Below are 206,784 nucleotides of genomic sequence, written 5' to 3'. Positions count from 1 at the left end.
GGGCGGCATAATCTGCTGCTGCCGGACGGATTTCTTGACGGTTATCGCTGATGGGGACGTTGCAGCGGGGCTGGCTACCCCCGCACCCCCGCGCGTATTTTTGCAAGAAAGAAGGACGTTCACAGATAATGTGAAGCTCGTCTCTTATCCAATTGATCTGACACGCGTTTCCGTTTTGGCGGCCGGATCACAGCGAATCTTCACAATGACTATGAAGATCGCCCCCTAGATCGCTGATTTTCCAGCCTTGTTCAGCCGCGCGAGCGCGGGCAGGATCAGCACCAGCAGCAGCGCGATGGCGGCAAAGGCCCAGCGCAGGCTGGCGCCCTCGGCCACCAGGCCCAGAAGCGGGGGGCCGACGAAGAAGCCGGTGAAGCCGATCATCCAGGCGCGCGCGATGGACAGCGCGCGGACCTCGGGGGCGACACCGCGCGCCAGCAGCGAATTGGCCGAAGGCACGACCACCGCCACGCCAAGTCCCAGTGCCGCCATCCCCGCCAGCGCCACCCCTGCGACCGGCGCCAGTGAAACCGCCAGCGCGCCCAGGACGGCAAACAGCACCGAGGCGAGGATCAGCCGCGCCTCGCCCAGGCGGATGGCCAGCGCCTGCCCCATCAGCCGCCCGATCCCCATGGTCAGTGCGAACATCGCCGGGCCGAAGGCGCTGTGCCCGGCGGCCACGCCCAGGCTGCGCTCAAAGTGCAGCGCCGACCAGCTTTCAGTACCGTTTTCCGCGACAAAGGACAAAAACAGGATCGCGGCGGCGGGCAGGACGACCGCCCAGGGCAGTCCGCGCGGGGTCGGCTGCGCGCCCGGCTGTTGCGGCGCGGGCGCAGGTGCTGCGCGCAGGTCCACGGTCAGCAGGCCCAGGCAGGCCAGGATCATCATCATCGCCAAAGCCGAGGTCCAGTAGCCCGCACCAAACCCGCGGATCGCCCCCGCCAACCCCGCCGCCCCCGCCAGCGACAGCGAAAACACCGCGTGGTTCAGGTTCATCAGCGGCCGGGCGTGGCGGGTTTCCAGATCGGCGATGCGCAGGTTCGCGGCGATGTCGATCAGCGACATGCTGGCGCCCACCGCCAGCATGGTCAGGGCAAAACTGACCGGCCCGGTGATCCCCACCGGCAGGAACACCACCATCGCCAGAAGCCCCGCCCCCAGCGGCAGCAGCACCGGCCCAAGCGCCCGATCCAGCCGCGGCACCAGCGCCATCGCCGCCATGCCGCCCACCGCCGACAGCACCATCAGCGCCCCGAACCGGGCATCGCCCACCCCGGCCTGCGCCTTGATCTGCGGCAGCCAGGCCGCGAAATTGCCCCAGAAGGCACCGATGGCCGCAAGTGCTGCAGCGGGCGCGCGCGACAGGCGCAGATCGTTCAACATGATGGCCCTTCCGATGCTTCCAAAGCGGTTTGAATGACTGTAGACGAAGCCGGTCAACCCCGCAATGGCCCGACGGCGACGACCGCCACCGCCAGCCCTTGCCAAAGCGGGCGATCCCGGCTATGGGCAGCCTTTCCCGGCCCTGCACCCTTGGAGGAGGGCCGTTTTCTGTAAGGAGAAGACCAATGGCAAAAGAGATCCCGAATCTCGAGGCTGTGGTGCGGACGGGGACAGGCAAGGGGGCCGCCCGTCAAGCCCGTCGTGAGGGCTACGTTCCCGGCATCGTTTACGGCGACGGCAAAGACCCGCAGCCGATCAACCTGGCGTATTACCCGCTGCTGGCCAAGCTGAAGGCCGGCCGGTTCCTGTCGACCCTGTGGAACCTGAAGGTCGAGGGCCAGGACGACGTGCGCGTGATCTGCCGCGGCGTGCAGCGCGACGTGGTGAAAGACCTGCCGACGCATGTCGACCTGATGCGCCTGCACCGCAATAGCCGCATCAACCTGTTCATCCACGTGACCTTTGAAAACCACGAGAAATCGCCGGGCCTGAAGCGCGGCGGCACGCTGGTCGTGGTCCGCCCCGAGGTCGAACTGGAAGTGCTGGCCGGTGACATCCCCGATCACATCACCGTCGATCTGTCGGGCAAGGACATCGGCGACGTGATCCACATTCAGGACATCACCCTGCCGAACGGCGCCAAGCCGACCATCGCGCGCAACTTTGTCATCGCCAATATCGGCGCGCCCTCGGGCCTGCGTTCGGCTGACAATGCCGAAGCCGAGGAAGGCGAAGCCGAGGCCTGATCCGTCCGGGTCACGCGAACAGGCGGGCGGGGGTTTCCCCGCCCGTTTTCTTTGGGCAGGATGGCAACAGGGAGGGGCGACATGCAGCTTTGGGTTGGTCTGGGCAATCCCGGCGCGCAATATGCGGGCCATCGCCACAACATCGGCTTCATGGCGATCGACGCGATTGCCGATCGCCATGCGGCGGGGCCGTGGCGGGTCAAGTTCCAGGGGCAGTTGGCCGAGGCGCGGATCGGCGCGGGCAAGATCTGGCTGCTAAAGCCGCAGACCTTCATGAACCTCTCTGGGCAATCGGTGGGCGAGGCGATGCGCTTTCACAAGCTGACCCCGGCCGATGTGGTTGTTTTCCATGACGAACTTGACCTTGCGCCGGGGCGGTTGCGGATGAAGGCGGGCGGCGGTCACGCGGGTCACAACGGGTTGCGGTCGATCACCCAGCATATCGGCGATGGCTTTCGCCGGGTGCGGCTGGGCATCGGCCATCCCGGCCACAAGGATCGCGTGGCGGGCTATGTGCTGTCGGATTTCGCCAAGGCCGATCAGGATTGGCTGGCACCGCTGCTGGATGAGGTGGCGCGGGCCGCCGATCACCTGTCGGCAGGCGATGACGCGCGGTTTCAATCGGCGGTGATGCAGGCGCTGACCCCACAGCGTCCCGGAAAGCCCGCGCCCGAGGTGGCGAAAGCCGCGCCCGAACCCCAGCCCGAGGCACCCGCCGCGTCAAAGCTGGATCAGTTGCTGGCCCGGTTTCGGCGCTGATCCCGGCACCGGGCGGGGCCGCCCGGTGGTGGTGTCGCTGCGTATTTGGGCAAGAAAGAAGGGCCAGTCGCGGCCCCCCTTCACACGCGTTCGATCCTGGCACCAAGCGCGGCCATCAAACCCTCGAACGCCGGGAAGCTGGTGGCGATGGGGCTGGCGTCATCGACGGTGACGGCATGTTTCGCGGCCAGGCCCAGCACCAGGAAGGACATGGCGATGCGGTGATCCAGATGGCTTTTGCAGGTCGCCCCGCCACGCACGCCGTCGGCCCCGCGACCATGCACGGTCATCATGTCCTCGGCCTCGTCCACGGCCACGCCGCAGGCCTCGAGGCCGCGCGCCATGGCGTCGATCCGGTCGCTTTCCTTGACGCGCAATTCGCGCACGCCGCGCATGACGGTCGGGCCTTCGGCAAAGGCCGCGATGACCGACAGGATCGGGAACTCATCGATCATGCTGGCGGCGCGCTCGGCCGGCACCTCGACGCCCTTCAGGCTGCTGGCGCGAACGCGCAGATCGGCCACCGGCTCACCGCCTTCCTCGCGCGGGTTTTCAAAGGCGATGTCGGCGCCCATGTCGACCAGGGTGGTGTAAAGCCCGTTGCGGGTCGGGTTCTGGCTGACGCCGGGCACCAGAATGTCAGAGCCCGGCACGATCAGCGCCGCCGCCACCGGGAAGGCCGCGGATGAGGGGTCGCGCGGCACCGCCACGGTCTGCGGGCGCAGCTCGGGCTGGCCGGTCAGGATGATGGCGCGGCCCTGATCGGTCATTTCGCTGCGGATCTGCGCACCAAATCCCGCCAGCATCCGTTCGGTATGATCGCGCGTCGCCTCTGGCTCGATCACCACGGTTTCGCCGGGCGCGTTCAGCCCCGCCAGCAGGATCGCGGATTTCACCTGCGCCGAGGGCACCGGCAGCGCATAGCGCACCGGCTGCGCCAGCCCGGCGCCGACGATGGTCATCGGCAGCCGACCACCGGCGCGGCCAAAGGCGCGGGCGCCAAACAGCGACAAGGGGTCGGTGACGCGGCCCATCGGGCGCTTGGTCAGGCTGGCATCGCCGGTGAAGGTGGCGGTGATCGGCGTCGTCGCCATCGCCCCCATGATCAGCCGCACCCCGGTGCCGGAATTGCCGCAATCGATGACCTGATCAGGTTCGCTGAACCCGCCGACGCCCACGCCATCGACCGTCCATTCCCCCGCCCCCAGCCGGTTCACCCGCGCCCCAAAGGCCGCCATGGCGCGGGCGGTATCCAGCACGTCCTGCCCCTCCAAAAGGCCGGTCACATGGGTGCGGCCCACCGACAAGGCGCCAAAGATCAGCGCGCGGTGGCTGATCGACTTGTCGCCCGGCACCTCGGCCACGCCGGACAACGGACCCGAGACCCGCGCCACCATCGGAATTGCCACGTCATGCCCGGCCATCTCGCGCCCCCTTGCCCTTCTTTCTTGTCCAAATACGCATCCGCACCTACCGCTTGCGGAAGGTCAGATAATGCGGCACCCGGCCTTCCCGCAGCGCCTTTTGCTCATACCGGGTCGAGTGCCAGTCGTCCCACGGCGTGCCGCCCTGATCCAGCAGATCAAAGCCCGCGGGCGGCACTTCCTCAAGCGTCTGGCGGACATAATCGGGAATGTCGGTGGCCACGCGGAACTCGGCCCCCGGTGCCAGCACGCGGTGCAGCGGCGCCAGATGCTCGGGTGTCACGAAGCGGCGGCGGTGATGGCGCGCCTTGGGCCAGGGGTCGGGATAGTTCAGAAACGCCTTCTCGACCCGGCCTTCGGGCAGCACGTCGAACAGATCGCGCGCATCGCCCGGATGGATGCGCAGATTGGTCACGCCCGCCCGCTTGATCCGCCCGACCAGCATCGCCACGCCATTCACGAACGGCTCGGCCCCGATGATCGAGACCTGCGGATAGCGCGCCGCCATATGCACCAGATGCTCACCGCCGCCAAAGCCGATTTCCACCCACAAAGGCCCCGGCGCCCAAGTCAGGTCGGCGGGCTGGCGGGTCGGGTTCTCGTCCCAGCCGACACCCGGCAGGCGCAGATGTTGCAGATCCTCGGCCAGATAGGTCTTTTGGCTGGCGCGCAGCGTCTTGCCATGGGTGCGGCCATAGAAATTGCGGCGCGGACGGCCGGTGGCGTCGGTTTGCTGCGGGGTCGGTTCGGATGCGTCACTCATGGCGCGCGGCTTAGGCTGGCCTGCGGCGCAAGGCAAGAGCCAGCAGCGCCAGCACCAGCACGGCCAGCAGCGGGCCATCACCCAGCCGCGCATAAAGCGTGGGCGGCAAAGGCGCGGGCAAGGCGTGGTCGATGAACCCCGCCTGCCCCAGCGGCAGGCTGGCCAGCAGCCGCCCGCGCCCGTCGATCACCGCCGAGACCCCGGTATTGGCCGCGCGCAAGACCGGCAGGCCGTTTTCCACCGCCCGCAGCCGCGCCTGCGCCAGATGCTGATAAGGCCCTGCCGCCTGCCCGAACCAGGCGTCATTGGTGGCGTTGAACAGCCAGTCGGGGCGGTCGCTGCCCCCCCGCACATGCCGGGGAAAGATCGCCTCATAGCAGATCAGGGGTTGCATCCGCCCGCCCTGCCCCGGCCCAAGGTCGATGACCGCAGGCCCAGGACCGGCGCTGTAGCCACCGCCATTCTGCGCGGCAAAGGCCGACAGGCCGGTGGTCATCAGCACACCTTCCAGCGGGATATATTCGCCAAAGGGAACCAGATGGAACTTGTCATAGACGGCGCCGATCTGCCCGCCCGCATCAATCATCGCCAGGCTGTTGTAGAACCGCCGCCCCTCAAGCCGCTGGATGCCAAGCGCGACCGGCGCGCCGCCCGCAGCCTCCGAGATCATCGCAAGCCCCGCGCCGGGCATGTCCAGCAGGAAATTGACGGCAGTTTCAGGCCACAGGATCAGCGCAGGCCGATCCAATTGGCCGGGCGCGGCGGTCATCGCCAGCGAGCGATCGAAGATCACCTGGCTTTCCACCGGATCCCATTTCAGATGCTGCGCGGCATTGGGCTGGATCAACCGCACGACGGGACCATCCGGGGCCGCGACACCATCCGGGGCCGCGACCGGCTGCGCCAGCCGCGCCGAGCCAAGGCCAAAGGCCAGTGCGATCAGTGTGAAACCCGCGACCGCGCCCACCCCCTGCCCGCGCGCGCCACGGCCGATCACCGGCAAGGCGGCGGCGACACAGACCAGCCCCGACAGCGCCAAGGCCCCGCCCCAGGCGGCGATCTGCATGGCGGACGTGCCGATCAGCACATGCCCGGTCAGCGCCCAGGGCAGGCCGGTGAAGATCCAGCCGCGCAGCGCATCGCTGGCCACCAGTGCCAGCGCGACGGCCAGCACACCGCCGATGCGCCGCCCGATCCCCGCGGCCAAGGCCCAGAACAAGGCCATGCCCCCCGCCATCATCAGCAGCGCAAAGGGTGCCATCCAGCCGTGGCGTTCGGGTTCCACCAGGAACGGATCGACGATCCAGAACATCGCCGCCGCGAAATGGCCGGTGCCCGCCCACCAGCCGCGCCGCGCCGCAATCCGCCATCCGGGCGCGCGTGCGACGCACCAGAAGATCAGCGACAGTGCCGGGATCGCGGCATACCAAGCTCCCCAGGGGGCCTGCCCCAGCGCCACGACCGCGCCAAGCGCCAGCAACGCCAGCGCGCGCCACAGCGCAGGACGCCTCATGCGGCGCCAGCGTCGACGGAGGCCGCGCCGTCGGGCAGCCGCACCCGCAGCCGCTTGATGCGGCGCAGATCGGCGTCCACCACCTCGAACTCGGCGCCGGTGTCATGGGGGATGACCTCGCCGCGCGCCGGCACCCGGCCGGTCAGCATGAACACCAGCCCGCCCAGGGTATCCACTTCCTCGGCATCCTCGGCCGCGACCAGCGCCATGCCGATTTCGGTTTCGAAATCCGACAGCGGCGCGCGGGCCTGCACCAGATACTGACCGGGCTTTTCCTGTTTCCACAGGTTGTCCTCGGCCTCGTCATGTTCGTCGTCGATCTCGCCGATGACCTGTTCGACCAGATCTTCCAGCGTCACCAGCCCGTCCACACCGCCATATTCATCGATCACCAGCGCCATATGAATGCGCTGCGCCTGCATCTTTTGCAGCAGCACCCCGATCGGCATCGAGGGCGGCACGAACAGCAACGGCCTGAGCAGGCTGCGCAGGTTGAACCGCTTGCCCGCCGTGCCAAAACCGTGGTTCAGCGCCAGATCCTTCAGGTGGATCAGCCCCAGCGGGCTGTCCAGCGTGCCTTTGAACACCGGGATGCGGCTATAGCCATGTTCGCGGAACACCTCGACCAGATCGTCCTTGCCGATGGTCACGGGAACGGCGGTGATTTCGACCTTGGGAATGGCGACATCATCGACGCGCTTGGCGCGCAGGTTCATCAGGCCGGGCTGATCGGCGGGGCGCGGCGGGGGCGGCGGATCGTCCGGTTCGCCGTCACTGGGGCTGAACACATCCAGGATGCGGGTCAGCAGATTGCGACCTTCGCGCGGCTGGCGACTGTCGCCCTCATCTGCGGGATCGGCGCGGTCCGAGGCTGGGGCGGTGGGTTGGGTCTGGTCCTGCATGGCCTTCGTCACTGATGATGGTCGGCATATGGGTCAGCCAGGCCCATCTGCGCAAGGATTCGTGTCTCGGTTGCCTCCATCAGCGTGGCATCCGCGTCACGAATGTGATCATAGCCCAGCAGATGCAGCGTGGCGTGAACGATCAGATGGGTGGTGTGATCGGCCACAGGCTTGCCCGCCGCCTGCGCCTCGGCCGCGCAGGTGTCATAGGCGATGGCGATATCGCCCAGGGACTCAGGCTCATCGTCATCGCCCGGATCGGGCGCATCCGGGCGGGCGCCATCAGCCGCGGCACCGCGTTCCTCGGACGGCCAGGACAGCACGTTGGTGGGCTGCGGCTTGCCGCGAAAATCGGCGTTCAGCGCGGCGATGCGGGCGTCATCGCAGGCCAGAAGGCTGATTTCAAAACCCGCCGCATCCAGCCCCTGATCGGCCAGCGTGGCGCGGGCGGCGGCCTCGGCCAGCGCCTCAAGCCCCGCGTCCGACCAGCGCGCGTCCTCGATCACCGGGTCAACCAGCAGCTTCGTCACGGTCATAGGCCTGAATGATGCGCGCAACCAGGGGGTGGCGGACCACATCCTTGGCGGTGAAATAGTTGAAGCTGATGCCCTTGACCCCATCCAGGATGCGTTCGGCATCGGCCAGCCCCGACGGCACCCCGCGCGGCAGGTCGATCTGCGTGCGGTCGCCCGTGATGACCATGCGCGAGCCTTCGCCCAGCCGCGTCAGGAACATCTTCATCTGCATCGTGGTGGCATTCTGCGCCTCGTCCAGCACGACGAAGGCATTGGCCAGCGTGCGCCCGCGCATGAAGGCCAGGGGCGCGATCTCGATGCGCTTTTCCTCCATCAGCTTGGCCAGTTGCTTGGCCGGCAGAAAGTCGTTCAGCGCGTCATAAAGCGGCTGCATGTAGGGATCGACCTTTTCCTTCATGTCGCCGGGCAGAAAGCCCAGCCGTTCGCCCGCCTCGACCGCCGGGCGCGACAGGATGATCTTGTCGACATGGCCGCCGATCAGCATGGTCACGCCGACAGCCACCGCCAGATAGGTCTTGCCGGTCCCCGCCGGGCCGATGCCAAAGGCCAGTTCGTTCTGGAACAGATTGATGACATAGTTCTTTTGCGCCTCGGTGCGCGGTTCGACCTGTTTCTTGCGGGTGCGGATCTCGAACTTGCCGGCGCCGAACATTTCCAGCTGTTCATCGATGCCCGGCACGTCGCTGGCGCTGTCCATCATGCGGATGGCGGCGTCAACCTCGGCGCCGTTGACGGGGCGGCCCTGTTCCAGGCGTTCGTAAAGCGCGGTCAGGATGCGGGCGGCGGCGACCTGCGATTCCGGCGCGCCGACCACGGCCAGTTGATTGCCGCGCCGCAGCACATGCACGCCCAGTTGATGTTCGATCTGGGCCAGGTTGCGATCATGCTGGCCGCACAGGTCGATCAACAGACGGTTGTCGGGAAAGGCCAGAAGGGTTTCGGGGCTGGCGGCGGGGGTGATCGGGCTAAGACCCAAGGGATACTCCGGCTGAGCAAGGGGCAAGGGGCGGCTGCGGGAATGGTGCCAAGCCCGGCACCGCGCTGCAAGGGCTAACCTCTGGTGCGGCGAAAAGGTTCCGGTGGTGTGGGGCGCAGGGGGGCGGGCGGGGTGGCACGGCGCGGTGGCACGGCGCGGTGGCACGAAGCCAGCGCCCCGGCGCGCAGATTCCGGGCGGGGCATTGCGGGCGGCTGGCGGGCGGCAAGACCGGGGCAGCACCAGCGCCATCAGGGGCCATCAGGCGCCAGCCGGGGCCAAAACTGCGACATCCATGCAACGAAACCAAGTCGATCGCCCCGCATGATTTTTACCTATAGGCGAATCGCACACGCAAGAGGTGTATTCAACGAAAGTTAACAACTCACGATTCAACTTTGAGGTGAATAATGCCCCGCCCCGCCTTGCCGCGCCCCCTTCCCGCCCGCCGCCGCCACAACCCGATCCGCAGCTTGCCGCGACGGGCGGCGGGGCTGATGGGACGGCTGGCGGGCGGCCTGATGGGGGGTGTCGCGGCGACGGTCGGGATCATCGCCACCTGCGCCACCACCCCCGCCATGGCGCAAAGCCTGTTGGTGCAGGGTCTGGGCCATCCGGTCGGCGGCGTGCATGTGTTTGCCAATGACGCCTTGGGCGATCGCCACGACCGCTGGCAATCCATGGGATATGCCTATTCGCGCCTCTACGAGAACAGCTTTTTCGGCAATGCCACCGAATTGCGCGCCCGTGGCCAGATCGTCGCCCCCTGGAGCCTGACGCGCCAGCCGGTTGACCGCGATTATGCCAATGCCATCGGTCTGGGCGCCTTTACCATCGGCCAAAGCGGGGTGCTTGGCTATCGCGTCGGGGCCGAACTGCTGATCACCGGCGACCAGACCGGGCTGCGCAGCCTGCAAAAGCGTCTGCATGACATTTTCGGCGGCAGCAGCGACGAACAGATCGGCCGTAACTACAACCGGCTGGCGAACGGCTGGCACGGGCTGGCCAAGGGCGAGGTCTGGGCCAGACTGGGCAGCGACCGCGCCTGGGAGTTCCGCCCCTATGCCGGTGCGCAGGTCGGATACGAGACTTCGGCCACCGCCGGTTTCGACGTGATCCTGGGGCCGGCCGCCCACGCAACCTATTGGGTGCGCGACGAAATCACCGGCACCCCGCTGGTCGTGAACAACCATGAACGCCACGGTTTCAGCCTGATCGCGGGGGCCGATGTCACGCGGCTGAAGGACAGCATCTTCTTTCCCGAACAGGGATCGATCGCCCCCGAAAAGACCACGCGCCGCGCCCGTCTGGGCGTACTGTGGCGCAGCGATCCGGTGTCGGTGTTCTTCGGTCAGGCCTGGCTGAGCCGCCAGTTCGAGGGCCAGGTCGAGCCGCAGCGCCTGGGCGTGCTGTCGCTGGACTTCCGGTTCTAGACCAGTTCCCCCGCCAGCGAATTGGGCGCGCTGGCGGTGATGCGCACAGCGCGCAGATCGCCGGGGCGGGCATCGGTCACGACATGGACGGCGTGCAGATAATCGGACTTGCCGATCATCTGCCCCGCCAGCCGACCGGGCTTTTCAAACAGCACATTGACGATGCGCCCGACCATATCGGCCTGCGCCTGACGCTGCTGGCGGGTGATCAGGGCCTGGATCTCTTGCAGGCGGGCATCGACCACATCGGCATCGATCAGCGCCCGGTCGGCCGCCGGGGTGCCGGGGCGGGCGGAATACTTGAACGAATAGGCCATGCCATAGCCGACCGCCTCGATCAGGGCCAGGGTATCGCGGTGATCCTGATCGGTTTCGCCCGGAAAGCCCGCGATGAAATCGCCCGACAACATGATGTCGGGCCGTGCGGCGCGGATACGGTCGATCAGCCGCAGGTAATCCTCGGCGGTGTGGCGGCGGTTCATCGCCTTCAGCACCTTGTCCGACCCCGATTGCACCGGCAGATGCAGATAGGGCATCAGCTGCGGCACCTCGGCATGGGCGGCGATCAGATCATCGCCCATGTCATTGGGATGGCTGGTGGTATAGCGGATGCGGTCCAGCCCCTCGATCGCGGCCAGATCGCGCACCAGCGCCGCCAGCCGCACCCCGTCCGGGTCGGCATAGGCGTTGACGTTCTGGCCCAGCAGGGTGATTTCGCGCACGCCCTTGGCGACCAGCTTCTGCGCCTCGGTCAGGATGCGGGCGGCGGGGCGGCTGACCTCGGCCCCGCGGGTATAGGGGACGACGCAGAAGGCGCAGAACTTGTCGCAGCCTTCCTGCACCGTCAGAAAGGCGGTCGGGCGGGCCTGCGCGGGGCGTTCGGGCAGGTGGTCAAACTTGTCCTCGGCCGGGAAATCGGTGTCGACGGGGCGCGCGCCAGCTTTCGCCGCGCGCACCATGTCGGGCAGACGGTGATAGGCCTGGCTGCCCACGACCAGATCGACCAGCGGCATCCGGCGCAGGATCTCGTCGCCCTCGGCCTGGGCCACGCAGCCTGCGACACCGATCAGCAGATCGGGGTTTTCGGCCTTGAAGGGCTTCAGCCGACCCAGATCGGAATAGACCTTTTCTGCAGCCTTTTCACGGATATGGCAGGTGTTCAGAAGGACCAGATCGGCCTCGGCCGGATCATCGGTCAACTGATAGCCCTGCGCGCCCATCGCCTCGGCCATGCGTTCGCTGTCATAGACATTCATCTGACAGCCGTAGGTCTTGATATGCAGCTTTTTCACCATGCCCGCCCCATAGCCGATGCGCGGGGCCGGATCAATGTGCGCTTGCGGTGGCGCGTCTCGACAAAGCGGGCGCGGGGCGATACCCAGACGGCGTAATGTGGTGGTGCCAATGATCCATGCCTCGATCGAGACCTTTCTGGCGGCTGAAGGCGGCGCCCTGGCCAAGGGGCCGGTGGCGATCACCCTGGTCGAGGATCTGGTGGCCGTCCCCGAGACGCTGCGCCACAATATCGACCGCGGCTTTGCCACGCTGATCGTGCTGGCCCCCGATGCCCTGGTGCTGCCCGACGATCTGGCGGCGCGCGTGCATCGCATCCGCTTTGACATGCGCAGCCCCGGCGCGCTGACCCGTGCCGTCAATCCGCTGATCGCCGCCGCCCCGCCCGGCACCTGGATGCATTACGGATACAACGCCGAGTTCCTGTTCCACCCCTTCGGCGAAAGCCGTAACGTGCGGGAATTGCTGACCTTTCACACCGAGGAACGGCGCGACGCGATGCTGACCTATGTGGTCGATCTGTATGCCGCCGATCTGGCCGCGCATCCCGATGCGGTCGATCTGGACCGGCCGATGTTCGACCGCACCGGTTATTACGCCCTCGCCCGCGTCGCCCCCGACGGCCACCACCGCGAACGGCAGATGAACTGCTTTGGCGGTCTTCGCTGGCGGTTCGAGGAACACGTCCCCGCCGCCCGCCGCCGCATCGACCGCATCAGCCTGTTCCGCGCCCGCCCTGGCCTGCAACTGGCCGATGACCACACGTTCAACGACCCCGAATACAACACCTATTCCTGCCCGTGGCATCACAACCTGACGGCGGCGGTCGCATCGTTCCGGGCGGCCAAGGCGCTGATGTCGAACCCCGGTTCGCGCGCCGCCATCAGCCAGTTCACCTGGGCCAATTCGCAGGTCTTTGAATGGCGGTCGCAACAGTTGATGGATCTGGGCCTGATGGAGCCGGGCCAGTGGTTCTAGGCCCTCAGGTCCGGCGCAGGCGGATCACCACATCGACCCGCGCGACCTCGGCCCCGTGCGGGGGCGCGGGCAGCCGGGTGATCGACAATTGCCCGGCCGGGGCATCGGCCAGCTCGCCACTGTCTTCCCAGAAGAAATGCGGGTGATCATCAAGCCGTGTATCGAAATAGCTGCGCGTCGCATCGACCGAGATCTCGTTGATCAGCCCGGCCCGCACAAAGGCGCGCAGCGTGTTGTAGACGGTGGCCAGCGAGACGGATTCCCCCGCCGCGACCGCCGCCTGATGCAGGCTTTCCGCCGTCACATGCCGGTCATGTCCATCGCCGATCATCAGCTTGGCCAGGATCAGCCGCTGCCGCGTCGGCCGCAGCCCGGCGCGCGCCAGCCAGCCAGCGGGGTCGATGGCGGCATGGCCGACATGCGGATGATCGTGCATGGTCTCTCCCTGTGTAGTGGCGCCGGGGCAAAGCCCACAGGCCGCGCCGGCGATGCGCCGGATCAAGCCTGTCCCCGACGGTGATTTTAGGCCCCTGCCCGCGCTTTGTCCACAGATCGCAGGCCCGCCCCTGCGCTTGCCAGTCGGCGGGCCGCGATGCTAGATCGGGCCGGTGCCGCCACTGCGGCAGGAGCAAGCGACGGGGCCGGACCCCGCACCACGAAAGGACGCGCCATGGCAGGTTACCCCACCCGGTTCGACAAGGACGATCTTCTGGCCTGCGCGCGCGGCGAATTGTTCGGGCCGGGCAATGCGCAACTGCCCGCCCCGCCGATGCTGATGATGGACCGCATCACCGAGATTTCGGGCGACGGCGGCCTGCATGGCAAGGGGCATGTCGTGGCCGAGTTCGACATCACCCCGGACCTGTGGTTCTTTGATTGCCACTTCCCCGGCAACCCGATCATGCCGGGCTGTCTGGGGCTGGACGGGCTGTGGCAACTGACCGGCTTCAACCTGGGCTGGCGCGGCTGGCAGGGTCGCGGCTATGCCCTGGGCGTGGGCGAGGTCAAGCTGACCGGCATGGTCCGCCCCGACCGCAAGCTGTTGACCTACAAGGTGGATTTCACCAAGGCGATCCAGACCCGGCGGCTGACCATGGGCGTCGCCGACGGCATCGTCGAGGCCGATGGCGAGGTGATCTATCAGGTCAAGGACATGAAGGTCGCGCTGTCGGAAAGCTGACGGCCCCGGCCTTGCGGGCCGCGAAACGGCGGTTAGCGGCGGGCGCGATTGCTGAGCGGCAAGCGATCAGGGGGCGGCACCGTGCGGCGGGACGGCCCCGAGTGCCCCGTCAGTCGACAGGCGCGATCTGGTCACGGGAACCGGGGGCCAGACCTGCGATCTGCCCGCCGGTCCGACAGGTCGGGTGCCCCCGGACCCCGCCCCCGATGCGAGGACCGCCGATCACCGCGGTGGCGGTGGCAGGCACGTCCCAAGGCGAGTGGCAGGCACGTCCGCAAAACTGGACGGCGTAGGAAACGCCACCGTACACCCACCGGTGCGCGGCAGGCACGTCCCCACCCCGCGTCACGGCGCACCGGCGGCAGCAACGCCTGCAAAGCGGTCCCCCCCATGCGCCTGACCGGCCCGCCTCAGCCCACCCCGCGCGCGCGTCGCCCCCGGAAGGTCCATTCCCAGCCCGACGCGAAGCTCGTGCGATGACGGCAAGACGCGCGGCCACCGACCGAACATCGCATGTGCGTGGTGCTGGGCACGGCCGCCCCGTTTCGCAGGCTGCGGCCGCCAGTCCGCCGACACAACGAAGCGGCCAACGCCTCCTGATCGTGTCGCGCCCTTGCGCTTTGCCTGATCGGCTCAGCCCGATCCGTGCGCGCCGCAGACGCGCAAGTCTGCTCCTCAGACGTCGCCGCAGGGGCACAGCGCGACGTTGCCCGGCCATCGCCGTGGCGCGACGCCCCTGCATGGCCGGCCACCCATCCGTGCGCGACAGGCACGTCCGATTTCGACGATCTTGGCTGAAACCGAGCAACACACACATCCGCGCGCGGCAGACACGCCCCCACCCCGCGTCACGGCGCTCCGGCAGCAGCAATGGCCCAATGCATCGTGACGCCGCGCGGCATGACCGGCGCGCCCGGATCGCGGCGCCGAACGGCGGCCCCATACCCCGCGAAAGCGCCCAGAAGGCAGGAACAGGCACCCGCTGAGCGCTCATGTTCCCTGTTGCACCATGCGCCGCGCGCTGCCGCCTTGGGGTCGGGCAGCGCCTCTTGTCAACGTGGCGGCGCCCCTAAAAATCCTGCCGCCGCCGCGCATGACCGGCCCGCATGGCCCTGCGCCCATGCGGACACCGACATGCCCGGCGCAGCGCAATCGGGGCAAGGCCCGCAAGCCGACATCGCCCGCATCGCTGACCCGTCCGCCTGATCCAGCGGCGTGGCGGGACCGCCCCCGGCATGACCTGCGTGGCCCATGGCGGTGCTTGGGGAAATAGACCATCCGCCGCGGGACGGTGTGCCATGGGGGGCCGGATCGCCGCGCCCCCCCTCCCCCAAAGAAGCCCCCGAAACCCGGCGCTGCAGACGGCAAGGCACCAGGCCGCGCCCGCCGGCCCGTCGCCACCGCCGCCGTTTGACCTTGCGCCAGCGCGACCGCCTGCCCTAGATATGCCTGAACAGTCAAAGGAGAGGCCCCATGCGCCGTGTCGTCATCACCGGTCTGGGCATCGTGTCCCCGATCGGCAACAATGCCGCCGAAGTCACCGAAAGCCTGCGTGCGGGCCGGTCGGGCATCGTTGCCGCCCCCGAATATGCCGAAAAGGGCTTTCGCAGCCAGGTCCACGGGATGCCGCAGATCGACCTTGCGGCCCATATCGACAAGCGCAACCTGCGCTTCATGGGGCCGGGCGCGGCCTATAACTTTCTGGCGATGGAACAGGCCGTCGCCGACAGCGGGCTTGAGGAAGGCGACATCTCGAACCCGCGCACCGGGCTGATCATGGGCTCGGGCGGGCCCTCGACCAGCAATTTCTTCGAGGCCCACCAGATCGTCATCGAAAAGGGCGCGCCCAAGCGGATGGGCCCTTTCATGGTCACGCGCTGCATGTCCTCGACCAATTCGGCCTGCCTGGCCACGCCGTTCCGCATCAAGGGCGTGAACTATTCGATCACCTCGGCCTGCTCGACCAGCGCCCATTGCATCGGCAACGGGGCAGAGCTGATCCAGATGGGCAAGCAGGATGTCGTCTTCGCCGGCGGCGGCGAGGAACTGGACTGGACGCTATCCTGCCTGTTCGACGCGATGGGGGCGATGTCGTCGAAATACAATGACGACCCCACCACCGCCTCGCGCCCCTTCGATGTCAGCCGCGACGGTTTCGTCATCGCCGGTGGCGGCGGTGTCGTCGTGCTGGAGGAACTGGAACATGCCAAGGCGCGCGGCGCCAAGATCTATGCCGAACTGACCGGCTATGGCGCGACCAGCGACGGGCACGACATGGTGGCCCCCTCGGGCGAAGGTGGCGAGCGGTCGATGCGGCTGGCTTTGTCGACCCTGCCCGAGGGCCGCAAGGTCAGCTATATCAACGCGCATGGCACCTCGACCCCCGCGGGCGACGTGACCGAAGTCGAGGCGATCCGCCGCATCTTCGGCGAGGGCAAGGTGCCGCCGATTTCCTCGACCAAATCGCTGACCGGGCACAGCCTGGGGGCGACAGGCGTGCACGAGGCGATCTATTCGCTGCTGATGATGCAGAACGGTTTCATCGCCGCCTCGGCCAATGTGACCGAGCTGGACCCGGCGATCCGCCCTGATGAAATCGCGACCAAGCGCGTGGATGATGTGGCTTTCGATTCGATCCTTTCAAACAGTTTCGGTTTCGGTGGCACCAATGCGTCGCTGCTGATGTCGGCTTATCGCGAATAAATTGAGGAAGTGTTGACAATGGGCGATCTCTTGAAGGGAAAACGCGGCCTCGTCATGGGCGTGGCCAATGACCGGTCGATCGCCTGGGGGATCGCCTCGGCCCTGGCGGCCGAGGGTGCGGAGCTGGCCTTTTCCTATCAGGGCGAGGCTTTCGGCAAGCGGGTGGAACCGCTGGCCGCCAGCCTGGGGTCGGATTTCCTGGTCGATGTCGATGTGAATGACGATGCCAGCCTGGACACGGCCTTTCAGGCGCTGAAGGATCGCTGGGGCCGGATCGACTTTCTGGTCCATGCCATCGCCTATTCCGACAAGAACGAACTGACCGGCCGCTTCATCCATACCAGCCGCGACAACTTCAAGAATTCGCTGGCGATTTCCTGCTTCAGCTTCATCGACGTGGCCCGCCGCGCCAGCGAGTTGATGCCGGATGGCGGCAGCCTGATCACCCTGACCTATGGAGGATCGAACCGGGTGACGCCGTTCTACAATGTCATGGGCGTGGCCAAGGCGGCGCTGGAATCCAGCGTGCGTTATCTGGCCAATGACCTTGGCCCGCAGGGCGTCCGCGTCAATGCGATCAGCCCCGGCCCGATGAAAACCCTGGCCGGCGCGGCCATCGGCGGGGCGCGCAAGACCTATCGCCACACCGAGGCGAACGCCCCCCTGCGCCACAACGCCACGCTGGAGGCCGTCGGCGGCACCGCCGTCTGGCTGGTCAGCGACTGGGGCAATTGCACCACCGGCGAGGTGGTGATGGTCGACAGCGGCTATCACGTTCTGGGAATGCCGCAGTCGGACAATATCTGATGGGTTATCAGTATTTTACCGCGGATGACGGCGCCCGTCTGGGTTATCGTGACCAAGGCCGCGGCCTGCCTGTCCTGGCCCTGCCCGGCCTGACGCGCGATAGCCACGATTTCGATTACATGGCCCATCACCTGCCCGACATCCGGCTGATCCGGCCCGATTATCGCGGCCGCGGCAAGTCGGACTGGACCGGTGCCGCGACCTATACCGTCCCGCAAGAGGCGCGCGACGTGGTGGCGCTGATGGACCATCTGGGGATCGACAAGGCCGCGATCATCGGCACCTCGCGCGGGGGGCTGATCGGCATGTTCATGGCCGCGACCGCAAAGGACCGGATGCTGGGGCTGATGATGAACGATGTCGGCCCGGTGTTGGAACGCGCGGGGCTGGAGAAGATCTTCGATTACGTCGGGCGCAATCCGGCCGCGAAAACCCTGGCCGAGATTGCCGACCGCCTGCCGCAGGTCATGCGCGACTTCGCCAATGTCCCCGCAAGCCGTTGGGCCGAGGAGGCCGTGCGCCACTATATCCAGACCGACACGGGCGTGAAGATCACCTATGACCCGGCCCTGCGCGAGGCGTTTCTGGCCGCCTTTGCCGGCCCGACCCCCGATCTGTGGCCGCTTTACGAGGCGCTGTCGGGCCTGCCGGTCGGGCTGATCCGGGGCGCCAATTCCGATCTGTTCAGCGCCGAGACAGCGGCCGAGATGCAGCGCCGACGCCCCGACCTGACCCTGGCCGTGGTGCCTGACCGGGGCCATATCCCGTTCCTGGATGAGACCGAAAGTCTGGCCGCGATCCGGGCCTGGCTGGCGGATTGCGGGGCCTGACCGGGGCTGTGCCCGCTTTACCGGACCCGTCCGGGATGATAAGCGTCATCCCGCACCAAAGATCCCGACGCTGACCCACATCGCTGGTTTTCCATCCGCGCCCCTCCGGGGACCGCAGTCATGCCCGCATGTCTGCACCCCTGAAAGGCCCGATGATGAACCACAAGCGCAAGAAACCCCGAAGCCACAGCCGCCGCACCGCCCGTTTCCCGGACGGATCACCGGCGTTCTGGAACATCCTTTACCACAGCCGCCCGCGCCGCCGCCGCACCGCAGCCGCATTGGCGCGGCTGCTGCGCGGGGCCGATCCCGACGGCATGGTCTGGGATCTGGGCAACCGCAAACCCCATCTCTATTTCTGGTGACGCCATGACCAAGACCCCCACCGAGACTGCCACGTTCCTGCCGCGCGGCAGCTCGGTCCTTGTGGTCGCCGCTGGCGGAGCGCTGTCGCTGTATCCGGCCCAAGGCCCTGATGACGCGCCGATCCCGCCGATGGTTCAGCTTCTGGCGGCGGTGCTGATGCGCAGCGCAGATGGCGACTGGCTGGCCGACATGCTGCGCATGTTTAAGCATCGCAACCGGCACTGACCCCCTATCGCCGCCAGGGCGCGCCGTCTGCCATCGCGGCGGCCAGCCAGTCGATCAGCGCCCGCAGCTTGGTCGGCATAGGCTGGACGCGCGGCCAGACCGCGTGGATCGGCAGCGCGCGCGGCGTCAGTTCGGGAAACAACCGCACCAGCCGTCCGTCGGCAATCGCGGGTTCGGCAATGAAGCCGGGCAGCATCGCCAGCCCCAGCCCGGCGATGGCCAGATCGCGCATCGCCTCACCGTTGTTGGCGGTGGCGATCTCGACCACCTCGGGGTGCAGATCGCGCCGACCGACGCGGAACCGCCACAGGTCGGCATTCGACAGGTGGCTGTAGCCGATCACCGGCCAGCCGGTCAGATCCTCGGGCACGGCGGGCCGACCGCGCCGATCCAGCAGCGCGGGCGCGGCGCAGGCGACCGAGACGTCATCACACAGCTTGCGCGCCATCAGCGCGCTGTCGGCCAAAGGCCCGATCCGCAGCGCGATGTCGAAACCGTCGCGGGTCAGATCGACGACCCGGTCGTCATAGTCGATGCGCAGACGCAGGCCGGGATGGGCGGCGGCAAAGCGCGCGAGCACCGGCGACAGATGCAGCGTGCCAAAGCTCATCGGGGCGGCGATGGACAGCGTGCCGCGCAATTGCTCGGACCCGCCCCATGCGGCGGCCTCGGTCGCGGCGCGCAGATCGGCAAGCGCGGGACGGATGCGATCGGCCAGGCGCTGCGCCGCCTCGGTCGGGGCAATGCGCCCGGCGTTGCGGCGAAACAGCGCCGCGCCCAGTTCGACCTCCAGGTCGGTGATGCGCTTGCTGATCACCGATTTCGACAGGTTCAGCCGCGCCGCCGCTGCGGTGACGGTGCCAAGCTCAAGCACGGCAAGCAGGGTTTCCAACTGGTCAAGGTCATAGCGCATGGGCCAAGATTACGCCGCATGTTCGGTTTTGTCGAACGGCGCGTGCGGCGCGGCCCGGCTGGTATCGGCCAAGGCGCCGCCCCATATCGGTGCCAACAAAGGAGGCGCATATGGATCTGACCGGCATTCACCACCTGACCGCGATCACCGCCGATGCGGCGGCGAACAACCGCTTTTATACCGAAACGCTGGGGCTGCGGCGGGTGAAAAAGACCGTCAATCAGGATGACACCTCGGCCTATCATCTGTTCTTTGCCGATGGCGCGGGCAGTCCCGGCACCGATCTGACGTTCTTCGACTGGCCGGTCGCGCGCGAACGGCGCGGCACCCATTCGATCAGCCGCACCGGGCTGCGCGTCGATGCCGCAAGCCTTGATTACTGGGCCGCGCGGCTGCGGGATGCGGGGCTGCGCGTCGGGCAGATCGCCACCACCGATGGCCGCGCCAGCCTTGATTTCGACGACCCCGAGGGGCAGCGCTTTCGCCTGACCGCCGACCAGCCCGGCCCTGCGCATCCCTGGGATCGCAGCCCGGTCCCTGCCGCCCATCAGATCCGTGGGCTGGGGCCGATCACCATCTCGGTGCCTGATCTGGCCCCGACCGAGGCGGTGCTAACCCGCGTGATGAACATGCGCCGGATGCGCGATTACGCGGGGCCGGACGGTCAGGTCCATGTGTTTGAAATGGGCGAAGGCGGGCCTGCCGCCGAACTGCATGTCGCGGTCGAACCCGGCCTGCCCGTCGCACGGCAAGGCGCGGGGGCGGTGCATCACGTCGCCTTCCGGGTGCCCGATGTGCCCACGATCCACAACTGGGCGCAGCGGCTGAACGACTTTCGCATCCCCAGCTCGGGCGAGGTCGAGCGCTATTACTTCCGCAGCCTCTACTTCCGTGAACCTGGCGGCAACCTGTTCGAGATCGCAACCGACGGCCCCGGTTTCGCCGTGGATGAGCCGTTCGAGACGATGGGAGAGGCGCTGTCGCTGCCCCCGTTCCTTGAGCCGAAGCGCGCCAGCATCGAGGCCGGGCTGAAGCCGCTGGACTAGCGTCCCCCCAGCCGACCCGCCGGTTTCGACCGGCGGGTTTTTCGATTGATCCGCCGCCGATTGCCCGCCATGGTTTCCGCATAAAAACGGGGGTTTATCATGGCGACAGAGGGGCTTGGGCCGGTCATCGGTCCTGCGGTGGTGTTGATGGGCGCGGCGGTGGTGGCGGTGCCGCTGTTTCGCCGCCTGGGCCTTGGATCGGTGCTGGGCTATTTCGCCGCCGGGGCCTTGGTCGGCCCATCCGTGCTTGGCCTGTTCACCGACCCCGAGGCGATGCTGCATTTTGCCGAACTGGGCGTCGTCATGTTCCTGTTCGTCATCGGGCTGGAGCTGCGGCCGCAAAAGCTGTGGTCGATGCGCGGCCAGATCTTCGGCCTGGGGCTGGCGCAGGTGGCCCTTGCGATGACCCTGCTGACCATGGCCGGGGTGATCATCTTCGGCCTGCCGCCCGTCACCGGCTTCATCGCCGGGGCGGGCTTTGTGCTGTCATCGACCGCCGTCATCATGTCCACGCTTCAGGACCGTGGCGAGATCGCCGGGGCCGAGGGGCAAAAGGCGGTCTCGATCCTGCTGTTCGAGGATCTCTTGATCGTCCCCTTGCTCGCGGTCGTGGCCTTTCTGGCACCGGCCAGCGACGCGCCCGGCGGGGCGATGGCGATCATCCTGCCGCTGGCCGGGCTGGCGGTGCTGCTGGTCGTCGGTCGCTGGGGGCTGGACCCGTTCTTCGCGCTGCTGGCCCGCGCCCGATCGCGTGAGGTGCTGACGGCGGGGGCGCTGCTGGTCGTTCTGGGCGCGGCCCTGCTGATGGAGGCGGTCGGCCTGTCGATGGCCATGGGTGCGTTCCTTGCAGGGGTCATGCTGTCGGGGTCAAGCTATCGTCACCAGATCGAAACCGACATCGAACCCTTTCGCGGCCTGTTGATGGGCCTGTTCTTTCTGGCGGTCGGCATGTCGCTGGACCTGCGGGTGGTCGCCGGCGAAGGCCCACTGTTGCTGGCGATGCTGCTTGCGTTCGTGCTGGTCAAGGCGGTGGCGATCTATGCCACCGCGCGGCTGTTCGGCAGCGCCAACCTGGCCGCGCTGAAACGCACCGCGCTGTTCGCCCAAGGCGGCGAATTCGCCTTTGTGCTGTATTCGGCGGCGCTTGGCAGCGGCGTGATCGACGCGCGCCAGAACGCGATCTTCGGCTCGGTCGTGATCCTGTCGATGGCGGTGACGCCCCTGATCCTGATGGCCGCCGACCGGCTGCTGACCGCCCGTCCTTCGATGCAGGGGGTCGAGGCCGCGAACGGCCTGCGCGGTCAGGTGCTGGTGATCGGCTTTGGCCGCTTCGGCCAGATGGCGCTGCAAATGCTGCTGGCGCAGGGTGCCGAGGTCTCGGTCATCGACACCGATCCCGACAGCATCCGCGAGGCGCGCAGATGGGGATTCAAGGTCTATTACGGCGATGGCGGGCGGCTGGACATCCTGCATCATTCCGGTGCCGATGAGGCCGAGGTCATCATGGTCTGCGTCGATGACCCCAAGGTGGCCAGCCAGATCGTCGAACTGGCGCGCCACGCCTTTCCGCAGGCCCGCCTGCTGGTGCGCGCCTATGACCGCCGCCACGCGGTCGAACTGATCCGCGCGGGCGTCGATTTCCAGATCCGCGAAACCGTCGAGGCGGCCTTTGCCATGGGCGCCGAGGGGCTGCGCGCGCTTGGCTGCGCCGAAGCGGTGGTGGCCGAAACCCTTGAGGACATCCGCCGCCGCGACGCCAGCCGGCTGGCCCAGCAGGTGCAGGGCGGCATCGCCGCCGGGCTGGACCAACTGCATCTGACGATGACACCAGAGCCGCTGACAGCGGTGCGAAAGGATCGCACATGACCACCATCCTTGGCCTTTCGGGCAGCCTGCGCCGGGCGTCCTTCAACGCGGGGCTGCTGCGCGCCGCAGCCGAGACCGCGCCCGAGGGCGTGACCATCCGGATCGGCGACATCCGCGAGGTGCCGCTTTATGATGCCGATGCCGAGGCCGCGCAGGGCCTGCCGCCCGCCGTGCAGGTCTTGCAAGATCAGCTCGGCCGCGCCGACGCCCTGCTGCTGGTCAGCCCCGAATACAACAACGGCATTCCCGGCGTGTTCAAGAACGTCATCGACTGGATGTCGCGCGGGCCGGGTCTGTCGATGTTCGCGGGCAAGCCGGTGGCGGTGATCGGCGCCTCGCCCGGCGGCTTCGGCACGATCATGGCGCAGGATCACTGGCTGCCGGTGCTGCGCACCCTGCGGTGCAATTTATGGGCCGAGGGCCGCCTGATGGTCTCGCGCGCCTCGGGCCTGTTCGACGATCAGGGCAATCTGACCGATGACAAGACCCGCGACCAGCTTGCGGCTTTCATCGCGGGATTTGCCGCCAGCCTGCGCTGATCCGTTTGCGATCAGCGGTCGCATCGCAAAAGCGGCGTTCGGTTTTGCCGAACGCGGCCCGCCTTGCCCCGTGGCCGAAAGACCCCATCTTCCTGTCAACAAAGGGGCATCGACGCCCCTCAGCAGGAGACAGACATGCGTGACATCATCGAAACAACCACCGCGCCGCAGGGCCATTGGGTCGGCGACGGCTTTCCCGTCCGGTCGCTGTTCTCGCATATGTCGGGGCAGTCCGAGGCCACGCCCTTTCTGATGCTCGACTATGCCGGGCCGCATGATTTTGCCCCCGCCGACCGCCCGCGCGGTGTCGATGTGCATCCCCACAAGGGCTTTGAAACCGTGACCATCGTCTATGAGGGCGAGGTGGAGCATGGCGACAGCACCGGGCGCGGCGGCGTCATCGGGCGCGGCGATGTGCAATGGATGACCGCCGGTTCGGGCATCCTGCACCGTGAGTTCCACAGCACCGACTATACCGCCACCGGCGGCCCGTTCGAGATGGTGCAACTGTGGGTCAACCTGCCCGCCCGCGACAAATCCGCCGCGCCCGGCTATCAGGCGATCAGCGATGCGGCGATCCCGACGGTCGAGCTGCCGGATGGCGCGGGGCGCGTGCGGGTGATCGCGGGCAGCCATGGCGCGGCCCAAGGCCCGGCCCGCACCTTCACGCCGATGGACGTGCTTGATCTGCGGCTCAACGCCGGGCGCAGGACGACGCTGATCCCGGCCGAGGGCTGGAACGTCATCGTCGTGGCGCTGTCGGGTTTGGTCACGGTCAACGGCACCGATCTGGCCGGTCCCGGCACCGTTCGCCTGTCGCGGACCGGCGGCGATGTCGTCATCACCGCGCGGGACGATGCCAAGCTGCTGATCCTGGCGGGCGAACCCATCGACGAGCCGATCGCGGCCTATGGTCCCTTCGTGATGAACACCAAGGACGAGATCCGGCAGGCGATGGACGATTTCCGGCTGGGCAAGTTCGGGCGGCTGTAAGGCGCGCTTGCAAGGATCACCGGGCGGCGGCACCCCTGCCGCCCGCTTTCATGATGGGGGCGTGAATGGACGACAGATGGACACTGGGCCGCCGCACCGGCCTGCCGCCCGACCTGCTGTTTCTGGCCGCGAAACATCCGCGCCCGACCTGGGCCGAGGGGTCGGCACTTTCGGCCACGGCGCAGGTCTGGCTGGCCAGGCACGATCAATTCCGCGCGCAGACAGCCCGGATCACCGCCGGGCTGACCCGCCTTCGCGAGGATGGCCTGACCACCCCCGACAGCGCCCCTGCCCTGCGCCGCCATATCGGCAGCCTGCTGGTCGGTCTCGACGGTCATCACCAGATCGAGGATCACCACTATTTCCCGGTCTTCCAGCGCGCCGAGCCGCGCCTGCTGCGCGGGTTCCAGATCCTCGATGCCGACCACCACATGATCCACGACGCCATCGACGATCTGGCCGCCGTCACGCAAGACAGCCTGCGCCGTCTGGGCAATGCCCACGGGATGATGACCAGCGACCAGCGGTTTGCCGTCGATGGGCTGGCCGATACGGTCAACCGCATTGCGCCGCTGTTGCGTCAGCATCTGGCGGATGAGGAGGAGATCGTGATCCCCCTGATCCTGGATCGCGCGCGGTCAGACCCCGACTTCGGCTGAGGCCTGACCCCCCAGCCAGTCCTGCGCGGCGGTCAGGTCTGCGGGGGAAAGCTCATGCCCCGCGGCCAGCCGGCGTGCATCCAGATCAGCCCCCGCGGCGCGCAAGGACGCCTCAAGCGCCGGCGCCATGGGGGCATAGGGATCATGCGCGCCGGTCGTCATCAGCACCCGCGTGCCGGACAGATCGGCGGCGGGCGCGGCCTCCAGCACCTCGATCCCGCGCAACAGGATCGCGCGGCGGATCACGCCCGGATGCAGCCGCAGCATCGCGCCCAGCAGGTTGGCGCCGTTGGAATAGCCCAGAAAGGTCATCCGGCCCGCCTCCAGCCCATAGCTGCGACGCGCCTCGGCGATGAAATCGGCAAGCGCGGCGGCCTCGGCGGCGATGTCGGCCTGATCATAGGTCATCGGGTCGATCCGGCGGAACCAGCGGTTGATCCCCTCCTCGGTCGACCGCCCGCGCATCCCCAGCAGCGTCGCGCGCGGTGCGATCCGCGCGGCCAGCGGCATCAGGTCGGTTTCGGACCCGCCGGTACCATGCAGAAGCACCAGCACGCTGCCATCGGCATCCTTGGGCGTGTGAAAGCGGTGGACAAAGCCCAGATCGCGCATCGGCATCCTTTCCTGCCCCGGCAGGGCAAATTGCGGCAACACAACCCGCAGATCGGCGGCGCGGGCGGCGTCATGGGGCGGGATCATCAGGGTCTGGCCCAGGGCCTCGGCATCCTCATCCACGGTAAAGCCGGGCGCATCGGTCGCGTATTCATACAGCGTGCCGGTGGGTTCGCGGACGTAAAGCGACAGGAAATAGCGCCGATCATGGACCGAGACCGCCCCGTCATGACCCTGCAAGGCCAGCCGCATGGCGCGCACAGCCGCCGCATCCGGCGCGCGGAAGGCCACATGGTCGAAGACCCCGGTGCCCGGCCCGCCCGTCACGAAACCGGCCGAGCCGCGAATGTCCACCACGTCGCTGTCCGATGCCATGCGGATGAACGGCCCGTCGCGCAGCACCGGGCGATAGCCGAAGCGGGCGGTGAAGGCGGCGGCGGCCTCGGCATCCTCGGTCAGGATGGTGACGCCACGGATGCGGGTCGGCGTATGGGGATCATCCAGCGGCGCGGCGGCGGGCAGGTCGATCCCGACCAGCTTGACGATGATCCCGTCGGGGTCGCGCAGCCGCAGCGTGCTTTCGCCCATCTCGGGCGCGGGACCGGTCACCGGCACCCCCGCTGCAAGCGCCCGCGTCAGCCATTCGCCCAGCGAGCCTGGCGGCACGGCCAGGGCGATCTCGCTGACCTGCCCCAGCCCGACGCGACCGCGCGCCCCGTCCTGCCAGACCAGAAAGGTGACGACCGAGCCGGGGCTGCCCAGCCGGTCGCCATAGAACAGATGCAACTGTTCGCCGTCCTCATAACCGCCGGTCTGCTTGACCAGCCGCAACCCCAGGAAGCCCGCGTAGAAATCGACGTTCTTCTGGACGTTGCCGGTGATGGCGGTGACGTGGTGGATGCCGGTCGTCATGCGGCCACCCGCCCTTGGCCGACATGCGCAGAGGGTCGGGGCTGCGGGGGCATCGAACGGGTGGGCAAATCGTCGGCCATCAGATCCTCGCATCGTTTCGCACCATTCTGTTCGTCCGAACCGGAATGTCCAGCGGACGCGGCGTTCGACACGGCCGAACAGCGCGATCGGCGCAGGCCAAAGCGCGCGACGGCGGCGGGTGAAGGGGGTGATGGTGTAGGTGGCGGAGGGGATGGGCCTGAGATCCAACCTTCTCTGTCATAAGTCATTGTTTTTGCTGCACCAGATGGAGGCTTCGGTAGTTGCAGAGAAGGATCCCTCGACCAGCCGTGCTCACGTTCGGCTGACGCTAGCCCGGACTGATCATCGATCTGATCGGCGGCGCAGCAAGACACTCGGTTTCGTGCGAAGTCAGTCCGGCCGGCGAACCGGACAGCTTTCGTCCGCCGCCCAGTCGGCAAAGCTGAGATAGTAGACGTGAACGTTGTCCCTCCCGGCGACGACTGCAGCAAGTGCCGCCAGCGCCGCGCGGCCACCGCCGTTGCAGTGGCTTACAATGGGCTTGGAGCCGTCGATACCCTCTGCATCGAGCAGCTGCGCGATCTCAGCCGCCGGGCGCAGATGCGTCCCGTCGAGCAGATCGTCATGGGCAACGTGCGCCGCGCCGGGCAGATGCCCGCCGCGCGAATTGCCTTTGAGGTCTTCGCCGCGAAACTCGGCGGCGGTCCGCGCGTCGAAGATCTGCACGTTCGGCAGTTCGCGCTTCAAGCCCTCCCTTTCGCTCAGGCCGACCCTTCCCGCGCCGGGGTCGAGAACCAGTGCAACCGATGAAGGGGGAACTTGCGGCGGAATGGCGGAAAGCGCGGCAAGGCCGCCATTCAGGACTGTCGCGGGAAGACCGAAGTATTGAAGGATGAACCAGACCCGCGCGGCTTCGGTCATGCGCCCGTCGTCCAGAACGACGCTCACGGCATCCGGCCCCACGCCGATCGCTTCGAGTTCGCGCTGCCAGAAAGCCAGATCGTCGAAGCCCGACTGGCTGCGTTTCGCGCGGTCGATCCAGTCCTCGATCGGCACACTCAGCAGCCCTTCGGGTCGTTCATCGCCGGCCGGGACGTAGATCAGCCGGAGCGGTCCGAGCCCTGGGAGATCAGTCGCGTTGACGAGGGGCGTGCGATGCATGGTGTTTCCTTCTTCGAAGATGATACGCGAACGGCTCGGTCAGATCAGCCCTGCCGCCAGCCCGAGCCCAAGAGCGATCATCGTGAGCGCGACAGTGATCTGAACCCCACGCAGCGTGACCTTGTTCAGGACACGTGTCCCGATGAAGGCTCCGAGAAATGCGCACAGCGTCGCGACCCCGACGACCGTCCAGACATCCGGCGTCAGGGCTGCGAAATTTCGGGTGAAATGCGACAGGCCGTAGATGCTCAGTCTGGTGACGTCGACGATCACGGCCGCCACGACCCCTGTCGCGATGAATGCTTCCTTCGTAAGTCCGGCCTTGATCAGGAAGGCGGTTCGGAAAGCGCCCTGATTGCCCGAAAGCCCTCCGAAGAAACCCGAAATCAACCCGCCAAGCGGCATCAGACGCGCCGGGAACTTCAGTCGAGCAAAGGCGGGGGACAGCTCCAGGAGCGCAAAGATCACGATCAGCGTGCCGATGGCCAGCGGCAGCGCCTCGATCCGGTACTCGTTGCCGAAAGCAGCCCAGGTCGTGATCGTCGGCAGATCGGACAACCGGACCAGAAGCGACGCGCCCAGAATGGCTGCAAGCGCCGCAGGGACCGCGAAGCGCAGCAGCACCCGCATATCGGCCCGTCGTCCCACGAGCGCCAGCTTGAACAGGTTGTTGGCCAGATGGACCAGTGCCGTGGCGCCGACGGCCACCTCGACGGGCATCAGAAGGGCGAAGGCCGGCATCAGGATCGTGCCGAGGCCGAAGCCGGAAAACAACGTCAACCCGGAGGCGAGGAAAGCGACAAGCGCGACGAGGAGGATGTCCATGAAACCGCGAACTCCGGGGATTGACGCACAAGATATGAGATGATTTATCGGATGTCGATATCGAATACCGTGGGTGGCTATTTGGCAGGCCAGATGGAGCATCATGATCTACTGTCCGGACTCGTGCGGCTGCACGTGCTGCACCATGCGGCGCAGCATCCGGTCTACGGCCAGTGGATGATCGACGAACTGGCTCGGCACGGCTATCGCCTGTCGCCGGGCACGCTCTATCCGATGCTCTCCAAGATGGAGCGGGACGGCTACCTGACCAGCAAGACCGAACGCGAGGGACGCACGTCCCGCAAGTTCCACACGATCACGGACAAAGGGCGCGAAGGGCTGGCGGTGGCGCGGGTTCGTTTGCGGGAACTGAAGGGCGAGGCGGGAACGGAATGACGGACACGACAGACACGGCCGAGGCCAGGCCGGCGCAGGGAACGCCGGGCGAGGTGTTCTCCGCCTTCTTCAAGCTCGGCCTGACCTCCTTCGGTGGGCCGATCGCGCACCTCGGCTATTTCCGCGATGAGCTGGTCACGCGCCGCAAATGGCTGAGCGATCACGCCTATGCCGACCTGGTGGCTTTGTGCCAGTTCCTGCCTGGTCCAGCCTCCAGCCAGGTAGGGTTCGCGCTCGGGATGATGCGCGCGGGCTGGCTCGGGGCGCTCGCTGCCTTCACCGCCTTCACGTTGCCCTCGGCGCTGGTGCTGCTGGTCTTTGCGATGACGGCGGCGTCCATCTCGGGTCCCGTCGGGACGGGCGCCCTCAACGGGCTGAAGATCGTTGCGGTCGCGATTGTCGCCCAGGCCGTCTGGGGCATGGCGAAGAACCTTTGCCCCGACCGGGAGCGCGCCTCCATCGCTGTCGGCGCGGTGGTGATGCTGGCGTTCCTGCCGGGCGCATTCGGAATGGTAGGCGCCATCGTGCTGGGTGCGCTTGCCGGGCTGGCGCTGGGGCGCGGCTCGGGAACACCGCTCGGCGGTCATGTGACCATGCCGGTGTCGCGCGGGATCGCTGCCGCGGCGGTCGTCTTCTTCGCGCTGCTCTTCCTGCTTCCGCTGATTGCCGGGCAAAGCCAGTCGCTGGCCGTGATCGACAGCTTCTACCGCGCCGGTGCGCTGGTGTTCGGCGGCGGTCACGTGGTCCTGCCGCTCCTGCAGGCTGAGGTCGTTGCGCCCGGCTGGGTCACGCCTGATGAGTTTCTGGCTGGGTACGGCGCGGCACAGGCGGTGCCCGGGCCGCTCTTCACCTTCGCCGCCTATCTCGGCGCGGTGCTCGGGCCGGAGCCCAACGGCGCGGTCGGGGCGGTCATCGCGCTGCTCGCCGTGTTCCTGCCCGGTTTCCTGATCCTGATCGGCGTGTTGCCGTTCTGGGATCGCTTCCGCGCCATGGCGCCTGCGCAGTCCCTGATGCAGGGCGCAAATGCAGCAGTCGTCGGCATCCTCGGCGCGGCGCTCTATTCGCCCGTCTTCACCAGCGCCATCGGGGATTTGCGTGACTTCGCGCTGGCGCTCGCCTGCTTCGTCCTGCTGATGGCGTGGAAGGCCCCGCCCTGGGTCGTTGTGATTGTGGCAGCGGTCGGCGGAGCGGGACTGGCTTTGCTGGGCTAGAGGAAACAGCGGCATAGTCCTATCTGCGCAATCGGGAAATATCGCGGCAGCGCTGGCTTCAATCGGTACTTGACCTTCCAGTTACGGGAAGGAGCAAATTGATCCTGAAGGTCCGTGCATCGGCCTTCACGCGGCTCAGACCGCGAAAGGAGAACGCCATGTCCGCTGCCCATCATCACGCAGGCCACGTCCATGCCGACGCCGAAATGCCGAGCGTCCACGAGGAGCCGGCAACCGGCCCGACGGCCATCGATCCGGTCTGCGGCATGACGGTGAGCCTGAAGCCGGACACCCGGACGGAGAGCTTTGGCGGCGAGAGCTTCCATTTCTGCTCGGGCAAGTGCCAGACGAAGTTCAAGGCGGATCCCTGGTTCTACGCCTCCGGCCGCGCCGCCGGACGCAAGAAGGCCGTCCCGGCCAACGTTCAGTACACCTGCCCGATGCATCCCGAGATCATCCGCGATGCGCCGGGATCCTGCCCGATTTGCGGCATGGCACTGGAGCCGATGGTCCCCTCGGACGAGCCCAGCGAGGAGCTGACCGACTTCACGCGGCGGCTGTGGATTTCGGCGGCGGCGGCGGTGCCGCTCATCGTGCTGACGATGGGCGAGCTTGTCGCCCTGCCGGTGCGCGACTGGGTCGGGCATCAGACGGCGAGCTATCTGGAGTTCGTGCTGGCGACACCGATCATTCTCTGGGCCGCCTTGCCGTTCTTCCGGCGTGGCTGGGACTCGATCTTGAACCGCAGCCCCAACATGTGGACGCTGATCAGCCTCGGCGTTGGAGCGGCCTATCTCTATTCGCTGGTCGCCACGTTCCTGCCGGGCGTGTTTCCAGACCAGTACCGCATGGGCCACGGCGTCGGGACATACTACGAAGCGGCCGTCGTTATCGTGGCTCTGGTCTTCGTCGGCCAGGTTCTCGAATTACGGGCGCGCGAACGCACCGGGGACGCGATCCGCGCGCTGCTTGATCTCGCACCCAAGACCGCGCGGCGCATCCTGCCGGACGGCACCGAATACGACGCGCCGCTGGAGAACATCATGGAGGGCGACCGGCTGCGGGTGCGCCCCGGCGATGCGGTCCCGGTGGACGGGACGGTGATCGAGGGACGCTCGTCGCTCGACGAAAGCATGCTGACCGGCGAGTCGATGCCCGTGGAGAAAGGCCCTGGCGATGCCGTGACCGGAGCCACGATCAACAAGAACGGCAGCCTCGTGATCGAGGCAGGCAAGGTCGGCGCCGATACCGTGCTGGCTCAGATCGTGGCCATGGTCTCGAACGCCCGCCGGTCGCGCGCACCTATCCAGGGACTGGCCGACAGGGTTTCCGCGGTGTTCGTGCCGACCGTGGTGGCCATCGCCATTGTCGCCTTCATCGTCTGGCTGACTGTCGGTCCGGAACCCGCGCTGGTCTTTGCCATCGCCTCGGCGGTCTCGGTGCTGATCATCGCCTGTCCCTGCGCGTTGGGGCTGGCGACGCCGATTTCCATCACCACGGCGGCGGGTCGCGGGGCGCAGGCGGGCGTGCTGATCAAGGATGCCGAGGCGCTGGAGCGCATGGCGGCGGTCGACACGCTGATCGTGGACAAGACCGGCACCCTGACCATGGGCAAGCCGAAGCTGACGGACACCGTGATGTTGGGGGATATTGCCGAGGCCAACCTGCTATCGCTTGCGGCCGCGCTCGAGCGTGGCTCGGAACACCCTCTCGCCGAGGCAATCGTCGAGGGAGCTGAGGCCCATGGGGCGCCGCGGCAGGAGGCGGCAGATTTCGAGGCGGTCACCGGCAAGGGCGTGCGCGGCACGGTCGGCGGGCGTGAAGTGGCGCTCGGCAATGCAGCAATGATGCACGAGATGGGGCTGGACACAGGTCTGGCCGAAGCGAAGGCCGACGGCCTCCGCGCCGAAGGCAAGACAGCGATGTTCATCGCGTCGGGCGGCGCGCTCGTTGGCATCGTGGCGGTGGCTGATCCGATCAAGGACAGCACCGCGCAGGCGATCCAGGAACTGCACGCGCAAGGGCTGCGGGTCATCATGGCGACCGGCGACAACGAACGCACGGCGCAGGCGGTCGCCAGCAAGCTTGGGATCGACGAGGTCCGCGCCGGCGTGCTGCCCGAGGCCAAGAAGGAGCTGATCGACCAATTGCGCCGGGACGGCCACAAGATCGCGATGGCGGGCGACGGGGTGAACGACGCCCCCGCGCTGGCCGCTGCCGATGTCGGCATCGCCATGGGAACCGGCGCGGATGTGGCCATGGAAAGCGCCGGCATCACCCTCCTGGGCGGTGACCTGATGGGGATCGTGCGCGCACGCAAGCTGGCCCGCGCCACGCTTCGCAACATCAAGCAGAACCTGTTCTTCGCTTTCGCCTACAATGCTCTGGGCGTGCCGGTCGCGGCGGGACTGCTCTATCCCCTTACGGGGATGTTGCTGTCGCCGATGATCGCAGCAGCGGCGATGAGCCTGTCATCCGTCTCCGTCATCACCAACGCGCTGCGACTGCGGCGGATCGAGTTGTGAGGGAATGACGATGTCCGAAGACCCGAACCGGTGGGAAGACGTCTATCGGAACAAGGAAGACGCCGAGACGAGCTGGCATGAGGCACGGCCGCAGGTGTCGCTCGACCTCATCGCGGAGACTGGCGTAAGGACGGACGCCGCCATCGTCGATGTGGGCGGGGGTTCCTCGCGGCTGGTGGACTGTCTGCTGGAACAGGGATTTCGCCGCGTCACCGTGCTCGACCTCTCGGAAACTGCCTTGGCGAAGGCTCGGGCGCGACTTCCCAAGGACGTGCCGGTCGAATGGGTGGTGGGCAACGTGCTGCACTGGAAGCCCTCCGATCCCTTCGACATCTGGCACGACCGCGCCGCCTTCCACTTCCTGACCGACACCGCCGATCAGGCGACATACGTGCGGGTCATGGATCGTGCCCTGGTCCCTGGCGGTCATGCCATCATCGGAACCTTCGCGCTGGACGGTCCGTCTACCTGCAGCGGACCGCCCGTCGCCCGCTACGACGCCGCACGGTTGTGCGAGCGGCTGGGCGATGGGTATCGGCTCATTCGAACCCTCGACCATGAACACCGAACCCTTTGGGACAGCGTGCAGCGGTTCCACTTCGGTCTCTTCCGGAAGGTCTGACGCAGACCGGAATGGGATCACTCGGCGGCGGCCGCATTCGATCTCTGCTCCTGCAGGTCCCGAATGTGTTCCGGCCAGGTCGACTTGATATAGTCGAGGATCGCCTCGATCTCAGGTTCATCCAGAACCGAGCCGAAGCCCGGCATGCCCGAGTTGAACGTCACGCCCATGTCGTCGAGCACCGCCTGACCGCCGCGTGTGATGTAGTCGATCAGCATCGCATCGTCATGGTGCCAGGTGTGGCCGGAGTGGTCATGGGGAGGCGCCGGGTAGACACCGTCGGCGTCGGGGCTGCGCCAGTCCGGCTGTCCCTCGAGATCGATGCCATGGCATGCCGCGCAGTGCTCGACGTAGAGCGCACGGCCAGTGTCCGAATCCGCCGGGGCGGCGTGCAGGAACGCCGCGGCAGGGAGCGGAAGCAGACCGATCATGATGACTGCTGAAGGCAAAAGCCGCACGGATGACGTTCCTATGCTGAACATCGGCCCGGATTCATCGAAAGAAGATGTATTTGACCAGCGCGGCGATGACGAGCACCACCAACACGGCGAGCACGAGACCCCAGAGTCCCATCCCCCACATCATGCCGTCGCCCATCATCGTTCCGCCCTCCATCGGGTCCTAGTGATCGCGCGTCTTCCCCGACAGCCCGTCGATGATCGAACATTCGGGGCGGGCGTCGCCGTGGCAGTTCTCGACCAGATGTCCGAGCATCTCCCGCAACCCAGTCAACTCTGCGATCTTGCGGTCGATCTCGCCGAGCTTCTCGGTGGCGATCGCCTTCACATCCGCGCTGGCCCGGTCGCGGTCAGTGTAGAGCGAGAGCAGTTGCCGACATTCCTCCACCGAAAATCCAAGGCTGCGGGAGCGCTGGACGAAGCGGAGCCGATGGACGTCCTCGGCGGAATAGTCGCGGTAGCCGTTTGCGGCACGATCGGCCGTCAGAAGGCCGATGTCCTCGTAGTAGCGGATCGTTTTGGGCGGCAGGCCCGATTGCCGAGCGGCAGTCCCGATGTTCATGGGCAGCACCTCCTGGGATCATCACCCCAATATAGAGGTTCCAGCTACTGGAAGCTCAAGAGGTTTCAGTGTGATCGGAAGAATGTGGCCGCGCGGACTGTCCCGCGCGGCCAGCGCAGCCTCAGTTGGCGTTTTCAGCCAGCCAGGTGGTCATCCGCTCGATCTCGGGGCCCTGCGCCGCGATGATCTCCTCGGCGAGCGCACGCATCTGCGGATCGTCGCCGTGCTCCAGCAGCACCTCGGCCATGTCGATGGCGCCCTGATGGTGGGCGATCATGCCGCAGGCGAAGGCCACGTCGGCATCCTCCATCATCATGCCCTCGTGCATGGCCGGCATGGTGATCATCATCTTGCGCATGTTCTCCTGGACATGCTCGGGCATGGAATCGAGGTCCATGCCTCCCATGCCCATCATCTCCATCATGCCGGCGCCCATGCCTCCGCCCTGATTGCCATGCATGCCGCCATGGCCCATGGCCGAGTGGTCCATGCCGCCCGCGGCGGCGGCCGTTGTGCACTGCTCGGGGAGCTGGAACTCCGCGTCCTGCGCGAAGGCAGGTGCCGAAAGCGCGGTTGCGGCGAGAGCCGCGGCGAGGATCGTCTTTGCGATAGTCATCTGAGTTCTCCTGAATGTGTGATTTGTCTCGCGATCAGAGCGCGAAGCGTCGCGGAGGGGGGAGGACCACTCCCGGATCGCTGCCCAATCCACTCACCGCCTCTGCCGCAGTCGTTACGTCGCTGGCCGCCAATTTGGTCATCTCATGCGCTCCGACTGAAATCGCCGTACAGCAATGAGCCATCATGCAACAGCCTGCTGCCGCAGCAGCACAGTCGGCGTCCATCTGAACGGTGAGAAAGCTGTGCTGGCCGCTCGGTTTGTCATGAGCGTGTTGAGTATGGGCTTCCGCTTGCGCTGTGTGATCAGACGGTGATGTGGAGCCAGAGTTGGCAGGCGGCCAGACGAAAGCGAAGGCCAGCGCCAGTAACGCTGCCATTGCCATGTTCCAAATCCGCGCTGATTTTTTCATCAATAGTGATCCACCCGGGAAGACGCTGGCTCAGAAGTTACAACCCGCTCCAGGTGAGCGTGTTCCTCTTGGCGCTGCTTCCGGCTATTGGCCGAGCGTCATGCCGCAGGGCGAGGCGAGAAACCGGCGTCCTCGAGCACGGCCGCAACGGCAGATTGACTGGCGCCCGACTCCACGGTCACCCGCTTCTGGGGCAGATCGATCTCGACCTTTGCCTGAGGGTCGACCGACTGGATCGCCTTGGTGACGCTCCTTGCGCAGCCGCCGCACGTCATGTTGTCGATCTGGAACTGCATGGCACTCTCCTCACGGGTTCTGATTACCCCAAGAGATGGGGCTTCCAGTTGGTGGAAGGTCAAGGGGAGTCATCAACACGAAATCGGGTGTTGACCTTCCAGTGACTGGAAAGAGCAGAAGGGTTCCAACAGAACTCGCAGATGGAGTCGACGATGAACGTCCACGCGACAGGAGGCGCCGAGATCGCTTCCAACCTGACACCCAAACTCGGCACGGTTTCGCTACCGGTCGTCGGGATGACCTGCGCTTCCTGCGTCGGGCGAGTCGAGAAGGCGTTGAGCCGCGTCGAAGGCGTGGGGACGGCGACGGCCAACCTCGCCACAGAGCGTGCCGATGTAACCCTGGCCCGGCCCGTCGATCACGCCACTCTCATCCGGGCGATCGAAGATGCAGGCTATGAGGTTCCAGACCGCTCGGTCACGCTCGCCATCGACGGCATGACCTGCGCCTCCTGCGTGGCGCGCGTCGAAAAGGCGCTGCTCGCCGTTCCGGGCGTCGCATCCGCCACCGTAAATCTGGCGACCGAACGGGCTGCGATTTCCGCTTCCGGCGCTGTCACGGATCGGGATCTTGTCGCTGCAGTCGCCGCTGCGGGATATGAGGCGCGGCCGAGCGGGAACGAAGACGACGAGGCGCAGGCGTCCCGCAAGCAGGCGGAGCAAGCGGCCCTGGGTCGCGACGTTGCCATCGCGGCTCTCCTGACGCTGCCGGTATTCGTGCTGGAGATGGGCTCGCACCTGATCCCGGCTGTCCATGACCTCGTCATGAACACCGTCGGCATGCGGGAAAGCTGGTATCTGCAGTTCGCTCTGACGACCGTGGTGCTGTTCTGGCCGGGGCTACGGTTCTACCGGATCGGACTGCCGGCCCTCGGAAAGGGCGCGCCGGACATGAACTCGCTGGTCACGGTCGGCACGCTGGCAGCCTGGACTTACTCGGTCGTGGCGACATTTGCGCCGCAGCTTCTGCCCCCAGGCACCGTGAACGTCTATTTCGAGGCGGCCGCGGTCATCGTCACCTTGATCCTGCTCGGCCGCTACCTCGAGGCTCGGGCCAAGGGCAGGACCTCGGAAGCGATCAAGCGCCTTGTCGGTCTCCAGCCCAGGACGGCCCGCGTTCGCCGCGATGGCAGCGTCATCGAGGTGGCGCTGGGGGATGTGGTGACGGGCGACCTCGTCGAGGTGCGCCCCGGAGAGCGGATCGCCGTGGATGGCGAGGTTGTCGAGGGCGCGTCCTTCGTCGACGAAGCCATGATCACGGGCGAACCGGTGCCGGTCGAAAAGCAGGCTGGCGCGACCGTGGTGGGTGGGACCGTCAACCAGACTGGTGCGCTCACCTTCCGCGCAACCGCAGTCGGCGCGGATACGATGCTCGCCCAGATCATCCGCATGGTGGAGGAGGCGCAGGGTTCCAAGCTTCCCATTCAGGCGCTCGTGGATCGCGTGACGCTGTGGTTCGTCCCCACCGTCATGGCGACGGCGGCGCTGACCTTCGTTGTCTGGGCGATCTTCGGCCCGGAGCCTGCGATAACCTTCGCGCTCGTAAATGCCGTCGCTGTGCTGATCATCGCCTGTCCCTGCGCAATGGGCCTTGCGACGCCCACATCGATCATGGTCGGAACCGGGCGCGGCGCGGAGATGGGTGTGCTGTTCCGCAAGGGTGAAGCGCTCCAGTCTCTGAAGGACGCCCGCGTCGTCGCCCTCGACAAGACCGGAACGCTGACCGAGGGCAAACCCACCCTCACCGACCTTGAGGTCACCAGTGGGCATGCCCGCGAAGAGGTTCTGGCGCTCATCGCCTCGGTCGAGGTCAAATCGGAGCATCCGATCGCGCGCGCCATCGTCGAAGCCGCCGAGGCGGACGGGCTGACGCTGTCCGATCTGACCCGGTTCGACAGCGTGACGGGGTACGGCGTCAGCGCTGATGTCGGCGGACGCCGCGTCGAGATCGGCGCGGATCGTTTCATGGAAAAGCTCGGCCTCGATGTCGGTGCATTCGCCTCAGCTGCCACGCGACTGGCCGACGAGGGCAAGTCGCCCCTCTATGCCGCCATTGACGGCAAGCTCGCCGCCATCATCGCTGTCGCTGATCCCGTCAAGGCCTCCACGCCGGAGGCCATCCGCGCCCTGCACGAGCTCGGATTGAAGGTGGCGATGATCACCGGCGACAACAGGCGCACCGCGGACGCCATCGCGCGGCAGCTCGATATCGACGTGGTCGTGGCGGAGGTGCTGCCGGACGGAAAGGTCGAGGCCGTCAAGGCGCTGAAGCGCCAGCATGGCGGGCTCGCCTATGTCGGAGACGGCATCAACGACGCGCCTGCCCTGGCCGAGGCGGATGTCGGCATCGCCATCGGCACGGGAACCGACATCGCCATCGAGGCCGCCGATGTGGTCCTGATGTCGGGCAGCCTGAAGGGCGTTCCGAATGCGATCGCGCTGTCCAAGGCGACGATCCGGAACATCCGGCAGAACCTGTTCTGGGCCTTTGCCTACAACACCGCGCTCATCCCGGTAGCAGCCGGCGTGCTTTATCCCGCCTTCGGGTTGCTCCTGTCGCCGGTCCTGGCGGCCGGCGCCATGGCCATGTCGAGCGTGTTCGTGTTGGGCAATGCGCTGAGGCTGAGGCGCTTCCGGGCTTCGATCATCGATGTCGGCCGATGACGAGGCATTGTGAATGCTGCCGCATGGCATGGATTGGCTGGCTGCGCTAGACAGGCAAGAACGTCGGAAACAGATCACTTGAGCCACCGCAGAGGATCGCGGTGAATACCTCGGAACATGGAGGAAGAAATGCGACTGATACTTTCCCGTCGAGGCTTCTTGCTGGGTGCCTGCGCTGCCTCGGTTGCCGCCGCTGTTCCCGCGGTGGCCGACGCCAGACCTGCGCTCCACGTTCTGAAGGACCCCAATTGCGGATGTTGCTCGGCCTGGGTCGAGATCGTACAGGCAGACGGGATCGAGGTGACAGTCGAGGAGAGCATGGGAACGGCTCTCGCCCGCTACAAGCTCGACAACGGTATCCCGCAGGAAATGTCCTCGTGCCACACCGGCAGGATCGCGGGCTACATGATCGAGGGTCATGTTCCGCCCGCCGATATCCGTCGGCTGCTGGAGGAACGACCGGACGCCATTGGTCTCGCCGTGCCCGGGATGCCCTACGGCTCGCCCGGCATGGGCCCGGAAACCGAGCGCGAGGCCTACGAGGTGTTTCTGATCCGGCGCAATGGGTCGACCGAAGTCTTCTCCAGCTATGGCGCGGCCTGAGCTCCGACCAGCTGGTCGATAGCCGTCAGGGGCGAGAGCAAGCGCGCGCCTGTTCCCGCATGACGCTGTAGTCGGCGATCATCTCTGCGACGGCCGACCGCCCTGACAGGAGCTCGAGTTCCTCGGCCGCCCGCGCCTGGAACTCCCGGCCATACTCGACCAAGGGCGAACACCTCGCGAGCCTGCCGTCCTCAGAATGAACCGTCGCGCAGCCGCTCAGCAAGCTCGTTGCGATCGCGAGGACGTCGATTCGCCGCTTCCAGCATCCGACGTTGGACATCATAGGCCCTCTCCGTGGTTTCAAGGCGCTCGACGAGGCGTCCCGCTCGCTCGCCGGAGCGCCGAAGCGAAAGAAGGAACAGGGACACGGCGAGCACGATGGCGCCGTAGCGCAGCGCCGCCCGCATCCATGAGCTCGTGGCGATCCCGGTGAGGAGCCCGCCGATCATCGCCGCCCCCGCTTCCAGTCGTCGAGGCGGGCGTAGATGGTGACCGCGATCCCGCCGAAGGCGACGGCGATGAACACCCACCGCAGGGTGTCGAGATACGGCACAAGCGGCAGGATTGCGGATTGGGTCTCGGCGAGGACGCTCTGCGCCACCTCGACCCCAGCTGCGCCCAGCGTCGCCACGCCTGCCGCACCACCCGCCTTCATGGTGCGGCTCTCGGCCAGCACTTCGCGCGCTGGTGGCGCTTCTTCGGCGAAGGCCGTCGCCCGGACCGGGAACCGCTCGCCCCACTGCCGTGCGGGCCCGAGGTCGACATGGATGAACCCGGAGCGCGGATAGAAGCCGAAGCCGAGGAACCCGACCTCCCGCGCCGCCGCCGCGAAGGCCGCTGGGTCGTGGTTCGCCATGGCGATATCGAAGGCAGCGCCGTCGAGATGCTTCGACCGGGTGGCGCCGCCGACGGCGCGGTTGTGCTCGGGACTACGATAGGCCGAGCGCACGATCAGCGGCTTGCCCAGCCGGTCGCGCAGCGCCTGCAGCTTGTCGAGCGCGGGTTCGTTGATCAGCAGCTTGCCGGTGCCCCGGCAGGCGATCTCGGCCGGGCTGAAGTTCGGCCAGCGCCAGGTGCCCTCAGGCACGTCGCGCCAAAGCGTGAAGCTGATCCGCGGCTTCATCATCGTGCAGACACACCGGCCGACCAAGCCGGAGGTGACGCGCGAACTGGTCGAGGCATGGTACCGGGACCGGGCCCACATCAAGTTTCCGGAGCGGATTGAGCTGTGTCTCGGCCTTTTCCCGGATCCCGAGGCATTCCGGCCGAAGGGTCTCATCGTACGCCAGACCCGGCAGCGATGGGGGTCGATGTCGCCGGCGGGACGCCTGCTGCTGAACCGCCGCCTCGTGCAGGCGCCGGTCGACGCCATCGACTACGTGATCACCCACGAGCTCTGCCATGTGGCCGAGCCACATCACGGCACTGCGTTTTTTGAGTTACTCGACAAGGTAATGCCCGACTGGGAGCGGCGGAAGCAGAGGTTGGAACGGGCCATGGCTTGAGAACTTCCGAACCCGGTCGCGGCAGACGCAAACGCGACCCCAATCCAAGCAATTTCAGGGCGGGGATTTTTCTTTGTTCAGACAATCACTTATAGGAAATTAACCAAATCGGCGCAGTCATGAGGTCCAGAGAATACGGGCTCTGAGAGACCGCTTCCGGCCCGTCTGGCGCTGGGGGCAGTGCTCAGCCCCTCCCGCATAACCCTTGAAAACAACGGAAAAATCCGGCCGCAGCCGGATCGGGAGAACGCTTTCGCGGGGGCAAGTGGCGGAGTGGAAGGGATTCGAACCCTCGAGACGGTTTCCCGCCTGCACCCTTAGCAGGGGTGTGCCTTCGACCACTCGGCCACCACTCCGCCGCGGGGTTTAGCAGGTGCGGCACGGAAAGGACAAGGGCAATCTGGCGTTTCGTGCAGGTGTTTTTCGGGGCTCCGCGCAGAGGCTGCGAGGCGGAAGGAGGCGGGGGCAAACTGGCCCTGCGGTGGCGGTGGGGCGCGGTGGTTCGACGGGCTTGCGCCACGGCGCCGACGGACGCGCCAACCATGCGTTTCACCACAAGCGGGTCGCCTTGCCCGCCTCACGGGGCGGTCACGCGCCCAATGGCGGCGGGGGCAAACACCCTGCGCGCGACCCGTTGCGCGTCAAGCCCTGCCCCGCCGGACAGCCCGGCCTGCGCCCGATCCGCCCGCTAGGTCGAGCGGGCCGCGTCGGTCAGCGGCACGGTGATCTCGACCCTCAGACCATCGGGACCAAAGCGGCGGCTGAAATGGCCCTCAAGGTCGCCCTCGATCAGCGCCTCGGCCTCGCGCCAGGTCAGGCGAAGCTGGCCCTTCGTGACCGACCAATCGACGGAAATCGCGGGCGCGCGGCCATCGTTGCCGCCATATTTCAACGCATTCGTCGTCAGCTCATGAATGACCAGCGCCATCGCGCGGGTGCGGTCCGGCGACAGCGGCACGGGCGGGCCGGACAGCGCGGCGTCGACCTCGGGGGTGGCCATGATCTGCTCCATCTCGGTGCGGATCAGGTCACGCAGATCGGCCGATCCGGCGCGCCCGGCCACCAGCAGATCCTGCGCCGCCGCCATCGACCGCAGCCGCCCGGAGAACAGCTGATCGAAGGTCTCCAGATCTGGGGCGCTGCGACGGGTGTGGCGGGCGATGGCCTGGATGCGGGCGATGTGATTCTTGATCCGGTGGGTCATCTCGCCCAGCAGCAGATCGCGGTCATGCACCAGCCGCGCCGCCAGCCGCGCGCTGTGGGCGATGCTGCGCAGCCGTGCCTGGCTGGCGCGCGCCGCCGCCCCCAGGGCCAGCGCCAGCAGCAGCGACAGCGCGCCGACCAACAGCGTCAGCGCAAAATCGCTGCGATTGTAAAAGCCCGCCTCGGGCGTCACGGTGATGCGCCAGTCGCGCCCGGCCACGGTAATATCGCGCACCGCCTGGCGGGTGTCGGGCGACGGCGGCGGGCTGCCCTCGGGGGCGCTGTCAAACAGCAGGCCGCCATCCGAACCGATGTCGATGCTGCGCAGCCGCAGCCCGTCCTTGGCAAGCCCCACCAAGGCGGCGCGATGCAGATCGCCTGCACGGAAGGGCGCATAGATCAGCCCGCTGATCGACCGCTCGGGGCGCGATGGCACTGGATCGGCCGCGACCGGGCGGCGCAGGCTGTGGGCGGGCACATAGATCAGAAAGCCCGCCTGCTTGACCTCGGTGATCTCTTGCACCAGCTCGACCGGGGCCGAGGCCGCCGGTGCATCGGTCTCCATCGCCCGCACGATCGCCGCCCGCCGCAGCTTTTCGCTGAACATGTCATAGCCCAGCGCCGCGATGTTGCGATCATCCTGCGGCTCAAGCAGGACGATCGGCGCGATCGGCCCGCTGGCCACGCGCGGACGCACCGGCAGCGCCTGGCCATAGTTCTGCGCGATCTCGGCACTGGCGTTGGGGCTATTGGCGGCGGGCATCAGCCGCGCGAAACCGATGCCCTGAATGCCGGTGTAATACGCGCTCAGGCCCAGACTGCGCACATAATCGGCGAATTCGCGCGCATCCATTTCACCACTGGGGGATTCGAACTGGCTGGCGGTGGCGCGCAACAGCGCCAGATGCTCGCGGATGCGGTCGCCGATCTGATAGGCGGTCAGATCGGCGCGCCGTTCCAGCCGGCCCTGGATCGTCTGTTCCTCCAGCCGGGCCACGGCAAGGGTCAGCGCCGCCCCGGCAAGCAGCAGGCCAAGCAACAGGACAAGCGGCATCAGCCGGTGGCGCAGAAGGGCAAGCATCGGATCGGGCCAGAACCAGACAAGAACAGGGATCGTGCTGCCATAAGGCCAGACGCGCCCGCGATCAAGCGATTTACGCCGGGCTGAAACTCGCGCCCCCTTGCCCGCCCCCTTGCCCGCCCCCTTGATCGCCACAGGCCGCTGCCGCTATCAGGCGCCATGGCGAAACTCTATTTCCATTATTCGACGATGAATGCCGGCAAAAGCACGTTGCTGTTGCAAGCCGCGCATAACTACCGCGAACGCGGGATGCAGGTCTGCCTGATGACGGCGGCGCTGGATACGCGGGCGGGCGCACGCACCATCGGCAGCCGCATCGGCCTGACCGCCCCGGCCGATGGCTTTGACGCAAGCACCGACCTTTTCGCCCAGATCCGGGCCGCCACCGCCGCCCCCGGCGGCTGCGCCTGCGTTTTTGTCGACGAGGCGCAATTCCTGACCGCCGAACAGGTCTGGCAACTGGCGCGCGCCGCCGATGACCTGGGCGTGCCGGTGATGTGCTACGGGCTGCGCGTCGATTTTCAGGGCAAGCTGTTTCCCGGCTCGGCGGCCCTGCTGGCCCTGGCCGATGACCTGCGCGAGGTGCGCACCATCTGCCATTGCGGGCGCAAGGCGACGATGGTGGTGCGCCAGGATGCGGAAGGCCGCGTCCTGCATGACGGCGCGCAGGTGCAGATCGGCGGGAATGAGACCTATGTCTCGCTCTGCCGCCGCCACTGGCGCGCCGCGATGGACAAAACCTGCTGAGCGCGCGGCTTCTTTCTTGCTGAAATACGCCGGGGTCCGGGGCAGCGCCCCGGTCCGCCCCCTGTCTCAGAACCGCCGCAGGATGACCGAGCCGACCGAGTAACCCGCGCCAAAGGAACAGATCAGCCCCAGATCGCCCGGCACCAGATCATCCGAGAACCGGTCAAAGGCGATGATCGACCCCGCGGATGAGGTATTGGCAAACTCTTGCAGGATGTTGGGCTGTTCGTCCGGCGCGGCTTCGCGCCCCAGCACCTTGCGGCCGATGAAATCGTTCATCGTCTTGTTGGCCTGATGCAGCCACATGCGCCGCAGCTCGCCCGGCGCGATTCCCTCGTCGGCCAGATGCGCCTGGATATGGGCGCTGACCATCGGCACGACCTCCTTGAAGACCTTGCGCCCCTCTTGCATGAACTTCATGTCGCGCCGGTCGGCCAGCCCATCGGGGCGGGTCTGGCGCAGGAAACCGTTGTTGTTGCGGATGTTGTTGGAAAACTGCGTCGCGCAGCGGGTCGAGACGATCTCGAACCCCTGCCCCACCTCCTCGCGCCGCTCGATCAGCGTCGCGGTGGCGACATCGCCGAAGATGAAGTGGCAATCGCGGTCGCGCCATTCCAGGTGCCCCGAGGTGATCTCGGGGTTGATGACCAGCGCGCGGCGCACCGATCCCGACCGGATCATGTCGGCCGCCGCCTGGATGCCGAAGGTGGCCGAGGAACAGGCGACGTTCATGTCAAAGGCAAAGCCGCCCGCGCCCAGAAGCTGCTGGATCTCGACGGCGATCGCCGGATAGGCGCGTTCCATGTTCGAGGCCGCGCAGATCACCAGATCGATATCCGCGCCGTTTCGCCCGGCGTGCGACAGCGCCTGACGCGCCGCAGCCACGCCGATTTCGGCCATCAGCCCCGGCTGGTCATCGCTGCGCTGCGCCAGTTCGGGATACATGCGCGACGGGTCCAGCACGCCGGATTTGTTCATCACATAGCGGCGCTCGATCCCCGATGCCTTCAGGATGAACTCGGTCGAGGAATGCTCTTTCGCCGCCACCTCGCCTGCGGCGATGGCCGCGGCATGTTCGGCGTTGAAACGGTCGGCATAGGCGTTGAACGCGGCGACCAGTTCATCATTGGTGATGGTTTCGGGCGGCACGAAAACGCCGGTTCCGGTAATCGCGGGGGTGAACATCTGCGGCTCCTGATATTCGGGCCACCTTTCCCCGCCACCGCACCCAAGGTCAAGCGCCCGCCGCCCGGATGCCGTTACGGCAAGCACGACAAAAGGCGCCCGAAGGCGCCTTTTGCGTAACGATCAGATACCGATCACTTGTCCTTGAAGAAATCGTCGATCTGCTTTTCGGCCTCGTCTTTGGTCCAGCCGTATTTCTCTTGCAGCTTGCCGGCCAGCTTGTCGCGCTTGCCCGCCGCCTGGGTCAGTTCGTCATCCGTCAGGTCGCCCCACTTTTCCTTGACCGAACCCTTCAGCTGTTCCCACTTGCCTTCAACGATATCCCAGTTCATGGCTCTCTCCTGCTTTCGGTGATGGGCAACTGCCCGCTTCACCGACACAACCCGCAGGCCGCCCGCCGGTTCCCGGAAAATTGGGGGGTCAGACCGGGTTCGGCAATGGGCGGGATTCGGCCCATGCAGCCAGATTGTCCAGCGCCATGCGCCCCATGGCGGCGCGCACCTCCTGCGCATTGGTGCCCAGATGCGGCAGCAGGGTGACGTTATCCAGATCGCGCAGCGCCTGCGGCACGCGCGGCTCGCCCTCATAGACGTCAAGGCCCGCGCCGCCGATCCGACCGGCCCGCAGCGCGTCGATCAGCGCGGCCTCATCCACCACATCGCCGCGCGCGATGTTGATCAGATGCGCATGAGCGGCCATCGCGGCCAGTTCGCGCGCGCCGATCAGATGCCGCGTCTCGGGGCCGCCGGGGACGGCGATCACCACCATGTCGGCGGCGGCCATCACCTGTTCGATGCGGTCCATCTGCCGGGCCGGCACGCCGGGCGCGCTGACGGCGGATCGGTTGAAGAACACCACCGGCATCTGAAAGCCCAGATGCGCGCGTCGGGCGACGGCCTTGCCGATGCGGCCCATGCCGATCACGCCCAGCACCTTGCCGGTCATGTGCATCCCCAAAAGCTGCGTGGGCTGCCAGCCGGTCCACAGGCCCGCGCGCACCAGCCGCTCCCCCTCGGCGGCGCGGCGCGCGCTCATCAGCATCAGGGTCAGCGCCAGATCGGCGGTGGCATCGGTCACCGCGCCGGGGGTGTTGGTCACCGCCACCCCTGCCGCTCGCGCCGCCGCCACGTCGATGTGGTTATAGCCCACGCCGAAATTGGCCAGCAGCCGCGCGCGGACTGGACCGGCGAAGGCAGCGGCCGAGAAATCATCGCCCAGCGTTGGCAGGATCGCGTCGTAGTCAGCCAAAGCCGCGCGCGCCTGCGCAAGGCTGAGCGGCGCGGGATCATCGCGCAGGGTCGCGTCGAACCGCGCGGCAATCGCCGCCATCACGTCATCGGTCAGCCGCCGGGTGACCAGCACCCGCATCAGAACAGCTTTCCGCCGTCCGGCACCGCCAGCCGGGGGCCGATCAGCACCACCTGACCATCGGCATCGGGCAGACCCAGCACCAGCACCTCGGACAGGAACTTGCCGATCTGGCGCGGGGCAAAGTTGACCACGCCCAGCACCTGACGGCCGATCAGCCCCTCGGGCGTTTCATGGGCGGTGATCTGGGCCGAGGATCGTTTCTCGCCGATCCCCTCGCCGAAATCGACCCACAGCTTGATCGCGGGTTTGCGCGCCTCGGGGAAGGGTTCGGCGCGGGTCACAGTGCCAACGCGGATGTCGACACGGGCGAAATCGTCATAGGTGATGGTCATTTACCAAGCTCCCTGCCGCGTTCGGCGGCGGCATGAACGGTGCGCACCAAAAGGTCGGGCAGTTCCGCCATCAGCACCGCAAGCCCGGCCTGCGTCGTCCCGCCGGGCGAGGTGACATTGCCCCGCAGAACCGCCGGATCGGTGCCGGTCTGCACCGCCAGCGCCCCTGCCCCGGCCACGGTCGCGCGCGCCAGATCCAGCGCCATGTCGTCGGGCAGCCCCTCGGCCACACCGGCGGCGGCCAAGGCCTCGATCAGGTGAAAGACATAGCCCGGACCCGATCCCGACAGCGCGGTGACCGCGTCCATCTGATCCTCGGCCGACAGCCGGACGACCTGACCAACGGCCCGCAGCAGCGCCTCGGCCAGGTCCAGATCGGCGGCGGTCGCGGCGGCATTGCCGCAGATCGCGGTGATGCCCTGACCGATGGCGGCGGGGGTGTTCGGCATCGACCGCACGATCCGCGCGCCCGCGCCCAGGGCAGCCTCATAGGCGGCCAGCGTGGTGCCGGCGGCGACAGTGACAAACAGCGTGCCGGGCGACAAGGCACGCAGCGCAGGCAACGCCTGCCCCATCATCTGCGGCTTGACGGCGATCAGCGCCACCGCCGGATCGACAGGCAGATCGCCATTCACCTGCACGCCGGCCTCGGCCAGCCAATCGGCGGGGCGCGGGTCGATCACGTGCACGGCATCCGGCGCCAGCCCGCGCGCCAGCCAGCCCCGCAGCAGTGCGCCGCCCATCTGCCCGCAGCCCAGCAGCACCAGCCCGCGCGATTGAATATCCTGAAAATCCATCGTCGCCCCCTATGCCCGGCCATAGGCCTGGGCGATGGCCACGCCCATCGCCTGCGCCGGGGTCTGATCGCCCCAGCAGGCAAGCTGGAAGGCGGGGTAGAACCGCTCCGGCCCCTCGACGGCGGCGGCGATCATGCGTTCGATCTGTTCGGGCTGGGCGATCTGATCGCCCGCCAGCACCAGACCATAGCGCCAGACCATCAGCCCCTGATCGGCCCAATGGGTGAAACTGCCATCCCAAAGCTGGTCATTGGCCAGGTTCAACGCCTCATGCAGGGCGGGCAGCCGCCCGGCGGGGGGCGAGAGTTCAAAGGTCGACAGGATGCGCAGCACCTGATCGCCCGCCGACCAAGCCAGGGTGATCGCGTAATCGCGCCACTGGCCGGTGACGGTCATGGCGATCTGATCCTCGGCCACGCGGTCGAAATCCCAATCGGCGGCGGCGGCCAGCGATTGCACGATGTCGATGGGGTGGATGTCGCTGTCGCCCATCCAGCCGTCGCTGACTGCCATGGCCTGCCCTCCTGCCTCTTTGCCTGCTCTGCCCGGTTGCCACCAGGTCTGGTTCACACCACAAGGGACGGCGGGATGCGCCCTGCCCCTTACCAGATATGGTGGTCACAGGGGTCCGAGTCGTTCAAGGTCAAATCCACCCGGAATCGGGTGCGGGCCGCAGAAAGCCGTGGATAAGTCAGGCGGAATGTTCACACGGCGCCTGAAGATCGGCGCGCAAGCCATGGAAAAGCAAGCGCATTCAACGCAAGACTTCAGACTGATTGCGAAGAAGAAGGTCTGGTGGAGCAGAGGGGAATCGAACCCCTGACCTCGTCATTGCGAACGACGCGCTCTACCAACTGAGCTACTGCCCCTCGACCTGCGCGGGCTTTTGGCGCAGCCGCGCGGCATTGTCAAGCGTCCCTCATCACGCCCGTTTCTGCCGCGCAAAAGCGGTGATGTCGCCGGTCGGACGCGCCCCGGCCAGCCGCGCCACCTCGCGCCCGCGGTCGAACAGGATCAGCAGCGGGATGCCGCGAATCCCGAACCGGGCCGAGACGGCGGGATGATCCTGCGTGTCGATCTTGGCCAGCCGCACGGCAGGCGCCAGCTCGCGCGCGGCGGCGGCAAAGTTCGGCGCCATCATCCGGCACGGACCGCACCAGGGCGCCCAGAAATCGACCATGAGCGGCAACCCGTCACCCCGGATCGCCTTGTCCAGCGTGGCCGGATCAAGCGCGGCCACCTTGCCATCCAGCAGCCGCGCCCCGCAGGTGCCGCAGACCGGCCCCTGCCCCAGCCGGTCGGCGGGCAGCCGGTTGGCCTGACCACAGGCCAGACAGATCAGCTTGACGGCATCGGCCATGGCGCTTCCTTTCAGTGCTTTTTCGGAATATCCGGGCCGCAGCCGCGCGATTCAAGCCCCGCCCGGCGGCGCGGAACAAATCAAGGCTTGCACTGCCAGCAAATCCCGCTATTTATGCGCGCTCATTCACATGTCGGGTTCCCGCCCGGCCGCTTTTGCCATGGTTGCGCCCCACGCGCGGCGCACGGCAGGGAAGGCCCCGGAAAACCGCACGATATCAACGGGGCCGCGTTGGTCCCACCCACGAACCGGGGCCTTGCCCCACTGAACCAAAAGGTTGAGACATGGCCGTCCCGCAGAACCGAGTCACCCGTTCGCGCCGCAACATGCGCCGCGCCCACGATGCGCTGGTCGCCGCCAATCCCGCCGAATGCCCGGCTTGCGGCGAACTGAAGCGTCCCCACCACGTCTGCCCGTCCTGCGGGCATTACGATGGCCGTGAAGTCGTCGCCCAAGGCAACGACGTCGATCTGGACGACGACGCGGCGTAAGCCCGTCGGCCGGACGCACCGCCTATGGCCAGCGACGCGAAAAGCCCTGATGCCCCGGCTGCGAACCAGCCGGGGTTTTCTGCCGCGACGCCGGTCGATCAGCCGGTGGTGATTTCGGTCGATGCCATGGGCGGAGATCGTGGCCCGCAGGCGGTGATCGGGGGCATCCGGCTGTCGGCGGAAAAAAATCCGGCGATCCGGTTCATCGTGCATGGCCCCAAGGCCGAGATCGGCCCGATGATCGAACGCGCGGGCCTGTCCGCGCGCTGCGAGATTCGTGACGCCGCCGAGGTCGTGACGATGACCGACAAGCCCAGCCAGGTGCTGCGCAGCGGGCAGAAGACCTCGATGTGGTCGGCCATCGACAGCGTGAAGAATGGCGAGGCGAAGGTGGCCGTGTCCTGCGGCAATACCGGCGCGCTGATGGCGGTGTCGATGATCCGCCTGCGCAAGCTGCCCGGCATCGACCGCCCGGCGATTGCCTGCCTGTGGCCGTCGCGCAACCCTTCGGGCTTCAACGTGATGCTGGATGTCGGCGCCGACATTCGCGCCGAAGCGGGCGATCTGCTGCAATATGCGCTGATGGGCGCATCTTACGCGCGCAACGGCCTGGGGCTGGCGCGCCCGCGCGTCGGCGTGCTGAACATCGGCACCGAAGATCACAAGGGCCGCCCCGAGCTGAAAGAGGCCCAGGACATGATCGCCGCCCATGCCGATGCGGGCGGCTATGACTATGTGGGCTTTGTCGAGGGCGGCGATCTGCCCTCGGACCGGGTGGATGTGATCGTGACCGACGGCTTCACCGGCAACGTCGCGCTGAAAACCGGCGAGGGCACGGCGAAACTGGTCGGCGATTTCCTGAAAGAGGCGTTCTACGCCACGGTCCTGTCCAAGTTCGCAGGCCTCTTGGCGCGCGGATCGCTACGCCGGTTGCAAAAGCGCATCGACCCGCGCCGGGTGAATGGCGGCGTGTTCCTTGGGCTGAATGGCACGGTGGTGAAATCGCATGGGTCGTCGGATGATACCGGCGTATCGGCCGCGATCCGGCTGGCCTTCCAACTGGCGCAATCGGGATTTCATGAACGGCTGGCGGCACGGGTTGCCGCTGCGTCACGCGCGGTGCAGGATGGTGCCGATCCGGGTGGCGGCGATTCCGCCCAACCCTAAGACCGGGAAGTGCGATGACGATCAGAGCCGTGGTGCGCGGCGTGGGCCATTACCTGCCCGCGCGCGTGATGGAAAACGCCGAGTTCGAAGCGCGGCTGGACACCTCGGACGAGTGGATCCGCACAAGGTCGGGGATCGAACGCCGCCATATCGCCGCCGAGGGGCAGACCACATCCATGCTGGCGATCGCTGCCGGGCAGGCCGCGCTTGCCGATGCCGGGCTTCAGGCCAGCGATCTGGATGCTGTGATCGTCGCCACCTCGACCCCCGATCTGACCTTTCCCTCGGTCGCCACCATGGTGCAGGCGGGGCTGGGGATGGATCGCGGCTTTGCCTATGACGTGCAGGCGGTCTGCGCAGGCTTTGTCTATGCGCTTGCCAATGCCCATGCGATGATCGTCGCGGGCCTTGCGCGGCGCGTCATGGTGATCGGGGCCGAGACCTTCAGCCGCATCATGGACTGGACCGACCGCGCCACCTGCGTGCTGTTCGGCGATGGCGCGGGCGCCCTGGTGCTTGAGGCCCAGCCCGGCACCGGCAGCGCCGACGATCGCGGCATTCTGGCGGTCGATCTGAACAGCGACGGGCGGCAGCGCGACATTCTGTATGTCGATGGCGGCGTGTCCAGCACCGGCACCGCGGGCGTACTGCGGATGCAGGGCAATGTGCTGTTCCGCCATGCCGTCGAAAAGCTGGCGCTGACCGCCGAGGCGGCCCTGGCCAAGGCGGGGCTGAGCGATGGCGATGTCGACTGGCTGGTGCCGCATCAGGCCAATCTGCGCATCATCGCCGCGACCGCGCAGAAGATGGGCCTGCCGATGTCGAAAGTCGTGGTGACGGTGCCCGATCACGGCAATACCTCGGCGGCCTCGATCCCGCTGGCGTTGTCGGTGGGCAAGGCGCGCGGCCAGATCCAACAGGGCCACCTGATCGTGACCGAGGCGATCGGCGGCGGTCTGGCCTGGGGCGCGGTCGTCCTGCGCTGGTAGGCGGCACCCGGCAGCACCGGGCGCGCCAAGGGTCAGAAGCGGTAGTTCAGACCCAGGTTCAGCACATGGCTTTTCGGCGTGATGCGGGTGGTCGCGCTTCCGATCCCGACCGTCGATTTGCCGAAATTGCGATATTCATATTCGCCGTAGGCCGACAGCCGGTCGTTGATCGGGCGCTCCATGCCGAAGCCCACTGAATAGCCGTTGTAATCCTGGTCGATGACCTGGCCGGTGCTGGCGGTGGTCTTGACGTTTACCCGGCCGAAGCCGGCGGTGACATAGCCCAGCGTGTCGTCGTACACCTCGCGCCCGAGGGTGCCGCGCAGGAACAAGGATTGCTTCATCGCCTGTTCGACGGTGCCCGACAGGCCGCCGACCGGCGCGGCCATGGTGAACGAATCATCGGCGCGGCTGAAGCCCAGCTTCAGTTCGGCCCCGACGATGAAGCTGCTGCCCGCATCCCAGCGATGGCCGACATGCAGATCACCCGTCAAGCCGCGCATGTCCAGCGTGCCGGGGGTCGCCATGCGGCGTCCGACCTCAAGCCCGAACCGGTCTTTCCCCGCAACCTGCGCCCCCAACTGCCCGCCGACAAAGGTGCCGCACCAGCGGTCGCAGGGGCGCGGCATCACCTCTTGCGCCAGAACGGCGGTGGCGGCGGTCAGGCCAATGGCCAGCGACAAGGCAAAGGTTTTCATCGTCAATCTCCTGCGGTTGGCCACAGCTAACCCCCGCACAGGACCAGAGTCACGGACGAATCGACCATTTTTAATGAATTATAACAGGGCGTTAATTGTCGATAACTGACCGTTCAGTTTTTCACGCATGACGTGCGGGACGCGGCGGCATTTGCACGCGGGCCGTGAAGGCGCAGCGGAAGGCACGGCGAATCGCAGCGATTGCCGGGGCCGCGATTCGCGCGCCAAGGGCGACTATTTCAACTGACTGTCCTTGGACCCGCGCCGGTTGATGCCGCCCACGGGGCGAAAGCTGCGGTCGCGCGCGCCCTGACAGGCGATGCACAGCCGCACGCCCGGCACCGCCTGACGCCGCGCCGGGGGAATCTCGTCGCCGCATTCGGCGCATTCGGCCAGCCCCTCGCCCGCCTGCGCGCCGCGCCGCGCGCGCTGCCGTGCCAGGGCCTCGGCGATCGAGGTTTCGATCTGGTCACTGACCGCCTCATCCCGCGCCCATCCACCTGCCATGGCACCCCCCATTTCCTGCATCCGCAATATGGTGCCGGGGCCGTCGCAAATCAAATCCCGACAGCCGGGCGTGACGGTTGACTTGCCCCCCGAAAAAACCCATCTTTCGGAAAATATGGATGAAATCGACCCGAAGGTGCGCAGATGAGCGACAAGACCCTGACCCGGATGGACCTGTCCGAGGCCGTATTCCGCGACGTGGGCCTGTCGCGCAATGAATCCGCGGCGCTGGTCGAACAGGTGCTGGGCTTCGTCTCGGACGCACTGGCGGATGGCGAGACGGTCAAGATCTCGTCCTTCGGCACCTTCTCGATCCGCGAAAAGGCGCCGCGCATGGGTCGCAACCCCAAGACCGGCGAGGAAGTGCCGATCAGCCCGCGCCGGGTGCTGTCGTTCCGCCCCTCGCATCTGATGAAGGACCGCGTGGCGCAGGGCAACCGCGGCTGATCCGGGGGCGAGATGCAGAAATCCGCCCAGGCCTTTCGCACCATCGCCGAGGTCGCGTCCATTCTGGGCGTGGCCCCGCATGTGCTGCGGTTCTGGGAGCAGCGTTTCGTGCAGGTCGCGCCGATCAAGGGCGCGGGCGGGCGGCGCTATTACCGGCCCGAGGATCTGTCGCTGATGGCGGGCCTGCGCATCCTGTTGCAGGATGAGGGTCTGACAACGCGCGGCGTGCAAAAGCGGCTGGCCGAACAGGGCGTGGCCGCACTGCGCACCGAGGGGCAGGCCTGGCTGGATGCCCAGCCGCCGCTGCCCGAGCCCGCGCGCAAGCCGGCGCGGCGCGGCGCCGACGTCGCGCATGTCGAGGCGCAGCCCGAAGCCGAAGGCGCGCCCGTGGTGGCGGTCGAGGCACAGGCGGGTGTTGCCCCGCAGGCCGAACGCGCGGTCGAGGATGAAGTGACACCTCAGGCCGACCCTGCGCCTGAGGGTGAGGCGACGACCGACGCTGAAGATCACGCGCCCCAGGATGACGCGGCACCTCAGGCCGATCCCGCACCCGAGTATGTAGCGCCACCTCAGGCCGACACTACGCCCGAGGCTGTCGCGCCACCTCAGCCCGACCCTGCGCGCGACTCCGGCGCGCAGGCCGAAGCGCCGCCCGCGCAACGTCGCGGCCCCGCACCGGCCAGCCTGCCGCTGTTCCCGGACCTGCCGCCCGCCGCTCCCGCCCCTGCCCCGACCGCGCCGCGTGCCCGCCCCGCCGCCCCGGCGACGCCGCCGCGCTTCAGCGATCCGATGGCCGACCGGCTGGCCCGGCTTGGCCATGCGCTTGCCCGTATCGACCAGGCGCTTCAGGATCAGCCCGCGACGCCCCAGACCCGCGCCGATCTGGCGGCCCTAGCGCAGGATCTGCGCGATCTGGCGGATCAGGCCGCATCCGCCGGTCAGGCCGCCGCACGCTAAGCCCCCGCTGCCGCCAGCACCAGCACCGAACCCGCCAGCGAAGCCCTTGCCTGCGCTGTAAAATCCGCTCCGCGCGCCCGGCGCGAAAAAATCCTGCCGAACCGCTTGCCCTTCCCCCCGATCTGGCCTTATACGGCACGGGTCGGGCCGTGGCGCAGTCTGGTTAGCGCGTCCGTCTGGGGGGCGGAAGGTCGCGAGTTCGAATCTCGCCGGCCCGACCATTTTAGAAACGCCCATCCCATCCGGGGTGGGCGTTCTTCGTTTCCAGGGGGGATCATGTCCCAATCTGCTGCCAATCCGCTGCCCGCCGATCCGGGCGTGCTGCCCGATCACGCCATTGCCGCGCTGATCGACCGGGGCGCCATCACCCTGACCGCTCCGCCCGCCGCCGACCAGATCCAGCCCGCAAGCCTAGACCTGCGCCTTGGCACCGGCGCCTGGCGCATCCGCGCCTCGTTCCTGGCGGGCAAGGGGCGGCGCGTGGCTGACCGGCTGGCCGATTTCCAGATGCACCACATGGACCTGACCCCCGGCGCGGTGCTGGAAAAGGGCTGCGTCTATCTGGTGCCGCTGAAGGAATCGCTGGCCCTGCCGCCGGGCATCAGCGCCATTGCCAATGCCAAAAGCTCGACCGGGCGGGTTGACCTGCTGACCCGCGTGATCAGCGACGACGGGACCGAGTTTGACCGCATCTCCCCCGGCTATACCGGCCCGCTTTACGCCGAGATCTGCCCGCGCAGCTTCTCGGTCCTGGTCCGCCCCGGCATGCGGCTGAACCAGATCCGATTCCGCCAGGGCCAGGCGGTGCTGGACGACGCCGCCCTGCACGCCCTGCATCAGGAAAGCCCGCTGGTCGATGGCGCAGCGGTGATCGACCACGGGCTTGGCTTTTCGGTCGACCTGCGCCCCGGCCCCGGCGATCTGGTCGGCTGGCGCGCCAAACCCCATACCGGCGTCATCGACCTGGGCCTCTTGAACCATTACGACCCCGCCGATTTCTGGGAACCGGTGCGCACCACCGCGCGCCAGATCATCCTTGACCCCGGCGCCTTCTACATCCTCGTCTCACGCGAGGCGGTGACGATCCCGCCCGACTATGCCGCCGAAATGGCCCCCTTCCTGGCCATGGTGGGTGAGTTCCGGGTGCATTACGCGGGCTTCTTCGACCCCGGTTTCGGCCATTCGCAGGCGGGCGGCGCGGGATCGCGCGGCGTGCTTGAGGTGCGCTGCCACGAGGCCCCCTTCGTGCTGGAGGATGGACAGATCGTTGGTCGACTGGTTTACGAACGCATGGCCAGCCCGCCGCAGCGGCTTTACGGCGCGGGCATCGCCTCGAACTATCAGGGCCAGGGGCTGAAACTGTCCAAACATTTCCGCGCGCCCTGATCGCCGACACGCAACAGGGCGCCCCAAGGAACGCCCTGCCTGCTTCTTCTGTTCATAAATACTCAGACGCGACGCTGACCGTCAGTCCTGCACGCGGGTATAGGTGCCCTGCCCGGCCAGAATGGCGCGGAAGCCCCCCGGCTCATCCAGCGAGAAGACCACGATCGGAAGGTGGTTGTCGCGCGCCAAGGCAATCGCGCTTGCATCCATTACGCCCAGGTGCTTTTGCAGCACCTCATCATAGCTCACTTCGTCGTAACGCTTTGCATCGGCGTGCTTTTTCGGATCCTTGTCATAGACGCCATCGACCTTGGTGCCCTTGAAGATCGCCTGACAGCCCATTTCATTGGCGCGCAGCGTCGCCGCCGTGTCGGTGGTGAAATAGGGGTTGCCGGTGCCCGCCGCAAAGATGCAGACGCGCTTTTTCTCCAGGTGGCGGATGGCGCGGCGGCGGATATACGGCTCGGCCACCTCATCCATGCGGATCGCGGAAATGACGCGGGTGTGGATGCCCTCGGCCTCCAGCGCGGCCTGCATCCCAAGCGCGTTCATGACGGTCGCCAGCATCCCCATGTAATCGGCGGTGGCGCGCTCCATCCCCTGCGCCGACCCGGACAGGCCGCGAAAGATATTGCCGCCGCCGATCACCATGCAGATCTCGACCCCAAGATCATGCACCGACTTCACCTCGGCGGCGATGCGCGCCACGGTCGGCGGGTGCAGGCCATAGCCCTGGTCGCCCATCAGCGCCTCACCCGAGATTTTCAGCATCACCCGCTTGTAGGTCACATTCTCGGCCAAGGGCTTTTTCATCGCGGGCTCCTGCATCACTGGCGGGTTTCATTGGCGCGCAAACTGTCCCAAAAGGGGCGTCGGATCAATGGGCGTGATGGAACTATGACGGCGCTTTGCGACATTCTGACGGCGGCGGGCCGCGACCGGCCGGTGCTGATCGCCGGGCCGACGGCCAGCGGCAAGTCGGCCCTGGCCTTGGCGATTGCACAGGCGGCGGGCGGCACCGTGGTCAATGCCGATGCGCTGCAAGTCTGGTCGAACTGGCGGGTGCTGACCGCCCGCCCCTCGCCCGATGATGAGGCCGCCGCCCCGCACCGGCTTTACGGACATGTCGCGCCGGGCCAGCCCTATTCGGTCGGCCATTGGCTGCGCGATCTGGCGCCGCTGCTGGCCGGGCCGGGCCGGCTGATCATCACCGGCGGCACCGGGCTTTACCTGACCGCCCTGACCGAAGGGCTGGCCGCGATCCCCGAAACACCGCGCGCCATCCGCGCCCGTGCCGATGACCGCCTGCGCCGCGAAGGCCCCGCGGCTTTGCTGGCCGAGCTTGACCCCGCCACCGCTGCCCGCATCGACCGCCAGAACCCGGTGCGCATCCAGCGCGCGTGGGAGGTGCTGACCGCCACCGGGCGCGGCCTGGCCGACTGGCAGGCCGACACGCCGCCGCCGCTGCTGACCCCGGGCAGCGCGCTGCGGCTGGTGATCGACACCCCGCCGGACGCCCTTGCCCACCGCATCGCCGCCCGTTTTGACGCGATGCTGGCGGCAGGCGCCCTGGATGAGGTGCGCGCGAACCTGCACCATTGGGACGCCACGCAGCTTTGGGCCAAGGCCCATGGCGCACCCGAGCTGATCGCCCATCTGCGCGGCCAGATAACGCTTGATCAGGCGCGCGACCGCGCGGTCATCATCACCCGCCAATATGCCAAGCGACAGCGCACCTGGTTCCGCGCCCGGATGGGCGATTGGCGAAAGATCGCCGGGTCGGTGCAGGTCGCGGGCTGAACCGTTGCGTTCAGGCTGGCCTCGCGCCGCCCTTGCGCCTATCGTCGCGGCAGCAACGGAACCGGATGGCCCATGACCGCAGCCTTTCGCCCCGACCCCGATCTTGATCCGCGCGACCCGATGGCGCGGCTGGCCTCGCTCACGCGGCTGGCGCGGGGGCCGAAATGGCGCCATGAGTCGGTGCGCAGTCTGGACCGGGCGGTGCTTTACTGGTTCACGCGGGGCCAGGGCCGGTTCAATCTGGCGGGAACGGTGCAGGGTTACGGCGCCCATCACGCGCTGATCCTGCCCGCCGGGACGCTGCATGGCTTTGATCTGTCGGCGCAGACCCAGGGCTGGATGCTGACCTTTCCAGCGGGCTTTGCCGGGCTGCCGGACGCCCCCGCGCATCTGCGCCTGCCCGATCTGGCGCGTCAGGCCGAACTGACCCAGTGGATCGACCGGCTGGGCCGCGAATTGGCCGAGCCTGACTCCCCCGGCGCGGCGCGCGCCGCCGATTGCCTGTGCGGGCTGATCGCCGTCTGGCTCATGCGCCAGACCAGTGCCGCCCCCGCCGCGCCGCGCCCCGCCAGTGCCGCCGAACGCATGGCCGCGCGTTTTGCCGCCGCGATGGAACAGGCTTTCCGCACCGGTCAGGACGTGACCGACATCGCCACCGCCCTGGGCGTCAGCCCCGCCTATCTGGGTCGCGCCTGCCGCGAAAGCTGTGGACGCAGCGCCCATGACCTGCTGCACGAACGCCGCCTGTTCGAGGCCCGCCGCCTGCTGGTCGATACCGACCGCGCCGTGGGCGAGGTCGCGCGCGCTGCCGGGTTTCAATCGGCAGCCTATTTCACCCGCGCTTTTGTCGCAGCCACCGGCCAGACGCCAAGCGCCTTTCGGCAGGCAGAGGAAAGTTCACATGTCTTGTGAACAACATGATTTATAATTTTGATTTTATTAGACCAATATAAACTATCTTCACACCAACTGTGAAGCTTTTCACATTTCACGCAGGCGCTTGACCGCCCGCAAACCTGAACGTATCTGTCAACCAACCGACCCGCGCCGCCAAAGGCCTTGCCATGCGCCACCCCCTGCTGCCCCTGCTGCTGTCCGGCCTCGTGATCGCCACCAGCCCCGCCTTGGCCCAGACCCCGGATGATGAGGTCACCGACCGCGCCATCACCCAGGTCATCGTGCCGCAGGTGCAGGCCTTTGCCAAAGCCGCCACCGCCCTGTCGCGCGCCAGTGGCGACAGTTGCGACCCGGCGCGCCTGCGCGCGCCCTTTGACCAGGCTTTCGATGCCTGGATGGCTGTGCAGCATCTGGATCTGGCGCCGATGCAGACCGATGGCCGCGCCCAGGCGATCAACCCCTGGCCCGACCCCAAGGGGCGGCTGGCGCCCACGCAGGATGCGCTGATCGAGGCCTCGGACCCGGTGGTGACCGACCCCGCCGCCTTCGCCCACCTGCCCGTCGCGGCGCGCGGCTTTCCGGCAATCGAACGGCTTTTGCTGGGCGCGCCCATGCCCGAGGGCTATCGCTGCTCTCTCCTGCAAGCCACGGCCGCCGATCTGGCCGCGCAGGCGCAGGCCATCGATACCGACTGGACGGAGGGCTTTGCCGCCGATCTGATCGCTCCGGGGCCGGACAAGCCGTTCCTGACCCAGGCCGAGGTGCGTCAGGCGCTGTTGACGCAACTGGTGATCGGGCTGGACCGGCTGGGCGATCACCGGCTGGGCCGCCCCTTGGGCAGCTTTCACAAGCCGCGCCCCGACCGGGCCGAGGCCATCGCGTCTGGCCGCAGCTTGCGCAATATCCGTCAGGCGCTGACGGGACTGCGGTCGCTGGCCACGGCGCTTGCGCCCGACGCGCCGCAGACGGCCGCCGCCTTTGACCGGGCCGAGCGGCTGGCCGACACGCTGAACGACCCGGTTCTGGCCGGGGTGGCGACCCCGCAGGGCCGGCTGCGGGTCGAGATCCTGCAACAGGCGATCCATGCCGCCCGCGATGCCGCGATGTCCGAGATGGCCAGCCAACTGGGCGTGACGCTTGGCTTCAACGCCGCCGACGGAGACTGACATGACCCCCACCCGCCGCCGCTTTCTGGGTGCCGCCGCCGGGGCTGCCGCCCTGGCCGCGCTGCCGCGCCTGACCTGGGCCGAGGCCGGATCGCCCGCCTGCCTGGCCGCCGCCAAAGCCGCGGATGGCAGCTATGCCGTGCATGGGCTGACGGCGCGGGGGGCGCGGCTGTTCGCGCTGCCGCTGCCCGGTCGCGGCCATGCCGCCGCCGCCCATCCGACCCGCCCGCTGGCCGTGGCCTTCGCCCGCCGCCCCGGCAGCTTTGCCTTGGTGCTGAACGCCGTGACCGGCGCGCAAGCCGCACGCCTGACCCCGCCCGAGGGGCGGCAGTTCAACGGTCATGGCGCTTTTGACGCCGAGGGCGCGGTGCTGATGACATCGGAAGTGGTGGCCGAAACCTCCGAGGGACGGATCGGGCTTTGGGCCACCGAGGACTGGCGGCGGATCGGTGAATGGTCGACCGGCGGCATCGGCCCGCATGATGTGAAACGCCTGCCCGATGGCCGGCTGGTGGTCGCCAATGGCGGCATCCAGACCGACCCGCAGGACCGCAGCAAGCTGAACATCGACCGGATGCAACCCAGTCTGACCTATCTGGGCACCGACGGGACGATCCTGGATCAGGTGCGGCTGGACCCGGACCTCGCGCAGAACTCGATCCGGCATCTGGCGCTGCTGGCCGATGGCCGCGTCGCCTTCGCGATGCAATGGGAGGGCGACCCGGCCGAGACCGTACCGCTGCTGGGCCTGCACCGCACGGGCGAGGCCCCGGTGCTGGCCGACACGCCCGAGACGGAAGCCTTTGTGATGCAGGGCTATGCCGGCTCCATCGCCGAGGCCGGCGGGCGCATCGCCATCACCTCACCGCGCGGCGGCGCGGTCATGGTCTATGGCAGCGACGGCCGCTGGCAGGCCACGCATCGGCGCGCCGATGTCTGCGGCGTGGCCGCCGATGGCGCGGATTTCATCGTCACCGATGGCAGCGGCGGCTTTGGCCGGATCGCCGGGGATCGGCTGACCATGCTGGGCACCGGCCCGGATCAGTGGGACAACCATCTGATCGCGATCTGATCCCGCCGCCGCTTTCTTGAGTATTTAGACAAAGAGGAAGGGCAACGTCGCCCCTTTCCTCTTTGCCCAAATACTCACTCTTCTTCGACATCTCCACGCACGTCGCGGTTGCCCCGGAAGCCCTGCGCGATCACGAATTTTTCCGAACTGTCGCTGCGCGAGGATGGTGGCTTCATGTGAAAGACCTTGGTGAAGTTGCGCTTCAGCGTGGCCTGAAGCTCATTCTCGGCGCCGCCCGCCAGCACCTTGGCGACGAAGGTGCCGCCCTCCTCCAGCACGTCGAAGGCGAAATAGGCGGCGGCCTCGACCAGGGCGATGATGCGCAAATGGTCGGTGCCCTTGTGGCCGGAACTGGCGGCGGCCATGTCGGACATGACGACATCGGCAGGCCCGCCCAGCCAGGCCTTGACCTGTTCGTCGGCGCCGTCCTCAAGAAAATCAAGCTGGTGGATCTCGGCCCCGGCGATCGGCTCGACCTCTTGCAGATCGACCCCCAGCACCCGGCCCACGCGCTTGCCCGATTTCTCGGCCAAGGCGTTGACGCGCTTGACCGCGACCTGGCACCAGCCGCCGGGCGCACAGCCCAGATCGACGACGCGCGCGCCCGGCACCAGGAAGCGGAAGCGATCGTCCAGTTCCATGATCTTGTAGGCGGCGCGCCCGCGATAGCCCTCGCGCCGGGCGCGGGCCACATAGGGGTCGTTCAACTGCCGTTCCAGCCACAGGGTCGAGCTGAGCTTGCGTCCCTTGGCGGTTTTCACGCGCACCCGCAGATCGCGTTGGCCGCGCCCCGAGGTGTTCTTGCCGGTGGGGGTCTTTGTCATCTCATACCTCTTCGCTCAGCACGCCATCGGCGGCCATCTGCGCGTAAAGCAGCCCCTCGCGCAAGCCACGGTCGGCCACCGACAGCCGTTCGGTCGGCCAGACCCGCATCAGCGCCTGAAGGATCGCCGCGCCCGACATGATCAACGCCTGCCGGTCGCGGCCGATGCGCGGATCGTTGCGCCGCCCGTCGGGACCAAGCGACAGGTAGCCCCGGATCACCGCGTCGATATCGGACGACCGCATCGTCAGCCCGTCGACCTTGGTGCGGTCATAGCGTTTCAGCCCCAGATGGCTGGCCGCCACCGTTGTCACCGTGCCCGAGGTGCCCACGACCTGAAACCGGCCGCGCGTCGATCCAGTCAGATAGGGCGGGAAATCGGCCAGCTTTTCCTCGAAGAACCAGCTCATCAGGGCAAAGCGGGCGGCGTCATCCTCGACATCGGCGAACTGGTCGCGCAGCGTGGCGACACCCAGCGGGACCGAGATCCAGTCGACCAGCCGCGCATGTGGCCCCGGCCCCTCGGGGGCAAGGCCAAAGCCCTGCGACAGCCGCATCATGGCGCGGGCGCGGTCGGGCGGCTCGACCGCCGACAGGTCGATCCAGACAAGTTCGGTCGAGCCGCCGCCGATATCGACCACCAGCAATTCATCGGTTCCCGGATCGACCAGCGGCGCGCAGGAAATGACGGCGAGCCGGGCCTCTTCCTCGGCGGGGATCACCTCGACCGCAAGGCCGGTTTCGCGCCGCACCATGCGCATGAAATCGCGGCTGTTGCGGGCGCGCCGGCAGGCCTCGGTGGCCACCAGACGCATCTTGCTGACGCCGTGCAGTTCGATCTTGCGTCGGCAGATTTGCAGCGCCTGCACCGTGCGCACCATCGAGGCACGCGACAACCGCCCCGAGGCTTCAAGCCCGTGGCCCAGTTGGACAGCCTTGGAAAAGCTGTCCACCACCTGAAACTGACTGCCCACCGGACGGGCAATCAGCATCCGGCAACTGTTCGTGCCCAGATCAAGTGCTGCATAAAGCGGCTCGACCGGGGCCGGTCGGGTGACGGGCGGCGCTGCGACCGCCTTGGGGAACGCGCCCGCACCCTTGGGACGCATGGGCGTCATGGAACGCCCTCCGATGTCGTGTTGCGCCCATGGTAATCACAGGCAGCGCGGCGATTCAAGGCACTGATCCGGCGGCAGCGATGAACGCGGCTCATCGACGTCATGAGGATTTCGGGCAGGACGGCGGCGCGCGGCGCGGTTAGTCGTGTCGCGCAGACCCCGAATCTGGTCGAAATCCGCACCAGAGGCGACCTTTTCATGCCGCATTTTGACCTTGAGGAGAATCAGATGCCCCAGATCACCATCGTCTACTGGCGCGACATCCCGGCCCAGATCATCGCGGGCAGCGGTCGGCGCGGCGTCAAGCGCGCCCTGCCCGAACGCTTTGAACAGGCCATCGACCGCTGCGCGATGAAGGTGGGTGCGCGTGACAGCGACGCCTATCTGGCGGAATGGCGCAAGGCCGCGCCGATCACGGTTGAGGCCGAAGACGACACCGCCGCCGCCGATGCCACGCTGGCCCGGCTGCTGGCCGAATATGACACCGCGCGCATCAAGGCGCTGATCGACACCGACGGCTGGGATCGTCCCGCCGCAACCCCCTGAGGACCGCATGGCGCTGATAGGCTTTCGACGCAGCAAGACCACCCCGGACACCGCCCCCGTGGCCGATTTCCTCGAGGGGTTCTCGATCGAGGTGATGCCCCGCACCGCCGCCGGGATCGCGGATTTCCGCGATCTGCTGCCCGTCGGCAGCCGCGTCTATGTGGCCCATATCAGCGGCACCCCGATCGAGGACATGGTGGCCACCGTCGCCCGGCTGAGCCGCGAGGGCATGGCGCCGATGCCGCACCTGCCCGCCCGGCTGATCCCCGACCGCGCCACCCTGGCCGACTGGCTGGCGCGCTACCGCGAGGCGGGCGCCACGCAGGCGCTGGTTCTGGGCGGCGGGCTGTCGGAACCGACCGGCAGCTTTCACGAGGCGATGCAACTGCTGGAGACGGGCCTTTTCGACGGCTTCACCCGCATCCATGTCGCAGGCCACCCCGAGGGCAACCGCGACATCGACCCCGCCGGTGGCGAGGCGCAGGTGATGGCGGCGCTGGCGCGCAAACAGGATTTCGCCCGCGCGACCGGCATCGACATGGCCATTGTCACGCAATTCGCCTTTGAGGCGCAGCCGATCATCGACTGGACAGCGCGGCTGGCCCAAGCGGGCATCACCCTGCCCGTCCATATCGGCATCGCAGGCCCGGCCAAGCTGCAAACCATGATCAAGTTCGCCATCGCCTGCGGCGTCGGCCCGTCCTTGCGTGTGCTGCAACGCCGCGCCCGCGACGTGACCAAGCTGGTGATGCCGTTCGAGCCCGACAGCCTGATTGCCGAACTGGCCGCCCACAAGGCCGCCGATCCCGATTTCCCCATCGAACGGGTGCATTTCTTTCCGCTGGGGGGTATCAAGACCTCGGCCGAGTGGATTTCCCGCGCCCGCGCGCGTTGAGACAAGGATCAACAATGACCCGCACCGTATTGGAATCGAAAACGAAAACCGTTGTCATCGGCTTTGATGAACCGTTCTGCGTGATCGGCGAACGCATCAATCCGACCGGCCGCAAGAAGCTGGCAGCGGAACTTGAGGCGGGCGATTTCTCGACCGTGGAAAAGGACGCGCTGGAACAGGTCGCCTGCGGGGCGATGGTGCTGGATGTGAACTCGGGCGCGGTGTTCACCAACAAGATGGCCGAAGATCCGCGCTATGCCGACAACAATTTTGTCGAACCCCCGCTGATGCGCGATCTGTGCGCGCGCATTCAGGCGCTGGTCGATGTGCCCCTGTGCATCGACAGTTCGGTGCCCGGCGCGTTGCAGGCCGGTCTGGAAACCTGCGAGGGGCGCCCGCTGCTGAACAGCGTGACCGGCGAGGAGGAGCGGCTGGAACTGGTGCTGCCGCTGGTCAAGAAATACAACGTCCCCGTGGTGGCGATCAGCAATGACGACACCGGGATTTCGGAAGATCCCGACGTGCGGTTCGCGGTGGCGAAGAAGATCGTGCAGCGCGCCGCCGATTTCGGCATTCCGGCCCATGACATCGTGGTCGATCCGCTGGTGATGCCGGTCGGAGCGATGGCCAGTGCGGGGCAGCAGGTCTTTGCCCTGGTGCGCCGGTTGCGTGACGAGCTGGGCGTGAACACCACGTGTGGTGCGTCCAACATCAGCTTCGGCCTGCCGAACCGGCACGGCGTGAACGCCGCTTTTCTGCCGATGGCGATCGGCGCGGGCATGACCAGTGCGATCATGAACCCCGTCCGCGCGCAAGAGATGGAGGCGATCCGCGCCGCCAATCTGATGATGAACCACGACCCGAACGGCACCGACTGGATCCGCTTCTCGCGCGTGCTGGACGCGATGAAAGAGGGCGCGACCTTCCCCGAGGCCAGTGCCGCCGCCGCCAGTGCCGGTCGCGGCGGGCGTCGCGGTGGACGCGGGCGCGGCTAGGGCGGGCTTTTTCCACGACAGCCGACGGGGCTTAACCGCGCGTTAAGCTCCGTTTGCCATCCTGCCCCTGACGAATCGCAAGGTGGCAAGGCATGGGTCGGATCAGCCGCGGGAAACAGGGACCGCTTGACAGGCTGGTCATCGGTTGGCTCGCGGCTGTCTGGGCGGCGATCTGCCGGCTGCTGGCCGGGCGCGCAGTCCGCCCGCAGGCCTGGCGCCCAACAACTTGGCCGATGGGGCTGCACGGCGCCTTGGCGCAGGCGCCCCTGCGGCTTGTGCGCACGCCGCCTTGGCCGCCGCCCGGTGCGGGTGCTGACCGTATTCCCGTCCGGCGAGTGACCTGTCACGGGCGGGGGATTGGCCCTTGGGGTGCTGCGCTATCGCTGATACCGCTCGCGCAAGGCCCGGTCGACGGCGGGGGTGACGAAACGCGACACATCACCGCCCAGCCGCGCGATCTCCTTGACCAGCTTCGAGGCAATCGCCTGCCTGCGCGCATCGGCCATCAGAAACACCGTCTCGACACTGGAATCCAGCGCGCGGTTCATGCCAACCATCTGAAATTCGTATTCAAAATCGGCGACCGCGCGCAGCCCGCGAATGATGACCTGCGCGCCCACATCGCGGGCGCAATCGATCAGCAGGTTTTCAAACGGATGCGCGATGATCTGACAGCCGGTCCGGGCTGAGATTTCGGCACATTCGGCCTCGACCATCGCCACCCGCTCTTCCAGCGTGAACAGCGGGCCCTTGTCGCGGTTGATGGCGACACCGATCACCAACCGATCCACCAAAGCGGTAGCGCGCTGGATGATGTCAAGATGGCCCAATGTGACGGGATCGAAAGTGCCAGGATAAAGGCCGATGCGCATTCACGCCCCCTTGGTCAGCGTGACGGGCGGCGCAGGATCAAGGCCGACCACCCGGTCACGGAATCGTCACCGTCACCCGATGCGAAAGCGGCGCAAAAATCAAGACAAAATTGCCGCGCCGCAGCATCGCGCCAAAGGCGCGGCGTCGGGGCGATCGGTTGCGGAATGGGGCGCGTCAGCCACGCCGGAGCCTTGAAGCTCTCGGTCCCGCCCCTGCCGCCACAGCCTGCGCCCGTTTGCACCGCCGCGACCCGCGCCCTGCCTCGCGACCGAAACCACGGGCAGCGCATCGCTCGCCAGGCGTCAACGCTGCCGCCGCCATGTCCGCCTTGGCCGACATCGGGGCCGACACCGGGCCGGGGAGCAGGGTCAGGTGTCCATGGTTCCCGAACCTCGACAGCCCAGCACAGAGGCGCGACGTCCACCGCGTCGCAGCGCCCCGAGCGGGCTTCAGGCGCCCATGATCATCCCCTCAAGCGCGCGGTTTTCCATCGCCAATTGCTTCAGCCGCGCCGCGACCGCATCGCCGATCGAGATGACGTCGATCATCCGGTCGTCCTCCATCACCGGCATGTGGCGGAACCGCCCCTCGGTCATCCGCTCCAGCACGGCAAGGGCGCTGTCGGATCTGGCGCAGCCCGCGACCTTGCGCGTCATCAGATCATCGACCGGCATCGACAGCGCCGCCGCGCCCGATTTGCCCAGTTCGCGCACGATGTCGCGTTCCGACAGAATCCCCGCCACCGTCAAACCATCGGGCGAGACGATCACCGCGCCGATCCGGTGGCGCGACAAAAGCGCCGCCGCCTCGCTGACCAGCGATCCGGGCCGCACCGTGATCGCCGCCTCGGACGCGCCCTTTTCGGCCTTCATCGACAGGATGTTCTGAACAAGCATCGGATGGTCCCCCGGTTTGGCGATCCCGGCGCGCAGCCGCCGGTTGAGTTCAGGGTTGCGACCACCGGTCCATCTGTCAAGCCCCGCGAACCGCGCCTGCATCTTCGGTGGCAGATTCCGCCGCATCGACGGCGGCCTCCAGCCGGGCGACCTCGCGGCGCAGGCCCTGGCCCAGGGCCTCGGCCAGCCGGTTCATGCGGTCGGACCGGCGGTCATCGACATGGCGGACCAGCCAGAACGACCGCGACAGGCTGACCGCGCCGGTCAGGATCCGCCGCAGCCCCGGCGCAAATGGCAGCGCGAAATCATGCACGATGCCGACCCCTGCCCCGGCCCGCAGCGCCATCAATTGCACCGCTACCGAGTTCGAGGCGAGGCCCGGCGGGCGCAGGCCGACCTCGGCCAGATAATCCAGTTCGCTGTCGAAAATCAGGTCGGGAATATAGCCGACGATGCGGTGCGCCCCCAGGTCGGCGGGGCTGGCGATCGGGGCATGGCGCGCCAGCCAGTCGCGGTCGGCGGCCAGATGCAGGCGGTAATCGGTCAGCCGCTGCACGGTCAGCCGCCCGGCCTTGGGCGGGCTGACGGTGATCGCCAGGTCAGCCTCGCGCCGCGACAGGTTGAAGACGCGGGGCAGCGCGACGATCTGGATGTCCAGCCCCGGATGATCGTCGCAGATCGCCGCGCAGACCTGCGGCAGCAGGTAATTGGCGCAGCCGTCGGGCGCACCGACGCGCAACTGGCCGGTCAGGCGACCGGTTTCGCCGCCCAGGGCCTCGGCCCCGGCGGCAAGTGCGGCCTCGGCGGCCTCGGCATGGGGGATCAGGCGCGCACCGTCATCGGTCAGCGCATAGCCCTGGGGCGATTTCGCAAACAGCCGCACCGCCAGTGCCTGTTCCAGCCGGGCGATGCGGCGCCCCACGGTGGCGGCATCCAGACCCAGACGGCGGCCCGCGCCCGACAGCCCCTCGGCCCGCGCGACGGCCAGGAAAATCCGCAGGTCATCCCAATCCGGCTGCATTGCCCACCTTTGCATGAATGCAAAACGCTTTTGCCGATCTGGTGGTTCTCAGCACGAAAATGCAAGGCTATTCTGCGCGGGAGCGAACAGGAGGACGCGCCGTGACAGAGACTGGGAAAGAGACTGGGAAGGAAATCGGGCATTGGATCAATGGCAAGCTGGTGGCGGGCAAATCCGGCCGCTTTGCCGATGTGCTGAACCCCGCCACCGGCGAGGTGCAGGCCCGTGTCGCGCTGGCGACCCAGGCCGAGCTGGATCACGCCGTGGCCGAGGCCGCCAAAGCCCAGCCCGCCTGGGCCGCGACCAACCCGCAACGCCGCGCCCGCGTCATCATGAAATTCGCCGATCTGATCAATCAGCACATGGACGAATTGGCCGATCTGGTCAGCCGCGAACATGGCAAGACCCTGCCCGATGCGCGGGGCGACGTGCAGCGCGGGCTTGAGGTGGTCGAGGTCTGCATGGGCGCCCCGGCCATGCTGAAGGGCGAGTTCACCGACAATGCCGGCCCCGGCATCGACCTGCATTCGATGCGTCAGCCCCTGGGCGTGGTCGCGGGGATCACGCCGTTCAACTTTCCGGCGATGATCCCGCTGTGGAAGATGGCCCCGGCGCTGGTGGCGGGCAATGCGATGGTGCTGAAACCGTCCGAGCGCTGCCCCTCGACCTCGATCCGGCTGGCCGAACTGATGCAGGAAGCCGGGCTGCCCGATGGCGTCTTGCAGGTGGTGAATGGCGACAAGGGTTGCGTCGATGCGATCCTGGACAATGATACCGTTCAGGCCGTGGGCTTTGTCGGCTCGACCCCGATTGCGCAATATATCTATGGCCGGGCCTGCACCAACGGCAAGCGCGCCCAGTGCTTTGGCGGCGCCAAGAACCACATGATCATCATGCCCGATGCCGACATGGACAAGGCCGCCGATGCCCTGGTCGGTGCCGGTTTCGGCGCGGCGGGCGAACGCTGCATGGCGATTTCGGTGGCCGTTCCGGTGGGCGAAGGCACCGCCGAGGCGCTGATCGAGCGGCTGGTGCCGAAGATCGAAAAGCTGAAGGTCGGCCCCTATACGGCGGGCGATGATGTCGATTTCGGCCCGGTCATCACCGCCCAGGCGCGCGACCGGATCGTCGGGCTGATCGACAGCGGCGAGGCGGCAGGTGCCACGCTGGTCGTCGACGGGCGCGGGCTGAAGATCCAGGGCTATGAGAACGGCTTTTACGTTGGCCCCACCCTGTTCGACAACGTGACCCCCGAGATGGAGATCTACAAGCAAGAGATCTTCGGCCCGGTGCTGTCGGTGGTGCGGCGCAAGAATTACGACGATGCGCTGCAACTGGTGATGGACAACGAATATGGCAATGGCACGGCGATCTTCACCGCCGATGGTGATACCGCGCGCGATTTCGCCAGCCGGGTGAATGTCGGCATGGTCGGCATCAACTTCCCGATCCCGGTGCCCCTGTCCTATTACAGCTTCGGCGGCTGGAAGAAGTCGGCCTTCGGCGATCTGAACCAGTATGGCCCGGATGCGCTGCGGTTCTATACCAAGACCAAGACCGTGACGTCGCGTTGGTTCAGCGGCATCAAGGATGGTGCGGCGCTGAACTTCAAGCCGCTGGATTGACCAGATCGGCCCCGCCCGGCGCGTCCGGGCGGGGCCGTTCGTTCAGGTGAACAGGAAATCGTCGGCGCCGATCTGCCCCAGATCGGTATGGGTCAGGCGGATCGTCATCAGATCGCCGCGAATGACCACATCATCGCCGTCCTGCGCCATGCGGCCCGCCACCCCGCCCCAATCGCTGAAATGGCTGCGGGCGATTTCGATCCGGTCATTGCCATTGGCAAGGGCGTCGAAATCCTCGATCACCACCTGACCGCGCACGGCGGCGGTAAAGACAAAGGTGTCATCGCCCAGGCCCCCGTTCAGGCGCACGCCGCCGGCGCTGCTGACGATGCGGTCGTGACCCTCGCCGCCATAACCCCGGTCGCCGGATGTGCCCAGAGTGATCGTGTCATTGCCCGCCCCGCCATGCAGCAGGTCGCGCCCCGATGTGCCCGACACCAGGTCATTGCCGCCTTGGCCGAACACCACGCGGCCCGCCAGACGGTCGGCGCCACCCGTGCCCTCGGTCGCGCGGCCATAGGCCACATCGTTGTCGCCCCATTCGAAGGGCGACCAGTGTTCATCCTCCAGACGGTCGGCCTGCACCGAATAGGGCCAGTTGATGACGCTGCTGTTGCCTGCGGAAAGTCCTTCAAAATCAACGCGCTCGATGCCGGTGGCCAGCGTCAGCCCGGTGCCGTCCTTGCGATCGAAGGCCAGCGTGCCGTCGCCCAGACGATAGACCGACCAGTCGGTATGCCAGCCGCCCAGCCGCAAAGTGTCGGTGCCCGCCCCGCCCTCGACCCGGTTCACCCCGGTCGAAACGCGGATCACGTCGTCGCCCGCGCCCGCGTCGATATAGTCGTTCGAGGCCCCGTCGCGGATCAGATCGGCGTATGCCGTGCCGATCAGAAAGGCCGGCTCGCCCCGGTGGCTGGTGACGGCGGTGGCGCGATCCTCGACCCAAGTGGTCGGGCGCAGCGCCGCGCCGAGGTTCGAGATGATGACCGCGCTGTCCTCCTCCATCAGATCGTAAAAGGCCGATGCGCCGATGCGGCCGATGGCGTCGGTGGCCATGCCGCCCAGATGGCCCGACCAGCCCGCCAGGTTCAGCAGGCCAAAGCCGCCCAGATCAAAGGCGCCGGTGCCATAGATGCCGTCGAACAGGATTACATTGTCGGTGGCATGGGCCAGGTCGTAATCGGGATTGACCAGCCCCACCCCGCCCGCCGCCGCCGCGCTGGCAAGGTCGGGCTTGTCACCGATCAGGCGGAACACCACGTCGTTTTCATAGCCAAGGTTCATCACCCGCCCCGACGCGTCGATCACCGGCGAGGCATGGCCGACATAGCTGCTGTCGGCAAAGAACCCGCCCGCCAGCGTATCGGCAAAGCGCGACTGGATGTTCACCATGCCGCCGCCCAGGCTGTAGCCGGTCACGACGACATCGGCCCCGGTCAGCCCATGGCTTTCGGCATAGGCGCGCACGGCGGCCAGCACCGGTTCCAGCTTGGGGGCAATGGTGTCTTCGTTCAGCTGGAAGTAATCGGGCAGATCGACGGGCGAGTTGGTGCCGGCATAGGACAAGGCCATCCGCACCACCTGCCCCGCGCTGTCGCGTTCGACCGCCACCCGCACCTGCGGCCCGGATTCGGCAAAGCCGGTCAGCGGGCTTTCGATCTTGATATAGCCCATGCCATCGGCCAGATCGGCGGGCAGGCCCAGATCGGCGACGCCCAGACCCGACCAGCCCGAGGGCCAGGGCAGCGTCCCGTTGCTGCCATCCAGCGTGCCGGGCGGCAGCGCGCCGATGCCTGCATCCAGAACCGCGCCCACATTGACGCCGCCGATCGACGGCATCGCCGCCGCCGTCGCCAGCTTGTGACTGAGAACAGCCAGATCCAGCGCCGCCTGCGCCGACAGATTGCGATAGTTGAAAAGTGCCACGCCGTTCCCTCCCCGAAACTGATGCGTTCAGTCAGGATAGGGTCAGGACGAATGCGCGCCGAAGCATGACCTTGGGTCAAGCGCGGCCGGCGCGACGTAACGTCATGCGGTTACAGTTTCGACAGCTTGTCCTGAAGCGCGGCAAGCTGGCGCTTCATCTCGGCCAGGTCGTCGCGGTCGGCGTCGGTTCGCGGGCTGGGCGGATCGTCATCCGGCGCGGGGCCGGAACTGGCGCCCGGCACCCCCCAGCCCGCCATCATCGAGCGCAGAAACGCCTGCTGCTGGCGCTGCATCGCCTCGAACCCCGGCATCGAGGCCATGGGGTTCGGGAAAGCCCCCAGATTTTCCATCATCTTCGACTGGCCTTCGCGCAGCATTTCAAAGCTGGCGGCCAGGAATTGCGGCACCACCGATTGCGCCTGGGTGGTGTAGCTGCGCACCAGATCGGTCAGCACGTCGATCGGCAGCACGCTTTCGCCGCGGCTTTCGTGTTCGGCGATGATCTGCAACAGATATTGCCGCGTCAGGTCGTCGCCCGATTTCAGATCGACGATCTGCACCTGACGGCCCGCGCGGATGAAGGCGGCGATGTCCTCAAGCGTCACATAATCGCTGGTTTCGGTGTTATACAGCCTGCGGCTGGCATAGCGCTTGATCAACAGCGGCGCCTGACCCGCATCCCCCGAACTGGCCGCCATGTCGAACCCCTTTCACCTTGCGGGCGACTGCGCCCGGCTGGCGATCAGATTAGGCGGGGATTTCGCAAATGCAAAATAAAAAGGGCAGGCCGCGCGGGCCTGCCCTTTCCGTTCACGTCGCGGCAACCTTACTTCAGGTTGGCGGTCGCCTTCTTGGTCGCGTCGGCCACGTCCTTGCTGGCCTTTTTCATGGCAGCCTGCGCGTCCTGCGACATTTCCTTGCCGGCCGACAGCATCAGCTCGACGGTGTCCATCTGAACCTTCTTGGCGACTTCAGCGAAAGCCGACATATGTTCGGCGGCCATTTCGGCGGTGGCCGAGGCGAACTCGCTCATCGCTTTGGCGTAGTCGGCGGGTTCTTCCTTCGATTCCGCCAGCTTGCCCAGCTTGGTCAGCGTTTCCTTGGCCCATTTGGCGCTGATTTCGGTCGATTTTTCAGCGGCGTCCAGCGCGACCTTGGTCATCTTCTCACCCAGTTGGGCCTGGGTCTTGAAGGCGTCCTGGAAGGACGAGGTGTCAACGTTGAACGAGGCCAGCATGTCCTGCATCGGCTTGGTGAAATCGGCGGCTTTGGTCATTGGGTCATCTCCTGCGGTGGGTTCTGCGCACGAGGCCCATCAGAGGGGACATGCGCGGGTGATAAGGCGAATATAGATGCCGCAGTGCAGCATTACAACCCCGCTCATGCTGCACCGCAGCAAAAAACATCGAACCGCGCGGTTCGGCGCCCCCGGCCCTGTCATTCAGGGTCTTTCTCGACCACATAGGTGCCGGGCGCGGCGGCCAGGACCGGGAAACCCTTGACCGAACCGGGCACCCGCGCCGCCACCTGATCGCCCGACCGCGGCGCGATCCAGTCGCGCCACCGCGGCCACCATGATCCTTCGTGCCGGGTCGCGGCCTGCCGCCAGGCGGCGAAATCGCTGATCGGCGCGTCGGATGTGTAATGGCCGTATTTGATCTTGCCGGGCGGGTTCACGATCCCCGCGATATGGCCGGATTCCGACAGGATGAAGGTCTTGTCATCCGATCCCATCTGCGCCACGCCCCGGAAACTGTCGCGGGCAGGCGCGATATGGTCGGTCTCACAGCCGATGGCCATCAAGGGCACCCTGACGCCCGACAGGCTGACCTGATGGCCCAGCACCGGGAAGCTCGCCTCCGCAAAGGCATTGGCCTGGCACAGGCCGCGCAGATAATCGATGGTCATCTGCCCCGGCAGGTTGGTGCCGTCGCCGTTCCAGAACAGAAGGTCAAAGGCCGGCGGCGCCTCGCCCATCATATAGCTGCGGATGGCAGGTTTATAGACCAGATCATTGGCGCGCAGGAACGACATGGTGCGCTGCATGATCGTGCCCTGAAGGATGCCGTCGCGCTTCACATGCGCCTCGATCCCGTCAACGAAATCGTCCTGCAGGAAGGTCGTGAACTCACCCTGGTCGGAAAAATCGGTCAGCGTGGTGAAGAAGGTGGCCGATTTCACCGAGGTGTCGCCGGTCTTGTCCAAAAGCGCCAGCGTCAGCGACAAAGTGGTGCCGGCGATGCAATAGCCCACCGCATTCACCTGCGGCTGGCCGGTGATGGTTTTCACCGTGTCGATGGCGCGCAGATAACCATGGGCGACGTAATCCTCAAGTTTCACATGGGCATAGCTGGGACCGGGGTTCTTCCACGACACCACGAACAGCGTGAAGCCCTGATCGACGATCCATTTGATCAGGCTGTTCTGCGGCTTCAGATCCATGATGTAGAACTTGTTGATCCAGGGCGGAAAGATCAGCAAGGGCACGGCGTGGACCGTTTCGGTGGTCGGCGCATACTGGATCAGCTCGAACAATTCGTTGCGATAGACCACCGATCCGGGCGTCGCGCCGATGTTCTGGCCGACCTGAAAGGCCGACCGATCCGACAGCGTGACCAGCAGTTCGCCCTTGTTGGTCACGATGTCATCGACCAGGTTTTCCAGCCCCTTGACCAGGCTTTCGCCCTCGGTCTCGACGGCGCGTTCCAGCGCGTCGGGATTGGTCGCCAGAAAGTTCGTGGGCGCCATCATGTCGATGATCTGGCGGGTGAAATAGCGCAGGCGGCGGGCGGCTGCGGGGTCGTCGACCGCAGGCAGGATCTCGGCCAGGTTCTCCTCGATCGCGGCGACGGCGATCTGATACTGGCGCTTGACGGCGTTGAAAAAGGGGTGGCTGTCCCACAGCGGGTTCTTGAACCGCGGATCGGCGGGGCCGGGATCGTCCGGCGCCTTCAGCGGGCCACGCATCAGCGCCTGCTGGGCCTCGATGTAATGACCAAGCGACTGGCCCCAGAACTTGATCTGCGTCTCGATCAGCCGGGCGGGATGGGTCGCCCAGGCCTTCATCAGCGCCTGTCCGGTCTGAAGATAGAAATCCGCCCCCGGCCCCTCCAGCGCGGGCTCGGGCATCTTGCGCTGCGACAGCGCCCCGACAAGCCGCTGGGTCAGCGCCTCGATCCGCTCGAGGTTTTCGGCCAGGGTGGCGCTGATCGCACCCTCTGGTTGCGGGTTATTCTGCGGCGCAGAATCAGCGGGGCTTTGCGTGACCGGCCGGTCAGTCGCCTTGGGCGCGGGCTTGGCCGCCTTGGCAACCGGCGGGGGGGCGGTTTCAACCTTTGGCTGATCCGCGGCGGGTTTTTCGCGCAATTTTCTTGCGCCCGACCGCGCCTTGGCGCCCGAATCCTTTCGCTGTCTTGTTGTCATGACCGCTGATCCCCCCTAATCTGCATCACCAGCATAAGGGCGGCAGGACGCAACCGACAAGGCGCAACAGCCCACCCAGAAAAAAACCGGAGAGCGCTGAAAATGATGAGGGGCATGAAGGGTCTGATCTCTTACGACCTGATGGAGACGATCCGCAACACGAACGAATGGATGGGGGCATCGGCCCGCGCCATGGCCTCGTATCCGGTCTGGGGGTTGGTCCCGCATCCGATGTTCAAGGTGATGTCGGCCTGGGGGCGCGTCACCGAACGCAGCTTCGCGCGCATGGTCATCAAGCCCGACTGGGAGATTCATTCGATCGCGGGCGAGACCGGCCAGGATCATCTGGTCTATGTCGACAAAGTGATGGAAAAGCCCTTTGGCGATCTGATCCATTTCCGCGTCGCCCGGCGCGAGGCGATGGCCCGGCAGGTGCTGATCGTCGCGCCGATGTCGGGCCATTATGCCACGCTGTTGCGGTCAACCGTCGCCAGCCTGCTGCCCGATTGCGACGTCTACATCACCGATTGGCACAATGCCCGCGACATTCCGGTGTCGAAAGGCAAGTTCGACATCGAGGATTACACCGCCTATCTGGTCGAGTTCATGCGCCATCTTGGCCCCGATCTGCATGTGATCGCGGTCTGCCAGCCCGCGCCGCTGACGCTGGCCGCGACCGCGATCATTGCCGAGGAAACCCCCGACCAACAGCCGCTGTCGCTGTTCCTGATCGGCGGCCCGGTCGATCCCGATGCCGCCGCCACCGAAGTGACCGAGTTCGGCAACCGCATGACCATGGGCCAGTTGGAACATCTGGTCATCCAGCAGGTCGGCTTCAAATATCGCGGCGCGGGGCGGATGGTCTATCCGGGTCTGGCGCAGCTTGCCAGCTTCATGGCGATGAATGCCGAAAACCACGCCAAGGCCTTTGCCGACAAGATCTATGCCGAGGCGACCGGGGCGGGCACCGAAGGCGACAAGCACAACCGCTTTTATGATGAATATCTGGCGGTGATGGACATGACGGCCGAGTTCTATCTGTCGACCGTCGACCGCATCTTCAAGCGGCTGGAAATCGCGCAAAACAGCTTTACCGTCGATGGCAAGCCGGTCGACATCACAAAGATCGACCGTACCGCGATCATGACGATCGAGGGCGCGAATGACGATATTTCCGCGCCCGGTCAATGCGTTGCGGCGCTGAAGCTGGCATCGGGCGTGCCCGATGCGAAAAAGGCGCAGCATCTGGAACCGGGTGCGGGCCATTACGGGATCTTCGCGGGCAAGTCGTGGCGGCTGAACATCCGCCCGCTGGTGCTGGAGTTCATGGACAAGCACGCAGCCCCCGGCAGCGCGCCCAAACCCCGCAAGTCGCGCAAGCCGCCGGCGCGGCAGGACATCACCGATGCCGCCGATGCCGGGCCAGAGGATGCGCATCTGGCGGTCTGATCGCCCTGCCCCACAAGCAGCGCCTCACCTGACGCCCCGGTCGATGATCGGGGCGTTTTTGCGTCACGCGCGCGGGGTCAGCCGCAGCCAGATCCCGTCGCGCCCGCGCACCGTCAGATAGGCGACCGGCTCGGGGCGGCGGCCCGGCACCGTGTCGATCCAAAAGGCGCGCGCGATCAGGGCCAGCATCAGCGGCCCCTCGATCATCGCAAAGCCCGCGCCGGGGCAGACGCGCGGCCCGGCCGAGAACGGGATGAAGGCGCGGCGCAGCCCCTCGCGGCCGTTGTCGGTGGCAAAGCGGCCCGGATCGAAGGCATCGGGATCATCCCAGATCCGTTCGTGGCGATGCAGATGCCAGGGCGACAGCACGATCTGCGCACCCGGCGCGACGTCGCGGTCGCGCAGACGCTCGGGGCGGGTGGTCTGGCGCACCATCATCGGCACCGGCGGATACAGCCGCAGCGCCTCGCGGAACACCGCGCGGGCCGTGGGCAGCCGCCCGATCAGGCCAATGTCGGGGGTGTCCGCGCCGATCTCGCGCCGCGCCTCATCCGCGACGCGATCCTGCCACTCGGGGCTGTCGGCCAGCAGCCACAAGGCCCAGGCGAGCGCACTGGCCGATGTCTCATGCCCTGCCAGAAAGAAGATCGCCACCTGATCGACCATTTCGGCGGCCTCAAAGCAGCGCCCGGTCTGCGGGTCGGGCGTGGTCATGATCTTGGTGGCCAGATCGTCGGGCGCGGTGCCTGCGCGGATCGCGGCCATCCGGTCATCGGTCAGCCGGGTGATCAGGGCGCGGATCTCGGCGGCCGTGGCGCGGGTTGCGCGCGAATGCGGGCGCGGCAGCCAGCGGGGCAGCGGCAGCAGTGCCGCCAGATTGACGATCGGTGCGGCGCGCTGATGGCGGCGGAAGGCGTCGAACACCTGCGCCGCAAGACCGTCCTGAATGGGGATCGAAAACAGCGTGCGAAAGATCACATCGGCGGCGGCGTGGCTGGCCTCGGGTTCGATGTCCAGCGCGGTGCGGCTCCGCGCCGACAGCCGGTCGATCATCGCAAGGCTTGCCGCCCAGATCGCCGGGAACACATCGCGCAGCCGCCCGCCCTCGAACGCCGGGTCGATGATGCGGCGCTGCGCGGCCCATTGATCGCCATTGGTGACAAAGACCGACTGCCCCAAAAGCGGCTCCAGCCCCTCGCGCAGGCGGTCGGATTTGGGGAAATCGCCGGGTCGTTCCTTCAGCACCAGATCGATCAGCGCGGGGTCGTTGCACAGATACGACCGGAAGAACGGCGTGCGAAAGGCGGCCATCCAGGCGCGATAGAGCTTTGCCGGATGCGCCGACAAAAGGTCGGCCCGGACCAGCCGCAGATAGCGCCAGAATCCGGCGCGGCCCTGTCGCACGGGAGGTTTCGGCGGGTGATGTGGGCACTGGCTCATGTCATCGACCGATGGCGATTGACCGCCCGCGTCTTGCGGCTTTTCGAGGGCGCGCGATCCGCGAACCGCTCGGCCAGGGTCAGCGGCCCGGCGGTGATCTGGAAATAGTCATACCAATCGGGCCGGTCAAAGGCGCACAGATACTGGATATGTCGGCGGAAGAACCGCCATTTGATCGCCGCCTGCCGCGCGGGTGACAGGGTTTGCGAATAGGCCGCCGACAGGATCAGGGGCCAGCACTGATCGGGCGGCGCGACGCCGGTGACGGCGACCGGATCGCACAAGGCAAAGGCCGCGCCATCGCCGGGCGCGGTCACGTCGATCCATGTCAGATCGCGGCGGCGCGACAGATCGGCCAAGTGGCGGCGCAGGCTGCGGGCCTGCGGCAGAAAGCTGACCATCGGCACCACCTGCCCCAGCGGCAGAAACCCCAGCCGCGCGGCGTCCGGCACGCCCAGACGGGCGGTCAGATCGGCCAACACCTCGACCCCGATATGCACGCCGGATGAATGGCCGACGACCAGCACCTCATCATAGGTCGGATCGGTCAGCGCGGCATGGATGCGGTCGGCAAAGTCGCGCTGCCGGGCGGCCAGATCGGGCGGCGTGGCCCCCAGCCAGCGGGCAGAATAGGCGTAATCATGCATCAGGTAATAGGCGAAGAACCGGCCATCATGGGCCTGAAACCATCGCAGCACCGCCCAGGTCAGACCCGCGCCGAAGGGCAGCCCGGCCCAGAGCGGCAGCCCCAAAAGGCTCGCGCCCCAGACCAGCAGCGCCCCCAGGCCAAGTGCCAGAAGAAGTTGCACCACCAGTGCCACAATCGGATAAAGCGCCGCGATCACCGGCCCGCGCCGCAGCCGCATCAGCCGGAACAGCGCCCCCGACCCGATATAGGCCCATGAAGTGCGCAGCAATTGCCCATAGGTCGCCAGGATCGACCGCCCCATCGAGCCTTGAACGATGTCGGACCAGACCAGAACCTCGATCTCGGCCTCGGCGGGCTGTCCCTCGGTCAGGGTGCGGGCGCGCCAGCCAAAGCCGCCAGCGGGCGGCTTCCAGGGCGCGGTCGTCAGCTCATAGCCCGAGATCGCGGCCTGATCGGCGCCTTCCTTGCGGTAAAGTTCGCGGTAGCGGCGCGGCGGGATCGGGTCATAGCCGGGGATATAGAACACCCGCCGCCGCATCGCCTGATCCTTTCACCACTGCACAAGCGTCAAGCTAACCCATTGGCGGGCCGGGGGAAAGGGGCTGCGCTTAGCGTGGCGCGGCGGGGGTGGCAGCCCAGCGGGCCTCATTTGCCTCGATCGCGGCGATGCGGCGGGGATGGGGCGGATGGCTGGCCAGCCAGGCAGGCCCTGCCCCCACCCCGCCCCCGGTCAGCGCCGCCAGCTTGCCAAACAGCGCCTTTTGCGGTTGCGTGCCCAGCCCGGCGCGGATCATCAGCGCACTGGCGAAGCGGTCGGCGGCATATTCATCATCGCGCGACAGCCGCGCGGCCACGGCCGAGGCCGCCAGATTGGCGATCCAGACGCCGACGCCCGGCAGGATGCGCCCCAGCAGCCCGCCCAGCAGGATGCGGATCGCGTTCTGGCCGGTGAAGTCGATCATCCGCCGCCGCGCATGGCCCAGGCTGACATGGCCCAGCTCATGCGCGATGACGCTGGCCAGTTCCGGCGCGGTGACGCGGCCCATGTCGAAATGATCCAGAAAGCCGCGAGTCAGGAACACCCGGCCATCGGGCGCGGCCAGGCCATTGACGGGGGCGACCTCATAGACATGCACGGGCAGCCGCTCAACACCAAGCGCGCGCGCCAGATCGGCCAGAACCGGGCGCAGGCCGGGATGATCCAGCGGGGTCGAGCGCGCATCAAGTTCCGCGCGCAGCCGCCAGGCCGAGGTCAGCCAGATCACCAGGCCGTAGCCGATCATCAGCAGAATGGGCAGAAGTTTCAGCATCATGACCCTGATGTGGGGGATCGGCGGGCCGGGGTCAATCGCCCTGACGCCGCATCAGTCGCCGTTTTTCGACCGCGCCGCCTGCAGCAGCCACCAGCCAGGCCCGATCACCGCCGCAAGCGCCGCGACCAGCCCCAGGGCCGACCCGGCCAGATCGGCCGCCGCCTGAAGATTGTTGCCACACACATGGCCAAGCGCCAGATAGGCCCCGACCCAGATCGCCGCGCCGGCAAGGCTGGCCAAGGTGAAGCGCCCGCGACGAAAGCCCGCGGCGGCGGCGGCATAGGTCATCCCGGGGCGCGACCGGGCTGAACGGCCAGCGGGACAGGAACACCGCCAGCCAGCCGCGCGCCGCCAACATGGCGCGCGCGCGTTGCGGCACAGACTGAACGCCGCCTGATCGGCGATTACATAGCCGGTCAGGGCCGCGCCCGCGATCTGCGCCAGCCCCAGATCGCCTGAGCCGACAAAGGCCCCCGCCCCGATCAGCACCAGCGAGGACGGCACCGGCAGCCCCGGGCAGGACAGGACCGTGGCCAGCCCCACCAGCCACGGCCCCCGGACGGGCAGCAGCGCCAGCAGGCTGTCGGTCATGGCGCGCGCTCCGGATCGCGGGTGGTCTCCTGCGCCAGCCGGGCGTTCAGCCGGTCCAGCAGTTCGGCCAGCGGGATGCCCTCTGCCTCCGCCGGCCAGGGTGCGGCCTTTGCCGGCACCGGGTTCGGGGCGCGGCGCCAGCACGTCAACCAGGCTGTGCGGCGGCAGATGCCAGCATCGTTCGACATAGCCGGGCGTCATCCAGCCCGCGGGCGGCTGATGGATATTGGCGGGGTCCGACCAATAGATCGCCCGGTCGATCAGCCGTCAGCCAAAGAACAGCGCGACCGCAACCGCCAGCACAAAGGCCACAAAGGCGACGGGCTGGCGCCGCGCGAGATCGCGGATCATCCCAGCAGCTTCATCGCGCGGCCCAAGCCCGCAAGCGTCATCGGCATCATCCGTTCGGGGAAGATCTGCTGGATCATCGCGGTCGACTGGGTGAAGGGCCAGTGGTTTTCGGCCACCGGGTTCAGCCAGACGTGATCGGGCCATTGCGCGCAGGCCCGGCCCAGCCAGACCGCGCCAGGTTCGTCATTCCAGTATTCGCTGGCCCCGCCGCGCATCGCCACCTCATAGGGCGACATCGCCGCATCGCCCACGAAAATGCATTTGTAATCAGCGCCGTAGCGGTGGATCACATCCCAGGTGGAAATGCGTTCGGTCTGTCTGCGGCGGTTGTCCTTCCAGACGAAATCGTAAAGGCAGTTGTGGAAATAGAAATGTTCCAGGTGCTTGAACTCGGCCCGCGCGGCGCTGAACAGTTCATCCATCACCCGGATATGGTCGTCCATCGAGCCGCCGACATCCATGAACAGCACCACCTTGACGGCGTTGTGACGTTCGGGCCGGGTGACGACATCCAGATAGCCGTGATCGGCGGTGGCGCGGATGGTGCCGTCCAGGTCCAGCTCCTCGGCCGCGCCGTGCCGCGCCCAGGCCCGCAGCCGCTTCAGCGCGACCTTGATGTTGCGGGTGCCCAGTTCCACGCTGTCGTCGAAATCGCGAAAGGCGCGCTGATCCCAGACCTTGACGGCGCGGCGGTGGCGGGATTCGTGCTGGCCGATCCGCACCCCCTCGGGGTTGTAGCCATAGGCGCCAAAGGGGCTGGTGCCGGCGGTGCCGATCCATTTCGACCCGCCCTGATGGCGGCCCTTCTGTTCGGCAAGCCGCTGTTTCAGGGTCTCGATCAGCTTGTCAAAGCCGCCAAGCGCCTGCACCTCGGCCTTGTCAGCCTCGGACATCTGGCGTTCGGCCAGGCGGCGCAGCCAGTCCTCGGGCAGGTCGATGGCGTTCAGGATGGCGGCATCGGGTATCGCCTCGACGCCTGCGAAACTTTCGGCAAAGGCGCGGTCAAAACGGTCAATGTGGCGTTCGTCCTTGACCATCGCGGCGCGGGCGAAATGGTAAAAGCCGTCGATGTCAAAGGCTACGACACCCTTTGACAGTCCCTCAAGGAACACCAGATATTCGCGCAGGCTGACCGGCACCTGATGGCGGCGCAGGCTGTCCAGAAAGCGCGTGAACATCGGGTCAGCCCGCCAGACGGTCGATCAGCACGGTCACGCCGACGCCGATCAGCGCGAAAGCGATGGCATGGGCGATGGCATATTGCGCCACATCGGCGCCGGTGCCGCGCAGCCTGCGGGCACGGGTTGCGCCCACGATCGCACCGATCAGAAGTCCTGCCAGAATGATCATCGCGCGCCCCCTTTTGCCCCGGTTTAGCCGCGCCCCCCCGCCGGGGCAAGCCGAACACGGCTGCGTCAATCACGACGCTGTTGCTTGCGGGAACGCAATCGCACCGGGCAGCGTTGAACCCGTAACCCATTGCCTTTCGACGAGGAGTTGCCGATGCCCCGCCGCCTGATCCCTGCGCCCCGCACCACCACCGCGCTGCTGGCCAGCCTGTCGCTGATGGTTCCGACCTTCGGCCAGATCGCCCATGCGCAAGAGGCGCCGGTGGTGATCGACGGCGACACCGCCGCGACGATGAACGCGACCGAGGCCCGCGCCCAGCCCGAGCTGTCGGCGGCACTGACCACCGAACTGGCCGCCGGGCTGACGCCCGATATGCTGGCCTGCGCCGATGCAGCGCCTGCGCCCTGCGCCGCCGATGTGCCGCTTGTGACGCCGGCGGGCATTGCCGTCGCGGTCGCGGAAAACGGCACATTCGTGCTGTTGCCCAAGGACCGGCAAGAGGCGGCCGTCGCGCTGACCGGCCGCACCCCGGTGCATGAGGCCGCCGAGGCCGCGCAGGAAACCGCCGTGGCCACCGAAGCGGCAAAGGAAGCCGCCGTCGAGGCCGAGGACAAATCGGTTGAGGCCGTCGCCGCGGCCGAAGTTGCCGCCGAGGCCGAAGCCGCAGCCGAGGCCGAGGCCGCGCGCGCCTCGGAGGCCGCGATGGCCGCCGAGGCAACCGCCGCCACGGAAAGCGCCGAGGCGACCGCCCAGGCCGAAGCCGAGGCCGAAGCCGCGCGCGCCGCCGAAGAGCAGGCCCGCGCCGCAGCCGAAGCCGCCAAGGCCGAGGCCGCCGCCGTGGAAGCCGCCGCCGCTGAAGCCGAAGCCCGTGCGACCGAGGCCGCCGCCGCGGTCGAGGCCAAGGCCGCCGAACGGGCCGCGAAGTCCGATGCCGCGCGCCAGGAGGCCGTGGCTCAGGTCGAGGCCGCAAGCCCTGCCCCGGTCGATCCCGCCGTGGCCGAGGCCCCGACGGAAGCTGCGCCCGAGGCCCCCGCCGCCGAGCCTGCCCCCGCCGTGACCGGCGAGGCCCCGGCCCCGGCTGCCGCGCCGGTCGAGCCCGTTCCCGCCACCGATCAGCCCGCTGAAGGCGCGCCCACGGCCGCAGATCTGGCCGCCGCGCTTGCCGCCGAACAGCCCGGCACGGATGCGCCCGACCAGGCCACCGCCGACACGCCCGAAGCCCGCGCCGAGGCGACGGTGACCGATCTGGCCGCCCAGCTTGAGGCCGAAGGCAAAGATCCCGCGTTGCTGGCCGACCCGGCGACCCAGCCGGAATCGCTGGCGCTGCTGACCGAATCCGCGCAAGCCGCCGCCGAGGCCGATGAGGCCCCGATCGCCGCCGCGCTGGAGGCCCTTGCGGTGACCGATGCCGCACCGGTCGAGGGCGTCGAGGTCAGCGATGTGAAAGTTGCCGAAGGCGCGGCGCGCGCCTCGTCCGAAGATTTCGAGCTGTCGGTGGCCGAGGCCGCGCGTCAGGCGGCGGAAGCGCAGGCGCAACCGGCTGCCGAACGCGGCGGCCTGGACGCCATCGACAAGCTGGCCATCGCCGGTCTGGGCGCCCTCGCCGTGGGCGCGATCCTGTCGAACAACCGCAAGGTCTCGTTGAACACCGGCGACCGGGTGATCGTCACCCGCCCCGATGGCAGCCAGGAAGTCATCAAGGATGACAACGTGTTGCTGTTCCAGCCCGGTTCGGATGTGCGCACCGAGACCTTCAATGACGGCTCGACCCGGACCATCGTGCAGCGCGAGGATGGCAGCCGCGTTGTCACCATCCGCGACGCCGAATTGCGCGTGCTGAAGCGGGTGCGGGTGATGCCCGATGGCACCGAGATCGCGCTGATCGACGACACCGCCGTGCAGCCGGTCAAGGTCAGCCTGCTGCCCGCCCCCGCCCCCGCCTATGTGCCGCCCGCCGGCACCTGGGACGAGGCCGCGGTGCGTGACGCCTTGGCGCGTGAGGCCGCGATCGACCGGACCTTCACCCTGAACCAGGTCCGCAACATCCCCGAGGTGCGCGCCTTGGTCGCCCCGGTCGAGATCGAGGCGGTGACCTTTGACACCGGATCGGCGGCGATCAAGCCCGACCAGGCCCGCGCCCTGGCGCTGCTGGGCGGCGCCATCCAGGAGCGCATCAAGGCCAACCCGCGCGAGATGTTCCTGATCGAGGGCCATACCGACACCGTGGGCCGCGCGGCCAACAACCTTGCCCTGTCGGATCGCCGCGCGGAATCGGTGGCTTTGGCGCTGACCGAATATTTCGCGATCCCGCCGGAAAACATGGTGGTGCAGGGCTATGGCGAGCAGTTCCTGAAGGTGCGCGAGGAAGGCGACATCCGCGCCAACCGCCGCGCCGCCGTGCGCCGGATCACCGATCTGTTGCAGACCGCCGCGCGCAACTGATCGCGCTGACATGGACAAGGGGCGCCCGGTGGTGGGCGCCCCTTTTGCGTATTTGGGCAAGAAAGAAGGGGCAGTCGCGCGGCCATATCAGCGCGGCGCGGTCACTCCCATTCGATCGTGCCCGGCGGTTTCGAGGTGATGTCATAGGTCACCCGGTTGATGCCCTTGACCTCATTGATGATACGGGTCGCGGTTTCGCCCAGGAAGTCGTGGGTGAAGGGATAGTAATCCGCGGTCATGCCATCGACGCTGGTGACGGCGCGCAGCGCGCAGGCGTAATCATAGGTGCGCCCGTCGCCCATCACGCCCACGGTTTTCACCGGCAGGATCGCCACGAACGCCTGCCAGATATCGTCGTAAAGCCCGTGTTTGCGGATCTGGTCGATATAGACGGCATCGGCGCGGCGCAGGATGTCCAGTTTTTCGCGTGTAATCTCGCCGGGGCAGCGGATGGCAAGGCCGGGGCCGGGGAACGGGTGGCGGCCGATGAAAGCGTCAGGCAGGCCCAGTTCGCGCCCCAAGGCGCGGACCTCATCCTTGAACAGTTCGCGCAGGGGTTCGACCAGTTTCAGCCCCATCTTCTCGGGCAGGCCGCCGACATTGTGGTGGGACTTGATCGTGACCGAGGGGCCGCCGCTGAACGACACGCTTTCGATCACATCGGGGTAGAGCGTGCCTTGGGCCAGGAACTCGGCGCCCTCAATCTTGCTGGCCTCGCGCTGGAACACGTCGATGAACAGCTTGCCGATGGTCTTGCGCTTGACTTCGGGGTCGCTGACGCCTTCCAGCGCGCCGATGAACAGGTCGGATTCCTCGGCATGGACCAGCGGGATGTTATAGGCGTCACGGAACATGGTGACGACTTCATCGGCCTCGTTCAGGCGCATCAGGCCGTGGTCGACGAAAACGCAGGTGAGCTGGTCACCGATCGCCTCATGGATCAGCACGGCGGCCACCGAACTGTCGACCCCGCCCGACAGGCCGCAGATCACCCGGCGGTCGCCAACCTGTTCGCGGATCTTGCGGATCGCCTCATCCTTGTAGCTGGCCATGGTCCAGTCGCCGGTGAAACCGGCCATGCGGGTGAAGTTTTCCAGCATGGTCGCGCCGTTCGGCGTGTGGTGGACCTCGGGGTGGAATTGCACGGCGTAGAAGCGCCGGGCCTCGTCAGCCACCATCGCGTAAGGCGCGTTCGGGCTGGTGCCGATGACGGTGAAGCCGGGGGCCAGGCGCGTCACGCGGTCGCCGTGGCTCATCCAGACCTGTTCGCGGCCTTCGGTGAACAGGCCCGCGAAGATGCTGTCGCCGGTATGGCCCTCTGCCGGGCTGACGAAGGCGCGGCCATATTCGGCGTGATGGCCCGCTTCGACCTTGCCGCCCAACTGCTCCATCATCACCTGCTGGCCGTAGCAGATGCCGAAGATCGGCAGGCCCATGGTCCAGAGGCTGTCGGGCGCGCGCGGGCTGCCCTCGCGGGTGACGCTGTCGGGGCCGCCCGACAGGATCACCGCCTGCGGGGCAAAGGCCGCCAGGCTGGCATCGGTGACGCTTTGATAGGGCTGAATCTCGCAATAGATCCGCAGCTCGCGCAGGCGGCGGGCGATCAGCTGCGTGACCTGACTGCCGAAATCGATGATCAGAAGGCGTTGATGCTGGGACATGGCGGAGGCTCCTTTGCGGGGGCTTTAGGCCGCGCGCGTCCTGCGATCAAGGGGCGGAATGGGGATGCGGCGGCGCGGCGGGTCGGGCCGCCGCGCGATCAGCCGATCATCAGCGGCGCGTGACACACCATTCCGGGCGCCGCTGCCGCGCAGGAGGTCAATCCTGCGCGGGGCTTTCGGGGGCCTCGCTGGCGGTATCGGCACCGGTGTCGGGCGTGGTGTAGCCCGGGCGGAAGCTGCGCGTCAGGAAGTCGGGGATATGATCGCCCAGGCCCACGACCGAGCGGTCATCGCGGTCGCGCCGGTCGCGGCGGTCATCGCGGCGGTCACGCCGATCCTCACGGCGGTCTTCGCGGCGATCCTCACGGCGGTCCTCACGGCGGTCATCGCGGCGCGGCTCCTCGCGGGGTTCCGCCGCGGGTTCCGGGCGGGCGGCGCTGCGGTCATCAACGGCGGCCTCATCGCGGCGGGCGGCGTCCTTGCCGCCCCCCTTGCGGTCGCCACGGCGACGGCGTTCCTCGCGCGCGGGGCGCGCATCCGTGCGGGCTGCGGCCTCATCCTCGGTTGCGGCGCGGCTTCCGGCCTCGACCGGGGCAAGGGCCGCCACCTGGCCATGTTCGGCAATCGGGCGCGGCTTGTCGGTCTTGCGGCCACGCGGGGCGCGGCGCGGATCGTCGTCGTATTTTTTCGGCGCGCCCTGAGCGGCGGCGGAAAAGCTGAAGCCCTCGGGCGGCTCGACGCGCGGGATCGGGTTCTTGATCAGCCCCTCGATCGCGGCCAGATATTTGTCATCCGACGGCGTGGCGATGGTATAGGCCGTGCCCTTGCGCCCTGCCCGACCGGTGCGACCGATGCGGTGGACGTAATCCTCGGCATGGCTGGGAACGTCGAAATTGAACACATGGCTGACCGCCGGAATGTCCAGCCCCCGCGCCGCCACGTCGGAGGCGACCAGGAACCGCAGGCTGCCATCACGGAACCCGTCCAGCGTCTTCATCCGCTGGCTTTGATCCAGATCGCCGTGGATCGGCGCGGCGTTCAGCCCATGCGCCTTCAGCGATTTCGCGACGATATCCACCTCGGTCTTGCGGTTGCAGAAGATGATGGCGTTGGTGCAGGCCTCGCCCTCGGCGTCGATGATGGCGCGCATCAATTCGCGCTTTTGCTTGGCGCTTTGATCCTTGCGGGTGGGCGTGAAGAACAACAGGTTCTGGCTGATCGTGTCCGAGGTCGTGGCCTGGCGCGCCACCTCGATCCGTTCGGGCGTGTGCAGGAAGGTGTCGGTGATGCGTTCGATTTCCGGCGCCATCGTGGCCGAAAAGAACAGCGTCTGCCGGGTGAAGGGGGTCAACTGGAAGATACGCTCGATATCGGGGATGAAGCCCATGTCCAGCATCCGGTCGGCTTCGTCCACGACCATGATCTGCACGCCGGTCAGCAACAGTTTGCCGCGCTCGAAATGGTCCAGCAGGCGGCCGGGCGTGGCGATCAGCACATCGACGCCACGGTCGATCAGCTTGTCCTGTTCGCCAAAACTGACGCCGCCGATCAGCAGGGCCTTGGTCAGCTTGGTGTTCTTGGCATAGATGTCAAAGTTTTCCGCGACTTGCGCGGCCAGTTCGCGGGTGGGGCACAAAACCAGCGACCGCGGCATCCGCGCCCGCGCCCGCCCCTTGGCCAAGAGCGTGATCATCGGCAGGGTAAAGCTGGCGGTCTTGCCGGTGCCGGTCTGGGCAATGCCCAGCACGTCACGCCCCTCAAGCGCGGGCGGGATGGCGCCAGCCTGGATCGGGGTCGGGGTTTCGTAACCGGCTTCGGCAACAGCCGACAGCACGCGCGGGTCGAGTTTGAGATCGGAAAACTTGGTCATCAGCGTCCAGAGAAGGGGGCGGGTGCCGCCCGGTCATGGGACGCGAAATCGGGCGCCCCGCCTGTGCCTGCCGGATGCAGGCTGCACCGCCCCTAGCCGAAAACGGGGCCTGCGTCAATTCGTCTGGCGGTTGCGCGCCGCCGCTTAGCGACCCAGCCGCCGGGTCAGCCGGGCAATGTCGCGGGCGCGCTTGGCCATCACCTGCGCATCGGCGGCGCGTTTCTGTTCCTCGGGGGTCAGCGGGCGGTTCGGGTCGCGGTCGGGGTTCGACCGGCGCGCCCACCAATCGACCAGCCGGGGAATGCCGACCGACATCAGGCTGGCCATCGCCATGCGCGACAGCATCCGCATCAGTTGATTGCTGTTCATTCGCCACCTCCTTCGCTGTCGAACAACTCGGGCTGGCCAGTTTCGGTTTCACCCGCCTCGGCATCCTCGCCATCATCGCCCAGGCGGCGGCTGTCCAAAAGGCCCGCCGCGCGCAATTCCTTGATGCCGGGCAGGTCGCGGGCGGTTTCCAGGCCGAAATGGTCCAGAAAGCCCTCGGTCACGACAAAGGTGACGGGGCGGCCGGGCGTCATCCGCCGCCGTCCCAGCCGGATCCATTCCAGTTCCAGAAGCTGATCGATGGTGCCGCGCGACACCTGCACGCCGCGGATCTCTTCGATCTCGGCGCGGGTGACGGGCTGGTGATAGGCGATGATGGCCAGCGTCTCGATCGCGGCGCGTGACAGCTTGCGCTGCTCGCTCACCTCGCGCCGCATCAGAAAGCCAAGATCGGGGGCGGTGCGCAGGGCGTAAGCGTCGCCCACCCGCGCGATCTGCACGCCGCGCCCGTCATAGCGGCGGGTCAGCGTGGCAAGCGCGGCAGCCGGGTCGCAGCCATGCGGCATCCGCGCGGCCATGTCGGCCAGCGTCACCGGTTCGGCACTGGCAAACAGCATCGCTTCGACCATGCGCTCCTGTTCCGCCAGGGGCGGGGTCGGGAACAGCGGGGCGTCTTCGGTCAGGTCATCGGTCATTGTCTGGCCCGGATCGAGATGGGGGCGAAAGTGTCGGATTGGCGAATGTCGATCTGGCCCTGCTTGACCATTTCCAGCGAGGCCGCAAAGGTCGCCGCCGTCGCGGATCGCCGGCGCGCGGGGTCCATCAGCCAGCCCTCGGGCAGCCAGGCCGACAGGTCAAGCCAACCGGCGGCGGTGCCCAACATGCCGCGCATCCGTTCCAGCGCCTGTTCCATGCTCAGCACGTCGCGGCGATCAAAGGCATAGGGGCGGAAATCGTCGCGGGTGCGGATGCGGGCATAGGCCTGCATCAGGTCCAAGAGGCTGGCGCCCCAACGGACGCTGCGCACCCGCTCGACCCCTTCGGGAATGCCGCGCGGAAAGCGGTCCTGGCCCAGCCGCGGGCGGTTCATCAGCCGGGCCGCAGCCTCGCGCATGGCGGCGAGCCGTTCCAGCTGGAAGGCCAGATGCGCGGCCAGATCCTCGGCGGACGGGCCTTCGGCCTCGGGGTCGGGGGGCAGCAGCAGGCGCGATTTCAGATAGGCCAGCCACGCCGCCATCACCAGATAATCGGCGGCCAGTTCGATGCGCAGCGCGCGGGCGCGTTCGACAAAGGTCAGATATTGTTCGGCCAGTTGCAGGATCGAGACCCGCCGCAGATCGACCTTTTGCACGCGCGAGAGGGTCAAGAGCAGGTCCAGCGGGCCTTCAAAACCGTCGACATCGACGATCAGCGCCTCGGCCTCAAGCCGGGCCGAGACCGCCTCGCGGCGGTCCTCCTCGAACAGATCGGCCATTACGCCCCCGGTTGCATCCGGTCCGCAAATTGGGCGGCCAGATCGGCCAAGTCAACCGGTTCGGGATCCATGCGGGCCGCCAGGGCCTGATCGGCGCGCCGCAGGGCATCGCCCGACAGGCTGCCCGCCGCATTGGCGACGGCGACGGAATCCGCAAATTCGCCCTTGCCATACAGCGCCACATCGCAACCCGCCGCGACCGAGGCCGCCGCGCGCTGCCCGACCGTGCCGCTCAGCGCCTCCATCGACAGATCATCCGACATCAAGAGGCCGTCAAAGCCGATGCGGTCGCGGATCAGCCCGATCAGCGTCGGCGACTGGGTGGCGGGCGCATCGTCGATCGCGGCAAAGCGGATATGGGCCGTCATGCCCATCGGCAGATCGGCCAAGGCGGCGAAGGGGGCGAAGTCGGCATCCGTCAGCGCGTCCAGATTGGCGGTGACGGTGGGCAGCGACATGTGGCTGTCGGTCACCGCGCGGCCATGGCCGGGCATGTGCTTCATCACCGGCAGAACGCCGCCCGCCAGCAGCCCCTCGGCGCAGGCGCGGCCCTGCGCGATCACCGTGGCGGGGTCTGACCCAAAGCAGCGGTTACGCAGGAACGGATGGGTGTCCGGCCCGGCCAGATCCAGCGTCGGCGCGCAGTTGGTATCGATCCCAAGATCGCGCAGCTCCGCCGCGATCAGCCGATAGCGCAGCCACATCGCCTGCGGATCGGCGCAGCTTTCTACCTGAGCCAGCGGCGGCAACCATTCGCGCCATTGCGGCGCGCGCAGGCGCTGGACGCGCCCCCCCTCTTGATCGATCAGGATCGGCGCGTCGCGCCCGACCGCATCGCGCAGATCGGCACAGAGCGCGCGCACCTGATCGGGCGTGTCGATATTGCGGGCAAACAGGATGAAGCCGAAAGGGTCGGCATCCGCAAACAGCCGCGCCTCGTCACGGGTCGGGCGCAGCGCCTGCAGCCCCAGGATCGCCGCGCCCGCCATGTCACTTCGCCTTGGCGAGGATGCAGTCGGTGCCGCCCGCCGACAGTTCCGAACAGAACTTCCGGGCCTCGGCGCTGTCACCGAAACCGGTCACGCGCAGGCGCACGAAGTTGCGGCCATTGACGGTGGTGGTTTGCAGGACGGGTTCTTTCCCGGCCATCAGCCCGCCGTATTTGGCGCTGACGCGCGCCCATTGCTTGCGGGCCTGGTCTTCGTTGTCGAAGGCGCCGATCTGGGCCAGTTGGGTGCCCGATGCCGGCGCGGCGGCTTTCGGCGCGGGCGCGGCCTCGGCTGGCTTTGCCTCGGCGCGCACGGCCGGGGCCGGGGTGGGCGCGGTCGCGGCAGCGGTGTTGGAGGCCAGCACCACGCCGTCACGCGCGACCGCCGAGCGGTTGGCCGGGCGCGGCGCGGGGCGCGGGGTCGACATGGCGGCGATCACAGCGGCATCGGTGGCGCTGCGATCGGGTGCGGGGGCTGCGGCGGCCTCGGCCTCGGCGGCGGCTTCGGCCTCGGTCGGGGGGGCGGTCGCCACCACGGCTTCGGTCACCGGCGCCTCCTCGGCGGGCGGCAGGCCATCGGTCGGGGCCACGGCCATGCGGGCCGCGATCTCGGCATCGGTCAGCGGGCGCGGCGCCTCCTCGGGGGGCAGCAGCACGGATTCGGGGGTGGGGTTGCTGGGCGCGCGGGCGGTCGCGCCCATGCTGCCCATCGTCGCGTCGGTCTCGGCCAGGGCAGTCGGCGCGGGGGCCAGCACCAGCGGGTCATTGGCGGGCGCGACCGGCGCATCGGCAGAGACGGCATTCACCGCCAGCCCGGTATGGCGCGCCAGCGTGCCGCCCGGATCATCGGGTGCCGTGCGCGCCGGGCCTTCCAGCGCCTTGACGACGGGAATGCCGGTCACATCGCGCATCACCAGCCGGTAACCCCAGACCGCAAGCGCGAGGATCAGCAGAACCGAGGTCACCGCCCCCACCAGATTGACCATGCGCGACACGCGCCCGGTCATCCGTTCGGCCAGCGAAAAGCCACGGTCGTCGCCGCCACCGCGAAAATCAAGAACTGCCATACCTGCCTCATCGCCGGGTTGGTCCCGGTTGTCTGTCCCGAAGGGTTCCTGCTCGTGTCCCCGGCGGTGGCCTTGTCAGCGCATCTCTTCGGCCGGAGTCACGCCCAAGATACCCAATCCCGCCGAAATGACAACGCCCGTGGCACGCGCCAGTGCGATTTTCGACTGGGTGGCCGGGGTGTTGCCCTCTTGCACAAAGCGAAGGGCGGGTTCGTCATGGCCACGGTTCCACAACCCGTGCAGATCCGAGGCCAGTTCATATAGGTAAAAGGCGATGCGGTGCGGCTCATGCGCGCGGGCCGCGATCTCGACCAGACGCGGCCATTCGGCGATCTTGCGTGCCAGCGTCAGTTCGGCCGGATGGGTCAGGCCCGACAGGTCAGCCCCCGCCAGCGTCGTGTCATCGACAGCGATCCCGGCGTCGCGCGCCTTGCGCAGCACCGAGGCCACGCGCGCATGGGCGTATTGCACATAGAACACCGGATTGTCCTTGGACTGTTCCAGCACCTTGTCGAAGTCGAAATCCAGCGCCGCATCATTCTTGCGCGTCAGCATGATGAAGCGGGTCACATCGGCCCCGGCCATGTCGACCACATCGCGCAGCGTGACAAAGGTGCCCGCGCGTTTCGACATCTTGAAGGGTTCGCCATTCTTGAACAGCTTCACAAGCTGGATCAGCTTGACATCCAGCGGCACGCGGCCATCCGACAGCGCGCTGACGGCGGCCTTCATGCGCTTGACGTAACCGCCGTGATCGGCCCCGAACACGTCGATCAACTGGTCAAAGCCACGGTCGATCTTGTCCCAGTGATAGGCGATGTCGGGCGCGAAATAGGTCCACGACCCGTCAGACTTCTGCACCGGGCGGTCCTGATCGTCGCCATGCGCGGTCGAGCGGAACAGCGTCTGTTCGCGTTCCTCCCAATCCTCGGGCAGCTTGCCTTTCGGCGGTTCCAGCACGCCTTCATAGATCAGATCCATGCCGCGCAGGCGGGTGATGGCATCCTCGATCCGGCCGGTGCCGTAAAGCGCCTTTTCCGATGAATAGACGTCCATTTTCACGCCCAGCAGCGCCAGGTCGTCGCGGATCATCGCCATCATCGCGTCGGTCGCGATCTGGCGGATCTCGGCCAGCCAGACAGATTCCGGCTGGTCGATCAGGCTGTCGCCGAAGCGGTCCTTCAGCGCCTGCCCGACCGAGATCAGATAGTCGCCGGGGTAAAGCCCCTCGGCGATCTGGGGTTCCAGCCCGTTCGCCTCGCGGTAGCGTTCATAGGCGGACCGCGCCAGCACATCGACCTGCGCGCCGCCGTCGTTGATATAGTATTCGCGCGTCACGTCATGGCCCGCGAAGTCCAAGAGGCTGGCAAGCGCATCGCCGAAAACCGCGCCACGGGTATGGCCCACATGCATCGGGCCGGTCGGGTTGGCGCTGACATATTCGACGTTGACCCGCTTGCCCGCGCCCATGTCGGACCGGCCGAAATCCCGGCCCTGCGACAGCGCGGCGCGGATCACGCCCGACCAGGCGTCATCGCGCAGACGCAGGTTGATGAAGCCCGGCCCCGCGACCTCGGCACCGGCGATGCGCGGGTCGGCTGCCAGATGCGCGACCAGTGCATCGGCAATGGCGCGCGGGTTGGCGCCTGCGGGCTTGGCCAGCACCATCGCGGCATTGGTGGCCATGTCGCCATGCGCCGGATCGCGCGGCGGCTCGACCGCGACGGCGGTGAAATCCAGGCCTTGCGGCAGCGCGCCTTCGGCAACCATCTGGTCCAATGCGCCCGTCACCAGGGTGCGAATGTCGGAAAACAGGTTCATGTCAGCCATCCTTGTTGCCCTGCGGTTGCCATGCCGCGCGGCCTGCGTCAACCGTGGGCATCACCTGTCGCCGGCGCTTAGCGGGCGAACAGGTCCAACTGATCGCCGGGCATGGGCGGCACCCGGAACAGGTCGGTGCGCAGGGGCGCGTGGCCGGGAAAGCCCAGCCGGCGCGCGGCGATCTGGAAACGGGCGCGCATCAGATCGGCCTCGACCCCCTCGCCGCGCATCCGGCTGCCAAAGCGCGGATCATTGTCGCGCCCGCCCCGGATCGCGTTGATGCGGGTCATGACGTGATCGGCCATGCCGGGGCGGTGCCGGGCCAGCCAGTCGCGAAACAGCGGCGCGACCTCATGCGGCAGGCGGATCGGGATCGTGCTGGCCGCCGTCGCCCCGGCCTCGCGCGCGGCGGTCAGGATGGCTTCCAGTTCATGCGCGGTCAGCACCGGGATCATCGGCGCGGCCATCACCCGCACCGGCACCCCTGCCCCGGCAAGATCGCGGATCATCCGCAGCCGGGTGGCGGGGCTGGGGGCGCGCGGCTCCAGCGCGCGGGCGAGATCGGCATCCAGCGTGGTGATGCTGACCCCGACCGTTGCCAGACCGCGCGACGCCAGGCTGGCCCACAGATCCAGATCGCGCAGGATCGTCGCGCCGCGCGTCACCATGGCGACCGGATGGTTGAAATCCGACAGCACCGTCAGGATCCGGCGGGTGATGGCCTGGTCGCGCTCGATCGGCTGATAGGGGTCGGTATTGGTGCCCATCGCCATCACCGCGACCTTGTAGCTGGGCGCGCGCAATTCCGCCGCCAGCCGTTCGGCGGCCTGCGGCTTGGCGGTCAGCCGGGTTTCAAAGTCCAAGCCCGGCGACAGCCCCAGATAGCTGTGGCTGGGCCGCGCGAAGCAATAGATGCAGCCATGTTCGCAGCCGCGATAGGGGTTGATCGAGCGGTCGAACGGCACATCCGGGCTGTCGTTGCGGGTGATGATCCGGCGCGGGTTTTCCAGCGTGATTTCGGTGCGCAACAGCCGCGCATCCTCGGGGATGTCCCAGCCGTCATGTTCGGCCGCGCGGCGCTCACGCTCGAACCGGCCGTCCGGGTTGGCGGCGGCGCCGCGCGCCTTCAGGCGCAGCTTGGGATCGGGGGGCGGCAGGCTCATCGCGCCAGAATAGAACGAATGCGGAACAAATGCCAGCATTTTGGTCGCCAATCTGCGCGCGAATGTCGCAATCGCTCTGGCCCGGTCGTTGATTTCAGGGCATGAATGGGCAAAGGCAACCGCAGGTGCATCCCATGGCCGAAGACGACGACATCATCCTTTCCGAACTGAACGACGACGATCTGGTCGCGCAGATGATGGACGACCTTTACGACGGCCTGAAGGACGAGATCGAGGAGGGTGTGAACATCCTTCTGGAACGCGGCTGGACGCCCTACGACGTGCTGACCAAGGCCTTGGTCGCGGGCATGACGGTCGTGGGCGCGGATTTCCGCGACGGCATCCTGTTCGTCCCCGAGGTGCTGCTGGCCGCCAATGCGATGAAGGGCGGCATGGCCATCCTGAAGCCGCTGCTGGCCGAAACCGGCGCGCCGCGCATGGGCAAGATGGTGATCGGCACCGTCAAGGGCGACATCCACGACATCGGCAAGAACCTGGTGGCGATGATGATGGAGGGCGCGGGCTTTGAAATCGTCGATCTGGGCATCAACAACCCGGTCGAGAATTACATCGACACCGCCAAGCGCGAGGGGGCCGACATCATCGGCATGTCGGCGCTGCTGACCACGACCATGCCCTATATGAAGGTGGTGATCGACGCGCTGAAGGAGCAGGGCATCCGCGACGATTACATCGTGCTGGTCGGCGGCGCTCCCTTGAATGAGGAGTTCGGCCGCGCGATCGGTGCCGACGCCTATTGCCGCGATGCGGCGGTTGCGGTCGAGACCGCCAAGCAGTTCGTGGCGCGCAAGCACAACCAGCTTGCGGGCTAGGCCCGCCCCCCCCGGCCGGGGGGGGGGCACCCCCGCACCCCCGGAGGATATTTCGGCCAAGAAGAAAGGGCGTCCCGCGGGGCGCCCTTTTTGGTGGGATGGTGAGGGGGTCAGCCCTGCGCGGCCTGGCGGACCAGTGCGGGCAAGCTGCCGTCGCGGATGGCGGATTCGATCAGCCGCGCCTCGACCGGGTCTTCCAGATGCAGGATCAGCGCGATGTGGTCATCATCGGTCAGGCCGATCGCGGCCTCGCCATCCTGTTCGCCGGCCCAGTCCAGCACCGCCAGCCAGCCCTGCGCCGAAATCTCGGCCAGCACGGCTTCGGCCTGGGCCTCATAGGCGGGCGAGAAGCGTTCCCAGACCTCGGTCGGGGTGTCGCCGGACAGGCCCCAGGCCCAGCCAAGGCCGTCATCTTCGCGCGGGAAGCTGATGCCGTCATCATCGGCCTCCGGGGTCGCGTCATGTGCCTGCGACGCGGCGGCCAGATCGGCATCGGTGATGCCGGCGCGGGCGTCGGCGGCCCGGTCCTCGTCATCGGGCTGATAGCCGTGGCGGATCGCCTCGGCCTGATCGGCAGCGCGATGGGCGCGCAGGGCGTCATCCAGGCGGCCTTCGGCGCGGGCCTTTGCCAGGTGCTCGGCGGTTTCGGGATTTTCCAGATGCAGCAGCAGCAAAAGCCGACCCGAGGGGGCAAGCGCCAGGGCCGCCTCGCCATCCTGGCCGCCCGCGAAATCGAGGTCGGCGCGGCCGAACAGACGGGTCAGCGCGTCCAGCACATCCTTGGCCTGCGCCTCATAGGCAGGCGAGAACCGTTCCCAGACGGTCGCGGGCGCGTCGCCCGTCAGCCCCCAGGCCCAGCCCTTGCCATCGTCCTTGCGCGGAAATGTGGTCATGATCGGTTCCGTCCCAGATCGTGATGGGGCGCGCGGCCCCTGCCGATGGACTGCGGCATCGGCGGCGAAAAAGCCAGCCTTGCGGGGCGGGCTTTGGCCCTGGTCGCGCAAAGGTGACCGGTGGCCTAGCCCGCCAGCATCGGCGCCAGATACCGCCCGGTATGGCTGGCCGCGACCTTGGCCACCTGTTCGGGCGTGCCCGTGGCGACGATGCGGCCACCGCCGTCACCGCCCTCGGGGCCGATGTCGATCAGGTGATCGGCGGTCTTGATGACGTCCAGATTGTGTTCGATCACCACCACGGTATTGCCCTGATCGACCAGTTCATGCAGCACTTCAAGCAGCTTGCGCACATCCTCGAAATGCAGGCCGGTCGTCGGTTCGTCCAGGATATACAAGGTCTTGCCGGTCGCGCGCCGGGCCAGTTCCTTGGACAGCTTGACCCGCTGCGCCTCACCGCCCGACAGCGTGGTCGCCTGCTGGCCGACCTTGATATAACCCAGCCCCACCCGCATCAGCGCATCCATCTTTTCGCGGATCGCGGGCACGGCCTTGAAGAACTCTTGCGCGTCCTCGACCGTCATATCCAGAACGTCAGCGATATTCTTGCCCTTAAACCGAATCTCAAGGGTTTCGCGGTTATAGCGGTGGCCATGGCAGGTTTCGCAGGTCACATAGACATCGGGCAGAAAATGCATCTCGATCTTGATCAGACCATCGCCCTGGCAGGCCTCGCAGCGCCCGCCCTTGACGTTGAAGCTGAAGCGCCCTGGTTTATAGCCGCGCGCCTTGGCCTCGGGCAGGCCCGCGAACCAGTCGCGGATGGGCGTGAAGGCGCCGGTATAGGTGGCGGGGTTCGACCGGGGCGTGCGGCCAATCGGGCGCTGGTCGATGTCGATCACCTTGTCCAGATGCTGAAAGCCCTTGATCTGTTCGCATGGCGCGGGCGTTTCGCGCGCGCCCATCAGGCGCAGGGCGGCGGTCTTGAACAGGGTCTCGATGGTCAGGGTGGATTTGCCCCCCCCTGACACGCCGGTGACGCAGGTAAAGGTGCCCAGCGGAAAATCGGCGGTGACGTTCTTCAGGTTGTTGCCGGTGGCCCCGACGACAGTCAGCGACTTGCCGTTGCCGGGGCGGCGGGTCGCAGGCACGGCGATCGACCGGCTGCCCGACAGATATTGGCCGGTCAGGCTGGCCGGGTCGGCGGCGATCTGGTCGGGCGTGCCATGGGCGACGACGGTGCCGCCATGCACGCCTGCCCCCGGCCCCATGTCGAAGACGTAATCGGCATGGCGGATCGCGTCCTCGTCATGTTCGACGACCAGCACCGAATTGCCGGCATCGCGCAGCCCCTTCAGCGTGTCCAGCAGCCGGTCATTGTCGCGCTGATGCAGCCCGATCGAGGGTTCGTCCAGCACATACAGCACCCCGGTCAGGCCCGACCCGATCTGGCTGGCCAACCGGATGCGCTGACTTTCGCCGCCCGACAAGGTGCCCGCCGCGCGCGAAAGCGTCAGGTAATCAAGGCCGACATTGACCAGAAAGCCCAGCCGTTCACGGATTTCCTTCAGGATCGGGGCGGCAATTTCAGCCTTTTGTTTGCTCAGGCTGGCGGTGGCGGCATCGGCCCAGGCCAAGGCCTCGCGGATCGACAGTTCGACCACCTGGCCGATATGGCTGGCGGCGATCTTGACGGCCAGGGCCTCGGGCTTCAGGCGGTAGCCCGCGCAGGCGCCGCAGGGGCGGTTGTTCTGATAACGCTCGAACTCCTCGCGGATCATGGCGCTGTCGGTCTCGCGCCAGCGGCGTTCCATGTTCGGGATAACCCCCTCGAAGGCGCGGGTGATCTCATAGACGCGGCCGGCCTCATCGAAGCGGAACTTGATCTCCTCGCCCTTTGATCCGCGCAGGAACAGATCCTGCACGGCGGGCGGCAGGTCGCGCCAGGCGGCGCGCTTGTCAAAGCCGTAATGCTTGGCCAAGGCATCGACCGTCTGGGTGAAATAGGGGGATTTCGACTTGGCCCAGGGCGCGATGGCGCCCTGCGGGATCGACCGGCTGGCGTCGGGCACGATCAGGCGGTCGTCGAAGAACAGCTCGACCCCCAAGCCGTCGCAGGACGGGCAGGCCCCGAACGGCGCGTTGAAGGAAAACAGCCGGGGCTCGATCTCGGGGATGGTAAAGCCCGACACCGGGCAGGCGAACTTTTCGGAAAAGGTGATCGTCTCTCCCTCGCCCTCACTCGGCGCGGTTTCCAGAAGGGCGATGCCGTCAGCCAGGTTCAGCGCGGTGCGCAGGCTGTCGGCCAGCCGCGTCTCCAGCCCCTCACGCACCACGATGCGGTCCACCACCACGTCGATATTGTGGCGGAACTTCTTGTCCAGCACGGGCGGATCTTCCAGATCGTGAAACGCCCCGTTCACCTTGACGCGCTGAAAGCCCTGCTTGCGCAAGTCAAGGAAATCCTTGCGATATTCGCCCTTGCGGTCGCGCACGATGGGTGCCAGCAGATAGGCGCGCGTGCCCTCGGGCAGGGCCATGATGCGGTCGACCATATCCTGTACCTGCTGGGCCTCGATCGGCTGGCCGGTGGCGGGGCTATAAGGGGTGCCGGCGCGGGCGAATAAGAGCCGCAGATAGTCGTAGATTTCCGTCACCGTGCCGACGGTCGAGCGGGGGTTCTTCGACGTGGTTTTCTGCTCAATGGAGATCGCGGGCGACAGGCCCGAGATGTGATCGACATCGGGCTTGCCCATCTGATCCAGAAACTGCCGGGCATAGGCCGACAGGCTTTCCACATAGCGGCGCTGCCCCTCGGCATAGATCGTGTCAAAGGCCAGGCTGGATTTGCCCGACCCCGACAGGCCGGTGATGACCACCAGTTGATCGCGCGGAATGTCCAGATCGACGCCACGCAGATTGTGTTCGCGCGCGCCGCGCACCTCGATGAACTTCTGTTCGCTCATGTCCGCCCCGGAAAGGATTGCCCGCCCTAGATAGGCCAAGCCCGGCCCCGCGCCAAGGCCGCGCGAACGGAAGGCGAACTTTTGTCGGCGCGCGCGGCCTTTACATATTCCGTAATTGGCATATACAGGGCGAATAGAACGAAAGGATCACCCGATGTTCGGCTTTCTGCGCCCCTCTGGCCCGCAGCCCCGGTCGATCGCACCGGCCAAGGCGGTGGCGCGCGCCGCGCGGGGCGATCTGGTTGTGATCGACATCCGCGACGCATCGGAACTGCGCGCCAGCGGCACGGCGCGGGGTGCGATCCATGTGCCGATGGCCAGCCTGCGCATGAAGCTCGACCCCGCCAGCCCCGAGCTTTTGCCCGGTATCACCCCGACCACGCCGATCGCGCTGTACTGCGCATCGGGCGGGCGCAGCCAATCCGCCGCGCAGGCGCTGATCGCCATGGGCTATACCGAGGTTTACAATCTGGGCGGCCTGCACGACTGGCAGGCGGGCGGCGGCGTGGTCGATCGCGCCTGATCCGCGACACCGCGGCCACCACTCAGGGTTGCAGATCTGCAACTTTCGGCTGCGGACGCGCCATTTTTTTACATAGGCGTCAGTTTTTTACATAGGCGGTAGTGAACTTTTCCGTTCACATCGCCATATTGCCGTGATTCCGATCCGGTCGCCCGCCCCCCCCCCCCCGCGCCCCGCGCCGCCGCGCCGGCCCTGGATCGCATCTGCAAGAGTGACCAAGGGGTTCCGATGGCCGTCAATTACCAGATCAATTTCCTTCCGCTGAACAGCCTGGCAGCGATGGATCAGGTGCTTGGCGTGCCTTTCGTCACCTACGCCAACGAGGAAGGCACGCTTAAGGTCGGGCGCAGTTTCACCACGGGCCGCACCGCCCCCTATCGGCCGATCAACGTGACCGATGATGACCGGGTATTCGACGACTTTCCCGGCACGACGCAACGGCTGGCCAACGCGCTGACCTATGGCGGCCGAACCTATCCGGCGGGCGAGTTGGTGCATACCGGCGTGCGGCTGGATCTGGATTCCAACGGCGATGGCCGGGCGGATACAATCGTCTATACCGTCAAGCTGGGCGGCAATACCTCGGGGGTTGGCACGGTGATCGGCTTTGTCGGCACATCGGGGCTGAAGCCGAACACGACCTACAAGGTGATCTCGACCGGCAATATCGCGGGCGCTGATGTTCCCGCCGACAATCTGGTCTGCTTCGCTTCGGGCACGCTGATCGCCACGCCCACCGGCACCATGCGGATCGAAGATCTGCGTGTCGGCGATCCGGTTATCACCCGCGACCACGGGATCCAGCCGATCCGCTGGATCGCGTCCCGCGCGATGCGCGCGGACGAACTGGCCGCCGCCCCGCATCTGCGCCCGATCCGCATCGGCGCGGGCGCGCTTGGCGCGGGCCTGCCCGAAACCGATCTGGTCGTCAGCCCGCAGCACCGCGTGCTGGTGCGATCCGCCATCGCGCAGCGCATGTTCGGCACCGATGAAATCCTGGTCGCCGCCAAGCACCTGACCACCCTGCCCGGCATCGGCGTGGCCGAGGATCTGACGACCGTCACCTATCACCACATGCTGTTCGACGCGCATGAGGTGGTGATCTCGAACGGCGCGGAAACCGAAAGCCTGTTCACCGGGCCGGAGGCGCTGAAATCGGTCGGCCCGGCGGCGGTTGCCGAAATCCTGACCCTGTTCCCCGAACTTGCCGCCGCCACGCCCAGCCCTGCCCAACCGCTGGCCCCTGGCCGCATGGCCCGCAGCCTGGCACGGCGTCACGCGGCCAATGCCAAGCCACTGGTCTGCTGATCGCGGAGGCGGCTGCCCAGGCCGCGCCAGCCCGCTTAAGCCTGACTAAAAATAGATAGTATTTTTATGTATTTCTAAAAATAGCCTGACGCCAACGACTTACCCGCCGCAAAATGAATAACAAAAATCATGATTGCCGCTGCGTAAACTAGACGCCTTCGTTCGTTTTCGGCTTTACGCATCCGATGCCAGGCCCTATCGCTCTGCCCGTCACGGCCCACAAAGCCGTGATGCAGCACGTTTCCGATTCCGCCCGTTGCCACCGCCCGTGCGCGCATCAAACGACCTGCGACCTCTGTCTGTAACGCGCGATGCGCACGATAGGATCGACCCATGGCGAATATCTACGTTGTCGGCAACAACGACACGACCACCAACGCGGCTTCCCTCGTCGGCACCCCTTACGAGGGTTACCAGATCGTCAAGGTCTCGACGATCTCGAACCCCTACGCGATCGGCAGCTACAAGTTCGTCACCGGCGGCGACAACGTGGTGATCGGCAGCACGGTCAACAGCGATGTGGTGCTGCAACCGGGGTCGAACACCACCGGCTTCAACGTCAATGTGACGGTGCTGGGCAACAGCAACACCTTCAACGTCGATGTCGGCACCCGCGCGGGGCTGAACTACACCGAACCGAATGTCACCTATAATGTCGTCGGCCAGTCGGGCAACGTCTCGATCGGCGGGGCCGACAACACCCAGGTGCAGACCGTCAAGGTGGCCGATGGCGCGGCGATCGGCAACATCACCGGCGGCGGCGATGCCAATGATCATGACGTGGTAATCTCGGGCGCCGGATCGAAGGTCGGCAACGTCAGCCTGGGCGGCGGCGATGACAGCGTGACCATCGGCGGCAAGGTCGGCACGATCGACACCGGCGATGGCAATGACGCGGTGACGCTGAACACCGGCGCGACCTCGGGCACGATCAACACCGGCAATGGCAATGACGCGATCAGCGTGACCGGATCGACGATTACCGGCGGGATCGCCGGGGGCGAGGGCGCCGACACGGTCAGCGTGGTCAACAGCACGGTCAGCGGCAACATCTCGACCGGGAACCTGTTGGGCGTCGACATCGGCAATGACGTGCTGCTGGTCGACGGCACCAAGGTCGGCGGCGTCATCGAAACCGGCGGCGGCAACGACCGCGCCACCATCACCGGCGCCTCGACCGTCGGCAGCAACGGGACGCAATCCGTCGGCATGGGGTCGGGCGATGACGCGCTGACCGTGGGCGCCGATGTGATCTTTGCCGGCAACGTGCGCGGCGACAGCGGCACCGACACGATCACCATCGAAACCGCCACCAGCGACGAGCGGCAGCAGCTGGTCAACGTGATGAACGACGAAGGCTTCCCGGTGACGATGGGGCCGGATGCCAAGGTCGTGCCCTATACGTTCACCACCGATGCCGATTCCGTCCTGCATGAATTCGACTGGAAAAACCGCTGGTTCAGCGAATGGGAAGCCGCCGCCGCGCCGCCCCCCTGCTTCGCTTCGGGCACGCTGATCGCCACGCCCACCGGCACAACGCGGATCGAGGATCTACGCGTCGGCGATCCGGTCATCACCCGCGACCACGGGATCCAGCCGATCCGCTGGATCGCGTCCCGCGCGATGCGCGCGGACGAACTGGCCGCCGCCCCGCATCTGCGCCCGATCCGCATCGGCGCGGGCGCGCTTGGCGCGGGCCTGCCCGAAACCGATCTGGTCGTCAGCCCGCAGCACCGCGTGCTGGTGCGATCCGCGATCGCGCAGCGCATGTTCGGCACCGATGAAATCCTGGTCGCCGCCAAGCACCTGACCACCCTGCCCGGCATCGGCGTGGCCGAGGATCTGACGACCGTCACCTATCACCACATGCTGTTTGACGCGCATGAGGTGGTGATCTCGAACGGAGCCGAGACCGAAAGCCTGTTCACGGGGCCGGAGGCGCTGAAATCGGTCGGCCCGGCGGCGGTTGCCGAAATCCTGACCCTGTTCCCCGAACTTGCCGCCGCAACGCCAAGGCCCGCCCGACCGCTGGCCCCTGGCCGCCTGGCGCGCAGCCTGGCACGCCGTCACGCCGCCCATCACAAACCGCTGGTCAACTGATACGGACATGACAAGGGGCGCCACTCGCGCCCGTTCCCGACAGCTCGAAACCCGACATCAAAAAGGGGCGCTGACCGCGCCCCTTCTTTCTTGTCCAAATACGCTGCGGGGGGTGCGGGGGGCGCAAAGCCCCCCGCTGCGACCTCAGATCCCGGCGTAGATCTCGGCAATCCGGGTGACGGCAGCCTCGGGGCTGATCTCCTCTGATTGGCCGCTGCGGCGGCTGGTCAGCTCCACCTTGTTCTGCGCCAGACCGCGCGGGCCGACGGTGATGCGCCAGGGCAGACCGATCAGATCCATCGTGGCGAACTTGGCACCGGCGCGTTCGTCGCGGTCGTCATAGAGCGGGTCCAGCCCGCGCGCCTTCAGCGCCGCATAAATCGCCTCGCAGGCCGAATCCGTCGCCGCATCGCCCTGCTTCAGGTTGACGATCCCGACATGGAACGGCGTCACGCCCTCGGGCCAGATGATGCCCTTGTCATCGTGGCTGGCCTCGATGATCGCGCCCAGCAGGCGCGACACGCCGATGCCGTGACTGCCCATATGGACCGGCACCCGCTCGCCCTTGTCATTGACGACGACGGCGCCCATCGGCTCGGAGTATTTGGTGCCGAAATAGAAGATCTGGCCAACCTCGATGCCGCGCGCGGACCGGCGGCGATCTTCGGGGATCTGGTTGAACACCGCCTCGTCATGGGTCTCGTCGGTGCGGGCGTAACGGCTGGTGAACTCCTCCAGCACCGCACGGCAGGCGGCGGGGTCGTCATAGTCGATCTGGCGGTCGCCGAACTTCAGATCGGTGATTTCGCTGTCATAAAAGACCTCGGATTCACCGGTTTCGGCCAGCACCAGGAACTCATGCGTATCCTCGCCGCCGATCGGGCCGCTGTCGGCGCGCATCGGAATGGCTTGCAGGCCCATGCGTTCATAGGTGCGCAGATAGCTGACCAGATGCCGGTTATAGGCATGCAGCGCATCCTCGCGCGTCAGGTCGAAGTTGTAGCCGTCCTTCATCAGGAACTCGCGCCCGCGCATGACGCCGAACCGGGGGCGCATCTCGTCACGGAACTTCCACTGGATCTGATAGAGAGTCAGCGGCAGATCCTTGTAGCTGCTCACATGGGCGCGGAAGATGTCGGTGATCATCTCCTCATTGGTGGGACCATACAGCATCTCGCGTTCGTGGCGGTCCTTGATACGCAGCATTTCCTGGCCGTAATCCTCATAACGGCCGCTTTCGCGCCACAGATCGGCCGATTGCAGGGTCGGCATCAGAACCGGGATATGACCGGCTTTCTGCTGTTCCTCATGCACGATCTGCTCGATCCGGCGCAGCACCTTCAGCCCCATCGGCAGCCAGGAATAGATCCCCGCCGATTGCTGCTTGATCATGCCCGCGCGCAGCATCAGCCGGTGGCTGACGATCTGGGCCTCTTTCGGGTCTTCCTTCAGGACGGGCAGAAAATAGCGCGACAGACGCATGGCGGGAACTTTCGGTCAAGGTTTGGCCTTTGGATGCGTCCCCGATTAGGGGATTGCGCGCCCGCCCGCAAGCGCGGCCCGCGAAAGCGGCTTGTGCGCGCCGCGGGACCGCGCCAGAACGTGCGAAAAGAAAGGAACGACCAATGGCCCTGCCCGTTCGACAGCAAGTCATCTACTGGTCGGTTGCGGCCATCGTCTTTCTGCTGGTCATGTGGGGCCTGGGCAACACGCTCTTGCCGTTCATCATGGCCGCCGCCGTCGCCTATCTGCTGGACCCGATCGCCGACTGGCTGGAACGCAAGGGCCTGTCGCGGACCTGGGCGGTGGCGCTGATCACGCTGGCGGCGGCTCTGGCGCTGATCATGGCGCTCTTGGTGCTGGTGCCCTTGCTGGTCAGCCAGGCCACGCAACTGGTCGCCTCGGCCCCCGACATGTTCGCGCGCCTTCAAGAGTTCCTGGCAGAACGCTTCCCGCAGGCGCTGGATGAGAACAGCCCCGTGCGCGGTGCCATCGGCCAGATTGGCGAGGGTATCCAGGCGCGCGGGGGCGAACTGTTGCAGGGCGTCATGGCCTCGGTCGGGGGGGTGCTGAACGCGCTTGTGTTCATGGTCATCGTGCCGGTCGCGGCCTTCTATCTGCTCTTGGACTGGGACGGGATCGTCACCCGCGTCGACCGGCTGCTGCCGCGCGACCACGCCCCCACCATCCGCATCCTGGGCCGCGAGGTTGACGAGGCCCTGTCCGGCTTCATCCGCGGCGAGGCGATCGTGATCTCGGTTCTGGCGGTCTATTATTCGATCACGCTGATGGCTGTGGGCCTGCCGTTCGGGCTGGTGGTCGGCGTCATCACCGGGGCGGTGTCCTTCATCCCCTATGTCGGCGCGATCATCGGCGGCACGCTGGCGATCGGTCTGGCGCTGTTCAACTTTTGGGGTGATCCGATCTGGATCGGCGCGGTCATCGGCATCTTCGTGATCGGCCAGATCCTTGAGGGCAACATCCTGGTGCCGCGTCTGGTGGGCAGCTATGTCGGCCTGCATCCGGTCTGGCTTCTGATGTCGCTGTCGGTCTTTGGCGCGCTGTTCGGCTTTGCCGGCATGTTGGTCGCGGTGCCGATTGCCGCCGCCCTAGGCGTGCTGGTGCGGTTCTTCGTCAAACGGTATGAGGAAAGCGTCCTCTATCAGGGCCGACATGCGAATGGCGTCAAGGCCCCGGCTGTCGTCTCCGCGCATGAGGTGGCGGCGGATCGGGCCGAGGATGATTGATTGACCGATCAATCAACGCCGTGACCCGATGCCGCGCCAACTGACCTTCGACCTGCCGCCCCCCCATCCAGCCGCCGCGCGGGATGATTTCATCGTCGCGCCATCGAATGCGCAGGCGGTGGCGATGCTGGACCGACCCGGCGACTGGCCGGGCGGGCGGCTGGTGCTGACCGGCGCGGCGGGATCGGGCAAAAGCCATCTGGCCGGGATCGTGGCGACGGAATGGGGCGCGTCGCCCTGCACCGGCGCGGATCTGGGCCGCGCCGATGTGCCCGCCCTTGCCGAACCCGGCATCGCGGTGATCGAGGATGCCGAGGCTGTGGCCGGCGATCCGGCGGCCGAGGCCGCGATGTTCCACCTGATGAACCTGATCCAGGCTGAGGGTGGACGGCTTCTTCTGACCGCCGCCCGCCCGCCTGCCCGCTGGCCGGTCGCCCTGCCCGATCTGCGGTCGCGCCTGATGGCCATGGCCGAGGCCCGCATCACCCCGCCCGAAGATGCGCTTCTGGCGCAGCTTCTGGTCAAGCTGTTCGCCGACCGCCAGTTGCGCGTCGCGCCGCAGGTCGTGGCCTGGCTGGTGGCGCGGATGGAGCGCGCCCCGGCGCTCGCCCGCGATCTGGTCGCGGCATTGGATGCCCGCGCGTTGGAACGCGGCGCGCCGATCAGCCGCGCCCTTGCCGCCGAGGTGCTGGCCGATCTGACCGCCGCCCGGCCTGACCCAGCCCCCGAACTGCCGCTCGGCAGTTAAGGCGCGATCAACCTTTGGCTGCACGCCGCCGCGCCGCGACTGGACAGCCGCGCCCCCGCGCGCCATCATCCGACCCGAGCAGTTCCAGGCGGCGATCAACGCCGCGCAGCCCCGAACGGACGCATGACAACCGCCGATTTCCTGACCGCGCCCTTTCCCGCGCCGACCGCCCTGCCCGCCGATCAGACGGCCGGGCCGCGCCGCTTTTTCAACCGCGAATTGTCGTGGCTTGCCTTCAACTGGCGCGTTCTGGATGAGGCGCGCAACCCGCGGGTGCCGCTGCTGGAACGGCTGCGTTTTCTGTCGATCAGCGCCACCAACCTGGATGAGTTCTATACCGTCCGCGTCGCGGGCCTGCGCGAGCTGAAGCGGGAAGGCAACACCACCCCGTCCGATGACGGGCTGACCCCGGCGCAGCAATTGGCGCTGATCCATGCCGATGCGCGCCGGCTGATGAACGCCCAGCAGACCGTCTGGCAGGGCCTTGCGCGTGAGATGGCGGCGCAGGGCATCACCTTGCTGAAACGCGGACGCATCACCCGCAAGGATGCCGATTTCCTGCGCGATCACTTTCTGGCACAGGTCTTTCCGGTGCTGTCGCCCCTGGCGATCGACCCCGCGCACCCCTTTCCCTTCATCCCCAACACCGGCTTTTGCCTGGCGCTGCAACTGGAACGGATCCGCGATGGCCGCCCGCTGATGGCCTTGCTGCCGGTGCCGCAGCAATTGCCGCGCTTTGTGCGGCTGCCTGGCGGGGCGCGGTTCCTGCGGCTGGAAGACCTGCTGCTGCTGCACCTGGACGCGCTGTTTCCCGGCTATCGTGACACCGGCCATTGCGTGTTCCGGGTGCTGCGCGACAGCGATCTGGAGGTCGAGGACGAGGCCGAAGACCTGGTGCGCGAGTTCGAGACGGCGCTGAAGCGCCGCCGCCGGGGCAGCGTCATCCGGCTGAAGATCAGCGCCGGTGCGCCCCCGGGCCTTCACCGGCTGGTGGTCGATGAACTGGGCGTCGCCGCCGATGAGGCGGTCGAGGTCAAGGGCCTGGTCGGCATTTCCGACCTTAAAGAGCTGGTGATCGACGACCGCCGCGACCTGCAATGGCCCGGCTTCACCCCGCGCGTGCCCGAACGGGTGCAGGATCACGACGGCGATCTTTTCGCGGCGATCCGGCAGAAAGACATGCTGCTGCATCACCCCTATGAAACCTTCGACATGGTGATCCGCTTTCTGCAACAGGCCGCCAGCGACCCCGATGTGCTGGCGATCAAGCAGACCCTTTATCGCACATCAAAGGACAGCCCGATCGTCAGCGCGCTGTGCGAGGCGGCCGAGAATGGCAAGTCGGTGACCGCCTTGGTCGAACTGAAGGCGCGCTTCGACGAGGCCGCCAATATCGCCCAGTCGCGGCGGCTGGAACGCGCCGGCGCGCATGTCGTCTACGGCTTCGTCAACTACAAGACCCATGCCAAGATCAGCACCGTGGTCCGGCGCGAGGGCGACCGGCTGGTGACCTATACCCATTACGGCACCGGCAATTACCACCCGATCACCGCGCGGATCTATACCGACCTGTCGCTGTTCACCTGCGACCCGGCACTGGGGCGCGATGCGACCAAGGTGTTCAATTACCTGTCGGGCTATGTCCAGCCCGAGGGGCTGGAAAACCTCGCGATCAGCCCGATTGATCTGAAATCGCGGCTGATCGCGCTGATCGCGCGCGAGGCCGACCATGCCCGCAAAGGCCGCCCCGCCGAGATCTGGGCCAAGATGAACAGCCTGATCGAGGCCGATGTGATCGACGCGCTTTATGCCGCAAGCCAGGCCGGGGTGCGCATCAACCTGATCGTGCGCGGCATCTGCGGCCTGCGCCCCGGCATCAAGGGCCTGTCGGAAACCATCCGCGTGAAGTCTATCGTCGGGCGGTTCCTGGAACATTCGCGCATCGTCTGTTTCGGCAATGGCCAAGGCCTGCCCTCGAAAAAGGCGCGGGTGTTCCTGTCCTCGGCCGACTGGATGGGGCGCAATCTGACGCGGCGCGTGGAAACCCTGGTCGAGGCCGTGAACCCCACCGTCAAGGACCAGATCCTGTCGCAGATCATGGCCGCGAACCTGGCCGATACCGCGCAAAGCTGGGTGCTGTCGCCCGATGGGCGCTATCACCGCGACCTGCCCGAGGGGCGCGAGGATCTGTTCTCCTGTCACAGGTTCTTCATGGAAAATCCGTCACTGTCGGGGCGCGGATCGGCGGCGGCACAGGGCGCGCCGAAACTTGCCCATAGCCGCGATTAGGGGCATGGTCACGCTGCCGTGACCGATTCCACGCAGCCAGACCGACGGAGGCCCAGATGACCCGAACCGACGCCAGAAAACGCCGGAGTGCGGGCCGGTGGGAGCCGTTCGGCGGTCCGCTGTTTGAAAACGACCGCGCGCGCGCGCTGAACCGGGTCGGCGTGGTCGATGTCGGGTCGAACTCGGTGCGGATGGTGGTGTTCGACGGCGCAGCCCGCAGCCCGGCCTATTTCTACAATGAAAAGGTGATGGCGGGTCTGGGTCAGGGGCTGGCGACCACAGGCCGGCTGAACCCCGAGGGCAAGACCCGCGCCGCATCCGCCTTGGCGCGGTTCGCGGCGATGGCGAAGGCGATGGATGTGTCATCCATGTCCGTCGTCGCCACCGCCGCCGTGCGCGAGGCCGAGGACGGCCCCGCCTTTCGCGCCGAGGTCGAATCCGCCACCGGCCTCAAGATCCACGTCATCGACGGCGCCGAAGAGGCGCGGCTGTCGGCCCAGGGCGTGCTGCTGGGCTGGCCGGGCGCGCAGGGGCTGGTCTGCGACATCGGCGGCAACTCGATGGAGCTGGCCGAAGTGGCGGGCGGCAAGATCGGCCGCCGCGCGACCTCGGCCCTGGGTCCGTTCCGCCTGCAACAGGTCAAGCCCGCCAAGCTGAAGGACTATATCCGCAAGACCATGCAGGGGCTGGCCGATCAGATGGGCACCGATCACGACCGCATCTATCTGGTCGGCGGGTCGTGGCGGGCGATCGCGCGGCTGGACATGGAACGGCGCGCCTATCCGATGACGGTGCTGCACGAATACCGCATGACGCCCGCCGATGTCGCGGCCACCGTCGCCTGGATCGGGGCCAGCGACATGGCGGATCTGCGCGCCCGCACCGGCACCTCTGCCGCGCGGATGGAGCTGGTGCCGCTGGCCGCGCAGGTGCTGGCGGAACTGGTCGCCACCTTCCAGCCGCGCGAGATCGACATTTCCAGCTATGGCATCCGCGAGGGGCTGCTTTACGAACAGATGCCCCCCGCCCTGCGCAAGCGCGACCCGCTGATCGAGGCGGCGCGGCACATGGAAAAGCAGATGTCGCGGATGCCGGGGTCGGGCAAGCGCGTCTATGGCTTTCTGATGCCGCTGTTTGACGAGCTGCCTGCACATGAGCTGCGCCTGGTCAAGGCCGCCTGCCTGCTGCATGATATCACCTGGCGCGCCCATCCCGATTACCGGGCCGAGGCCTGTTTCGACAATGTGACCCGCGCCAATCTGGCGGCGCTGTCGCATGGCGAACGGGTGTTTCTGGGGGTGGCGCTGCTGCATCGCTACAAGAACAGCCGGTCTGGATCGCCGATGGCGCCGCTGTTTGCGCTGCTGAGCGATGAAAACCTGCGCCGCGCGGAAATCCTGGGCAAGGCGCTGCGCTTTGCGGCGATGTTCGCGGCGGGCGACCCCGAAAAGGCCGCCAGCCTGGAACGCGACCGCAAGGCCAACACGCTGACCCTGCGCCTGAGCAAACGCGGCCAGGTGCTGTTTGGCGAGGTGGCCGAGGCCCGCTTCCGCTCACTCGCCTCATCCATCGGGGCCGAGCCGGTGATCGTGGCGCCCAACGGGTGAGCACGCGGCTTATGGCGGCGGCGGATGCCACCCGCGCCGCCTTGCATCGCGCGCGCCCCGCGCCTATATTCGATCTGTCCGGGGCAACCCGGACTATGGGCATAAACGCGCTCGTAATAAGCGGATCGGACCCGGGGGCGGTACCCGGCGGCTCCACCAAATCGCCTCGTTGGGGGATCTTGGGGCCGAAACAGGATCGACGAACGTGTAAAGGGGATGGCTTTGCCTCGGTGAGCTACCACCGTTATCGGTGCAAAATGTACAGTTGCCAACGACAACCGTGCTCCGGTGGCTCTGGCTGCGTAAGCGGCTCGGGTAACCGAAACCTCAAGCCCTGACGCCTAGCAGCGTCAGGCGGGGCCCGCAGGAGCCTGGCAACAGAATCCTGCATTTCCCGCCTGACAGCTTTCGTTTAACGGCTCAGCGATTGACCGGTCAGCGGGTCGATCTTGACCTCGACCTTGGCACCGGCGCGGGTCTTGTATTCGACCTCCCAATAGCCGTCGTCATCCCAGTCGATCTGATCGACATAGGCCAGATCGGCACCGACGCTGGATTCCAGCGTGGCGATGACCTTGGACAGGGCCAACGCATCGGCGGGCGGCACCTTGTCGCCAGCGAAGGCCGCAACCGGCAGGGTCAGGGCGATGACGGGCAGCAATTTCAACATGTTCAGTCCTTTCCATCAGGCGGCAACGCGCCGCTTCACCGACTAACGCCGCCATGGCCCGGCAGGTTTCGCGCCCCAGCAAGGGTCTTTTCATCGCGCGCCCACGGGGCTAGGGTGGCGGCAAGCTCCCCAAGCCAAGGCCCGCGACATGACCCGCAGCATCGATTACGGCAGCCTGATGCACCGCGCGATGCGGGGCCTGATGCAGGATGTGCTACGCGACGTGGCCGCCCATGGCCTGCCGGGCGCACATCATTTCTTCATCACCTTCGACACCCGCGCCGAAGGGGTCGAGATCGCCGATTGGCTGCGCGCGCGCTACCCGCAGGACATGACGATCGTCATCCAGCACTGGTTCGACGGGCTTGAAGTGCGCGACCAGGATTTCACCATCATCCTGAACTTCGGCAACAATCCCGAACCGCTGATCATCCCCTTTGACGCGATCACCACCTTTGTCGACCCTTCCGTCGATTTCGGCCTGCGATTCGAGGCGCAGGAGGATGACGAGGAGGAGGGCGACGACGACCTGCCCGAGGATGAAGCCCCCGCCGATCTGGATGCCCAGCCCGAGCGCGGCCCCGGCGCCGAGGTCGTGCGGCTGGACAAGTGGCGCAAATAGCGCCCACAAAACCGTCACACAGCCCCGTTAGCGTCGCCCCATCGACCCTGCCGGAGGCCCCATGTCTGACCTGTCCCTGTTCATCCGCCAGTTCATCCGTCGCCCGCATGAAATCCGCGCGATCGCGCCCACGGCCCGCGCCACGGCGCGCGAAATGGCCCGGCTGATCCGCCCCGACATGACCCGCGTGGCCGAGATCGGCGCGGGCACCGGCACCATCACCCGCGCCATCCTGGCGCGCGGCCTGCCGCCCGAGGCGCTTGAGCTGTATGAGCTGAACGCCGCCTTCTGCGACCGCCTGCGCCAGCTTTTCCCCGCCAGCACCGTGCATAACCTGCCCGCGCAGGACATGGTGAATGTGGGTCAAGGGCCTTATGACGCAGTGATCTCGGGCGTGCCGGTGCTGGCTCTGCCCGACCCGATGCAAGCCGCGATCATCGGCGCGGCGCTTGCGATGCTGCGGCCCGGCGCGCCTTTCGTGCAGATCACCTATGGCCCGAACCCGCCGCTGTCGGATCGGGTGCGCGCGCAGTTCGGCCTGCATCATCATCGGTCGCGGCGGATCTGGGCAAACCTGCCCCCGGCGCAGGTCTATATCTTTCGTCAGGGCCATCCGCGCTGACTGTTAGCGGTATACCGCCGCATACCGATTGCCAAAAGCCGGTCTTTCCGCCACAACAGCCGCAACCCAAAATGGAGGCTGCGATGACCAAGATCCGCGTTGAAACCGACAGCTTTGGCCCGCTTGACGTGCCCGCCGACAAATACTGGGGCGCGCAGACGCAGCGGTCCATCATCAACTTTCCGATCGGCTGGGAACGCCAGCCCGTTGCCATCATCCGCGCGCTGGGCGTCATCAAACAGGCCGCGGCCGAGGTGAACATGGCCAGTGGCAATCTGGATGCAGGCATCGGTCGCGCGATGGTTCAGGCGGCGTCCGAGGTCGTGGCGGGCAAGTTCGACGACAATTTCCCGCTGGTCGTCTGGCAGACCGGCTCTGGCACCCAGTCGAACATGAACGCCAATGAGGTGATCAGCAATCGCGCCATCGAGATCCTGGGCGGCGAGATGGGCAGCAAGAAGCCCGTCCATCCCAATGATCACGTCAACATGGGCCAGTCCTCGAACGACACCTTCCCGACCGCGATGCATGTCGCCATCGGCATGATGGCGCGCGACGTGCTGATCCCCGGTCTGGAAAAGCTGCACCGCGCGCTGGACGCCAAGGCGGTCGAGTTCAAGGACATCATCAAGATCGGTCGCACCCATACCCAGGACGCAACCCCGCTGACACTGGGGCAAGAGTTCTCGGGCTATGCCAAGCAGGTCGAAAACGGCATCGCGCGGGTCAGGATGTGCCTGCCTGCGATCTATGAACTGGCGCAGGGTGGCACCGCCGTCGGCACCGGGCTGAACACCAAGAAGGGCTGGGATACCGCGATTGCCGCCGAAATCGCCAAGATCACCGGCCTGCCCTTCGTCACCGCCCCGAACAAGTTCGAGGCCCTGGCCGCGCATGATGCGATGGTGATGTTCTCGGGCGCGCTGAAGACTGTCGCCGGATCGCTGTTCAAGATCGCCAACGACCTGCGCCTTCTGGGCTCCGGCCCGCGCTCGGGCTTGGGCGAACTGATCCTGCCCGAGAATGAGCCCGGTTCCTCGATCATGCCCGGCAAGGTCAACCCGACCCAGGCCGAGGCGCTGACCATGGTCTGCGCGCATGTGATGGGCAATGATGCGGCGGTGGGCTTTGCCGGCTCGCAAGGGCATTTCGAGCTGAACGTCTATAACCCGATGATGTCCTATAACGTCCTGCAATCCATGCAGCTTTTGGGCGATGCGGCGGCGTCCTTTACCGACAATATGGTCGTCGGGACCAAGGCGAATGTCGAACGCATCGACCGGCTGATGAAGGAAAGCCTGATGCTGGTGACCGCTCTGGCGCCGACCATCGGCTATGACGCGGCCACCAAGGTCGCTAAGACCGCCCACAAGAACGGCACCACCCTGCGTGAGGAGGCGATCGCGCTTGGCTATGTCGATGGCGAGACCTTTGACCGCATCGTGCGGCCCGAACAGATGGTCGGCCCCGAGGACTGATCAACGCGCCAGGGCGGCCCCGCGTCGCCCCGGCCGCCGATCACCCGGCGACAGCGCGGCCACCGATCCGGCGCGCCATGGCCGGCAGAGACGCGGCCGACAGCCCACCCTGGCGGGCGGACTGTCACTGAATGCGCCACAGCGCGGCCTGCCCCGCAGCGGGGGCAGGCGCCCTTTTCAATGCGCCATCATCTCGTCGACGATCTGGGCGGGGGTCAGGCCGGCGGGGTAATAGGTCGGCCAGTTCGTCAGCTCCTCCAGCAGTTTGGCGCGATCCTCGCCCATATACAGGTGGAAGTGATCGGCCTTGGAGGGCGCGATCCTGTGGTCGCTGAACTGGATGAAGGCCGGGGCCGCGTCATCGCCCGACTGCTTCTTGAAGATGAAGCGGACGCCGCGATTGCCCTTGGGATAGGTCAGCACTTCATGGCCATCGGCGGCATATTCACCTTTGGCCGCGCTGTCACCGCGATGAAAGGTGATGGTGCTGCCGACGATCTCGATCCGGCTGATATCGCTGCGATAGCCGGTGTCGTAATAAGCCTTGTATTCCGCAGCGGTCTTGTCGCCATGTTCGGCCTTGTGCGCCATCACCGGATCCAGCGTGCCATCCTGCAACAGCGGATAGACCGATTGCCAGTCGCCGGTCCAGTCCGACAGCTCGCGCGGAGCGATCTGGTCATCGTCGAAATAGCCTTTCGAGATCTTGGCCGCATCGGCGCTGCCGTGGTCATGCGCGTGGTCATGGGCATGATCGTGGGCATGGTCATGGGCAGGCTTGGTTTCGGCGAAAGCCGGGCCAGCCAGCAGCGCCAGAACGGCGGCGGTGATGGTCAGGGTTGCGCGCTTCGGGTTCGGTGTGGTCAGGGTCATCGCGTCGTCCTTGGTTATGCAATGTTATTACATTACACTATCAAGACGCCCCGCCAAGAGCGATTTTTCTGTTCTTCGCCGCGTTGCGCGCTATCCTGCCGGGCATGAGCCAGATCGTGAACCTGAACCGCGCCCGCAAAGCCAAGGCCCGCGCCGAGGACCGCAAAACCGCCGACGAAAATGCGGTGCGGTTCGGACGGACCAAGGCCCAGAAGGCGCGCGAGACAGCCGATGCTGATCGCGCCCGCGCCGAACTGGACGGGAAGCGCCGCGAATGAACCGGCCGGTCAAACGCTCATTGACGTTGGGCGGACACCGCACCTCGGTCAGCCTTGAGGACGACTTCTGGAATGGCCTACGTCAGGCGGCGGCGGATCGCGGCATGGGAATCAATGCCTTGGCCGCCGAAATTGATACGGCGCGTCAAGTTGACATCGGCTTGGCAACGGCGATCCGGCTGTTTGTGCTGCGATATTATCGGGATCGCGGCCGAAGCTAAGACCAGATCCTAGCTTTGGCCCGCAAGCATTTGAAATTCCTGCGGCAGACCGTCGCAAACCGCCTGCTCCGCCGCCCGCGCCAGGGTCTTGCGGTCGCCCATCGACACATCCAGCGGGCGGGCAAAGCGCAATTCGATGCTGCCCTGTCGCGGCGCGGCCATCACCTTCAGCAGATGGCTGCCGAAATCCATATCGGCCCACCAGCCATAGAACCGCGCCGGCTGGCCCGGCGGGGCGCGATAGATCAGCGTCACCGGTTGCACCTGCATCACCCGGTCCAGCCCATGCGAATAGAAGGCCGCGAACAGCGTCGGCTTGAACGGCAGCACCCGCAGCCCGTCGGTCGAGGTGCCCTCGGGGAAGAACGCAAGCCGGTGACCGGCGCGCAGGCGATCCTCGAACATCTGCTGTTGCAGCTTGGCGTCACGCGCCTCGCGCCGGATGAAGACGGTGCCGGTGGCGCGCGCCAGCCAGCCGATGCCGGGCCAGGCCGCGACCTCGGCCTTGGAGACGAAATAGATCGGCTGCGCGGCGTTCAGCGCGAAAATATCCAGCCAACTGACATGGTTCGACACGATGGCGCCGATATGGTCCATCGGCGGGCGACCCGTGACGCGCCAGCCGATCCCCAGGATCGCCAGGGCCGCGCGGCAGACGCCCACCGTGATCCAGGGCGTGACCGGGCGGTGCAGTCCGAACAGCGGCCGCTCGATCAGCCGCAAGACCAAAAGCAGCGCCAGCCCGCCGAACACGACCAAGGCCAGGATCGGCGCGCGGATCGCCACACGCAGCCAGCCCAGAACGCCGGGCCGCACCGGCGACGGCACCGGCGCACCCTGCCAGGTGGCCTGCCGCACCGGCTCAGTCATCGCCACCCTCGGCGCGGCGGGTGTAGAAATCGCGGTGCCGCGCGCTCATCCGTTCGGTATCCATCAGCAGGCAGACATCGGTGGTGTTGAAGGGCTGGTCGATGAAGGCGCCCTCGCCCACCACGCCGCCCAGCCGCAGATAGGCCTTGATCAGCGCCGGCATCGCCGTCATCGCCGCGCGCCGATCCAGCGCATCGCGCGCCAGCATGTCCATCCGCGCAAAGGGCGGTCGCGCCGTCACCCGCAATTCGGGCGGCGCCAGATGGTGATGATGCAGCCAAGCCAGCGGCTGCGCCAGGGCCGCGGTATCGGTGCCGTGGAACGAGGCGACGCCGAACAAGACCTCGATCCCGTGGGTCAGGACGTAATCGGCCAGCCCGTTCCAGAGCAGGAACATGCCGCTGCCGCCCCGGTAGTCGGGATGCACGCAGGACCGCCCCAGCTCCAGAAGCCGCCGACCGCTGGCGCGCAAGGGCGCCAGATCATATTCGCCATCGCAGTAAAACCGCCCGATCTGCGCCGCGCGGTCGTCGCGCAGCAGCCGATAGGCGCCCACGACATGATCCAGCGCCGCCGGATCGCGGCGCGTGTCGACCAGCACCAGGTGATCGAAGAACGGGTCGAAATCGTCGCGCTCCAGCCGGGCGCGGTGGTCCACCAGATCGCCATCCCCGCCCAGTTCCTGCACGAAAACCGAATAGCGCAGCCGCTGCGAGGCCAGACAGTCGGCCTCGGTCTGGGCCAGGCGAACCTCGAAATGGCTGTCAGGCGTCATGGCATTCCCGTTTTCTGCTGCCCATCGCGCGCAACTGCACCGGCTTAGCGCCCCGCTCCGGGCAGTTCAACCACCGGCCTGCCCCGGCACGCGGCGTTCAGACGCCCTATACGCATTTTGCGCCAAGCCTTCACCAACAGTTGCCGAATACATCGTCCGGTTGTATGACACAGTTGAGAACAATCCTAAACGGGGGGCTCGTTCAGCCAGTCCAGTTCCACCCGCGTGCCGTCGATTACCCGCTTGCCGGCGTGTTCAAAGGTCACGGTCACGCGGCTGCCGACGCGGGATTGCACCTGCCCCCTGCCCCAATCGGGCGCCTGCGGATGACGCACCCACATTCCCGGTTCCAGTAGTTCGTTCATCGGTTACCCCGTTCCAGCCTGTTCAAGCCCGCCTGTTCAAGATTGTCGCGCCCATGCTTCACGATGCCCCCGATCATATCCGTGTCCCCCGCGAATGCGAGCCTTCAACCCATTCACCTTGTCTTGAGATCTCGCAGCTTCTGGCGGGCCTGGTCACGGCGCGGCTGTGCCATGATCTGATCAGCCCGCTGGGTGCGATCGGCAACGGGGTCGAGCTGCTGGCGATGCCCGGCGCGCAGGCTAACGGGCCGGAACTGACGCTGGTGTCGGAAAGCGTCGATACCGCGCAGGCGCGCATCCGCATGTTCCGCGTGGCCTTTGGCGCCTCGGCCAGCGATCAGCGCATGTCCAGCCCCGAGGCCGCCGGGCTGATGCAGGATCTGGCGCGAACCGGGCGGCTGACGATCGACTGGCAGGCCGAGGGCGACATGGCCCGGCGCGAGGTCAAGATGCTGCTGCTGGCGGGCCTGTGTCTGGAAACCGCCCTGCCGCGCGGTGGGCGGGTGCTGGTCTGCCGGTCGGGCGACTATACCCAGCCCGGCTGGCGGCTGGTGGCCGAGGCCCCACGCACCCGTCCCGACCCCGAGTTGTGGGCGCTGATCGGCCCCGATGAGGGCGCGCCCGCCATCACGCCGCAGTCGCTGTCCTCGCTATCGCCGGCGCAGGTGCAATTCGCCCTGCTGCCCGCCGAGGCGGTGCTGGCGAACCGTCGCCTGCATTGGGAACTGGATGAGGCCGGGGCCGAGATCCGGTTCTAGCCCTCAGGCCCGGATCGCGCCGTCACCGGTGACCAGATATTTGAAGCTGGTCAGTTGTTCCGCCCCGACCGGGCCGCGGGCGTGCATCTTGCCGGTGGCGATGCCGATTTCCGCGCCCATTCCGAATTCTCCGCCATCTGCGAACTGGGTCGAGGCGTTGCGCATCAGGATCGCGCTATCCAGCCGGGTCATGAAGCGTTCAGCCGTGGCGTCGTTTTCCGTCAGGATGCAATCGGTATGCTGCGACCCATACTGGCGGATATGGGCGATCGCCTCGTCCACGCCGTCGACCAGTTTCGCGGCGATCACCATGTCCAGAAACTCGCGGCCGAAATCATCCGGCGTGGCCCGGACGGTGCCGGGGATCCTGGCCAATTCGCCCTCGGCCCGGACCTCGACACCCGCATCCAGCAGGTCGCGGATCAGCGCCTCGCCGTGTTTCGTATAGAACTGCCAGTCGATCAGCAGGCATTCGGCGGCGCCACAGATGCCGGTGCGCCGGGTCTTGGCGTTCAGCACGACGCGGCGGGCCTTGTCCAGATCGGCATCGCGGTCGGCATAGACATGGCAGATCCCCTCAAGATGGGCAAAGACCGGCACGCGGGCCTCGGATTGCACCAGACCGACCAGCCCCTTTCCGCCGCGCGGCACAATCACGTCGATATGTGCGGTGGCGCGCAGCATCGCCGCCACCGCCGCCCGGTCGCGGGTCGGCACAAGCTGGATCGCAGTCTCGGGCAGGTTCGCGGCGCGCAGGCCCTGCACCAGGCAGGCATGGATCGCCGCGGATGAGTGCAGGCTTTCCGACCCGCCCCGCAGGATCACGGCATTCCCGGCCTTCAGGCACAAGGCGCCCGCATCGGCGGTGACATTCGGGCGGCTTTCATAGATCACGCCGACCACGCCTAAAGGCGTGGCGACGCGCTGGATATGCAGGCCGGTCGGGCGATCCCATTCGGCCAGCACCCGGCCCACCGGATCGGGCTGGGCGGCAATGGCGCGCAGCCCCTCGGCCATGGCGCGAATGCGCGACGTATCCAGCCTCAGCCGGTCGATCATCGCCGGTGCCAGGCCCTTTGCTTCGGCAAAGACCAGATCCTCGGCATTGGCATCCAGGATCGCACCCTCGGACGCGCGGATCGCATCGGCCCCGCCAATCAGCGCAGCGTGCTTGCGCTCGGCGCTGGCAAAGGCCAACTCCGCCGCCGCAGCCCGTGCCGCGCGGCCCAGATCGTCAATCATGCGCTCGGCGCTGCGGTCTTCGGTCATCATGCCACCTTTATCATGCCGCGCCCGTTCCGCGTTCGCGGGCCGGTGCGGCCCCGGTCATAACCGATCGCACCGACAAACAGGAGTCCCGATCTGCAGGTCCGCTTTACCCCGATCACGACCGCAGCGGCGATGGCGCTGCGCCACGGCACCGATGCCCATGGCCTGCCCCCCGAACGCATCGCGGCCTCGACCGGCAGTGGCACCCCCTGCCGCCATTGCCTGCGTCAAGTGCCGGTCGGCGCGCCCTATCTGGTGCTGGCCCACCGCCCCTTTGCGGGGCGGAACCCCTATACCGAGACCGGGCCGATCTTTCTGTGCCGCTACAGCCATGACGAACGCATCGTCCAAGGCACCGGCGCCGTCACCCCTACCGATCGGATCAAGGCCCACCGCGCCGAGTTGCTGGCCCGTCAGGACATCGCCTTTGTCGATATCCGGTCGGCCAGCAACAACTGCTTCCTGTGCCGGGTGCGGCGCGGCTAGGCACGCAAACGCACAAAGCCGCCCATCGGGCGGCCTTGGTGGAAAGTGGCGCGGTTGACGGGGCTCGAACCCGCGACCCCCGGCGTGACAGGCCGGTACTCTAACCGACTGAGCTACAACCGCGCTGGTCGGCCAAGGCGACAGGGTGGGAATGGCGCGGTTGACGGGGCTCGAACCCGCGACCCCCGGCGTGACAGGCCGGTACTCTAACCGACTGAGCTACAACCGCGCATCGTCCCACCGGGTATCGCGCCCGGCGTGGGGCGTATCTACGCAGCACACCGGGCGGCGTCAAGCGCGAATGCGGCAAAAAAGTGGCGTTGGCGTGAATGCGGGGATGGTGGGCGGTGAGGGGTTCGAACCCCCGACATCATCGGTGTAAACGATGCGCTCTACCAGCTGAGCTAACCGCCCCGGCCCTGTCTAACGGCGACGCGCTGCGAAAGGCAAGCCCGCGCCGGGCAGGCTTAGGGTTGCCCCGACCTCGCGTTTTCGTGACACTGGCAGAACTGGCGCGCGAAAACCCGCGTTGCCGTAACGTCAACATCCGCAAAGGAGAACCGGCCTGATGATAGCTGCCCTGTCCCGCCCGCTTGTGAAACTGGTCGAACGATGGCTGCCCGATCCCTTTGCGCTGGTGATGACGCTGACGCTGGTCGTCATGATCGCCGCCATCGCGGTCGAGGGCGCCTCGCCCGCGGCGGTCGTGCGGATGTGGGGCGACGGCTTCTGGGGGCTGCTGGCCTTCGGGATGCAGATGGTGCTGGTGCTGGTCACCGGCTTCATCCTGGCCTCGACGCCGTTGATCAAGGGCTGGCTTGCGGCGCTTGCGCGGCGCGCGACCAGCCCCGGCGTGGCGATCGTCATGGTCAGCCTGGTGTCGCTGGTGGCAAGCTGGATCAACTGGGGCTTTGGCCTGGTGGTCGGTGCGCTGTTTGCCAAGGCGCTGGCGCGGCAGGTCAAGGTCGATTACCGGCTGCTGGTCGCGGCCGCCTATTCCGGCTTTGTGGTCTGGCACGCGGGTCTGGCCGGGTCGATCCCGCTGGCCGTCGCCACCCCCGCCCATCCGTTCGAGGGGCTGATCGGCCTGATCCCCACCGCCCAGACATTGTTCGCGCCTTTCAACCTGATGATCCTGGCGATCCTCTTCGTGGTGATCCCGGTGATGAACCGGCTGATGATGCCCGCACCCGAAGATGCGATCTATGTCGATCCCGCGCGGCTGGACGCCGCCGAGACGCGCCACAGCGATGTCGGCGTGACCGAACACGGCACCCCGGCGGAACGCTTTGACGACAGCCGCTGGGTGTCGCTGGCGATCGGCATCGCCGGGCTGGCCTGGCTGGTGATGTATTTCGCCGATGGCGGCGGGCTGACGCTGAATGTCGTGAACTTCCTGTTCCTGTTCCTGGCGATCATCCTGCACGGCACCCCGCGCCGCCTGCTTGATTCGCTGAAAGAGGCGATGGCGGGCGCCGGTGGCATCGTGATCCAGTTCCCCTTCTACGCCGGGATCATGGGGATCATGACCGATTCGGGTCTGGCCGGCACGATCTCGCAGGCGATGGTGTCGCTGGCCACGGAAACGACGATGCCCTTCTGGTCGTTTCTGTCGGCGGGGCTGGTCAATATCTTCGTGCCCTCGGGCGGCGGTCAATGGGCGGTGCAGGCCCCGGTCGTGCTGCCCGCCGCCGAGGCCCTGGGCGCCGACATGGCCCGCGTCACCATGGCCGTAGCCTGGGGCGACGCCTGGACGAACATGATCCAGCCGTTCTGGGCGCTGCCGATCCTGGGGATCGCCGGTCTGAAGGCGCGCGACATCATGGGCTTTTGCCTGATACATCTGATTGTCACCGGGATCGTCATCTCGATCGGGCTGACCTTCTTTTGATCTGCGCCTCTGGCGGGGGTATTCAGACCACGAAGAAAGCAGGGGCGGCACCGATGGGGCCGCCCCTTTGACGATGCGGCATTCTTCTTGGCCAAGATATTCTCGGGGGTGAATGGCCCGCACGGGCCAGAGGGGGCGCGAGCGCCCCCTGATCCGCCAATAGAAAAGCGCGCCACGATGGGCGCGCTTTTCCGAATGATGGTGGGCGATAACGGATTTGAACCGCTGACATCTTCGATGTGAACGAAGCGCTCTACCGCTGAGCTAATCGCCCGATGAGGGCGACTTACACGTCGTCGTCGTCGTCTTCAAGCCCCTTCGCGCCATCTTTTGCCATCGCCGGCTTGAAGCGCACCACATAGGTATCGGCGCCCGAGCGGGTGACGTGGCGGTTGACGCGGGTCTTGCCAAAACCGGCGATGGCCAGGGCCTCGCCCTGCTGGATCGCGGAGGCAAGCGCGGCCAGGGTGGCATTGATCGTGTCCTTGGCGGCGGATTTGTTGCCCGACACCTGCGCCAGAATGCGTTCGGTGAACTCTTTCTTGCGAACGACGCCGGTGGTGACGACCGGCTTCGCGGCGGTGCGCGGGGCGGCAGATCGGGGGCCGGCGGACTTTTGTGCAGCTTTGCCTGCGGTTTTCGTGTCGCGGGTCTTGCCATCCGTCTTGGCCTTTGCCGCGCCGCGCGGGGCGGCCTTCGTGCCAGCAGAGGAGTGATCGGCGGTCATCTTGTTTTTTTCCATCATCATCTTCTGTGGGATCGACAGGTTGGATTTGGCCAGCACCTTAATGGCAACTGACGCAAGGGGAAAGCCGTCGAAAGACGGTTTCCCCTGATTTTCGCGGCGCTTGCGGGTGCCGCGCGGGTTTTTCGCCGCGCGGCAACGTTTTTAGCCCTGGTTCAGTCGCCCCGAACCGGCTGCCGGGGAATCACCCCTAATGGGCGACCGCGGCCCCTGCCCCCGCCGCCTGGCGCGCGGCCAGGGCGCGGGCTTCCTCGGCGGCCTCGTCCCATTCGACAGGCTCGGGCTGGCGCACAAGGGCCTGGGCCAGAACTTCGCGGACGTGGCTGACGGGGATGATCTTCAGCCCCTCTTTCACATTCGCCGGGATCTCGGCCAGATCCTTTTCGTTTTCCTGCGGGATCAGCACCGTCTTGATACCGCCCCGCAGCGCCGCCAGCAGCTTCTCCTTCAGCCCGCCGATCGCCAGCACATTGCCGCGCAGGGTGACCTCGCCAGTCATGGCGATGTCCTTGCGCACCGGGATCTGGGTCAGCACCGAGACGATGCTGGTGACCATGGCGATGCCTGCCGACGGACCGTCCTTGGGCGTCGCGCCTTCGGGAACGTGGACATGGATGTCGACCGTCTCGAACTTGGGCGGCTTGACGCCCAGTTCAGGGCTGATCGCCCGCACGAAGCTGGCGGCGGCGTCGATGGATTCCTTCATCACATCGCCCAGCTTGCCGGTGGTCTTCATGCGGCCCTTGCCGGGCAGGCGCAGCGCCTCGATCTGCAACAGATCGCCGCCGACACTGGTCCATGCCAGGCCCGTCACCACGCCGATCTGGTCGTCCTTTTCGGCCAGACCATAACGATGGCGGCGCACGCCCAGATAATCCTCGGCCTTCTCGGGCGTCACCTCGACGGATTTCGCCTTGCCCTTCAGGATCTCGGTCACCGCCTTGCGCGCCAGTTTGGCGATCTCGCGTTCCAGGTTCCGCACCCCGGCCTCGCGCGTGTAATAGCGGATGACATGGGTCAGGGCCGCGTCGGTCACGCTGAACTCGGCCTTTTTCAGACCGTTCGCCTTGATCTGCTTGGGCAGCAGGTGCCGGCGCGCGATTTCACGCTTTTCGTCCTCGGTGTAGCCGGCGACGGGGATGATCTCCATCCGGTCCAGCAGCGGACCCGGCATGTTATAGCTGTTGGCCGTGGTCACGAACATCACGTTCGAGAGGTCATATTCCACCTCAAGATAGTGATCGACAAAGGTCGCGTTCTGTTCGGGGTCCAGCACCTCAAGCATCGCAGACGCCGGATCACCGCGGAAATCCTGCCCCATCTTGTCGATTTCATCCAGCAGGATCAGCGGGTTGGTGGTTTTCGCCTTTTTCAGCGCCTGGATGATCTTGCCGGGCATCGAGCCGATATAGGTGCGCCGGTGGCCGCGGATCTCGGATTCGTCGCGCACGCCGCCAAGGCTGATGCGGATGAACTCGCGCCCCGTGGCCTTGGCGATCGAACGGCCAAGGCTGGTCTTGCCGACGCCGGGCGGGCCGACCAGGCACAGGATCGGGCCTTTCAGCTTGGCGCTGCGGCTTTGCACGGCCAGATATTCGACGATCCGTTCCTTGACCTTTTCCAGGCCAAAGTGATCGGCATCCAGCACCTGTTCGGCAGCGCCCAGATCCTTGCGGGTGCGCGATTTGACGCCCCAGGGCAGCGACAGCATCCAGTCCAGATAGTTGCGCACGACCGTCGCCTCGGCCGACATCGGCGACATGGATTTCAGCTTTTTCAGCTCACCCATGGCCTTGTCGCGGGCCTCTTTAGACAGTTTGGTGGCCTCGATCCGGGCCTCCAGTTCGGCAACCTCGCCCTGGCCCTCATCGCCCTCGCCCAGCTCGCGCTGGATCGCCTTCATCTGTTCGTTCAGGTAATATTCGCGCTGGGTCTTTTCCATCTGCGACTTGACGCGGGTCTTGATCTTCTTTTCGACCTGCAAGACACTGATTTCGCCCTGCATCAGGCCGTAAACCTTTTCAAGCCGCTGGGCGATGTCCAGCGTCTCAAGCAGATCCTGCTTCTGGCCCACCTCAATGCCCAGATGGCCCGAGACCAGATCGGCCAGTTTCGCCGGCGCGCGGGTTTCGCTGATCGCGGTCAGCGCCTCCTCGGGGATGTTCTTGCGCACCTTGGCATAGCGCTCAAACTCATCCGCAACGCTGCGCAGCAGCGCGGTCACCGCGTCACGGTCGCCCTCGGTTTCGGCCAGGTCGATGGCCTGGGCCTCGAAATAGGCGGGGTTTTCGACAAACTCGGTGATCTCGACGCGCGATTTGCCTTCGACCAGCACTTTCACGGTGCCGTCGGGCAGTTTCAGCAGTTGCAGCACATTGGCCAGCACGCCGGTGCGATAGATGCCCGATTCCTCGGGCTCGTCGATGCTGGCGTCCTTCTGGCTGGCCAGCAGGATCGGGCGATCCTCGGCCATCACCGCCTCAAGGGCGCGCACCGACTTTTCGCGCCCGACGAACAGCGGCACGATCATATGGGGAAAGACCACGATGTCGCGCAGCGGCAACACCGGATGGGTCAGGGGAAGATCGCTCATGTCATGTCCTTGTCTTGCAGGATGGACCGGCCCCGTCATGGCAGCCCCGCCATCCCCGTTGGCTGCAATCTAGGTGCCGTGCGCCCCCGCTTCAATGCGGTTACCGTCGGGTGACGGCAGTGTGACGGCAGACGCGGGCCGGGGCAAGGCTTCCCAGTGCGCCAAAATCCCACTATGTCGGGCCGGTGACATGAGGGCCGCGATGCTGAAAACCCGGATCATCCCCTGCCTGGACGTGGCCGATGGCCGCGTCGTCAAGGGCGTCAATTTCGTCAATCTGATCGATGCGGGCGACCCGGTCGAGGCCGCGCGCGCCTATGACGCCGCCGGCGCGGATGAGCTGTGTTTCCTTGACATTCATGCGACCCATGAAAATCGCGGCACGATGTTCGATCTGGTCACCCGCACCGCCGAGGCCTGTTACATCCCGCTGACCGTGGGCGGCGGCGTGCGCAGCCATCGCGACGTGCGCGACCTGCTGCTGGCCGGGGCGGACAAGGTGTCGTTCAATTCCGCCGCCGTGGCCGATCCGAATGTGATCGCCGAGGCCGCCGACCGGTTCGGCAGCCAGTGCATCGTCTGCGCCATCGACGCGAAAACCGTGGCGCCGGGCCGGTGGGAGATCTTCACCCATGGCGGGCGCAAGCCCACCGGCATCGACGCGGTGGATTTCGCGCGCACCGTGGCGGCCAAGGGCGCGGGCGAGATCCTGCTGACCAGCATGGACCGCGACGGCACCAAGGCCGGGTTCAACATCCCGCTGACCCGCGCCATTGCCGATGCGGTGGACATCCCCGTCATCGCCTCGGGCGGGGTCGGCACGCTGGATCACCTGGTCGAAGGCGTGACCGAGGGCCATGCAAGCGCGGTTCTGGCCGCATCGATCTTTCATTTTGGCACGTTCACGATTTCTCAAGCCAAGGCGCATATGGCTAAGGCAGGCATACCGGTTCGTCTGGAGGGAAGCGCCGCATGAGCATCGAAAAACTGGCCGAAACGATCCTGGTGCGCAAGACCGCCAGCCCCGACAGCAGCTGGACAGCGAAATTGCTGGCCAAAGGCCCGGAAAAATGCGCCGAGAAGTTCGGCGAGGAGGCGATCGAGGCGATCATCGAGGCGGTCAAGGGCGACCGCGACCGGCTGGTGGCCGAGGCGGCGGATGTGATCTATCACCTGCTGGTCATGCTGGCCGCGCGCGATCTGACGCTGGCCGATGTCGAGGCCGAACTCGCGCGGCGCGAAGGCCAGTCGGGCATCGCCGAGAAGGCCGCGCGACAGGGTTAGCGCGCCCCTGCCCCCGCGCCGCGACCCTGGCTGGCTGCGGATGCGTATTTGGGCAAGAAAGAAGGGCAAGGGGCGCGGCCTGAGGCCGATGACGTGCGGACGGCGCGTCGGGCGCTATGCTAATGCGACACAGCGGGCAGTGCGGCGCCGGATTCGCGCGTGGCTGGTTTGGCGGGCGCGCGCGGGCTGCGGGCAGGACGATCGATGTTGCTTGCGGTTGCGCGACCCCGAAAGGGTGGGCAGTTTGGCGCCGCCGCGCGCGGCCAACCGGGAACGGCCAACCGGGCGCGGATCGCGCTGAGCCTGCGGGGTTCCGGTGAAGGCTCACGGCGCTGCGCGGCGTGATCGCGGCGGCATTGCCCCGGGCGATGGTCGCGGGGCTTGCGCACTCGCGCGGCGCTTGGGTGACCGGCGTCATGGCGCTTTCGATCCGGCAGAACGCCCGGCACGCCCGCCTCCATCAATTCTGCGGCGGGTCTTGATCCGGTCTTGAGGTGGAGCGCCCAGATCGGCGGTCCTCAACCCGGACGATCTGATGACCCTGACCCTTTTGAATACCGCCCTTCTGGGGCTGATCGGCGCGATCGCATTCGCGCTGCGCGACGTGCCGGTGATGGCCGCGTTGTGGCTGTCACGACATGTCCTGTCGCGGCTGACGGTCGATTCCCGCGACCGTTTCCTGTTCACGACCCTTGTCGAATATCTGGAAAGCCGCCCCGGCTTTGCCGCCTCGAACCAGATCACCGCGCATTCGCGCCGCCTGGGTGAGGATGCGGGCGACAGCCCCGGCGCGACTGCGCCCTTCGTGCATCTGTCACCCGCGCCGGGCTTTCACATCTTTCGCGATCAGGGCCGTTGGCTGATGATCCACCGCCAGATCGAGGTCAGCCAGACCGTGCTGGAGCGCGTCACACTGATGGGCTTTGGCCGCGATCCGGCCTGGCTGCGCGGCCTTGTCGATCAGGCGCTGACCGCGCGCGAGGATGCCGAGCGCGACCATCTGTCGATCCATGCCCCCGACCCCTATGAGGCCGGGCAATGGACGCGCGTGCGGCTGGGCCAGCCCAGGCCACTGGACAGCGTGGTGCTGCAAGGCGGGCTGGCGCAGGATCTGCGCGCAGATCTCGCGCGGTTTCTGGACGCGCGCACAGATTATCAGCGCCTTGGCCTGCCCTGGCGGCGCGGCTATCTGCTGTTCGGCCCGCCCGGCACCGGCAAGACCTCGGTCGTGGCGGCGCTGGCCTCGGACCTGCGGATGAACATCTGCACGCTGTCGCTGGCCGGATCGGGCGTCAGCGACGACAAGATCCATGCGCTGCTGGCCGCCGTGCCGCGCCGCTCGATCCTGCTGATCGAGGATGTCGACGCGTTTTTCGACGACCGCGACGCCGTGCATGATGAGGTGAAGCTCTCGTTTTCAGGCTTTCTGAACGCGCTCGACGGCGTGGCCACGCAGGAGGGTTTCGTGATCTTCATGACCACCAACCATCCCGAACGGCTGGATCCGGCGCTGATCCGATCGGGGCGGATCGACCGGCGGATCGAGCTTGGCCTGGCAGATGCCGATCAGATCGGGCGGCTTTATGCGCGCTTTGATCCCGACCCGGTTGCGCGCGACGCGTTCGTGGCGGCGCATCGCGACAAGCGCCTGTCGCCCGCCGATGTGCAGGGCCTGCTGTTGCGCCGCTTTCTGGCGCCAGAGGCACCGCCACTTTGACCAGCCGCCGCGCCGCTTCGCCCGGCGCGGCCCCATTGAAACGCGCCAAACGCCCGGTTAGCCTTTGCCCAGCAAAGGAGATCGTCCATGACCACCCCCGCCCCCGGCAGCTGGGAAGCCCGCGCCGAAGAATATTCGCTTTATGGCTTTACCGACCTGCCCTCTGTCCATGATCGCGGCACCGTTGTGCTGACCCATGGCGAAGGCCCCTATGTCTTTGACACGAATGGGAAAAAATACCTCGATTCGAACTCGGGCCTGTGGAACATGGTGGCCGGTTTCGATCACAAGGGGTTGGCGCAGGCGGCCAAGGATCAATACGACCGCTTCCCCGGCTATCACGCCTTTTTCGGGCGCATGTCCGACCAGACGGTGATGCTGTCGGAAAAGCTGGTCGAGGTATCGCCCTTCGCGCGCGGCAAGGTGTTCTACACCAATTCGGGGTCCGAGGCGAATGACACGATGGTCAAGATGCTGTGGTTCCTGCACGCATCCGAAGGCCATGAAAAGAAACGCAAAATCCTGACGCGTTGGAATGCCTATCACGGCGTGACGGCGGTTGCGGCCAGCATGACGGGCAAGCCCTATAACGCCGTGTTTGGCCTGCCGATGGACGGCTTCATCCATCTGACCTGCCCGCATTACTGGCGTTTCGGCAAGGAGGGCGAGACCGAGGCCGAGTTCACCAAACGTCTGGCACAAGAGCTTGAGGACACGATCCTGCGCGAAGGCCCCGACACGATCGCCGGTTTCTTCGCGGAACCGGTGATGGGTGCGGGCGGCGTGATCCCGCCCTCGGCCGGGTATTTCCAGGCCATCCATCCGGTGCTGAAGAAATACGGTATCCCCTTGATTTCCGACGAGGTCATCTGCGGATTCGGGCGCACCGGCAACACCTGGGGCTGCCAGACCTATGACTTCATGCCCGATGCGATCATCAGCTCGAAGAACCTGACCGCCGGGCTGTTCCCGATGGGCGCAGTGATCCTGGGGCCGGAACTGACCGACCGGCTGCAAGCGGCCATCGACAAGATCGAGGAGTTCCCGCACGGCTTCACCGCCTCGGGCCATCCGGTCGGCTGCGCGGTGGCGCTGAAGGCCATCGACGTGGTGATGAACGAGGGGCTGGCCGACAACGTCAAACGCCTGGCGCCGCGCCTGGAAAAGGGTCTGGCCGAGATCGCGCAGAACCCCAATATCGGCGAATTGCGCGGCGTCGGCTTCATGTGGGCGCTGGAGGCGGTGCGCGACCGCGCCACCAAGGAACCCTTCCCCGGCACCCTGTCGGTCAGCGAGCGCATTGCCAATACCTGCACCGACATGGGCCTGATCTGCCGTCCGCTGGGTCAGTCGATCGTGCTGTGCCCGCCCTTCATCCTGACCGAGGCGCAGATGGATGAGATGTTCGACAAGCTGGACCGCGCGTTGAAAAAGGTTTTCGCGGAAGTGGCTTAAGGGCCGAAGCTGATAAGACATATGAAGGAGCGGCATGAATGCCGCCCCTTTTCAATGGCTTGCCGCGTGATCTTTTGACAGCGCATGAAGATCTTATGGCAAGCCCTTGCCAGACTGCATGATCGCGATCACATCCTGCGTGCGCCGACCGGCCGCGAGCCAGTCCTTGACCCGGCAACTGGCCGCGCCATAGGCGTTGCGAAAGCCGATTTCGCGCGTCAGCGCGGTGAAATCGGCAGGCCGCGTGGGCAGGGTGCGCCCGGCCAAAGCGGCACATTCGGCAGCCGACAGATCGGCCCCGACGGTGCCGGAAACATGGGTCGCGATCCCCTCGTCGAACCAGACCGGCACCGGCTGGCGCAGGCGGATCATCAGCAGGTCGGATGTGTTCATCTCGGCATGGATCGCCTCATGCAGATAGGTCGGCGCATCGTCCCAGGCGCGCGAGCCGATGTTGATCGCCAGGCTGCCATAGCTGAGGCCGCGCGTCGTCATGCCATGCGCCTGATCGCAGGCGGGCGTGGTGCAGACCCGCCAGATCGGCGCGGCCTGCGACCGGCCCATGGCGCGCGCCGCCCCCGATTGCGCCGCCGCAATATGGGCGCGCAGCCGCGCCAGCACCTGCGGGTCCGCTGCATCGGTCATCAGCCGCGCATCGACCAGCCGCAGCCGCGCCGGCCCCTCTGCACGCCCTTCTGCACCCGGCGCCACCACCTGATCGGGCACCGCGACCACGCATCCCGCCAGCAGCAGCGCCAGCCCCGCCACCTTGGCGATTTCAGTATACAATTGCATACACCGCTTTCCTTTTGCCCCCGGATCGGTTATCACAGCCGCGACGAATCCCACAATTACAACCGCGAGAGGCTTCCATGTCGAAGATCAAAGTCGCCAATCCCGTCGTCGAACTGGACGGCGATGAAATGACCCGGATCATCTGGGATTTCATCAAGCAGAAACTGATCCTGCCCTATCTGGATGTCGACCTGAAATATTACGACCTGGGCATCGAGGAGCGCGACCGCACGAACGACCAGATCACCATCGATGCCGCGAATGCGATCAAGGAGCATGGCGTCGGCGTGAAATGCGCCACCATCACCCCCGATGAGGCCCGCGTCGAAGAGTTCGGCCTGAAGAAGATGTGGAAATCGCCGAACGGCACGATCCGCAACATCCTTGGCGGCGTGATCTTCCGCGAGCCGATCATCTGCAAGAACGTGCCGCGCCTGGTGCCGCACTGGACCCAGCCGGTGATCGTCGGCCGCCACGCCTTTGGCGATCAATACAAGGCCACCGATTTCCGCTTTCCGGGCAAGGGCAAGCTGACGATCAAGTTCGTCGGTGAAGATGGCGAGACCATCGAGCATGAGGTGTTCCAGGCGCCGTCCTCGGGTGTCGCCATGGCCATGTACAACCTTGACGACAGCATCCGCGACTTTGCGCGCGCGTCCATGAACTATGGCCTGAACCGTGGCTATCCGGTCTATCTGTCGACCAAGAACACCATCCTGAAAGCCTATGACGGCCGCTTCAAGGATCTGTTCCAGGAGGTGTATGAGGCCGAGTTCGAGGACAAGTTCAAGAAGGCCGGGATTCATTATGAACACCGCCTGATCGACGACATGGTGGCCTCGAACCTGAAATGGTCGGGCGGCTATGTCTGGGCCTGCAAGAACTATGATGGCGATGTGCAGTCCGACACCGTGGCGCAGGGCTTTGGCAGCCTGGGGCTGATGACCTCGGTGCTGATGACGCCCGATGGCAAGACCGTCGAGGCCGAAGCCGCCCACGGCACCGTCACCCGCCACTATCGCGAGCATCAGAAGGGCAAGGAGACCTCGACCAACTCGATCGCGTCGATCTTTGCCTGGACGGGCGGGCTGAAGCACCGCGCGAAGCTGGACGGCAACGACCAGCTGATGCGGTTCGCGCAGACCCTGGAAAAGGTCACCGTGGATGCGGTCGAGGATGGCCATATGACCAAGGATCTGGCGCTGCTGATCGGGCCGGACCAGAAGTGGCTGACCACCATGGGTTATCTGGAAAAGGTCGACGAATACCTGAACAAGGCGCTGAAGGGCTGACCGGCCCGACCGGCGGAAACTTGCAGGGCCGGGCCGAAGGGTCCGGCCTTTGCCTTGCGGGCAGGCCCTGCCCCGCCTATCTGGGCGCCATGAAAAAGCTGTTGATGATCCCCGTGTTGTTGCCTGTCACCGCGTTGCTGGCGGGCTGTGTCGAACCCGAGGCGCGGCTGCTGCCGAACGCGCCCCTGGCCGATCGCATCGCCGCCGATTGCGACCGGCGCGGCGGCACCACCGCCCGCGACCGCGTGGGGGGCGGCATGAAATCGGTGCGCTGCCATCTGCCCAATGGCCGCGTCGAAAGCTGGGGCGTGATGCTCGATTGACGCAGGCGCCGGGTCCGTGGCACCCTTGAGCCATGACGCATTGGAGGGCGCAACAGGATGAACAAGATCTTTCTGGGGCTGGCGGCGCTGTCGCTGGCGGGCTGCATGGCTGATGGTGACAGCCCCGCGATCGGCATGGCCAATCCGGCCTCGGTCCATTGCGTCCAGCAGGGCGGCAAGGTCGAGATCCGGCGTGACGCCCAAGGGGGCGAAAGCGGCTGGTGCCACCTGCCCGATGGCCGTCTGGTCGAGGAATGGGCGCTCTATCGCTCAGCCAACCGCTAAGGCCCCCCGACGGGCCAATCGCTGATGCTGGACTAAAGCGGCGCGCCGGGATATGGCGCGCGGTCTGGGGACAGACAGCAAAGGCCCGCCATGACAGAACCGCAGAACACCCCCGCCCACAGCCTGATCGAGGATGCGCAAGGCCTTGGCTTTGGCGCCTTCATGGCCGCTTTTGGCGTCACTGTGCTGACCCATCTGGGGCTGATCACCGGGCAGACGGCGGGGCTGGCGATCCTGATCACCTATCTGACCGGCTGGGGGTTCGGCCCGGTGTTCTTCGTCATCAACATCCCGTTTTACTGGTTCGGCTGGCGGCGGATGGGCACGCGCTTTACCGCCAAGACCTTTCTGGCGGTGGCGCTTGTCACCCTTCTGTCGATGGCCATGCCCGGCTGGGTCAGCTTTCAGCACCTGACCCCGGCTGCGGGCGCGGTGCTTTACGGGCTGGTCACCGGCGCCGCGCTGATGGCGCTGTTTCGCCATGGCGCCAGCCTGGGCGGGATCGGCATCCTGGCGCTGATGTTGCAGGATCGCACCGGCTTTCGCGCCGGCTGGACGCAGCTGATCTTTGACGCGGTGCTCTTCGCGGCAGCCCTGGCCTTGCTGGGCGATCCCGCGCGCATCGCCTGGTCGGCGCTTGGCGCGCTGGTGGTGAACCTGGTCATCGCCATCAACCACCGCCGCGACAGATATATTGCGACATAACGGAACCATTCCGGCGGGCTGCCCGTTGACGCCGCAAGAACCAACACCTTGCAGGAGCCAATCATGAACAGCATCATCTATATCGTGGGTCTGGTCGTGGTCGTTCTGGCCGTTTTGTCGCTGTTCGGCCTGCGCTGATCCTCAGCCCACCCTTTGCACAGGCCCCGCCCCCCATGGGCGGGGTTTGTCGTTGAAGGGGCGTTCCATCGGGGGGTTTCCATCGGGCGCGCTTCCGGCTATGGGCTGCGCAACCCTTGCATTGGAACCCCCATGGACATCCGCAACATCGCCATCATCGCCCACGTCGACCACGGCAAGACCACGCTGGTCGACCAATTGCTGCGCCAATCCGGCGCCTTCCGTGAAAATCAGGCCGTCGCGGAACGCGCGATGGACAGCAATGACATCGAACGCGAACGCGGCATCACCATTCTGGCCAAGGCCACCAGCGTCGAATGGAAGGGCACCCGCATCAACATCGTCGACACCCCCGGCCACGCCGATTTCGGCGGCGAGGTCGAGCGCATCCTGTCGATGGTGGATGGCGTCTGCCTGCTGGTCGATGCCGCCGAAGGGCCGATGCCGCAGACCAAGTTCGTGACCTCGAAGGCGCTGGCGCTGGGCCTCAAGCCGATCGTGGTGCTGAACAAGGTCGACAAGCCCGCCGCCGAACCCGACCGCGCCCTGGATGAGGTGTTCGACCTGTTCGCCAATCTCGGCGCAACCGACGAACAGCTTGATTTCCCGCATGTCTATGCCAGCGGCATCGGCGGCTGGGCGGATGCCGATCTGGACGGGCCGCGCAAGGACATGTCGGCGCTGTTCGACCTGATCCTGGCCCATGTCGAACCCCCGAAACAAGAGTTCCGCACCGACGAGCCGTTTCAGATGCTGGCCGTCACCCTGTCGGCCGACCCGTTCATCGGCCGCATCCTGACCGGCCGGGTCGAGGCCGGGATCGCCCGCGTCGGCGACACGCTGAAGGCGCTGAACCGCGCGGGTGAGCGGATCGAACAGTTCCGCGTCACCAAAATCATGGCCTTTCGCGGCCTGTCGCAGCAGCCGATTGACGAGGCGCAGGCCGGCGACATCGTGACCTTGGCCGGCATGACCAAGGCGACCGTCGCCGATACGCTGTGCGCGCTGGATGTCGACACCGCCCTGCCCGCGCAGCCCATTGATCCGCCGACGATCAGCGTGACCTTTGGCATCAATGACAGCCCGCTGGCCGGTCGTGACGGCAACAAGGTGCAATCGCGCGTCATCCGCGAACGGCTGATGAAAGAGGCCGAAACCAATGTCGCCATCCGCGTCGAGGACACGCCGGGCGGCGAGGCCTTTGTGGTCTCGGGGCGCGGCGAATTGCAGATGGGCGTGTTGATCGAAAACATGCGCCGCGAAGGGTTTGAACTGTCGATCAGCCGCCCCCGCGTGATCTTCCGCGAGGAAGACGGGCAGCGGATGGAGCCGATCGAGGAGGTCATCGTCGATGTCGATGACGATTATTCCGGCGTCGTCATCGAAAAGCTGACCGGCCCGCGCAAGGGCGATCTGGTCGAGATGCGCCCGGCGGGCCATGGCAAGACGCGCATCGTGGCGCATGTGCCGTCGCGCGGCCTGATCGGCTATCAGGGCGAGTTCATGACCGACACCCGTGGCAACGGCGTTCTGAACCGCATCTTCCACGGCTGGGCACCCTACAAGGGCGCGATCCAGGGCCGCCGCCAGGGCGTGCTGATCAGCATGGAAAACGGCGTGTCGGTGGCCTATGCGCTGTGGAACCTGGAAGAGCGCGGCAAGCTGTTCATCGGCGCGCAGGAACAGGTCTATGAGGGGATGATCATCGGCGAACATTCCCGCGACAATGACCTTGAGGTGAACCCGCTGAAGGGCAAGAAGCTGACCAACGTGCGCGCCAGCGGCACCGATGAGGCCGTGCGCCTGACGCCGCCGGTTCGCATGAGCCTTGAGGAGGCGATCGCCTATATCGACGACGATGAACTGGTCGAGGTGACGCCGAAGATCATCCGCCTGCGCAAACGCCACCTGGACCCGCATGAGCGCAAGCGCCAGGCCCGCGCCGCGGGCTGAGCCGAGAGTGCAACGGGGCGCGACCGCAAGGCCGCGCCCCTTGTCTTTGTCCGGTCGGGGCGGATCATCCGGCGCGGGATCGAGAGGGCGGCGCGCGCTGGCCATCACACGGGGCAACCGGGGGCTGGCGCAGGCGGCGATGACCACGCGCGGACGGGAAGCAGCCACGGCTCGCGCGCGATCCCCCTTTGCTGCCGGGGGCTGGGGTGGCGCGGGCGGCGCCGGGTCAGTCGCGAGCCGTCCCGTGGCCGAGGGGGCAACGGCGAGCAGATCGGGGCGCGCGCCGCAGGACCGCACGCCGATTGCAGCGGCAGGGCGCCGCGGTCCCGCCCCAGATCGGGCCATGGCTATTCCCGGTGCTTGGGGTGTTGCGGGGCCGCGCCGGAGCGCAGGTTCAGCTAATGCAGCGCGCGGTGGCGGGGTGCGGGCAGGTCGGTCGCGCGGTGCAGCGACTGGGGCGGCACATCGGCCGGGGCGCGTTCGGGCAGCGGACGGTTCGAGAAGGTGGCGACCAGCCGGGCGCGATCCTCATCCCCCAGATGCGGCAGCAGCGCCGCCACCAGCCGCGCCGATGGGCCGGGGCATTCCACCCAGGCGCCGTCGATCAGCACACCGACCGCGCGGTCGCAGATCAGCGCCACCATCGGCCGCGCGGCAACCGCGTTCACATGGTTCAGGCTGCGCAGGTCATCGGCCCGCGCCAGCTCGCCCCCCTGCTGAAAGCGCAGGTTCCACAGCCGCACCGCGCCCGATACGGTGATCTGCCGCATCGGCATCCCCGGCCCCATCGCATCCGGCCCGATGATCACGCCCGGATGCGCACCCGCCAGCGGCATGGCCATCAGCAGCGGCACATAGCCATGATCGCGCGTCAGCAGCGCATCGCCCGCCCGCAGATCCGCGATGGCCCGTGGCCCCGCAGCCGTCGCCAGCCGCCCAAGGGGCGAAAAGACCGACAGACAATCCAGATAGCTACCCTGGAAGGCGCGCTGGGGATGATGGGGATCCGACATGGGTGAAACTCAGGAACAGGTTCGACTGCGACGCGGGTCACATGCGGGACAACCACAGACGCGCCGGTTGAGACCAGCTATAGCAGATCGAGAGCCGCATGGTCGGGGAAAGTCTTGAAAGATTTGACAAATTTTTCGCCATATGCGCCCAATAAAGCAAAATGTGCCATCCATCCCATTGAAAGTCATAGGCAAAAATCGACGATGTGAAATATTTCTGGTGGTAAAAACGACAGAACGGATCGGTCTGACGTTGCGTCATGTTTTCGCCCCCACAACCCGCGATTGCGCGCCCTGCCCCGGCGTTACCCTGTCGGCTGACGAATCAGCCCGGCCACGGCGCGCGCCGCGCAAACCATTCGCCATGAACAGAAAACTGGTACCCGAGGTCGGACTCGAACCGACATGCCTTGCGGCGGCGGATTTTGAATCCGCTGCGTCTACCATTCCGCCACTCGGGCCGATGTGCGATGCACAAAGGGCGGGGTCATCCCCCGCCCTTTCCTTTAACGGGCAGGCGCGCGGCCCGCAAGCGGCTTACAGCTGCTGGGCGCTGAAGGTGTCGCAGCTGTTCACATCGCCCGAACGCATCCCGGTGATCAGCCACCGCTTGCGCTGTTCGGATGATCCGTGGGTAAAGCTGTCGGGCATCGGCACCCGCCCGGCCGAGGCCTGCAACGTATCATCGCCAACTGCCTTCGCGGCATTCACCGCCTCAAGCACGTCCTGTTCCGACAGGTTCAGCGCGTTGGCCGAATGCGCGGCCCAGACGCCCGAGAAGCAATCGGCCTGCAATTCCACCCGCACCGAAATGTCGTTCGAGGTGACCTCATCTGCGCGCTGACGGGCGGCATTGGCCTTGGGCAGGATGCCCAGTTCGTTCTGCACATGGTGGCCGACCTCATGCGCGACGACATAGGCGGCCGCGAACTCGCCCCCGGCGCCCATCTGGCGCTCCATCGTGGTAAAGAAGGCCGTGTCCAGATAGACCTTTTTATCCGCCGGGCAATAGAACGGCCCGGTCGCCCCCGAGGCCCCGCCGCAGGGCGACTGGGTGACGCCCTTGTAAAGCACCAGCCTGGTCGGCGTGTAGGCACGGCCCAGTTGGTCGCGGAAGATCCCGTCCCAGACCTGTTCGGTTTCGGCCAGCACGACGCTGACCATCTGCCCGGCGGCCTTGTCCTCCTCGCTCAGCGGCTCGGCAGCGGTCTGCTGCGGATTGCCGATCCCCGATTGCGACACCAGCGGGCTGATGTCGATGCCGAAGAAATACCCGACGGCCAGAACGATCAACATGCCGACGATGCCGATCCCGCCGGCGCGGCCGGTCATGCTGCGCCGATCCTCGATATTGCTGCTGCCGCGACGGCCTCTCCATTCCATGATGTGCTTCCTTTGTGGCATGGCCCCGACGGGGCGGCTTTGGCCAGATTAAACCGCCCCCCGCCCGCGCGAAAGCGTGAAACAGGGGGAAAGGCGCGCGTGCGGCGCATGGCTGAACGCCGCGCCATGGCCTTCGGTTTCCGCCCCTTGACGCAGCGCAGGCGACGGGCGATGCACAGGCGCGCGCGAACCGCGCGTGGATGGGTCGGGTGAACGGATGCTGCGGCGGCTTTATGACTGGACGATGGGGCTGGCCCATCATCCCCATGCGATGTGGGCGCTGGCCTTTGTCGCCTTCATCGAAAGCTCGGTCTTTCCGATTCCGCCGGACGTGCTGATCATCCCGATGGTGCTGGCGCGCCCGCGTCAGGCCTGGCTGATCGCGGGGGTGGCGACGCTGGCCTCGGTCGCGGGGGGGATCGCGGGCTATGCGATCGGCGCGGGGCTGATGGATACCGTCGGACAATGGGTGCTGACCGCCTATGGCAAGGCCGAGGCCTTTGACCAACTGGCCGCGCGGTTCAACGAACAGGGCGCCTGGGCGGTGCTGATCGCCGGGGTTACGCCCTTCCCGTTCAAGGTGATCACCATCTTTTCGGGGGCCACGGGCCTGTCGCTGCCGCTGTTCATCGGCGTGGCCATCATCGCCCGCGCGCTGCGGTTCTTTGTGGTGGCGGGGCTGCTGCGCATCTATGGCGCACCGATCCGTGATTTCATCGAACGCCGTCTGGGGCTTGTGTTCACCGTCGCAATGCTGATGCTGATCGGCGGATTTGTGGCGGTGAAGTGGCTCTGATGAACAGACTGACGGGGATGGGCGCGCGGGCGCAGATGATCGGCCTGGGCGCGGCCTCGCTCGCGCTGGTCGCCATGGCCTTCGGGTTCGAGGCGGCGGGCTTTCGCCCCTGCGAATTGTGCATCCTGCAACGCTGGCCCCATGCGATCGCGGGCGCCATCGGGCTGATCGCGCTGGTGATGGCGCGCCCGCCGCGCGCGCTGGCGGTGCTGGGGCTGGGGGTGATGCTGGTCAGCCTGGGGCTTGGCATCTATCATTCGGGCGTCGAATGGCACCTGTGGGCGGGGCCGTCGGCCTGCACGGGTGGCGGCAACCTGACGCAGATGTCGACCCGGGATCTGCTGGATCAGATCATGGCCGCGCCGATGGTGCGCTGCGATCAACCGGCGCTGACGATCTTTGGCACGACGATGGCGAACTGGAATGCCGTCGCCTCGGGGCTGCTGGCGGCGCTTTGGGCGCGGGCTGCGGTTGCGCGCTAAGCCTCGTCTGGCTATAGTCACCGGACACAAAATCTGGACAAGCGCGCCAGCCCTTCCCTGGGCCGAAGGCGCCCCCGATCAAAGGCATTTCGCGTGACCGACACAACCGAAACCGGCGCCGGGACCGGCCCCGAGGATCAGCCCGAAATCACCGTGATGGCCCATGACGGCCCCACCGTGTCGATCACCGACGAAATGCGGACCGCCTATCTGGATTACGCGATGTCGGTGATCGTCAGCCGCGCGATCCCCGATCTGCGCGACGGGCTGAAGCCGGTGCATCGCCGCATCCTTTATGCGATGCATGAAACCGGCAACAGCCATGACAAGCCCTATCGCAAATCGGCGCGTCCGGTGGGCGATGTGATGGGGAAATACCACCCCCATGGCGATGCCGCGATCTATGACGCGCTGGTGCGGATGGCGCAGGATTTTTCCATGTCGCTGACGCTGCTGGATGGTCAGGGCAACTTCGGGTCGATGGACGGCGATGGCGCGGCGGCGATGCGCTATACCGAGGTGCGGATGGACAAGCCCGCCGCCTTTCTTCTGGCCGACATCGAAAAGGATACGGTCGATTTCCAGCTGAACTATGACGGCAAGGATCTGGAACCGACGGTCCTGCCCGCGCGGTTTCCGAACATGCTGGTCAATGGCGCGGGCGGCATTGCGGTCGGCATGGCGACCAACATCCCCCCGCACAACCTAGGCGAGGTGATCGACGCCACGCTGGCGCTGATCGACAATCCCGACCTGTCGGTGGAATCGCTGATGGAGCATATCCCCGGCCCCGACTTCCCCACCGGCGGGCAGATCATGGGGCGCGGCGGCATCCGCAAGGCCTATCTGGAAGGGCGCGGCAGCATCGTCATGCGCGCGAAAACCCGGATCGAGGAATTGCGCAAGGATCGCTGGGCGATCGTCATCGACGAAATCCCCTATCAGGTGAACAAGGCGGTGATGATCGAAAAGATCGCCGAGGCCGCCCGCGACAAGCGCATCGAGGGCATCGCCCATGTGCAGGACGAATCCGACCGGATCGGCGTGCGTGTGGTGGTGGAACTGAAACGCGACGCGACGCCCGATGTGGTGTTGAACAACCTTTACCGCTTTACGCCGATGCAGACCAGCTTCGGCGCCAATATGCTGGCGCTGAACGGCGGTCGGCCCGAGCAGCTGACCCTGCGCGATTTCCTGACGCATTTCATCACCTTCCGCGAGGAAGTTGTGGCCCGGCGCACCGCCTTTGAACTGCGCAAGGCCCGCGAGCGCAGCCATATCCTCTGCGGTCTGGCGGTCGCGGTGTCGAATGTCGATGAAGTGGTGGCGACGATCCGATCCTCGGCCGATCCGGCTGAGGCGCGCGAACGGCTGATGACCCGCCGCTGGCCCGCGCATGAGATCGTCGAATACCTGCGGCTGATCGACGATCCGCTGCATCCGGTCAACGATGACGGCACCTATAACCTGTCGGAAATCCAGGCGCGCGCCATTCTGGACCTGCGCCTGCAACGCCTGACCCAGATGGGCGTGCAGGAGGTGACCGAAGAATTGAAGGATCTGGCCGCCAAGATCCGCGACTATCTGGACATTTTGGGATCGCGCGACCGGATCATGGCGATCATCGCGGGCGAACTGCGCGAGGTGCGCGCCGCCCATGCCGTGCCGCGCCGGACCGAGATCGTCGAATGGGCGGGCGATCTGGACGATGAAGACCTGATCGAACGCGAGGATATGGTGGTGACCATCACCTCGGGCGGCTATATCAAGCGCACGCCCTTGGCCGAGTTCCGCGCACAGCGCCGCGGCGGCAAGGGCCTGTCGGGCATGGCCACCAAGGAAGACGATGTGGTGACCACGCTGTTCGTGGCCAACACCCACACGCAACTGCTGTTCTTCACCACCGACGGCATGGTCTATGCGATGAAATGCTGGCGGCTGCCTTTGGGCGGGCGCACCGCCAAGGGCAAGGCCCTGGTCAACCTGCTGCCGATCACGCCCGGCGTCAGCATTGCCGCGCTGATGCCGGTCGATGTGCCCGAAGCCGAATGGGACGATCTGCAGATCGTCTTTGCGACCTCGGAAGGCGACGTGCGCCGCAACGCGCTGTCGGATTTCACCAATATCATGCGCAACGGCAAGATCGCGATGAAGTTGCCCGAGGGCGTCAGCCTGGTGAATGCGCGGATCTGCGATGCGGGCGATGATGTGATGCTGGTGACCGCGCGCGGCCGGGCGATCCGCTTCCCGACCACCGATGTGCGGGTGTTCCAGGGCCGTTCCTCGACCGGGGTGCGCGGCATCCGTCTGGCCGAGGGCGACCGGGTGGTCAGCATGTCGGTGATCCGGCATTTCGAGGCCGACCCGGCCGAGCGCGCCGCCTATCTGAAGATGCGCCGCGCCGCCGCCGGGGTGACCGAGGACAGCGAGACCGACGAGGATGACGATGCCGCCGAGCCGGGCGCCCTGAGCCTGGAGCGTTACGCCGAAATGTCGGCGGCCGAGGATCTGATCCTGACCATCACCGTGCGCGGCGCCGGCAAGATCAGCTCAAGCCACGATTACCCGGTGCGCGGGCGCGGCGGCCAGGGCGTGACGGCGATGGAGAAATCCATGCGCGGCGGCGATCTGGTGGCCAGCTTCCCGGTGGAGGGTGACGACCAGATCATGCTGGCGACCTCGACCGGGCAGTCGATCCGGGTGCCGGTCGACGGCATCAGCTTCCGGTCGCGCGGCGCGGGCGGGGTGCGGGTGTTCAACACCGGCGAAGGCGAGGAAGTCGTCTCGGTCGCGCGCATCGCCGCCGAAGGCGAGGACGAGGCGGAGTAAGGGGGGGGGGCGCTGCCCCCCTCTGGGCCTTTGGCCCATTCACCCCCCGGCGTATTTGGACAAGAAAGAATGACAGAGGCGATTCACGTTCTGGGTGGCGGGTTGGCCGGGTCGGAAGCGGCCTGGCAGATCGTGCAGGCGGGCGTGCCGGTGGTCATCCACGAGATGCGCCCGCAGGTCGAAACCTTTGCCCATAAATCCGGCGATTTTGCGGAAATGGTCTGTTCCAATTCGTTCCGCTCGGACGATGATGAACAGAATGCCGTGGGCCTGCTGCATTGGGAAATGCGCGCGGCGGGCGGGTTGGTGATGGCCATGGCCGACCGCCACAAGCTGCCGGCGGGGGGTGCCCTGGCGGTGGACCGTGAGGCGTTTTCCGGTGCGGTGACAGCGGCGTTGCGCGGGCATCCGCTGGTGTCCGTTCTTGAGGGTGAAGTGACCGACCTGCCCCGCGATGGTCGCTGGATCATCGCCACCGGGCCACTGACCAGCCCGGCCCTGGGTCAGGCGATCCTGGCCGAGACCGGGCAGGATGCGCTTGCGTTTTTCGACGCGATCGCCCCCATCGTCTATGCCGACAGCATCGACATGTCGGTGGCCTGGGCGCAAAGCCGCTATGACAAGGGCGAGACCGAAGCCGAGCGCACCGCCTATCTGAACTGCCCGATGGACCGCGCGCAGTATGAGGCCTTCATCGACGCGCTGCTGGCGGCCGACAAGACCGAGTTTCATGAGGGTGAGACGGCGGGTTATTTCGACGGCTGCCTGCCCATCGAGGTGATGGCCGAACGCGGGCGCGAGACGCTGCGCCATGGGCCGATGAAGCCGGTCGGCCTGACCAATGCGCATCGCCCGACCGACAAGCCCTATGCCGTGGTGCAGCTGCGCCGCGACAATGCTTTGGGGACGCTTTACAATATCGTCGGCTTTCAGACGAAGATGAAGTATGGCGCGCAAACCGATGTTTTCAAACTGATTCCCGGTTTGCAGGATGCGCGCTTCGCGCGTCTGGGCGGGATCCATCGCAACACCTTTCTGAACAGCCCGCTGCTGCTGGATGACCGGCTGCGGCTGCGCAGCCGCCCGAACCTGCGCTTTGCGGGCCAGGTGACGGGGGTTGAAGGCTATGTCGAAAGCGCGGCCATGGGCCTTTTGGCCGGGCGGATGGCTGCGGCCGAGGTTCTGGGCCGTGATCTGTCGCCGCCGCCCTTTACCACCGCGATGGGCGCACTGGTCAATCACATCACCGGCGGAGCTGATGCCAAGACCTTTCAGCCGATGAATGTCAACTTTGGCCTGTTCCCACCGATTGAGGCCAAGGGCGGGCGGCGCGGCCGCAAGGATCGCTACAAGGCCTATACCGACCGCGCGAAAGATGATTTCTCGCAATGGCTTGCGACGCAAAGTTAAGACGAACCCGGTTCGCGCCCTCGCCGACCGGTTGGCTGCATCTGGGCCATGCCCATGCCGCTTTGGTGGCCTGTGAACGCGCCGATCCGGGCCAGTTCCTGATCCGCATCGAGGATCTGGACCAGACCCGCAGCAGACCTTCCTATGAGGCCGCGATCTTTGAGGATCTGGCCTGGCTGGGCCTGACCTGGCAGACCCCGGCGCTGCGCCAGTCCCAGAATATACCCGCCTATGCCAAGGCATTGGAGAGGCTGGCAGATCGCGGCCTGATATACCCCTGCACCTGTCGGCGCAGCGACATCCGCGCCGCCGCCGCTGCACCCAACGAGGGCGAGCCTTTGGCCGGTCCCGATGGCATCGTCTATCCCGGCACCTGTCGTGGCGCTCCGATGCCTGCCGATTGGCAGGGCCGCACCCTGCGGCTGGACATGCGGAAAGCCTGCGCGGCGGTCAAGGTGATGCCGGCCTTCGTCGAACAGGGACCGATCCATGCCGGCGTTCACACCTTGTCTCAAGATCGCCTGATAAACCACGTTGGAGACGTGGTTTTATGGCGCGCTGATACCGGCCCGGCCTATCACCTTGCAGTGGTCGTGGACGATGCCGCGCAGGGCATCACTGAGGTCACGCGCGGCGAAGATCTGTTTCAGGCCACGCAGATCCACGTTCTTCTTCAGACGTTACTTGAACTTTCGACGCCAAGCTATTGGCATCACGACCTTATCCGCGATGAGACAGGCAAGCGCCTGGCCAAGCGCGACGACGCCCGTGCGATCCGCGCCTATCGCGCCGAGGGGCTGACACCCGCCGATCTGCGCGCGCTGATCGGTCATTCGGGCTGAAGGATCTCGACCGCCTGTCCCCCTCGGATCGCGGTGTAAAAGCACGACCGGCGATTGGTGTGGCAGGCAGGGCCGGTCTGATCGACCAGCACCAGCAGGCAATCGCTGTCGCAATCGACGCGCAGCTCCACCAGCCGTTGCACATGGCCGGAGCTTTCGCCCTTGACCCAGTAATCCCCGCGCGAGCGTGACCAATAGGTGACCTTGCCGCTGGCCAGCGTGCGCGCCACGCTTTCGGCGTTCATCCAGGCCATCATCAGCACCTCGCCCGTCAGGTGATCCTGGGCGATGGCCGGGATCAGGCCGCGATCGTCAAAGCGCAGGCTGGCGGGGTCGAAGGTCATGACGGCTTCCTTTCGGTCGATGAAGCGCCTATTTACCACGAACATGAGCGAGAGCGAACTGATCCAGCTATATTCCAAACGCATCCTGGCTTTGGCTGCGGCGATCCCGCATCTGGGTCGCCTTCCCGCGCCGATGGGTAGCGCCAGCCGTCGCGCGCCTTTGTGTGGATCGACGATCACCGTCGACGTGACGCTGGCGGAGGGGCGGGTCAGCGACTTTGCCCAGGACGTCAAGGCCTGCGCCTTGGGTCAGGCCTCGGCGGCGATCCTGGGGGGCGTGGTGATCGGGCTGAGCCGCGATCAGATCGCCGAAGGCCGCGCCGCGCTTGCGGCGCTGCTGGCGGGTCAGGCGCCCGCCCTGCCCGCGCCCTTCGACGGGCTGGCCGTACTGGCTGCCGCGCGCGACTATCCCAATCGGCACGCCTCGATCCTGCTGGCCTATGACGCCACGCTGGATGCGATCGACGCCGCGCAAAGCCAATAAAAAACCGCCGCCGTCCGGGTGGACAGCGGCGGAAGTGGCGCATTCCTTACCAATTTGGGGACAGGCAAAGCGGCGGGGCGCCGCGGCGGAAAGCGCGAGGCAGAAATCAGACAGAGCCAGGAAGCGACAGCGCCGCCACCAGCATCACCACCAGAGCCGCGACACCCAGACTGTCGGACAGGATCGAGGGCGAACGACGCAGGGTCAGGATCAACTGGGACATGGCAACCTCCTTGGTTGCTATTTTGTTCTCATGATTCTGCGCGCGTGTAAAGAACTTTTTAAGAACATCCGTGAACACTGCCCTAACCTATCGAAAGGAGGCGAATCGCACGATCCTGTTCCATCAGCCACAGCAGCACCCGCGCCGCCTGACCTCGATCCGTCACCAGCCCCGGATCGTCGGCCAGAAGCTTGCGCGCATCGCTTTGCGCAACCGCCATCAGACCCGCCTGACGCTCCAGATCGGCAATCTGGAACCGCGGCAGCCCGGCCTGAGCCGTGCCGATCAGATCGCCCGCGCCGCGCAGGGCCAGGTCTTCCTCGGCGATGCGAAAGCCGTCCTCGCTGTCGCGCAGGATGCTCAGGCGGCGACTGGCGGTCTCGGACAGGGGCGGCTGAAACAGCATCAGGCAGGTCGACCGCGCCGCCCCGCGCCCGACCCGCCCGCGAAGCTGATGAAGCTGCGCCAGCCCGAAACTTTCCGCGCGTTCGATCACCATGATCGAGGCATTGGGCACGTTTACCCCCACCTCGATCACCGTGGTGGCCACCAGAACGCGGGACCGGCCATCGGCAAAGGCAGCCATTGCCGCGTCCTTTTGTTCGGGGGGCATCTGGCCGTGCACCAGAGCCACCAAGCCAGCGTCGTCGGGTGCGGGATCAGACAGAAGCTGCGTCGATCCATCGGTGATCGGTTTGCCGACATCGACCACTGAGGACGCGCCCGGTGACGGCTTGTCAGCGTTGGCGGGGGGTGACCCGCTGACGGACGTCGGAACGTGGGCGAGCAGGCTTTCGGCGGCAGACCGCGCCACATCTGCGGCCGCTGGCTGGACGGCCTGTCGAGGTGCGGCCGACGGCCCATGCGCGTCGGCGGGCGGGGGAGCGTCTGGCTGTGAACCTGCCTCGTCGCGGCGGCCTGCGGGGTAGGACGCGGCGGAGGGTAGCGGGACGTCAGTCAAGCTGGGCGCGTCTGGCTGTGAAGGCGCTTCCTGGGGCGCTTCGTCGCTGGCAAGTCCGACACCATCCGGCGGGAACGCTGAGCCGGCGGCCCAAGGCGCTGCTCTCCGCTGCCCTTCGGCTTCGACCTGAGCGGCGTAGGTGGGTGCCGGCGCATCTGCGGGCCATGGCGCGGCGGCGGGCGGGGGAGCGTCTGGCTGTGAGCCTGCCTCGTGGCGGCGGCCAGCGGGGTAGGACGCGGCGGGTAGTAGAGGGACGTCAGTCAAGCTGGGCGCGTCTGGCTGTGAAGGCGCTTCGTCACTGCGGCCTGCGGGGTAAGTCGGGTCAAGGTCGGGGGGTAGCGCCCCTTCAGTCAAGCTGCGCGCGTGTGGCCGCGCGCCTGCATCGTCGCGTCGGCCTGCGTGGTCGGACCGCTCAAGATCCGAGGGCGGCACCCCTTCACTCAAGCTGGGCGCGTGCTGTGAACCTGCCGCGTCGCTGCGGTCATCTCGGGGCAACCGCGCGTGGTCGGAAAAGGGTGAGCGGGTGGGCTGGATCGCTTCGGGTTGGTCCGAAGGCCCTTCGGTGAACGGTCCTTTGGTGGCAAACCTTGCGTCGTCAGATCGCAGCGGGGCGGGGGCGTGCGACGTCGCGTCTGGATGCCCGCCATCTGTGGCAGGTCGACCACCGTCAAAGGACGTTCGCGCGTCAGCGGCCGCATGGCCATCGGGCGAGCAAGCTCCGCCGTCGCACGGTTCATCCGCAGGCCAGCCGGTCTCGGTGACGGGTGCTGCCGCGTCCGAAGGCGATGGCACGCCCACGGCGCTTGCCACTTCGTCAGACCCCGACGCCATCACGGGTGGACTGCCGCCCTCGCGGCGCGTGGCATCATCGGGGGCGCGTGGTGCGCCGGGCTGCTTCGCGGCCGCATCTGGGGTGTCATCCGACAGAACGGACGCGCTGCCCGCCAATGGCGCATCGGCTGCCCCGGGAATACTGCCCCTGCCCGGCTGTGTTGGGGGCGCTGTTTCGCCCGATGGCGACAGCAGGTCGGCGGGCGATGGACGACCCGGCGGGATGCTGGTGCCGGGCTGCGCATGCCTGGCCGCCACTGGCGATCGCGGTAATGCCGCCGCCGAGGGGCGGTCATCGGCCCGCGAGGGCGATGGCTGATGAACCGCCCCGGCGCGGTCATGCGCCGCCGCGCCGCCGGACCCCGCCTGCGTGCCAGGCGGCAGCCCGACCGCTTCGCCGGGCCGTTGATCCGCCGAAGGCGGGGCCACCGGGCCGCGCAGCAAAGCATCGGACCGGGCCGATTGCGCCCTTGGCGCGGGCGCGCTGCCGGAATGCGGGCCGATGGGGGCCGGCGGTCGGTCGCCCCGGCTCAGGCGCGATATGCCACCGCCCGCCGCAGGCGCAGCTTGGCCGACCCCCAGCCCAAGCGCCTCCAGCCGGGCGCGCAGCATCTGAAAGCGGGTCTCGGCGGCGGTCAGGTCGGTCAGTTCGCTATCCTCGACCAGCGGGCAGACCCAATAGGCCTGACGACCCTCGGCAATCGCCTGGGCCAGGTGCTGCACCACCTCCTCCAGCCGGTCCATGGCGATCAGCGCGGTTGTCACCGGGCTGCGGCCCGGCGGCTTTTCGTCCAGCAGGCTGATGTCCATATCGCCATATTGGGCCAGCGACAGCGATCGCGGGATCGGTGTCGCGGTCATCACCAGCACGTCGGGGGCCTGCCCCTTGGCGCCCAGTTCCATCCGTTGCGCGACGCCAAAGCGGTGCTGTTCGTCGATGATCGCCAGCCGAAGATCGGCAAATTCGACGCCGGGCTGAAAGACGGCATGAGTGCCGATCAGCAGATCGATCCGGCCCTGCGCCAGATCGGCCAGCCTGGCGGCTCGATCCGCGCCCTTGTCGCGTCCAGTCAACAGCGCGATGCGCAGGCCCGCCGCATGCGCCAGCGGCGCCAGCGATTGCAGATGCTGGCGCGCCAGGATCTCGGTCGGGGCCATCAGCACCGCCTGCCCCCCGGCCTCGGCTGCAATCGCGGCGGCCAGCAGCGCGACCAGCGTCTTGCCCGAGCCGACATCGCCCTGAAGCAGCCGGTTCATCCGGCCCGGCGCGGCCATGTCCGCCGCGATCTGACCGACCGCGCGGATCTGCGCCCCGGTGGGCGAAAAAGGCAGCGCCGCCAAGATCTTGTCCCGCGTGGCGCCGGTTCCCTGGGTCACGCGGCCCTTGCCGCGGCGCTTGTCGCGCCGCGCAAGCGCGAGCGTCAGTTGATGGGCGAACAGCTCATCATAGGCAAGGCGCGCACGGGCGGGCGCATGGGCCGCGACATCGGCAAGACCCTGTGGCGCATGGGCGGCGATCAGCGCGGCGCGCCAATCGGGCCAGCCCTCACGGCGCTTCAATTCGGGGTCGATCCAGTCGGGCAGATCGGGGGCGCGGTCCAGCGCCGCCCGCACCACGCGGGTCACGCTTTTCTGTGTCACCCCCGCGACCAGCGGATAGACCGGCTGGTAACGCGGCTGATCGGCGGCCTCATCCTCGGTCAGGATCTGGTCAGGATGCACGATCTGGGCCATGCCGTCGAACAATTCGACCTTGCCCGAGATCACGCGCCGCGCCCCGACCGGCAGTTGCCGCGCCAGGAAATCGCCGCGCGCGTGGAAAAAGATCAGGGTGAAATCGCAGGCCGCGTCACGCACGACCACGCGGGTCGGCCCGCCGCGCCGGGTCGCGAGGTAGTGGCGCAGCACGGTGACGGTGACGGTGACGATGCCGGGTGGCACCACGTCGCGGACCGAGGCAACGGGGCGGCGGTCGATCACCGTATTCGGCAGCGCAAACAGCGCATCGCGCAGCCGGGTGATGCGCAAGCCCTCCAGCGCGCGCGCCAGCTTGTCGCCGATGCCGCTGACGGTCTCGACCCCGGCGAACAGCGGAAACAGGATCGGTGGGCGGCCACGCGGTGTCATGCTACCCCCCGATCAGCGCGAGCCAGGCATCTTCATCCAGCACGCGGATGCCCAGGGCCTCGGCTTTGGTGGCCTTGGACCCCGCACCCGGACCCGCCACCAGAATGTCGGTCGAGGCCGAAACCGAGCCCGCGACCTTGGCGCCAAGCGCCTCGGCCCGCGCCTTGGCCTCGGCCCGCGTCATCGTGGCCAGGGTGCCGGTAAAGACGACGGTCAGCCCGGCCACCGGGCTGTCGGCCTGCGCCGGGCTTTCAGCGGGCAGCACAGTCAGTTGCGCAACCAAAGCGTCGATGGCGGCGCGTTCGGCGGCAAAACCATGCACAAGCGCGCGGGCGCTGACCGCACCCATCCCGTCGATCGACACGAGGTCGGCCCAGGCGGGGCTGGTCTCGTCCATCGCCTCGGTCAGGCCGGTGACGAGGGCGTCCCAGGTGCCGTAGTGACGCGCCACCAGGCTGGCGGCGCTTTCGCCGATATGACGGATGCCAAGCGCAAGGATCAGCCGGGCCAGCGGGATGCGGCGGCGCGCCTCGATCGCGGCGAACAGCTTGTTGGCCGAGGTCTCGCCCCAGCCGTCGCGGTTCTTCAGCCGCGACAGATTGGCCGCGTCGCGGGCCGCCAAGGTGAAGATGTCGGCGGGCTGGCGGATCGGCAGCACCGGGTCGGCTTGGAACATCTCGATCTGGCGGGCGCCCAGCCCCTCGATGTCGAAGGCCGGTCGACTGACGAAATATTTCAGCTTTTCAAGCGATTGCGCCGGGCAGATCAGGCCGCCGGTGCAGCGGCGCACGGCATCGCCCGCCTCGCGCAGGGCTTCGGAGCCGCAGGCGGGGCAGCGGTCGGGAAAGACAAAGGGCGTGGCGCCGGGCGGGCGGGCCTCGGGGTCGATACCGGCGATCTTGGGGATCACGTCGCCGGCGCGATAGACCTCAACCCGGTCGCCGATGCGGATATCCTGGCCGTCGCGGATCGGCGTGCCGGTCGAATCGCGTCCGGCGATGTAATCTTCGTTGTGCAGCGTCGCGTTCGAGACCACGACCCCGCCGACCGTGATCGGCGTCAGCCGCGCCACCGGCGACAGGGCACCGGTGCGGCCCACCTGAATGTCGATCGCCTCAAGCCGGGTCCAGGCGCGTTCGGCGGGAAACTTCTGCGCGATCGCCCAACGCGGCGTGGTGGCGCGCAGGCCAAGGCGGGCTTGCAGCGCCAGATCATCGACCTTGAACACCGTGCCGTCGATATCATACCCCAAGCCCGCGCGCCCCGCGCCCAGATCGTGCCAGGCCGCAATCATCGCCGCGACATCGGCGCAGAGCCGATTGGCCGGGTTCACCCGAAAGCCGAGCCGCGCAAGTTCGGACAGCGCCCCCCATTGGGTCGCGGCCAGCGGGGCCGAGACCTCACCCCAGCCATAGGCGAAAAAGCGCAGCGGGCGGCTGGCCGTGATGGTCGCGTCAAGCTGGCGCAGCGATCCTGCGGCGGCATTGCGCGGGTTGGCAAAGGTCTTGGCACCCGCCGCCGCCTGACGGTCGTTCAGCGCGGCGAAATCGGGCTGGGACATATAGACCTCGCCCCGCACCTCAAGCAGGGGGGGGGCGTCGGCGGGCAAGGTCTGGGGGATGTCGGCGATCTGGCGGGCGTTGGCGGTCACGTTTTCGCCGGTTTCGCCATCGCCACGGGTCGCGGCATGGATCAGTCGCCCGCCCTCATAGCGCAGGGACAGCGACAGGCCGTCGATCTTGGGTTCGGCGGTAAAGGCCAGGGGCGCATCTGGCGCAAGGTTCAGAAAGGCACGGATGCGGGCGTCGAAATCATGCAGGTCGGCGTCGGAAAAGCCGTTTTCCAGGCTGAGCATCCGGCGGGCGTGGCGGATCTTGGCAAAGCCATCCGCGGGGGCCGCGCCGATCTGGCGGGTCGGGCTGTCGGGCCGGGCCAGGTCGGGAAAAGCGGCCTCAAGCGCGCGAAGCCGGGCCTTGGCGGCGTCATAATCGGCATCGGTCATCACCGGATCATCGTCGCGATGATAGGCCAGATCGGCCGCGGCCACCCGCGCCGAGAGGTCATCACGCAGCGCCGCCGCAGCCGACGGGGACAGCGCGGCAAGATCGCGGTTCTGGCCCGCATCGCTGCGGCTGTGTTCGGCTTCGCTGTGACTGGCCATCGGATCCCCGCTGTCTGCACCTGCCCCCTTGATAGGCATCGCGGCGGTCGCGGTCCAGCGCGGGCCGCGGGTGCGGGCCGTCAGGGCGGGCTGGATCGCGGCGAGCGGCTCGGGCTCGTCAAGTCAGTGCTTCGAGCGGGCCGTTGCCGCGCAGGCCGTATCGCCGCCGCAGGGAAGCCGCGCGGTGAGTGGCACATGGGCAGGACGATGCGCGACGCCTTGGGCAGGCCCGCGTGAGGGACACCGCTTCGTAGCAAGGTGGGCGGAGAGCGGAGAGCGGGGAGCGGAGAGCGGAGTGTGCTACTCCCCATCTTTTGGACAGTTTCGGGGATGATTTAAGCTACTCTCTGCCTCTGCTGGTCGGTTTCGATCTGGTTGAAGTAGACCACGGCGGGCGGCTGTCCGCCATGGGCGGCATGAGGCCGCTGGTGATTGTAGAAGGTGATCCATCGGCCGACACCGGCCTTGGCCTGCGACCCGGTTTCCCAAGCGTGCAGGTAGACGCACTCATATTTCAGGGACCGCCACAGGCGCTCGATGAAGATGTTGTCGAGGCAGCGCCCTTTCCCGTCCATGGATATCCGGATGCCGACGCGCTTCAGCCGGTCGGTCCAGGTAAAGGACGTGAACTGGCTGCCCTGATCGGTGTTCATGATCTCGGGTGCGCCAAAGCGGTGGATGGCCTCGTTCAGCGCCTCGACGCAGAAGTCGGCCTCCAGCGTGTTCGATATCCGCCAGGCCAGCACCTTGCGGGTGAACCAGTCCATGATGGCGACCAGGTAGAGGAACCCACGCCGCATCGGCAGATAGGTGATGTCGGCGCACCAGACCTGGTTGGGCCGATCGACCCGCAGCCCGCCCAGCAGGTAAGGGTAGGTCTTGTGCCCCTTCGCCGGCCTGCTGGTGTTGGGCTTCTGGTAAATCGGCATCAGCCGCATCAGACGCCGGATGCGCTTCTGGTTCACAGGATAGCCCTCGTTCTGCAGGTGCCAGGTCATCTGCCGAACGCCTGAGATGCGGGGTTTCCAGGAACTGCCGGTCGATCAGCCGCATCAGCGCCAGGTTCAGTTCGCTCTCGCCCTGTGGCGCGTAATAAAACGACGACCGCGAGATCGACAGCAGGCGGCATTGCGCCCCGACCGACAGCTGGGGGTGGTGGCGTTCGATCATCCCGCGCCTCACTTGCCAGTCCAGGGCTTGAGCTTTCGTGACAAAAAATCGTTGGCGACAGCCAGCTCTCCGATCTTGGCATGCAGCGATCGCATCGTCTCCTCGTCGATCTCGGCCTTCTTCTTGCTGCCGCGCTCGAAAATCTCCGGCGCCCCCTCGAGAAGGGCACGCTTCCACTGATTGATCATTGTCGGATGCACGCCATATTCCGACGCCAGCTCAGAAACGGTGCGCTCGCCTTTTAGCGCCTCGAGCGCCACACGGGCCTTGAAGCCAGCATCATGATTCCTGCGTTTCGACATCTCTGATCTCCTCGTTCTTGGAGACCAGCAGACGGTAGATCGTAGCTTCCGTCACTGTCCAATTTTTGGGGGGGTGCTCAAGGCCAAGCATGAGTTGGCGAACAAGTTGTCGGCCATGTTAGACTCACTCTCACGTCGCCTCGCGGCCGCTATCCGCCTCGCGTGCGGCATAACAGCCGCACACATCACGCGCACGATCGCCCGTTCGGACTAAGGCCACGTCACACCCAAACCCATGCCACTTCGCAGCTGCTATCCGCCCAGCGTGCGGCGTAACAGCCGCAGACATCACGCGCATGATCGCCCGCTCGGACTAAGGCCACGTCAAACACCTTCTCACAGCGCATCGGAGCCGCCACCCGACCCGTGTCAGTCATGACACCCGCCGACATGAGACGCCTAATTGGCCGACCCGAGCTCGGATTAGATCAAACCCTTCTTACATCGCCTCGGAGCAGCCACCCGACCTGTGTCCTATATGGAACCCGCAGGCATCCGAGACGCCTGATCGGCCGACCGGGGCTAGAGTCAGATCAAACCCCTTCTCACGCGGCCTGGCAGCGCCCGCCCGAACCCCGGTATGACAGCCAGCCCGCTCACCAGCATGACCGCATGATTTGGCGAACCAGTTGCGCGCCACTTTACACCGCACTCACAGCGCCTCCGAGCTGCGACTCGCCACCCGACAGGCATGACACCCGCAGACATGGCACAAGTGATCGGCCGCGCGGACCTAGGGCCACCTCAGACCCCTCATCACCGCGCCTCGGAGCCGACACCCGACCCGCGCACGACAAGACCGCCACGGCCCGCCCACCGAGAAAACCCAGGCCCGGCCATCACGACCGGGCCTGGCGGAGCAACCTTATCTGCTGGTCGTCATCTGGCAAAGCTGGCGGGTCATCGGCGTCGCTCAGGCGCCCACGGCGACGCGGCGTTCGGCCTCGGCGATCTCGGGGTCGCGCAGGACATAGCCCCTGCCCCAGACGGTTTCGATGTAATTGTCGCCCCCCGTCGCCTCGGCCAGCTTCTTGCGCAATTTGCAGATGAATACGTCGATGATCTTCAGCTCCGGCTCATCCATGCCGCCATAAAGGTGGTTCAGGAACATCTCTTTGGTCAGCGTGGTGCCTTTGCGCAGGCTGAGCAGTTCCAGCATCTGATATTCCTTGCCCGTCAGATGGATGGGCTTGCCGCCCGCCTCGACCGATTTGGCATCCAGATTGACATGCACCTGCCCGGTGCGGATCACCGATTGGGCATGGCCCTTGGACCGGCGGATGATCGCGTGGATGCGCGCCACCAGTTCCTCGCGGTGGAAGGGTTTGACCATATAGTCATCCGCCCCGAAACCAAAGCCGCGCACCTTGTTTTCGGTGTCGTCCGATCCGGTCAGGATCAGGATCGGCGTATCGATCCGCGCCTGACGCAACTGGCGCAGCACCTCCATCCCGTTCATGTCGGGCAGGTTCAGGTCCAGCAGGATCAGGTCATAGTCGTAAAGCTTGGCCAGATCGATGCCCTCCTCGCCCATGTCGGTGCCATAGACGTTGAAATTGGCATGGGTCAGCATCAGCTCGATACTGCGCGCGGTCGTCGGATCATCTTCAACAAGCAGGATTCGCATGAGGCACCCTTGGCGTTCGTTCCCGTCAGTCGATCCAGATCACGAAAAGGTTAACACACCGTTACCTTGTTCATGATTTTGCAGAAATCAATCTAAAGATGCATGTATTTGCGCAGTTGGGTCGCGCGCAGCGCCGCAGGGCCGTGGCGATGGACCGCCAGAACCCACCCGTCAAACTCCTCCTCCGACAGATCATAGCGCCGAATCGCCTCATCGCGGCTGATCAGGCCATGGGTCACGCCGGTGACCACCCGCGCCTTGCGTGAGGCGACCCAGCGGCGCGTATCGGCCTCGGGCAGATCGGCCAGGGTGAACACGGTCCCGTCAGGCAAAGTGACAGCCCTTGGACCAGCGGATTTTTTCAGATACATGGGGCCTTCCCGGTTCATGTCGATGCGCCTTGATGGCCCGACAGCCCTTAAATCCGGGTGAAGCCCAAGCGGGATAATCATTCAATTTTTCCGGGATTTCGACCAATGACCCAGCCGATCAACAGCCTTGGTTTCGCCAAAGCGCCGCGCGACACCCGCGTGGTGGTGGCGATGTCGGGCGGGGTCGATTCCTCGGTCGTGGCGGCGCTCTTGCACGATCAGGGCTATGATGTCGTGGGGGTCACGCTGCAACTTTATGACCACGGCGCGGCCTTGGCGAAAAAGGGTGCCTGCTGCGCCGGGCGCGACATTCACGATGCGCGCCGCGTCGCCGAAACCCTGGGCTTTCCCCACTATGTCCTTGATTATGAAAACATCTTCAAGGATGCGGTGATCGAGGAATTCGCCGATGCCTATCTGGCCGGCGCGACCCCGGTGCCCTGTATCCGCTGCAATGAAAGGGTCAAGTTCAAGGATCTGCTGGCCACGGCGCGCGACCTGGATGCCGATTGCATGGCGACCGGCCACTATATCCGCCGCCTGGACGGCCCGGCGGGGGCGGAACTGCACATGGCCGCCGACCCGGCCCGCGACCAAAGCTATTTCCTGTTCTCGACCACCAGCGAACAGCTTGATTTCCTGCGCTTTCCGCTGGGCGGGCTGGCCTCCAAGGCAGAGACGCGCGCCTTGGCCGCGCGCTATGGCCTGGCGATTGCCGACAAGCCCGACAGCCAGGACATCTGCTTCGTGCCGAACGGCAATTACGCATCCGTCATCGAAAAACTGCGCCCCGGCGCCGCCGATCCGGGCGATATCGTCGATCTGGAAGGGCGCGTTCTGGGCCAGCATCGCGGTGTGATCCATTACACCATCGGCCAACGCCGCGGCCTGGGCATCGGCGGGGGCGAGCCGTTGTTCGTCGTCAAGCTTGACCCCGCGACGCGCCAGGTGATCGTCGGCCCGCGTGAGGCCCTGGCAACCCGCACCGTCATCCTCGGCGAGGTCAACTGGCTGGGCGATCAGCCCTTCACCGAAACCGGCCCGACCGAATTGCGGGTGCGCGTCCGCTCGACCCGCGCGCCTGCCTCGGCCATCCTGCGCCCGACCGGCCCCACCAGTGCCGAGGTCGAACTGACCACCGCCGAAGACGGCATTTCACCCGGCCAGGCCTGCGTCTTTTACGCGCCCGAGGGCAGCCGCGTGCTGGGCGGCGGCTGGATCAAGGGCACCCGTTCAATGTGAGTATTTGGGAACAGAAGAAGCCCCTTCTTTCTTGTCCAAATACGCATCCGCACCATCAACCCGCGGAGGTGGCAACCCGCGCAGGTGGGCGTCAGTCCATGACCAGATCGTCGCGATGGATCAGCGCGGCGCGGCCCTGATAGCCTAGGATCGCCGCGATTTCGCCCGATTTATGCCCGGCAATCGCCACGGCCTCGTCGGCGGTATAGCGGATCAGACCGGCGGCCAGATGCCCACCGGCAGTGTCCAGCACCGCCACCGGATCGCCGCGACCGAAACGGCCCTCGACCCGCGTCACCCCGGCAGGCAGCAGCGATTTGCCCTGACGCAGCGCGGCCACGGCGCCGGGATCGACCACGATATGCCCGCGCGGCTTCATCGCCGCGATCCAGCGCTTGCGCGCCGCCTGCGGGTCGCCCTCGGGCAGGAACCAGGTGGTGCGTGCGCCGTCCGCCAGGGCGCTGATCGGGCGGCTGACCGAGCCTTCCATGATCGCCATGGCGCAACCGCCCGCGACGGCGGTGCGCGCCGCCAGCAGTTTGGTCTTCATGCCGCCCTTCGACAGGCCCGAGACCGGATCGCCCGCCATCGCCTCAACCTCGGGGGTGATGTGGGCGATCACGGGAAAATGCCGGGCCTCGGGGTTGGTCTTGGGATTGTCGGAATAAAAGCCGTCGACATCCGACAACAGGATCAACTGATCCGCGCCCACCGTCACCGCGATCTGCGCGGCCAGCCGGTCATTGTCGCCAAAGCGGATTTCATCGGTCGCCACGGTGTCGTTTTCATTGACGATCGGCACCACGCCGAGGGCCAGCAAGGTCTCCATCGTGGCGCGGCTGTTCAGGTAGCGGCGGCGATCCTCGGTATCTTCCAGCGTCACCAGCACCTGCGCGGCGGTGATGCCGTGGGGGGCAAGCGCCTCCTGATAGGCCTGGGCCAGGCGGATCTGCCCGACCGCCGCCGCCGCCTGCGATTGTTCCAGCGTCAGCGGCCCGCCGGGCAGGTTCAGCAGCCTGCGCCCCAGGGCGATCGACCCCGAGGACACCAGGATCACATCCGCCCCGCGCCCGCGCGCCTGCGCCACGTCATCCACCAAGGCGGTCAGCCATTCAGCCTTCAGCCCGCCGGGCCCCACCAGCAGCGCCGATCCGATCTTGACCACCAGCCGCCGCGCGGCGCGCACATCGGGTGTCGTCAGGGTGTCCATGTGCCTTCGGCCTCGTCCGGGGTGATGCGGGTGGTGCGGTCTGCGGCGATGGCCGACCAGAGCGCGCGCAGAACCTCGGTCACGCCCTGGCCCGACACGCCCGAAATGACCGCGACCTTTGCCCCCAGCTCTGCCTCAAGCGCCGCGCGACGCTCGGCCAGCGTGTCCGCATCCAGCGCATCGGCCTTGTTCAGCGCGGTCACGCGCGGCTTGTGGGCCAGATCGGGGGAGTATTTCTCAAGCTCGGTCAGGATGGTGCGGGCGTCCTCGGCCACGGTTTCCGACGTGCCATCCACCAGATGCAGCAGCACCGCGCTGCGTTCGACATGGCCCAGAAAGCGGTCGCCAATGCCGCGGCCTTCGCTGGCCCCCTCGATCAGGCCGGGGATGTCGGCCATCACGAACTCTTTGCCGTCGATGCCGACCACGCCCAGGTTGGGGTGCAGCGTGGTGAACGGATAATCCGCGATCTTCGGCCGCGCGTTCGACACCTTGGACAGGAAGGTCGATTTCCCGGCATTCGGCAAGCCCAGAAGCCCCGCATCCGCGATCAGCTTCAGCCGCAGCCACAGGGTGCGCTCCACCCCCGGCAGGCCGGGGTTGGCATGACGCGGCGCCCGGTTGGTCGAGGATTTGAAATGCATGTTGCCAAAGCCGCCATTGCCGCCCTTGGCCAACAGCACGCGCTGCCCCACCTCGGTCAGGTCGGCGATCACCGTTTCCTGGTCTTCCTCCAGGATTTCGGTGCCCACCGGCACGCGGATCACGATGTCATCGCCATCCTTGCCGGTGCGTTGGCTGCCCATGCCGCCCTGCCCCGACTTGGCGAAGAAATGCTGCTGATAGCGAAAGTCGATCAGGGTGTTCAGCCCCTCGACCGTTTCCACCCAGACATCGCCGCCGCGCCCGCCATTGCCGCCATCAGGGCCGCCGAACTCGATGAACTTTTCGCGCCGGAAGGACACGCAGCCCGACCCGCCGCCGCCCGAGCGGATATAGATTTTCGCCAGATCCAGAAACTTCATCGCGCGCCCCTTCGGTCAAGGGGGCGGGATAGCGCCCCTAGCCGAAACTGGCAAGGCCGGGGAATGTTTCCAAGAGCCAATAGGCAAAGGCCGAGAACGCCCCGGTCAACAGCGCCGCGCCGACGATGACCAGCAAAAGGCCCATGGCGCGTTCGATCACCGCCATGTGCCGCTTCATCCGCGCCATCAGTCCGACCGCGCGGGTGATGAAGATCGCCGCCAGCAGGAACGGGATGCCAAGGCCAAGCGCATAGATCGCCAAAAGCGCGGTGCCGCGCGCCATGTTCGCCTCGGATGCCGCAAGCGACAGGATCATGCCAAGCTGCGGGCCGATGCAGGGCGTCCAGCCAAAGGCGAAGGCCAGCCCCAGCACATAGGCCCCCATCGCGCTGCCGCCCTGATCGCCGGTCTCGATCCGCGCCTCGCGGTCAAGGATGGGGATGCGGATCACATGCAGGAAATGCAGGCCCAGGATGATGACCATGGCGCCGGCGGCGCGGGCGAACCAATCCTGCCAGGCCAGAAAGAACTGACCGAATGCGGATGCCGCAAAGCCCAGGAACAGGAACACCGTCGACAGGCCCAGCACGAAGAACAGCGCAGGCACCACCGCCGACCGCCGCCCCTGTTGCAGATCGCCCACCCCGGTGCCCGCCATATAGGCCAGATAGGGCGGCACGATCGGCAGCACGCAGGGCGAAAGAAAGGACAAAAGCCCGGCCGTCAACGCCACAAGCGCGGCGGGCAGGAAGGCGGCGTCGATCAGGTCAATTCCAAACATGGCCGACCGATAGCAGCTTGCCCGCGCCCGGTCACGCCCCCACGGCGCGGCGCGCTGTCACAGATCCGTGGTCGTGGAATGCCAGATTGCGGCGGGGTCGCGCTGCGCCTAAGCTGGGCTGGCGCTGCCGCCTGCCTGCGCCTGCCGAAAGCCCGCCCCCTGCTGAAAGCCCTTCCCCGTGTCCCAGACCGACCCGCATGACCCCGGCCCTGCCCCGCCCTCGACCGAGCCGCCGCATCTGATCCTGCCGCCCAAGCCCCGTGGGCTGTTTGCGGCGCTGCGCGCGTCCTTTCTGACCGGGCTGGTGGTGATCGCGCCGATCGGCCTGACGGTCTGGCTGTTCTGGACGCTGGCGGGCTGGATCGATGGCTGGGTGCTGCCGGTGATCCCGGCGCGCTGGCATCCCGAACACTATATCGGCATCAACCTGCGCGGTGTGGGTGTCATCTTCTTTCTGGTCTTTACCATCGTCATCGGCTGGCTGGCCAAGGGGCTGATCGGGCGGTCGCTGATCCGCTGGGGCGAATCGGTGGTCGACCGGATGCCGGTGGTCCGGTCGGTCTATAACGGGCTGAAACAGATCGCCGAAACCGTCCTCAGCCAGTCCGAGGCAAAGTTCGACCGCGCCTGCATGGTCGAATATCCGCGCAGGGGCATGTGGGGGCTTGGCTTCGTCTCGGGCAAGGCCAAGGGCGAGATCGGGCGGCACAACCCCGAGGATCCACTGATGGCGGTGTTCGTGCCGACCACACCGAACCCGACATCGGGGTTTCTGCTATATGTGCCCGAAAGCCAGGTCATCTATCTGGACATGACGGTCGAGGATGCGGCCAAGCTGATCATCAGCGCGGGCCTGGTCTATCCGCCCCCGCGGAAAGACGCCGCAAAGCCCGACCCTGCCGCCCTGCCCCCGGTTTAGCGCGGCTTACGCCCCGGCCAGCTCGGCCGCCTTTTCGGCAGCCTTTTCCGCCGCGCGGACCGAAGGCCGGATCGCCGGGCCGAAGATCGGTTCCAGATCATAGCTGTCGCGCACCCCGATGCAGGATGAACATTCCGACAGCCAGCGGTCGGCGGCATCCTGACCGGCGGCCTTCATGCGGCCCAACATGCCGGGGCCGGGCAGGATCTTGGACCGCGCCGACAGGTCGTTCATCAGCGCATCATCCATGATCATGTGCAGGTTGATCGCCTTCAGCGTCATGTCCTTGATCTTGCCCTGCGCGATCATGCCCTTCATGAATTGCAGCGCGCGCAACTCGCGCAGCAGGCTGCTGTTGAAGCTGATCTCGTTGATGCGGTCGGCGATGGCGGCAGGGCTTTTCGGGATCGCGTCGCGCGACATCGGGTTGATGTTGACCACCACGATGTCGCCGGGCAGGTCTGCATCATAGAGCGGGAACAGCGCCGGATTGCCGGTATAGCCGCCATCCCAATAGGCTTCGATCTGGCCGGTGGCGGGATCTTTGAACTCGATCGCGCGAAACAGCGTCGGCAGGCAGGCCGAGGCCAGGATCACGTCGGGCGTGACCTCTTTTTCCGAGAAGACGCGGATGCGGCCGGTGCGCACATTGGTCGCCGAGATGAACAGCAGCGGCCCGCGGCGGGCGTTGATGCCATCATAGGGAAGGTCATCGACGATGGATTTCAACGGGTTACGGTAAAAGGGGCCGTAATCGTAGGGGCTGAACAGGCGCGTCATCCCCTCGACCCAGGCGGCGGGCGAGAACAGCTCGGCCATGCGCTGCATCGGCGCGGGCACCGGCAGCATCGGAAAGAACCACCGCGCCAGCCGCGATTCGCTGACCTGTCCGACCCGGCCCCAGACGTAATCCAGATTTTCGCGCGCGGCCTGACGCCCGGCATGGCCCGCGCCCTTGGCCAGCCCCGCCTTCAGCGCCGCGCCGTTCAACGCCCCGGCGGACGTGCCGGTGATGCCGGCGATCTCGATCCAGTCCTCATCCAGCAGACGGTCCAGCACGCCCCAGGTAAAGGCGCCATGCGCGCCGCCGCCCTGAAGGGCAAGGTTGATCTGGCGGGTTTCCATGGGGGCCTCCTGCGGTGCTGTCGGGCGAACTGGTCTGGCTTTCGGGACTGAACGCCGCAGCACTGGTGCCGGTTGCAGGGATCGAACCCGCGACCTTCGGTTTACAAAACCGCTGCTCTACCAGCTGAGCTAAACCGGCCTGCCCCAGCCCATAGCGCGGCACCGGGCGCGGGTCAATGCGCCCTGACGGGTCGCGGTCAGACGATTGCACCCTGACGGGTCGCGGGCAGACGATTGCGCCCTGACGGGTCGCGGGCAGACGATTGCGCCCTGACGGGTCGTGGGCAGACGATTGCGCCCTAACGGGTGGCGGCGCGCGTCGATCGCGCCAGCAGCGCCACGGCGACCAGCCCGACCGCCATCACCAGCAGCGCGGCGGGCGCGGCCTCGGCCAGTTGCTCGATACTGGCCTTTTCATGCACCCGCGTCGCCAGGGTTTCATAGTTGAAGGGTCGCAACAGCAGCGTCGCCGGCAGTTCCTTGGAACAATCGACAAAGACCAACAGCAGCGCCGCCCCGACCGATCCGCGCATCATCGGCAGGTAGACGCTGCGCAAGGTGCCGCCCGCGTCGCGCCCCAGCGACCGCGCCGCCATCGGCAGCGATGGCGAGACCCGGCCAAAGGCCGCATCCACCGCGCCCTGGCCGATGGCGAAGAACCGCACCACATAGGCCAGCACCACCGCCGCCGCCGATCCGGTCATGAGAAGCCCCGGATCGCGCCCCGTCAGCCATTCGATCGCATCGGCCAGCCGGTGATCCAGCGCCGCCAGCGGGATCAGGATGCCGACCGCCAGCACCGCCCCCGGCGCGGCATAGCCTAGCGTCGTCACCGGCAGCAATCGGCGCGGCAGCAACCGCCCCGACAGCCGCACGCCGTATACCATGAACAGCGCCAGCCCCACGGTCAGCACCGCGCCCAGCCCGCCGGTGAACAGCGTATGCCACAGCGCCCGCGACAGGCCGGGGCCGAACCAGGCGTCAGGCTTGGTCAGGCCGTAAGACAGCATGATCGCGACCGGCAGCACGAAGCCCAGCAGCAGCGGCAGCACACAGGCCGCCGTCGCCAGCCAGCCCGCCACGCCCGGCAGATCCTGGCGCAGGATCGGGCGCGGCTGGCGGGCACTTTGGAAATAGCGCGCGCGGCGGCGGCCGCTGCGTTCCAGCCCGATCAGCAGGAACACGATCGCCAGGATCATCACCGCGATCTGCGCAGCACCGCCCGCATTGCCGCCCTCAAGCCAGGTGGTGAAGATGCCGGTGGTCAGCGTCTGCACGCCGAAATAATCGACCACGCCGTAATCGGCGACCGCCTCCATCATCGCAATCGCCGCACCCGTGGCAATCGCCGGCCGCGCCAGTGGCAAGCCGACCCGCCAGAACAGCGCGAATGGCCCGGCCCCCAGGGCGCGCGCGACCTCATAACTGGAACCCGATTGTTCGTGAAACGCCGCGCGGGCCAGCAGATAGACATAGGGATACAGCGCCGCCCCCAGCACCAGCACCGCCGCCCAGCGGGACCGGATCGCCGGAAAGCTGTAGTCACCCGCCGATTGCCAGCCCATCAGATCGCGCAGCATGACCTGCACCGGGCCGGAATAGTCAAGAAAATCAACCAGCGCATAGGCCCCGACATAGGCCGGGATCGCCAGAGGCAGCAGCAGCAGCCATTCCAGCCACCGCACCCCCGGAAAGCGATACATCGACACCAGCCAGGCCGCCCCCGCCCCGATCGCCGCAGCCAGCAGGCCCACGCCCGCCGTCAGCACGACGGTGTTAGCCAGATAGCGCGGCAGCGTCGTGGCCATCAGATGCGGCCAGATGTTTTCGCTGGGAAAGAACGCCATCCACAGCACCGCCGCAATCGGTGCCGCCACCAGCGCCGCGATCAGCACCGCCCCCAGCGACCACAGTGGCCCGGCACCGCCGCGCATCGCCGGCTCGGTATCGGATACGGTCAGGCGGCTGGCCGCAGCGGGGCGGGTTCGGGGCAGATCGGTCATGCCGTCGCGCCTAGCGCAAAGCGGTTTCCCTGTCCAGAAAAGCCCGTATGATGCGGCGCAAAGCAAGCGAAGGCATCATGAAGATCGTCTATCACCTGGGCGCCCATGGCACCGAAGAAGAACTGATCCTGCGCGTCCTGTTGCGCAACCGCCCGACGCTGGCGCAGCATGGGGTGGTGGTGCCCGCCCCCTCGCGCTATCGCCCGATCCTGCATGAGGCGATCCGCACCCTGCGCGGCACCCGCGCCAGCCCCGCCATGCAAGAGGCGATGATGGATGCGATCCTGGAGGAGGACGCCCCGCAGCGCATCATCCTGAGCCATGAAAACTTCCTCTCCACGGCGGTGCGATCCATCGGGCCGGGCGGGCTTTACCCCTTTGCCGGGCAAAAGCCGATGCATATGGCGCATCTGTTCCCCGATATCGACTGCGAGTTTCACCTAGCCCTGCGCCACCCCGCCGCGCTGTTGATGTCGATGCTGCAACGCCTGCCCGGCGCCAGCTACGAGCAGATGATGGAGGGGGTCGAGCCGCTTCAGCTGCGCTGGGCGCCGATGCTGCGCCAGTTCGTGTCCGCCGCCGCCGGGCGTCCGGTGGTGCTGTGGTGCCACGAGGATGCGCCGCTGATCTGGCCCGAAATCATCCGCCGCATGGCCGGCATCGGCCCCGATGTGCCGATCATGGGCAATGCGGCGCTGCTGGGACGCCTGCTGACGCGCGAGGGGATGGATTGGCTGAACGCCCGCGTCGCCGAGACGCCCCCCGCCACCATCGGCGAGCGGCGCGATCTGGTGTCGCAGGCGCTGATGCGCTTTGCCAACCCCGCCGAGACCGAACAGCAGATCACCTTCCCCGGCTGGACCACCGAACTGGTCGAGGATCTGGATGATCTATACGACGATGACGTGGCCGAGGTCGCGGCCCTGCCCGGGGTCGAGTTCATCGCCCCTTGACGAAAAGCTGGTCCCGCGCGGCTTTGCAGCCCGGGCGGCTTGCGGCTTGCGGCTTGCGGCTTGCGGCTTGCGGCTTGCGGGATCATCGGCGCGGTTGATCGGCCAGTCAAGTTGCGCAACGCGATGGCGCGTTCTCCGATGGCACGTCTTCCCGGGCATCGGTGTCGGCAGGGGCCAGTCCTGCAAGATCGCGCGCGTGATTGATTGACCAGTCAATCAAATTGCGCGCCGATCCCACCCAGCCGGCAGCCATGCCAGCCGACCATCAGGCGGCGCAGCCCGGGGACGCGGCCTGTCGGGAAAAGCTCGGGGGCTTGCCGAAGGGCCTGCTCTACGGTTTGTCCACGTGTGACTGCGCTACAACGGCGGCGCGCAGGCACCACGTGTCGATGACGCGGCCGCCCAGGGCCGTCATTCTGCGGCGAAGCGCAGGCGCATCGTCGCCAAGAAGCTGTTTACCCCATGCCCAGGGCAGCCTTGTACATTTCCAGGATCGCCTCTTCTTCGGCGATGTCGTTCTTGTCGCGCTTGCGCAGCGCGATCACCTTGCGCATCACCTTGGTGTCATAGCCGCGCGCCTTGGCCTCGGCCATCACCTCTTTCTGGCGTTCGGCGATATCTTTCTTTTCGGCGTCAAGCTGTTCAAATTGTTCGATGAACTGGCGTAGTTCGTCGGCGGCAACGGCGTAGGTGGCATCAGAGGACATGGCGCGGCTTTCGGTTGGCTTCGGGGGTGTTCCGGCGGTTCTCCGGGGGTTCTGACTAGCCGCTGACGCGCGGCGGGGCAAGATGGCGGGCTTGCGGTCCGGGACTTGCGGGAAGGGTCCGGCGCGGCTAGGGGATCGGCAGCGAACGGAGGATGGCGATGATCTGGACGGTGTTGATCTGGGGCGGCGCGGCGGTGTCGGTGCTTGGGCTGGTGGGGATCCTGTGGTCGTTGGTGACGGTCACCCGCGCGCGCCGCGCGGGGCTGGACGACACCGCGCTCCGCGCCCAGATGGGCCGTAGCCTGGTCATCAACCTGGGCTCGCTGATGGTCTCGGTGATCGGTCTGATGATGGTGGTGATCGGGATTTTCCTTGGGCCATAAGGCACGGGCGCCCAGCCGGGCCGCGGCACCCCTTTAAGATCAAGCGCATCATGCGCGCGCAGCGTGGCAGACAAAGCGCGACGCCTTTGGCGAACACAAAGACTTAGGCGCAACACATCCACAGCGGCATGGCCCCCCCCGCTTCGCGTCCGGTGCGACATGGGGCGCGCCGATGCCGCACCACCGTGGAGAGGGACCGAGCTGAAAGGGCCGGCAAACGCAACCGGCCGCACGCCACCGCATCACAGCGCGACAAACCGCAGCACAACACACCGCAACCCGGCAGAACGCGCCGCGACGCAGCGCGCAGCCGTGCAACGCATCGACGCGACGCAGCGAAGCGTCAGGTCATCAAATACTGCCACAGGTGGCCAAACCCGCCCCCGCTGCTTCACCGGATTGCGCAAGCGGTGGCATAAGTCGCGGTCTACATGTCGGCGGTCGGAACCCTCAGGCCGGATCCCGGAGGGCGGATCGCAGAGGACAGGCGCCAAATGTCGTGCGTCACGATCCAGACGTCGCAGGCCAAGGCCACAGTCCACCGTAGAAGGCCAGACTTCGGGTTCCATAGGTCGCACGCCGGCCATCACAGGCCACCCATCGCCTCCCAGACATCAGACGCCAGCGTTAATAGCCCAGACCGCTTCGGCCAGACCTTATATGGCTACGATCACAGACCAGACTTAAGGCGCTATAGACGGCGGGGCGCGCATAACGGGCCAGCCGTCAAAAGTCAGCAGTCACGCGCCAGCGGCCCCTAGACATCGCAGGCCAGATCTCGCATGTCGCCATCACCACTAACACGCAAATGCCATAGGCTGCGGGCCGGGCACTGCGGGCCAAAAATCACGCGCCAGCGCTAACGGTCAAGACACCAAAAGCCAGACCTCACCGGCCCGCTGTCACGGACCAGACGACGGGGCCACAAATAGCGGGGCGCGCATCACGGCCATCCGCCGAGGGTCAGCAATCACGCGCCAGCGGCACCCCCTCCGGAGATCTCAAGCCAGACCTCGCAGGCCCGCCGTCACAGACCACAGGTCAGCGTCCATAGGTCGAGGGCCGACCCTTCGTTGCATGTCAGACGCCGCAGGTCAGACGTCACCGCCCCCACATCGCAACCCTGCTGTCAGACCCCTCTGCCAAGGACCAGACACCAGCGGCCCGGCGCTTCCTACACGGCGCAGTTGCGGCAAAAGGGGGTTGCCGGGATGACGTCGAGACGCTCTTCCGAGATCTGGTTTCCACATTGCACGCAATAGCCATATTCGCCTTCGTCGATACGGGCCAGCGCGGCGTCGATCATGCGCAATTCCTCGGTCGCGGATTGGCCAAGGTCGTTCAGCACCTCATCCTGTTCGCGCTCGGTTGCCATTTCCTCCCAGTCCTTCGATTCATGCGAGTCGAGTTCCTGATCGATCTCGGCCATCCGGCCCTTGAGGAAGGTCTGGCGCGCGGTCAGTTCCGTCTTGCGTTCGGTCACGGATTTCATCGGTTCCTCCTTGGGCCGCTCAGGCATGATATGCGCCACAACCGCGATCCCCCGAACAGGGTTCCGGGTCGGGTCTTTGCGCCATCTCGGCCGGGCCATGGCTGGGGACGCATCGGTTGGGGCGGCTGCCCGATCCTCTTTTCCCGGGCGCGGGTGGCACTGTCAATGACAGTGGTGGCGCGCCAGCGGAGTTAACGCAAACGCGGTCATCCAAAGGCCATTTTCAGCGGCACGAGGGCCATCTCCTCCTCCGGGGTGCTGTTGTCAAATCCCGCCATTGGCAGCGGGGGCAGCTCGCCCAGCGGCGGCAAATCCCCGAGGGTTGGCAATTCCCCCAAGGCGGGCAGCGCGGCCAGGGACGGCAAGTCGTCCAAAGCGGGCAATTCACCCAAGGGCTGCGTCGTCAACCCGGCCGGGGGCACGGCAAGGATCCCTTCGCCGCCGGGGGCCGTCGCGACCTCTGATGACATGGCCGCCCCTGGCCCGTTCAGCCGCAGCGCGCGTTGGCCGCGGTGCTGGCCAAGGCGGGCGGTCGCGATCACCTGACCCGCCACCTCAAGCCGCAGATCCTGCGCAGCGCCATCGGGCAGCGGCAGGAGTGCGCCCGGCTGCAAGTCCATCGCCTGTGTCAGCGGCAGCGCGATGCGGGCCAGCACGCCGGTGATCGCCACCTCGGCCTGCATCACGCGGCCCTGAAGGTCGTCCTGCCACTGCGCAGCGGCGCGGGCGGCGGCGGCTTGGGCGGCCAGCGTCGCGGGATGCAGCACGGTGCCGCGCGCAGGTTCGGCCCGCGTCAGCCGCGCCTGGGCAGGCAAGGCCAGCAGCAGCCGACCCTGTCGCTGGCCGTCGCCGCCCATCGTCAGATCGGCCGACAGCCCGCGCAGGGCGCCGTCCTCAAGCATCAGGCCCAGCGGGCGCGGATCATCAAGGAATGAGGCGAAGCGATAACCCGCCGCCCATTCCTGACCGGCGATCCCGGTCAGCAAATCCTCGAACCCCGCCATCACGACATCCAGAAATGGCGCGGCCAGCGCGGCATCGGTGCGGGTCGGGCGGCGCGGCGTGACCGGGCGATGCGACAGCCGACCCATGGTCTGCACCTCGATCAGGCTGGCCACGGTGATCGGGCACAGCGCGGCGATCCCCAAAGCCTCGCCCGGGCCTTCCAGCACGGCGATCAGCGCCTGATCCATGATCGCCTCGGGCAGGTCGGCCAGCGACAAGGCGCGCGGCGTGACACCATGGGCGCGCAGCGGCAGCGACAGGTCGGTGTCGGCAGCGCGTGACAGCGCCAGCGCCAAGGCGCGCGCCGGTGTCATCGCCAGGGGCTGCGGACGCTCCGCCCGTCCGCGCGCGGCCTTGCGCGCCAATGCGGATGCCGCCCCACCGATCTGATCCATGCGCTTGCCCGCCTGTGCCGCGACTCATCCCCGCCATCTAGGCAGATCGGGGTTGAGAAAGGGTTGACGCGATCACGTCCTGTCCAGCGTCCCGTCGCGCAGCCGGTCGGGAAGGGTCACGCGAAAGGCCGCCCCGCCCTGCCCCGGCAGATAGTCGATGTCGCCGCCCAGGTTCACCATGATCTCGCGGCAGATCGCCAGCCCCAGACCCGCGCCGCCGGCCCGCTGGGTATCCGTCAGCCGCGCGAACTTTTCAAAGATCAGCCCCTGCGCACTGGCCGGAATCCCCGACCCGTTGTCGATCACGTCGATGGCGATGCGGCCCGCGTCGCGGCGCACCTCGATGCGCAATTCGGGGCGGTCGGCATCGCAATATTTGCGCGCATTCGACACAAGGTTGATCAGCACCTGGACCAGCCGGTCGGCATCGGTGGCGATCGGCAGATGCTCGGTCATGCGGTTGCGGCGGATGCGAAAGTCGCGCTCGGCCCGCGTGGCAGAGGCCGCCTGCACGGCGCGGTCGATCAGGTCGTGCAGATTGGTCACGCTGACGGTCAGTTGCGCGCGCCGGTTCTCGAGCACCGCCAGATCCAGCAGGTCATCCAGCAGCCGGGTCAGGCGGCGCGATTCCTGGTGGATGACGTCGGCATATTGGGCGCGCAGGGCCTCGGGCAGGTCCGGCTCCATCAGGATTTCGGAAAACGCCCGGATCGAGGTCATCGGCGTGCGCAATTCATGGCTGATCTGGCCCAGAAAGGCATCCTTCTGATCCGACAGCGATTGCAGCTTGTCATTGGCGTCGCGCAGTGCGCGCGCGGCACGGGCCAGTTCGGCCGATTGCGCCTCAAGCTGGGCGGAATGTTCCTTGGCCTGGCGCGCCTCACCGGCCACCGCGATCAGATCGGCGACCGAGACCGTCTCGCCCCCCGTCACCTGGGCGATCATCGCATGGGCGGTGGCGGCGCCGACGGTGGCCGCCATGCGCCGTTCCAGCCCCGCCATAAAGGCCGGGCCGGGGTCGGGCAGATAGCCCGCCTTGCCCTGATCGCGCGCGGCGCGCTGAAAGAAGCTTTGCGCCTCGGCCGGGCCAAGGATGCGCTGCGCCATGGTCAGCAGATCCTCGGCATCGGCGCGGCCTTGGCCATAGCCGCGCGACCCGCCGCCGGGGCTTTGGTCGAAGACATTGACAAAGGCCAGGCCCTGCAACCGCTCGATCGGGCCGGGAAAGGTCAGCAGCGACACCGCCAGAAAGGCCAGCGTGTTGGCTGTCAGCGACCAGAACAGGCAGTGCATCAACGGGTCCAGACCCGTCAGCCCGAACAGCGAGAACGGCCGCAGCCAGGGCAGACCGAAGGGGCCGTGATCCATCAGCCCGGCAGGCAGCAGCCCCGACGGGCCGACCGAGGGCAGAAACAGCGCGTAAAGCCAGATCGCAAAGCCCAGGCTGACCCCCGCCAGCGCCCCCGCGCGCGTCGCCCCGCGCCAGTAAAGCCCGCCGATCATCGCCGGCAGCATCTGCGCCACGCCCACGAATGAGATCAGCCCCATCGCCGCAAGCGCCGCACCGCCGCCCGACAGCGCGTGATAGGCATAGCCCATGGCCAGCACCGCCGCGATCGAGGCCCGGCGCGAGATCAGCACCAGCCCGCGCAGATCGCCCCGCGCCGCCAGTGCGCCCGGCGCCGTCTCGGCCCGCAGGCGCAGCACGGCGGGCATGACGATATGGTTCGACACCATCGTGGCGACCGCGATGGCGGCCATGATGACCATGGATGTGGCGCTGGAAAACCCGCCCAGAAAGGCGATCAGCGCGACATTGCCCGCACCATGGGTCAGTGGCAGGGTGATGACGAACAGGTCGGGATTGGCGGTGGCGGGCAGCGTCGTCAGCCCGACCACGGCGATGGGCAGGACGAAGGCGCTCATCACCAGCAGATAGGCGGGGAAGGCCCAGCCGGCGGCGGCCAGGTGGCGCTCATCCGCGTTTTCCACGACCATCACCTGAAACATGCGCGGCAAGGTGAAGATCGCGGCGGCCGAGGTGAAGATCAGCCCGCTCCAGCGACCCGGATCCAGTTGCCAGCCCAGGCCTGCGGGCGTCGTCTGGATCAGCGCCAGCCGGTCGGCAATCGCGCCAAGCCCGCCCGCGATGCCCCAGATCACGAAGCCGCCGACGATGACAAAGGCCACCAGCTTGACCACCGCCTCAAGCGCGATGGCCATGACCACGCCGTGATGACGCTCATCCGCGTCCAGATGGCGCGTGCCGAACAGCACGGTGAACACCGCAAGACCCGCCGCCACCCACAGGGTCGTGGCCCCCTGATCGGGCAGCGCCCAGCCGGTCGGCCTGTCCGAGGCAAAGACCGCGAAGGACAGCGTGACCGATTGCAATTGCAGCGCGATATAGGGCGTGACGGCGATCACCGCGATCAGCGTGACCACTACGCCCAAGGTGGCCGATTTGCCAAAGCGCGATGAAATCAGGTCAGCGATCGAGGTGATACGATGCGCGCGCCCGACCCGCACCAGCTTGCGCAGCGTCCACCACCAGCCGACAAAAACCAGCGTCGGGCCAAGATAGATCGTCAGATATTCCAACCCCGACCGCGCCGCATAGCCGACCGCGCCGTAAAACGTCCAGGCGCTGCAATAGACCGACAGCGACAGCGTATAGACGGTGGCCGAATTGGCCCAGCGCAGCCGCCCGGCGCGGGCGCCGCGTTCGGCGGCAAAGGCGACGGCGAACATCAGGATGACATAGGCCAGGCAGACCGCGACCAGCACGTTAAACGGCATCGCGCGGCCCCGCTGTGGGATGATCGGGGGGCGGATCGGCTGCGCTGCCGTCGCGGGCCGGGTGATGACCGATGGCGGATGTCGCCCCCGGATCGGGCGGCCAGATCGCGGTTGCCAGCGCCGGTTCATCGCTGCCGACCGGATCCTCGGTTGCGCCGATGGCCGGGGCCAGAACCCGGCCGATCACAGCCGCCGCCAGCACCATCACCAGCCAGACGCCCAGCATCAGCGCAAGGCCTCGCCCGAACCACATCGGATGCTGCGGATGATGGCCCGCGTGAAACACCGGCAGGATCACCGCGAGGGCCCCCAGCACCGGCACCAGCCGCGCCGCATCCATCATCCGCCGCAGACGATAGGCGCGCCGCGCCAGAAACGGCGTCATCAGCCGTTCAGGCATCGGCAAGCCCTGCACCCGGCGCGGCCATCAGCGCGGCCACGGCGGCGCGCAGATCGTCATTGCCAAAGGGCTTGGCCAGAAAGGCGGTGGCCCCGGCGCGGGCCGCGGCCTCGCGGTCGCGGGCCTGGCCGCGCGCGGTCAGCATCAGCACCGGCAGCGAACCCAACCCTTCGGCGGCGCGCAGCTTGGCCAACACCTCCAGCCCCGAGGCGCCGGGCAGCATCATGTCAAGGATTACGGCATCGGGCCGCGCCAGGGTGATCGCGGCCATCGCATCGTCGCCGCGCCCATGCAGGCTGACCTGCCAGCCCGCGCGGGTCAGCACGAAACGCACGGCCTCGGCGATGTTCGGTTCATCCTCGATCAGCAGGATATGTCCCGGCTCAGCCATGATCTGCGTCCCCCATGCGCCGATATGACGCTGCGTCGCGCGGCTTTTCAAGGCTTAACCTTGCGCCGTGCCATTGGCCGGTGCGGCGACGATCGAGACCTCGCGCCGGGCCGGGCAAACCGGATGCGGGCAGATGCGGCAGGTCGGGCCGACGGCCAGCGGCGGATCACCCGTGCCGGGCGCATCCGGCAGGATCAACATCTGCGCGCACAGCAGCCGGGGACCGTCCAGCCCCTGCGGCAGGTCGATCCGGGCGATGGTCTGGGTCTGGAACCGGGCGGGCCAACGCCCGGCCATCTCGATCCGGTCGCGGCGCGGCTGGCCGGGGCTGGCAAGCGCGGCAAACAGCGGCCACAGCGCGCAGGCGGCACCGCCGCGCGGAAAGGTGAAACCGGGCAGCGGGCGACGAAAGGATAGCGCCCCGGCGGCATCGCAGATCGCCAGCCCCACCCCGGTCGCGGGCAGGCCCGGCACGCCCGGCGGCAGCGCGGCCAGGCGGCGCATCACCAGATCGGCGGGCCGGTCCAGATCGCGGGCCAGGGCAAAGGCGTCCAGCGCATCGGCCCCCTGTCCTTCCAAAGCCGCGATCAGGTCGGCATCGGGCAGTCGCGCCCGATCGGCCTGACGCGCGGCCCATTCCGCCTGCGCCAGGGCCAGACCAGGCTGCGAGACCAGCGCCGGATCCTCGGGGGCGGGCGGCGCGGCGGGCGCCCAATCGGCGGCGGAAAGCCAGGCCTCGACCTCATCCTGGGGGCTGGCCAGACCCGGTTCGGCATGATCCAGCCGGTCCAGATAGGCGGCCAGCGCCTCGGCGGTATCGGCGGCGCGGCGGCTGTCATCGGCCAGCGTGCGATGAAACCGCGCGCGCCATTGGGGGTCGATCTCGCCATCCTCGGTCAGGATCGCGGCGGTCGAGCGAAGTGAGGTCACCGCCGACAGCACCTGATGCAGCATGTCCGACAGCCAGGGATCCTGCGTCATCCGCTGGCCCAGATCGACCAGCGCGGCCTCCAGCGTGTCGACGCGGCGCTGACGCCCGGCCAGTGCCGCCGCCCAGCCGGGAAAGCGCGAGACGAACTCCTCGATGCGGTCCAGTTCGGGGGGCAGCGTCGGATCGCGCATCGCCACTTCGCGCAACGTGTCGAACAGCGCGCCGTCGCCGCCCTCATCCAGGGTTTCGCGCGCCACGCCCAATTCGGCCGCAAGCGCCGCCAAAAGGTCGGGGCGCGGCACCCGGCGGTTCTTTTCGATCAGGTTCAGATAGGCCGCCGAAACACCGACCGCGCGCGCCAGATCGGCCTGCTTGACCTGCGCGGCCAGGCGGCGTTCGCGAATGCGAGTGCCCGACAGCGCCGCGCCGGAGGCACCGCCCCCCGACGCACCGCCCAAGGCCCGAGCGCGCGGCGCGCGCGGCATCAGTCCAGCCCGTCCAGCACCTTCTTCAGCGTGCCGACCAGTTCGTCGATCTGCGCGCGTTCGATGATCAGCGGCGGCGACATGGCTATGATGTCGCCGGTGGTGCGGATCAGGATGCCCGCCTCAAACGCGCGGCGGAAGGCGGTGAAGGCGCGCTGCGTCGGCGCGCCTGCCATCGGTTCCAGCTCGATGGCGCCGATCAGGCCCATGTTGCGGATGTCGATGACATGGCGGGTGCCGCGCAGGCTGTGCAGCGCCTCCTCCCAATAGGGGGCGATCTCGGCGCAGCGGTCGAACAGGCCCTCGTCGCGATAGGTGTCCAGCGTGGCGATGCCCGCTGCGCAGGCAATCGGGTTGCCGGAATAGGTATAGCCGTGGAACAGCTCGATCGCGTGGTCGGGGCCGGTCATGAAGGCATCATGGATCGCCGCGCTGGTCAGCACCGCGCCCATCGGGATGACGCCATTGGTCAGGCCCTTGGCGCAAGTGATCATGTCGGGCGTCACGCCGAAATGCTGGGCGGCAAAGGGCGAACCCAGGCGGCCGAAGCCGGTGATGACCTCATCGAAGATCAGCAGGATGCCGTGCTGTGCGGTGATCGCGCGCAGCCGTTCCAGATAGCCCTTGGGCGGCATCAGCACGCCGGTCGACCCGGCCATCGGCTCGACGATGACGGCGGCGATGGTGTCGGCACCGTGCAGCGCGATGATGCGTTCCAGATCATCGGCCAGATGCGCGCCGTGCTCGGGCTGGCCCCGGCTGAAGGCGTTTTGCGCGGGCAGATGGGTATGCGGCAGGTGATCGACGCCGCCCAGGGCGGTGCCGAAATAGCGCCGGTTGTTGACGATCCCGCCGACCGAGATGCCGCCGAAGCCCACCCCGTGATAGCCGCGTTCGCGCCCGATCAGCCGGGTCCGCGCCCCGTCACCGCGCGCGCGGTGATAGGCAAGCGCGATCTTCAGCGCGGTATCGACCGCCTCGGAGCCGGAGTTGCAATAGAACACATGGTCCATCCCCTTGGGGGCGATGTCGACGATGCGGTTGGCCAGTTCAAAGGCCAGCGGATGCCCCATCTGAAAGGCCGGTGCGTAATCCAGTTCCGCCGCCTGACGCTGGATCGCCTGGGTGATCTTCGGGCGGCAATGACCGGCGTTGCAGCACCACAGGCCCGCCGTGCCATCCAGCACCTGACGGCCATCGTCGGTCGTATAGTGCATGTCCTTTGCCGCCACGAACATCCGCGGCGCCGATTTGAACTGGCGGTTGGCGGTGAAGGGCATCCAGAAGGCGCGCAGGTCATTGGGGGTGCGGGGCTGGTCAAGCGGGGCCATGGCTTCCTCGGGTCCGGTGGAACGCATCGGGCAAGGCTATACCAGCCCCGGCGGCGCGCCAAGGGCCAGCCGATCCGCACCCGACCAAGGGCGGGGTCGCGCCGTGGCAGCCGCGCCGCCAGGTTTGCCCCGTCTCACGCCAGCGTGAAATGCAGCTTGCCAAAGGGCCGGGCCGGTCTATGTTCGGCGGTCTGTGCAACACGAACAAGGGTGCACCATGGCCGACCGGGCCGAGACCAGCACGGGCGGAACGCCCGCCCCCGCCGCCACCGATCCCGTTGATTTTCATGACCATCCACACGGCCCGCCGCCGCTGAACACGGCTTTGGTGATGGGCACTTTGGGTGTCGTCTATGGCGATATCGGCACCAGCCCGCTTTACGCTTTGCGCGAATCGTTGGCCCATGCCACCGACGGCGGGCTGTTCGCGGCCGAGGTGATCGGCATCGTCTCGCTGCTGATCTGGACGATCATGCTGATCGTGACGCTGAAATATGTCGTGCTGATCCTGCGCGCCGACAACAATGGCGAGGGCGGCACGCTGTCGCTGGTGGCCAAGGCGCAGCAGGCGCTGGGCGGGCGCACGCCGCTGGTCTTCATGCTGGGCATCATCGGCTGCGCGCTGTTCTTCGGCGATGCGATGATCACGCCCGCGATCTCGATCCTGTCGGCGGTCGAGGGGCTGACGCTGATCGAGCCGGACTTTGCCCCCTATGTGCTGCCGGTGACGCTGGCCATCGTGATCGGCCTGTTCGCGGTGCAGCGCAAGGGCACGGCCAGCGTGTCGCGGTTCTTCGGCCCGATCACCCTGTTGTGGTTCACGGTGATGGCGGTGCTGGGCGCCAGCCATATCCGCGACAGCCTTTCGATCCTGCACGCGCTGAATCCGTTGCACGCCTTGAGCTTCATCGCCGATCACCGGCTGGCGGCGCTGCCGGTGCTGGGGTCGGTCTTTCTGGCCGTCACCGGGGCCGAGGCGCTGTATGCCGACATGGGCCATTTCGGGCGCGGCGCGATCCGCATCGCCTGGGGTGCGGTCGTGGCGCCGGCGCTGGTGCTGGCCTATCTGGGCCAGGGCGCGCTGGTGCTGGCCCATCCCGAGGCGGCGCGCGATCCGTTCTTTCTGATGGCCCCGCAATGGGGGCTGGCGCCGCTGGTGCTGCTGGCGACCGTCGCCACGGTGATCGCCAGCCAGGCGGTGATCTCGGGTGCGTTCTCGATTGCCCAGCAGGCGGTGCAACTGGGGCTGCTGCCCCGGCTTGAGATCCAGCACACATCCGACACCCATCGCGGCCAAATCTACCTTCCCAAGGTCAACCTGTTCCTGATGATCGGCGTGTTCGTGCTGATCGTATCCTTCGGGTCATCGGCGCGGCTGGCCTCGGCTTACGGGATCGCCGTGACCGGCGATATGGTCATCACCTCGGGGCTGGCCATCGTCGTGTTCCGATATGCCTGGAAATGGAGCTGGGGGCTGGTCCTGGGCATCATGCTGCCGATCCTGGCGATCGAGGCGGTGTTCCTGTCGGCCAACATGGCCAAGGTGTTCGACGGCGGCATCGTGCCGCTGATGTTCGCCGCGCTCGTGGCCACGATGATGCTGGTCTGGGTGCGGGGCACGCGGATCGTGCAGGCCAAGCTGTCGGGTGAATCCGTCGCGCTGAGCTTTCTGGCCGACAAGCTGACGACATCGGAACCCACCATCGTGCCGGGCACCGCGGTGTTCCTGACCGCCGATCCGACCGTCGCGCCGCCGGCCTTGATGCACAACCTCAAGCACAACCGGGTGCTGCATGAGGCCAATGTGATCGTCAAGGTCGACGTCGCCAACACGCCGCGTGTCGATGACGACAAGCGGCTGAAGGTGGAACGGATCGCGCCCCGGTTCTGGGTGCTGCGGGCGCGCTTCGGCTATATGGAGCAGCCGAATGTGCCGCGCGTGCTGGCGCATCTGCGCCGCGACGGGATCAAGACGGATGTGATGCACACCTCCTATTTCCTGAACCGTCGCGCCTTCCGCACCGGCAAGGCCAATCTGTTCCCGCTGTGGCAGCAGCGGCTTTATGTGTCGCTGTTCAAATCCGCATCCGATGCGACCAGCTTTTATCGGCTGCCCTCGAACCGGGTTGTGGAAATGGGTCAGCAGATTAACATCTGACGCGCCGGGGCGGACCTTGCGCGGATGTCGGGGGCGGTGCCTCCGGCGGGGATATTTGAACCAAGAAGAAAGGGCGGGCGCGATGCAGATCAACCCGTTGATGGCGGCGACCTTTGCGCCGCCGGTGATGGAAGCGCGGCGATGGTTGGAGGGGGTGGTGTTCCCGCCCGACCGGCCACTGATCAATGTCAGCCAGGCGGCGCCCATCGACCCGCCGCCCGAGCCGTTGCGCCGGGCGATTGCCGAGGCGGCGCTGAACGATCCCTCGGCGCATCTCTATGGCCCGGTGCTGGGGATGCGGGCCTTGCGCGATCAGGTCGCGGCGGATTGGCAGGCGGCCTATGGCGGCGCGATTTCGGGCGATCAGGTGGCGATCACCCAAGGCTGCAATCAGGCGTTCTGCGCCACGATTGCGACGCTGGCCGGGCCGGGGGACGGGGTGATCCTGCCGACGCCCTGGTATTTCAACCACAAGATGTGGCTGGACATGGCGGGCATCGTCACGCAGCCCTTGGCGACCGGTGCCGATCTGCTGCCCGACCCGGATGCGGCGGCGGCGCTGATCGGGCCGCGCACGCGGGCCATCGTGCTGGTCAGCCCCAACAATCCGGGCGGCGTCGAATATCCGGCGGATCTGGTCGCGGCCTTCCGCGATCTGGCGCGGTCGCGCGGCATCGCGCTGATCGTGGATGAGACCTACCGCGATTTCGACGCCCGTGACGGCGCGCCGCATGGCCTGTTCACCGATCCCGACTGGGACGACACCTTCATTCAGCTTTACAGCTTTTCAAAGGCTTACCGGCTGACCGGCCACCGTGTCGGCGCGGTGATCGCCAGCCGCGCCCGTCTGGCCGAGGTCGAGAAGTTCCTGGATACGGTGGCGATCTGCCCCAGCCAGTTGGGCCAGATCGGCGCCTTGTGGGGGATGCGCAACCTGCGCGATTGGGTCGCCGCCGAACGCGCCGAGATCCTGGCGCGCCGCGCAGCGATGGAGGCGGGGCTGGCCGCCCTGCCCGGCTGGACGCGGCTGGGGGTCGGGGCCTATTTCGCCTATGTCGAGCATCCCTCAAGCCTGCCCGCGCCGGACTTCGCCCGCCATCTGGTGCGCGAGGCCAGCGTGCTGACCCTGCCCGGCACGATGTTCATGCCGCCGGATGATGCGCGTGGCCAGCGGCAGTTGCGCATCGCCTTCGCCAATATCGACGTGGCGGGGATCGGCGTGCTGATGCAGCGGCTGGTCGGGCTGTCTGCGGTGTGATCGCCCTCGCCCCCCGGCCGGTCCGGGGGGCGCTTGCCCCCCGCGCCGCTTGCCCCTAGAACAGCCCCACCAATCATACGGGGACGATCATGACAACGACGCTGCGCAGCAAGGGCAAAAGCTCGGTCTATTGGGTGCTGATGGGGTTCATGATCCTGGGTCTGGGCGGCTTTGGCGTCACCAATTTCTCGGGCATGTCCAGCCAGGACATCGGCGCGGTGGGCGATACCGGTATCGACGCCGATGATTATGCCCGCGCGCTGCGGTCGCAACTGGATGCGATGGCCCAGCAGGGCGGCCGCCGCCCGACCCTTGCCGAGGCGCAGCAGATCGGGCTGGACCGCAACGTGCAGTCGCAATTGTTCGCCAGTGCCGCCCTGGGCGAGGCCGCGCGCCGCATCGGCCTGTCGGTCGGTGATGATGAGGTGCTGCGCCAGATCCAGTCCGTGCGCGCCTTTCAAGGGCCGAACGGCGGCTTCAACCGTGCCGCCTATGCCGACCTTCTGCGCCGCGAGGGGATGACAGAAGCCGCCTTCGAGGCCGGGCTGCGGTCGGATGCGGCGCGCGGAATGATGGCGCAGGGCATCACCGGGGCGACCGCCGTGCCGGTCGCGGTCGTGGACAGCTATGTCCGCTGGCTGACCGAAACCCGCGACATTTCGGTGGCCGAACTGACCCCGGCGGATCTGCCCAGCCCTCTGCCCGCGCCCACCGATGATGAATTGCGCGCCTTTCATTCAACCCATGCCGAACAGTTCACCCGCCCCGAAACCCGCCGCATCACCTATATCAGCCTGACCCCCGAGGCGCTGAAGGTGAACCTTGATGAGGCCGCCCTGCGCGCGCTGTATGATCAGCGTCACGATCAATTCATGCGCCCCGAGCGGCGGATGGTCGAAGTGCTGGTCTATCCCGATGCCGCCGCCGCCCAGGCCGCGCGCGACCGGCTGGACAAGGGCGAGGTCAGCTTTGCCGATCTGGCCGCCGAACGCGGGCTGACGCTGTCCGACATCGACAAGGGCGAGGTGACCGAGGCGCAATTGGGTGCCGCCGGTCCCACCGTCTTTGCCGCTGCCGATAATGGCGTGGTCGGCCCGGTCACCACCGATCTTGGCCCCGCCCTGGTCGCCGTCAATGCCATCCTCGAGGCGCAGGAAACCAGCTTCGAGGAAGCCCGCGCCGATCTGGCCGCCGAGGCCGCCGCCGATCAGGCCCGCCGCACCATCACCGAGCGCAGCCCCGACATCGAGGACGCCCTTGCCAGCGGCGCCACACTGGAGGAGGTCGCCAAGGAACAGGGCATGACGCTGGGCACGATCGAGGTGACGGCCGCGACCATGGATGACATGGCCGCCTATCCCAGCTTCCGCGAAACCGCGCTGAAGGTCGGCCAGACCGATTTCCCCGAATTGGGCCAGTTGAACGATGGCGGCGTGTTCGCGCTGCGGCTGGACGGGATCGACCCGCCCGCGCTGATCGAGTTCGACACCGTTCACGATCAGGTCGCCGAAGCTTGGCTGAAGGCCGAGATGGACCGCGCCCTCGCCGCCCGCGCCGAGGATATCGCCGCCAAGGTCGAGGCCGGAACCAGCCTGGCCGATCAGGGCCTGGCCGCGCGCAGCCATACCGGGATCGCGCGCGATGATCTGGTCGACAGCCTGCCCCCCATCGTCACCGCCGAGGCCTTTGACCTGACCGCCCCCGCCATGGCCGGTGTGGCCGAAGGCGACCACCGCGTCTTTGTGGTGGCGCTTGACGCGATCCATCAGGGTGGCCAGGGCGACGAGGCCAAGGCGCTGCATGGCACGGTCGAACGCAATGTCACGATGTCCATCGCTCAGGACATCGAGGTGCTGTTCACCCGCGCCATCCAGGACGAGGCGGGCATCACCATCGACCCCGGCGTCATCGCCGCCGTGAATGCGCGGGTGAACTGATGGCGCGCTGCCTGCCTGATTTCGACGCGTTCGAGGCTGGCTGGAACGCGGGTCGCAACCAGCTTGTCTGGGTGCGGCTGGCTGCCGATCTGGATACCCCGGTGTCGCTGATGATGAAGCTCGCGGGCGATCAGCCCCATGCCTTCATGCTGGAAAGCGTGACCGGCGGCGAGGTGCGGGGCCGCTATTCGGTCGTCGGGCTGAAGCCCGATCTGATCTGGCAGTGCCATGCCACCACGGCCCGGATCAACCGCCAGGCGCGGTTCGATGACGCCGCCTTTGTCGATGACACCGCCGACCCGCTGACCAGCCTGCGCGCGCTGATCGCGGAAAGCCGGATCGACATGCCCGACGACCTGCCGCCGATCGCGGCGGGGCTGTTCGGCTATCTGGGCTATGACATGATCCGGCTGGTCGAACATCTGCCCGATGTGAACCCCGACCCGCTGGGCGTGCCCGATGCGATGCTGCTGCGCCCCTCGGTCATCGCGGTGCTGGATGGCGTCAAGGGCGAGGTCACGATCTGCGCCCCGGCCTTTGTCGGCTCGGGTCTGAATGCGCGCGCGGCCTATGCCCAGGCGGCCGAGCGGGTGATGGATGCCTTGCGCGATCTGGATCGGTCCTTGCCCGGATCGGGGCGCGATCTGGGCGATGCGGCGCAGGTGGGCCAGCCGGTGTCGAACTTTGCCAAGGCCGATTATCTGGCCGCGGTCGAGCGCGCAAAGGATTACATCCGCGCGGGCGACATCTTTCAGGTCGTGCCCAGCCAACGCTGGCGGCTGGATTTCCCGCTGCCGCCCTTTGCCCTCTATCGCAGCCTGCGGCGCACCAACCCCTCGCCCTTCATGTTCTATCTGGACATGGGCGGCTTTCACATCGTCGGTGCCAGCCCGGAAATCCTTGTGCGGCTGCGCGACGGCGAGGTGACGATCCGTCCCATCGCCGGCACCCGCCCGCGCGGTGCGACCCCGGATGAGGATCGCGCGCTGGAGGCCGATCTGCTGGCCGACCAGAAGGAGCTGGCCGAACATCTGATGCTGCTGGATCTGGGCCGCAACGATGTGGGGCGGGTGGCCAAAATCGGCACCGTGCGCCCGACCGAACAGTTCATCATCGAGCGTTACAGTCACGTCATGCACATCGTGTCGAACGTCGTGGGCGAGATCGCGGACGATCAGGACGCGCTGTCGGCGCTGCTGGCGGGGCTGCCTGCGGGCACCGTCTCGGGCGCGCCCAAGGTGCGGGCGATGCAGATCATCGACGAGCTGGAGCCGGAAAAGCGCGGCATCTATGGCGGTGGCGTCGGCTATTTCGCGGCGAATGGCGAAATGGACATGTGCATCGCGCTGCGCACCGGCGTCATCAAGAATGGCGCGCTGTATATCCAGGCCGGCGGCGGCGTTGTCTATGACAGCGACCCCGAGGCCGAATATCAGGAAACCGTCAACAAATCACGCGCCTTGCACCGCGCCGCCGATCAGGCGGGGATGTTCGCCAAGGGCCGGAACTAGCGGCCCCGCCGCCTAGCCGCCATCCTGCGGGGCCAGGATCGCGGGCGGCGGGCTGGTGGGCAGCGTCACGGGGTTGGGCAGCATCTGGCCCGGTTCAGGCTGCGGCGCGGCCAACGCGGGGGCCTGCACCTCACCCGGCGGGGGGACCGGCACCGGGGCTTCGGGTTGCGGCGCGGCGGGGGCATCGGCACCGGCTGCGGGCGCCGCCAGACCCGCGCCGACACCCACCGGCTGAGCGGGGCGCGCACCGGGCTGGGCAACCTGGCCCGAGGGCGCGGCCTCGGGGCCGGGGGCGGCCATCGCCGGGGCCTCGGCAGGTGCAACGCCACGGTCGGGCGCATCCAGCGCGGCAGGCAATTGCGGTGCGCCCTCACGCCGGGCGCGGTCGAATTGCGCGGCGGCGGGCACGGTGGCCAGCGCCTGATCGGGGCGCGCGTCCGGGTCTGCGGATGGGGCTGCGGCAGGCGCGGCAGCGGGTTTGGCCGGGTCGATCACCGCCGGACGGCCCACCTGCAAGCCCGCCTCGGGGCGCTTGGCCACTGGGCGCGCGGTATCGGGCAGCACCAGCCCCGATCCGGCGCGCGGCTTGGGTGCCAACCGCGGGGCCGCAGGATGATCGCCGATCATCGGCAAGGCCAGCGACAGCGCCGCCAGACCTGCCAGCCCGATCCCGGTTCCGGCCAGAAACCCCTTCAGAAACCCGGCCATCCTGCCCCTTTCGCGCGCCTTTCGCCGCCGATCCTTGCCCTGGCGCTGGTCATGGCTTGACCCTGCCCCATGGCTCGGCCCATCTATAGCCGGGTTCGCCCCAAGAAGAACCCGAAAAATCCCAAAGGACGCGGCATGATCCTGTTGATCGACAATTACGACAGCTTCACCTTCAACCTGGTGCATTACCTGGGCGAGTTGGGCGCCGATGTCCGGGTCTGGCGCAATGACGCGCTGTCGGTCGATCAGGCGATGGGGATGGGCGCGCAGGCCATCGTGCTGTCGCCGGGGCCATGCGATCCCGATCAGGCGGGCATCTGCCTGCCGCTGACGCGCGGCGCTGCCGAAGCCCGGTTGCCGCTGCTGGGCGTCTGTCTGGGTCATCAGACCATCGGTCAGGCCTTTGGCGGGCGCGTGGTGCGCGCGGGCCAGATCGTGCATGGCAAGCTGGGGGCGATGCATCACGCGGGCGCGGGTGTCTTTGCCGGCCTGCCGTCGCCCTTGATGGCCACGCGCTATCACTCGCTGATCGTCGAGCGCGCCACCCTGCCCGACTGCCTGGAGGTGACCGCCTGGCTGGAGGACGGCACCATCATGGGCCTGCGTCACCGCGACCTGCCGATCGAGGGCGTTCAATTTCACCCCGAATCCATCGCCAGCCAGCACGGCCACGCCATGCTGGGCAATTTCCTGAAATCCGCGGGGCTGAACGTAACGGAGCGCGCAGCATGAGCGCGCTTCGCCCGCTGATCGGCCTGGCCGCCACCCGCCCGCTGACCCGCGATGAGGCCGACACGGCCTTTGCCGCCCTGTTCGAGGGCGAGGCCACGCCTTCCCAGATCGGCGGCCTGTTGATGGCGCTGCGCGCGCGGGGCGAGACGGTGGACGAAATCGCCGCCGCCGCAAGCGCCATGCGCGCGCGCTGTCACCCCGTCGTTGCGCCGCAGGGTGCCATCGACATCGTCGGCACCGGCGGCGACGGCAAGGGCACGCTGAACATCTCGACCGCGACGGCCTTTGTGGTGGCGGGCGCGGGCGTGCCGGTGGCCAAGCATGGCAACCGCAACCTGTCGTCGAAATCCGGCGCCGCCGATGTGCTGGGCGCGCTTGGGATCGAGGTGATGCGCAGCCCTGATCAGGTGCAGGGCGCCCTGGATCAGGAGGGTATCGCCTTCATGATGGCGCCGATGCACCACCCCGCGATGCGGCATGTGATGGGTCCGCGCACCGAACTGGGCACGCGCACCATCTTTAACCTGCTGGGACCATTGACCAATCCGGCGGGGGTCAAGCGCCAGTTGACCGGCGCGTTCTCGGCCGACTGGATCGGCCCGATGGCCGAGGTGCTGCGCGATCTGGGATCGGACGTGGCCTGGCTGGTGCATGGCGGCGATGGCACGGATGAGCTGTCGATCTGCGCGCCCTCACAGGTGGCGGCGCTGAAGAACGGCGCGATCACGCGGTTCGACATCCACCCCGAGGATGCGGGCCTGCCCTGCCATCCGTTCGAGGCGATCGCGGGCGGCGATCCGGCCGACAACGCCGCCGCGCTGCGCGCGCTGCTGGAGGGCGCGGCGGGCGGCTATCGCGATGCAGTGTTGCTGAATGCCGCCGCCGCGCTTGTCGTGGCCGATGCCGCCGCCGATCTGAAAGCCGGGGTCGAGATGGCGCGGGCCGCCATCGATTCCGGCGCGGCCAAGGCCAAGGTGGCGGCTTTGGCACGTCTGTCGCAGGCCTAGGCCCGGTGGCGGGCTGGGCGTGAGTATTTTTGCAAAGCGGAAGATGGATTGGCCCGCGCCGCCGCCCGGCTGGGCCGATCACGCCGCGTTTCGCCTGATCTGGCCGCGCCTGGCCGAGGCTTTGGCCGGCCAGCCGGTGCTGCCCGCGCCCGACCGGATCTTTGCCGCGCTGTCGCTGCCGCCCGACCGGGTGCGTGTGGTGGTGCTGGGTCAAGACCCCTATCCGACGCCGGGCGATGCGGTGGGGCGGGCCTTCGCGGTCGCGCCCAACACATCGCTGCCGCGCAGTTTGTCAAATATTTTCAAGGAATTGGCCGACGACGGCTTTGCCCCGCCGCCGCGCGATCTGGCGGGTTGGACGGCGCAGGGCGTGCTGCTGCTGAACACTGCGCTGACCGTGCCGCCGGGCCAGGCCGGGGGCCATGCGCGGCTGTGGCAGGGCTTTGCGCGCGCGCTGCTGGCCGATCTGCCGCCGCGCCCCCGCGCCTGGTTGCTGTGGGGCGCGCATGCGCAAAAGGCGGCGCAGGGCCTGCCCGCGCCCGGCGATCTGGTGATTGCGACGGCCCATCCCTCCCCCTTGTCGGCGCGGCGGGGGTTCTTTGGCTCGCGCCCGTTTTCGCGCATCAACGACTGGTTTGTCGCAGCCGGCCAGCCGCCGATCGACTGGTCAGCCTGATCGCCGCACGCTAAGAAAGACCCATGGATATTCTGGATCGCATCAAGGCCTATAAACTGGACGAGATCGCCGCCGCCAAGGCCGCCCGTCCGTTGTCGCAGATCGAGGCCGAGGCGCGCGCCGCCGATGCCCCGCGTGGCTTCGCCGCCGCCCTGAGCGCGCGCGCCGCAAGCGGCCCCGCGCTGATCGCCGAGATCAAGAAGGCCAGCCCATCCAAGGGGTTGATCCGCGCAGACTTCGACCCTCCGGCGCTTGCGCGGGCCTATCAGGCGGGCGGCGCGGCCTGTCTGTCGGTGCTGACCGACGCCCCCAGCTTTCAGGGCGCGCCCGACTACCTGCGCGCCGCCCGCGCCGCCTGCACCCTGCCGGTGCTGCGCAAGGATTTCCTTTATGACCCCTATCAGGTGGCCGAGGCCCGCGCCTGGGGGGCGGATTGCATCCTGATCATCATGGCTTCGGTCGATGACACCCTTGCCGCCGAGTTGGAGGACGCCGCCCGCCACTGGGGCATGGATGCGCTGATCGAGGTGCATGACCGGCCCGAGCTGGACCGCGCCTTGCGGCTGAAATCCGGGCTGATCGGCGTGAACAACCGCAATCTGAAGACCTTTGAATTGTCACTGGATGTGACGCGCGATCTGGCACCGCATGTGCCCAAGGGCCGCGATCTGGTCTGTGAAAGCGGGCTGTTCACGCCCGCCGATCTGGCCGCGATGATGCAGGTCGGCGCGCGGCGCTTCCTGATCGGGGAAAGCCTGATGCGGCAGGACGATGTGACCGCCGCCACCCGCGCCATTCAGGAGGTTTGAATGACCGGCAGACTGACGCATTTCGACGCCGAGGGGCTGGCCCATATGGTCGATGTCGGCGACAAGCCGGTGACCGACCGCATCGCCGTGGCCGAAGGTCAGGTGGTGATGGCGCCCGAGACGCTGGCGCATGTGCTTGAAGGCACGGCGAAAAAGGGCGACGTGCTGGGCGTGGCGCGCCTGGCCGGGATCATGGGGGCAAAGCGCACCGCCGATCTGATCCCGCTTTGCCATCCGATCCCGATCACCAAGGTCGCGCTGGATCTGACCGCCGACACGGCCCTGCCCGGCGTGCGCATCAGCGCCACCGTCAAGACCAGTGGCCAGACCGGGATCGAGATGGAGGCACTGACCGCCGTCGCGACCGCCGCGCTGACCGTCTATGACATGCTGAAGGCCGTCGACCGCGTCATGCGCATCGAGGGCATCCGCCTGACCCTGAAAGACGGTGGAAAATCAGGACGATACGAGGCAGCGACATGATTTCCGTCGATGAGGCCCTGCACAAGGTTCTGGCCCTGGCGACAGCGCCGCAGGTGGAAACCGTCGATCTGGATCAGGCCGATGGCCGCGTGATGCTGGCCCCGGCCCGCGCTGCGCTGGATCAGCCGCCCTTTGATGCGGCGGTGATGGACGGCTATGCCCTGCGCGCCGATGATCTGGTTGAAAATGCTCAACTTTCCGTGGTGGGGGAGGCTGCGGCGGGGCATGGTCTGGACCAGCCGCTGCACCCCGGCCAGGCGATCCGAATCTTCACCGGCGCGCCGCTGCCCCCCGGTGCTGGCGCCGTGGTGATGCAAGAGGATGTGACGCGCGAGGGCGACCGGATCCGTCTGAACGGCCTGCCGCGCGGCACCCATATCCGCCCGCGCGGCACGGATTTCCTTAAGGATCAAGAGCTTGCGCCCCCCCGCCTGCTGGACGCGCGCAGCCTGGCGCTGCTGGCGGCGATGAACGTGCCGCAGGTTCAGGTCGCCCGACGCCCGCGCGTCGCCATTCTGGCCACCGGCGATGAGCTGGTGCCGCCCGGCACCGCGCCCGGCCCCGGCCAGATCATTTGCTCGAACACCTATGCCTTGGCCGCCATGGCGCGCGCCGCCGGTGCCGAGGCGCAGATGCTGCCGATCGCCCGCGACACCGAAACCAGCCTGCGCGCCGCCTTTGCATCGGCGGCTGACGCCGATCTGATCGTGACCATCGGCGGCGCCTCGGTCGGGGATTACGATCTGGTGGGTCAGGTCGCGGCGAAACTGGGGCTTGAACGGGCCTTCTACAAGATCGCTATGCGCCCCGGAAAGCCGCTGATGGCCGGTCGCCTGGGCCGCTCGGCAATGCTGGGGCTGCCGGGAAATCCTGTATCCTCAATCGTTTGCGGCCTGTTGTTCATGCAGCCCCTGATCCGCATGATGCAGGGCCTGCCGCACCATGACCGCAGCATTGCCGCGCGGCTGGGCACCGACATCGGCCCCGCCGGGAACCGCACGCATTTCATGCGCGCCACGCTGACGCCCGGCGAAGATCTGCCCCGCGTCGCGCCTTTTGGCGATCAGGATTCCGGCCTGTTGTCGCTGATGTCGCGCGCCGATGGGCTGCTGATCCGCCCCGCCGATGATGGCCCCCGGCAAGCCGGTGAAATCGTTCGTGTTTTACCGTTCTAGTTGACACGAAACGGGAACACAGATAGAACAGGCAAAGAACGACCGTCAGGAACCACAAGGATGGCCGCCGATGCTGACCCGCAAGCAACTGGAACTGCTTGAGTTTATTCAAAAGCGTGTGGCCCGCGACGGGGTGCCGCCGTCTTTCGACGAGATGAAGGATGCGCTGGATCTGCGGTCGAAATCCGGCATCCACCGGTTGATCACCGCACTTGAGGAGCGTGGCTTCATCCGCCGCCTTGCGCATCGCGCCCGCGCGCTTGAGATCGTTCGCCTGCCGGAAGCCATGGGCGGGGCGCCAGCCGTGGCCGATCCGAAGCCCGGCTTCACACCGCGCGTCATCGCGGGCGACCGCACCGATCCGCCGCGCGGCGCTTTGGCCGTGTCCGACATGGGCGCGCTTGAGGTGCCGGTGATGGGCCGGATCGCCGCCGGTGTCCCGATCGAGGCGATTTCCGAAGTTTCGCACCATGTCGCGGTGCCCGGCGCGATGATCTCGGGCCGTGGCAACCATTACGCGCTGGAGGTCAAGGGCGATTCCATGATCGAGGCCGGGATCAACGATGGCGATATCGTCGTGATCCGCGAACAGACCACCGCCGACAATGGCGACATCGTGGTGGCCCTGGTCGAAGAGCTGGAGGCGACGCTGAAACGCTATCGTCGCCGCGGCAACATGATCGCGCTTGAGGCAGCCAACCCCGCATATGAAACGCGGATGCTACGTGAGGATCAGGTCAAGGTGCAGGGCCGCCTGGTGGGGCTGATCCGCAGTTACTGAAGGCTGGCCAATGCGCGTGCCATCGGGGGCGGGCTATGTGGTGTGTCATGTCGGGCTGTGCGACGTGCAGCGCATATGCAGACGGGCGTCGGTGCGGCAGACCCGCACGGCGTGGCAAGCAGACTGGAGCGACAGGGGTCGGACCAGGAGGCTGTCGGACCAGCGGGCCGCAGTGGGATCGCTGGCCACAGAGAAAGCGCGGGGCCCCCGGAACATTGAGCGACGGCGGCATATAGCGACAGCCTAGCGGCAATCCATCGACGCGCATCGGGCCGTGAGGATCCAGCAGGAAAGCTGGACTCCCATACCGTCATCACACAGGACCAACCGCCCGCAGCGGCGCAGCAGCCCTTTGGACCATGAGGCGGTTCGGACAAGGCGTAGCACCTTACTGACAGTCTGCACGCGCGATGGGCCGCCATGACAGCAGGTTCTCAAGCCGCAGCAGCCAAGCTGAGCCGGCGGCGGTCTGACGAGCACCTCAGCAGGGCAGCGGGCTTTAAGTGGAGTGCCGCCCGCACAGGGATAGGTCACCGAAAAGGCACAGCGAGACTGCGGAACGCCAAGCAACAGGTTGAGGAAGCACATACGATTTACCGCCAGACAACGGGCCTGTCACCGTCCGCAATAACAGCAAGCCCCCTACAGAGCGCCATAGCCGCGCCAGCCCAACTGCGCAGCGAAAGGCCCCAGGCGACGGACCGTCGTTCACTCAGCCCTTGTGCGGGCCGCGAGGAAATCCAGCACCGAGCGGGCGGCGCGCAGGCCGGGGGGCGGGCCGCCTTGACCCAGGCGCTGCATGGTCAGGTCCATCGCGCTGATCTGCTGGCGCCAGGCGAGGCTTGGATCGGACGCTGGCGGCGCCGCCTGTCTAGAAGCAATTGCGTCGGCGGCGCCGCTCGGCGCCCCTGTGTCGTCCACGGTGATGGACCGGACCGCATTGCGGCACCCCGGATCACCGGTTTCTGCCGTTGCCTCTGCCGCCTTGGCCCCCGCCGTCCTTTGCCTACCCGTCGCGCGGCCCGCCAGCAGCGCATCGGCCTTGGGCGTGATGCAGGCAGCGGTGCAATTGGCCCCCAGGCACTCCGGGATCGCACGGCTCTCCGAGACCAGATTGACCAGCGTCACCGTGTCGACCCGGATCAGCCAGGACATGATCAGCCGGGTCAGCCACGCCATGTCATAGGCGATCACCATCGGCAGACGGTTCGCGGCCAGTTCAAGACTGACCGTGCCCGAGGCGGCAAGCGCCACATCCGCCGCCGCAAAGGCCGCGCGGCGGTCGGCATCCTGGGTGATGATCAGCGGCGAGACCGGCCAGTCGCCGGTCAGCGCGCGGACCTGATCGGCAATCACCGGCAGCGTCGGCAGCACCACGCGCAGGCCCGGATGGCGCGCCGCCAGATTGCCCGCGACCTGCCCGAACACCGGGGCCAGCCGCGCCACTTCACCCCGGCGCGATCCGGGCAAAGTCATCAGCAGCGGCGCGTCAGTGGCGATGCCATGGGCGGCGCGGAACGCCGCGCCCTCAGCCGGGCTGGCCCAGGTCTCGGCCACGACCGGATGACCGACGAAATCGCAGCTCATCCCGGCGGCCTGCATATAGGGCGGCTCGAACGGCAGCAGCGCCAGCACATGATCGACCGACCGCGCCATCCTGGCCGCGCGCCCCGGCCGCCACGCCCAGACCGAGGGCGCGACGTAATGCACCGTCGCCACATCGGGCGCGGCGGCACGAACCTGGCCCGCGACCCGCAGGCCGAAATCGGGGCTGTCGATGGTGATCAGCACATCGGGGCGGGTGTCGATCACCGCCGCCGCGCATTCGCGGATCCGCGCTTTCAGCGCGCGGTATTTCGGTAGCACCTCGGCCAGACCCATGACCGACAGTTCCTGCATCGGGAAGCGGCTGACCAGCCCCTGCGCGGCCATCAGCGGGCCACCCACGCCGTCGAAGGTCACACCGGGCGCAAGCTGATGCAGCCCCGCCATCAGCGCCGCCCCCAGCTTGTCGCCCGAGGCTTCACCGGCGATCAGAAATACCCTCAAGCCGCGCGTGCCCATAGAAAGATCCCTGCCGCATCAGCCGCGGCGATGGTGGCATCGCGGTCAAGCAGCACCGCCCCGCCGGCCTGCCAGACGATCCCCGCCAGCCCGGCGGCGGCGGCGCGCGCCACCGTGTCGGGGCCGATCGCGGGCAGGTCGATGCGGCGATCCTGACCGGGCTTCGGCGCCTTGTAGATCACCCCGCGCGCGCCCTTGGGATCGGGGCGCAAGGCGGCGTGACGGGCGGTGAAGTCCAGCATTGCATCGGTGCCGGGCAGCGTCTCGACCGCCAGGCACAGGCCCTGCGCCACCACAGCGCCCTGCCCCAGATCAAGGCCCCCAAGACCCTCGACAATCTGCGCCGCGCGCGCCGCATCGCGTGCATCGGCATCGGAAGGCTTGCCCGCCAGCACCCCCGGCCCGGGCACCAGATCGGGTGCGATCTCGGCCAGACCGGCGACGGCAAAGCCGAACTCCTCGAACAGGGCGATCACGGCGCGCAGCGCGGCATCATCGCCCTGCCCGATCGCCCCGATCAGGCGCGGGACCAGTGATGCGGTACGGGCGTCGAAGGCTTCGGGGTCAAGGCGCGGGCGGCGCACGGCCCCGGCAAAGGTGACGCGGGTGACGCCCATATCCTCAAGTTGCTGCATGAAGGGGACCAGCCGTTCCAGCCGGAACCGGATCGGAACTGCGCCCGCGACATCGCTGGGAAAGCCGTCCATTTCGGCCAGCACCGCATCCGGCCCCAGTTGCGGCCAGAGCGCGGCGGGCAGCGCGCCGGTGCCCGCGATCAGCGCGGTCTTTCCAGGCGCGGTCTTTTCAGGCGGCGTCCGGCTCATCGTGGGGTCAGGAAGGACCGGTCGGACGGCCCCAGGATGAAATCCAGCATCTCGGCCTCAAGCGCGGTGGCGGCGCTGTCGCGCACGGCGCGGGCGGTGTCGCGCATATGGCCTTCGCGCAGGCGCTGGTAAAGCGCGCGCAGTGCTGCGATCTCGGCCTTGTCATGGCCGCGGCGTTTCAGCCCGACCAGGTTCAGCCCGTCCAATTCGCCGCGCGGGCCATGCACCAGGCCATGCGGCAGCACATCGGCGGTCACCATCGACAGCGCGCCGATCATCGCCCCGCGCCCCAGCCGGACGAATTGATGAACGCCCGACAGCCCGCCGACGATCACGTCATCCTCGATCACCACATGGCCCGCGATGGCGACGTGGTTGACGAGGATCACCCGGTTGCCCACGCGGCAATCATGGGCGACGTGGCAGCCCGCCATGAACAGACCGTCATCGCCGATCTCGGTCAGCCCGCCGCCGCCCGCGGTGCCGGGGTTCATGGTGACATGTTCGCGGATCCGGTTGCGCGCGCCGATCACCAGCCGGGTGTCCTCGCCCGCGAATTTCAGATCCTGCGGCACCTCGCCGATCACCGCGAAGGGGAAGATCACCGTGTCTTCGCCGATCTGGGTGTCACCGGTGATGACGACATGGGATTTGACCTCGACCCCGCGCGCCAGCCGCACCTTGGGACCGATGACGGAAAACGGGCCGATGCGCACATCGGGGCCGATCTCGGCGGCCGGATCGACGGCGGCGCGGGGATCGACCTGGGCTGAGGGATGGGCGGCCATGTCAGTCCTGAAGATCCATCATCGCGGTGAACTCGGCCTCGGCGGCCAGTTGACCCTCGACCTTGGCCTGGCCGGTGAACTTCCAGATCTTGCCGCCGCCGCGCAGCACGCTGACATGCAGTTCCAGCACGTCGCCGGGCACCACCTTGCGGCGGAACTTGCATTTGTCGATCGACATGAAGAACGTGTTCAGCGTCCGGTCGATCACATTCATCGAAATGCCGGTGACGATGGCCGAGGTCTGCGCCATCGCCTCGACGATGGTGACGCCGGGCATGATCGGCATGCCGGGGAAATGGCCCTGGAAATGCGGCTCGTTGAAGGTGACGTTCTTGATGCCGACCGCGCCCTGGAACGGCACGATGTCGCGCACCTTGTCGATCAGCAGGAACGGATAGCGATGCGGGATGATGCGCTGGATCAGGGCCAGATCGGCCTCGGTATAGGGGGCGGGTTCGGTCATGGCTTTCCTCGTCAACAGCGAGCGCGCCGGCGCGGCACAGGGTTGATCTGGTGCTAACAAGCGCGCCCCGGCTTGGCAAGGCAGAGGGGGGCGCCAGCCGGGGGATGGCGCCGAACCGGGTTGTTCAGGGCTGCGGCGCGGCGGGCTGGGCATCCGCGGGCGCAGGGGGTGGTGCGGTAGCGGGCGCAGGGATCGGCGGCGCGGCGGACATGCCCGCCATCCCCGGATCCAGGGTTTGCGGGGTGCCTTCGCCGATGCTGTCATTGATGACGCGCACCAGCTCATCGGTCACGTCGATGGCCTGGGCCGAGACGAACACCGACTGCCGATCCAGGATCGCCACCGCGTTGTGATCGGCCATCACCTGCGCAAAGGCGGGCAGCGCGGCATTGAAGAACGCCTTGCGCTCGGCATCGGCCAAGGCTGACAGGCGTTGCGCCTTGGCCTCTTGCTCGCGCCGGATGCGCACCACGGTGTCGTCAAAGGCGGCGGCGGCGGCGCGGAAGTCCTCGGGCGCCATTTCGGCGCGCCGCGTGGTCAGGTCGCGTTCCTGCTGGGCCAGGTCCGCCTCAAGCCGGTCATTCTCGGCGGCCAGCGCCACCCCGTCACGGCCCAGGCTGTCCTGCACCCGCTGATACCACAGCGAGGCTTCATAAAAGGCGACCGGGTCCAGCGTCAGCAGCCCCCCCGCCTGCGCCGGGCCGGGCGTGGCCATGGGCCGGGCCGAGGGCCGGGGGCTGGCGTCCGGTGCGACCAGGCCGGGATCGACCACCTGCGCCATCGCCGGCGCGGCAAGCCATCCCGCGATCAGCGCCAGCCCGATGATCGCCCGCGCCCGCATCCGGGGTCAGAACCGCGTGGTGACGGTCAGTTCAAACCGCTGTTCTTCGTCGTAATCCTGCTTTTTCAGCGCCTTGCCATAGTTCATGCGCAAGGGGCCGATGGGCGTTTCCCAGAACAGCGACACCCCGGCCGAGGCGCGGATCTGGCGGCTGTCATCGACCGCGGTGACACCGGCGGTGTTGTTCAGCCCCCAGATCGTGCCGACATCGGCAAAGACACCGCCGTGGACGCCATATTCCTCGGGCAGGCCGATCGGGAACTCGATCTCGGTGCGCAGCACGGCGAAATAGTTGCCGCCCAGCGCCTCGCCGGTCACGGTATCGCGCGGGCCGATGCCGTTCGGCTTGAAGCTGCGGATCTTGCCGTAGTTGCGGAAGCGGTCGATGATGCGGCTGTTCTGATCGCCCAGCATATGCACCGCGCCGCCTTCCAGTTCGGCGCGCAGCGTCACGTCCTCGCCCCAGACCTTGCGTTCGGCCACGGCCAGGGCGGTGGTGGTGACGGATTTGATGTCACCGCCCAGCCCCGCGAAATCCTGGCCAAAGCGCACCAGGAAACGGGTGCGCGGGTCCAGTTCCTCGCGCTTGGTGTCCCAGGTATAGGTATAGCCAAGCGCCGAGCCGGTGCGGCGACCCTGTTCTGCGATCAGGATCGGGGACGACCCGATATTTTCAGTCTTGTTGCCGTCGCCATCCTTGTCGCCGGTGTCCGGCCCCCAGGCGGTCATGCCGTAGATCTCATCCGAGGCGAGCCGATACCGCAGCGACAGGCGCGAGCGCGCCGACAGCGGAAATTCAAGCGTCGGCTGAAAGCCAAAGCTTTTCGATTTGAACAGCGCATTGTCGCCATCGGTGGTGTTGTACCAGATCTGGAACCCGGCCGAGAGGTCGCGACCCAGGAAATAGGGTTCGGTGAACGACAGGCGCGAATTGTTGTTCGACTTGGCGGTCGACAATTGCACATCGACCTGCTGGCCGCGGCCCAGGAAGTTCGCTTCCGACAGGCCGATGTTGAAGCCAAGGCCCGATCCCGCGCCATAGGTCGCCCCCAGCGTCAGCGAGCCGGTGGGCTGCTCCTCGACGTTCACATCGACGATGACATTGCCCGGTTGGGTGCCGTCGCGGGCATCGACCTGCGCATCGGCGAAATAGCCAAGCGCGCGGATGCGGGCGGCGGCATTGCGGATTTCGCGCGCGTTCAGCGGGTCGCCCTCGACGGTGCGGAACTGGCGGCGGATGACCTCATCCAGGGTGGCGGTGTTGCCCTCGATGTCGATGCGTTCCACAAAGACGCGCGGGCCACGGGTCAGCACGAAGGTCAGGTCCAGAAGGCCGTTGGCGTCATCCCGCGTCAGGCGCGGTTCGATGGCGATGAAGTTCAGCCCCTTTTGCAGGGCGACCGCCTCCATCCGGGTGATGGTCACGTCGATCGCCTCGGGCGAATAGATGCTGCCCGCGCGCACCCGTGTTTCGGGGGCGAAATCGGCGGCATTGACGCCCTGGACCTCGGAGACGGTATTGACGTTGCGGATGCGGAACTGCTGGCCTTCTTGTACCGAGAAGGTGACGAAGGTGGCGTCACGTTCGCGCGCGACCTCGGGGGCGACGGCATCGACCTTGAAGTCGATATAGCCGCGCGAGCGATAGAAATCGGTCAGCAGCTTCTTGTCCAGCTCAAGCCGTTCGGGGATCAGCGTGTCGCGCTGGATGAAGGTGCGCAACAAGCCGGCCTGTTTGGTGGCCAGCACCTGCCGCAGGCGGCGATCGGAAAAGGCGCGGTTGCCGGTAAAGCTGATGCGTTCGTTTTCGACGACCTTGCCCTCGGCGATCTCGAACACCAGATCGACGCGGTTGCCGTCGCGGCGGATGATCTTGGGCGTGACCTGCGCGGCCAGTCGCCCGCTTTCGGCATAGATCTTGGCGATGGCGGCGGCATCGGCCTCGGCCTGGGCAGGAGAATAGACCCGCCGCGCGCGCGAGGTGACGATCTCGGCCAGCTTGTCATCCTTCAGCTTCCGGTTGCCCTCGAAGTTGATGATGTTGATCGTCGGGTTCTCGACCACGCGGATGACCAGCGTGCCGCCCTGCGGGATCGCCTCGACCGACTGGAACAGGCCCGAGTTCTGCAACCGCTGAACCGCATCGTTCACATCGCCCGCCGACAGCGCGGCGCCGCGCTGGATCCCGGCATAGGTGATGATCGTCGCAGGCTCGATCCGCTGCGCGCCCTCGATCTTGAGGTTGGAAAAGCTGTAGCTTTGCGCCACCGCGATCGCCGGGGTGATGGCGGGCATCAGCGCCACACTGCCCGCCAAAATCGCTGCGTGAAGTTTCGCCTTGGCCGAAGCCGGGTTCCTGGCCTGCATCTGTCCCTCCGCGCGGCGCGAAATCATTGCCAACGGGTTAGCCCGAACCGCCCCCCTTGTCAAAAGGCTGGGCGGGTCGGCGGATCACTTTCGCACATGGCGCGGCGCGCCGGTCAGCGGCAGCGGAAGTCGTTGACCAGGCCGAAGATCATCAGCGTCAGGATCAGCGCCAGACCGATGCGCATCAGCATCTCGCGCGCGTGCTCGCTGGCGGGGCGGCCGGTCACGGCCTCCCATGCGTAAAAGGCCAGGTGGCCGCCATCCAGCACCGGGATCGGCAACAGGTTCAGAAAGCCGACCGCGACCGACAGCACCGCGATAAAGACGACAAAGTTCGCCGCCCCCGCCTGCGCCGCCGCACCCGAGCTTTCGGCGATGGTGACCGCGCCGCGCAGGTTGCACGACGAAATCGCCCCGGTCATCATGTTCCACAGCCCCGACAGCGATTGCGCCACGATGTCATAGGACCGCGCAACGCCGATCCCCATCGCCTCGGTCAGGGTGGTCGGGCGGGTCGCGGGGGTAAAGAACAGATCACCCGAAATGCCGATCAGCCAGCGCGTTTCAAAGCCGCCACCCACGCTGGGCAGATCGGTGCGCCGCGCCGACAGGGTGGTGTCGAACACCTGCCCCTGCCCCGCGCCAAGGCCGGGATCAGGGCGCCAGACGGTCAGGGTGATCGGCGCGCCCTCGCTGGCCTCGACATGGGCGCGCAGGTCGTCAAAGCCGGTCAGCGGCTGGCCACCGGCGGCGGTGATGACGTCGCCCTCGCGCAGGCCGGCGGCGGCGGCGGCGGAACCGGGCGCCACGCCGCTGGCGCGCAGGGGCGTGATCGGCGGGCCCTGGACCTGGCGTTCCTGGCCGTCACGGCTGATCGTGTAAAGGCGGCTGGCGGCGGCGGGCAGGCGCGCCTCGGCGCCGGCCAGATCGGCGTAGCTTGCGACCGGCAGGCCATCGACCGCCAGGATCTGATCGCCCGCCATCACCCCGCCGCTGCCGCCGGGCAGGTCGGCCAGGCTGTCGATGGTGACCTGATCGGTGGCGGTGCCGACCCACAACGCTACCCCGGCAAACAGCAGGATCGCGGTGATGAAGTTGAAGACCGGCCCGGCGGCAACGGTCGCCGTCCGCGCCCACAGCGGTGCGCCCTCCAGCGTGGCGCGACGCTCGGCCGGTGACATCGCCGCCACCGCCGCATCATCACCCCCCATCGAGGCCGGATCGGCATCGCCGCGAAACTTGACATAACCCCCCAGCGGGATCGCGGCGATCTGCCAGCGTGTGCCGTGGCGGTCAGTGCGTGAGGCAAGGCGCGGTCCGAAGCCGATGGAAAACACATCCGCCTTGATCCCCGACCAGCGGCCGATGATGTAATGGCCGAACTCATGGATCGCCACGATCACCGACAGCGCCAACACGAAGGCCACGATGGTGAACACAAGGCTGCCGAATTGCGGCACAAGATCGGTGGGCATCGGATCGGTCCTTTCAGGCAAGGCGCGGGCGGTTGCGCGTCAGGCGGCCAGCGTCGGGCGGTTCTGGGTCAGGCGGTTCTGCTTCAGGCGGGCAACATCACGCCATGGGCATGGGCGCGCGCGCGCCCGTCCCAGTCCCGGATCATATCAAGGCTGGCGGGCGCGCTGCCAACCCCCGGAGCCGCGCACAAGGCGGTGAGCGTGTCCTCTACGACCCGGTTCATGTCCAGAAAGCCGATCTGACCGGCGATGAAGCGATCCAGCGCGGCCTCTTTCGCGGCGTTGAAGATGGTGCCGGCCATGCCGCGCGCGGCCATCACCGCGCGGGCCAGCCGCAGCGCGGGCCAGCGGTTGTCATCGGGCGCGCGGAAGGTCAGGCGGCCCAGCGCGGCCAGATCCAGCGGCGCGACCGGCAGCGGGCGGCGGTCGGGCCAGTTCAGCGCAAAGCCGATGGCATGGCGCATGTCGGGCGCGCCCAGATGCGCCAGCACGCCGCCATCGTGATGGGCCACCAATGCGTGAACGATGGATTCGGGATGGACCAACACCTTGATCCGGTCCGGGTCGATGCCGAAATATTCGCGCGTTTCAATGACTTCCAGCGCCTTGTTAAACATGGATGCGCTGTCGATGGTGATCCGCTGGCCCATGGCCCAATTGGGATGGGTGCTGGCCTCGGCCACGGTCGCCTTTGCCAGCCGTTCCATCGGCCAGTCCCGGAACGCCCCGCCCGAGGCGGTGATCGTGATGCTGGCCACATCGCGCGCGTCCTGGCCCGCAAGTGCCTGAAAGATCGCGGAATGTTCGCTGTCGACCGGCAGGATGCGGGCGCCGTGGCGCGCGGCCATCTCCATCAGCAACGGGCCTGCGGTCACCAGGCTTTCCTTGTTCGCAAGCGCCAAAGTGGTGCCGTGGCGCAGCGCCTGAAGGCCCGGCGCCAGCCCTGCCACGCCGACAATCGCGGACATGATCCAATCGGCGGGGCGGTCGGCAGCCTCGATCAGCGCGGCCTCGCCCGCCGCCGCCTCAATGCCGCTGCCAGAAAGCGCGGCGCGCAGATCGTCCAGCAGATCGTCATGGCAGGTCACCGCGACCTCGGCCCGCAGCGCACGCGCCATCTGCGCCAGCCGCGCGATATTGCGCCCGCCGGTCAGCGCGACGGTGTGAAACGCCGCCGGGCCGCCCTGCCGCATCAGCAGATCAAAGGTGGATTCCCCGATCGACCCGGTGGCCCCGAACACCGACACCCGCCGCATGGATCAGCCCCCGAACTGCGGCATCAGCCCGGCCAGCGACAAAAGGTAAACCGTCATCGCCGCGCCGATCACCGCATCGAACCGGTCCAGAAAGCCGCCATGGCCGGGGATCAGGTTCGAGCTGTCCTTGACGCCCGCGCGCCGCTTCATCGCGCTTTCGGCAATGTCGCCCATCTGCCCGGCAAAGGCCACGACGACCGAGACCGGCACGATGGCCCAGCCGACCAGCCCCGCGATGGCGAAGCCTAGCCCCACCAGTGCCGCGCCGACCCAACCCGCGACGGTTCCCGACCAGGTTTTCTTGGGGCTGACGCTGGGCCAGAACTTCGGCCCGCCAAGCGCTCGCCCGGCCAGATAACCCATCACATCCGAAGCCACGACGACGCCGATCAGCCAGCCGACGGCCGCCAGCCCCTCGACCTGGCCGCCCTGTTCGCGCAGCGCGGTGATGACAAAGGCGGTGACGGCGATGGCGGCGGCGTAAAGCGGCGCGGTCAGGCGCAGCGCCGGGCCAGCGGCATGGCCCGCGACGAAGGGCGCGGCTACCACAGGGATCAGCAACGCCAGCCGCGCGTCAAAGAACAGCGCGATGCCCAGGCCCACCGCCATCGCCCCCGCGCCGATCAGCGCCTGACCGCGATCGGGGTCGCCCCAGGCGGAATGCGTCATGCGGATCAGTTCCCACATCATCGCGGCCCCGGCGACCAGCACCACCAGCCGCAGCCAGACGCCGCCCAGCCAAATGCCCGCGCCGCCCACCGCGATCATCACCAGGGCCGAGATCAGCCGTGGCCCCAGGTCGTGCCAGATCCCCGCCCGCCCGGTCATGCCGCGCCAAACCGGCGGTCGCGGCCGCCAAAGCGGGCCAGGATCGCGGCCAGTTCGACCGGGGTGAAATCCGGCCACAGGATCTGCGTGAACTCATATTCCGAATAGGCCGACTGGAACGGCAGAAAGTTCGAGGTCCGCGTCTCGCCCGAGGTGCGGATCACCAGATCGGGGTCGGGAATGTCGGCGGTATCCAGGCGCGCGGCAAGCGCCGCCTCGGTGCAATCGGCCGCCGCGAGACGCCCGGCGGCCACATCGGCGGCCAGCCGGGCGGCGGCGCGGGCGATCTCATCGCGGCCGCCGTAATTGATGGCGACGGTCAGGTTCAACCGGGTATTGGCCGCGGTGCGCGCCTCGATCCCGGCCATCAGCTTTTGCAGCTTGGGGTCCAGCCGTTCGCGCGCGCCGATGAAACGCATCCGCACGCCTTCGGCGGCCATGCCGTCGGCCTCACGTTCGATATAGCGGGCGAAGATCGCCATCAGGCCCAGCACTTCCTCGGTCGAGCGCTTCCAGTTCTCGGTCGAGAAGGCGTAGACGGTCAGCCATCTGACGCCCAGATCGGGACAGGCGCGGACGATCTGCTTGACCCGTTCGGCGCCGCGACGGTGGCCGACCAGACGCGGCCAGCCGCGCATCTTGGCCCAGCGGCCGTTGCCATCCATGATGATGGCGACATGGCCCACGCCGTAATCGACCGCCCCGTTGCCGGGGCCTGTCGCTGTCGCGGGATCTGCGGCGGGTTTCGGTGACAAGATGGTGTCAGACCTGCATGATTTCGGCTTGCTTGCCGTCCAGCGCCTTGTCGACCAGGCCGATGTGCTTGTCGGTCAGTTCCTGCACCTCGTCGGCCCACATCTTCTGATCGTCCTCGGACATGCCGGCGGCCTTGGCCTTCTTGATCTGGTCCATGCCGTCGCGGCGCACGTTGCGGATGGCGACGCGGGCATGTTCGGCATATTGCGCGGCGACCTTGGTCAGTTCGCGGCGGCGTTCCTCGTTCAGTTCGGGGATCGGCAGCATGATGATCGTGCCGTTCAACTGCGGGTTGATGCCCAGGCCGGATTCGCGGATCGCCTTTTCGGCCTTGGCGACCAGCCCCTTGTCCCAGATGTTGATGGTGACCATGCGCGGTTCGGGCACGTTGATCGTGCCGATCTGGTTGATCGGGGTCGGGCTGCCATAGGCGTCAACCATGATCGGTTCCACCATCGTGGCCGAGGCGCGGCCGGTGCGCAGCGTGCCGAATTCGTGCTTCAGCGCAGTCATGGCGCCGTCCATGCGGCGGGTCAGGTCGTCGATGTCGATCATCAGGTCGTCGGACATGGCCTTGTCTTTCCTTGCGTCGGTCGGGGCGCGGGGCGCGCGCGGGCGCCCCCGTTTGCTGCGGCTTTAGCGCGCTTTGCGGCGGAATGATAGTTTGATGACGCCGGGTGGCGGGGAAATCCGCCGCCCGCCGCCCGCCTCCTGGCCCCCTATAGCCGATAGATCGCGGCGAACTTGGTCGCCAGATCCTCAAGCAGCGGCGCTTCCGAGATCGGCGCGCCGGTCACACGGGTGATCAGGTCGCGCGGGGCGTAAAGCGCGCCGTGGCGTTGCAGGTTCTCGCGCAGCCATTCGGTCGCGGGCGTGGCATCGCCGCGCGCCAGATGATCGTCCAGATCCGGCACCGCCGCGCGCAAGGCCCGGTTCAGGCAGCCGGCATAGACATTGCCCAGGCTGTAGGTCGGGAAATAGCCGAACAGCCCCACCGACCAATGCACATCCTGCAACATCCCATGCGCGGGACGGTCCACCGCCACGCCGAAATCACGCAGGAAGCGGGCGTTCCAGGCCTCTTCCAGATCGTCGGTATCCAGTCGGCCCGCGATCAGATCGCGTTCCAGATCAAAGCGCATCATCACGTGCAGGTTGTAATGCAGCTCATCAGCCTCGGTGCGGATGAAGCCGGGGACGACGCGGTTGACGGTGGCGTGGAAGGCATCGGCATCGGCCACGCCGAAATCGCCAAAGGCTTCGGTCATGCGCTGGAACAGCCAACCGGTGAAGGGGGCGGAGCGGCCAAGCTGGTTTTCATAGATCCGGCTTTGGCTTTCATGCACCCCCATGCTGACGCCGCGCCCCAGCGGCGTGAAGCCGTAATCCTGATCGACGCCCAGTTCATAGCTGGAATGGCCGACCTCATGGATGGTGGAATAGATGCAGTTGAACGGTTCGCGTTCCACCACCCGCGTGGTGATGCGGCTGTCGTTGAACCGGCCAGAGCTGAACGGATGCACCGCCAGATCCATGCGTCCGCGCGTCCAGTCATAGCCAAAGGCGGTGGCGCATTGGCGGGCAATGCGCAGTTGGGTGTCTTGCGCAAAGGTGTGGTCCAGCGCGGCGGGCTGGTGATCGGCGCCCAGCACCGCCTCGCGCAGGGCGACAAGGCGGGGGCGCATCGCGTCAAAGATCGCCGCGATCTCGGCCTGGCTGGTGCCGGGTTCGTAATCATCCAGCAGGGCGTCATAGGGATCGCCACCGCCGAAACCGGCGGCGACCAGTGCCTGCGCCTCTTCGCGTTTCAGGGCCAGCACCTGATCCAGCGTCGGCAGGAAATCGGCGGGGCGGTCGGCGGCGCGGGCCTCGGCCCAGATGCCCTGCGCAAGCGATGTGGTGCGCGCCAGCTCGGCGGCCAGCCGCGCCGGGATCGCCTGCGCGCGGCCCAGATCGCGGGCCATCAGATGCAGGATCCGCGCACCCTGTTCGTCGGGCGCTTCGGCGCGGTCCAGCCATTCGGCCAGCCGGGGATCGCTGCGGCGTTCATGCAGGACGGATTCGATGGCGGCCATTTCCTCGGCCCGCTGCGCGGTCGCGCCGCGCGGCATCATCGTTTCCTGATCCCATCCCAGCCGTTCAGCGATCATCGAGAGCGCCTCGGTGCCGCGCTGAAAGGCCATCAATTCGTCGAATGCGGTCATGGCTTACGCCCCCCGGATGGATTGAACGACAGGATAGGCGGCACGGTGGCGGGCGCGCAGGATCAAGACCCACAGGGCGACCGCGCCCAACTGATGCGCCAGCCCAAGCGCCAGCGGGGCGCCGTGCAGCACGGTGACGATGCCAAGCGCCGCCTGCACCCCCGCCATCAGCGCGGCCAGCCCAAACGCCGCACGGGTCAGCGGATGCGACGAGGACCGCGCCCGCCACCAGACGGCGACCGCCCCCGCCAGCAGCAGATAGCCCGCGATGCGGTGGATGAACTGCACGGTCGCAGGATTGTCGATCAGATTGCGCCAGACCGGGCTTTCCGACCACATGTCGGCGGGGATCAGCCGCCCGCCCATCCAGGGCCAGTCGGTATAGCCGCGTCCGGCGTCGATCCCGGCGACCAGCGCACCCAGGATGATCTGCACGAAGGCCAGATGCATCAGCCCGGTGGCCGCGCCGAACAGCCGCCGTTCACCGGCACGGCGGGCCTGGATCAGCGCAGCCTCGGGTCGCGCGAGGTGCAGCACATACCACGCGATCAGCCCCAGGATGACGAAGGCCAGCCCCAGGTGCACCGCCAGCCGAGTCGAGGCGACCGCCACCGCATCGCTGTTCGTCAGCCCCGAGGCGACCATCCACCAGCCGATCGCCCCCTGCGCGCCGCCCAGCAGGCCAAGGCCCAGCAGGCGCGGCGTCCAGCCCGGCGGAATACGGCGCGTGGCCCAGAAAAAGACAAAGCCCACGGCCCAGACCAGGCCGACCACGCGGCCCAGTTGCCGGTGGCCCCATTCCCACCAATAGATCGACTTGAACCCGGCCAGATCCATGTTCGGATTCAGGTTCTGGAACTGCGGGCTGGCCTGATATCTGGCAAACTCGGCCTGCCAGTCGGCGTCGCTCAGCGGCGGCACGGCACCGGTCACGGGCCGCCATTCGGTGATCGACAGGCCCGAATCGGTCAGCCGCGTGGCCCCGCCCACGGCGATCATCGCCACCACCAGCACGAACAGCACGATCAGCCAGGCCCGGATCGCGCCGCGTGCGCCCTTGGGGCGGGCGTCGATCATGCCGGTCTGCGCCAACGGGCGCGGGCTGTCGCCGACCTCTTGAAAGATCGCGCGGGGGGCGCTGCCGGATTTAGGCTTGAGGCTCATCTTCTGCCGTCCTGTTGTCGATGCTGCTGCCGGGTGGCGCGACACTAGGCCCGGCCCCGGCCAGAGGCAAGTTCGGCCATCCTGTTTGGGCGGGGCCTACAGCACCGCCTCGAGCGCGGCCATCAGGCGGGCGATGTCATCCGTGGTGGTATAATGGGTGAAGGACAGGCGCAGCACGCCCTGATCGGGATCGACCCCCAGGGCACGCAGCGCGCGAACGGCATAGAAATGCCCCGCGCCCGCGTCGATCCCCTGCCCGGCCAGGGCGGCGACAACGGGCAGCGGATCTCGGCCAAGGTCGACGGCAAAGGTCGGCGCCCGGCCCTGCGGCGCGGATGGTCCCAGCAGGCGCAGATCGCTGCGGCCCTTCAGCCAGTCGCACAGCGGAGCCATCAGCGCGATTTCATGATCGCGCATCAGATCATGCACCCTCGCCGCCCGCGCCAAGGGCGGGGCCGGGTCGTCGAAATGGTGCGCATCCAGCGCGTCGATATAGTCCGCGATGCCCGCGCAGGCCGCGACCTGGGCGTGATCGGGACCGGCGGGGGTAAAGCGCTTGTATGCCACATCGGCGTTGAAATAATGCCCCTGCGCGGGCAGGCGGCGCGCCAGATCGCGACGGATCGCCATGATCCCCTGATGCGGGCCATAGGTCTTGTAGGCCGAGAACAGATAGATGTCGGCCCCCAGCGATGGCAGGTCAGGCAGGCCATGGGGCGCATAGCTGACGCCATCGACACAGACGAACGCCCCCGCCGCATGGGCCATGGCGGCGATGGTGGCCACCGGGTTCACCTGTCCCACGACATTGGAACAATGCGGAAAGGCGACCAGCCGCACCCGGCCATCGGCCAGCAGCGCGGCCAGCCGGTCGGGGTCCAGATTTCCGGTCGCGGGGTCCATGCGCCATTCGCGGATCTCGACCCCCTCATCGCCCAGACGCCGCCACGGCCCCGAGTTCGCCTCGTGGTCCTGATCGGTCACGACGATGGCGGCACCCGGTTCCAGCCCCTGCCGAAAGGCCTGCGCCAGCACATAGGTGTTGGCCGTGGTCGAGGGGCCAAAGGACAGCTCATCGCCCTCGATCCCCATCAGCGCGGCCAGCCGGGCGCGGGCCTGGTCCATCTCATCGCCCGCGGCGCGGCTGGCCGGAAAGGGGTAATAGGGCTGCACCTTGCGGGCACGGTAGAACCGCGCCAGCCGGTCGATCACCTGCCGACAGGCATAGCTGCCCCCGGCGTTTTCCATGAACACCCGCCCCGCCAGCGTGGGTTCCGCAAAGGCCGGAAACTGGGCGCGGGCGAAATCGACATCCAGCACCGGGCGGGGATGAGGTTTTGGGGGATGAGGTTTGGGGGGATGGGCGGTCATCGGGGCCTCCTGTCGCGGCCAGCATCGCGCGCCGCCGCGGCGGGCGCAAGCGGGTCACGAAAGCCCTTGCGGGACGGGCGGCACGATTCTAGCCTTTCGCCCGACCGACAGCCCCAGCACAAGGATTTGCGATGAAACTGCGTCACCTTCTGGCTGCCACCGCGATCAGCCTGACCGCCCTTCCGGCGCTGGCCGCCGACCCCGAATTGCTGGTCTTTGACTGGGCCGGGTTCGAGGTGCCGGGCCTGGCCGAGGCCTATAAGGAAAAGCACGGCGATTACCCCACCTATGCGTTCTTCGGCGATGATGACGAGGCCTTTCAAAAGGTGTCCTCGGGGTTCAAGGCCGATGTGGCCCATCCCTGTTCGCAGATGGTGTCCAAATACCGCGACGCCGGGCTGATCGAACCCTGGGATGAGGCGCGCCTGCCCGCGCTTGCCGATCTGGACCCCAAGTTCCTGGAATCCAAGGTGTTCAAGGATGATGGCGGGCTGTGGTTCATCCCGACCGACTGGGGCGCCGTCGGCATCGCCTATAACAAGGACGAAGTGCCGGTCGAGGACGTGGCCAGCCTGGCGGTCTTTACCAATCCGAAATACCAGGGCCGAACCTCGCTGCCCGACAGTTCGGATGATGTCTGGTCGCTGGCCTATCTGGCGACCGGCGTCAGCGACTGGACCAATGTCACCGAAGACCAGTTCGCCGCCGCCGCCGCCTGGCTGCGCGAGGCGCACAAGAATGTCCGCAGCTATTGGGCCGACCCGTCCGAGCAATCGCAGCTGATGGCCTCGGGCGAGGTGCTGGTGGCCTGGTCGTGGAATGACGGCGTGACCTATTTGCAGGCCGACAATTTCCCGGTGGGCTTCCAGCGCGAGGCGACCGAGGGTTCGTCCAGCTTCATCTGCGGTTACGTCAACCTGAAGGGCGGGCCGGGCAGCGAGGACAAGGCCTATGATTTCATGAACTCGTGGCTGCGCCCGGAATCGGGCCAGGCACTGATTGATGCGATCGGCTATGGCCATACCTCGACCAAGGCGATGGCGACGCTTGACCCCGAGCAGGTGAAGACCGCCGGTCTGATCGATGTGTCGGTGCCGGTGCTGGAGCAGTTGCCGAACGATCCGGCGCTGCGCGAGCGGCAACTGGCCGAGTTTGAAAAGATCAAGGCCGGGTTCTGATCCGGTCAGGTCTGGCAAGGGGCGCCCCACGGGGCGCCCTTTGTCATTGCCGCATGGGGGGCTTTGCCTCCCCTTGCGCCTGCGGCCCATCCCCTCAGGATATTTCAGCCAAGAAGAAAGCGCGATCGAGTGCTTGCCGGGGGCGGCGGGGCGTGGTCAGATGCGATCATGACCGAGCCTGCGATCAATGTGCTGGGGGGGCCGCTGCGTCCCTGTTCGATGGACCCGCTGACCGGGTTCTATCGGGATGGATCGTGCAACACCGGGGCCGAGGATCGTGGCCGCCATACGGTGTGCGCGATCATGGATGCCGAGGCTTTGGCGATGTCGGCCTATCTGGGCAATGACCTGTCGACGCCGCGCCCGGAATACCGCTTTGCCGGATTGAAGCCGGGCGATCGCTGGTGCCTGTGCGCGGCGCGGTTCCTGCAACTCGTCGATGAGGGCGCGGCCCCGCGCGTGGTGCTGGAGGCGACGCACCGCCGCGCGCTGGAGGTGATCCCGATCGAACAATTGCGCCGGTTTGCCCATGACGCCGAGGACTGACCCACGCGCGCTTGTCGCGCTGTTCATGGCCAGCGCGCTGCCGGTGATGGCGGGCGATCTGGCGATCCGCCCCGAGGATCAGGCGCGGCTGGACGCCCTGCCCGCCAGTTTCGGCGCCGCGATGATCGAGGCCTATGCCGGGGGCAATCCCGATGATCTGGCCGCCGTCGCACGGGTGATGGCGGGGCCTGCGCGGGCGGTGGGCCTGCGCGATCTGGCCGGGGACTGGACCTGCCGGGTGATCAAGATCGGCGGCATCACCCCGATCACCGTCTATGACAGCTTTCGTTGCCGGATCGGCGCGGATGGCAGCTTTGAAAAGCTGACCGGATCGCAGCGCACGCGCGGCAGGATCACCCAACAGGACGACGCGCTGATCTATCTGGGCACCAGCTTTGTCGCGGGAGAGGTCGCGCCGGATTATGCCAGCTTGCCGCCGGTGACCGACCCGAACGCCCTGCCCCAGCATTTTCCCGATGTGGCGCGGGTCGAAAGCGCCGGTCCCGACCGGGCGCGGATGCTGTTCCCCGCGCCCTGGCTGGAAAGCCGGTTCAATCTGCTGGAGCTGACGCGCTAAGTGCGGATGTCGACGCCCAGGTGTCTGGCGACGGTGAAGATGTCCTTGTCGCCGCGGCCGCACATGTTCATCACGATCAGATGGTCGCGCGGCAGGTCGGGGGCGATCTTCATCACATGGGCAAGTGCGTGGCTGGGCTCCAGCGCGGGGATGATGCCCTCGGTCGCGCAGCAAAGCTGGAACGCCTTCAGCGCCTCGGCATCGGTGATGCTGACATATTCGGCGCGGCCCACATCATGCAGCCAGGCATGTTCCGGCCCGATGCCGGGGTAGTCGAGACCGGCCGAAATCGAGTGCCCCTCAAGGATCTGGCCATCGGCGTCTTGCAGCAGATAGGTGCGGTTGCCGTGCAGCACGCCGGGACGGCCGCCCGACAGGCTCGCGGCATGTTCGTTGCGATCGTCGACGCCGTGGCCGCCGGCCTCGACCCCGATGATGCGAACATTGGCGTCATCCAGGAACGGGTAGAACAGCCCCATGGCGTTCGAGCCGCCCCCGATCGCGGCGACCAACGTGTCGGGCAGCCGCCCCTCGGCGCGCTGGATCTGGTCACGGGTTTCCTTGCCGATGATCGACTGGAAATCACGCACCATCGCCGGATAGGGATGCGGGCCGGCGACCGTGCCGATGCAATAGAACGTGTCGCGGACATTGGTCACCCAGTCGCGCAGCGCATCGTTCATCGCATCCTTCAACGTGCCGCGACCGCTGGTGACCGGCACCACCTCGGCCCCCAGCAGGCGCATGCGGAACACGTTCGGGGCCTGACGTTCGACATCGGTCGCGCCCATGTAGACGACGCATTTCAGGCCGAACTTAGCGCAGACCGTGGCGGTGGCAACGCCATGCTGCCCCGCGCCGGTTTCAGCGATGATGCGCGTCTTGCCCATGCGGCGCGCCAGCAGGATCTGGCCCAGCACATTGTTGATCTTGTGCGCGCCGGTGTGGTTCAGCTCATCGCGCTTCATGTAGATCTTGGCGCCGCCCAGGTGGCGGGTCAGGCCTTCGGCAAAGTAAAGCGGGCTGGGGCGGCCGACGTAATGGGTCCACAGATCGTCCATCTCGGCCCAGAAGCTGTCGTCGGTCTTGGCCTTTTCATATTCGGCCTCAAGCGCCAGGATCAGCGGCATCAGCGTTTCCGCGACAAAGCGGCCGCCGAAGATGCCGAAGCGGCCATGCGCGTCGGGCCCAGAGGTGAAGCTGTTGGGGCGATCGGTGATGGGGGCGGTCATGGGGCGGCCTTTGGTTGTTTGGTCCGGCTTACCGGCTGGCGCGCGGGGCGTCCAGCGTCCGGTCCGAGTATTTGGGAACAGAAGAAGCTAAAGCCGTTTCTTGTAGCCGATATGGCTGGGGGCGTAGCCCAGCCGTTCGTAGAAACGATGCGCCTCGCTGCGC

General features: G+C 67.1%; 193 protein-coding genes, 9 tRNA genes, 1 other RNA gene and 1 pseudogene (1 of these 204 running past the window's edge). 91 read left to right on the top strand and 113 right to left on the bottom strand.

Going from position 1 to position 206,784, the window contains the following annotated elements:
- Window positions 1-225 precede the first annotated feature (225 nt).
- The gene (locus ACEYYA_RS07315; protein WP_374799104.1) at window positions 226-1,383 is read right to left on the bottom strand and encodes an MFS transporter; all 1,158 of its coding nucleotides are present in this window, start codon (window positions 1,381-1,383) and stop codon (window positions 226-228) included.
- A gap of 185 nt (window positions 1,384-1,568) precedes the next feature.
- Between ACEYYA_RS07315 and ACEYYA_RS07310 the strand changes: the two genes are divergently transcribed.
- Both ACEYYA_RS07310 and pth read left to right on the top strand, forming a co-directional pair.
- Entirely contained in the window at window positions 1,569-2,189 is a 621-nt protein-coding gene (locus ACEYYA_RS07310; protein WP_374799102.1) for a 50S ribosomal protein L25/general stress protein Ctc, read from the top strand.
- Window positions 2,190-2,270: 81 nt separating this feature from the next.
- Window positions 2,271-2,948 carry an aminoacyl-tRNA hydrolase gene (pth, locus tag ACEYYA_RS07305; RefSeq protein ID WP_374799100.1) on the top strand — a complete coding sequence of 226 codons (678 nt, stop codon included), beginning with the start codon at window positions 2,271-2,273 and terminating at the stop codon, window positions 2,946-2,948.
- Between the two features lie 80 nt (window positions 2,949-3,028).
- On the opposite strand, the gene aroA is transcribed toward pth, so the two are convergent.
- Genes aroA through ACEYYA_RS07275 form a run of 6 tightly spaced genes read right to left on the bottom strand, consistent with a single transcriptional unit; the run spans window position 3,029 to window position 9,062 of the window.
- A complete protein-coding gene (gene aroA / locus ACEYYA_RS07300; RefSeq protein ID WP_374799098.1) occupies window positions 3,029-4,372 on the bottom strand; it encodes a 3-phosphoshikimate 1-carboxyvinyltransferase in 1,344 nt (447 codons plus the stop codon).
- A gap of 46 nt (window positions 4,373-4,418) precedes the next feature.
- Entirely contained in the window at window positions 4,419-5,135 is a 717-nt protein-coding gene (trmB, locus tag ACEYYA_RS07295; protein ID WP_374799096.1) for a tRNA (guanine(46)-N(7))-methyltransferase TrmB, read from the bottom strand.
- Between the two features lie 10 nt (window positions 5,136-5,145).
- The gene (gene lnt, locus ACEYYA_RS07290) at window positions 5,146-6,648 is read right to left on the bottom strand and encodes an apolipoprotein N-acyltransferase (protein WP_374799094.1); all 1,503 of its coding nucleotides are present in this window, start codon (window positions 6,646-6,648) and stop codon (window positions 5,146-5,148) included.
- The gene (locus ACEYYA_RS07285) at window positions 6,645-7,550 is read right to left on the bottom strand and encodes a hemolysin family protein (RefSeq protein WP_374799092.1); all 906 of its coding nucleotides are present in this window, start codon (window positions 7,548-7,550) and stop codon (window positions 6,645-6,647) included. The genes lnt and ACEYYA_RS07285 overlap by 4 nt, the downstream gene beginning before the upstream one ends.
- A gap of 8 nt (window positions 7,551-7,558) precedes the next feature.
- Window positions 7,559-8,086 carry an rRNA maturation RNase YbeY gene (ybeY, locus tag ACEYYA_RS07280; RefSeq protein ID WP_374799090.1) on the bottom strand — a complete coding sequence of 176 codons (528 nt, stop codon included), beginning with the start codon at window positions 8,084-8,086 and terminating at the stop codon, window positions 7,559-7,561.
- Window positions 8,061-9,062: a PhoH family protein gene (locus ACEYYA_RS07275; protein WP_374799087.1), complete on the bottom strand. Its 1,002-nt coding sequence runs from the start codon at window positions 9,060-9,062 to the stop codon at window positions 8,061-8,063. Before ACEYYA_RS07275 ends, ybeY begins: the two co-directional genes overlap by 26 nt.
- A 423-nt stretch (window positions 9,063-9,485) precedes the next feature.
- Between ACEYYA_RS07275 and ACEYYA_RS07270 the strand changes: the two genes are divergently transcribed.
- A complete protein-coding gene (locus tag ACEYYA_RS07270; protein ID WP_374799085.1) occupies window positions 9,486-10,493 on the top strand; it encodes a lipid A-modifier LpxR family protein in 1,008 nt (335 codons plus the stop codon).
- Here ACEYYA_RS07270 and miaB read toward each other — a convergent pair.
- A complete protein-coding gene (miaB, locus tag ACEYYA_RS07265; RefSeq protein WP_374799083.1) occupies window positions 10,490-11,788 on the bottom strand; it encodes a tRNA (N6-isopentenyl adenosine(37)-C2)-methylthiotransferase MiaB in 1,299 nt (432 codons plus the stop codon). The genes ACEYYA_RS07270 and miaB overlap by 4 nt on opposite strands.
- A 109-nt stretch (window positions 11,789-11,897) precedes the next feature.
- Here miaB and ACEYYA_RS07260 point away from each other — a divergent pair, with 109 nt between their 5' ends.
- Window positions 11,898-12,764: a hypothetical protein gene (locus ACEYYA_RS07260; protein WP_374799130.1), complete on the top strand. Its 867-nt coding sequence runs from the start codon at window positions 11,898-11,900 to the stop codon at window positions 12,762-12,764.
- A gap of 4 nt (window positions 12,765-12,768) precedes the next feature.
- Here ACEYYA_RS07260 and irrA read toward each other — a convergent pair whose 3' ends face one another.
- Window positions 12,769-13,200: an iron response transcriptional regulator IrrA gene (gene irrA, locus ACEYYA_RS07255; RefSeq protein ID WP_374799081.1), complete on the bottom strand. Its 432-nt coding sequence runs from the start codon at window positions 13,198-13,200 to the stop codon at window positions 12,769-12,771.
- A 234-nt stretch (window positions 13,201-13,434) separates the two neighbouring features.
- Between irrA and fabA the strand changes: the two genes are divergently transcribed.
- From fabA to ACEYYA_RS07225, 6 genes are all read left to right on the top strand, one after another.
- A complete protein-coding gene (gene fabA / locus ACEYYA_RS07250; RefSeq protein WP_374799079.1) occupies window positions 13,435-13,944 on the top strand; it encodes a bifunctional 3-hydroxydecanoyl-ACP dehydratase/trans-2-decenoyl-ACP isomerase in 510 nt (169 codons plus the stop codon).
- 1,473 nt (window positions 13,945-15,417) lie between these two features.
- Window positions 15,418-16,647, top strand: a complete 1,230-nt coding sequence (fabB, locus tag ACEYYA_RS07245) for a beta-ketoacyl-ACP synthase I (RefSeq protein ID WP_374799077.1) — start codon at window positions 15,418-15,420, stop codon at window positions 16,645-16,647.
- 18 nt (window positions 16,648-16,665) lie between these two features.
- Window positions 16,666-17,454: an enoyl-ACP reductase FabI gene (locus ACEYYA_RS07240; protein WP_374799075.1), complete on the top strand. Its 789-nt coding sequence runs from the start codon at window positions 16,666-16,668 to the stop codon at window positions 17,452-17,454.
- The gene (locus ACEYYA_RS07235; RefSeq protein ID WP_374799073.1) at window positions 17,454-18,284 is read left to right on the top strand and encodes an alpha/beta fold hydrolase; all 831 of its coding nucleotides are present in this window, start codon (window positions 17,454-17,456) and stop codon (window positions 18,282-18,284) included. The genes ACEYYA_RS07240 and ACEYYA_RS07235 overlap by 1 nt, the downstream gene beginning before the upstream one ends.
- Window positions 18,285-18,412: 128 nt before the next feature.
- Window positions 18,413-18,649 carry a hypothetical protein gene (locus tag ACEYYA_RS07230; protein WP_374799071.1) on the top strand — a complete coding sequence of 79 codons (237 nt, stop codon included), beginning with the start codon at window positions 18,413-18,415 and terminating at the stop codon, window positions 18,647-18,649.
- A gap of 4 nt (window positions 18,650-18,653) precedes the next feature.
- Window positions 18,654-18,875: a hypothetical protein gene (locus tag ACEYYA_RS07225; protein ID WP_374799069.1), complete on the top strand. Its 222-nt coding sequence runs from the start codon at window positions 18,654-18,656 to the stop codon at window positions 18,873-18,875.
- A 4-nt stretch (window positions 18,876-18,879) separates the two neighbouring features.
- Here ACEYYA_RS07225 and ACEYYA_RS07220 read toward each other — a convergent pair whose 3' ends face one another.
- On the bottom strand, window positions 18,880-19,788 hold the full coding sequence (locus tag ACEYYA_RS07220) for a LysR family transcriptional regulator (protein WP_374799067.1): 909 nt from the start codon (window positions 19,786-19,788) through the stop codon (window positions 18,880-18,882).
- 110 nt (window positions 19,789-19,898) lie between these two features.
- Here ACEYYA_RS07220 and ACEYYA_RS07215 point away from each other — a divergent pair, with 110 nt between their 5' ends.
- From ACEYYA_RS07215 to ACEYYA_RS07195, 5 genes are all read left to right on the top strand, one after another.
- Window positions 19,899-20,834 (top strand): ring-cleaving dioxygenase, encoded by a 936-nt coding sequence (locus tag ACEYYA_RS07215; RefSeq protein WP_374799065.1) that lies wholly within the window; start codon window positions 19,899-19,901, stop codon window positions 20,832-20,834.
- A 99-nt stretch (window positions 20,835-20,933) separates the two neighbouring features.
- Window positions 20,934-22,700: a monovalent cation:proton antiporter-2 (CPA2) family protein gene (locus ACEYYA_RS07210; RefSeq protein WP_374799063.1), complete on the top strand. Its 1,767-nt coding sequence runs from the start codon at window positions 20,934-20,936 to the stop codon at window positions 22,698-22,700.
- Window positions 22,697-23,239 (top strand): NADPH-dependent FMN reductase, encoded by a 543-nt coding sequence (locus ACEYYA_RS07205; protein ID WP_374799061.1) that lies wholly within the window; start codon window positions 22,697-22,699, stop codon window positions 23,237-23,239. Before ACEYYA_RS07210 ends, ACEYYA_RS07205 begins: the two co-directional genes overlap by 4 nt.
- A 135-nt stretch (window positions 23,240-23,374) precedes the next feature.
- Window positions 23,375-24,232, top strand: a complete 858-nt coding sequence (locus ACEYYA_RS07200) for a pirin family protein (RefSeq protein ID WP_374799059.1) — start codon at window positions 23,375-23,377, stop codon at window positions 24,230-24,232.
- 65 nt (window positions 24,233-24,297) lie between these two features.
- A complete protein-coding gene (locus tag ACEYYA_RS07195) occupies window positions 24,298-24,891 on the top strand; it encodes a hemerythrin domain-containing protein (protein WP_374799057.1) in 594 nt (197 codons plus the stop codon).
- Here the strand turns inward: ACEYYA_RS07195 and ACEYYA_RS07190 are convergent.
- The 3 genes from ACEYYA_RS07190 to ACEYYA_RS07180 form a co-directional block, all read right to left on the bottom strand.
- Window positions 24,871-26,415 (bottom strand): VOC family protein, encoded by a 1,545-nt coding sequence (locus ACEYYA_RS07190; protein ID WP_374799055.1) that lies wholly within the window; start codon window positions 26,413-26,415, stop codon window positions 24,871-24,873. The genes ACEYYA_RS07195 and ACEYYA_RS07190 overlap by 21 nt on opposite strands.
- Window positions 26,416-26,826: 411 nt before the next feature.
- Complete coding sequence (locus tag ACEYYA_RS07185) at window positions 26,827-27,597, bottom strand: sulfurtransferase (RefSeq protein WP_374799053.1); 771 nt, start codon at window positions 27,595-27,597, stop codon at window positions 26,827-26,829.
- A gap of 39 nt (window positions 27,598-27,636) precedes the next feature.
- Entirely contained in the window at window positions 27,637-28,422 is a 786-nt protein-coding gene (locus ACEYYA_RS07180; protein WP_374799051.1) for a TSUP family transporter, read from the bottom strand.
- A gap of 39 nt (window positions 28,423-28,461) precedes the next feature.
- Between ACEYYA_RS07180 and ACEYYA_RS07175 the strand changes: the two genes are divergently transcribed.
- From ACEYYA_RS07175 to ACEYYA_RS07160, 4 genes are all read left to right on the top strand, one after another.
- The gene (locus ACEYYA_RS07175) at window positions 28,462-28,818 is read left to right on the top strand and encodes a PadR family transcriptional regulator (RefSeq protein ID WP_459349874.1); all 357 of its coding nucleotides are present in this window, start codon (window positions 28,462-28,464) and stop codon (window positions 28,816-28,818) included.
- Window positions 28,815-30,029 (top strand): chromate efflux transporter, encoded by a 1,215-nt coding sequence (gene chrA / locus ACEYYA_RS07170; RefSeq protein ID WP_374799049.1) that lies wholly within the window; start codon window positions 28,815-28,817, stop codon window positions 30,027-30,029. Before ACEYYA_RS07175 ends, chrA begins: the two co-directional genes overlap by 4 nt.
- 158 nt (window positions 30,030-30,187) lie before the next feature.
- The gene (locus tag ACEYYA_RS07165; protein ID WP_374799047.1) at window positions 30,188-32,554 is read left to right on the top strand and encodes a heavy metal translocating P-type ATPase; all 2,367 of its coding nucleotides are present in this window, start codon (window positions 30,188-30,190) and stop codon (window positions 32,552-32,554) included.
- 10 nt (window positions 32,555-32,564) lie between these two features.
- Window positions 32,565-33,176, top strand: a complete 612-nt coding sequence (locus ACEYYA_RS07160) for a class I SAM-dependent methyltransferase (RefSeq protein WP_374799045.1) — start codon at window positions 32,565-32,567, stop codon at window positions 33,174-33,176.
- Between the two features lie 17 nt (window positions 33,177-33,193).
- Here ACEYYA_RS07160 and ACEYYA_RS07155 read toward each other — a convergent pair whose 3' ends face one another.
- The 4 genes from ACEYYA_RS07155 to ACEYYA_RS07140 all read right to left on the bottom strand — a co-directional run bounded on the left by ACEYYA_RS07155 (window position 33,194) and on the right by ACEYYA_RS07140 (window position 35,520).
- The gene (locus tag ACEYYA_RS07155; protein ID WP_374799043.1) at window positions 33,194-33,607 is read right to left on the bottom strand and encodes a c-type cytochrome; all 414 of its coding nucleotides are present in this window, start codon (window positions 33,605-33,607) and stop codon (window positions 33,194-33,196) included.
- A 190-nt stretch (window positions 33,608-33,797) separates the two neighbouring features.
- Window positions 33,798-34,196: a Cu(I)-responsive transcriptional regulator gene (cueR, locus tag ACEYYA_RS07150; protein ID WP_374799041.1), complete on the bottom strand. Its 399-nt coding sequence runs from the start codon at window positions 34,194-34,196 to the stop codon at window positions 33,798-33,800.
- A 121-nt stretch (window positions 34,197-34,317) separates the two neighbouring features.
- Window positions 34,318-34,812 (bottom strand): CopM family metallochaperone, encoded by a 495-nt coding sequence (gene copM, locus ACEYYA_RS07145; RefSeq protein WP_374799039.1) that lies wholly within the window; start codon window positions 34,810-34,812, stop codon window positions 34,318-34,320.
- 510 nt (window positions 34,813-35,322) lie between these two features.
- Window positions 35,323-35,520, bottom strand: a complete 198-nt coding sequence (locus ACEYYA_RS07140) for a heavy-metal-associated domain-containing protein (protein WP_374799037.1) — start codon at window positions 35,518-35,520, stop codon at window positions 35,323-35,325.
- Window positions 35,521-35,673: 153 nt separating this feature from the next.
- On the opposite strand from ACEYYA_RS07140, the gene ACEYYA_RS07135 reads away from it, so the two are divergent.
- Both ACEYYA_RS07135 and ACEYYA_RS07130 read left to right on the top strand, forming a co-directional pair.
- Window positions 35,674-38,184, top strand: a complete 2,511-nt coding sequence (locus tag ACEYYA_RS07135) for a heavy metal translocating P-type ATPase (RefSeq protein WP_374799035.1) — start codon at window positions 35,674-35,676, stop codon at window positions 38,182-38,184.
- 117 nt (window positions 38,185-38,301) lie between these two features.
- Complete coding sequence (locus ACEYYA_RS07130) at window positions 38,302-38,787, top strand: DUF411 domain-containing protein (protein WP_374799033.1); 486 nt, start codon at window positions 38,302-38,304, stop codon at window positions 38,785-38,787.
- A gap of 191 nt (window positions 38,788-38,978) precedes the next feature.
- Here ACEYYA_RS07130 and ACEYYA_RS07125 read toward each other — a convergent pair whose 3' ends face one another.
- Window positions 38,979-39,236 (bottom strand): hypothetical protein, encoded by a 258-nt coding sequence (locus ACEYYA_RS07125; RefSeq protein ID WP_374799031.1) that lies wholly within the window; start codon window positions 39,234-39,236, stop codon window positions 38,979-38,981.
- Window positions 39,233-39,910, bottom strand: coding sequence for a YcbK family protein (locus tag ACEYYA_RS07120; protein ID WP_374799029.1), 678 nt, complete (start codon window positions 39,908-39,910; stop codon window positions 39,233-39,235). Before ACEYYA_RS07120 ends, ACEYYA_RS07125 begins: the two co-directional genes overlap by 4 nt.
- On the opposite strand from ACEYYA_RS07120, the gene ACEYYA_RS07115 reads away from it, so the two are divergent.
- Complete coding sequence (locus ACEYYA_RS07115) at window positions 39,888-40,292, top strand: M48 family metallopeptidase (protein WP_374799027.1); 405 nt, start codon at window positions 39,888-39,890, stop codon at window positions 40,290-40,292. The two genes, ACEYYA_RS07120 and ACEYYA_RS07115, sit on opposite strands and share 23 nt — an antisense overlap.
- Window positions 40,293-40,558: 266 nt before the next feature.
- Here ACEYYA_RS07115 and ACEYYA_RS07110 read toward each other — a convergent pair.
- Window positions 40,559-40,648 (bottom strand) — tRNA-Ser (locus ACEYYA_RS07110).
- 332 nt (window positions 40,649-40,980) lie between these two features.
- Entirely contained in the window at window positions 40,981-42,576 is a 1,596-nt protein-coding gene (locus ACEYYA_RS07105; RefSeq protein ID WP_374799025.1) for a CHASE domain-containing protein, read from the bottom strand.
- 159 nt (window positions 42,577-42,735) lie between these two features.
- Between ACEYYA_RS07105 and ACEYYA_RS07100 the strand changes: the two genes are divergently transcribed.
- On the top strand, window positions 42,736-43,323 hold the full coding sequence (locus ACEYYA_RS07100) for a thymidine kinase (RefSeq protein WP_374799023.1): 588 nt from the start codon (window positions 42,736-42,738) through the stop codon (window positions 43,321-43,323).
- Window positions 43,324-43,389: 66 nt separating this feature from the next.
- Here ACEYYA_RS07100 and ACEYYA_RS07095 read toward each other — a convergent pair whose 3' ends face one another.
- The 8 genes from ACEYYA_RS07095 to trxC all read right to left on the bottom strand — a co-directional run bounded on the left by ACEYYA_RS07095 (window position 43,390) and on the right by trxC (window position 48,368).
- The gene (locus tag ACEYYA_RS07095) at window positions 43,390-44,508 is read right to left on the bottom strand and encodes a beta-ketoacyl-ACP synthase III (protein ID WP_374799021.1); all 1,119 of its coding nucleotides are present in this window, start codon (window positions 44,506-44,508) and stop codon (window positions 43,390-43,392) included.
- Window positions 44,509-44,642: 134 nt separating this feature from the next.
- Window positions 44,643-44,840 (bottom strand): CsbD family protein, encoded by a 198-nt coding sequence (locus tag ACEYYA_RS07090; protein ID WP_374799019.1) that lies wholly within the window; start codon window positions 44,838-44,840, stop codon window positions 44,643-44,645.
- 88 nt (window positions 44,841-44,928) lie between these two features.
- Window positions 44,929-45,876, bottom strand: a complete 948-nt coding sequence (locus ACEYYA_RS07085; RefSeq protein WP_374799017.1) for a 2-hydroxyacid dehydrogenase — start codon at window positions 45,874-45,876, stop codon at window positions 44,929-44,931.
- A complete protein-coding gene (locus ACEYYA_RS07080; protein ID WP_374799015.1) occupies window positions 45,876-46,211 on the bottom strand; it encodes a tRNA-binding protein in 336 nt (111 codons plus the stop codon). The genes ACEYYA_RS07085 and ACEYYA_RS07080 overlap by 1 nt, the downstream gene beginning before the upstream one ends.
- Window positions 46,208-47,008: a pyrroline-5-carboxylate reductase gene (gene proC, locus ACEYYA_RS07075; protein WP_374799013.1), complete on the bottom strand. Its 801-nt coding sequence runs from the start codon at window positions 47,006-47,008 to the stop codon at window positions 46,208-46,210. The genes ACEYYA_RS07080 and proC overlap by 4 nt, the downstream gene beginning before the upstream one ends.
- 9 nt (window positions 47,009-47,017) lie before the next feature.
- Complete coding sequence (locus ACEYYA_RS07070; protein ID WP_374799011.1) at window positions 47,018-47,521, bottom strand: type III secretion system chaperone family protein; 504 nt, start codon at window positions 47,519-47,521, stop codon at window positions 47,018-47,020.
- Between the two features lie 280 nt (window positions 47,522-47,801).
- Window positions 47,802-47,877: transfer RNA gene (locus ACEYYA_RS07065), tRNA-Ala, on the bottom strand.
- Window positions 47,878-47,930: 53 nt separating this feature from the next.
- A complete protein-coding gene (gene trxC, locus ACEYYA_RS07060; protein ID WP_374799009.1) occupies window positions 47,931-48,368 on the bottom strand; it encodes a thioredoxin TrxC in 438 nt (145 codons plus the stop codon).
- A gap of 284 nt (window positions 48,369-48,652) precedes the next feature.
- On the opposite strand from trxC, the gene rpmF reads away from it, so the two are divergent.
- Genes rpmF through ACEYYA_RS07045 form a run of 3 tightly spaced genes read left to right on the top strand, consistent with a single transcriptional unit; the run spans window position 48,653 to window position 51,015 of the window.
- On the top strand, window positions 48,653-48,859 hold the full coding sequence (gene rpmF / locus ACEYYA_RS07055; RefSeq protein ID WP_374799007.1) for a 50S ribosomal protein L32: 207 nt from the start codon (window positions 48,653-48,655) through the stop codon (window positions 48,857-48,859).
- Between the two features lie 24 nt (window positions 48,860-48,883).
- Window positions 48,884-50,026 carry a phosphate acyltransferase PlsX gene (gene plsX / locus ACEYYA_RS07050; protein ID WP_374799005.1) on the top strand — a complete coding sequence of 381 codons (1,143 nt, stop codon included), beginning with the start codon at window positions 48,884-48,886 and terminating at the stop codon, window positions 50,024-50,026.
- 14 nt (window positions 50,027-50,040) lie between these two features.
- The gene (locus ACEYYA_RS07045; RefSeq protein ID WP_374799003.1) at window positions 50,041-51,015 is read left to right on the top strand and encodes a beta-ketoacyl-ACP synthase III; all 975 of its coding nucleotides are present in this window, start codon (window positions 50,041-50,043) and stop codon (window positions 51,013-51,015) included.
- A 32-nt stretch (window positions 51,016-51,047) separates the two neighbouring features.
- Here ACEYYA_RS07045 and ACEYYA_RS07040 read toward each other — a convergent pair whose 3' ends face one another.
- Together ACEYYA_RS07040 and ACEYYA_RS07035 are read right to left on the bottom strand one after the other, a co-directional pair.
- Window positions 51,048-51,713, bottom strand: a complete 666-nt coding sequence (locus ACEYYA_RS07040) for an outer membrane protein (protein WP_374799001.1) — start codon at window positions 51,711-51,713, stop codon at window positions 51,048-51,050.
- Window positions 51,714-51,947: 234 nt separating this feature from the next.
- Window positions 51,948-52,220 (bottom strand): DksA/TraR family C4-type zinc finger protein, encoded by a 273-nt coding sequence (locus ACEYYA_RS07035; protein WP_374798999.1) that lies wholly within the window; start codon window positions 52,218-52,220, stop codon window positions 51,948-51,950.
- Here ACEYYA_RS07035 and ACEYYA_RS07030 point away from each other — a divergent pair.
- The 5 genes from ACEYYA_RS07030 to ACEYYA_RS07010 all read left to right on the top strand — a co-directional run bounded on the left by ACEYYA_RS07030 (window position 52,219) and on the right by ACEYYA_RS07010 (window position 55,010).
- Window positions 52,219-52,368 carry a hypothetical protein gene (locus ACEYYA_RS07030; protein ID WP_374798997.1) on the top strand — a complete coding sequence of 50 codons (150 nt, stop codon included), beginning with the start codon at window positions 52,219-52,221 and terminating at the stop codon, window positions 52,366-52,368. The genes ACEYYA_RS07035 and ACEYYA_RS07030 overlap by 2 nt on opposite strands.
- Window positions 52,365-52,667, top strand: a complete 303-nt coding sequence (gene ihfA / locus ACEYYA_RS07025; RefSeq protein ID WP_374798995.1) for an integration host factor subunit alpha — start codon at window positions 52,365-52,367, stop codon at window positions 52,665-52,667. Before ACEYYA_RS07030 ends, ihfA begins: the two co-directional genes overlap by 4 nt.
- 12 nt (window positions 52,668-52,679) lie before the next feature.
- Window positions 52,680-53,624, top strand: a complete 945-nt coding sequence (locus ACEYYA_RS07020) for a MerR family transcriptional regulator (protein WP_374798993.1) — start codon at window positions 52,680-52,682, stop codon at window positions 53,622-53,624.
- Window positions 53,625-53,767: 143 nt separating this feature from the next.
- Window positions 53,768-53,845: transfer RNA gene (locus ACEYYA_RS07015), tRNA-Pro, on the top strand.
- A 55-nt stretch (window positions 53,846-53,900) separates the two neighbouring features.
- Entirely contained in the window at window positions 53,901-55,010 is a 1,110-nt protein-coding gene (locus ACEYYA_RS07010) for a 2'-deoxycytidine 5'-triphosphate deaminase (RefSeq protein ID WP_374798991.1), read from the top strand.
- 81 nt (window positions 55,011-55,091) lie between these two features.
- Here the strand turns inward: ACEYYA_RS07010 and pyrH are convergent, their stop codons facing one another.
- Window positions 55,092-55,823, bottom strand: a complete 732-nt coding sequence (pyrH, locus tag ACEYYA_RS07005) for a UMP kinase (protein ID WP_374798989.1) — start codon at window positions 55,821-55,823, stop codon at window positions 55,092-55,094.
- Between the two features lie 84 nt (window positions 55,824-55,907).
- Here pyrH and miaA point away from each other — a divergent pair, with 84 nt between their 5' ends.
- From miaA to ACEYYA_RS06985, 4 genes are all read left to right on the top strand, one after another.
- Entirely contained in the window at window positions 55,908-56,810 is a 903-nt protein-coding gene (gene miaA, locus ACEYYA_RS07000; protein ID WP_374798987.1) for a tRNA (adenosine(37)-N6)-dimethylallyltransferase MiaA, read from the top strand.
- Window positions 56,811-56,882: 72 nt separating this feature from the next.
- Window positions 56,883-57,722, top strand: coding sequence for a helix-turn-helix transcriptional regulator (locus tag ACEYYA_RS06995; protein ID WP_374798985.1), 840 nt, complete (start codon window positions 56,883-56,885; stop codon window positions 57,720-57,722).
- A 152-nt stretch (window positions 57,723-57,874) separates the two neighbouring features.
- The gene (locus tag ACEYYA_RS06990) at window positions 57,875-58,873 is read left to right on the top strand and encodes an imelysin family protein (RefSeq protein ID WP_374798983.1); all 999 of its coding nucleotides are present in this window, start codon (window positions 57,875-57,877) and stop codon (window positions 58,871-58,873) included.
- A gap of 1 nt (window position 58,874) precedes the next feature.
- Window positions 58,875-59,945 carry a DUF1513 domain-containing protein gene (locus tag ACEYYA_RS06985; protein WP_374798981.1) on the top strand — a complete coding sequence of 357 codons (1,071 nt, stop codon included), beginning with the start codon at window positions 58,875-58,877 and terminating at the stop codon, window positions 59,943-59,945.
- A 74-nt stretch (window positions 59,946-60,019) separates the two neighbouring features.
- On the opposite strand, the gene ACEYYA_RS06980 is transcribed toward ACEYYA_RS06985, so the two are convergent.
- Both ACEYYA_RS06980 and ACEYYA_RS06975 read right to left on the bottom strand, forming a co-directional pair.
- Window positions 60,020-60,769 (bottom strand): RlmE family RNA methyltransferase, encoded by a 750-nt coding sequence (locus tag ACEYYA_RS06980; protein ID WP_374798979.1) that lies wholly within the window; start codon window positions 60,767-60,769, stop codon window positions 60,020-60,022.
- 1 nt (window position 60,770) lies between these two features.
- A complete protein-coding gene (locus tag ACEYYA_RS06975) occupies window positions 60,771-61,886 on the bottom strand; it encodes a Ppx/GppA phosphatase family protein (RefSeq protein ID WP_374798977.1) in 1,116 nt (371 codons plus the stop codon).
- Between the two features lie 228 nt (window positions 61,887-62,114).
- Here ACEYYA_RS06975 and ACEYYA_RS06970 point away from each other — a divergent pair, with 228 nt between their 5' ends.
- The 3 genes from ACEYYA_RS06970 to ACEYYA_RS06960 are packed head-to-tail and all read left to right on the top strand — an operon-like array spanning window position 62,115 to window position 64,322.
- Window positions 62,115-62,432: a virulence factor gene (locus tag ACEYYA_RS06970; RefSeq protein ID WP_374798975.1), complete on the top strand. Its 318-nt coding sequence runs from the start codon at window positions 62,115-62,117 to the stop codon at window positions 62,430-62,432.
- A gap of 7 nt (window positions 62,433-62,439) precedes the next feature.
- Window positions 62,440-63,327, top strand: a complete 888-nt coding sequence (locus tag ACEYYA_RS06965; RefSeq protein WP_374798973.1) for a methylenetetrahydrofolate reductase — start codon at window positions 62,440-62,442, stop codon at window positions 63,325-63,327.
- A 14-nt stretch (window positions 63,328-63,341) separates the two neighbouring features.
- Window positions 63,342-64,322, top strand: coding sequence for a methyltetrahydrofolate cobalamin methyltransferase (locus ACEYYA_RS06960; protein ID WP_374798971.1), 981 nt, complete (start codon window positions 63,342-63,344; stop codon window positions 64,320-64,322).
- A gap of 377 nt (window positions 64,323-64,699) precedes the next feature.
- Here ACEYYA_RS06960 and coaD read toward each other — a convergent pair whose 3' ends face one another.
- From coaD to ACEYYA_RS06945, 3 genes are all read right to left on the bottom strand, one after another.
- The gene (coaD, locus tag ACEYYA_RS06955) at window positions 64,700-65,194 is read right to left on the bottom strand and encodes a pantetheine-phosphate adenylyltransferase (protein WP_374798969.1); all 495 of its coding nucleotides are present in this window, start codon (window positions 65,192-65,194) and stop codon (window positions 64,700-64,702) included.
- 450 nt (window positions 65,195-65,644) lie between these two features.
- Window positions 65,645-66,091, bottom strand: coding sequence for a CBS domain-containing protein (locus ACEYYA_RS06950; RefSeq protein WP_374798967.1), 447 nt, complete (start codon window positions 66,089-66,091; stop codon window positions 65,645-65,647).
- Window positions 66,092-66,167: 76 nt separating this feature from the next.
- The gene (locus ACEYYA_RS06945; protein ID WP_374798965.1) at window positions 66,168-67,127 is read right to left on the bottom strand and encodes a LysR family transcriptional regulator; all 960 of its coding nucleotides are present in this window, start codon (window positions 67,125-67,127) and stop codon (window positions 66,168-66,170) included.
- 2 nt (window positions 67,128-67,129) lie between these two features.
- Here ACEYYA_RS06945 and ACEYYA_RS06940 point away from each other — a divergent pair, with 2 nt between their 5' ends.
- Window positions 67,130-68,737, top strand: a complete 1,608-nt coding sequence (locus ACEYYA_RS06940) for a CoA-acylating methylmalonate-semialdehyde dehydrogenase (RefSeq protein ID WP_374798963.1) — start codon at window positions 67,130-67,132, stop codon at window positions 68,735-68,737.
- A gap of 42 nt (window positions 68,738-68,779) precedes the next feature.
- Here ACEYYA_RS06940 and ACEYYA_RS06935 read toward each other — a convergent pair whose 3' ends face one another.
- The 4 genes from ACEYYA_RS06935 to phaC form a co-directional block, all read right to left on the bottom strand.
- On the bottom strand, window positions 68,780-70,663 hold the full coding sequence (locus tag ACEYYA_RS06935) for a calcium-binding protein (RefSeq protein ID WP_374798961.1): 1,884 nt from the start codon (window positions 70,661-70,663) through the stop codon (window positions 68,780-68,782).
- Window positions 70,664-70,773: 110 nt separating this feature from the next.
- Entirely contained in the window at window positions 70,774-71,361 is a 588-nt protein-coding gene (phaR, locus tag ACEYYA_RS06930; protein WP_374798959.1) for a polyhydroxyalkanoate synthesis repressor PhaR, read from the bottom strand.
- A 128-nt stretch (window positions 71,362-71,489) separates the two neighbouring features.
- Entirely contained in the window at window positions 71,490-71,939 is a 450-nt protein-coding gene (locus ACEYYA_RS06925; protein WP_374798957.1) for a phasin family protein, read from the bottom strand.
- Window positions 71,940-72,100: 161 nt separating this feature from the next.
- The gene (gene phaC, locus ACEYYA_RS06920) at window positions 72,101-74,086 is read right to left on the bottom strand and encodes a class I poly(R)-hydroxyalkanoic acid synthase (RefSeq protein ID WP_374798955.1); all 1,986 of its coding nucleotides are present in this window, start codon (window positions 74,084-74,086) and stop codon (window positions 72,101-72,103) included.
- A 114-nt stretch (window positions 74,087-74,200) separates the two neighbouring features.
- Here phaC and phaZ point away from each other — a divergent pair, with 114 nt between their 5' ends.
- A complete protein-coding gene (gene phaZ / locus ACEYYA_RS06915; RefSeq protein ID WP_374798953.1) occupies window positions 74,201-75,535 on the top strand; it encodes a polyhydroxyalkanoate depolymerase in 1,335 nt (444 codons plus the stop codon).
- Window positions 75,536-75,598: 63 nt separating this feature from the next.
- Here the strand turns inward: phaZ and ACEYYA_RS06910 are convergent, their stop codons facing one another.
- The 7 genes from ACEYYA_RS06910 to ACEYYA_RS06880 all read right to left on the bottom strand — a co-directional run bounded on the left by ACEYYA_RS06910 (window position 75,599) and on the right by ACEYYA_RS06880 (window position 81,229).
- Entirely contained in the window at window positions 75,599-76,975 is a 1,377-nt protein-coding gene (locus ACEYYA_RS06910) for a cytochrome P450 (RefSeq protein WP_374798951.1), read from the bottom strand.
- Complete coding sequence (locus ACEYYA_RS06905) at window positions 76,972-78,162, bottom strand: hypothetical protein (protein WP_374798949.1); 1,191 nt, start codon at window positions 78,160-78,162, stop codon at window positions 76,972-76,974. Before ACEYYA_RS06905 ends, ACEYYA_RS06910 begins: the two co-directional genes overlap by 4 nt.
- 70 nt (window positions 78,163-78,232) lie before the next feature.
- A complete protein-coding gene (locus ACEYYA_RS06900; protein WP_374799126.1) occupies window positions 78,233-78,934 on the bottom strand; it encodes a M48 family metallopeptidase in 702 nt (233 codons plus the stop codon).
- Window positions 78,935-78,988: 54 nt separating this feature from the next.
- Window positions 78,989-79,528: a DedA family protein gene (locus tag ACEYYA_RS06895; RefSeq protein WP_374798947.1), complete on the bottom strand. Its 540-nt coding sequence runs from the start codon at window positions 79,526-79,528 to the stop codon at window positions 78,989-78,991.
- Window positions 79,525-79,716: a hypothetical protein gene (locus tag ACEYYA_RS06890; protein WP_374798946.1), complete on the bottom strand. Its 192-nt coding sequence runs from the start codon at window positions 79,714-79,716 to the stop codon at window positions 79,525-79,527. Before ACEYYA_RS06890 ends, ACEYYA_RS06895 begins: the two co-directional genes overlap by 4 nt.
- A gap of 159 nt (window positions 79,717-79,875) precedes the next feature.
- Complete coding sequence (locus ACEYYA_RS06885) at window positions 79,876-81,057, bottom strand: vWA domain-containing protein (RefSeq protein WP_374798944.1); 1,182 nt, start codon at window positions 81,055-81,057, stop codon at window positions 79,876-79,878.
- A 4-nt stretch (window positions 81,058-81,061) separates the two neighbouring features.
- Entirely contained in the window at window positions 81,062-81,229 is a 168-nt protein-coding gene (locus ACEYYA_RS06880) for an apolipoprotein acyltransferase (protein WP_374798942.1), read from the bottom strand.
- 153 nt (window positions 81,230-81,382) lie between these two features.
- Between ACEYYA_RS06880 and ACEYYA_RS06875 the strand changes: the two genes are divergently transcribed.
- Window positions 81,383-83,671, top strand: coding sequence for an OmpA family protein (locus ACEYYA_RS06875; RefSeq protein ID WP_374798940.1), 2,289 nt, complete (start codon window positions 81,383-81,385; stop codon window positions 83,669-83,671).
- A gap of 101 nt (window positions 83,672-83,772) precedes the next feature.
- Here ACEYYA_RS06875 and guaA read toward each other — a convergent pair whose 3' ends face one another.
- The 9 genes from guaA to ACEYYA_RS06830 form a co-directional block, all read right to left on the bottom strand.
- Window positions 83,773-85,332: a glutamine-hydrolyzing GMP synthase gene (guaA, locus tag ACEYYA_RS06870; protein WP_374798938.1), complete on the bottom strand. Its 1,560-nt coding sequence runs from the start codon at window positions 85,330-85,332 to the stop codon at window positions 83,773-83,775.
- 157 nt (window positions 85,333-85,489) lie between these two features.
- Window positions 85,490-87,202: a DEAD/DEAH box helicase gene (locus tag ACEYYA_RS06865; protein ID WP_374798936.1), complete on the bottom strand. Its 1,713-nt coding sequence runs from the start codon at window positions 87,200-87,202 to the stop codon at window positions 85,490-85,492.
- A gap of 144 nt (window positions 87,203-87,346) precedes the next feature.
- Window positions 87,347-87,571, bottom strand: a complete 225-nt coding sequence (locus ACEYYA_RS06860; RefSeq protein ID WP_374798934.1) for a hypothetical protein — start codon at window positions 87,569-87,571, stop codon at window positions 87,347-87,349.
- The gene (gene scpB, locus ACEYYA_RS06855) at window positions 87,568-88,224 is read right to left on the bottom strand and encodes an SMC-Scp complex subunit ScpB (RefSeq protein ID WP_374798932.1); all 657 of its coding nucleotides are present in this window, start codon (window positions 88,222-88,224) and stop codon (window positions 87,568-87,570) included. The genes ACEYYA_RS06860 and scpB overlap by 4 nt, the downstream gene beginning before the upstream one ends.
- Window positions 88,221-89,003 carry a segregation and condensation protein A gene (locus ACEYYA_RS06850; protein WP_374798930.1) on the bottom strand — a complete coding sequence of 261 codons (783 nt, stop codon included), beginning with the start codon at window positions 89,001-89,003 and terminating at the stop codon, window positions 88,221-88,223. Before ACEYYA_RS06850 ends, scpB begins: the two co-directional genes overlap by 4 nt.
- The gene (locus ACEYYA_RS06845; RefSeq protein WP_374798928.1) at window positions 89,003-89,992 is read right to left on the bottom strand and encodes a glycoside hydrolase family 3 N-terminal domain-containing protein; all 990 of its coding nucleotides are present in this window, start codon (window positions 89,990-89,992) and stop codon (window positions 89,003-89,005) included. Before ACEYYA_RS06845 ends, ACEYYA_RS06850 begins: the two co-directional genes overlap by 1 nt.
- Window position 89,993: 1 nt before the next feature.
- Window positions 89,994-91,058 carry an SPOR domain-containing protein gene (locus tag ACEYYA_RS06840; RefSeq protein WP_374798926.1) on the bottom strand — a complete coding sequence of 355 codons (1,065 nt, stop codon included), beginning with the start codon at window positions 91,056-91,058 and terminating at the stop codon, window positions 89,994-89,996.
- A gap of 75 nt (window positions 91,059-91,133) precedes the next feature.
- Window positions 91,134-92,879 carry an arginine--tRNA ligase gene (argS, locus tag ACEYYA_RS06835; RefSeq protein ID WP_374798924.1) on the bottom strand — a complete coding sequence of 582 codons (1,746 nt, stop codon included), beginning with the start codon at window positions 92,877-92,879 and terminating at the stop codon, window positions 91,134-91,136.
- Window positions 92,880-92,956: 77 nt separating this feature from the next.
- Window positions 92,957-94,081 carry a PA0069 family radical SAM protein gene (locus ACEYYA_RS06830; RefSeq protein WP_374798922.1) on the bottom strand — a complete coding sequence of 375 codons (1,125 nt, stop codon included), beginning with the start codon at window positions 94,079-94,081 and terminating at the stop codon, window positions 92,957-92,959.
- Window positions 94,082-94,176: 95 nt separating this feature from the next.
- Here ACEYYA_RS06830 and ACEYYA_RS06825 point away from each other — a divergent pair, with 95 nt between their 5' ends.
- Entirely contained in the window at window positions 94,177-94,875 is a 699-nt protein-coding gene (locus ACEYYA_RS06825) for a corrinoid protein (RefSeq protein ID WP_374798920.1), read from the top strand.
- Window positions 94,876-94,985: 110 nt separating this feature from the next.
- On the opposite strand, the gene ACEYYA_RS06820 is transcribed toward ACEYYA_RS06825, so the two are convergent.
- Both ACEYYA_RS06820 and uvrA read right to left on the bottom strand, forming a co-directional pair.
- Entirely contained in the window at window positions 94,986-95,768 is a 783-nt protein-coding gene (locus ACEYYA_RS06820; protein WP_374798918.1) for a hypothetical protein, read from the bottom strand.
- A 125-nt stretch (window positions 95,769-95,893) separates the two neighbouring features.
- The gene (uvrA, locus tag ACEYYA_RS06815) at window positions 95,894-98,734 is read right to left on the bottom strand and encodes an excinuclease ABC subunit UvrA (protein ID WP_374798916.1); all 2,841 of its coding nucleotides are present in this window, start codon (window positions 98,732-98,734) and stop codon (window positions 95,894-95,896) included.
- Window positions 98,735-98,888: 154 nt separating this feature from the next.
- Here uvrA and ACEYYA_RS06810 point away from each other — a divergent pair, with 154 nt between their 5' ends.
- The 3 genes from ACEYYA_RS06810 to ACEYYA_RS06800 all read left to right on the top strand — a co-directional run bounded on the left by ACEYYA_RS06810 (window position 98,889) and on the right by ACEYYA_RS06800 (window position 102,665).
- Complete coding sequence (locus ACEYYA_RS06810; RefSeq protein WP_374798914.1) at window positions 98,889-99,257, top strand: rhodanese-like domain-containing protein; 369 nt, start codon at window positions 98,889-98,891, stop codon at window positions 99,255-99,257.
- Window positions 99,258-99,485: 228 nt separating this feature from the next.
- On the top strand, window positions 99,486-100,565 hold the full coding sequence (locus ACEYYA_RS06805) for a Hint domain-containing protein (RefSeq protein ID WP_374798912.1): 1,080 nt from the start codon (window positions 99,486-99,488) through the stop codon (window positions 100,563-100,565).
- 333 nt (window positions 100,566-100,898) lie between these two features.
- Window positions 100,899-102,665: a Hint domain-containing protein gene (locus tag ACEYYA_RS06800; protein ID WP_374798910.1), complete on the top strand. Its 1,767-nt coding sequence runs from the start codon at window positions 100,899-100,901 to the stop codon at window positions 102,663-102,665.
- Window positions 102,666-102,809: 144 nt separating this feature from the next.
- Here ACEYYA_RS06800 and proS read toward each other — a convergent pair whose 3' ends face one another.
- Complete coding sequence (gene proS / locus ACEYYA_RS06795) at window positions 102,810-104,147, bottom strand: proline--tRNA ligase (protein ID WP_374798908.1); 1,338 nt, start codon at window positions 104,145-104,147, stop codon at window positions 102,810-102,812.
- A gap of 143 nt (window positions 104,148-104,290) precedes the next feature.
- On the opposite strand from proS, the gene ACEYYA_RS06790 reads away from it, so the two are divergent.
- From ACEYYA_RS06790 to ssrA, 5 genes are all read left to right on the top strand, one after another.
- A complete protein-coding gene (locus ACEYYA_RS06790; protein ID WP_374798906.1) occupies window positions 104,291-105,412 on the top strand; it encodes an AI-2E family transporter in 1,122 nt (373 codons plus the stop codon).
- A gap of 28 nt (window positions 105,413-105,440) precedes the next feature.
- On the top strand, window positions 105,441-106,160 hold the full coding sequence (locus ACEYYA_RS06785) for a P-loop NTPase family protein (RefSeq protein WP_374798904.1): 720 nt from the start codon (window positions 105,441-105,443) through the stop codon (window positions 106,158-106,160).
- 123 nt (window positions 106,161-106,283) lie between these two features.
- The gene (locus ACEYYA_RS06780; protein WP_374798902.1) at window positions 106,284-108,449 is read left to right on the top strand and encodes an RNA degradosome polyphosphate kinase; all 2,166 of its coding nucleotides are present in this window, start codon (window positions 106,284-106,286) and stop codon (window positions 108,447-108,449) included.
- A gap of 56 nt (window positions 108,450-108,505) precedes the next feature.
- The gene (locus tag ACEYYA_RS06775) at window positions 108,506-110,056 is read left to right on the top strand and encodes a Ppx/GppA family phosphatase (protein ID WP_374798900.1); all 1,551 of its coding nucleotides are present in this window, start codon (window positions 108,506-108,508) and stop codon (window positions 110,054-110,056) included.
- Window positions 110,057-110,093: 37 nt separating this feature from the next.
- Window positions 110,094-110,448: a transfer-messenger RNA gene (gene ssrA, locus ACEYYA_RS06770) on the top strand.
- Between the two features lie 20 nt (window positions 110,449-110,468).
- Here the strand turns inward: ssrA and ACEYYA_RS06765 are convergent.
- A complete protein-coding gene (locus ACEYYA_RS06765) occupies window positions 110,469-110,726 on the bottom strand; it encodes a PepSY domain-containing protein (RefSeq protein ID WP_374798898.1) in 258 nt (85 codons plus the stop codon).
- A 148-nt stretch (window positions 110,727-110,874) separates the two neighbouring features.
- Here ACEYYA_RS06765 and ACEYYA_RS06760 point away from each other — a divergent pair, with 148 nt between their 5' ends.
- The 3 genes from ACEYYA_RS06760 to fumC all read left to right on the top strand — a co-directional run bounded on the left by ACEYYA_RS06760 (window position 110,875) and on the right by fumC (window position 113,448).
- The gene (locus tag ACEYYA_RS06760) at window positions 110,875-111,348 is read left to right on the top strand and encodes an SspB family protein (protein ID WP_374798896.1); all 474 of its coding nucleotides are present in this window, start codon (window positions 110,875-110,877) and stop codon (window positions 111,346-111,348) included.
- A gap of 61 nt (window positions 111,349-111,409) precedes the next feature.
- Window positions 111,410-111,970, top strand: a complete 561-nt coding sequence (locus ACEYYA_RS06755) for a class I SAM-dependent methyltransferase (RefSeq protein ID WP_374798894.1) — start codon at window positions 111,410-111,412, stop codon at window positions 111,968-111,970.
- An 83-nt stretch (window positions 111,971-112,053) separates the two neighbouring features.
- Window positions 112,054-113,448 (top strand): class II fumarate hydratase, encoded by a 1,395-nt coding sequence (gene fumC / locus ACEYYA_RS06750; protein WP_374798892.1) that lies wholly within the window; start codon window positions 112,054-112,056, stop codon window positions 113,446-113,448.
- Window positions 113,449-113,625: 177 nt separating this feature from the next.
- Here fumC and ACEYYA_RS06745 read toward each other — a convergent pair whose 3' ends face one another.
- Entirely contained in the window at window positions 113,626-114,321 is a 696-nt protein-coding gene (locus ACEYYA_RS06745) for a ZinT family metal-binding protein (protein ID WP_374798890.1), read from the bottom strand.
- 104 nt (window positions 114,322-114,425) lie between these two features.
- Between ACEYYA_RS06745 and ACEYYA_RS06740 the strand changes: the two genes are divergently transcribed.
- Window positions 114,426-114,599 (top strand): DUF4169 family protein, encoded by a 174-nt coding sequence (locus tag ACEYYA_RS06740; RefSeq protein WP_374798888.1) that lies wholly within the window; start codon window positions 114,426-114,428, stop codon window positions 114,597-114,599.
- The gene (locus tag ACEYYA_RS06735) at window positions 114,596-114,820 is read left to right on the top strand and encodes a ribbon-helix-helix domain-containing protein (protein WP_374798886.1); all 225 of its coding nucleotides are present in this window, start codon (window positions 114,596-114,598) and stop codon (window positions 114,818-114,820) included. Before ACEYYA_RS06740 ends, ACEYYA_RS06735 begins: the two co-directional genes overlap by 4 nt.
- 9 nt (window positions 114,821-114,829) lie before the next feature.
- Here ACEYYA_RS06735 and olsA read toward each other — a convergent pair whose 3' ends face one another.
- The 3 genes from olsA to ACEYYA_RS06720 all read right to left on the bottom strand — a co-directional run bounded on the left by olsA (window position 114,830) and on the right by ACEYYA_RS06720 (window position 116,830).
- Window positions 114,830-115,690, bottom strand: a complete 861-nt coding sequence (gene olsA, locus ACEYYA_RS06730) for a lyso-ornithine lipid O-acyltransferase (RefSeq protein ID WP_374798884.1) — start codon at window positions 115,688-115,690, stop codon at window positions 114,830-114,832.
- Complete coding sequence (gene olsB / locus ACEYYA_RS06725) at window positions 115,683-116,465, bottom strand: L-ornithine N(alpha)-acyltransferase (RefSeq protein WP_374798882.1); 783 nt, start codon at window positions 116,463-116,465, stop codon at window positions 115,683-115,685. The genes olsA and olsB overlap by 8 nt, the downstream gene beginning before the upstream one ends.
- A gap of 185 nt (window positions 116,466-116,650) precedes the next feature.
- Entirely contained in the window at window positions 116,651-116,830 is a 180-nt protein-coding gene (locus ACEYYA_RS06720; RefSeq protein ID WP_374798880.1) for a DUF3553 domain-containing protein, read from the bottom strand.
- A 53-nt stretch (window positions 116,831-116,883) separates the two neighbouring features.
- Between ACEYYA_RS06720 and ACEYYA_RS06715 the strand changes: the two genes are divergently transcribed.
- Complete coding sequence (locus ACEYYA_RS06715; RefSeq protein ID WP_374798878.1) at window positions 116,884-117,588, top strand: histidine phosphotransferase family protein; 705 nt, start codon at window positions 116,884-116,886, stop codon at window positions 117,586-117,588.
- Window positions 117,589-117,591: 3 nt separating this feature from the next.
- On the opposite strand, the gene ACEYYA_RS06710 is transcribed toward ACEYYA_RS06715, so the two are convergent.
- A complete protein-coding gene (locus tag ACEYYA_RS06710) occupies window positions 117,592-118,857 on the bottom strand; it encodes a glutamate-5-semialdehyde dehydrogenase (RefSeq protein WP_374799124.1) in 1,266 nt (421 codons plus the stop codon).
- 132 nt (window positions 118,858-118,989) lie between these two features.
- On the opposite strand from ACEYYA_RS06710, the gene ACEYYA_RS06705 reads away from it, so the two are divergent.
- Window positions 118,990-119,343: a DUF1203 domain-containing protein gene (locus ACEYYA_RS06705; protein WP_374798876.1), complete on the top strand. Its 354-nt coding sequence runs from the start codon at window positions 118,990-118,992 to the stop codon at window positions 119,341-119,343.
- Between the two features lie 46 nt (window positions 119,344-119,389).
- Here ACEYYA_RS06705 and ACEYYA_RS06700 read toward each other — a convergent pair.
- From ACEYYA_RS06700 to ACEYYA_RS06690, 3 genes are all read right to left on the bottom strand, one after another.
- A tRNA-Asp gene (locus ACEYYA_RS06700) sits at window positions 119,390-119,466 on the bottom strand.
- Window positions 119,467-119,495: 29 nt separating this feature from the next.
- Window positions 119,496-119,572 (bottom strand) — tRNA-Asp (locus tag ACEYYA_RS06695).
- Window positions 119,573-119,681: 109 nt separating this feature from the next.
- Window positions 119,682-119,757: transfer RNA gene (locus ACEYYA_RS06690), tRNA-Val, on the bottom strand.
- Between the two features lie 154 nt (window positions 119,758-119,911).
- Here ACEYYA_RS06690 and ACEYYA_RS06685 point away from each other — a divergent pair.
- A complete protein-coding gene (locus tag ACEYYA_RS06685) occupies window positions 119,912-121,234 on the top strand; it encodes a short-chain fatty acid transporter (protein WP_374798874.1) in 1,323 nt (440 codons plus the stop codon).
- A gap of 199 nt (window positions 121,235-121,433) precedes the next feature.
- Here ACEYYA_RS06685 and ACEYYA_RS06680 read toward each other — a convergent pair.
- The 3 genes from ACEYYA_RS06680 to lon all read right to left on the bottom strand — a co-directional run bounded on the left by ACEYYA_RS06680 (window position 121,434) and on the right by lon (window position 124,572).
- Window positions 121,434-121,508, bottom strand: a tRNA-Val gene (locus ACEYYA_RS06680).
- 12 nt (window positions 121,509-121,520) lie between these two features.
- Window positions 121,521-121,976 carry an HU family DNA-binding protein gene (locus ACEYYA_RS06675; protein WP_374798872.1) on the bottom strand — a complete coding sequence of 152 codons (456 nt, stop codon included), beginning with the start codon at window positions 121,974-121,976 and terminating at the stop codon, window positions 121,521-121,523.
- A gap of 193 nt (window positions 121,977-122,169) precedes the next feature.
- Window positions 122,170-124,572 carry an endopeptidase La gene (gene lon / locus ACEYYA_RS06670; RefSeq protein ID WP_374798870.1) on the bottom strand — a complete coding sequence of 801 codons (2,403 nt, stop codon included), beginning with the start codon at window positions 124,570-124,572 and terminating at the stop codon, window positions 122,170-122,172.
- 202 nt (window positions 124,573-124,774) lie between these two features.
- On the opposite strand from lon, the gene hisF reads away from it, so the two are divergent.
- The 4 genes from hisF (at window position 124,775) to ACEYYA_RS06650 (ending at window position 129,028) form a co-directional block, all read left to right on the top strand.
- Complete coding sequence (gene hisF / locus ACEYYA_RS06665; protein WP_374799122.1) at window positions 124,775-125,548, top strand: imidazole glycerol phosphate synthase subunit HisF; 774 nt, start codon at window positions 124,775-124,777, stop codon at window positions 125,546-125,548.
- Window positions 125,545-125,856: a phosphoribosyl-ATP diphosphatase gene (locus ACEYYA_RS06660; protein ID WP_374798868.1), complete on the top strand. Its 312-nt coding sequence runs from the start codon at window positions 125,545-125,547 to the stop codon at window positions 125,854-125,856. The genes hisF and ACEYYA_RS06660 overlap by 4 nt, the downstream gene beginning before the upstream one ends.
- 535 nt (window positions 125,857-126,391) lie before the next feature.
- The gene (locus tag ACEYYA_RS06655; protein WP_374798866.1) at window positions 126,392-127,573 is read left to right on the top strand and encodes an AAA family ATPase; all 1,182 of its coding nucleotides are present in this window, start codon (window positions 126,392-126,394) and stop codon (window positions 127,571-127,573) included.
- 87 nt (window positions 127,574-127,660) lie between these two features.
- Complete coding sequence (locus ACEYYA_RS06650) at window positions 127,661-129,028, top strand: aminotransferase (RefSeq protein ID WP_374798864.1); 1,368 nt, start codon at window positions 127,661-127,663, stop codon at window positions 129,026-129,028.
- A gap of 93 nt (window positions 129,029-129,121) precedes the next feature.
- On the opposite strand, the gene ACEYYA_RS06645 is transcribed toward ACEYYA_RS06650, so the two are convergent.
- Window positions 129,122-129,823 (bottom strand): hypothetical protein, encoded by a 702-nt coding sequence (locus tag ACEYYA_RS06645; RefSeq protein WP_374798862.1) that lies wholly within the window; start codon window positions 129,821-129,823, stop codon window positions 129,122-129,124.
- Between the two features lie 77 nt (window positions 129,824-129,900).
- On the opposite strand from ACEYYA_RS06645, the gene ACEYYA_RS06640 reads away from it, so the two are divergent.
- The 5 genes from ACEYYA_RS06640 to typA all read left to right on the top strand — a co-directional run bounded on the left by ACEYYA_RS06640 (window position 129,901) and on the right by typA (window position 134,519).
- Window positions 129,901-131,115, top strand: a complete 1,215-nt coding sequence (locus ACEYYA_RS06640; protein WP_374798860.1) for an NADP-dependent isocitrate dehydrogenase — start codon at window positions 129,901-129,903, stop codon at window positions 131,113-131,115.
- A gap of 104 nt (window positions 131,116-131,219) precedes the next feature.
- Window positions 131,220-131,438, top strand: coding sequence for a hypothetical protein (locus tag ACEYYA_RS06635; protein WP_374798858.1), 219 nt, complete (start codon window positions 131,220-131,222; stop codon window positions 131,436-131,438).
- 57 nt (window positions 131,439-131,495) lie between these two features.
- Window positions 131,496-131,723 (top strand): putative hemolysin, encoded by a 228-nt coding sequence (locus tag ACEYYA_RS06630; protein ID WP_374798856.1) that lies wholly within the window; start codon window positions 131,496-131,498, stop codon window positions 131,721-131,723.
- A gap of 90 nt (window positions 131,724-131,813) precedes the next feature.
- Entirely contained in the window at window positions 131,814-132,428 is a 615-nt protein-coding gene (locus tag ACEYYA_RS06625; RefSeq protein WP_374798854.1) for a YitT family protein, read from the top strand.
- A gap of 270 nt (window positions 132,429-132,698) precedes the next feature.
- Window positions 132,699-134,519, top strand: a complete 1,821-nt coding sequence (typA, locus tag ACEYYA_RS06620) for a translational GTPase TypA (protein WP_374798852.1) — start codon at window positions 132,699-132,701, stop codon at window positions 134,517-134,519.
- A 398-nt stretch (window positions 134,520-134,917) separates the two neighbouring features.
- On the opposite strand, the gene ACEYYA_RS06615 is transcribed toward typA, so the two are convergent.
- From ACEYYA_RS06615 to ypfJ, 3 genes are all read right to left on the bottom strand, one after another.
- Window positions 134,918-135,532, bottom strand: a complete 615-nt coding sequence (locus ACEYYA_RS06615; protein ID WP_374798850.1) for a Hint domain-containing protein — start codon at window positions 135,530-135,532, stop codon at window positions 134,918-134,920.
- Between the two features lie 377 nt (window positions 135,533-135,909).
- Window positions 135,910-135,993 (bottom strand) — tRNA-Leu (locus ACEYYA_RS06610).
- A gap of 76 nt (window positions 135,994-136,069) precedes the next feature.
- Window positions 136,070-136,915, bottom strand: a complete 846-nt coding sequence (gene ypfJ, locus ACEYYA_RS06605) for a KPN_02809 family neutral zinc metallopeptidase (protein WP_374798848.1) — start codon at window positions 136,913-136,915, stop codon at window positions 136,070-136,072.
- A gap of 217 nt (window positions 136,916-137,132) precedes the next feature.
- Here ypfJ and ACEYYA_RS06600 point away from each other — a divergent pair, with 217 nt between their 5' ends.
- The 5 genes from ACEYYA_RS06600 (at window position 137,133) to gluQRS (ending at window position 143,274) form a co-directional block, all read left to right on the top strand.
- Window positions 137,133-137,711 (top strand): YqaA family protein, encoded by a 579-nt coding sequence (locus ACEYYA_RS06600; protein ID WP_374798846.1) that lies wholly within the window; start codon window positions 137,133-137,135, stop codon window positions 137,709-137,711.
- The gene (locus ACEYYA_RS06595; RefSeq protein WP_374798844.1) at window positions 137,711-138,193 is read left to right on the top strand and encodes a disulfide bond formation protein B; all 483 of its coding nucleotides are present in this window, start codon (window positions 137,711-137,713) and stop codon (window positions 138,191-138,193) included. The genes ACEYYA_RS06600 and ACEYYA_RS06595 overlap by 1 nt, the downstream gene beginning before the upstream one ends.
- Window positions 138,194-138,349: 156 nt before the next feature.
- Window positions 138,350-141,022: a DNA gyrase subunit A gene (gyrA, locus tag ACEYYA_RS06590; protein WP_374799120.1), complete on the top strand. Its 2,673-nt coding sequence runs from the start codon at window positions 138,350-138,352 to the stop codon at window positions 141,020-141,022.
- Window positions 141,023-141,091: 69 nt separating this feature from the next.
- Entirely contained in the window at window positions 141,092-142,432 is a 1,341-nt protein-coding gene (gene trmFO, locus ACEYYA_RS06585) for a methylenetetrahydrofolate--tRNA-(uracil(54)-C(5))-methyltransferase (FADH(2)-oxidizing) TrmFO (RefSeq protein WP_374798842.1), read from the top strand.
- On the top strand, window positions 142,411-143,274 hold the full coding sequence (gluQRS, locus tag ACEYYA_RS06580) for a tRNA glutamyl-Q(34) synthetase GluQRS (protein WP_374798840.1): 864 nt from the start codon (window positions 142,411-142,413) through the stop codon (window positions 143,272-143,274). The genes trmFO and gluQRS overlap by 22 nt, the downstream gene beginning before the upstream one ends.
- On the opposite strand, the gene hisI is transcribed toward gluQRS, so the two are convergent.
- The gene (hisI, locus tag ACEYYA_RS06575) at window positions 143,262-143,618 is read right to left on the bottom strand and encodes a phosphoribosyl-AMP cyclohydrolase (RefSeq protein WP_374798838.1); all 357 of its coding nucleotides are present in this window, start codon (window positions 143,616-143,618) and stop codon (window positions 143,262-143,264) included. The two genes, gluQRS and hisI, sit on opposite strands and share 13 nt — an antisense overlap.
- Before the next feature lie 43 nt (window positions 143,619-143,661).
- Between hisI and ACEYYA_RS06570 the strand changes: the two genes are divergently transcribed.
- Entirely contained in the window at window positions 143,662-144,102 is a 441-nt protein-coding gene (locus ACEYYA_RS06570; RefSeq protein ID WP_374798836.1) for an iron-sulfur cluster assembly scaffold protein, read from the top strand.
- A 305-nt stretch (window positions 144,103-144,407) separates the two neighbouring features.
- On the opposite strand, the gene ACEYYA_RS06565 is transcribed toward ACEYYA_RS06570, so the two are convergent.
- The 5 genes and pseudogenes from ACEYYA_RS06565 to sciP form a co-directional block, all read right to left on the bottom strand.
- On the bottom strand, window positions 144,408-148,244 hold the full coding sequence (locus ACEYYA_RS06565; protein WP_374798834.1) for a DEAD/DEAH box helicase: 3,837 nt from the start codon (window positions 148,242-148,244) through the stop codon (window positions 144,408-144,410).
- Window position 148,245: 1 nt separating this feature from the next.
- Window positions 148,246-150,405: an NAD-dependent DNA ligase LigA gene (ligA, locus tag ACEYYA_RS06560; protein ID WP_374798832.1), complete on the bottom strand. Its 2,160-nt coding sequence runs from the start codon at window positions 150,403-150,405 to the stop codon at window positions 148,246-148,248.
- A 335-nt stretch (window positions 150,406-150,740) separates the two neighbouring features.
- Window positions 150,741-151,877 (bottom strand): annotated as a pseudogene (locus tag ACEYYA_RS06555) (IS3 family transposase).
- Between the two features lie 913 nt (window positions 151,878-152,790).
- Complete coding sequence (ctrA, locus tag ACEYYA_RS06550) at window positions 152,791-153,504, bottom strand: response regulator transcription factor CtrA (protein WP_374798830.1); 714 nt, start codon at window positions 153,502-153,504, stop codon at window positions 152,791-152,793.
- Between the two features lie 92 nt (window positions 153,505-153,596).
- A complete protein-coding gene (sciP, locus tag ACEYYA_RS06545; protein WP_374799118.1) occupies window positions 153,597-153,875 on the bottom strand; it encodes a CtrA inhibitor SciP in 279 nt (92 codons plus the stop codon).
- A 105-nt stretch (window positions 153,876-153,980) separates the two neighbouring features.
- Here sciP and mnmA point away from each other — a divergent pair, with 105 nt between their 5' ends.
- Entirely contained in the window at window positions 153,981-155,117 is a 1,137-nt protein-coding gene (mnmA, locus tag ACEYYA_RS06540) for a tRNA 2-thiouridine(34) synthase MnmA (protein ID WP_374798828.1), read from the top strand.
- 91 nt (window positions 155,118-155,208) lie between these two features.
- On the opposite strand, the gene proB is transcribed toward mnmA, so the two are convergent.
- From proB to ACEYYA_RS06525, 3 genes are read right to left on the bottom strand one after another with little or no spacing between them, the layout of a single operon-like run.
- A complete protein-coding gene (proB, locus tag ACEYYA_RS06535; protein ID WP_374798826.1) occupies window positions 155,209-156,327 on the bottom strand; it encodes a glutamate 5-kinase in 1,119 nt (372 codons plus the stop codon).
- The gene (gene obgE, locus ACEYYA_RS06530; RefSeq protein ID WP_374798824.1) at window positions 156,315-157,352 is read right to left on the bottom strand and encodes a GTPase ObgE; all 1,038 of its coding nucleotides are present in this window, start codon (window positions 157,350-157,352) and stop codon (window positions 156,315-156,317) included. Before obgE ends, proB begins: the two co-directional genes overlap by 13 nt.
- Before the next feature lie 37 nt (window positions 157,353-157,389).
- On the bottom strand, window positions 157,390-158,133 hold the full coding sequence (locus ACEYYA_RS06525; RefSeq protein WP_374798822.1) for a cytochrome c biogenesis CcdA family protein: 744 nt from the start codon (window positions 158,131-158,133) through the stop codon (window positions 157,390-157,392).
- Window positions 158,134-158,371: 238 nt separating this feature from the next.
- On the opposite strand from ACEYYA_RS06525, the gene ACEYYA_RS06520 reads away from it, so the two are divergent.
- Entirely contained in the window at window positions 158,372-159,052 is a 681-nt protein-coding gene (locus ACEYYA_RS06520; RefSeq protein ID WP_374799116.1) for a DUF502 domain-containing protein, read from the top strand.
- Window positions 159,053-159,058: 6 nt separating this feature from the next.
- Here ACEYYA_RS06520 and ACEYYA_RS06515 read toward each other — a convergent pair whose 3' ends face one another.
- From ACEYYA_RS06515 to ACEYYA_RS06505, 3 genes are all read right to left on the bottom strand, one after another.
- Window positions 159,059-160,177, bottom strand: coding sequence for a patatin-like phospholipase family protein (locus ACEYYA_RS06515; RefSeq protein WP_374798820.1), 1,119 nt, complete (start codon window positions 160,175-160,177; stop codon window positions 159,059-159,061).
- A 63-nt stretch (window positions 160,178-160,240) separates the two neighbouring features.
- Window positions 160,241-160,316: transfer RNA gene (locus ACEYYA_RS06510), tRNA-Thr, on the bottom strand.
- 160 nt (window positions 160,317-160,476) lie between these two features.
- Window positions 160,477-162,111: an ABC transporter permease gene (locus ACEYYA_RS06505; RefSeq protein ID WP_374799114.1), complete on the bottom strand. Its 1,635-nt coding sequence runs from the start codon at window positions 162,109-162,111 to the stop codon at window positions 160,477-160,479.
- A gap of 119 nt (window positions 162,112-162,230) precedes the next feature.
- Between ACEYYA_RS06505 and ACEYYA_RS06500 the strand changes: the two genes are divergently transcribed.
- Window positions 162,231-163,133, top strand: a complete 903-nt coding sequence (locus tag ACEYYA_RS06500) for a hypothetical protein (protein WP_374798818.1) — start codon at window positions 162,231-162,233, stop codon at window positions 163,131-163,133.
- 455 nt (window positions 163,134-163,588) lie between these two features.
- Here ACEYYA_RS06500 and ACEYYA_RS06495 read toward each other — a convergent pair whose 3' ends face one another.
- The gene (locus tag ACEYYA_RS06495) at window positions 163,589-163,840 is read right to left on the bottom strand and encodes a DUF2312 domain-containing protein (RefSeq protein WP_374798816.1); all 252 of its coding nucleotides are present in this window, start codon (window positions 163,838-163,840) and stop codon (window positions 163,589-163,591) included.
- 158 nt (window positions 163,841-163,998) lie between these two features.
- Between ACEYYA_RS06495 and ACEYYA_RS06490 the strand changes: the two genes are divergently transcribed.
- Window positions 163,999-164,223, top strand: coding sequence for a hypothetical protein (locus tag ACEYYA_RS06490; RefSeq protein ID WP_374798814.1), 225 nt, complete (start codon window positions 163,999-164,001; stop codon window positions 164,221-164,223).
- A gap of 1,174 nt (window positions 164,224-165,397) precedes the next feature.
- Here ACEYYA_RS06490 and ACEYYA_RS06485 read toward each other — a convergent pair.
- From ACEYYA_RS06485 to aptA, 7 genes are all read right to left on the bottom strand, one after another.
- Window positions 165,398-165,715, bottom strand: coding sequence for a TraR/DksA family transcriptional regulator (locus ACEYYA_RS06485; protein WP_374798812.1), 318 nt, complete (start codon window positions 165,713-165,715; stop codon window positions 165,398-165,400).
- Window positions 165,716-165,921: 206 nt separating this feature from the next.
- The gene (locus ACEYYA_RS06480) at window positions 165,922-167,115 is read right to left on the bottom strand and encodes a FliM/FliN family flagellar motor switch protein (protein ID WP_374798810.1); all 1,194 of its coding nucleotides are present in this window, start codon (window positions 167,113-167,115) and stop codon (window positions 165,922-165,924) included.
- Window positions 167,116-167,187: 72 nt separating this feature from the next.
- On the bottom strand, window positions 167,188-169,914 hold the full coding sequence (locus tag ACEYYA_RS06475; RefSeq protein WP_374798808.1) for an ATP-binding protein: 2,727 nt from the start codon (window positions 169,912-169,914) through the stop codon (window positions 167,188-167,190).
- The gene (locus ACEYYA_RS06470) at window positions 169,904-170,314 is read right to left on the bottom strand and encodes a hypothetical protein (protein ID WP_374798806.1); all 411 of its coding nucleotides are present in this window, start codon (window positions 170,312-170,314) and stop codon (window positions 169,904-169,906) included. Before ACEYYA_RS06470 ends, ACEYYA_RS06475 begins: the two co-directional genes overlap by 11 nt.
- Window positions 170,307-170,705 (bottom strand): response regulator transcription factor, encoded by a 399-nt coding sequence (locus ACEYYA_RS06465; protein ID WP_374798804.1) that lies wholly within the window; start codon window positions 170,703-170,705, stop codon window positions 170,307-170,309. Before ACEYYA_RS06465 ends, ACEYYA_RS06470 begins: the two co-directional genes overlap by 8 nt.
- A 54-nt stretch (window positions 170,706-170,759) precedes the next feature.
- Complete coding sequence (locus ACEYYA_RS06460) at window positions 170,760-172,121, bottom strand: helix-turn-helix domain-containing protein (protein WP_374798802.1); 1,362 nt, start codon at window positions 172,119-172,121, stop codon at window positions 170,760-170,762.
- The gene (gene aptA / locus ACEYYA_RS06455; RefSeq protein WP_374798800.1) at window positions 172,121-173,479 is read right to left on the bottom strand and encodes an omega-aminotransferase AptA; all 1,359 of its coding nucleotides are present in this window, start codon (window positions 173,477-173,479) and stop codon (window positions 172,121-172,123) included. Before aptA ends, ACEYYA_RS06460 begins: the two co-directional genes overlap by 1 nt.
- 190 nt (window positions 173,480-173,669) lie before the next feature.
- On the opposite strand from aptA, the gene ACEYYA_RS06450 reads away from it, so the two are divergent.
- The 4 genes from ACEYYA_RS06450 (at window position 173,670) to trpE (ending at window position 180,316) form a co-directional block, all read left to right on the top strand.
- On the top strand, window positions 173,670-175,610 hold the full coding sequence (locus ACEYYA_RS06450; RefSeq protein ID WP_374798798.1) for a potassium transporter Kup: 1,941 nt from the start codon (window positions 173,670-173,672) through the stop codon (window positions 175,608-175,610).
- An 82-nt stretch (window positions 175,611-175,692) separates the two neighbouring features.
- Complete coding sequence (locus tag ACEYYA_RS06445) at window positions 175,693-176,868, top strand: aminotransferase (protein ID WP_374798796.1); 1,176 nt, start codon at window positions 175,693-175,695, stop codon at window positions 176,866-176,868.
- A gap of 89 nt (window positions 176,869-176,957) precedes the next feature.
- Window positions 176,958-178,805, top strand: coding sequence for a peptidylprolyl isomerase (locus tag ACEYYA_RS06440; RefSeq protein ID WP_374798794.1), 1,848 nt, complete (start codon window positions 176,958-176,960; stop codon window positions 178,803-178,805).
- The gene (gene trpE / locus ACEYYA_RS06435) at window positions 178,805-180,316 is read left to right on the top strand and encodes an anthranilate synthase component I (protein WP_374798792.1); all 1,512 of its coding nucleotides are present in this window, start codon (window positions 178,805-178,807) and stop codon (window positions 180,314-180,316) included. Before ACEYYA_RS06440 ends, trpE begins: the two co-directional genes overlap by 1 nt.
- Before the next feature lie 12 nt (window positions 180,317-180,328).
- Here the strand turns inward: trpE and ACEYYA_RS06430 are convergent, their stop codons facing one another.
- The gene (locus ACEYYA_RS06430) at window positions 180,329-181,024 is read right to left on the bottom strand and encodes a hypothetical protein (protein WP_374798790.1); all 696 of its coding nucleotides are present in this window, start codon (window positions 181,022-181,024) and stop codon (window positions 180,329-180,331) included.
- A 135-nt stretch (window positions 181,025-181,159) separates the two neighbouring features.
- On the opposite strand from ACEYYA_RS06430, the gene ACEYYA_RS06425 reads away from it, so the two are divergent.
- The 7 genes from ACEYYA_RS06425 to lexA all read left to right on the top strand — a co-directional run bounded on the left by ACEYYA_RS06425 (window position 181,160) and on the right by lexA (window position 186,687).
- Window positions 181,160-181,756, top strand: a complete 597-nt coding sequence (locus ACEYYA_RS06425; RefSeq protein ID WP_374798788.1) for an anthranilate synthase component II — start codon at window positions 181,160-181,162, stop codon at window positions 181,754-181,756.
- A complete protein-coding gene (gene trpD / locus ACEYYA_RS06420; RefSeq protein WP_374798786.1) occupies window positions 181,753-182,763 on the top strand; it encodes an anthranilate phosphoribosyltransferase in 1,011 nt (336 codons plus the stop codon). The genes ACEYYA_RS06425 and trpD overlap by 4 nt, the downstream gene beginning before the upstream one ends.
- Window positions 182,764-182,806: 43 nt before the next feature.
- On the top strand, window positions 182,807-183,439 hold the full coding sequence (locus tag ACEYYA_RS06415; protein WP_374798784.1) for a uracil-DNA glycosylase: 633 nt from the start codon (window positions 182,807-182,809) through the stop codon (window positions 183,437-183,439).
- Window positions 183,440-183,462: 23 nt separating this feature from the next.
- Window positions 183,463-184,248 carry an indole-3-glycerol phosphate synthase TrpC gene (gene trpC / locus ACEYYA_RS06410; RefSeq protein ID WP_374798782.1) on the top strand — a complete coding sequence of 262 codons (786 nt, stop codon included), beginning with the start codon at window positions 183,463-183,465 and terminating at the stop codon, window positions 184,246-184,248.
- Window positions 184,249-184,731, top strand: coding sequence for a cyclic pyranopterin monophosphate synthase MoaC (gene moaC / locus ACEYYA_RS06405; RefSeq protein WP_374798780.1), 483 nt, complete (start codon window positions 184,249-184,251; stop codon window positions 184,729-184,731).
- Window positions 184,728-185,906, top strand: a complete 1,179-nt coding sequence (locus ACEYYA_RS06400) for a molybdopterin molybdotransferase MoeA (RefSeq protein WP_374798778.1) — start codon at window positions 184,728-184,730, stop codon at window positions 185,904-185,906. Before moaC ends, ACEYYA_RS06400 begins: the two co-directional genes overlap by 4 nt.
- Window positions 185,907-185,976: 70 nt before the next feature.
- Window positions 185,977-186,687 carry a transcriptional repressor LexA gene (gene lexA / locus ACEYYA_RS06395; RefSeq protein ID WP_374798776.1) on the top strand — a complete coding sequence of 237 codons (711 nt, stop codon included), beginning with the start codon at window positions 185,977-185,979 and terminating at the stop codon, window positions 186,685-186,687.
- A gap of 708 nt (window positions 186,688-187,395) precedes the next feature.
- Here lexA and lpxB read toward each other — a convergent pair.
- From lpxB to ACEYYA_RS06325, 14 genes are all read right to left on the bottom strand, one after another.
- Window positions 187,396-188,736, bottom strand: coding sequence for a lipid-A-disaccharide synthase (gene lpxB / locus ACEYYA_RS06390; protein ID WP_374798774.1), 1,341 nt, complete (start codon window positions 188,734-188,736; stop codon window positions 187,396-187,398).
- Window positions 188,733-189,575, bottom strand: a complete 843-nt coding sequence (gene lpxI / locus ACEYYA_RS06385) for a UDP-2,3-diacylglucosamine diphosphatase LpxI domain-containing protein (protein ID WP_374798772.1) — start codon at window positions 189,573-189,575, stop codon at window positions 188,733-188,735. Before lpxI ends, lpxB begins: the two co-directional genes overlap by 4 nt.
- Window positions 189,572-190,363, bottom strand: coding sequence for an acyl-ACP--UDP-N-acetylglucosamine O-acyltransferase (gene lpxA / locus ACEYYA_RS06380; protein WP_374798770.1), 792 nt, complete (start codon window positions 190,361-190,363; stop codon window positions 189,572-189,574). Before lpxA ends, lpxI begins: the two co-directional genes overlap by 4 nt.
- Before the next feature lies 1 nt (window position 190,364).
- Window positions 190,365-190,826 carry a 3-hydroxyacyl-ACP dehydratase FabZ gene (gene fabZ, locus ACEYYA_RS06375; RefSeq protein ID WP_374798768.1) on the bottom strand — a complete coding sequence of 154 codons (462 nt, stop codon included), beginning with the start codon at window positions 190,824-190,826 and terminating at the stop codon, window positions 190,365-190,367.
- Window positions 190,827-190,950: 124 nt separating this feature from the next.
- Window positions 190,951-191,667: an OmpH/Skp family outer membrane protein gene (locus ACEYYA_RS06370; protein ID WP_374798766.1), complete on the bottom strand. Its 717-nt coding sequence runs from the start codon at window positions 191,665-191,667 to the stop codon at window positions 190,951-190,953.
- 6 nt (window positions 191,668-191,673) lie between these two features.
- Window positions 191,674-194,034: an outer membrane protein assembly factor BamA gene (gene bamA, locus ACEYYA_RS06365; RefSeq protein WP_374798764.1), complete on the bottom strand. Its 2,361-nt coding sequence runs from the start codon at window positions 194,032-194,034 to the stop codon at window positions 191,674-191,676.
- Between the two features lie 113 nt (window positions 194,035-194,147).
- Window positions 194,148-195,509 (bottom strand): RIP metalloprotease RseP, encoded by a 1,362-nt coding sequence (rseP, locus tag ACEYYA_RS06360; RefSeq protein ID WP_374798762.1) that lies wholly within the window; start codon window positions 195,507-195,509, stop codon window positions 194,148-194,150.
- Between the two features lie 83 nt (window positions 195,510-195,592).
- A complete protein-coding gene (gene dxr, locus ACEYYA_RS06355) occupies window positions 195,593-196,765 on the bottom strand; it encodes a 1-deoxy-D-xylulose-5-phosphate reductoisomerase (RefSeq protein ID WP_374798760.1) in 1,173 nt (390 codons plus the stop codon).
- Window positions 196,766-196,768: 3 nt separating this feature from the next.
- Window positions 196,769-197,593, bottom strand: coding sequence for a phosphatidate cytidylyltransferase (locus ACEYYA_RS06350; RefSeq protein WP_374798758.1), 825 nt, complete (start codon window positions 197,591-197,593; stop codon window positions 196,769-196,771).
- On the bottom strand, window positions 197,590-198,279 hold the full coding sequence (uppS, locus tag ACEYYA_RS06345; RefSeq protein ID WP_374799112.1) for a polyprenyl diphosphate synthase: 690 nt from the start codon (window positions 198,277-198,279) through the stop codon (window positions 197,590-197,592). The genes ACEYYA_RS06350 and uppS overlap by 4 nt, the downstream gene beginning before the upstream one ends.
- A gap of 76 nt (window positions 198,280-198,355) precedes the next feature.
- Window positions 198,356-198,919 (bottom strand): ribosome recycling factor, encoded by a 564-nt coding sequence (gene frr / locus ACEYYA_RS06340; protein WP_374798756.1) that lies wholly within the window; start codon window positions 198,917-198,919, stop codon window positions 198,356-198,358.
- Window positions 198,920-199,068: 149 nt separating this feature from the next.
- Window positions 199,069-200,553 (bottom strand): carboxypeptidase M32, encoded by a 1,485-nt coding sequence (locus tag ACEYYA_RS06335; RefSeq protein ID WP_374798754.1) that lies wholly within the window; start codon window positions 200,551-200,553, stop codon window positions 199,069-199,071.
- A gap of 3 nt (window positions 200,554-200,556) precedes the next feature.
- The gene (gene ctaA, locus ACEYYA_RS06330) at window positions 200,557-201,717 is read right to left on the bottom strand and encodes a heme A synthase (protein ID WP_374798752.1); all 1,161 of its coding nucleotides are present in this window, start codon (window positions 201,715-201,717) and stop codon (window positions 200,557-200,559) included.
- A 96-nt stretch (window positions 201,718-201,813) separates the two neighbouring features.
- Complete coding sequence (locus ACEYYA_RS06325) at window positions 201,814-203,088, bottom strand: aminotransferase class V-fold PLP-dependent enzyme (RefSeq protein ID WP_374798750.1); 1,275 nt, start codon at window positions 203,086-203,088, stop codon at window positions 201,814-201,816.
- Between the two features lie 131 nt (window positions 203,089-203,219).
- Here ACEYYA_RS06325 and ACEYYA_RS06320 point away from each other — a divergent pair, with 131 nt between their 5' ends.
- From ACEYYA_RS06320 to ACEYYA_RS06310, 3 genes are all read left to right on the top strand, one after another.
- A complete protein-coding gene (locus tag ACEYYA_RS06320) occupies window positions 203,220-204,266 on the top strand; it encodes an ABC transporter substrate-binding protein (protein ID WP_374798748.1) in 1,047 nt (348 codons plus the stop codon).
- A gap of 168 nt (window positions 204,267-204,434) precedes the next feature.
- On the top strand, window positions 204,435-204,812 hold the full coding sequence (locus ACEYYA_RS06315) for a DUF2237 family protein (protein WP_374798746.1): 378 nt from the start codon (window positions 204,435-204,437) through the stop codon (window positions 204,810-204,812).
- A complete protein-coding gene (locus tag ACEYYA_RS06310; protein ID WP_374798744.1) occupies window positions 204,796-205,389 on the top strand; it encodes a DUF4893 domain-containing protein in 594 nt (197 codons plus the stop codon). The genes ACEYYA_RS06315 and ACEYYA_RS06310 overlap by 17 nt, the downstream gene beginning before the upstream one ends.
- Here ACEYYA_RS06310 and trpB read toward each other — a convergent pair.
- A complete protein-coding gene (trpB, locus tag ACEYYA_RS06305) occupies window positions 205,386-206,621 on the bottom strand; it encodes a tryptophan synthase subunit beta (RefSeq protein ID WP_374798742.1) in 1,236 nt (411 codons plus the stop codon). The genes ACEYYA_RS06310 and trpB overlap by 4 nt on opposite strands.
- Before the next feature lie 87 nt (window positions 206,622-206,708).
- Window positions 206,709-206,784, bottom strand: partial view of a GNAT family N-acetyltransferase gene (locus tag ACEYYA_RS06300; RefSeq protein WP_374798740.1) — the 3' end only. 368 nt of this gene lie beyond the right edge of the window; 76 of the gene's 444 nt are visible here — the last part of the coding sequence; its start codon lies off the right edge, out of view; it ends in the stop codon at window positions 206,709-206,711.

The sequence above is a fragment of the Paracoccus zhouxuedongae genome, from assembly GCF_041927815.1.
Taxonomy (GTDB): domain Bacteria; phylum Pseudomonadota; class Alphaproteobacteria; order Rhodobacterales; family Rhodobacteraceae; genus Paracoccus.
Note: the sequence above shows the minus strand (reverse complement) of the source record. Positions and strands in the feature narration are given on the sequence as shown.

Excerpts from the sequence above, each read along its gene's own strand:
- ACEYYA_RS07315 (WP_374799104.1), bottom strand. The coding sequence starts at position 1,383 with ATGTTGAACGATCTGCGCCTGTCGCGCGCGCCCGCTGCAGCACTTGCG.
- ACEYYA_RS07310 (WP_374799102.1), top strand. The coding sequence starts at position 1,569 with ATGGCAAAAGAGATCCCGAATCTCGAGGCTGTGGTGCGGACGGGGACA.
- pth (WP_374799100.1), top strand. The coding sequence starts at position 2,271 with ATGCAGCTTTGGGTTGGTCTGGGCAATCCCGGCGCGCAATATGCGGGC.
- aroA (WP_374799098.1), bottom strand. The coding sequence starts at position 4,372 with ATGGCCGGGCATGACGTGGCAATTCCGATGGTGGCGCGGGTCTCGGGT.
- trmB (WP_374799096.1), bottom strand. The coding sequence starts at position 5,135 with ATGAGTGACGCATCCGAACCGACCCCGCAGCAAACCGACGCCACCGGC.
- lnt (WP_374799094.1), bottom strand. The coding sequence starts at position 6,648 with ATGAGGCGTCCTGCGCTGTGGCGCGCGCTGGCGTTGCTGGCGCTTGGC.
- ACEYYA_RS07285 (WP_374799092.1), bottom strand. The coding sequence starts at position 7,550 with ATGCAGGACCAGACCCAACCCACCGCCCCAGCCTCGGACCGCGCCGAT.
- ybeY (WP_374799090.1), bottom strand. The coding sequence starts at position 8,086 with ATGACCGTGACGAAGCTGCTGGTTGACCCGGTGATCGAGGACGCGCGC.
- miaB (WP_374799083.1), bottom strand. The coding sequence starts at position 11,788 with ATGGTGAAAAAGCTGCATATCAAGACCTACGGCTGTCAGATGAATGTC.
- ACEYYA_RS07260 (WP_374799130.1), top strand. The coding sequence starts at position 11,898 with ATGATCCATGCCTCGATCGAGACCTTTCTGGCGGCTGAAGGCGGCGCC.
- irrA (WP_374799081.1), bottom strand. The coding sequence starts at position 13,200 with ATGCACGATCATCCGCATGTCGGCCATGCCGCCATCGACCCCGCTGGC.
- fabA (WP_374799079.1), top strand. The coding sequence starts at position 13,435 with ATGGCAGGTTACCCCACCCGGTTCGACAAGGACGATCTTCTGGCCTGC.
- fabB (WP_374799077.1), top strand. The coding sequence starts at position 15,418 with ATGCGCCGTGTCGTCATCACCGGTCTGGGCATCGTGTCCCCGATCGGC.
- ACEYYA_RS07240 (WP_374799075.1), top strand. The coding sequence starts at position 16,666 with ATGGGCGATCTCTTGAAGGGAAAACGCGGCCTCGTCATGGGCGTGGCC.
- ACEYYA_RS07235 (WP_374799073.1), top strand. The coding sequence starts at position 17,454 with ATGGGTTATCAGTATTTTACCGCGGATGACGGCGCCCGTCTGGGTTAT.
- ACEYYA_RS07230 (WP_374799071.1), top strand. The coding sequence starts at position 18,413 with ATGTCTGCACCCCTGAAAGGCCCGATGATGAACCACAAGCGCAAGAAA.
- ACEYYA_RS07225 (WP_374799069.1), top strand. The coding sequence starts at position 18,654 with ATGACCAAGACCCCCACCGAGACTGCCACGTTCCTGCCGCGCGGCAGC.
- ACEYYA_RS07220 (WP_374799067.1), bottom strand. The coding sequence starts at position 19,788 with ATGCGCTATGACCTTGACCAGTTGGAAACCCTGCTTGCCGTGCTTGAG.
- ACEYYA_RS07215 (WP_374799065.1), top strand. The coding sequence starts at position 19,899 with ATGGATCTGACCGGCATTCACCACCTGACCGCGATCACCGCCGATGCG.
- ACEYYA_RS07210 (WP_374799063.1), top strand. The coding sequence starts at position 20,934 with ATGGCGACAGAGGGGCTTGGGCCGGTCATCGGTCCTGCGGTGGTGTTG.
- ACEYYA_RS07205 (WP_374799061.1), top strand. The coding sequence starts at position 22,697 with ATGACCACCATCCTTGGCCTTTCGGGCAGCCTGCGCCGGGCGTCCTTC.
- ACEYYA_RS07200 (WP_374799059.1), top strand. The coding sequence starts at position 23,375 with ATGCGTGACATCATCGAAACAACCACCGCGCCGCAGGGCCATTGGGTC.
- ACEYYA_RS07195 (WP_374799057.1), top strand. The coding sequence starts at position 24,298 with ATGGACGACAGATGGACACTGGGCCGCCGCACCGGCCTGCCGCCCGAC.
- ACEYYA_RS07190 (WP_374799055.1), bottom strand. The coding sequence starts at position 26,415 with ATGACGACCGGCATCCACCACGTCACCGCCATCACCGGCAACGTCCAG.
- ACEYYA_RS07185 (WP_374799053.1), bottom strand. The coding sequence starts at position 27,597 with ATGCATCGCACGCCCCTCGTCAACGCGACTGATCTCCCAGGGCTCGGA.
- ACEYYA_RS07180 (WP_374799051.1), bottom strand. The coding sequence starts at position 28,422 with ATGGACATCCTCCTCGTCGCGCTTGTCGCTTTCCTCGCCTCCGGGTTG.
- ACEYYA_RS07175 (WP_459349874.1), top strand. The coding sequence starts at position 28,462 with ATGATTTATCGGATGTCGATATCGAATACCGTGGGTGGCTATTTGGCA.
- chrA (WP_374799049.1), top strand. The coding sequence starts at position 28,815 with ATGACGGACACGACAGACACGGCCGAGGCCAGGCCGGCGCAGGGAACG.
- ACEYYA_RS07165 (WP_374799047.1), top strand. The coding sequence starts at position 30,188 with ATGTCCGCTGCCCATCATCACGCAGGCCACGTCCATGCCGACGCCGAA.
- ACEYYA_RS07160 (WP_374799045.1), top strand. The coding sequence starts at position 32,565 with ATGTCCGAAGACCCGAACCGGTGGGAAGACGTCTATCGGAACAAGGAA.
- ACEYYA_RS07155 (WP_374799043.1), bottom strand. The coding sequence starts at position 33,607 with ATGATCGGTCTGCTTCCGCTCCCTGCCGCGGCGTTCCTGCACGCCGCC.
- cueR (WP_374799041.1), bottom strand. The coding sequence starts at position 34,196 with ATGAACATCGGGACTGCCGCTCGGCAATCGGGCCTGCCGCCCAAAACG.
- copM (WP_374799039.1), bottom strand. The coding sequence starts at position 34,812 with ATGACTATCGCAAAGACGATCCTCGCCGCGGCTCTCGCCGCAACCGCG.
- ACEYYA_RS07140 (WP_374799037.1), bottom strand. The coding sequence starts at position 35,520 with ATGCAGTTCCAGATCGACAACATGACGTGCGGCGGCTGCGCAAGGAGC.
- ACEYYA_RS07135 (WP_374799035.1), top strand. The coding sequence starts at position 35,674 with ATGAACGTCCACGCGACAGGAGGCGCCGAGATCGCTTCCAACCTGACA.
- ACEYYA_RS07130 (WP_374799033.1), top strand. The coding sequence starts at position 38,302 with ATGGAGGAAGAAATGCGACTGATACTTTCCCGTCGAGGCTTCTTGCTG.
- ACEYYA_RS07125 (WP_374799031.1), bottom strand. The coding sequence starts at position 39,236 with ATGATCGGCGGGCTCCTCACCGGGATCGCCACGAGCTCATGGATGCGG.
- ACEYYA_RS07120 (WP_374799029.1), bottom strand. The coding sequence starts at position 39,910 with ATGAAGCCGCGGATCAGCTTCACGCTTTGGCGCGACGTGCCTGAGGGC.
- ACEYYA_RS07105 (WP_374799025.1), bottom strand. The coding sequence starts at position 42,576 with ATGCTTGCCCTTCTGCGCCACCGGCTGATGCCGCTTGTCCTGTTGCTT.
- ACEYYA_RS07100 (WP_374799023.1), top strand. The coding sequence starts at position 42,736 with ATGGCGAAACTCTATTTCCATTATTCGACGATGAATGCCGGCAAAAGC.
- ACEYYA_RS07095 (WP_374799021.1), bottom strand. The coding sequence starts at position 44,508 with ATGTTCACCCCCGCGATTACCGGAACCGGCGTTTTCGTGCCGCCCGAA.
- ACEYYA_RS07090 (WP_374799019.1), bottom strand. The coding sequence starts at position 44,840 with ATGAACTGGGATATCGTTGAAGGCAAGTGGGAACAGCTGAAGGGTTCG.
- ACEYYA_RS07085 (WP_374799017.1), bottom strand. The coding sequence starts at position 45,876 with ATGCGGGTGCTGGTCACCCGGCGGCTGACCGATGACGTGATGGCGGCG.
- ACEYYA_RS07080 (WP_374799015.1), bottom strand. The coding sequence starts at position 46,211 with ATGACCATCACCTATGACGATTTCGCCCGTGTCGACATCCGCGTTGGC.
- proC (WP_374799013.1), bottom strand. The coding sequence starts at position 47,008 with ATGGATTTTCAGGATATTCAATCGCGCGGGCTGGTGCTGCTGGGCTGC.
- ACEYYA_RS07070 (WP_374799011.1), bottom strand. The coding sequence starts at position 47,521 with ATGGCAGTCAGCGACGGCTGGATGGGCGACAGCGACATCCACCCCATC.
- trxC (WP_374799009.1), bottom strand. The coding sequence starts at position 48,368 with ATGGCCGATGCCGTCAAGCTGATCTGTCTGGCCTGTGGTCAGGCCAAC.
- rpmF (WP_374799007.1), top strand. The coding sequence starts at position 48,653 with ATGGCCGTCCCGCAGAACCGAGTCACCCGTTCGCGCCGCAACATGCGC.
- plsX (WP_374799005.1), top strand. The coding sequence starts at position 48,884 with ATGGCCAGCGACGCGAAAAGCCCTGATGCCCCGGCTGCGAACCAGCCG.
- ACEYYA_RS07045 (WP_374799003.1), top strand. The coding sequence starts at position 50,041 with ATGACGATCAGAGCCGTGGTGCGCGGCGTGGGCCATTACCTGCCCGCG.
- ACEYYA_RS07040 (WP_374799001.1), bottom strand. The coding sequence starts at position 51,713 with ATGAAAACCTTTGCCTTGTCGCTGGCCATTGGCCTGACCGCCGCCACC.
- ACEYYA_RS07030 (WP_374798997.1), top strand. The coding sequence starts at position 52,219 with ATGGCACCCCCCATTTCCTGCATCCGCAATATGGTGCCGGGGCCGTCG.
- ACEYYA_RS07035 (WP_374798999.1), bottom strand. The coding sequence starts at position 52,220 with ATGGCAGGTGGATGGGCGCGGGATGAGGCGGTCAGTGACCAGATCGAA.
- ihfA (WP_374798995.1), top strand. The coding sequence starts at position 52,365 with ATGAGCGACAAGACCCTGACCCGGATGGACCTGTCCGAGGCCGTATTC.
- ACEYYA_RS07020 (WP_374798993.1), top strand. The coding sequence starts at position 52,680 with ATGCAGAAATCCGCCCAGGCCTTTCGCACCATCGCCGAGGTCGCGTCC.
- ACEYYA_RS07010 (WP_374798991.1), top strand. The coding sequence starts at position 53,901 with ATGTCCCAATCTGCTGCCAATCCGCTGCCCGCCGATCCGGGCGTGCTG.
- pyrH (WP_374798989.1), bottom strand. The coding sequence starts at position 55,823 with ATGAAAAAGCCCTTGGCCGAGAATGTGACCTACAAGCGGGTGATGCTG.
- miaA (WP_374798987.1), top strand. The coding sequence starts at position 55,908 with ATGACGGCGCTTTGCGACATTCTGACGGCGGCGGGCCGCGACCGGCCG.
- ACEYYA_RS06995 (WP_374798985.1), top strand. The coding sequence starts at position 56,883 with ATGACCGCAGCCTTTCGCCCCGACCCCGATCTTGATCCGCGCGACCCG.
- ACEYYA_RS06990 (WP_374798983.1), top strand. The coding sequence starts at position 57,875 with ATGCGCCACCCCCTGCTGCCCCTGCTGCTGTCCGGCCTCGTGATCGCC.
- ACEYYA_RS06985 (WP_374798981.1), top strand. The coding sequence starts at position 58,875 with ATGACCCCCACCCGCCGCCGCTTTCTGGGTGCCGCCGCCGGGGCTGCC.
- ACEYYA_RS06980 (WP_374798979.1), bottom strand. The coding sequence starts at position 60,769 with ATGACAAAGACCCCCACCGGCAAGAACACCTCGGGGCGCGGCCAACGC.
- ACEYYA_RS06975 (WP_374798977.1), bottom strand. The coding sequence starts at position 61,886 with ATGACGCCCATGCGTCCCAAGGGTGCGGGCGCGTTCCCCAAGGCGGTC.
- ACEYYA_RS06970 (WP_374798975.1), top strand. The coding sequence starts at position 62,115 with ATGCCCCAGATCACCATCGTCTACTGGCGCGACATCCCGGCCCAGATC.
- ACEYYA_RS06965 (WP_374798973.1), top strand. The coding sequence starts at position 62,440 with ATGGCGCTGATAGGCTTTCGACGCAGCAAGACCACCCCGGACACCGCC.
- ACEYYA_RS06960 (WP_374798971.1), top strand. The coding sequence starts at position 63,342 with ATGACCCGCACCGTATTGGAATCGAAAACGAAAACCGTTGTCATCGGC.
- coaD (WP_374798969.1), bottom strand. The coding sequence starts at position 65,194 with ATGCGCATCGGCCTTTATCCTGGCACTTTCGATCCCGTCACATTGGGC.
- ACEYYA_RS06950 (WP_374798967.1), bottom strand. The coding sequence starts at position 66,091 with ATGCTTGTTCAGAACATCCTGTCGATGAAGGCCGAAAAGGGCGCGTCC.
- ACEYYA_RS06945 (WP_374798965.1), bottom strand. The coding sequence starts at position 67,127 with ATGCAAAGGTGGGCAATGCAGCCGGATTGGGATGACCTGCGGATTTTC.
- ACEYYA_RS06940 (WP_374798963.1), top strand. The coding sequence starts at position 67,130 with ATGCAAAACGCTTTTGCCGATCTGGTGGTTCTCAGCACGAAAATGCAA.
- phaR (WP_374798959.1), bottom strand. The coding sequence starts at position 71,361 with ATGGCGGCCAGTTCGGGGGATGCGGGTCAGGCGCCGCTGTTGATCAAG.
- ACEYYA_RS06925 (WP_374798957.1), bottom strand. The coding sequence starts at position 71,939 with ATGACCAAAGCCGCCGATTTCACCAAGCCGATGCAGGACATGCTGGCC.
- phaC (WP_374798955.1), bottom strand. The coding sequence starts at position 74,086 with ATGACAACAAGACAGCGAAAGGATTCGGGCGCCAAGGCGCGGTCGGGC.
- phaZ (WP_374798953.1), top strand. The coding sequence starts at position 74,201 with ATGAAGGGTCTGATCTCTTACGACCTGATGGAGACGATCCGCAACACG.
- ACEYYA_RS06910 (WP_374798951.1), bottom strand. The coding sequence starts at position 76,975 with ATGAGCCAGTGCCCACATCACCCGCCGAAACCTCCCGTGCGACAGGGC.
- ACEYYA_RS06905 (WP_374798949.1), bottom strand. The coding sequence starts at position 78,162 with ATGCGGCGGCGGGTGTTCTATATCCCCGGCTATGACCCGATCCCGCCG.
- ACEYYA_RS06900 (WP_374799126.1), bottom strand. The coding sequence starts at position 78,934 with ATGCTGAAACTTCTGCCCATTCTGCTGATGATCGGCTACGGCCTGGTG.
- ACEYYA_RS06895 (WP_374798947.1), bottom strand. The coding sequence starts at position 79,528 with ATGACCGACAGCCTGCTGGCGCTGCTGCCCGTCCGGGGGCCGTGGCTG.
- ACEYYA_RS06890 (WP_374798946.1), bottom strand. The coding sequence starts at position 79,716 with ATGTCGAACGATGCTGGCATCTGCCGCCGCACAGCCTGGTTGACGTGC.
- ACEYYA_RS06885 (WP_374798944.1), bottom strand. The coding sequence starts at position 81,057 with ATGTTCACGCGCTTTCTGGACAGCCTGCGCCGCCATCAGGTGCCGGTC.
- ACEYYA_RS06880 (WP_374798942.1), bottom strand. The coding sequence starts at position 81,229 with ATGATCATTCTGGCAGGACTTCTGATCGGTGCGATCGTGGGCGCAACC.
- ACEYYA_RS06875 (WP_374798940.1), top strand. The coding sequence starts at position 81,383 with ATGCCCCGCCGCCTGATCCCTGCGCCCCGCACCACCACCGCGCTGCTG.
- guaA (WP_374798938.1), bottom strand. The coding sequence starts at position 85,332 with ATGTCCCAGCATCAACGCCTTCTGATCATCGATTTCGGCAGTCAGGTC.
- ACEYYA_RS06865 (WP_374798936.1), bottom strand. The coding sequence starts at position 87,202 with ATGACCAAGTTTTCCGATCTCAAACTCGACCCGCGCGTGCTGTCGGCT.
- ACEYYA_RS06860 (WP_374798934.1), bottom strand. The coding sequence starts at position 87,571 with ATGAACAGCAATCAACTGATGCGGATGCTGTCGCGCATGGCGATGGCC.
- scpB (WP_374798932.1), bottom strand. The coding sequence starts at position 88,224 with ATGACCGATGACCTGACCGAAGACGCCCCGCTGTTCCCGACCCCGCCC.
- ACEYYA_RS06850 (WP_374798930.1), bottom strand. The coding sequence starts at position 89,003 with ATGGCCGATCTGTTCGAGGAGGACCGCCGCGAGGCGGTCTCGGCCCGG.
- ACEYYA_RS06845 (WP_374798928.1), bottom strand. The coding sequence starts at position 89,992 with ATGGCGGGCGCGGCGATCCTGGGGCTGCAGGCGCTGCGCCCGACCCGT.
- ACEYYA_RS06840 (WP_374798926.1), bottom strand. The coding sequence starts at position 91,058 with ATGGCAGTTCTTGATTTTCGCGGTGGCGGCGACGACCGTGGCTTTTCG.
- argS (WP_374798924.1), bottom strand. The coding sequence starts at position 92,879 with ATGAACCTGTTTTCCGACATTCGCACCCTGGTGACGGGCGCATTGGAC.
- ACEYYA_RS06830 (WP_374798922.1), bottom strand. The coding sequence starts at position 94,081 with ATGCTGGCATTTGTTCCGCATTCGTTCTATTCTGGCGCGATGAGCCTG.
- ACEYYA_RS06825 (WP_374798920.1), top strand. The coding sequence starts at position 94,177 with ATGGCCGAAGACGACGACATCATCCTTTCCGAACTGAACGACGACGAT.
- ACEYYA_RS06820 (WP_374798918.1), bottom strand. The coding sequence starts at position 95,768 with ATGACCACATTTCCGCGCAAGGACGATGGCAAGGGCTGGGCCTGGGGG.
- uvrA (WP_374798916.1), bottom strand. The coding sequence starts at position 98,734 with ATGAGCGAACAGAAGTTCATCGAGGTGCGCGGCGCGCGCGAACACAAT.
- ACEYYA_RS06810 (WP_374798914.1), top strand. The coding sequence starts at position 98,889 with ATGTTCGGCTTTCTGCGCCCCTCTGGCCCGCAGCCCCGGTCGATCGCA.
- ACEYYA_RS06805 (WP_374798912.1), top strand. The coding sequence starts at position 99,486 with ATGGCCGTCAATTACCAGATCAATTTCCTTCCGCTGAACAGCCTGGCA.
- ACEYYA_RS06800 (WP_374798910.1), top strand. The coding sequence starts at position 100,899 with ATGGCGAATATCTACGTTGTCGGCAACAACGACACGACCACCAACGCG.
- proS (WP_374798908.1), bottom strand. The coding sequence starts at position 104,147 with ATGCGTCTGTCGCGCTATTTTCTGCCCGTCCTGAAGGAAGACCCGAAA.
- ACEYYA_RS06790 (WP_374798906.1), top strand. The coding sequence starts at position 104,291 with ATGGCCCTGCCCGTTCGACAGCAAGTCATCTACTGGTCGGTTGCGGCC.
- ACEYYA_RS06785 (WP_374798904.1), top strand. The coding sequence starts at position 105,441 with ATGCCGCGCCAACTGACCTTCGACCTGCCGCCCCCCCATCCAGCCGCC.
- ACEYYA_RS06780 (WP_374798902.1), top strand. The coding sequence starts at position 106,284 with ATGACAACCGCCGATTTCCTGACCGCGCCCTTTCCCGCGCCGACCGCC.
- ACEYYA_RS06775 (WP_374798900.1), top strand. The coding sequence starts at position 108,506 with ATGACCCGAACCGACGCCAGAAAACGCCGGAGTGCGGGCCGGTGGGAG.
- ACEYYA_RS06765 (WP_374798898.1), bottom strand. The coding sequence starts at position 110,726 with ATGTTGAAATTGCTGCCCGTCATCGCCCTGACCCTGCCGGTTGCGGCC.
- ACEYYA_RS06760 (WP_374798896.1), top strand. The coding sequence starts at position 110,875 with ATGACCCGCAGCATCGATTACGGCAGCCTGATGCACCGCGCGATGCGG.
- ACEYYA_RS06755 (WP_374798894.1), top strand. The coding sequence starts at position 111,410 with ATGTCTGACCTGTCCCTGTTCATCCGCCAGTTCATCCGTCGCCCGCAT.
- fumC (WP_374798892.1), top strand. The coding sequence starts at position 112,054 with ATGACCAAGATCCGCGTTGAAACCGACAGCTTTGGCCCGCTTGACGTG.
- ACEYYA_RS06745 (WP_374798890.1), bottom strand. The coding sequence starts at position 114,321 with ATGACCCTGACCACACCGAACCCGAAGCGCGCAACCCTGACCATCACC.
- ACEYYA_RS06740 (WP_374798888.1), top strand. The coding sequence starts at position 114,426 with ATGAGCCAGATCGTGAACCTGAACCGCGCCCGCAAAGCCAAGGCCCGC.
- ACEYYA_RS06735 (WP_374798886.1), top strand. The coding sequence starts at position 114,596 with ATGAACCGGCCGGTCAAACGCTCATTGACGTTGGGCGGACACCGCACC.
- olsA (WP_374798884.1), bottom strand. The coding sequence starts at position 115,690 with ATGACTGAGCCGGTGCGGCAGGCCACCTGGCAGGGTGCGCCGGTGCCG.
- olsB (WP_374798882.1), bottom strand. The coding sequence starts at position 116,465 with ATGACGCCTGACAGCCATTTCGAGGTTCGCCTGGCCCAGACCGAGGCC.
- ACEYYA_RS06720 (WP_374798880.1), bottom strand. The coding sequence starts at position 116,830 with ATGAACGAACTACTGGAACCGGGAATGTGGGTGCGTCATCCGCAGGCG.
- ACEYYA_RS06715 (WP_374798878.1), top strand. The coding sequence starts at position 116,884 with ATGCTTCACGATGCCCCCGATCATATCCGTGTCCCCCGCGAATGCGAG.
- ACEYYA_RS06710 (WP_374799124.1), bottom strand. The coding sequence starts at position 118,857 with ATGACCGAAGACCGCAGCGCCGAGCGCATGATTGACGATCTGGGCCGC.
- ACEYYA_RS06705 (WP_374798876.1), top strand. The coding sequence starts at position 118,990 with ATGGCGCTGCGCCACGGCACCGATGCCCATGGCCTGCCCCCCGAACGC.
- ACEYYA_RS06685 (WP_374798874.1), top strand. The coding sequence starts at position 119,912 with ATGATAGCTGCCCTGTCCCGCCCGCTTGTGAAACTGGTCGAACGATGG.
- ACEYYA_RS06675 (WP_374798872.1), bottom strand. The coding sequence starts at position 121,976 with ATGGAAAAAAACAAGATGACCGCCGATCACTCCTCTGCTGGCACGAAG.
- lon (WP_374798870.1), bottom strand. The coding sequence starts at position 124,572 with ATGAGCGATCTTCCCCTGACCCATCCGGTGTTGCCGCTGCGCGACATC.
- hisF (WP_374799122.1), top strand. The coding sequence starts at position 124,775 with ATGCTGAAAACCCGGATCATCCCCTGCCTGGACGTGGCCGATGGCCGC.
- ACEYYA_RS06660 (WP_374798868.1), top strand. The coding sequence starts at position 125,545 with ATGAGCATCGAAAAACTGGCCGAAACGATCCTGGTGCGCAAGACCGCC.
- ACEYYA_RS06655 (WP_374798866.1), top strand. The coding sequence starts at position 126,392 with ATGACCCTGACCCTTTTGAATACCGCCCTTCTGGGGCTGATCGGCGCG.
- ACEYYA_RS06650 (WP_374798864.1), top strand. The coding sequence starts at position 127,661 with ATGACCACCCCCGCCCCCGGCAGCTGGGAAGCCCGCGCCGAAGAATAT.
- ACEYYA_RS06645 (WP_374798862.1), bottom strand. The coding sequence starts at position 129,823 with ATGCAATTGTATACTGAAATCGCCAAGGTGGCGGGGCTGGCGCTGCTG.
- ACEYYA_RS06640 (WP_374798860.1), top strand. The coding sequence starts at position 129,901 with ATGTCGAAGATCAAAGTCGCCAATCCCGTCGTCGAACTGGACGGCGAT.
- ACEYYA_RS06635 (WP_374798858.1), top strand. The coding sequence starts at position 131,220 with ATGATCCCCGTGTTGTTGCCTGTCACCGCGTTGCTGGCGGGCTGTGTC.
- ACEYYA_RS06630 (WP_374798856.1), top strand. The coding sequence starts at position 131,496 with ATGAACAAGATCTTTCTGGGGCTGGCGGCGCTGTCGCTGGCGGGCTGC.
- ACEYYA_RS06625 (WP_374798854.1), top strand. The coding sequence starts at position 131,814 with ATGACAGAACCGCAGAACACCCCCGCCCACAGCCTGATCGAGGATGCG.
- typA (WP_374798852.1), top strand. The coding sequence starts at position 132,699 with ATGGACATCCGCAACATCGCCATCATCGCCCACGTCGACCACGGCAAG.
- ACEYYA_RS06615 (WP_374798850.1), bottom strand. The coding sequence starts at position 135,532 with ATGTCGGATCCCCATCATCCCCAGCGCGCCTTCCAGGGTAGCTATCTG.
- ypfJ (WP_374798848.1), bottom strand. The coding sequence starts at position 136,915 with ATGGAATGGAGAGGCCGTCGCGGCAGCAGCAATATCGAGGATCGGCGC.
- ACEYYA_RS06600 (WP_374798846.1), top strand. The coding sequence starts at position 137,133 with ATGCTGCGGCGGCTTTATGACTGGACGATGGGGCTGGCCCATCATCCC.
- ACEYYA_RS06595 (WP_374798844.1), top strand. The coding sequence starts at position 137,711 with ATGAACAGACTGACGGGGATGGGCGCGCGGGCGCAGATGATCGGCCTG.
- gyrA (WP_374799120.1), top strand. The coding sequence starts at position 138,350 with ATGGCCCATGACGGCCCCACCGTGTCGATCACCGACGAAATGCGGACC.
- trmFO (WP_374798842.1), top strand. The coding sequence starts at position 141,092 with ATGACAGAGGCGATTCACGTTCTGGGTGGCGGGTTGGCCGGGTCGGAA.
- gluQRS (WP_374798840.1), top strand. The coding sequence starts at position 142,411 with ATGGCTTGCGACGCAAAGTTAAGACGAACCCGGTTCGCGCCCTCGCCG.
- hisI (WP_374798838.1), bottom strand. The coding sequence starts at position 143,618 with ATGACCTTCGACCCCGCCAGCCTGCGCTTTGACGATCGCGGCCTGATC.
- ACEYYA_RS06570 (WP_374798836.1), top strand. The coding sequence starts at position 143,662 with ATGAGCGAGAGCGAACTGATCCAGCTATATTCCAAACGCATCCTGGCT.
- ACEYYA_RS06565 (WP_374798834.1), bottom strand. The coding sequence starts at position 148,244 with ATGACACCGCGTGGCCGCCCACCGATCCTGTTTCCGCTGTTCGCCGGG.
- ligA (WP_374798832.1), bottom strand. The coding sequence starts at position 150,405 with ATGGCCAGTCACAGCGAAGCCGAACACAGCCGCAGCGATGCGGGCCAG.
- ctrA (WP_374798830.1), bottom strand. The coding sequence starts at position 153,504 with ATGCGAATCCTGCTTGTTGAAGATGATCCGACGACCGCGCGCAGTATC.
- sciP (WP_374799118.1), bottom strand. The coding sequence starts at position 153,875 with ATGTATCTGAAAAAATCCGCTGGTCCAAGGGCTGTCACTTTGCCTGAC.
- mnmA (WP_374798828.1), top strand. The coding sequence starts at position 153,981 with ATGACCCAGCCGATCAACAGCCTTGGTTTCGCCAAAGCGCCGCGCGAC.
- proB (WP_374798826.1), bottom strand. The coding sequence starts at position 156,327 with ATGGACACCCTGACGACACCCGATGTGCGCGCCGCGCGGCGGCTGGTG.
- obgE (WP_374798824.1), bottom strand. The coding sequence starts at position 157,352 with ATGAAGTTTCTGGATCTGGCGAAAATCTATATCCGCTCGGGCGGCGGC.
- ACEYYA_RS06525 (WP_374798822.1), bottom strand. The coding sequence starts at position 158,133 with ATGTTTGGAATTGACCTGATCGACGCCGCCTTCCTGCCCGCCGCGCTT.
- ACEYYA_RS06515 (WP_374798820.1), bottom strand. The coding sequence starts at position 160,177 with ATGGAAACCCGCCAGATCAACCTTGCCCTTCAGGGCGGCGGCGCGCAT.
- ACEYYA_RS06505 (WP_374799114.1), bottom strand. The coding sequence starts at position 162,111 with ATGCGCGGCGGTGCCGGGCCACTGTGGTCGCTGGGGGCGGTGCTGATC.
- ACEYYA_RS06500 (WP_374798818.1), top strand. The coding sequence starts at position 162,231 with ATGCGGCGCAAAGCAAGCGAAGGCATCATGAAGATCGTCTATCACCTG.
- ACEYYA_RS06495 (WP_374798816.1), bottom strand. The coding sequence starts at position 163,840 with ATGTCCTCTGATGCCACCTACGCCGTTGCCGCCGACGAACTACGCCAG.
- ACEYYA_RS06490 (WP_374798814.1), top strand. The coding sequence starts at position 163,999 with ATGATCTGGACGGTGTTGATCTGGGGCGGCGCGGCGGTGTCGGTGCTT.
- ACEYYA_RS06485 (WP_374798812.1), bottom strand. The coding sequence starts at position 165,715 with ATGAAATCCGTGACCGAACGCAAGACGGAACTGACCGCGCGCCAGACC.
- ACEYYA_RS06480 (WP_374798810.1), bottom strand. The coding sequence starts at position 167,115 with ATGGATCAGATCGGTGGGGCGGCATCCGCATTGGCGCGCAAGGCCGCG.
- ACEYYA_RS06475 (WP_374798808.1), bottom strand. The coding sequence starts at position 169,914 with ATGCCGTTTAACGTGCTGGTCGCGGTCTGCCTGGCCTATGTCATCCTG.
- ACEYYA_RS06470 (WP_374798806.1), bottom strand. The coding sequence starts at position 170,314 with ATGCCTGAACGGCTGATGACGCCGTTTCTGGCGCGGCGCGCCTATCGT.
- ACEYYA_RS06465 (WP_374798804.1), bottom strand. The coding sequence starts at position 170,705 with ATGGCTGAGCCGGGACATATCCTGCTGATCGAGGATGAACCGAACATC.
- ACEYYA_RS06460 (WP_374798802.1), bottom strand. The coding sequence starts at position 172,121 with ATGCCGCGCGCGCCGCGCGCTCGGGCCTTGGGCGGTGCGTCGGGGGGC.
- aptA (WP_374798800.1), bottom strand. The coding sequence starts at position 173,479 with ATGCGTTCCACCGGACCCGAGGAAGCCATGGCCCCGCTTGACCAGCCC.
- ACEYYA_RS06450 (WP_374798798.1), top strand. The coding sequence starts at position 173,670 with ATGGCCGACCGGGCCGAGACCAGCACGGGCGGAACGCCCGCCCCCGCC.
- ACEYYA_RS06445 (WP_374798796.1), top strand. The coding sequence starts at position 175,693 with ATGCAGATCAACCCGTTGATGGCGGCGACCTTTGCGCCGCCGGTGATG.
- ACEYYA_RS06440 (WP_374798794.1), top strand. The coding sequence starts at position 176,958 with ATGACAACGACGCTGCGCAGCAAGGGCAAAAGCTCGGTCTATTGGGTG.
- trpE (WP_374798792.1), top strand. The coding sequence starts at position 178,805 with ATGGCGCGCTGCCTGCCTGATTTCGACGCGTTCGAGGCTGGCTGGAAC.
- ACEYYA_RS06430 (WP_374798790.1), bottom strand. The coding sequence starts at position 181,024 with ATGGCCGGGTTTCTGAAGGGGTTTCTGGCCGGAACCGGGATCGGGCTG.
- ACEYYA_RS06425 (WP_374798788.1), top strand. The coding sequence starts at position 181,160 with ATGATCCTGTTGATCGACAATTACGACAGCTTCACCTTCAACCTGGTG.
- trpD (WP_374798786.1), top strand. The coding sequence starts at position 181,753 with ATGAGCGCGCTTCGCCCGCTGATCGGCCTGGCCGCCACCCGCCCGCTG.
- ACEYYA_RS06415 (WP_374798784.1), top strand. The coding sequence starts at position 182,807 with ATGGATTGGCCCGCGCCGCCGCCCGGCTGGGCCGATCACGCCGCGTTT.
- trpC (WP_374798782.1), top strand. The coding sequence starts at position 183,463 with ATGGATATTCTGGATCGCATCAAGGCCTATAAACTGGACGAGATCGCC.
- moaC (WP_374798780.1), top strand. The coding sequence starts at position 184,249 with ATGACCGGCAGACTGACGCATTTCGACGCCGAGGGGCTGGCCCATATG.
- ACEYYA_RS06400 (WP_374798778.1), top strand. The coding sequence starts at position 184,728 with ATGATTTCCGTCGATGAGGCCCTGCACAAGGTTCTGGCCCTGGCGACA.
- lexA (WP_374798776.1), top strand. The coding sequence starts at position 185,977 with ATGCTGACCCGCAAGCAACTGGAACTGCTTGAGTTTATTCAAAAGCGT.
- lpxI (WP_374798772.1), bottom strand. The coding sequence starts at position 189,575 with ATGAGCCGGACGCCGCCTGAAAAGACCGCGCCTGGAAAGACCGCGCTG.
- lpxA (WP_374798770.1), bottom strand. The coding sequence starts at position 190,363 with ATGGCCGCCCATCCCTCAGCCCAGGTCGATCCCCGCGCCGCCGTCGAT.
- fabZ (WP_374798768.1), bottom strand. The coding sequence starts at position 190,826 with ATGACCGAACCCGCCCCCTATACCGAGGCCGATCTGGCCCTGATCCAG.
- ACEYYA_RS06370 (WP_374798766.1), bottom strand. The coding sequence starts at position 191,667 with ATGCGGGCGCGGGCGATCATCGGGCTGGCGCTGATCGCGGGATGGCTT.
- bamA (WP_374798764.1), bottom strand. The coding sequence starts at position 194,034 with ATGCAGGCCAGGAACCCGGCTTCGGCCAAGGCGAAACTTCACGCAGCG.
- rseP (WP_374798762.1), bottom strand. The coding sequence starts at position 195,509 with ATGCCCACCGATCTTGTGCCGCAATTCGGCAGCCTTGTGTTCACCATC.
- dxr (WP_374798760.1), bottom strand. The coding sequence starts at position 196,765 with ATGCGGCGGGTGTCGGTGTTCGGGGCCACCGGGTCGATCGGGGAATCC.
- ACEYYA_RS06350 (WP_374798758.1), bottom strand. The coding sequence starts at position 197,593 with ATGACCGGGCGGGCGGGGATCTGGCACGACCTGGGGCCACGGCTGATC.
- frr (WP_374798756.1), bottom strand. The coding sequence starts at position 198,919 with ATGTCCGACGACCTGATGATCGACATCGACGACCTGACCCGCCGCATG.
- ACEYYA_RS06335 (WP_374798754.1), bottom strand. The coding sequence starts at position 200,553 with ATGACCGCATTCGACGAATTGATGGCCTTTCAGCGCGGCACCGAGGCG.
- ctaA (WP_374798752.1), bottom strand. The coding sequence starts at position 201,717 with ATGAGCCTCAAGCCTAAATCCGGCAGCGCCCCCCGCGCGATCTTTCAA.
- ACEYYA_RS06325 (WP_374798750.1), bottom strand. The coding sequence starts at position 203,088 with ATGACCGCCCATCCCCCCAAACCTCATCCCCCAAAACCTCATCCCCGC.
- ACEYYA_RS06320 (WP_374798748.1), top strand. The coding sequence starts at position 203,220 with ATGAAACTGCGTCACCTTCTGGCTGCCACCGCGATCAGCCTGACCGCC.
- ACEYYA_RS06315 (WP_374798746.1), top strand. The coding sequence starts at position 204,435 with ATGACCGAGCCTGCGATCAATGTGCTGGGGGGGCCGCTGCGTCCCTGT.
- ACEYYA_RS06310 (WP_374798744.1), top strand. The coding sequence starts at position 204,796 with ATGACGCCGAGGACTGACCCACGCGCGCTTGTCGCGCTGTTCATGGCC.
- trpB (WP_374798742.1), bottom strand. The coding sequence starts at position 206,621 with ATGACCGCCCCCATCACCGATCGCCCCAACAGCTTCACCTCTGGGCCC.